The sequence below is a fragment of the Metabacillus sp. SLBN-84 genome, assembly GCF_053629595.1.
Map to the genome: position 1 here is coordinate 2,815,139 of NZ_JBRJIP010000001.1, position 227,990 is coordinate 3,043,128.

A 227,990-nucleotide genomic window follows, 5' to 3' on the forward strand; every position below is an offset into this window, starting at 1 on the left:
TTTTTTCACTTTTTTTCCGAGAAACTCGGCAATGCGTTCTTCAGCATCTGTTTCTTCAACGGAAACAACTTGACCCTTGTGCTGTTTCAACTGCTGCTGTGTAAGCTCCGGAAGGTCCGTCCATGAGCCGACCGTAAGGCTGGTGGCGATTCCTTCTGCTTTTTTTGGGATGCTGTACTGATCATAGATGAGATAAGTTGCTGTAACGCCGCTCATGATTGTACCTGCCTTTCGCATTTAAATAAAAAAGGTCCCCTCCGCTGACGGAAGAGACCTTATCTGAAATGGGTAAGATCCTTATCTGCCAGCAATTGCTGCAAGATTTAGCACCGTGCTTAAACACTGTTTAAGTCGGTTGCCGGGCTTCATCGGGCCAGTCCCTCCACCTGCTCTTGATAAGAATTGTATATGTTCTGAATAACCTGAAATTAATTTGGATTATGACAGCTTTTTCCTCAGCTGTCAACCGGCAATGAAAAGAGATTTAAAGATTTTATTCTATCTGCGGCTTCTCTTAATCTCTCTTCAGAGGTTAAGAGTCCGGCACGGACATATCCCTCACCAAACGTCCCGAATCCAATGCCCGGCGCCACGCATACATGAGCGTGTTCCAGCAGATAGTCAGCGAATGATTCCGATGTGAATCCCTCGGGTACAGGCAGCCATGCAAAGAATGATCCAGGCGGAGCCTCCACTCTCCAGCCGATGCCGTTCAGAGCCTTTATAAACGCCGCACGTCTGCTTTCATAGCGTGCGACAAGATCACTGACACAGTCCTGCGGGGCAAGAAGAGCAACAGCCGCAGCTTCCTGTATTCCGCTGAACACACTGACAAACATGTGATCCTGCAAAAGATTAATCGACTCTATGACGCTTTTATTGCCGACTGCAAAACCGATTCTCCACCCTGCCATGTTATACGTCTTAGACAGCGTATAAATTTCGATTCCTGTCTCTTTTGCTCCATCTGACTCAAGAAAGCTGACCGGCTTTTTGCCGTCAAAACCGATGGCTCCATATGCAAAATCATGGACGACGCATAGATCATTTTCTTCTGCAAACGCAACCGTTTCATCGAAAAAGCTCCGGCTGGCCACTGCCCCTGTAGGGTTGTTTGGATAGTTTAAAAACATGAGCTTTGCATCCGCCTTCGTTTTTTCAGAGAGCTTGGAGTAGTCAGGCAAAAACTCATTTTCCTTCAAAAGAGGCATATATTCCATACGGGCCCTCGCAAGCTCCACTCCTGACCAATAATCCGGATAGCCCGGATCGGGAACTAGAACCGTCTCACCGGGATTAAGCAGACACTGCGGGATTTCCACAAGACCTGCCTTTCCCCCAAAAAGAATGGCCACTTCTGTGTCAGGATCCAGTGTGACGCTATATTCCCTTTGATAAAATTCTGCTATCGCCGTTTTTAAAAAGCGCTGTCCTCTAAACGGTGAATATTTGTGATAGTCCGGTTTTCCTGCCGCTTCCTGCAGAGCTTTTACAATATGAGGCGGCGTCGGCTGATCGGGATTCCCCTGGCCAAGATTAATGACATCATGCCCGGCCTCAATACTCGCATTTACTTTTGAAACGAGACTTGCAAAAAATTGTTTCGGAAGATTATTCAATAGCGTTGATTGCTCAAACTTTTTCATCTTTGCACCTTCTTGTGAAAATTCTTGAAATTCTAGTCAAAAATCATATATTGTTATAGTCAGCTTGTAAAGGAAAATATTTTTTAGCGGAGATGACGCATATGAAACTTAAAATCGCCTGCCTGCAGACAGACATTGCATTCGGAAAACCGGAAGAAAACATTGCAGCAGTGGAAAAAAAGATAAAATCCATCATGCTCAGCGACAATCCTGATGTTATTGTCCTGCCGGAGTTATGGACGACCGGATATGACCTGACACGTCTTGATGTGCTGGCAGATGAAGAAGGAAAACGCACCCTTTCCCTGATGAGCGGCCTTTCAAAAAACTGCTCGGTTAATATCATAGCAGGGTCTGTAGCAAAAAGAACAGAAGCAGGAGTAACAAACACCATGTACGTGTTTAACAGACAGGGTGAACTCCTGCACGAATACAGCAAACTGCACCTTTTCAAACTGATGGATGAACACTTGTATCTAAATGGCGGCACAGAAAAGGGACTTTTTAAGCTTGAAGGAATTCAAAGTGCCGGAGTCATTTGCTATGACATCCGTTTTCCTGAATGGATCCGCGCTCATACGGTTAATGGGGCTGAACTCCTGTTCGTTGTTGCGGAGTGGCCGCTTCCGAGACTTCATCACTGGAAAACCATGCTGATCAGCCGCGCAATTGAAAATCACTGCTACGTTGTTGCTTGCAACCGGGCGGGCAGCGATCCTGCAAACGTCTTTGCCGGCCATTCTATGATCATTGATCCATGGGGAGAAATTCTTGCTGAAGCAGGAACAGAGGAAGCCGTTCTTACAGCAGAAATCGACCTGGAAAAGGTAAAAGAAATCCGAAAACAAATTCCCGTTTTTGAAGACAGACTTCCCCATTTTTATTTGTAACTTTCTAAAAAAAGCATTGACATATTTCTTTAAAACCTGTTAACATTCAGAACAAGTGATCAATTGCGAATTGTTTGAAAACAAAACCTAATAGAATCTCTTATCAAGAGCAGGCGGAGGGATTTGGCCCTATGATGCCCAGCAACCGACCGTAAAACCATTGCGAAATGGGGCGCAGCTTTTTGCGCCGGAAGACATCTTCCACAAGGCACGGTGCTAATTCCAGCAGAAAGACATCTTTCTGGCAGATAAGAGGTGCGAAGCCTGCGCCTTCAAGCCTCTTTCCCTGTGAAAGAGGCTTTTTTACATGTGCATGGCCTCTTTCTCAGACGACATGTTCCTGCTGCTGGCAGTAAAAGTCCATATGAAACCGGAGGAAGAAACCCATGTCAAACTATCAATCATATCAACCATTAACAGAAAGCGCTGCCGTCACTCTTGCCCTCAGGCTTGGATTATTTGAAGAAAAAAGTGTGCTTTCCTGCACGGAAATAGGAGACGGCAACTTAAATCTCGTTTTCCGCATAACCGACCAATCAAATAAAGGTCTGATCGTTAAACAGGCTCTTCCATATGCAAAGGTTATTGGCGAGAGCTGGCCGCTTACGCTTGACCGCGCAAGAATTGAAAGCAGCGCCATGCTCAAGCAGGCTGAAACGGCAGGAGAATACGTGCCGAAGATTTATTACTCAGATGAAACACTTGCCATAACAGCCATGGAGGACCTATCCCATCTTCAGATTGCACGCGCTGGGTTGATCGAAGGCAAAGAATTCCCTCTTCTCGGGCGCCACATTGGTGAATTTCTTGGAAAAACCCTTTTCTACAGCTCGGATTTCGCTTTAAATCCGCAGACAAAAAAGCAGCTGGTCAAGCAGTTTTCAAACCCTGAGCTCTGCAAAATAACGGAAGATTTCGTTTTTACAGATCCCTTTTTTGATGTGGAATCAAACAGTTTTGAAGATGAACTGAGACCTGCAGCAGAAGCCATTTGGAACGACACGGAACTAAAGCTTGAAGTTGCCAAGCTGAAGCACAAATTTTTAACAGAAGCCGAGACCCTTGTTCACGGAGATCTTCATACGGGAAGTATTTTTGCAGATGATGAAACAACAAAAGTCATTGATCCCGAATTTGCTTACTATGGACCAATTGGTTTTGACTACGGGCATTTCACGGCAAATTTATTGATGAATGCCATTTCACGTGAGGAAGCAAAACAGCAGGTCCTCCTGGATCATATTGATACGGCCTGGACTGTATTTGCCGGGGAGTTTTCTAAAGCATGGGAGAAAGACGGCCTTGAAGTTTACACAGAAGTCGACGGCTATCTTTCCTTCATCCTGGAAAAAACGTTTGAAGATGCGGTTGGCTTTGCCGGTGTGGAAATCATCAGAAGGACAATCGGGCTTGCGCACGTTGCAGACCTTGATTTGGTAGAGCCGCATGACAGAAAGATTGAAGCGAAAATCCGCGCGCTCGAACTTGGAAAAAAACTCGTTAAGAACCGCAGCAGCATCAAAACACCTGCACAAATTGCAGACTATTTCAAACAAGTACCTGTCAGATAAGGAGCATTCATCATGACATATCAGCAATCCATCATACCCCGTTCTGTCGAATGGAAAGAATCCTATATCCGCCTTCTTGATCAGCAGAAACTGCCTGCTGTGAGTGAATACCTGCACCTTGAAACGATTGAAGAGGTCTGGGATGCCATCAAAACCCTTAAAGTGCGCGGAGCCCCTGCAATCGGCATTGCAGCTGCTTTCGGGCTCGCGCTCGCGGCAAAAAAATATGAAACAGATGATATTTCGGAATTTCAAAAACTGCTTTCCCGCGACCATGATTATCTTGCCAGTTCAAGACCGACTGCCGTCAACCTTTTCTGGGCTCTCAACCGCTTAAAAAACAGTGTACAGCATGCCCTGTCCACAGAAGAAGCAAAAACAGTTATGCTGCATGAAGCGATTCAAATTCAAGTTGAAGATGAAGAAACGTGCAGGAAAATCGGCGAGCATGCCCTGCCTCTTTTTAGTGCAGGTGACGCTGTTATGACCATATGCAATGCAGGCTCTATTGCGACAGCAAGATACGGAACGGCCCTCTCGCCTTTTTATCTCGCGAAAGAAAGAGGCATCCCCTTAAGTGTATATGCCTGTGAAACACGTCCCGTACTGCAGGGATCAAGACTGACAACATGGGAGCTTATGCAGGCAGGCGTTGATGTAACGCTCATAACAGACAGTATGGCTGCCCATACGATCCGCACAAAACAGATTTCAGCCATCATTGTCGGAGCTGACCGGATTGCTGCAAATGGAGATACAGCCAATAAAATCGGCACATACGGCCTTGCCCTTCTTGCACATGCTTTCCAGATTCCGTTTTATGTAGCTGCGCCCCTTTCGACGTTTGATCCTGAGACAGGCAGCGGGGATGACATCCCAATAGAAGAACGTGATGCGGAAGAAATCACTCATATAGCGGGCTGCCGTGTTGCACCTGAAGGAGTGCAGGTCTTTAATCCGGCATTTGATGTAACGCCTCATGAATTAATCACAGGCATTATTACAGAGGAAGGTGTTTTATCCGGAGACTACCTGCTGGAAATAGAAAGCCTCTTTCAAAAAGTCAAAAAGTAGAGCCATCCGGCTCTACTTGATTTGTTTTCCGAAGTGGATGATGGGCTTTCCTTTGTAAACTCCCTCTTTAAAAGCAGAATACCCCATCTTCATCCAATACTTCCTGCCCCGCTCATTCTCTGTCAGGACTCCAAGCCTCATTTCGGTAAACCCTTCTTCCTGAAGCAGCTTTTCTGCTGTCTCATATGCTGCAGCGGCATAACCTTTTCCTTGGTAGGAACGGTGAAGAATAAACAAGCCGATCCATGGTTTTTTATCACTCGGATTAAGCGGGCAGTATTCAAAAATGCCTGCAGGAACATCGCCGTCCATGATTAAAAATCGTTTGGCACTGACTGCTTTTCCTTCTTCCCTGTCTTCTGCTATGTTCTGCTTGTTAAGTATTTCCCTGTCTTCAGAAATCAAGTTATAAGCAGGATTCGAGTTCATGATACAGAGTTCTTCATCAAGAAGATGTTCATCTTGCACCGGAACAAACGTCAGCATACAATGCCCCCCTATTCAATCTTCGCCCACAGCTCTTTGGGGTTCAGTTCATAGATGCTTTTCTCGCGGTACATCATATGATTCACTATCAATTCCCGCCTGATCGTCGCAAAATCTTCGTGATATTTTTTAATGATGTCATTAATCTCTTTTTCCGGATATTTTCTTCCCGGCTCAAACTCTTTAACTAAGTGATATAAAACAATAAGCCTTCTTTTTCGCTGCGGCGGAATGGTTTTTAATTTTCCTTCCTTTGTTAAATAATTCCCCAGAATTTTCGCATGTTCACCCGTTTTTCCCTGATTCATCTCAAGCTCCCCTTTTCCAGTGACAATTTCCATCATCCCAAGTGAAAGCTGCTGCAGCAGCTTTTCGTTCACCTGAAAATAGACGGTGTTTTTTACCCGTTTTTCAGTGACAAGGCCAATCTCTCTAAGTTTCGTTAAATGATGTGTGATGGTAGGCGGCGTCAGGCCCAGTATTCCGGCAAGCGCCTGCCCGTTTTTAGGGCTTTTCGCCAAAAGAGCCAGTATCCGGATGCGCGTAGCATCTCCCATTACTTTGTGAAATGTGACAAGTTTGCCGAGCTGTATGATCGTTCCCCTCCATCTAATTCGATTACTATCTAATTAGATGATAATCAAATTAGATATTTCTGTCAATCTGGTTTTTGAAAATCTTACGGTCTTGCTGGGGAGGAGGGTAAGTGCTCTTTAGGGATGTTACTGCACTAAATATGAGTGGTACCGGGGTGTAAGTGTTATTAAACGATGTTTACAACAAGAACTACGATTCACAGCAAGACGAAAGTGTTCTTAAACGATCTTTACAACAAGAACTACGATTCACAGCAAGACGAAAGTGCTCTTAAACGATGTTTGCAACAAGAACTCGCATTAACAGCAAGACGAAAGTGCTCTTAAACGATGTTTACAACATTTATTGTGATTGGCACATGCTCGTAAGTGTTCTTAACCAACTTTTACAACACGAATTACATTTAGCCCGAACCCATAAGTGCTCTTAAACGATGCCTTACAGCACAACCACAAATAAAAAAGACCCAAGCATTCAGCTTGGGCCCATGTCATCATAATTTTGTCCGGATATCCCACAGTTCGGGGAAAAAACGGTGATCGAGTACTTTTTTCAAGTAGGTGACCCCTGAAGAGCCGCCTGTTCCTTTTTTAAATCCAATGATTCGTTCGACTGTTTTCATGTGGCGGAAACGCCATTGCTGAAGCCAGTCCTCAATATCAATCAATTTCTCGGCAAGCTCATATAAGTCCCAGTAGGTGCCGGTATTCCGGTATACTTCCAGCCATGCTTCCTCTACGGATGCATCACCTTTATAGGTCAGTGAATGATCCCTGTTCAGGATTTCATCTTTAATTGGAAGCCCTGCTTTAGCAAGAGCCTGAATGGATACATCATATATGCTTGGGCTATTAAGGGCTTTTGACAGCTCGCTGTGCAGCTCTTGATCTTTTTTGTAAATTTCCAGAACATGCGTGGTTTTATAGCCGAGGGCAAATTCAATCAGTCTGTACTGATGGGACTGAAATCCTGAAGCCTGACCGAGCTTGTCCCGGAACTGCACATATTCAGACGGCGTTAATGTAGAAAGCACGTCCCATGCTGCAATAATCTGTGACTGGATTTTTGACACACGGGCAAGCATTTTGAATGCCATTGACAGATTTCCCTCTTCAATTGCCTGTATGCTCGCCTGAAGCTCATGCAGGATGAGCTTCATCCATAGTTCGCTGACTTGATGGATAATAATAAACAGCATTTCATCATGATGGCCTGAAAGGCGGTTCTGACTGCCAAGCAGCTGTCCTAGACTCAAGTATTCTCCGTACGTCATCCGGCTGCTGAAATCGGTATGTATCCCTTTTTCGTCTTTTGGATCTTTCACATGACTCTCCCCCGCTCCATTTCTCCTCATGCAAAAGGAGTTCAGCGCTTGAACTCCATTTCCCTTTATCTGTTCTTATCAGTTAATATCAGCTTTTTCTGTTCTTCTGTCAGCACATGCATGGCAGTCAGGAGACTCGTATAAAATGCAAGTTTATTCGGCCGTTTCCACATTTCAAGCCCGCCCTTCTAATTTGCCCTTGAGCAACTTTTTTACCCTTACCAAATGATATGTCGCTGGGGCTAAAAAGTGACAAGCAAACCTACATTTTATACGGTATTTTTTCCAGGTCCAGCAGCACTTGCTTTAAATGGACATTCGCTCCCGCATACCCCGTCATACGTCCGTTTGCTCCAATTACCCGGTGACATGGCACAATGATGGGAAGATTATTTTTTCTGTTGGCCTGGCCGACGGCGCGGACAGCTTTTGGGTTGCCGGTCTTTACAGCGATGGCCTGATACGTGCAGGATGTGCCATACGGAATTTCAGTGAGCGCCTGCCACACCTTTTCCTGAAATGCTGTTCCCTTTTGCTTCAGCGGCAGACTGAAATCTTTTCTTGTGCCTGCAAAATATTCGTTGAGCTGCTTCTCTGCTTCATTGAGCAGCGGGTCTTCACTGTTTTCCTGCACTTGATTTTTTTCCATAAACTCATGTAAGTGTTCTTCCTTTAAAAAAAGATTCGTTATATATGTTCCGTCTGATGCTATGCGGAGAATCCCCATTGGCGTGCTGACTGATTTATATGCGTTCATGATGTCTTCCTTTCAGCATGTCTGATGAAGCGGCAAGCTGATATGAAAAGCTGTCCCTTTTCCGACTTCGCTTTCAACCTCCACTTTTCCGCAGTGCTCTTCGATAATTTTGTAGCTCACCATAAGGCCTAGTCCTGTGCCCCTGTCTTTTGTTGTATAAAAAGGTTCCCCGAGCCGTTTAATTTTGTCTTCAGGAATGCCTGACCCTTCGTCAATAATCGAAATATGAAGTTCATCTTCGTTTTTCAGTGAAATATGGACCTGGATTGTACCGCCTGACGGCATAACCTCAATCGCATTTTTTAAAATATTGATAAAGACTTGCTTGAGCTGGTTCGGCTCACAGTATACATGAGGCACACAGCCGTTATGAAAAAGCTCAATCTGCACATTGACCAATATAGCCTGCGCGTTCAAAAGATCGATTGTTTCCTTCATTATGGTCACGACATCTTTTTCCTGATAAGAAATGGCCTGAGGCTTTGCGAGTATGAGAAATTCTGTAATGATGGATTCAATCCTGCTCAGTTCTGATGTAATCACGTTGAAATACATGGAAAAGTCTTCTTTTACATTCGCTTCGAGCAGCTGGATAAAACCTTTTAATGCCGTCATCGGATTTCGGATTTCGTGCGCAATGCCTGCTGCAAGCTCTCCGACAACGCTCAGCGTGTCAGATTTGCGGAGCCGTTCTTCAAGCTCCTTCTTCTCCGTAACGTCTCTGAAAATAGCCAGGTTCATGTTTTCGATAATATGCCGCTTTAATGAAAATTCGAGAATCTTTTCTTTGTTGTTTTGCAGTTTAAATGGAATTTCCTCTGTCATTTCGTCCATGAGATACATGGCGCTGCCTTCCATTTTATCATAGGAAATCAGCTCATGCAGATTGTACTTATGGATGTCCTCAAGAGGAATCTCAAGGATTTTTCCAGCTGCCTGATTGGCGTCAATAATCGTGTAATTGTCATCGATCAGCACAATGCCGTCCATGGCCCCGTTGAAAATTTTTCTGAATTTTTGTTCGCTTTCCCTTAATTCTTTTTCCATCTGCTTACGGTCGCTTACATTCCGGAGGATGGTCAGATGGTGCCCGTCTGTTACGTCCATTTTAGATGTGAATTCCAGCTGTTTGCACTGGCCGTTCGGCATATAAAACAAGAGCTCCTCGCGAATAGCTCCTGATTTTACATATTTCTTTTTGACTGTCCTGAATTTGGATTCACTGGCATCCATAAAATCAAAGATGCTGCTGCTGATCAGGTTTTCCATTGAAAGCTCAAACGTTCTGCAGGCTGACTGATTGGCGTTGATGATCCGCCCGTCATTGTTCCATATAATGATGGCATCTATTGCATTTTCAAATATTTCCCTGAAACGTTCCTCGCTTTTGAACAGTTTCATTTCCATATTCCGTTTTTCCGTAATGTCTCTCATAATGGCCATGTTGAATCCGCTGAGCACATTGGAGGTGGATGTAAATTCAAATACTTTTCTGCGCCCTGACAAAAGCGTCACGGGCATTTCCCCTTTTGCTCTGCCTCCTTCATTCAAAATAGACCAGAGTTTATCGAGTTTAAACTGGTTCTCGTGCTCAACAAAATCCTCAAGCTTAAATGAGCCAAGGCTGGTTTTATCTATTTCAAAATTCAGACAAAAAGAGCCGTTCGCATCTATAAACTGGCCGCTCCCGTCAAAAATGACGATGCCGTCAACCGCCCTGTGAAACAGATCTTTAAAGAGCTGTTCGTTGATTGTCCGTTCCCGCTCAAGCATTTTATTGGAGGAAATATCCCTCATAAGAGCAAGATGCCGGGTTCCGAGCGCATTTTTCTTAATGGACAGTTCAATAAATTTCACCTGGCCATTGTCAAGCTTGATAATCAGTTCATCTTCTATTTGATCCCTGTCACGAAGCTCGTCCACTTGATTCAGCAGCTGCTGGTGGGGAACAAGCGAAAGAAAATCACACATCTTTCTCTTGCCCATTTCAAGCTTATCCAGCTGAAAAAGGTGACAAGCAGATTTGTTGCAATCTATAAAATGAAACGATTCATCAAGAATAATGATCGCTTCCATCGCACTTTCAATAATCAATTCCTGCTGACGGCTCTTTTCTGCAAGCCGCTTATTTTCTTCTTTTAATATCGTGATCTGCTCCTGCAATGACGTCACTTCACATTCATTCATTACTTTGCTCATGCATCATTCCGCTCCTTGCCGACGGGCAAATTTTCATCTCCCCTGTAATTCTACAGAATACTGAATAGTCCTTCACCGTTTTACCGGATTTGACAATTTTATTGCTAAGGACCTATGCAAAAGGGAGCAATCGTGAATAAGTGCAAAAATTCGTTCTTTTTACACGCACCTAACAACTTCTTTACAATCCCTTTAAAAAAGGCTATATTGCTGTTTGGCTGTTTTAAACTCTTTTGAGAAAGGGTAGAAAGGGTAGTAATATCCCTTATGGGAAAACTAACTGCAGGAGCCTTTAATGACTTCTGTGAAAATGGGTGATACTGTGAAAAATCGTGAAAGCTATTTCGATAATGCGAAATTTATTCTGATCATTCTTGTTGTGTTTGGTCATGTTATTCGCTCATTTATTGATGATAACGAATTTATGCTGAATGTATATAAATTTGTGTACACCTTTCATATGCCTGCCTTCATTTTAATATCAGGCTTCTTTGCAAAAGGGTACAACAAAAAAGGCTATGTACAGAAAATCTTTAAAAAACTGATTATCCCGTATTTAATTTTCCAGGGAATTTACTCAGTTTATTACTTCCTTGTTGAATCCGAAAGCGCTCTTGCCGTCAATCCGCTCGACCCGCACTGGTCGCTTTGGTTCCTGATGAGCTTGTTTTTCTGGAATCTCTTCCTGTTTGCCTATACGAAGCTTGATAAAAGAACGGCTATTCTTGTTGCCATCGCACTTGGCGTTGGAATAGGCTATGTGGATTCGGCAAGCAATTACTTGAGTGTGTCAAGAACATTTGTCTTCTTCCCGCTGTTTTTAGTCGGGTTCTATCTGGATAAATCACACTTCAAGCGACTGACCGGAGTAAAAGTGCGTCTTGTGTCAACCGCTATGCTGATGGCCGTTTTCGCCGCCTATTTCTTTATGGATTTTGACTACGAGTGGCTGTTTGGTTCTAAACCCTACTCTCAGTTTGGCGGAGTCGGCATTGAAGACGGCCTGATCCGTCTCGGATTTTACACACTGACATTTGTCCTGACATTCAGTTTTCTTTCCCTGATTCCTAAAAGCCGCTTTTTCTTTACACATTGGGGGACACGGACATTTTACGTTTACCTGCTGCACGGATTCATTGTCAGATCCTTGAGAAACAGCGAGGCTCTCGAATGGCTTAAAGATTATCAGAGCGTCACCCTGATTGTTATTCTGTCCATTCTTCTGACATTCATCTTATCTACAAATGCTGTTAAAACTGTTACACAGCCGATTATTGAGCTGAAAGCAACAAATCTGCGGAAATTCTTCAAAAACAGAGAAGAAAAGGTGCAGTACCGCTAAGAATAGAACCCGCTGCTTGTGCAGCGGGTTTTTCCATGTTTTTAGGTCGCTTTATTATGGATAAAATGTGATAGAATAGATAGGATTAAAAATTATGTTAGAAGTGGTGTTAATAAATGAACGTTGTACTAAGTACGCTGAACGCAAAATATATCCACACAAGTCTTGCCCTGCGCTGCCTGAAAGCTCATGCCCAGCCTGACTTTGAAGTGGCCATTGCTGAATATACAATTAAAGATCCGGCGATGAATGTAGTGACCGATCTGTTCCGCATGAAACCTGATGTCGTTGGTTTCAGCTGCTATATTTGGAATATCGAAGAAACCATTAAGATCATGAAAATGATGAAAAAAATCAACCCTTCCCTCATCATCGTGCTCGGCGGTCCTGAGGTGACGTACGACACAAGAGAATGGATGGAATCCATACCTGAAGCGGATTATATTGTCATTGGCGAAGGTGAAGAGACATTCAAGCAATTTTTGGCTGCCCTTCAATCAGACAAAAACATGAAGAATGTTTCCGGAATTGCCTACAGAAATCATGGCGAGGTCATGATCAATCCTCAGCGGAATAAGATCAATCTGGCTGAACTTGCTTCTCCTTTTCGTTTTGAAGAGGATATCCCCCACCTTTCAAAGCGGGTTACCTATATTGAAACAAGCAGAGGGTGTCCGTTCAGCTGCCAGTTCTGTCTGTCATCCATTGAGGTCGGGGTCCGTTATTTTGACCGTGAAAAAGTTAAAGATGACATCCGCTACCTGATGCAAAACGGAGCCAAAACCATTAAGTTTGTTGACAGGACGTTTAACATCAGCAGAAGCTATGCGATGGAAATGTTTCAGTTTCTTATCGATGAGCATCTGCCCGGAACGGTTTTTCAATTTGAAATAACCGCTGACATTATGCGGCCTGAAGTCATCCAGTTTTTAAATGACAATGCCCCAAAAGGTCTTTTCCGTTTTGAAATCGGCGTGCAGTCCACAAATGATGCGACAAATGATCTTGTGATGAGACGCCAGAATTTCAGCAAGCTTACGAGGACTGTCACAATGGTTAAAGAAGGCGGAAAGATTGACCAGCATCTTGATTTGATAGCAGGGCTGCCTGAGGAGGACTATACGTCGTTTAAAAAGACATTTAACGATGTATTTGAAATGCGTCCGGAAGAACTGCAGCTCGGCTTCTTAAAAATGCTTCGCGGAACAGGCCTGCGTCTGCGCGCTGCAGACCATGATTATGTCTATATGGACCACTCGCCTTATGAAATTCTGAAAAATAATGTCCTTTCATTTGAAGATATCGTGAAGATTAAGCAAGTGGAAGATGTACTTGAGAAGTACTGGAATGATCACCGGATGGATGCAACGGTAGAATTTCTGATCAAGAGTGTGTTTGAAACTCCGTTTGATTTTTTCCAGCAATTCGGCACCTACTGGGACGAACAGGGCTGGGTCCGCATCGGCCATCAGCTTGAAGACTTATTTAAACGCCTTTATGAGTTCCTGTCTGTTCATCATAAAGAACAGGCTGACTTGGCAGAAGGATTCATGAAATACGACTATCTGTCATCTCAAAAACATAAACCGCGCAAGCCGTGGTGGAACGATATGCTGACAAAGTCAGAACGCAGCACCATTTATCAGGCGATTCTTTCTCAGCCGTCATTGCTTGGAAAAGAATTCGAAGCAAAAGCTTTTACTGAAAAAGATCTTTATAAGCATACAATCCTTGATAAGGTGCCGTTTGACATGGATGCATATTTAAGAACCGGAGAGGTGATGCCCGGCGAGAGCATCCTGCTTGTTCATTATGATCCAGTTACACGCACTGCAAGCTCCTATGCTGTACAAGAAAATAGACTGCACAATAAAGTCAGCTGACAAACAAAGAAGAACCGCCCCCTGAGCGGTTCTTCTTTTATTTGCATGTCTTCTTTTTGGATGATGCCGCCTCCAAAAACTTCGCTGAATTATAATCGCCCATTTCTGTGCCGAACTCTTCTTTCAGCAGATCAGGATCCATATGCTTTTTATGCTGTCCGCTCTCTTTGCTTTTGTGTGTTTTCTTTGTCATGAGAATGACCCTCCTGAACGTCCCTTGCTGCCGTTTTTACTGTTGCGGTTTGCACCCTTGGCAGGATTTTCGCTGCTGTAGACCGCTTCTGCAGCAAATTCAGTATCGGCCATGCTTTCTTTTGGTGTTGTATTATTTTTCACTGCCTGATTTCTAGCGGCTTTTCTTTTCATCTTCATACCCCCCTGAAAGTTCGTGAGAAGCACCTCACTGTTTATAGTGTTAGGCGAATCCGGATCATTCATTAGAGGGAAAACGAGTCAGTTTTGCTGTTTATTGTGTTTGTAGGCAATTAGTACAATCTCTTCTCCTGTTTGTTCTCTCAATTCACTTTCCATCTTTTTCACCTTTTCAAGAAACTGATCCTGAAGAGCTGCAACCGGAAATTCCTTGTTCATATCCTTTTCCTCCTTAAAGATGTCTCTTTCATAGCCTGCCAAAAAGCAGACAATACTACTACAGAGGTGATGAATATGAGTGAAAAAGATGAATTTACGATGGATGAAACGATGCCTCATCAGGCAAGTGCCCCGTCCTTTAAAGGAACAGGCATAACCATGAAAAAACCCTTTATCAATGAATACGGCGTTTTAATCGGAGACAGTTTTTATGATTCCAAACAGTCTCCCTTAAATCAGTGGAGCGATGATGTCGACCCTTCCATCATGACGGGCGATCAATGGGTCCATCCTACAAACGACATTGGCTGGAACACACCTGAAAACCGGGAGCTTTTAGAAAGCAAAAAAAAGCCTGATGGCTTTCCGTTTACTCATCCTGATAAAGATGCAGGCTATGGACAGGATTAGAAATTAGCCCTGTTTTCCCCAAAGGCGCAGCCATTGGGGATCTTTTTCCGCAGAAGTTATTGATGAAATTTTTTGACAAAATATACAGACAGCACATCTGAAAGTTCCGGTCCTTTTTGAATGATTTCCCCTGATTTAAATGCCTCAAAGCCATCTCCGCCTGATGCAAGGTAATTGCTTGCAGCCGCACGATACATTTTTTGATCTTCAATAACTTCTCCATCTTCTGTCTTTAATGCTTTTATCCGCTCTCCCTTTGGCGCACTCCGGTCGATCTCAAAGGTCAGTCCTTTCGTTTGAAGCAAATTCTCTGCTTTTAAACTCCACTGCTGTTCAAGAATCTCTCTTATTTGTTTTCCAGATAGTGAAATTTCAGCTGCGTAATGATTAAAAGGGAGTGCGGCAATGACGTGCTGTTTTGTCACAGGCCCTCTCTTCAGGCTTTCCCTGATGCCGCCATGATGAACGAAAGCAATATCAGTATTCATTTCTTTCATCATAGATTCTGCCAGGAGTGCGGCAAGAGGGGAATGGCCCTGATCATTCTTTTTTCTTGATAAATCGTGGGGAAGACTCCCTATTTCCTTGCTGTATTCGGCTCCGACCCGCTTCTTATATTTTTCAATAAGCTTCAGAGAACCTTCATCGGGTGGTGCCTGACTGTGGTCTGTCAGAATAATTTGTGCTTCCTTCTGGATAATTTCCTTCTGGTCGCGGTCAATGAGAAGCGTTACATCAGAAAAGGCTTTCCCGTAAGAATAGCTCTGAACAATCATCTTGTTTCCAACTCTGGTATTTGCACGCTTATGGCTGTGAGCCCCGAATATGACATCTACTTCATCGGTGATTTTCGGAGCCATCTCGATCAGTTCTTCTCCTGCATGTTCACCGTTTTCATCTGATGATGCAGCTGCATGCGCCAAAACAATGATTGACTCAACACCAAGCTGTTTCAATTGTGAAGCTGCCTGATTGATTGCCTCAGACTCATCCGTTATTTCAATCTGCTCCCGGTTTTCAGGCAGCAGAAATTGATTGGTTTCTTTTGTTACAACACCGATTATGCCTAACTGTACGCCGTCAATTTTTTTAATTGTGTATGCTGGAAAAATTGGCTTTCCTGTCTGTTTATCAATCACATTGGCTGAAACATAATCAAAATCGGCACCTTTAAAGTATCCTGTACTACTATGATACCCTCCATTTATCAGTCTTTTAAGCTCGCCGATTCCTCTGTCAAATTCGTGGTTTCCCGGTGTTCCAGCATCAAACTTAAGCTGATTCATAAACTCAATAGTCGGTTCATCCATAAACAAGGATGACAGCGGCGGACTTCCTCCTGTCATATCACCCGCATGCAAGAGCAGCGAGTGCTCATGCATCTCTCTCCGTTTGTTAAGATGAGAAGCAAGATATTCGGCTCCGCCAACCTTTTTGCCAGATTGAACAGAATGAGTGTCCAGCTGTCCATGAAAATCATTCACACCAAGCAGATGAATTTCTGTGAGTTTGTTATCATCTGTGCCTGCCCGCCCTTGACTTTCTCCAAAAACAGATGCAAAAAATAAAAATAAGACAATCATGAATAAAATGCCTGCTGTTTTTACAGAATGCTTCATTGGCCTTCCCTCCCTCTGATGCTTCTAACGTATCACGCCAGAATGAAGGCCATCTAAAGTGAAGGTAAAGGATTATTAAGAATTGTTAAGAAGCAGATAAAAGCTTTTACACACAAAAAATGGAAAAGGTATAAAAAAAGAAGCTGCGCTGGCAGCTTCTTTTTTGTTCATTGCTTAAGATAAGCGGAAAACGCCTGTTTTACTTTAGGCACCACATAGTGGCTTCCGCCTCTGTCTTTTACATCCTCAATCATCATGGCAATCAGCAGGCTTGGCTGATCCGTATTCACAGCCACAAACCAGCCGTTTTCCTGTCCTATTTCACCTTTGGCCTGTTTCAGTTCGGCTGTGCCGGTTTTTCCCGCCAGATTCAGACCCGGCACGACAGGCTTATGGCCGGTACCGCTCGGGTCATCCACGACGCTGATTAAGTGATTCAAAAGGAAAGAACTCTGCTCCGGCGTTATAATGCCTTCCTTCCAAATTTCAGGAGCAGGCTCATCTTTTTTCTCAAGATAAGGCATAATCATGCTGCCGTTATTGACAAATGCGGTATAGGCTGCTGCGATATGAACAGGGCTCATCAGGACCTCTCCCTGCCCGTATCCTGAGTCAGCCAGAAGAACTTCCTTTTCAGCTAGGTCAGACGCTGCGACTGATGAGTCAGCAGTCGGAAAGTCAAACTCAAATCGTTCACCAAGCCCAAACGCAGCTGCTCCTTCTTTAAAAGCATCGGCACCCATTTCGAGCGCTGCCTGTGCGAAATAAATGTTGTCAGATGAAACAAGAGCCCTTTTAAGGTCAACCGCAGAATAGGCGTCCGTTACTCTTGTGACAGAGTAGTTCCCCCACTCAGGCCCTTTCTTCCAGGTTAAACCCGCAATGGTTTTGACTTCAGCCGGATCCAGTGTACCTGCTTTTAAACCCGCTGCGGCTGTCAGAGGCTTAAACACAGACCCCGGAGAGAATGTCTTGTTGAATTTGGCGCTCAGCGGCTTACCGGGCTGCTCTGTAAGAGCCTGATAAGCCTCACCTGACATTCCTAATACAAAGCTGTTCGGATTGTAAGCAGGGCTGCTGACAAGCGCAAGTGTTTCCCCTGTCATCGGATGAACAGCTGCAGCTGTTCCTGAATCACCTTTCAGCTGATTGTAAAGCACTGTTTGAAGAGCAGAGTCGATCGTTAAAGTGATGTCCTTGCCATCTTCGGCAGGCTGCTCGGCAATGGTTTCGTTTGAAGGATCTGTATAGATGCGGAATCCGGATTTTCCCCGGAGCTCGTCCTCGTAAACTTCTTCAAGCCCTGCTTTTCCAAGCTGCGATGTACTTGTATATCCTTTCCCTTTCAGCTTTTGGAGTTCCTCACCGGAAATATTGCCTATGTATCCGGTTAAATGGGCAGCATTCTCACCCAGCGGGTAGTACCTGGATGAAACATCCGCCTTTTGAAAACCCGGAAGGGATGTCACTTTTTTTACCAGTTCGGTTTCTGATGGGTCCACCTTTGCGACCGGCACGGACATATCAGGCTTAACCCAGCTTGCTGACAGCTTTTTATCTATGTCCTCAGCTGTCAGATTCAAAAGCTTTGCTGCTGCTTCTTTTGCGGCTTCAGGATCGCTTCCGAGCTTTTCGGGAACTGCCTGGATTTCAGGAACGACGGCATTTATAGCCAGACCTTTTCCGTTCTTATCCAGGATGCTTCCTCTTTCCGGCTTATCTTCCGAAATTCTGACCGCATCTCCTTCCTTCAGCTGCGGGAAAATCATCGATGGATTCCATGAGACGAACCAGTTGTCTCCATCATCCGTCTCTTCCTGAACGAGTGACGCCTGATGATCAAATGCAACAGGTCCTGCCAGAGTATCCATTTTTAACGAAAACGGCAAGGAAGCTTTTTTCTCATCTTTTCTCTCTTCGGGCTCCTCCGGCTTCTCATAGCTGATGCTTAGATTTTCCGTCTCGATGGACTCATAAATCTGCTGATATCGTTCTGTGAATTCCTGTTCAGTGATGCTTTTTTTAGCATCTGAAGATAAATAAGCATACATTCCGCTGAAATTCTGGTCATTCCACAGGCTGACATATTTCTGGAATCGTTCTTCAGGCTGCGGTCCCTTTGAACATGCCGAAAGAATCACAAGCGTTAGCATACAAAAAAGTACTGCCGTCCATTTCTTCACTTTATCTGACCTCTCCCAATACGTATTAGCTAAAGTATAGCACAGGCAAGGGAAGATTTTCCTGAACTGTACGTTGTAAACAGCAAAAAGCAGACAGTCTCCCTGTCTGCTTCATCCTTCGTCACCCGATAATAACACGTTCTTTCGGATAGTGATAATTTGGTTTTGATGCTTTTGATCCGATAATGTAAATGAACGTAACAATCCCAATCCGTCCGATAAACATTAAGATCATAATGATGCATTTTCCTATTGTGCTCAGATCTGCTGTAATTCCCATCGATAACCCTGTCGTTCCGAATGCCGAACAAACTTCAAAAAGGATTTCAATGAGCGTGAATTTTTCTGTGATTGAAAGAATAAACACGGAACCAAAACAAAGGACAAAGGCCATCAGCGTGACGACGAGTGATTTTTTCACATCATCTTCATGAAGTTCCCGTTTAAAGATCTTAATGGTTTTGTTGCCTTTGGCAAAGTGATAAAGAGCAAGCAAATTTAAAGCAAATGTCGTTGTCCTGATCCCGCCCCCAACAGAGCTTGGGGAAGCCCCGATAAACATCAGCGCACACATGACGAGCAGCGTGGCTTCAGAAAACAGGCTGACATCCATCGTTGCAAGTCCCCCGCTTCGTGTGGCGGTTGACTGGAACAAGGAATAAAAAAAGCTTTCGTGCCAGCTTTTCCCGCTGAAAAAAAACTGGTACTCAAGCAGAGCGATCATAATCGTTCCGCCGATAACGAGCAAGGTATATGTAACAGTCGTCAGCTTTGTAAAAAGAGTAAATCTGTACTTGCCTTTTTTGCTGAAAAGAAAGGTTTTCACTTCTATCAGTACAGGAAATCCAATAGCTCCAAGTGTAATTAAAAGGATGATGACAAACTGAATGAAATAATCGTCTGCATATGGAATCATGGATGCTCCTGTAATATCAAAGCCTCCGTTTGTAGTTGCACTGACAGAATTAAAAAACCCGTGCAAATACGCCTCCTGCCAAGTCGAGTAGTATTTTAAAAAGTAGGTTCCAAGAATCATGCCGCCGCAAAACTCAATAATCAATATTAAAAACAGGACCTGCTTCATCAAGTTGACGATTCCCGAAAGAGAATACTGATTTTGATCAGCCATGATCAGTCTTCTTTCTCTCAGGCCAATGCGTTTTCCGACAATCAGCCAGACAAATGTTCCAAGTGTCATGACGCCAATCCCCCCGAACTGCAGCACAAACATCAGAATAAAAATGCCGGGTACAGTCAGGGTATCTGCTACCGTTATGACACTGAGGCCTGTCACGCTTACAGCACTTACAGCTGTAAACAGACCGTCCATAAACGTCCATTGCACTCCCTCCTGGTGGGCAACAGGCAGGCTCAGCAAACCAACTGAAACGGAGACGGCTATGGCATAATAAGCTACAATCAGCTGAAAAGGCGTTAATGATTGGAAAAAGGTTCTAGTTCGGGTCATGGATATCGTTCCTTAAATTTTTAGGGTGAACTGCATGTTCTCTATCATAATGAAAACCCGGCAGAATGAAAAGGGGTTGTCCAAAATTTATCTTGCCTGCTTTCATTTTCAACATGCGAAGACAAAAACATACTTTGGGGTTGAGTAAACAAAAAAAAGAGGAGACAGCATCTCCTCAGATTCATACCCTGGTTATTTTGCTTCTAAACGGCGGATTCTCTCATCAAGGTCAGGATGGGTTGAAAAGAGGGCAAGCCCGCGTTTCCCGCTTATCTTCAATGATGCAACAGAAGATTGATCGCTGCTGACCCGCTGCGTGTATCCTTTCAGCATACGCAGAGCGTGGACCATTTTGTCCTTGCCTGCCAAATCGGCCCCTCCCTTGTCCGCGTGGAATTCTCTGTGGCGGGAGAAAGCAAAAACGACGAGGCTTCCAAGAATGGAAAACAGGATTTGGAACACTAAAACCGCAATAAAATGAACGATTGGCGCCATGTCCTCTCTAACAAACCTGGAGGCAATCCAAGCCGCAATTCTTGCCAGGAACACTACGAATGTATTAACGATACCCTGAAGCAGCGTCATCGTTACCATATCGCCATTTGAGATATGGGCAACTTCATGGGCAAGAACGCCCTCAACTGCAGCGTCATCCATTTCTTCAAGCAGTCCGGTGGAAACGGCAACGAGAGAATTATTTTTAGACGGGCCCGTTGCAAACGCATTGACCTCGCGTGACTGATAGATGCCCACTTCAGGCATTTTTCTGATGCCTGCAGCTCTTGCAAGTCTGTGAACGCGTTCTACGAGGTTTCGCTCATATGCCGATAAATTTTGATCCGGTTTCAGAACCTTTACGCCCATCATCATTTTTGCCATCCACTTTGACATGAACAGAGAAATAAATGAGCCGGAGAAACCTACAACAGCACTGAATACGAGCAGGCTGATGAGATCGATTCCACCTCCAGCCGTTACATAGGAGCCAACTCCAAGCAAAGATAAGACAATTCCTATTGTTGTCAATACGAGGATATTGGTTAAAAGGAACAAAAAGATACGTTTAGCCATCTTGCACCCCCAAAGATTTTGAGTTCATTTGAACTTATATTATAATTTATAGTATAAAGAATGAAGAGGAATAATCGCAAATACTAAGCACTTGGTAATGTTATGCAGCACGATTGAAAAATGGCTGCTTAAAAAACAGACATATAAATGACAAAGAGGTGATGCCCATGAAAATACAGCTGAAACGCTCAGAAATGGCCAAACTGCTTTTCACCCTGCAGGGAGAAAGCGATGCGGCCCCGGCATCTGTACTGAAAGAAATCGGGATCGACCCGTCTGATTTTCCTGATTTCATCAGAAGCTCCAAGCCTCTTCCAAGAGGACTTTCATCAAATGAAATTGTTTCACTTGCAAAACTGTGCGAACTGACTTCTTTAAAGTCCACATCGATTCAGAATTGGATAAAGAGGGATATGAAAGAACTGATCGGCTCACCTGAACACGGCAAAAAATATTCAATCGAACAAGCAGCCATCCTCCTCATTGTGAGAGACCTGAAATCAGCATTTGATTTTGATACAATCAGGCATTTGCTGAAGCTTCTGTTTAATACATTATCGGACCGAAGCGATGATTTGATTTCGCCATTGCGTTATTACTCCGCTTACGGGACAATTCTTGAACGTATGGAATCGATCACGGTATTCTCGCTTTCTGAACATGAGCTCGAAAAGGATGTTCAGGATCAAATACAGGCGGCTCATGACCTTTTTCAGGATCTTCCGGAAGATGACTGGAATCAGGTAAAGGATATTTTGACGATTACCGTGCTTTCCGTCATCACATCCTATCTTCAGAAAAGAACCCGTCTGTTTCTGCAGGAGCATTTTTAAATAAATGTCATTTACTCAACCCCTTCACCTCATATCATAGGGCACAATTGCCAGTATAGATTGTCCTTTTGAAACAAGACTATAAACACAGCCCTATGGCTGCAAACTTTTATGAAGGAGTTGAGTATAATGGCACGCAGCAGCAATAAATTGCTTGTTCCTGGGATTGAACAGGCCCTGGATCAAATTAAATATGAAATTGCACAGGAATTCGGCGTTACGCTTGGTTCTGATACAGTTGCACGCTCTAACGGTTCTGTTGGAGGAGAAATCACGAAGCGCCTGGTCGCACAAGCACAGGCAGGTCTTGGAGGACAGGCTTCTAAAACTGAATAATATGGCAAAAACCGCAGGAATCCTCCTGCGGTTTTCTTCTTTCTATGTATGCAGCAGGTGCCTATCCGGTCAGATTCGCTTTCGCGGCACCCTATGTTTCAATCACGATCAGATCTTGACCCCTCATTATCGTCATCGTCATTGTCGTTGTCTTCATCTTCCTCGCGGTCATCATCCCGGTCGCGGCTGTCGCCGTCTCTCTCGTCATCATCGTCTTCACGGGATTTCTCTTCATTCCGCTTTTTTTCTTTCTCTCTTTCTTTACTTACTTTATCTGCTTCTTTTCTTGCTTTTTCAGCTTCTTTACTTGCTTTTTCAGCTTCGGCTTTTGCTTTAGCTGTCTGTTTATTTGTGTTCATCGATGTTTCTTTTTCTTTAGGCGGATCTGGCACAGCGGGCTTTTTGTTGATTTCCTTCTCTTTGTTCTCTTTCAAAGCAGGCGGTTCCTGATCCTTTTTTGGCGGAGGTGCTGGCTCTTTAACAGGAGGAACTGTTTCAGCAGATTCCGGTTTGGCTGGTTCTGTCTCTTTATCAGCCTTTTCCTCTTCATTGCGCTTTTCCGCATCTTCTTTTTCTGCAGGATCAGCTTCTTCTGTTTTTTGCAGTTTTACATATTTACCAGTAGAAATCCCTTGTTCCACTGCTTTATTGCGTGTTTCAACATCTGTCTCTACCGCCTGAACATTCAGGCTTTGTTCCATGTATGACTCTTTCAGGCGCACAACATCTGCAAGCATTTTCTTTTTTGTCTCTTCATGCTTGTCATCTGCTGTTACCGTCGTCACAAAGATCTCCTTATCGTCTGTTAAATAGCCGAGAGATCTGCTTTTGTCCACAATGGTTGAAAAGACATCTGATACACTGCGTTTATTCATGTCTTTCAGTTCGGCAAGCATAGCCTTCCCATCTTCATTCATGGGTTCAATCCTTATGACTTTAAGTTCTTCGTTTAATTGAAGCTCAAAGCTTGGATTGATATCAATCGTCATATAAGCATATACCCTGTCATCATTCAAAACGGGCAGCAAGGTAAAAAAGATAAGAATAAGAGCTGCCACTGCGAGTAACCCGTTTCGAATTCCGCGCAGATTAAAAATACTTACTGATTTTGATGCTCTTTCGCTTGTATCTGAAAGCTGAAAAAAAGTAATTTCCTCACCCAGCTCGTATGAACGTTTTTGTTTTGCTGCTTTCAAAAATTGTCCATCAGGGGTAAGCAATGTAACATAATCATCATTACGGTCAACGACGATCCCTTTTTTCATGATTGAAGCACCCCTCTTATATAGTCTTTCAGATAAACGTAATCCCCCGATAAAATTATTGTCATGGCAATAATATATTTTCTGTTTCTCTCTATTGTTTTGCGGCTGACAGATACAAGCGATTCAAGCTGTTTAACAGGAAGCTGTTTTTTCGCAAACAGAATCCGCCTCAGCTCATCGTGCTCAATCAGGACTTGAGCTACTTTTATTGCATTTTGCCTTGCATCCATATGTTTTGGAGAATTCTCCATCAGCTCTGAAAAAGAAAGACCGAATTCCTGGAGCACTTTATGGAAATACACAATCTCTTCCCTTCGCTGTTCCTGTTCAATGAGCTTTTGATGCTCTTCAACGGACAGCTCCGCTTCAATCTTGCTCTGCGAAGCCTCGCCTTCTTCGTGTTCCTGTAGATCAATATTTACTGTCTGGGCGTTTCTTGCTTCTTTTCGAATATAGTCAATGACTTTTCTCTTTATAATCAATTCGGCAAAAGCGAGCAGCGAACTTCCCTTTTCAGTTGAATATTTTTCAATGGCCTCATTAAAGGCAATTAATCCAATGCTGAATTCATCGTCTTTTTCATCAATATACCTTTTGCAGACCGAAGAAACGGTTTTTGCCACGAAAGGTTTATACTGGTCAATTAATGTGTTCTGCAATTGTGTGTCGCCGTCCTGGATCTGCAGGACAGTTTCTTCTAAAGTTGGTTTCTTTTTGCCAAGTTTAAACAACAGGCTAAGCACCGGTTCTCACCTCAGTTCTCCCATATTACTTCGTATAATCATAGCTAATTTGCCCTGAGAGCGCAAAGGAAGAAATTTGGAATCGTGAGAGCCTTGAGGTAAAGATGAACCTATTAGGCATTGATGAAGCAGCAGATGAAGAATCTATTATAATTGTTCTCCTTTCTTTTTTCTTACTAAACAGCTACGAAGCAAGTTTGGGTTTTGAGGGTGTAATATTAGTTTTTTTACAAAAAGGTTACAAATAAAGGCGGAAATCCAGGGTAAAAGTTGATTAATTGTAAAATTTTTAATATAAAACCACTATTTCACCCACGAACTGTCATTTAATTTCAAAAAAAAAAACACCCCTTTCAGGGTGCTCAATCAAGTCGGTCTTCAGCTTTTTCCACAAGCTTCTCTTCTTCTGTATCCGGGCGACTGCTTTCATCTTTGGATAAGAACCATCCGGCAACAGCAATCCCTGCTAGAACAATCCAGAAGATAAGCTTCCATGTTGCAGATTCAATGAAATGTTTATCAATGATGTTAATGTCCGGGTGAGCGAGCGTGTACAAAGCAAGCTTCACTCCTACCCAGCCAACAATGACAAATGCAGCGGTCTCAAGACTCGGACGTTTTTGCAGCAGGGCGACAAAATAGCTCGCTGCAAATCTCATGATAATCAGGCCAATGATGCCCCCGGCCAAAATGACGGCAAACTGGCCGCCATCCAGACCTCCGATTTCCGGCAGACCCGTTGCAGGCAGTGTTACTGCCAGTGCGACTGCCGCAAGGATGGAATCAACCGCAAACGCAATGTCTGCAAGTTCCACTTTAAGAACCGTCATCCAAAAGCCTGATTCCTTTCTGTCCTTATCACCATGCAAATCCTTCTTTAAAATGAATTTCTTCACCAAATGATTTATGGCAATAAACAGCAGATAAACAGCCCCTATTGCCTGTACCTGCCAGACATCGACCAAAAATGAAATTAAAAAAAGCGAGCCGAACCTCAGGACAAATGCTCCTGCAAGCCCGTAAAACAGAGCTTTTTTTCTTTGATCATCCGGAAGGTGCTTAACCATGACGGCCATAACAAGAGCATTGTCTGCCGCAAGAATTCCTTCCAGTGCAATTAAAACAAGTAATACCCACCCGTATTCAAGCAAAAGGGCAACATCCATTCAACATTCCTCCTATATCTGTATTTTCTCTATATACCCAATTTCCTTTCACTCTTATCAAAAAAAATCTTTTCCTTATGCTGGAAAAGACGTTTTAGGAAATCCATGTCAGGATGCAGCAAGTTTTTCAGCTGATTTTCTTATCCTGTGAAATTGCTGAGGGCTTGACCGTTTTTCTTGTGAAGAACTTGTACAAAATAAAAGCAGCTACGACTACTGCAGCGGCAGGAAGCAAATAGTCGTTTGCCATTCCGCCTACCTGTTCCCATTTATCCCCAAGTTTAAATCCGAGATAAACATACAGGAATGTGATCGGCAGCATGGCTGCAAAGGTATAGATGGAAAATACCCAGACGTTCATTTTTGCCATGCCGCACGGAATGGAGATCAGCGTTCGGACCCCTGGCAGAAACCTTGCCGTAAAAGCCACCATAGCCCCGTTTTTCTCAAAGAACAAATCGGCCTTAGCGAGATTTTCTTCATTGATAAACATGTATTTTCCATATTTAATCAGAAAAGGTCTTCCACCATAGCGGCCAAGTGCATAAAGGGTAAGCGGACCGATTGTTCCGCCAATCGTGCCGGCAAGCACAGTGCCCCACAGCAGCATATCTCCCTGATACACCCAGTATCCAGCGAGCGGAAGAACAATCTCGGCAGGCACAAATTCAAAACATAGAGCAAAAAGCACCCCAAAATAGGAGAGGTCTTTAAAGTACTCAATAAAAGCAAGTATGTAATGTTCCATATTCAGTTCCAGACTCCTTTATTACAGACATCGATTACGCGCAGTACTTTCCTTCTTATCAGAAGCAGCCGCACAAATCAGCCTTTCAGTTCTACAAGCTATCATACTATACATACCATTAAAAAGGGACAACTTTACAATACTTTTATTTTGGCATTTTTATGAACGCTTATTTTACAGGGGTGATGAAAATGGACTGGATTCAGGCGTTTATTTTGGGCGTTATTCAGGGACTGACGGAATTTCTTCCCATCAGTTCAACTGGTCATCTTTACTTGGGCAGAATGCTGTTTGGCATGAAGGACGGCGGGATCTTTCTCGATACGATGCTTCACATTGGCACATTTATTGCCCTGATCGTCTTTTACAAAGATATATTATGGAGGCTTTTGAAACAGCCATTCAGCAAATTAACTCTTTTGCTTGCTGCGGGAACATTGCCTGCGGTGGCTGCAGGTGTTTTCATCAGCGATTTTTTTGACGGCATCAGCAAATCAGGGGCAACGATCGGATGGGAGTTTCTTATTACCGGAGCATTTTTATGGTTTGCTGATTCCATAAAAAAAGGAGCAAAAAAACTCGATGACCTCACCATTTTTGATGCCTTTTTCATCGGTTCCTTCCAGGCCCTCGCCATCTTCCCTGCCATTTCAAGATCAGGAATGACGATCGTCGGAGCTCTTATGAGAGGAATAGACAAAGAAACAGCTGCTTATTTTTCGTTTCTGCTGTCGATACCTGCTATATTCGGAGCTATTCTTTTTCAGGCATCCGATTTGTTTTCAGGCGAGGCGGCGACTATTGGCTTCTTCCCTCTTTTCGTTGCTACGCTTAGTGCTGCCCTGACAGGATATGTGGCTGTTAAGTGGATGATCCAATTTGTGAAGAAACATTCTTTGAGGGGATTTGCGGTCTACGTATGGATATTGGGAGCGGTCATTCTGTTCATTCAGTTTAAGGGATAAGAACAAAAGCGCAAGCGCCAAGGCCCGCTCCGATAGGCAGATAAGAATCAGGCTGAAGAGTCCGGTTCCCGCCTTTTTTGACGGATTTGTTCTGAGAGAGGATTTAGGAGCTTACGCTTGCCGAGGATAAATTTGTTATGCTATCCACAGCCTTTTATTCTTTATAATTTCCTTACAAACAGAAAAAAACAGCGGAGGTTCTCCCGCTGTTTTTTAGCGTGCCTTTCGGTTTCTTTTCCTGCCGTAGAGCATCTTTAAAAGCGACTTTACTTTGTTATACTTGTTTTTATACGGATACCACTGCATCTCTGTCTTTTTTCTGCCCCTGTCCACCATGACAGATTTTTCATGGCAAAAGCGGCGGATTCCGTCCTTGCCGTGATACTTTCCGATTCCGCTTTGTTTCACTCCTCCAAACGGGAGATGCTGGTTGGCTATGGACATCATCACATCATTAATAACGGCGTTTCCAGTTTCAAGTCTTGAAGTAACACGCTTAGCTTTTTCAAGATCTTTGCTCCAGACGCTTGCATTCAGCCCATAGACTGAATCATTCGCGAGAGCAATGGCCTCATCTTCAGATTGAAACGGCATGACAGCTGCAACAGGCCCAAAGGTTTCTTCCTGCATGATCTTCATATGCTGCTTTACGTCTGCAAAAACCATCGGATTGATAAACAGGCCTTCAGACAGCTTCCAGTTTTCAGGAAGTGATCCGGCGATGAGTCGTGCCCCTCCCGCAACGGCTTCTTCCACGTGGTCTTTTATAACTGAAAGCTGCGACGGATGTGTCATCGCGCCGATATCATCATCCTCACCACGACCCTGCTTCAGCTTGACTGTTTCAGAAACGAGCAGGTCAAGAAATGTTTCATACACATCCTCCTGCACATAAATCCTCTCAGTACTCATGCAGACCTGCCCGCTGTTTGTGAAGGAACCCCATGCAGCTGCCTTCGCTGCTCTTTCAAGATTTGCATCTTCAAAAACAATGAAGGGGTCCTTTCCTCCGAGCTCCAATGTAACGGGAATGAGGGTCTTTGCGGCTTCTTCCTGAATCTTCTTGCCTGCAGCAGCAGATCCTGTAAAAAAGATAAAATCCGGTTTAGCTTTAACCAGCGCTTGCCCGGTTTCCTTTCCTCCATGAACCACCTGAATGACTCCATCCGGAAAACCTGCGAGCTGAACGGCTTTTTCAATAAACAATCCTGTTTCAGCGGTAATTTCCGAAGGCTTCAAAATAACGGTATTTCCTGCTGCAAGAGCATTTACGACTGGCACGAGTGCGAGCTGGAGGGGATAATTCCAGGGCGAGATAATCAGAGCGGCTCCTCTTGGCATATATTCAATGTAGCTTTTTTTCCCGATAAAGTGGATCGGCGTCTTAACACGCCTCGCCTTCAAACTTTTTTCAGCATTTTTTTCGAGAAAGGATAATGTGTCAAGAACAGGCATCAAATCTGCTGTTACCGCTTCTATTTTTACTTTTCCGGTGTCTGCTGCAAGAACTTCAATGCATTCGTCCATATGGTCTATCAGAACGTGTTTCAGCTTTTTCAGATAAGATAGCCGTTCTCCTGCACTCTTTTCTCTCCAAGAGGCAAACGCTCTTCTTGAAGAATTCATGATTTGGCTGATGCGGAAATCAGATGTCTGATCAATGGCTCCTGCCCCGGCAATTCCAGCCGGGTTTAGGTCTGCCGCAGTTTTGCTTTGCTCCATGGCTTCCCCTCCTGTTCTTTTCTAGAAATATTCCCATTTAAAAAGATCATAAACAATAAACAGCTGTATGGAACCTGCACATTATCACAGAAATTATGGCAAACCTAATGATATATCATCAAGGAAAGCAGGAGATCTGACATGCACACGATGTGGAAAGGATCCATCAGTTTTGGACTGGTCAATATACCGGTTAAATTATATGCCGCTACTGAAGATAAAGATGTGAAGCTGAGGAATTTGCACAGTAAATGCCATACGCCCATTCAATATGAAAAGAAATGCCCGAACTGTGATGAAGCAGTCGGAAATGATGAGATTGTAAAAGGCTACGAATACGTAAAAGGAAAATTTGTCATCCTTGAAGAAGACGAACTCAAACAGCTTAAGCAGGAGCTTGAGGATAAAGCGGTTGAAATTATCGATTTTGTCAACCTTGATGAAATTGATCCGATTTACTTTAATCGCTCCTATTTTATCGGCCCCGGGGAAAATGGAGCAAAAGCTTATTCTCTTCTGCGCGAGGCCCTGCTGAAATCGGGTAAAATCGGTGTTGCAGAAATGACCATCCGTTCAAAACAGCAGCTCGCGGTTCTGAGGGTATACCAGAATACGATTGTGATGGAGACCGTTCATTACCCGGACGAAGTCAGAAAAGCATCAGACGTGCCAAGTGTTCCGGAGAAGACAGATATTGGGGAAAAGGAACTTGACACAGCGATCATGCTCATTGACCAGCTGACAACCTCTTTCAACCCAGAATCTTATAAAGATGACTACCGGGAAGCGCTCCTGAATTTGATTCAGAAAAAAGCCGGCAAAAATGAGGGCAAAACACCTGCAGATGCTCCCCGTGAAAATGTCGTTGACTTGATGAGCGCCCTTCAGGCAAGCATCGACAAATCCAAAGAAAAACCGCCAGAAAAAGAAACAGCTGCAAAACCGAAGAAAAAAGCGGCAGCCGGCAAAAAAACAAAAACAGCCAGAAAAAAAGCGTAAGGACAGTCCCGCTGAGCGATTAGCGGGATTCCGGCTGTCCTCCAATCCATTTAGCGGCATCCAGCAGAGAAGGAAAAGTCATATCCGCACCATGATCAGATGAGCCAACCAAAATTGTTTTGGTTCCCGCTTTTTTTCCGGCCATTATATCCACATCCCTGTCACCGATCATGTAACTTTCTTCTATTGTAATGCCATGCCGTTCAGCAAGATCTGTAATCATGAGGGACCCGGGCTTTCTGCACTCACAGCCCGCATGCGGGGAATGTGCACAATAGGCGACTTCTTCGATTCTCCCCCCTGCTTTTTTAATCTCTTCAACCATTTTCCGGTGGATATCTTTTAGGACAGCCTCTTTCATATACCCAAATCCAACTCCGCCCTGATTGGTGACGACAAACACTTTATAGCCTTTATCGCATAAAATCCGCACTCCCTCTGCAGCACCGTCAAGCAGGTAAAGCTGTGAGGGATTGTTCACAAAGCGGACCCTCTCCGTAAGCACTTCGTTTATCACACCATCACGGTCCAAAAATACGGCTTTCATCATTAGAACATCCTTTCATAAACGAATCGTTAATAAGAAATAGTAAGAGTAATAAAAAGCAAAGGAAGTCTGCTATGTATGTAAAACCAATGCTTCCATCTCTTTCTTTAAAGAGGCCTGCAGGAAGCCAGTGGAGCTTTGAAATAAAATATGACGGATTCAGAGCCCTTCTTTCCATCTCACAATCAGCCATTTCCTTTACAAGCCGAAACGGAAAAGACCTTGCTCCTCTTTTTCCCGAAATCATAGAAGCTGTCCGTTCAAGCTTTTCCAAGTTTCAGCCGTTTATGCCTTGTACACTTGACGGGGAACTCACCGTTTTGCAAAGTGCGCACAAAGCATCATTTGAGAAGATTCAAAAGCGGGGAAGGCTGAAAAAGGAGGAGAACATCCAGCGTGCAGTACATGCTGATCCATGTACGTTTTTGGTGTTTGATCTTGTAGAGTGCGCCGGTGAGAAGTTCTCGGCTTCCCCTCTCAATATCAGAAAGGAGAAACTGGCCTCTCTGTTGGAAGCATGTGGTTTTCCGCTCACCCCCGCACCCGGGGAAGGACGTATACAATATGTCCCCTCTTTCTCAGACGGAGATGCCCTGTTTAAGGATGCCATACGCCATGACTCAGAAGGAATTCTGGCGAAAGATCTGAACAGCAGGTGGGAGCCAGGCATCCGAACAAAAAACTGGCTCAAAATAAAAAACTATAAATACGGCCTTGTTTTTATTATCGGATATGACAAGAAAAACGGCTACTTTAAAGCAGGCACTTACGATCACGGCACGATTATGGAAGCCGGTGTTTTTTCCCACGGGCTTGAGGAAACAGAAAGAGAATCGCTTGTGGAGTTTCTCAGACAAAATAAAGAGAAGGAAAATTCCCAATGGATCACTATTGCTCCAGCAATCTGTGTGGAACTTCAATTTCTCGGACTGTACAAAAATCAGCTGCGGGAGCCTTCATTTCATGCGTTCAGATTTGACCTTGCTCCTGAACTCTGCACATGGTCACAGCTTAAAGTACATGCGGTTTCCGTTCATGAAGACGTTCAGCTTACTCACCCGGACAAGCCTCTTTGGAACAATCCGGTAAGGTCAAAGGAAGATTATCTTGCATACTTGATTGATGTTTCTGAAAGCATGCTCCCTTTTCTTGAGAATAAACATTTGACTGTCATCCGCTATCCGCACGGCACTTCTGATGAAGCTTTTTATCAGAAAAACTGCCCTGACTACGCGCCGGATTTTATTCAAACATCCTTACATGAAGGAATCCAGTACATTCTCTGCAATGACCCCTCCACTTTATTGTGGCTCGGCAATCAGAGTGCCATCGAATTTCACGTTCCCTTTCAGACCCGGAAGTCCCATCAGCCAAATGAAATCGTATTTGACCTAGACCCTCCTTCAAGAAATGAATTTGGACTTGCTGTAAAAGCGGCTCTTGAAATGCATAAACTATTTGAATCATTCTCTCTTAAGTCTTTTCCAAAGCTTTCAGGAGGAAAAGGCATTCAGATTCACATCCCCATAACGGAGGGGACATTTTCCTACGAGCAGACGAGAAGCTTTACAGAATTTATTGCTTCTTATCTTGTACAGGTATTCCCTGAAGCGTTTACGGTTGAAAGACTGAAGAAAAACCGCGGAAACAGGCTGTATATCGATTATATTCAGCATGCTGAAGGCAAGACCATCATTTCACCCTATTCTCTCAGGGGAAATCCTGCAGGAGCCTTTGCAGCAGCACCGCTCTATTGGGAGGAAGTAAAGGACGGTCTGAAGCCTGACTCGTATACAATGAACACAGTTGCCGATCGCCTGCAGGATATGTCCTGTCCCTTTGCAGACTTCTTTTCCTCTCCGCAGGATAAAGTGCTAATGCAAATCCTGCATTTCATTGAGGAGCAAGTATCAAAAGGATAACAGCGTCATCATCCCGAATCTGTTAAGCCAAACATAATTCATCGGGAGAATGACAAAAATAAGTCATACTCTTATATAAATGAGGCCTGACCTATGCCGAATTTTTTTTGGTTCTTTCTCCTTTTCGCAGCAACCGCAGCGCTTGCTTATGCAAATGCACGAAAAGACCGTCCCATGCTCGTTCCTCTATGGCTGTTAAATGCGGGGCTTGCGATTATTTTTGAAGTTTTCATCTTTGTTTTCTTACATTCTTATACATATAAACCGGAAGTTTTCAGTGACCCTTTCTCAGACAGCTCATTTGGTTCTATTTTCAGCCAGCTCATGATTGTCCCGATGATTGGTGTCACAGCCGCATTTTACAGGCTTACCTTTCCGGCGATGCTGCTGATCAGTTTTGGCATGTCCGCTGTGGAAGTTTCCTTTTTGCATTTGGGAATTTATGAACATCACTGGTGGAAAGTTTACTATACAACTTTGCTGCTTCCTGCCGCCTTTCTCATTTCATCCCGGTGGTACAGGCTGCTGAAAAAAAATAACCGCCCCGCTGCCAAACTGGGCCTTTACTTTATGAATTTGAGCGTATCCTTAACACTCACATGGGCAGCAACTGTTCCGCTTACCATGTATTTGTTTCAGCCGGGCTGGTTTGATAATCCCGTTCGTGATCATCTTGCAGCAAACTCTGTCTTTTTCAGCATTGCGTGCGTTTTTTACACACTGATTGTGCTTATCCGCCGCAGAGTCATTAAGCTGCTGCTTTTTCTTATCCTTCTCTGCATCCACTATTTACTGCTGGAAAATGGATTATTTTCCTATCACACCGGCTTCGCCTCGTTCGCAGCGCTGCACCTGTTCTTTATCGCAGTGAGCTGCCTGATGTGGAAATGGACACAGGATGCTGTCAGATCGCACGCAGGATGATTAAGGCGTACAGCCAAAATAAAAAATCCCGATTTTCGGGATTTTTTATCTGAAAAGCAGATGCTGACTGTGTACGCCTGCTTTTTTCAGCAAAGCCATCAGCTGCTGCTGTTCGTCGATGGACAGGCCGGAGAAAGCCCGGGCCATTCGCAATGTATGTACCGGATAGATCTCATCCAGGTAGGTTCTTCCTTTTTCAGTAAGATTGGCATAAACAGAACGCTTGTCTTTTGGATCCTGCTCCCTGTATATAAATTCATTCTTTTCAAGCTTATCGATCACATAGGTAACATTCCCGCTGACAAGCAGAAGACGCGAGCCAATTTGCTGAAGCTTCTGGGGACCTTTCGTATAAAGAAGTTCAAGCACAGAAAACTCTGTCGGGTTAAACCCATGTTCCTTGCTGTCACGAATTGAATGTTCGGAAACACTCTTAAATGCCCTTGCGAACGTTTTAAAAAGATTCAGTGCAAGTTCAAGTTCTTCATTTGTATAAGACTTCATTCTCATCGCCCTCTTACCTTAACATTGTAAAGATATCTAAAAATTCAAAAAAACCACATGGATTATTTTACTATGACATACTGTTTTTTAAAGGTTTCTTTCCTGCTGGAACTTTGGCTCATTCAATAAGGCCAGATCCTCTTTTTTATTGATATTTGCAAATCGGTCAGGCCGGTCAAAATGCGATTGATCGAGCATGAGCGGCTCGGCGGCATGCAGCAGTGACATCATTTTAAGTTCTCTGTCCTCAAGCTGTTTCTGCAGCACGGGAAGCAGCGAGCGATGGTACATTGCACAAAGCGGATGAACCTTTCCGTGAATAACAGGTACAACAGCTGAATGTCCGGCGGTTTGTAACCCTGTAAAGACAGAGAGAGTCTGCCGGTCAATCAGCGGCATGTCACAAGCAAGGACAAGGTACCATTCAGATTTTACTATTTTCATAGCCGAGTAAATTCCGGCAAGCGGTCCAAGTCCCTTAAATGGAGGAATGTCTTCAAAACTTGTGATCTCAGGATGTTTCAATTTGCGTCCGGAGACTGCAGCAACATCTGATACCGCTTTCAATTCCGAATAAGCATACGTGAGAAATGTGCCGTTTTTGTATGGTTCACATGCCTTATCAGACTGAAATCGCCGCGACATTCCGCCGGCCAGTACAATACCTGCAACTGTCATAAATTCCTCCGCAGTCTTCTTTTAATCATCTTACCACAATTTCGTGTCTCGAGGCTATCTTCTCTTTTCCCTCTGTTCCTGCACCGCGCGTCTTCCAGACAGCAAAAAAAGCCGGAGAACATCTCGGCTTTTGGCGGGATTTAATGAGGAAGGCTGATTAGAAGAATGGCATCGTTTTTGCAATTTTTGCCCGCCATGAAGAGTATAAACCGGGATTCTACGGCTGCACAGGTTTTTTATGGGTGAGTTTCATAAAAGGCACACCGCTGTAAAAATACTGATATTCCTTTTTCAATTCAGACAGCGTCATGCTGCTCAGCACCTCTTCGTCGTGTATGCCGAGCGAGTTCAATTTCCTGCTGTAAAAAAACCCTTTGATCTTCAAGAGCTTTCCGGAACAATTTGCTCATTTTTCACTTCTCCTTTCAAACTGTCTAGTTATCACTCTACCCGCTGATTGTTAGTCCACGGTTAAGCCAGTGTAAAAGTTCAGCTGAATGTGTTAAAAAGCCGTAAACGGTCAAGACTAGTCTCAGGCTATTACATGGAGGAGGCTTGACAATGAATCATATCCGCCCGATTGCTTATCGGACACGCGGGGAACTGCATCAAATCTATTTTCTGAATACACTTGAACCGAAGAATGAGCAGCTGTATACTGCTGAATTCAAATCCGGGAAACTGCTGCTTTTATGTGCTTATGAACACAGATATGACCGCTTCAGCGATGTAACCTCAATGTTTACAGAAGACTATCTTTTTGAGCTCAGTCACTTTTTAACGGACTTTCTTCCTTCCCGAATGGCCAGAAGATCAGGATGATTTTTTCAGGCATGAGTTTTGCATGTACCGCAGAAATTCATGCGCATCTTTTCCGATTTCATTCTGCAGATCCTCAAGCATTTCATCCCTCCTTACATCCAGTTCTACAATCTTCCTGGCAATTTCAGCTGCCTTCTTCAAATCCATGCTGTCTCCTCCTTCAATCTGTTAATTCAAGTGTAATGAGAAAAGATTCATAAATCATCATTGTTGTTAAATAAACTCACAATGTTTTTTATAAATCTGACAATTCATGTTAGATTTTCTGACAAAAGTGCACTTCAACTCATTTCCATAAGGTATAATTGGAAAAAGAAATGAAAGTGCGGGGTGGAAAAATGGAACAGCAGGACCACTCATATAAAGATAAAAAAGTGATTTCAATCGGGATTGTAAGCGAGCTTACCGGCTTATCCCTGCGCCAAATCCGCTATTACGAAGAGAGGCATCTGATTTCTCCGCAGCGGACCTCAAGAGGCACAAGAAAGTATTCTTTTTCGGATGTAGAACGATTAATGGACATTGCCAACAAACGTGAAGACGGCGTGCAGACGAATGAAATCCTGAAAGAAATGCGCAAGAAGGAAATGCGTTCAAATCCTGATTACCGCAAAAAAATGCTTGAAGGCCAGCTAAACGCTCAGTTTCATTTTCGCAATAAAAAATGAGGCGCCTGCTGCGCCTCATTTTTTTATAGTTTAAACCGGTTTACAAGCTGTGTAAGTCTTGTTGAGACGGCAGCCAGTGAATCAGCATGTCCTGATATCTCTTCCATGGACTGGCTTGACTGTTCAGCAGAAGCAGCAGTCTGCTCAATCCCTGCCGCAGCCTCCTCTGAAACTGACGCAATACTTGAAATGGAATCATTCATGATTTCGCTGCTTTTCATAATGCGGTTTAAATCCTTTTGGATGGTCGTGATTCTTCCCGACATTTCTTCAATATACTCTTTAATCTCTGAAAAACTCTCTCCTGTCTTACTGATGGATGCAGACCCTTTTATAATTTGCTTATATCCATCCTTCAGGTTTTCAGCTACTTCTTCTATTTCTTTGCGGACATTGCTGACAATCTTGTTAATATCAACAACTGAGCTTGAAACCTGTTCAGCAAGTTTTCTAACCTCATCTGCCACAACCGCAAACCCTCTGCCGTGCTCCCCTGCTCTGGCAGCTTCAATCGCTGCGTTAAGAGCAAGAAGATTCGTCTGATCTGCGATGCTCTGAATGACATCCACCAAAGTGGAAATTTTCTCTGACTGTTCATCCAGATGCTCTACTTTTTCAACAGTTGTTTCCATAAGTCCATTAATGCGGTTCATCTGATTGACAGATTCATTCATAAGTTCATACCCCGCATACGAATGAGTGAGAACTTCACCAGATGCTTTTGCAACAGCTTCCCCGCTTTGATTCGCGACATAAATGGATTCCATCAGTTCACCCATCGTTTCAGAAAGATCAGAAGCGGAAGATGCCTGCGTCTCAGCTCCCGATGAAAGCTCCTGCATCGTTGACGCAATTTGTTCGCTTCCAGCTTTTAACTCTTTTGAAGAAGCCTGCAGCTGACCGCTTTGCGATGAAACAACAACCGATGCTTCCGAAATGTCCCTGACAATTCCGCTCAGCTGCACATTCATTTCATTCACAGATGCGACAAGACTGCCAATTTCATCTTTCGAATCAAGAGACATGGGCTCATGATTCAGCTGTCCTTTTGAAATATCCTCCATCCTTTTGGCGATGGAATGAATTGGTTTCGTCAAGGCATTTGAAATCCGGACAGAAAGAAAAATACCCGTTCCGATAATAAGTAAAGACAAAACAATTCCAAGAAGATTGATCAATCTTCCCTGACTGATGATCGCGTCACCATCTCTTACAATCGATTTTTCACGCTCTTCAGCCAGGGCGTCAAAGCCCTTTGTAAGCTCATCCGCAAGATTCTGAACATCGCCTCTCAACGTCTGATTGGCTGTCACTCTCATCCCGGAATCAAAGCTTTTAATCACATCTTCCTCAACCATTTTCTCCCACTCGGAACTCTTTTCCATAAGCTCCCTGCTTTTAGGGTTCACACTGCGTTCAAGCAGATTTTTCTGAAGAGATTTGCTTTCTTCCGTCAACTCATAATACTGATCTTTGTATTCATCTTTTCCATAAATGAAATATGCCCTGATTAAAGAAACCCGCTGTGTGATATTGTCCCTGAGCTTGCCTTCTGCAAGCAGCGACTGCATATCCTCCTGCACAATTTTCTTCGTCTGGCTGTTGACCATAGTGAACCCGGCAATCGTAAATCCTGCCATCAGCAGGCTGAGCACCATGATGATCGAAAAACTCCCCAGCAGCTTGCCCTTCAATGTAAGGTTTGACCTCTTGTTAAAATTCCATCCTTTTCTCTTTCTCATATCCAGACCCTCCTATTTAACCAAATCTGCCAAATATGTATGTGTGCAAAAAGACTTATACACCATACATCGGCCATTTTGGCAGAATATTTAGCAAATCGGAAGGTCAAAAGAATGAATAGAGCTGTTGATGGGGGATGAGGACTGGGTGGAGTGCTGTTAAGGGCGGGTTTAGAGCACTTACTGGGTTCATTCGTTGAGGGTTCGTGTTGTTAACGGGGGATTAGAACACTTACTTGGGTCAATCGGCGAGGGTTCGTGTTGTTAAGGGCGGATTAGAGCATTTACTTGGGTCAATCGGCGAGGGTTCGTGTTGTTAACGGCGGATTAGAGCATTTACTTGGGTCAATCGGCGAGGGTTCGTGTTGTTAGAGGCGGAATAGAACACTTTCTTGGGTCAATGGATGAGGGAAAGCGCTGTTAGAGGATAACGAGCCACTATCGAGGTTCCATCTCCGATAAAAGTCGCAGCACTTCAGCGAATGACGCCACAAACCAGGAGCCACTTCCGTTAAAAATGGCACCACTCCAACGATTGACGCCACAAACCAGGAGCCATCTCCGTTAAAAGTGGCAACATTCCAACGAATGACGCCACAAACCAGGATGCAATCCCGTTAAAAGTGGCACCACTCCAACGATTGACGCCACAAACAAGGATTCAATCCCGTTAAAAGTGGCAGCACTCCAGCAAATGACGCCATAAACGACGATCCTTTTCCAATAAAATCGGCGGCACTAGTAGAAACACACACAAATACGAATCCATTCATAGGCTTTAAACATAAAAAAAACCAAACTAGCTACCCTAGTTCGGTTTTTCATGACTAAAATGGTATCAAGCCAGACTCGCTGGCCAAAGTCTATGTTTATCAATTAAACAATTTTAGGATGATCCGGCTCCGAGACAATCTTCGGGTGATCAGGTTCAGAAACAATTTTCGGATGGTCAGGTTCTGAGAAAAGTCCAACTCCCGCTGCAAACGCCAGAGAGAATACGCCAGTGGTTAATCCAACTAATAGTTTCTTCATAAATCATTCTCCTCTTTTCCTAATTTGAATAAGCTCTTTTTAAAGCATTACATACGATTTGATAGTAGTGTGCCGCTGATTTATATTTGTGGCGCTCTTCGAAGTAAGAGGCCATGAGCTCCGAGTATTCAATAATATATTGCTGCTTTTCATGTTCAATAAAGTACGGAATGACCACTTCCAGCATAAAGAATTCAAATTCAGCTGAAAGATTGCCTTTGAGCAGAGAATCATAGACTTTAAAATGATAATCATATTCCTGATTAGGATTCTGCATTAAAATGGTTTGGCCTTCAAGAATCCACTTTTCTGCATCCTCTTTCTTGTCCAGCTGGTAATACGCGTAGAGAATGGAGAAAATTGTGCTTAATGCTTCATGTTTATTTTTGTACTTCAAGGCCTCGTTATAATGAACAATTGCCTGTTCATATTTTTTGGTGATAGAACTTAAATACCCCATGTTATGGCAGATCATTCCTAGTAAACTTTTATCATTCAGCTGTTCGGCTATTTTTCGGGCAAGCTGATAGCTTTCCTCTGACCTGCTGTACTCCTCACACCTCAAATAATTAATCCCAAGCAGGATCTGGCATTCGGCACATCTCATTAAATCATATCTTGACTGATAGATATTTAATGCGAAGTGAGTATATTGAATGACCAGGGCTGCCTTCCGCAGCTGGCTGAGGGTAAGGGCGATTGAATAATAGAGATCCGCTTCTTCCCATTTTTCAAAGGGGAGATGCTTCGTCAAAAACCGTTCAGCTCCTTTAAGATGCATAAGGGCTGAGGAATATTTGCTCTGAAGGTAGTGATGAAGGCCGATGAATTTCTCGTAATAGTACGTCATTTTTTCTTCAAAGATATCTTTATAGAGGCTGATTTTCTCAAGCTTTGCTTCTGCTTCTGCAAAATCTCTTTCTGTGAGCAAGTATCTGAACTCAAAAAGAACAAAGTACAGCATGGCTGTTGTGTCGCTTGTGGAATGGATTTTCTCCCGGAGCTCTTCATATCTTTTTTTGAGAGTATCCTGCCGGCGGTGAACGATATCATGGTACCAGTCAAACAGGGACTTCATGAGCGGAATTTCTTCTTCTTCGATGAGGTTGATCTTAAGTCTGCTGCAGAGGAAATCCAATACCTCGATGCTTGCTGTGGTCTGGTTATTTTCAATTTTCGATAAGTATGAAGTGGAAATGATGCCTCTAGACAGTTCCTCCTGGGTCATATTCTGCTGTATGCGATAGAACCTTATCCGACTTCCGATTTCCATGGGCAGCACCTCATCTACTAATCTGTATATGTCATTCTCTCTTTATTATGACGATTCCTTGTCGTTTCGTATTGGGAAAATAGACTTAATTTTCCGAAATTAAATGAAAAAATACAACCTTATTTCCCAATATTAAAAGTTGTAAGGAAACACCCCTCTGCTTTTCTGCATTAAACGGTGAAAAAAGGCTCATTTTTCCCAATACAAGACCTTCTATTAAAATGGTAGCATAATTAATAGAATAGTCAATCTATTCAATCATTTCTACCTAGGGGGTATTTGATGAAAAAGAAAAAGATTTTCAGTCTGCTTCTTGCTGCTATTCTAGCATTCACAATGGCATTTTCCATGCAGCCGGCAGAAGCGGAAACGGTAAAGAAAGATTACCTCATCGGAATGAAACCAACTGTTAAAGATTCTAAAATGAAAGCATCGATCATCTCCGGTTTAGGGGGCAAGGTCAAGCATCAATATAAATATATGAATGTTGTTCACGCCTCCCTGCCTGATCAGGCAGCGGCAGCGCTCGAGAAAAACCCGAACGTTCTGTTTGTTGAAGAAGATTTCGAAGCAAAAGCCATTGGACAATCCGTCCCTTATGGAATCACACAAATTAAAGCAGACGCCGTTCAGTCGTCAGGGGTAAAAGGAAGCGGTGTAAAGGTTGCCATTCTCGATTCCGGAATTGACGCTTCCCATGAAGATCTGAATGTTTCAGGCGGAGCAAGCTTTATCCCAAATGAGCCTGATCCGTTTATTGATGGCGATAGTCACGGGACTCATGTAGCCGGCACTGTAGCAGCATTAAATAATACAGTTGGGGTGCTCGGTACTGCACCGGACGTTTCTCTTTATGCAGTAAAGGTTCTTGATTCAACAGGAAGCGGCAGCTACAGCGGAATCGCACAGGGAATTGAATGGGCTGTTGCTAATGGTATGGATGTTATTAACATGAGCCTCGGCGGCAGTCAGGATTCAACAGCTCTTAAACAGGCCGCAGACCTCGCTTACAGCAGAGGAGTAGTGGTTGTTGCTGCTGCAGGAAACAGCGGATCAAAGGGCAAACGGAATACAATTGGCTACCCTGCCAAATACAGTTCTGTCATTGCTGTTGGAGCCGTTGATTCAGCAAATGCCAGAGCTTCATTTTCAAGTGTCGGCAGCGAACTTGAAGTGATGGCTCCAGGTGTAAATATTTTAAGTTCGGTTCCGGGAAATAAGTATGCATCTTTTAATGGAACTTCAATGGCTTCTCCTCATGTTGCTGGTGCTGCAGCACTTATTTTGTCAAAATACCCATCCATGTCCAATACAGAAGTCCGAAGCAGGCTGAAAAACACTGCTCTTCCTTTGGGCGACCCATTTTATTATGGTGCGGGATTAATTAATGTCCAGGCCGCCATCCAATAAAGCAAAAGAGCTCACGTCCTAAACGTGAGCTCTTTTCCATCTTTAAACAATTTTTAATTCAACTTCAATATTTCCTTTGACCGCTTTTGAATACGGGCATACGCCGTGAGCCTTTTGAACAAGCTCCATTGCGCGTTCTTCTGACACATCCGGGATATGAACTTCCAGCACAACCGACAGTCCGAAGCCGGAGTCATCTTTTCCGATCGAAACGTGGGAAGTGACTTTTGTCTGGCCAATTTTCTCACGCTCAGTACGGGCAACAAGGTTCAGCGCACTGTCAAAACATGCTGCATACCCTGCAGCAAACAACTGTTCCGGGTTCGTCCCTTCTCCGCCGCGTCCTCCCAGCGCTTTCGGCATTTCAATTGCAAGGTCCAGGAAATTGTCGGCGGTCTGCACCCGTCCTTCTCTGCCGCCAATGGCTGATGCTGTTGCAGTGTATAGCTTTTGCATGTGAATCTCTCCTTTAGTTTCGTATAATTTAATTGCGCACAATTTATTTTTGCAAAACTAATATAACAAGGGTATACTGGTCTTGTCAAATAAGAAATGTCAGGAGAATGTATGATGGCTATAGAGCAATCTCTCAGACTGGAGCAGCAGCTTTGTTTTTCTATTTACGCATGCTCGAGGGAAATGACTAAGCTGTACAGGCCCATCCTGCAGGAGCTTAAGCTGACTTATCCCCAGTACCTGGTCATGCTAGTGTTATGGGAGCAGGAAGAGATGAGTGTTAATGCACTTGGTAAAGAACTGTTTCTTGATTCGGGCACTCTGACACCTCTTTTAAAAAGGCTAGAAGAAGCGGGACTCGTTCAGAGGAACCGGTCAAAAGCAGACGAACGAAAAGTGAACATTTGTCTGACAGAACAAGGACGGAATCTGCAGGCGGATGCCTCACGCGTCCCCGAGTACATGGCTGCAGCAAGCGGACTTACAATAGAGGATTATGAGCGGCTGAACACGGAGTTCAGGCATTTATTAAAAAAACTCACCTCCTCCCAGAAAAAGGTTTAAAATAGGAAAAATCGGCCGATAGTTAAACTATAAACACATGCGGGAAAGCGGTGATGGTTTTGAGCCGAGTAGATCTATTAATTGAAAAGTACCGTCAGAAAATGCTTGAGAGTGCAAGACGAGAGGGACTCAGTTCCCCTTCTACCATCAGAGCGAGCCAGCAGCTTGACCGCCTCTTAAACATTGGCGTCAGAATGCAGGAAGCGTCTAATTGAATTCATGCAAAAACAAAGCCGAGTGAAACCAATCAGGTATCACCCGGCTTTGTTTTTGTTCCTTTTCCGGATTGGATAATAAGCTTAAAATTGGGATTTTTTATATAAAAAAGAGGAAAATCGTGTCATAATGGAAAATGGATTCGGCCTAGCTATTCATGTTAACCGGTTTCGGTTTTGGATAGTCAACACCCGCATCAGGATTTTACTGGATGGTAAGGAGGATATTACAAATGCAAAAGGCATCAATGCTATTTTTACTTCTCGGACTGCTGGCATTGCTTGGAGGATGCACCGAAGATACTGCCAAACCAGAGGATTCCACGAAAAAAAGTCCGCCTGCAGCATCAGCAGAGAACACTACCGATGACGAAGATGTAAGCACAGCTTCAAATGAAACGGAAGAATCCCTTCCGCAGGATACAGCTTCAACAGCTGAAAAAAGCGGCCAAACCCAATCCAAAGAAGGAAGCAGGTCCCAAACCCCCAAAAAGAGTGGGACTGATAATGACAGTTCCAAGGAGACAAATGATCCACTGGACAGCTATTCCAGAGAAGAAATTGAATATGCGAGGGTCTGGACACAGCTTGGTCCAAATCAGGAGCTTGATGAACTGAATATCAGGCACATTCCCCCGGGAGAGCCGGTCAATCCAAATATAGACAACAGCGCAGTCTTTCCAGGCGGTGTCATCCAATTATCCGGCTCCCGATTAATTGACGGTTCGGTTACTTACAGAGGGAATGGCGACGGGACGATTCACGTGTACGCAACCCCGATGCGCTGGGAAGCTCCTCCGCCTGATGCAGATGAAAAAGAGCTGCAAAAAGATACAGAAGATATCCTTAAAAACACAGAACTGGTGCATATCGAACCAAGGGATGGCCAGGAGATTATCAGCTTGATTGAACGGTTAAAGTTTCGCTGACATCCATACAAAAAACCAGGCCCGAAAATCTGAGCCTGGTTTTTAACATTCATCAACCGCTTCCTTCTATTCGCATCACTCTTGTCTCTTTTCGGCTATCTGATCAACAAAATCAACAATGATCCGGTCATCTTCCGTTTCCCTGACGCGCAGAACAATCGCTTTTCTCTCCGTTTGGTCATCCTCGTCATAATAGGCGCGGTAAACGTAAAAGCTTTCTTCCTGAAGATTAAAATCCTTCAGTTCCAGCTTGTCAATTCCCCATTTTTTCTTGAGGGAAATCAATTCTTCGGGTGTATGATAAGCCCCTTTGAGGTAAAGGTCTTTCATCTCCCTTTCATCTTCTTCCAAAATTGCCTCTAACATATCTTCTGCTGCAACAAGCCTCCGGTCTCTTCCTTCGTCTTCGTCCTTGCAGCCTGACAGAAGAAAAGCAAATAAGGCTGTCATGAGAAAGAGCGTAACTTTTTTCACTATAGTCCTCCTGCATGGTGCAAACGACACGTCTCCTGTGTCAGCTTGATAATGTGGACATGTGATCCGGCAGGCTGAACGTAATTTTCTGCATGGCTTCGTTCCAGTCTATTTTCAGCTTCTCGCCAACATCAATATCACAGAGATTTCTTATTTCGCTTGGTATGGTCACGGTTCCTTTGCTGCTTATAATGGTTTCGTTTTCAAAGGTGCTGCTGTCATTTTTCATCAGCTGTATCGTTCTGCCGTCTGTTTGTACAATGACACGCTCACCTGACTGTATGTTTAATTTTTTGCGGATATAGGAAGGAATCATCACTTGACCATTTGACCAAATTTTCACGAAAAATGGGCCTTTTTTCAACGATCTCACTCCATTCCTCTTTAAGATGCCTTCAATTATAACATAAAAAGAGCACCATTTCTCCTCCCGGCTATGCTGTTTAAAGCTGCCTCAGGGCTGTCGAGTTTCTCAGCACAAGTTCAGTCGGCAGCAGATAATCCCTGCCTTCTATCCCTTCATTCAGCGCCTGATAGATCAAATGGGCCGCGAGAGACCCAATTTCGTAGTTGGACTGCTTAACGGTTGATAGCGGCGGAGAGATATACTGCGAGATTTCAATGTCGTCAAATCCAATGATAGAGAGATCATGCGGTATTTTTAAACCCGCTTCCTTAAAGGCTTTAATCGCTCCTACCGCCATTTCGTCATTTGCGCAGAAAACAGCAGACGGGGCGTTCCCCTGCATCATAAGAATTTTGCCCGCGGAGTATCCGCCTTCACGAGTATACTGGCCTTGAAGAATCCAGCTTGGATGGAGATGAATTCCTGAGTCTTTCAGAGCCTGCTTATATCCTTCAAAACGGAGCTGATTGTCCCGGTTATGCGACGGTCCCCCAATGTAGGCAAGCTCTTTATGGCCAAGGTCGATGAGATGCTGCGTTGCCTGATACCCGCCTGAAAAATTATCGACGAGGACATGAATGATGCTGTCACTGTCAAGCTTCCGGTCGAGAACAATAATCGGAAAATCTTCCCTGACGGACTGCAGAATCAGCTCATCCGGAAGGCTTTCAGCAAGAATGATGACTCCGTCCACTCTTCGTTCTCTTAAAAATTTTGTCGCAGTGGTTACATTTCCGCCGATGGCGCTGCAGGCAATCAGCCCGTATTTGTGAGTGAGGAGGGTATCCTGCGCGCCTCTCATCAGTTCTGAATAAAAAGGGCCGGACAGGTCCTGGACAATGATGCCGATTGTTTCTGTTTTGCTTCGCTTTAAATCCCTGGCTATCCCGTTTTTCTGATAGTTCAGGGTTTTGGCAGCTTCCAGAACACGTTTTGCCGTTTCTGAATTCACTCTTGAATTATTGTTTAATGCATAGGATGCTGTGGAAACAGCAACACCGGCCAATTTTGCAACATCTTTGATTGTGGCCATTCTACTCCACCTTACTTTCATGGCTTCTTCTGAATTGCTCGAACAGAGTTTATGCGCGGGATGCTTGGGGTGAATAAAGAGAGGAAATGGTTCTTTGAAAATAATCCGTACAAGCAGGTGTCAAACCCGCCTGTACGGTGTATCCCATAAAGAAGTTCTTATGCCCACCACATATTTGCAGGCTGTTCTTTAATCAGTACGCTCTTTAAGTTTGATACTGCGCGCTGGAAGCCTTCTTCAATCGACATGATCGGATCTTCATGTTCAATGCTTACAACATAGTCATAGCCGTATGTTCTAAGCGCACTGATCATATCTGACCACTCCTGCATGCTGTGGCCGCAGCCGACTGAACGGAAATTCCATGCTCTGGACTGGATTTCTCCGTATGGCTGCATGTCTGTCAGACCATACATGTTGATGTTGTCCTGGTCAAGATACGTATCTTTAGCGTGGAAATGATGAATCGCTCCCGCTTTTCCAAGGATTTTAATCGCTCCTACAGGATCAATTCCCTGCCACCATAAGTGACTTGGATCAAGGTTGGCACCGATGGCTTCACATGTTTCCTCGCGCAATTTCAGCAGCGTGTAAGGAGTGTGAACCAGGAACCCTCCGTGAAGCTCTAATCCGATTTTCACGTTCAGGCTTTGAGCAAGCTCGCCGACTTCCTTCCAGTAAGGAATCAGCTTTTGCTCCCATTGCCACTTCAGAATGTCGCCATATTCGTTCGGCCAAGGGGCAACCGGCCAGTTTGGATATTTAGCATTTTCGTGGTCACCTGCAGTACCTGAAAAGCAGTTGACAACCGGAACGTTCATTTCGTTTGCAAGCTTGATCGTTTTGACAAGTGTTTCATGAGACTCAGCAGCAAAAGCCGAGTCAGGTGAAATCGGATTTCCGTGGCAGCTGAATGCGCTGATTGTCAGTCCGCGTGAAGTAACTTTCTCCAAATACTCATTTTGCTTTTCCTTGTTGCCAAGAAGCTCTTCTAAAGAACAATGTGCATTTCCAGGATAGCAGCCTGTTCCAATCTCAACAGCTTCCACACCTGATGCTTTCACATAATCCAGCATTTCATCGAGGTTTTTATCTGAAAATAAAACCGTGAATACTCCTAGTTTCATCTTGATCTTCCTTTCTATGCTTTTAATAGTTCGTCCATTTTTTTCGAATTAAGCGCAACGGCTTCCATTAACTCGCCTTCAAAATGCTCCTGCTCAGCAATGAACCATGGCAGTTCAAGGTCTTTTCCAAGAGTCAGCAGGCCTTTCATATCAAGGGTTCCTTCGCCAATGACTGTGCTGTGCTTAACACCGTTTGTTTCTTTCATATCTTTAATATGGAGGCTTGCAACACGGTCCCGCTGTTCTTTAATCAGGGAAAGCGGGTCATAGCCGGCATAAGTCACCCAGTAACAGTCAAGCTCAAATTTGACCAGATTGCGGTCTGTTTCCTGAAGCAGGACGTCAAATGGCGTCTGCTCTCCAAATGAATGAAATTCAAAATCGTGGTTATGGTACGCAAGCTGCAGGCCCTGCTGTTTAATCACTTCTCCTGCTTTGTTCAGTTCCTGCGCAACGTGTTTATATGCATCAAGGTCCGTGCGCTGCTCTTCTGTTAAATAAGGAACAATAATTAAATCATTGCCGATTTCTTTATTGTAGGAAATGACTTGGCTGAGCCCGTCCCCTGTCACTTGTTCATAAGGCACATGACTCCCCGCTGCCTTCAGTCCATACTCGTTTAATGCCTCTTTCAGACGGTCTGCCGGCGTGTCGTAATAGCCTGCAAACTGCACCCCTTCGTACCCGCACTCGGCAACTTGTTTTAATGTGCCGAAAAAATCCTTTTCGAGCAGCGTTCTGATTGTATAGAGCTGAAGTCCTTTTTTCGTCATGACATAATCCCCCTTATGATTATAGTTTTACAATCGTTTTCGTTTCGTTCGACTCTAATGCACCAAGTACGATTTTCAGAGATTTGTAGCCTTCTTCCCCTGATACTGCTGGCACTGTATTGCCGATGATGCTGTCGACAAATTTATCAATCACTTTAGATGAGGTTTGTCCGCCTTCATCATTTGACTGAATTTTGCCAAGCTCGTAGTTTACTACTTCACCAGTCGTATATTGTGCGATTAAAGAGAATTGAGGGTGATCTTCTAAACGAAGCACTCCTTTTTCACCATAGATAACCGTCGCATTATCTTCCCTGCTGTATGACCAGCTTGCAGCAAGCGTTCCCATGATGCCGCTTTCTGTTTTAACCACGCAGACAGCGTTATCATCAACGTCTGCTCCCTCTTTTGCTACCGTATCTACAAATGCTGCTACTTCTGTCACTTCTTCGCCAAGAATGTAGCGCATTAAATCAGCTTTATGAACACCAAGGTCTCCCATTGCGCCGATAAACGCATCTTCTTTCTTGAAGAACCAGCTGTCGCGTCCATCAGCACTCCAGCCTTCCGGACCGCCGTGGCCAAATGCTGTGCGGAAAGAAAATACTTTTCCGATATCTCCGTTTTTGATCAGTTCTCTTGCTTTCTCATGAGAAGGCACAAAACGCTGGTTGTGACCGATCATAAGCTTGCGGTTGTTTTTTTCAGCGGCTTGAATCATTGCTTCTGCTTCTTCTTTTGAAGTAGCCATCGGCTTTTCACAAAGAACATGCTTGCCTGCATTCAGCGCATCAATTGACATTGGCGCATGCAGGGCATTCGGAGTACAAACGCTTACAGCGTCGATCTCTTCAAGGGCAAGAAGCTCTCTGTAATCTGTAAATGCTTTTGCATTGTACTGCTGTGCAGTAAGGTTTGCACGGTCTTCGTTAATGTCGCAGACAGCAACGATCTCAGCAAATTTGTTTCCAGCCCATTCAGGCAGATGTCTGTGTTTTGAAATGCTTCCGCATCCGATAATTCCGATTTTTAACGTTTTCATGTTTCTTTTCCTCCTAGTAGTTAAAAAGATGAAATCGATTCCTGCTGCAGAAATCTCTTATTTTTTCTCAAAGTATACTGGTTCGCCGGTTTCGGACGATTTATAAATCGCTTCCAAAATTTCCGTTACAATCAGGGCCTGTTCAGGCTTTACAACTGGATCTTTGTCTTCGACAATTGCTTCAATCCAAAGCCGCGCTTCAATATCTGCTTCGCTTTCGAGTTTTCCGTCCACAACAGATGCTCCGGATTCATCCAGATCAACGTTTGTCGTATAAAGCTTTCCGCGGCGCTCTCCGTTAATGCGGAGACCGCTGTCCATATCCGCTCCGCCTTCTGTTCCCATCAGCGTGCACTTGCTTTCACCGATATTAACGGTATTCAATGCCCAGCTTGATTCGAGGAAAATGGTTGCGCCATTTTGCATCGTAATATAGGCAAACGCCGAATCTTCCACCTGAAACTTTTCAGGATCCCATGGTCCCCAGAGGTTTGCCGCATTTTCCTTAGGTCCAAGCTTATGAAAAGCTGTTCCGACAACCATTTTCGGCTCATAATTATCCATCATCCAAAGTGTCAGATCCAGGGCATGAGTGCCGATGTCAATCAGCGGTCCGCCTCCCTGTTTCTCCTTATCAAGGAACACTCCCCAAGTCGGCACTGCACGTCTTCTGACTGCATGGGCCTTCGCAAAATAAATATCGCCAAGCTCCCCTTCTTCGCAGAGATTTTTCAGGTGAAGGCTGTCTGAGCGGTAGCGGTTCTGATAAGCAACAGACAGCTTTTTGCCTGTGCGCTTCGCTGTTTCAAGCATTCTTTTCGCTTCTGCAGCTGATGTTGCCATCGGCTTTTCACACATAACATGCTTGCCTGCCTCAAGGGCTGCAATTGAAATATCTGAATGGGAATCATTCGGTGTGCAGACATGAACGACATCAATACCCGGATTTGCAAGCAATTCCTTATAATCTGTGTAATGTTCAGCCATCTCTGAACCAAACTGCATTTTTGCTTCGATGGCTCTTTCTTCCACAAGATCAAAGAATGCCACCATCTGAACATTCTTCAGGCGTGCGAGAGCAGGCATATGCTTGCCGGTTGCAATTCCTCCGCACCCGATAATTCCAACTCGAACAATCGTACTCATTGTCCACCTCCGGGTTCATTCCGGCCCATTGTCAGGACCCGTTCTGGAAGCGTGCTTAAGCCGCTGCCGTATTTATAAGTGATTTGAAACGTTTCACAAGATATGGGGCATTTATGTATAAATCCCTTATTCCTGTTCTTCTAAATCAATGTGAAACGTTTCGACAAACCCATTTTAACATGAAAGCGCTTTTAATCAAACAAAAAATTAAAAAATATTTATCTCTCACAATCGTTTTCTTGTAAGCTAAAAAAAGAATGAAAATTGAAAACTTTTTCAGACGTTTGAAGTCTAATGAATAAAGAGGAAAAAGCTTTCACACAAAACTAGGTTCATGACAAACTTGCTTTTTTTATAAACAGGATATATGACCCCATCAAGGAGGAATCCCCATTGACAGATCCCACTCTCGCCAAGGCAGCGATCAGGGGCGATGACCGGGCCTTTCTGCTCGTAATGAAACAGCATAAAGAACAGCTTTACCGGACCGCCTATTTGTATTTGAAAAATGAAAACGATGCGATTGAAGCTGTTCAGGAAGTAACGTACCGTGCGTATAAATCACTCAAAAAAGTGAAGGAGCCGTCTTATTTTACAACATACCTGATCCGAATCATGATGAACTACTGCCATGATCAGCTGAAGCGTCAAAGGAAAGTGAAGCTTGACGAAAAGCTTGCCTCATCGGGTACGGTTGCAGATTCCCTGCATTCCGTGGAAATTCAGGAGGCGCTAAGCAGCCTCAGTGAAAAATATCAGATTGTCATCGTCATGAAATATTTCCAGGATCTGAAAATAATAGAAATAGCCGAACAGTTAAACTGTCCGGAAAGCACTGTTAAAACAAGACTGAAAAAAGCGCTTGCCCTGCTTAGACAGCAGCTGGAAGAAAACGGAGGTGATGGTCATGTTTGAAAAGGAAGAATATAAGCTGAAGCAGATCAGGACGAAAACAGACATGATTGCCGTTCCTTTTGACGAACTCGATGATGCCATCATGGCCGGATATCAGAAAGCGAAAACGGAAAAAAGGCCGTATTCATTAAAATGGGCCGCTATAGCTGCTTCATTATTCATTTTTACGTTTATCACCTTAGTCAGAGTTTCTCCAGCATTTGCTTCCTATGTCAGTTCAATCCCGGGCATGGAACATGTAGTCGAAATCATCAGATACAATAAAGGGTTAATGTCTGCCGCCGAAAATGATTTTGTACAGGAAATCGGTGTATCTGATGAGAAAAACGGCATAGTAATCACCCTGAACTCGGCCATTGTCGACCAGAGAAAGCTCCGTATCTTCTATACAGTTCAAAACAAGTCAGAAAAAGCTGATGTCGGATTGGAGAATGTCAAACTAACATCCGGAACAAACAATCTTAACGAAAATGCGATGTTTAGTTACGGCCATACCGATGAAACGATCGCGCATAATGAAAGCGAACATTCGTCGATTGACTACGACTTTGCTGAACCAATGAACCATGAGGATTTCAAGCTGAACATTGTTGTGAAGACACAAAGACCTCTGTCAAGAGCTCAAGAAGATACGTTTCAATTCGAGTTTAAACTGGATCAGGATTTAGTGAAGGAAAAGATGAGAGAGATTGAGCTGGACAAAACCGTTTCAGTAGAAAACCAGAAGATCACTTTCAGAAAACTTGAAATTACCCCACTTTCTGCAGCCCTTTATGTGGAATATGATCAAGAGAATACGATGGAGCTATTCGCCTTCGATGATATCAGGCTTACAGATGAAAAAGGCGAGCCGTGGTCTCTTTTCCAAAATGGCTTAGTGGGAACGGAAGTCAGCGCCACAGAAGATGTGATTTATCTGGAGAGCAATTACTTTGAAACACCTAAAGAGCTGTATCTGGAATTCAGCAGGATACGGGGAGTGAGTAAAAATGATCTGGAAGTTATCATCGATCCTGTCAAAAAAACAGTAGTTAAACAGCCGCAAGACAATGTTTTCAGCCTTATAGAAGTTTCTGAAAATGAAGTTTCCTTCACCTATACCGAAGATAGAGAAATGTCCAGCATGCTGATTAATGACGTGACTGATGCTAATGGAAAAAGCGTCTATGTCCACTCTTACAATGAGGACTTTGGAGACAGCAAGAAACGGTTCTCTGTTCGATTTGACCGCCGAAAAGCAGGCAGCGGCCCCCTGACTATGAAGTTTATCGACTACCCAGGCTTTCTAAAAGAAAAAACAAAAATCAAAATACAATAAAGAATGCCCGCTCAGATGAGCGGGCATTCCTGTTTAGTTGCGGCGCAGTTTTGCAAGCAGGCGCAATATCTCCAGGTACAGCCAGACAAGCGTGACCAGAAGTGCAAAGCCTGCATACCATTCCATGTGCTTAGGAAGCCCTGCATTCGACCCATTTTCAATAAAATCAAAATCCAAAACAAGGTTTAGAGATGCGACAATCACGATTGCAACCGAAATGAGGATTCCAATCGGACTTGCATCATGCAAAAACGGAATGGCTACACCGAAAAACCCAAGAATAAACGACAGCAAATACATAATTAAAATGCCAAAGGTTGCGGCAAACACACCCAGCCTGAAGTTGCGCGTCACTTTAATCAGTCTGAAGCGATAAGCCAGCAGCAAAGCTAAAAACACACTTGCCGTCAAAAGGACCGCCTGCATCACGATACCTTCATAGAGGGATGCGTAATAGGCTGAGATGCCACCTACAAACATTCCTTCAAGGACCGCATACACGGGCGCGAGCACCGGCGCTGTTTTCGGAACAAAGCTTACAATCAGTGCAATGACAAACCCGCCGATTGCCCCTCCGATCATGATGGCAGATACGTCCTGCCCCTGTGCACTGTAATACCAGGCAGCTCCTGCGGCCGTTATTAAAATAAAGAGCAGCAGAAACGATTTATTAATGGCACCCATCAGCGTCATCGGCTGGCTGGAGTAAGAACCTTCCCGTTTTGCAAAAGCTTTCAAAGCAGGATTAGATGTTCTCATAAGATCAACTCCTTTTTCTCAACTTGTAGTACGTACAGATGCGGAAAAAGTTTCACAGTGAACGCAGCTTACTAGTTTCATTATATCGCAATGATCTCTTATTATGAAAATCTTCTGCCGCAAAGTTCTTCAAGGGGTCTTAGAGGTGTTCCATCACAAAAACAAGGAGACCGCATGCGGTCTCCTTAATGCTTCAGCTTCAGAATGTGCCCGATATTTGCCATTGTTTGCTCTACATACTGAGAACCCTTTCTCAGCGCTTCTTCGAGTGTGACTATGCCTGGCACAATAGAAAATACAGATCCAATCCCAGCTTCATAAACAGATTCATATCCTTCTCCAATTGAACCGGTAAGAGCTATTACAGGAATTCCGTGTTCCTTCGCAAGCCTTGATACGCCCGCAGGAGTCTTGCCATGGATGGTCTGGCCGTCAATTCTGCCTTCCCCTGTGATGACAAGGTCTGCATCTGATATGTGCTGTTTAAGATTCACTGCAGTTAATACAATATCCACTCCACTTTTAAGTTCAGCGTTTAAGAAGGCCATCAGTCCCGCTCCCAGCCCTCCGGCAGCGCCAGCTCCCTTTGTTTGCGCCACATCTGCCCCGGTTGTCTGTTTTAAAAGGGATGCGAAATGGGCAAGATTGCGGTCAAGTACAGCAACCGATTCGGCCGTTGCCCCCTTTTGCGGGCCGAATATGGCAGATGCACCATTTGGCCCTGTCAAAGGATTGTCCACATCGCACGCTACTTCTATTTTCACTTTTGAAAGTTCAGGCATTAAGCCGGAAACATCAATTTCCGCAAGCTCCGCCAATGACCCTCCGCCATGTCCGATTTCCTTTTTCTGATTATCCAGAAAGAGAACTCCGAGTGCTCTTGCCATCCCCATTCCGCCGTCATTTGTTGCACTGCCGCCGATGCCGATGATGATATGCTCAGCTCCCTTTTTGACCGCATCCCTGATCAGCTCTCCAGTACCTGCCGTTGTCGTTATAAGAGGGTTTCTCCGTTCCGCCGGCACTAAATGCAGGCCGGAGGCAGATGCCATTTCGATAACTGCCGTTTTTCCGTCACCAAGCCAGCCGTACTCCGCATCTGCAGGATGGCCAAGCGGCCCCGTGACAGACAGTTTCGTCATCGTGCCGTTCGTGGCATCAACAAGCGCCTGCACAGTCCCCTCTCCGCCGTCTGCAACAGGCACTTTTACAATTTCCGCCCCGGGAAACGTCTGTTTAAGACCTCTTTCAGCCGCTTCGCATACTTCAAGGGCCGTCATGCTTTCTTTAAAAGAATCAGGTGCGATGACAATCTTCATCTCGAACATCTCCTATCCAAACAGTTTAAATACACCAAAGATCAGGGTAGAAATCACCGCAAGTGTCAGCCCGACAAGTGATTCATAAGGAATAAGCTTCATTCTCTCCTTCATTCCCATAAACACACTGCCTCCTGTTGCATGGAAGAAGCTTCCGTGCGGAAGGTGATCAAGTACTGTTGCGCCCGCATGAACCATAGCCGCACCTGCAAGTGCAGGTATTCCAATCTCCAAAATCGCCGGAGCAAACACACTGCTTGCAACAGCTGTTCCTGCTGTTGTAGAGGCTGTTGCTGCTGACATTAAGATCCCGGAGGCAGGCGCCAAAATATAGGCAGGCAGACCGGAAGCATTGAGCCCTGCAACAATGACATCTTTCAGACCGGAATTTGCGATGATGCCTGCCAGTGTACCGGTTCCAATCAGCATGATCGCAACACCTGACATTTTCAGTAACCCGGATGCTGCAAACTCTGTTAAACGCGTCATATTTTTTGTAGCAATTGCACCGATCAGCCCCCCTGCAGGCAATGCAATAATCGGGTCTATGGCTATATCAAAGGCAGGCCGCAGGGAAAGAAGCAGAATTGCTGCAGCCGGCCCGCTGACAGCTGCCGCAAATGATGGAAGGCTGCCTCCATCATTTGAAATGATTTCTTCCGACTTGATCTGCTCGCCTTTTCTCACCATTCTCTTAGCAAGCACATATGTGACGGCAACACCGAAAATGGCAGGAATGGCACCTGCCGCCATGACCGATGTTAAAGGAACATTAAACGCATCAGAAGCTGCTATCGTATTCGGATTCGGCGACATAATATTTCCCGCTTTGCCTCCTCCGATCATGGCAAGGAGTATCGCAGGCTTTGACAGCTTCGCTTTAAATGCGATGGCCAGGGCAATCGGTGCCACTGTAATGACGGCCACATCCACGAACACACCAACCATAGTAAGCAGCATGGTTGATAAGACCAGAGCAAGAAGCGAACGCTTCTCTCCGATTTTTTTTATAATTGTATCAGCAATCACCGAGGCAGATCCTGATTCAATCAGTACTCCAGCCAGTACTCCTGCAGCCAGAATTCTAAGAACCGCGGGGGTAATATCTTTTGCTCCCGCAATCATCAGCTCAACGGTTTCTGTCAGATTCACTCCGCCCAGAAGCCCCCCAATAAGAGCTCCTGCCATCATTCCATACGCGGGAGGAACTTTTTTCAGAATGAGAAAAATGGCTGCAATGAGTGCGCATAACGCTCCGAAAGCGCTTACTTGAATATCCATCGTGATTTCCTCCTTCTCTCTTTTTGCTCCTTTCATTGTAACCGCTTACTTTTGTGAAATCATTGTCCATACAGACAAAAAAAGACGGCCTGCCAGTGCCTCTTTTTTGTGCATATGCACAATCAGACAACCAGCAAAGCCGTATACAGCGTCAGTAAATCTTTCATTTTCCTTGGATTCAGAGAGGTCGATTCTTCTATTTTATCAAGCCTGTATCTCAGTGTATTTCGATGAATAAACAGCTCTTCTGCTGTATGGTTCATATCTCCGTTCTGATTGAAAAATAATCGCAGAGTGTCAAGTAGCTCACCGTTTTTGTCCATTTCATCAAAAGCGTTCTTAATATCCTGTAAGTAAACATCCTTTTGTCTGTCATATCCCCTGCGAATTAATACAGGCAGCGCCATTTCTTTATACTGAATAAACGAACCTTCTCGCGCTCCTCCTGAAGCTAGGGCATCCTTTGCACTTTCATACGACAGGGCAGGACCGTTAAACCCCTTATAAACGTACCCCGCTGCCCCTCTATGCGCGTACTGCTGCGAAAGTTCCGCCATTTTCATTAAAAATGCAGGGCTTTGACTTGAGCGGCAGTCTTTAAGAAGGACAATTTCCGCAGCACCCGGAATGACAATCAAGCCATCTGCAGCGTCTTCAAGCTGTTTTAAGAAGAGATTCCGCTTCTTTAAATTCATATCCTCTTTTAGAACAAAGACAATTGCCTGCCTTTCAATGTCCAGATTAATCCTCAGCCTTTGGGCACGCTGTGCAAATTCTCTCCTGTCGATTATTTTCCCTTTTATCAGCTGGATCAGTGTTTCCTGCCTCAACGTTTCATTCCAACGTATTTGATCTGACAAATAAGCCTGCTCAATGGTCAGTTCTGCCGCCATTTTCACAAGTTCTCCAAGCGGTCCTACAACATCCGGATCTCCGGTAATGCCAATGACTCCAATTAATTCATGATGAAAATAGATTGGCAGGTTTACTCCTTTTTTCATCCGTTTCTTGCCGTCTTCTTCTGACACAACGGCTTTTTTACCGGTTTGAATGACACTTATTGCACCGGTATGTATGTCCCCAAGCCTTTTTCTATCTCCTGAACCAATGATTGTGCCGTCTTTGTCCATGACATTGATGTTATATGGAATGATGGACATTGTCCTTGATACGATTTCGTTTGCGAGTTTTTCATTCATTGTCTGTCACCTGCTGATTTTTGATTTATCTTACCACAGCTCCATTATTCGAAATTAATGAAACTTTCTGTCAAGTGGAGCGTATTACTGATTGAAGGCCTATTCCTTTTCTTCCGCAGTTTAAAACGGTCAGGGGGTGATCACCATTTCAGTTCATACTATTGAGGCCATTTACCTTGCAGGACTCATTATTGCCGGTGTTCTGACTCTTATCTTCGTCTTTTTCGGAGACATCTTTGAAGGAATCAGCGAAGCCGTCCCTTTTTTCAGTCCCACACTTGTTCTCGCTTTTATCACATTCTTTTGTGCGGGCGGATACATCTTTGAAGTAACCGGCATTTTCTCTTCCATATTATCTGCTGTTCTTTCCGTTATGGCATCCTGTGTCCTTGTTGCTCTTCTTCATTTTTTCGTCCTCGTGCCTTTGTCATCTGCAGAAGAGTCTCTTTCTTATCATGAATCGGATTTAAAAGGCCGAACAGGACAGGTCATTACATCTATTCCTGCAGACGGCTTTGGAGAAGTGCTGCTTACAAGCAGCGTGGGGTCCATTTCAAAAACGGCCTCAAGCTTTGATCATACACCAATTGCAGGAGGCACGAAAATACTGGTGATTGAAAGCAAAAACAGCATCGTCTATGTAGCACCCTATCAGCCATTCGAAGAAACTCTTTAGGAGGAATTTTTATGTTAACTACTATCATTGTCATTGCTGGAATTGCTCTATTTGTCCTAATCGCTCTGCTTGCAGTTTTTGTTGCCAAGTACCGTACTGCAGGACCTGATGAAGCATTGATCGTGACGGGAAGCTATCTGGGCAGCAAAAATGTCCACATGGATGAAAACAGCAATAAAATTAAAATTGTACGCGGAGGAGGAACGTTCGTACTGCCTGTCTTTCAGCAGGCTGAACCGCTGAGCCTCCTGTCAAGCAAGCTTGATGTATCAACTCCGGAAGTGTATACAGAACAAGGCGTTCCGGTCATGGCAGACGGCACAGCCATTATTAAAATCGGAGGTTCTATCAGCGAGATCGCAACCGCTGCCGAACAATTTCTCGGGAAATCAAAAACAGACAGAGAGCAGGAGGCTCGTGAAGTTCTTGAAGGGCATCTGCGCTCCATTCTTGGCTCTATGACGGTAGAGGAAATCTACAAAAACAGGGAGAAGTTTTCACAGGAAGTACAGCGGGTAGCTTCTCAAGACCTGGCAAAAATGGGTCTTGTCATTGTCTCCTTTACCATTAAAGATGTCCGGGACAAAAACGGGTATCTCGATTCGCTTGGAAAGCCCCGTATCGCACAGGTAAAGCGGGACGCAGATATTGCAACAGCGGAAGCCGAGAAAGAAACGCGCATTAAACGTGCTGAGGCAGCAAAAGAAGCAAAAAAATCAGAGCTTGAGAGAGCAACAGAAATTGCAGAAGCTGAAAAAATGAATCAGCTGAAAATGGCAGAGTACAGAAGAGACCAGGATACTGCTAAAGCAAACGCTGACCAAGCCTATGATCTTGAAGCCGCAAAAGCAAGACAGAAGGTCACTGAACAGGAAATGCAGGTCAAAATCATTGAACGCCAGAAGCAGATCGAGCTTGAAGAAAGAGAAATCCTGCGCCGCGAGCTTCAATACGATTCTGAAGTAAAGAAAAAAGCAGACGCTGACCGTTATTCAGTAGAACAAGCCGCTGCAGCAGAAAAAGCGAAACAGCTTGCAGATGCAGACGCAAATCAATACCGCATTGAGGCACTTGCAAGAGCAGAAGCTGAACGAATCCGCATGGACGGTCTCGCAAAGGCTGAAGCTGAACGTGCTCAAGGGGAAACAGAAGCTGAAATCATCCGCCTCAAAGGACTTGCAGAAGCTGAAGCTAAGGAAAAAATTGCAGAAGCCTTTGAACAATACGGCAAGGCAGCCGTACTCGATATGATCGTGAAAATGCTTCCTGAATATGCCAAGCAAGTAGCTGCTCCCCTATCCAATATTGATAAAATTACTGTCGTGGACACTGGAGGCGGCGGAGAAAACAGCGGAGCAAATAAAATCACAGGCTATGCTACAAATCTCATGAGCTCACTGCAGGAAACACTGAAGGCATCATCCGGCATTGATATGAAAGAACTGATAGAAAACTACTCCGGCAAAGGGAATATCAGACAAAGCATCGATCAGCTTTCATTAAGACAAAAAGAGGCAGATCAAGCTGAATAATTTCAGCGAAAAAAAGCGCATGCCGGTGTCGGCATGCGCAAGCAGGAAGAGGTGTCTTACAAACATGAGGCTTATGAGAAAAAATATCTTCTCATAGCATATCCTATTCAGCGTACAGGAGATTGCTATGTGGAATTTGTCCATTTTTAACAAATTCCGCCAAAAATCAGCAATTGCCTTTATATGCAATGGAAATCCCCCGCACCGAAGCTGCCGCCTGTCAGAAAACATAAAAAGAAGCTGCTGATCTACTCATCAGCAGCTCCTCTTTATCATGTTCAGTTTAGTTAAAGTATGAAGCTCCAACAATGATCAAAAGAATAAACAATACAACCACTAGCGCAAAGCCATTTCCATAACCGCGTCCTTCAGACATGTCTCTTCCTCCATTTCACCTCTTATTCACTTTCCTTATCAAAATATGTAGAATGATAGAGATTGATATAGGACAAGAGTGGAGATTTGAGAAAATCCCTCAAACGCCCTTAGGGCACTTAAGGGAACTTGTATTAGTCTTCATCTTCCCATTCCGTTTTTACCGTTTCTCCGCTTTCAGCGGAAATTTCTATTTCAGCTTCTTTGCCGTCTTCTGCCATGATCTCAAACTTGTAGACAGCCTGGCCGTCATCACTTTCAAGCTCCGCTTCAGTGACCTCGCCTTTCACTTCTTTTAAAGCGATTTTTTTCGCCTCTTCCATCGTCACTTTAACCCTATCCTGATTTACCTTGGCGTCATCGCTGCTGTCACTATCCTCATGCCTTTCTGTCACTTCACCGGTATCGGCGTTAATGGTAAAATCGTATTCTTTTCCTTTTGACTTCACTTCGGCTTCATAAACCCATCCTTCTGCCCCCTGCTCAAGCTCCATCTCTGAAATACTGCCTTTTTTCTCCTTCAGAACGATTTCTTTTGCTTTTTCATAGCTGATTTTCAAGTTTTGTTCTTCTGCTGTTTTTTCAGCCTGTGCTTTATCTCCAGGCGTGATAAACTGTGAACCTATGCCAATTCCTCCGACAAGTAATGCCCCAGTTAGAATAGCTGCTGTTTTTTTCATCTGAATTCCTCCTTGATTTGTATACATTTATCCTACATCTGAAAAATGAAAAACAAGAGAGAGAAAGATTAGAAATTGATGAGAAATTGATTAGGTTCTGGTGTAAATTCATATTAGCGATAAAAAAGAACCTTTTGCGCACAAAAGGTTCACTTTTAATCTTCAACAGATACGGAAAGGACAGCGCCTGTAAAAGCATCGACATGAACGGTTGTCTCATTCTCGCCATTTTCAATTTCAATCTCGTAATAAAGCCTGCCGTCCTCTTCTTCAAGGTCAAGATCACCAACCTCACCCTTTGCTTCTTTCCTTGCAATTTCAATCGCCTGTTCTTCTGTCAGCTTCACCTTCGGATTGTTTGAACCTATGGTTTTCCGGTCTTCAGATAGTATCTTCCCGCTGGACGCATCCATCTTCAGCGAAATTTCATCCTTGCCGGTTACAAGCCGGATGCTGTATGCCTGCTCCGATTCAACGTAGGACAATGATTCTATCTTTCCTTGATAGTGCTCCTCAGCGATTTTTTTCGCTTCTGTCTTTGTAACAGAAACGCTTCTTTTCTCATCAAGATCTTTCATTTTTTTCAGTTCCATAATTTTTCCGGCCTCAGCATCTACGGACAGCGAGTACAAGGCTCCCTTTTCCTCAAGTTCGGCAATGAAAAGATGCTCTCCGTCTGCTCGTGACTCTTCGAGTGAAGTGATTGTTCCAGAGTACTGGCTGTTAACAAGGGCTCTTGCCTCTGCTTCAGTGAGAGGCTCATCCTTGAAAAAAACAAAAACAGCCAGTGATGCTGCACCTGCTAAAAGAACCAAAATTATCAGCACCGTCCACTTGTTTGGCATGAGCTCCCCCCTTATGTGAATATACGTTCAGCATAACCCGCAAACATTAAAACTTCATGAGAAAGCAGGCAAATACACATGAACTTCTGTCCCCTGTCCTTCTGAACTGTCAACGCGGATCTCACCGTCATGTGCGGTGACAATTTTCCGGGCAATCGACAGGCCAAGGCCAGTTCCTCCAGTTCCCCTTGTACGTGCTTTATCCACTCTGAAAAACCGGTCAAAAACAAAAGGAAGATCTTCTTTTGGGATGCCGATCCCGCGGTCTCTGATGCACAAATGAATCATGTCCCCCGTTAGATCTATTGTGCATTCAATTTCTTCTTCACTGTATTTAAAGGCATTATCAAATAAGATAAACAGCAGCTGTTTTAGCTTTAACTCATCTGCAGACACCATCACTTCCTGCTTGAAAAAGTGATAGACCACTCTTCTTTGATACACCTGTTCCAGGCTTTTCCCTGTTTGTCGGCATAGAGCTGCTGCATCTGTCCTTTTCGTTTCAGCCTGCATGTGTGCATCATTTTCTGCAAGCAGGAGGAGCTGCGCTGTCATCTCTTTCATTCTTACCGCTTCGGAATAAATGGCTTCTACTGCTTCTTCAAGCACTTCGGGCTTTTTAGAGCCCCATCGTTTCAGCAGGTTAGCGTAGCTTTCAATGACAGTCAGGGGAGTCTTCAGTTCATGACTTGCATCAGACACAAACTGCTGCTGTTTTTCAAAATTCGTCTGAATCAGCCCGATCATTTTATTGAACGTTTCGGTCATTTGATGAAGTTCATCTTTTTTTGAACCGCTGTTTGTCTCAATTTTTTTAAACGTTTCTTTCTTTTGAATTTCTTCCATCGTTTGTATTAGCGTGTGGATGGGTTTCAGGATGATTCTGCTTAATGTGCTGCCAGCTGCAAAGATCGGCAGCAGCATAAAAAGCGAAGCCAGAGCAAGGACAACCTTCAGCCGGTCCATATCTTCATCAACATGCTTGAGGTTTTCTGTCACCTCAAGCTGGACAACTTCTCCGTCCGTCCAGATGAGAGGAATGGCCGCCCTGGAGAAGGTATCACCACCGGATTTGACAGTGCCGCTTATTTCAGAAGCTGAGTAATCCGGATCAAAATCTGAACGGTATTCTCCTTTTTTAGAAACAGTGGCAAGCTGCCTGGACGACTCGTCAATGATTCGGATCATTCCATCTGCCGGTAAATACGCTCTTAAAAGATTCGTTGTGTTCATCGTTCTGCCGTCTTCTTCCTTCAAGGCTGCTGCAACGGCATGAGCCTGATTCTCGGTTCGTTCAACCTCGCGATCAAGAGTGATTGTTAAAAAAAGAAAATAGATGGCCGCATGAATGCCAAGGACAATAATCAGCATCCATACCGTTGAAAAAAGCTGGATTTTATGGCTGATTTTCATTCTGCAGGCTCCTTGATGGAATACCCGACTCCTCTTGAAGTGTGGATGAGAGGCTGATGATAGCTGCTGTCGATTTTCTTCCTCAGATAACGTATGTACACATCAACAACATTTGTGTCGCCGTAGTAATCAAATCCCCACACTGCGTTTAGAATCTGCTCCCTGTTTAGAACCTGATTTTTATGTGAAAGCAAGTACACAAGAAGATCGAATTCACGCGGCGTTAATTCAATTGAGTCATCACCTCGTGTTACGTCCCTCGTTTTTATGTTCACCATAAGATTTCCCGCCTTTAGAATTCCTGCTTCCTTCAGAACATTTGCAGGCTTCGCTGCACGAAGGCACACTCTGATCCTTGCAAGGAGTTCTTCAATCTGAAAAGGCTTTGTTATATAATCATTTGCTCCCTGATCAAGTCCGCTCACTTTATCCGGCAGGGTATCACGGGCTGTCAAAAGAATTACCGGTGTTTGTCCATCCTGTGCCCTGAGCCGTCTCAGCACTTCTAAACCAGTAACCCCGGGCAGCATGACATCAAGAAGGATGCAGTCCCATGAAGAAGAACGGATTTCCTCGAGCGCTTCAAGGCCGTCATGTACAGAATGGACGCTGTACCCTTCAAATTCCAGCTCAAGCTTCAGAACACGCGCAATTTTCACTTCATCTTCCACGACCAGAATTTTTTCCATACTAACTCCCCTGTATTTTTTACTTGCAGTATATCACAGTTCCATGATAACTCTTACCGTCCAGCTGGCAAACATTCCTAAACTGGGGTACTATAAAAAGACAAGCTTGAACGGGAGGGACAGATTTATGGAAACAATTGTGATTGCTGCTGCAGTCATTTTACTGGCAGTTATTTATTTCATAAAAAAGACTTCACACCGCGGGCAAGCAAAATCAATGCTGACAATTGCCCACAGGGGAGCTTCGGGATATGCACCCGAGAACACCCTGGCATCCTTTGACAAGGCGATGGACATGAAAGCCGACTTTATCGAAATTGATCTCCAGCTGAGCAAAGACGGAAGACTGATGGTGATTCACGACGATTCTGTCGAGCGGACAACAAACGGCAAAGGCAATGTACGCGACTTGACCAGCCAGGAACTTCAGGCTCTGGATGCAGGGAGCTGGTTTGATCCCGTTTTTGCAGGAGAGCGCATCCCAACGTTTGATGAAGTTCTCGACCGGTATCCTCAAAAATGCGGATTGCTGATTGAACTCAAAAGCCCTGCCCTTTATCCAGGAATTGAGCAGAAAGTCTATGACGCCCTTGCAAGCAGGGGGCTCATTGAAAACCGGGAACCCAAAATCATCGTTCAGTCGTTTGATACAAATTCAATGAAACTGTTCCATGATATCGCGCCAACTGTTCCAATTGGCGTACTTGTAAAATTCACACCAAAGGGCATATCAAATGCTCAGCTGGGAGCGTTCAAAAAATATGCAAACTATGTAAATCCAAACAAACGTCTGGTGACAAAGAAGCTGATTTCCCGTATTCACGCACATGACATGAAAATCATTCCCTACACCATACGTGACAGAAGATCTGCAAATGCGTTTCTTCAGCTTGATCTGGACGGCATTACAACCGATTTTCCGGATTATATAAAACCAGCAAAAGCATGAAGCCGCGGCTTCATGCTTTTAAAGTTACACTTATTTGCGGTTCAGAGAAAAGCCGATATGACTTAAAACCCCCTCGACATCTCCTCCAATCAGGACATTATCCAAATCAAGATTCAGCTGAACAGCCTTCATCGCAAGATCCGGCCGAATCCCTGTCAGGGCAGGTGTCACCCCGATCAGCTCAAGCATTCTGACAAGGTTAAGCAAATGAAAGCTCACATCGTCATTTATTTGAAGAATCCCTGATAAGTCGATGATCAGGTAGCTTAATGACAAATCTGCACTTGAGGTAAGTGCCGTATGTATAATCTTTTCTGCACGGTATTCGCTGATATCACCAATGATCGGAAGAATAGCCACCCCTTTGGTGATCGGGACAATCGGAGCTGACAAGTGAATGATCTCTTTGTTCGCCCGGTCAAGCTCAAGTACATACGAAAGCAGGGTTGCCATCGTTTCAAAGAGCTCAACATGCTTATCTGTAAAAGGAAAAGACCTTGTATCGAGTCCGCATATTGTTCCGTAATTCTCTCCGTTTTCATAGTAAATCGGAATACCGATAAAACATCCTCCGCCTAAATCTTTCGTCACATCCAGATCTTTCGTCAAGCTGCTGCCTGCCAAATCGGGAATAATCAGAACCTCTCTCCCCTGATCGACGCTCAGCTTGCAGAATGTTTCCCTGAATGGAAGCTCAGAGCCCTCCTCGAGGAGTACTGAATCCTGATTCAAAACCTTCACAATTTCATTATGCTGCTGATCATTTTTTGCAATAAATAAGGTGTTAATTTCAATGAACTTGCTCATCATTTGAAGAATGCTTTCAGAAGCTTCAACAAAATTTGAAAATTTCTTAATCGGCTTGCTCAAACCTAAAAGCGTGTCTGTCACTTCTGTTCACCAGCCCTTCTGAAGGTCGTCGTTTGTTTGTGCCCGTCCCACATAACCTATAACCAATACCCATTGCATTAACCAATCAAACATGATTTTTGACTATTTATCAGGCCCGTGTGCGTGCAGTTAACCAATCAATTTTCATAACATTTCCATTTTTCAATAACAAATGGTTTTCGGATATCTTCATGTATAATGAATTTTATCATCTATAGAAGGAGTCGTACGGAAAGCATGCACATTGTTATTCGCTGGATCAGCATCATCACCGGCTGTTTTGCCGTGTCGCTCGGCGTTCACCTGCTTTCATCCTCAGAGCTTGTCATCGGCGGAACTGCAGGGATGGGAATCATAGCACAGCACCTTACAGCTTACTCATTTGGAACTCTGTTTTTTGTCATTAACTTGCCTTTTTATGCACTTGCCGTCACACAGCTGGGCATAGCCTTTACCCTAAGGACGTTTATCAGCGTCAGCATCTTGTCCATCACCTCAGAATTTCTGCAGCAATCATTCATTGTCCATTTTCCTCACCCTGCCATCGCAGCCATACTTGGAGGAATCTCCATCGGAATCGGTCTGATCTTCTTATTCAGAAACGGGTCGTCACTTGGCGGCATGAACATTCTCTGTATTTTTCTCGAGAAGAAATTTGGATTTAACCCAGGCAGAACGATGCTTATCACCGACCTGATGATCGTCGGATCAGCGCTGCTTGTTTTCGGTCCCCTGCAAATTGTCTACTCAGCCATTGCCATCTTCGTCATGACGGCAATTCTTGGAAGATACCATAAAAAAGCTCCGCTTGAGCGTGAAAGCGGTCATGCTGAAGCAGAAGAGAACAGCGTTTCGGCAACAGCGTGAAAAACAAAAAAGGAACCGGGTTTTATTCCGATTCCTTTTTTGTTCATCCAAACAGCCACTGATAAATAATAACTCCAGCAATGCTCCCAAAGACTATGAACCCCCCTATTGTCGGACTCCCGTAAAAGGTCCGGTTCCAGGCATCGTTCCTCACCTTTGTTTTTTCATCTTCACTATTCACCGAATTACTCCTACCTCCTATCAAAGGATATATTAGTATATGTCTAAGAAGGTTGGACTACATTCAATGCACAGCTTTCAATAAAATTTCCAGGAGCGGCTGTCATTTTACTCCAAGTTAAATTCGATAATTGAGTTTGCGGGAACTCCTGTATACGGCTCGCTGTATTCTTTAAATTTAAAGGTAGTTCCTGAAAGATCATCAGGCAATGGAGGGGAAACTGTAAACTGATAAGCGAGATGTCCGTCTGATCCGCCTCCGCCTTTTATACGGCAGTCATATGCTTCATCAATATACAACTCCCAGTATCTATGCATATGCATGCGTTCTTCCATCTCCATGCTCGTCAATTCCCAGTCAATTTGAAAAGAGACAACACTGGCATTTTCATATTGCCTGATAAATGGAATTGTATATAAAAACTCTCCTTTTTCGGCAGTTTTTAATACTTGGACGTTTTTAATAAAACCTTGAGGCACTACCGGAGGGCGGCATTCATCTTCATTTCTCAGCAAACCGAACAAAGCTTCCAACAAATCTTCATATATATCATATTGTTTTGCCCATGAAGAAATCATCTCCTGTGGAGGAAATACCGGATTCTTGTTGGCAGCTTTCCTTCTTTCAATAAGCAACTGGCATATTCGTTCATCTATCTGCTGGATATTTTCAAAATAGTAATGGTCGGAACTATTATTTTGAAGTCTTTTCAAATGTATCCCACCGCCTTATTAATAATTGTCCGCCTACTTATATAATATCCTCGGATTTTCCTTTTGGCTGCATGACTCCAAAGCATACAGCGACTGCTGTGCCCCAAAGCGCAGCAGTTTGCGTTCAAGCTTCATGCCGATCTTCTCAAGCATTTTGCAAGATGCCAGATTGGCTGTCTGCGTTTCAGCAAGGATCACCGGAAGATTCATCTCTTCGAAAGCATACGTTATCACGGCACGGACTATTTCAGAAGCATACCCCGCTCCCCACCATTTCGGCAGGAACTGATAGGAGATTTCGGTATGCACGCCTTCATGGTGAACATCAAGAGAGACAGTACCCATGAACTGCTGCGTCATTTTTTCCCTTACAACCCAATAAGGCAGCTGGCCTTCTGCGACCTTTACAGCTTCAATCATTGGTGCAAGCGACTCTTCATCGCGCACTCCTCCAAGATATTTGCGCACTTCCGCGTTTAAATAGAGCTGTTTTACTTCTTCTATATCTGCTATCCGGATTCGGGACGCCCGACACCTCTTCGTTTCAATCAACATGTCCACCGCTTTTCCAATTTATTCTTGCTACCATACGAGATACTGATGAAAAAATAAAAAGCAAAAAGCAAGAAGATGGAAAGAACCGCGGCTGCCCCTGAGCATTTCCTTATTTTATGCTGCCTTCTTTTTCTTTCTTTCGCGATATGGTTGCTGCACTGCCTTCCTATTTACCTGATTGCTTATAATAAGTCTCGCTTTCAGCACCGTTGAAGAGGAACATCATTTACTTATCTAAAACATTCTCTGTATTCCATATATATCCTGCATCCTGTTGTTATTTATTTGGATTGCAGCTGAATCGGAGTTTAAACAGAATGTGCTTTCACACGTAGGATTCACGCTGTTGCTTACCCCCCCAGATCGTTTTACGGTTTTGCAGGGTACGATTCCGGCTTTTGCTTACCCTCCCTAACCGGTTTTTCGCTCTTGCTGGGTACGATTCACACTTTTGCTTACCCTCCCTAACCGGTTTTTCGCTCTTGCTGGGTACGATTCACACTTTTGCTTACCCTCCCTAACCGGTTTTTCGCTCTTGCTGGGTACGATTCACACTTTTGCTTACCCTCCCTAACCGGTTTTTCGCTCTTGCTGGGTACGATTCACACTTTTGCTTACCCTCCCTAACCGGTTTTTCGCTCTTGCTGGGTACGATTCACTCTGTTGATTACCCTCCCAGATCGTTTTACGGTTTTGCAGGGTACGATTCACTCTGTTGATTACCCTCTCAAATCGTTTTACGGTTTTGCAGGGTATGATTCCAGCTTTTGCTTACCCTCCCTAACCGGTTTTTCGCTCTTGCTGGGTACGATTCCGGCTTTTGCTTACCCTCCCTAACCGGTTTTTCGCTCTTGCTGGGTACGATTCCGGCTTTTGCTTACCCTCCCTAACCGTTTTAAATGCTGGAGGGCAACAAAAAAGATGAAATCCGAAGATTCCATCCTTTTTGTGCTTACTTATAAATCAAATATTCTTTTCGTACTTTTTTGAATGCATCAAGGTCTTTTTTGTATTTGCCTGTGATATCAGAGACAGCTGCTCCTTCAAGTATCATCGGTCTTGTCCATGTGTTGCCGATCAGCTTGTCGAAGAAATTGTTTGACAAGAACTGAAAATCTTCCGGATACATGTCATGGACGGTTTTGATGATGTGCAGGCCGGTTGGCACAGCATCAAATTCTTCTCTGTCGGTCACATAGACTTCTATTCCGTGGCTGAGTTTGCCTGCATGTTTAGAGAACATCGGTGTAAATGATGCAGCCCGGAATTTCACGCCCGGCAGGCTGAGTGCGTTCAGCTCCGCAGCAAGGTCTGTGCTGTTAATGAATGGTGCTCCAATCAGCTCAAACGGTTTTGTAGTACCGCGTCCTTCAGACAGGTTTGTTCCTTCAATCAGACCTGTTGCAGGATAGACAAATGCTGTAGAGACAGTCGGCATGTTTGGCGAAGGCAGAACAAACGGAAGGCCCGTGTCATCATAATCCATGGAGCGTTTCCAGCCTTTCATTTTCACGACTGTGAGATCGGCTCCAATGTTGAATTCTTCATTAAAGAGAGAAGCAAGCTCTCCAACCGTCATGCCGTGCTTGGTCGGAATCGGGTAAAGTCCGATAAAGGACGAAGCTTCAGGTTCAAGGACAGGTCCGTCGACACTGTCCCCTCCCTGCGGATTCGGGCGGTCGAGCACGACTATCGGAATGTTGTTTTCTTTTGCTGCTTCCATGGCATAAGCCATTGTGTAAATGTATGTGTAGTAGCGCGTTCCGACATCCTGGATGTCAAAAAGAAGAATCTCTACGTTCTCGAGCATTTCAGGAGTCGGTTTTTTCGTCGCTCCATACAGGCTGTAAACAGGCAGCCCTGTTTTTTCATCAATGTAAAACTCGACGTACGATCCGGCCTGAGCATCTCCGCGGACGCCGTGCTCAGGGCCGAAAAGGGCCGTAAGTTCGATTTCAGGATCGTTATGCAGCTGGTCAACGATGCTGTTCAGTTTTGAATCAATTCCCGTCGGATTTGTAATCAGCCCGACTTTTTTACCTTTAAGAAGTTCTTTCTCATCCTTCAGCAATACTTCAACACCCGGTGTGACTTTAGGTTTTTCTTTTTCTCTTTATGGGCAGAAACATCTTTATCAGCCGGCCACGCACTGAGTGCAAGCATCAGTACCGTTATGAGCACAAGTATTCGTTTCATTTCAGCCTCTCCCTTACATCAGATTATTTAAGCTGTTTGCCTGAGCGGATGTCCAGTCCGTATCCGAACGGATAGAGCGTTTCTTCTGGATTTGTGACGGATGGAATGTCGACAGGAAGCTTACCTTTTGGATTTGACTCTCCGAAAATTGTTCTGATTCCGGCCGGGATGTTTGGCTGTCTGTATGCGCCGTTTGAATAGCCTTTGAAGCCGTAAACGGCCATGACAGCTTTTGCTTCTTCAAAATTTGCTGCGTCATACGGATTGCGCAGGCTCATAAGAACAAAATCTTTGCCTTTTGACTGTGCATCTTTCATGACTGCTCTCGGGAAAGCTGTTGCCCATTTGCTTGAATCCTGAACCGAGTCGTCAATGACGCCGTCGTTTACAGCAGGGTCGTTTTTCACCACATAGGAACCGGTGATGATATAGTCAGCCTGATCAATCATCGCAGCTGTTTCAGGACCGAATGTTTTTCCCGAGAAAGCATAGCCTGAGACTTCAACATCTTTTTTCTTGCCTTTTAATTCTTTGATGCTGCGTGTCATCGCTTCTACTTGATCTGCAAACGGTGCAAGCACCAATACTTTTTCGCCTTTTTTCGGCTTGAAAGGAAGTGTTTTGTCTTCATTTTTCAAAAGTGTGACAGCATCTTCTGCCATTTTCTTTTCTTTTTTCAGGTGATCTTTGTTTCCGACCACTTCAAGTGCATTTTCTACTTTTTCCTCAATTGGAGTTGAATCAGGTGTTAAGATGCCGCGTTTTTCCTTCAGTTTAAGAATGCGCTCAACAGATGCATTCACCTGCTCAATCGGAAGTTCCCCTTCTGAGATTGCTTCTTTCACAGCATTGAAGACAGATGCGAGATTTTGTTCCATATCAAGAGAATTTACCTGTGCAGGCATTAATGCGATATCCACACCGGATTTCAGTGCAAGAACAACAGCTTCTTCCTGACCGAAGTTGTCAGCGATGGCTTTCATGTTCAAGGCATCCGTAATAATGACGCCGTCAAAGCCCATTTCTTCGCGAAGCAGTCCTGTAAGAACTTTTTTGGAAAGGGTTGCCGGAACCAAAATTTCCTGACCGTCTTTTTTGCTGATGTACGTTGTATCGTCAAATGCCGGGAATTGAACATGAGCCGTCATGACCATGTCAACGCCTTCATCAATGGCTTTTTGGAATGGAGCGAGCTCCACGGCACGAAGCCTTTCTTTGTCATGCGTCACGATAGGAAGTCCGTAATGGCTGTCTGTCGCTGTATCGCCATGTCCCGGGAAATGCTTTGTTGTTGCAGCCATGTTCTGGCTTTGCAGTCCTTTAATTGTCTGAATGCCGAGCTTTGAAACAAGTTCTGGATTGGAACTGAACGAACGGACGCCGATTACCGGATTCCCCGGATTATTGTTCACATCAACCGACGGACCAAAGTTAACGTTCACTCCGAGAGAGGAAAGTTCTTTGCCGACAATTTCACCGGTTTGATAGGCATATTTTTCACTTCTTGCAGCACCAAGTGCCATATTGCCCGGAAGGTTTGTCCCTGTCTGAAGACGTGTGACAATCCCGCCTTCCTGATCGATTGTAATGAAGAGCGGAATATCAGGGCTTGCCTGATGAAGGCCGTCCGTTAACCGTGCTGTCTGTTCGGTCCCGACAACGTTTTCTGCGAAAAGAATCACTCCGCCAAGGTGATATTTCTGAATGATGCCGCCGACTTCATCGTTCATAACCGTGAAGCCTGTCGCTTTGCTTTCCCCTTCTTTTTTCCAGTTGCGGAAATCAGGCATCAGCATCTGTCCGATTTTTTCATCAACGGACATATTTTCTACAATGGCTTTCACATCTGTTTCTGCCGAAGCTTTTGCCGGCTTGATTCCGGCTAAAGCTGATACTGACAGGACCGCTGCAAGAGCGGCGGATATCCATTTCTTTTTCCCCATGTTACCCATCCCCTTATTTTTAATTGGTTTCCATAGCTTCATAAACAGCGGTTACTACACTTCCATAGCTGCCTGTTGTAAACAGATCGCCGAAGAATTGATTGGAATTGGCAGCCGGATTCACAAGCGGAGAGTGCTTTTTATTTGTTAAAAGAACGATGCCAAGGTCATACTCAGGATCAATGATTGTGACAGTGCCTGTCCAGCCTGTATGACCATATGCGCTGTCGCTTGCATATTCGCTGAACATCCAGTCCATGCTGTCGTTTCCATTTAATCTCCACCCGAGTCCGTACGTTCCATTCATGTCAGAAGGCTCTACGAATTCTTCAATAACCTCTCTGTCAAAAAGCTTCTCCTTTCCATAGCCTCCACCATTAAGCATCACTTGAAGAAGAACGGCAAGGTCCTGTGTGGTTGAAAACAAACCTGCGTGTCCTGATACACCTTCCATAGAATAGAAGGCTTTTTCATCATGAACTTCCCCCTGAAGCGTATATGTTCTGATGTTCGGGAAGCTGATGATGCCGTCACGGGTGTTGCCCATCAGTTCTGTTGCTGCGATTTCCTTCTGTTTAAACCCTTTTTGCAGCGGATTAAAGACTGTATCCTTCAATTTCAAAGGCTTGTACAATTCGTTTTCAACGTATTGATCAAGCTTTTGTCCGGTAATTTTTTCAACGATTGTGCCAAGAAGCATATAATCTACATCGCTGTAAATATTCTTTGTTCCCGGTTCATATGTAAGAGGCGTCTTGTTGATATTGGCGATTGTTTTTTCCCGCTCCTGCGAATACAGTTCCTTTGATACTGCAGGGTTATGATATTGCGGGTCAGGCTTAAATCCTGCTGTGTGATGGAGGACATCTATAATTCGCATCGTATCTTTGCCTTTTATCACATCAGACTCTGAATCCTTAAATTCCGGAATGTACGTTTGAACTTTGTCGTAAACATCCAGTTTTCCTTCGCTTGCCAGTTTTTGAAGAGCAAAGTTTGCAGCATACATTTTTGTATTGGAGGCGAGGTCAAATAATGTATCGTTCTCCATCTTCAAGAATTTCTTGAGCGGTGTATGTCCGTCAAATTTTTGTTTGTAGCCGTAGCTTTCATTTTTTACGATTTTGCCGTCTTTTATGACAATCAGAGCGGCTCCGGGAAACCCGGCTGCGACTTCTTTTTCAATCAGCTGGTCTACTTTTTCAAGTTTTTCAGAAGAGAAACCCGCTTCTTCAGGTTTTTTTGCTTTCGTCAGAACTGTGTACTCGGTTTTAGCTTTAGGCGAGGCTTTTTCAGCGATTTCTGCAAACGATGCTGATGGTGCGATAAGCGATAGAGCAAGAACTGAACTAAGTGCGCTGGCTGTCCATTTTTTCATACGTTTCCCCTTTGTTTTCCGTATTTTTTTAAACCGCGTCGATCTTCACTTTTTGACCGGGCAGGGCAAGATTCAAAAGCGGCAAATCCTCATCTATCACTCTCCCGATGACATTCACTCTTTCATCTGCCGCTAACACCCGCCTGCAAATCTGGACTTCTCCCCTGTAGCGGCCGTATCCGCTGTTATCCATCGTAATCATTCCTATTTGCCGTTCGATCGTATTGCATGGTTTTACCTCTTCAGCCAATCGCGTATCTTTTAGTCTGAAAACATCTCTTGATGCATCTGGCCGAAACTGATAAAAGCCGCCTGTAAACTGGTCTGAAAGTATCCTTAAAATGAGAATATTCTGTTTTTTATAAAGAGATAATTTTTCAATCAGGCTGTCTTCTGTACCCGGGTCGCCTATATAGACGTGATTGACCTTTAGAAGCAGTTCGACACCGGCTGCATAGGAGGATATGTTTCTATGTTTCTCTAAAGTTGGCAGTCCATCATACAGCGGTCCTCTTTTTGTCCCTGCACCTGGAATGAAAGCTGCTGTCTCAATGCCGTATTTTCTGAACAGCTCATTTTGAGAATGAAAGAATTCTTCGTCTAAACCGGTTTCTCTTCTCGGATAGAAATTGTGCCATGCGATGATTTTTTGAGGTTCCAAGCCGTTTTCCAGCAAAGCTGAAAGCTCAGACTCTGTGACTGTGCTCGCATTAATAGAGAGGGAAAAAACGGATGAAAGTGACTTAATCGCTGCTTCATCGAATCCGTCGTCTAGTCTGATTCCCCTGACTCCAAATGCAGAAAGCTCTTCGAATTTATGTATGTCAAGATGCTTTAGTGTGGAAGGTGATACATCGGCGTGGATCCCAATGTCATGTTTTTCTGCAAGTTCCAGCAGCTCTTTTGCCCTCTGCTTCAGGTTTCCCTTTTCTTCAGGAATGTGAAGCGAGGTAAACGCCCGCTTCACGCCTGATGCTGCCGCATGCAGAATCTGCTGTTCTGCATGCGGGTCCTGAAGATAAAATGATATGCCGATCACTTGAACTCAGCTGCCATTTCGTCTTTAAATCCGAATAGATACGTAAAGATGAAACCTGCAGCGTAAGAGATGGCGAGTCCGGCAAGGTAAAGAATAATCTGGTTTGTGTGGACCAGGAATGTCAGCGGCAGGCCGGATACACCGACTGCAATTGTCGCAATATCAAAGTGGGCCTGGAAGGCTCCCCCTACTCCTGCTCCAAGACATGCTGTCAGGAACGGACGGCCAAGAGGCAGTGTGACACCGAAGATCAGCGGTTCGCCGATTCCGAGCATTCCTGATGGAAGGCCGCCGCCAATTGCGCGCTTAAGGCTTTTCTTCTTTGTTTTAAAGTAGATGGCAAAGGCTGCCCCTACCTGACCTGCGCCTCCCATTGCAAGAATCGGAAGAAGCGGATCATCGCCGATTGAATTTATCAGCTCAAGATGTACAGGTGTCAGACCCTGATGAAGGCCTGTTACAACAAGCGGAAGGAACGTAGCTCCAAGTACAAAGCCGGCTACTACTCCTCCAAGATCAAGTACGCTGAGAAGTCCTTTTGTGATCGTATCCGATACAAAACCTCCAACAGGCATGAATACGATATAAGTTACGATCCCTGTAATTAAAAGTGCAATTGTAGGTGTAATTATAATATCAAGAGACTGAGGAACAAATTTGCGCACCTGCTTTTCAACGAAAGCGATAAAGATGGCAGCGAAAAGGACTCCGATTAAGCCGCCGCGTCCTGGAAGAAGATTCTCGCCGAACAGGGCAATATCGCCAACTGCAGGGTTAATGACCAGAATTCCTGCGAGTGCGCCAAGCGCCGGCGAACCGCCAAATTCTTTTGCCGCGTTTGTACCGACTAAAATTCCAAGGTAAGCGAACAGTCCTGAACCGATAACCGTTAAAATAATGGCCAGCTGCGAATCGGCTGCAAGCCACTCTGCCTGAACAACCGCTTTCGTAATACCGGTAATCAAACCGGAGGCGACAAGTGCCGGAATCAGCGGAATGAAGATGCTTGCAATTCTTCTGAGAAACAGTTTAAACGGCTTTGCATTTTTTTTATCAATTTCGGATTTGTTTTTCGATGCGGCATCCTTTAAGTCGAATCCATCCGCTGCTGCAAGCAGCTTTTCAAACTCGGCCGAAACTTTGTTGACAGCTCCGGGTCCAAGGATAATCTGAATCGTTTCTTCCTCTACAACCCCAAGAACACCGTCTGTTTTTTTAATGGCATCCATATTTACTTTTGATTTGTCATGCGGAGAAACTCTCAGCCTCGTCATGCAGTGTGTAGATGCACTGACGTTTTCTGCTCCTCCAAGATGCTCAAGCAGCTGCTCGGCAATGAGTAAGTTTCTGTTATTCCCCTTAGCCATCCTGTAATCCCCCTTTTGTAGTGCCTATTTCATTTTTTCTGTCATTGATTTGATCGCCGCTCTTGTATTGTCAATATATTGAACGGTCTTATCATACTGCTCGGTCGCCATTCCGAGGAACAAAATATCAATCATATACAGCTGCGCAAGCCGTGATGACGTCGCAGCACTCCTGAAAGGAGCTTCATTTGAGAAAGAAGTATGAAGCGAGACATCGCTGAGTGAGGAAACGGTTGTCTGCCCGAAATGGGTAAGTCCAATCGTTTTCACTCCTCTTTCTCTTGCAAGTTTCATCACATTGACGATTTCCTTCGTTTCACCCGAAAACGAAATGGCGAAAAGCACATCGTCCGGCTGTGCATTTGCTATCAATGTTGCAACAAGATGCATATCTGTAAAGGCAGTTGCTCCTTTGTTGATGCGGATCAGCTTTTGCTGGGCATCCTGCGCGACGATGTTTGATGCGCCTACCCCGCAGAAGTGAACGTTTTTCGCCTTCATGAGCATGCTGATTGCCATTTTCAGATTATCATGATCAATGATTTCCGCTGTATCTCTTATAATCTGAATCGTATTGCTTGTCGTTTTCTCAACAACTCTGTAAAGAGATTCACCAGGCTCAATATCACGGTAGCCTTGTTCAACAGACTTCATCAGGTCGCCGGCAATTCTCATTTTCAGATCCTGAAATCCTTTGAGTCCAAGTGATTTGCAGAGCCTGACAACAGCTGCGCCGCTTGACTTTGCAGATGTGCTGAGTTCGCTTACAGTGCTGTTTACCACTTCATGCGGGTGTTTGAGAATATATTCGGCAAGCTTTTGTTCAGATTGCGGCAGCTTGGAAAGCATCGTTTGGATAATGGAGAGAGCTCCGGTTGTCATAGCTTCCGCTCCTTATCCTTCATGAAGTGAGATGGCTTTTCGGACATCTCCGTCTGCACGAAGCAATAAATCAGATGCTTCGTCATACGCGACTTTCGCTTTAATCATCACAATGGACGGCTTTACTTTAAGCTCCGCTTTTTCAAGTGCCGCTTTTGCCGTCTCGTAATCTGCTCCAGTTAACGTCTGAATAATGCTGACGGCCCGTTCTTTCAGCTTGTAGTTGCTCACATTCACATCAACCATCAGATTTTCATACACTTTTCCGATTTTGATCATGGATGCTGTTGAGATCATGTTTAAAACCATCTTGTGGGCAGTAGCCGCTTTCATTCTTGTTGAACCCGTTACAACTTCAGGGCCTACAATCACTTCTATGCCGACTTCCGCTGCCTCCGAAATTTTCGCATCTTTGTTGCATGAAAGAGCGACTGTTTTAGCCCCGATGCTTTTAGCATATTGAAGGCCTCCGTAAACATATGGCGTTCTTCCGCTTGCGGCAATGCCTATTACCGTATCATTAGCTGTAAGCTGGATGGATTTTAAATCATTCACTCCAAAATCTTCTCTGTCTTCTGCTCCTTCTACCGCTTTAACGAAAGCACGTTCCCCCCCGGCAATCAGTCCAATGACTGTATCCGGAGATGTACTGAAGGTTGGCGGGCATTCGACAGCGTCGAGGACTCCGAGCCTGCCGCTTGTGCCTGCGCCAATATAAATGATTCTTCCTCCCTTTTTCAGAGATTCATAGGCAAACTCTACGGCCGCCTTCACTTCAGGAAGCACCTCTTGCACTGCCACCGCTACTTTCATATCCTCGTTATTCATGATTGAGAGGATTTCAAGCGTGCTTGCGCTGTCAATCTTCATTGTTTGTTCATTTCTCAATTCTGTCGTTAATGAACGCAGCTGTTTTTCCATAAAAGGATGTTGCCTCCTAACAAAATTCTTACTATTCAGTATATTTTAACCTAAACATAATTTCAATTTAAACTTAATTATTTTGAAATTACATTTCAGATTATACGTCCATGATAGCGCTTTTATGACTAGACAGCAAGAGGTGCCGGCCTGTTTTTTAAATTGTAAATTATGTAAAAGTCCGCTTTTTTCGGGTCATTTGATTCATTTATTGAGAACCTTGCATGAAAAAAGATTGGTTTCTTTGCCGCTTTTCTCATGCAAACAGGAAAAAGGAATGATTTTTCAAAAAAAGGCCACAGGATTAAGCCCTGTGGCCTCAAATTTACAATACTCGTTTGCCCTTTGCTTCTCTGATCCAGTCCGGAAACTCATTCAGCAAGCGGTCATACAGCTCTTCATCTGTCATTGCATCGATGTTCTGCACATGGAAGAAGTTTGCGTTGTCGATGAACCTGCCTTCCATTGTGTCAAGATTTTCAAGCACTTTAAAATTGGAATCTCCAATCCCGACAAACTGCCAGAAAAGCGGCTTATCAGAAGATGAGACAACCGGTTTTTTAATGGTGCTTTTGCAGCCTCCGTCGTTGATAAAAACGATAAACGCAGGATCTCTGCTTGGCTCTTCCTTTAAATATTTTGTCATGACATCAAACATGACCGGCGGTTCATCGTTGCGCCCGAATTTATGTATAGAATCGTTAAAGAGAATCTCCCTGTTTACATAGTTTTCGAAATCTCTTTCTGTGACTGAAGGAAGTCTTGTAAATTCATTGTCGTACACCCAGACGTCAAGCATCCCGTCATCATCAAACTGGCTTGCCACTGCAAGAATTCTCTCAACTACTTTTTGCACGGTTCCATCCTTGTAGAGGGTCCGCATTGAACCGGAAATATCAAGAACAAGACCTACCCGGGCGACGACTCCGGTGAGCTTTTTCTTCTCAAGTACGATTCCTGCTGTTTTTTTCATCAAATTGATCGAGCTCATTTTAAAGTCTCCTCTCAGACATCAAGTCCATAGTTTCGGCATAACGCACCAAGTCCTCCGGAGAAACCGCTGCCGATGGCATTGAACTTCCAGTCCTGGCCGTGCTTGTACAATTCGCAGACGACAACTGCTGTTTCTACCGAAAAGTCTTCTCCAAGATCATAGCGGAGAACTTCCTCAGAGGTGTCGGCATTCACAACACGTACAAATGCGTTTGAAACCTGTCCGAAATTCTGGCTTCGTGCATCTGCGTCATGGATGGTTACGGTAATACCTATTTTCTCAACATGGGACGGCATCAGGGAAAAATCGATGATCATCTGCTCATCATCTCCGTCTCCTTCACCTGTTCGGTTGTCGCCAGTATGTTCGACTGCCCCGTCCGGACTCTTCAGATTGTTGTAAAAAATAAATTCGTGATCGTTTTGAACCTTTCCGCCTGCATCTGCCATAAATGCCGAGGCATCCAAATCAAAATCTCTGCCGCCTGAATATTTATTCGTATCCCAGCCCAGTCCGATTATGACTTTTGTTAATCCCGGATTTGTCTTTGTAAGATCGATGCGCTGACCTTTTGATAAAGAAATTGACAAGTAAATCACCCCTAAAAGTATTTTCCAATAAAGGAATTCCGCTTCTATTGTACTACGAATCTAACACAATAAAGTTTCAATTTCCATTTTTTCGCTGCACATTCCCCGTGCTGATGATGTTTAAAGAAAAAGCGTGAGTGGAACAGTTTAGAAGAATGATAGAAGGAGGCCAATCATGAAGACACATAAATTATATATTAATGGTGAGTACATCGATTCCACATCAAAGGAAACAATTGAGGTCCTCAATCCGGCGACAGAGGAAGTCATTTCGTCCATTTTTGCAGGAACAGAGGAAGATGCGAATAAGGCAATTGAAGCAGCTTTTGAAGCACAGAAGAAATGGGAAAAGGTTCCTTCTGCAGAAAGAGGGAAAATTGTAAGAGCTCTTGGGGACAGAGTAAAAGACCGCCGCGATACCTTTATAGAGCTGCTGATGGAAGAACAGGGCAAGCCTTATGAACAGGCGAGCGGAGAAATCGACACGGCCATTGATTATTTTTACTATATGTCCGAATGGGCAAGGCGAATAGAGGGAGAAATTATCCCGAGCGACCGTGCGAACGAGAACATTCTGATGTTCAGAAAGCCGATAGGGGTTGTGGCAGGAATTGTTCCCTGGAACTTCCCGGTCTTTATTCTGGCAAGAAAGGTCGCAACCGCTCTGATTACAGGATGCTCAATCGTCCTTAAGCCAAGTCAGCAGACACCAAATACGGCGGCAGAATTCACAAAAATCATCGATGAAATGAAGGACATTCCGACGGGAGTATATAATTTCATCACCGGTAAAGGTTCAACAATCGGCAATGTGATGGCCTCCCACCCCAAAGTCGGCATTATTACCATGACAGGAAGTGTAAAAGCAGGAACAAAGGTGATGGAAGCCGCTGCTAAAAACATTACCAAGGTCAACCTTGAGCTTGGAGGAAAAGCACCTGCCATCGTTACGAAGCATGCCAATTTGGATACTGCCGTTAAGAGCATCAAAACATCAAGAATCACAAATTCCGGACAGGCCTGCACAAATGCTGAACGTGTGTATGTTCATGAAGACGTAGCTGAGGAATTCATTGAGAAGATGACGCAGGCAATGAAGGATACGAAGGTTGGAATGCCTTCAGACAGGGAGTCTGAAATGGGACCTCTCGTCAGTATGGATCGTCTGGAAACGGTAGAAAAAATGGTTCAGAACGCTGTTGCGGCAGGTGCTAAAATTCTTACAGGCGGCAAACGGGCAGAGATGACTTCAGGTTTCTTTTATGAACCTACAGTCATTACGAACGTGAGTCAGGACTCAGAAATCATTCAGGAAGAGATCTTCGGTCCGGTGCTCCCGATTATGACCTACAAAACCCTTGATGAAGCCATTGAGCTTGCAAATGATTCAGATTTTGGTCTTTCATCTTCCATCTATACAGATAATGTCCATGAAGCCATGCGGGCTGCCAATGAACTGAAGTTCGGCGAGACCTTCATAAACCGTGAAAATTTCGAAGCCATTCAAGGCTATCATGCCGGCCTACGCAAATCAGGGCTTGGCGGAGCTGACGGCAAACACGGGATTGAGGACTTTACCGTCACACACGCTGTTTACATGCAGTATGACGACAAAAAAGCATAATAAAAAAACGTTCAGGCAATTGCCTGGACGTTTTTTCATAATTCCTCCCCCATTCGAGCATGATGAATAACAGGAGGGATTTTTTGTGACTTATTCAAAACCGATCAGAATCATCATTCTTATTCTCTCATGGGGAAGCCTGTTTTTATTAAAGCCAGCTTCTATCCTTCGCTTTTCTCCTGCCTCATTTCTGGTCTCATTGCTTTTGGCAGTTGAGACAATGATTGCAGGACCTTATCAGCTGTGGACAATTAAAGGCGGCAGAAAGAACCGCTTATGGGGAGATCTGAGCTTTATATTCGGCCCGTTCATTTCAGGAACCCTCTGGATATTCCACCTTACATACGGAAGATTTTGGAGGTTTATGCTGCTCAATGCGGCCATGGATTTCCTATTGGCCTATCCTCTGACTTACCTTTTCGAAAAAACAGGTTTATATAAGCTTAAGAAATTAAATAAGCACAGCCTCTTTGCACTTTCCGTTTCCTATGCTGCTCTGATTTATGGCTATCAGAAGATACTGGAAGGAAGTTTTAAAAAAGAATCATCATAGGGACTTGAACAAAACATGTTATTTAGAATAGTCAGGAAGTTCAATTGAAGAAATTCGTAAAAACGATGCTGCTTTACGGCATGGCGCCACTAACGAGGATTCAACTATGATATAGGTGGCGCCACTAAGCCGAGTGATGCCGCTAATGAGGTTCTTTTTTAAAAAAAATGCGCCACTCTCCCTAATCACGCCACTATTTAGGTTTCTTTTCCGATAAAAGTGGCAGCACTAACCCGATTGATGAGCTTTTTCTAATCTTTTAATATGAAAAAACACCGAACCAGTATATACCCTGGTTCGGTGTTTTTCATGGCTGAAATTGTTAGGTCTCAGCATCACTTTCTTTATTTCCGAAGCTTCTGAATGAGTTTTACCAGAACAGCCGCTGCAATCACAATCACGGTTATGACAACGGTTCTTTTTATGGCGGCCGGATCCTGCATAACATAAATGGCAATATACGCCCAGATGAAGACAAGCGGATAATAGACATCATCATTTTTAAATGTAAACAAGACGGCCAGCACGGCGCCGACAATCAGCATAATAACTGCCCAGGCAAGCTCGTTCAAGCCAAGGAATGACTCGATGCCCGCCGTATAAAAGAAAATGAAAAAGTTTACGATTGTTGCAACTGAAATCCAACCTAGATAAATCGAAAATGGTGTTCTCATCAGCCATTTCCGTTCTGGAAGACGCTGAATGCGTGTATACACGACAATCAGGGAAATCAGCAGTGCCAGCATGACAAGCAGCGAGACCGGAAACAGTTCATAATGGAAAGCAAATAGCCATAGGCTGTTAAAGATGCAGCTAAGGAAAAACCAAATGCCAATCTTCGCATAGTTCATGCGTTCTTCTTCATTCACAAAAAATTGTCTTGCCGTCCAAATTCCAAGCAGCAGGTAAATCAGTCCCCAGATGGAAAATGCATAGCCTGCAGGCGTGAATAAAACCGGAATACTGTCAGACACTTCAGCTGATGTCTGTCCATTGAGCGGCAGGGCATTTGCGAGATAGTTAACGACAATGACGAGAACATATCCCGCCGCATTCAGAAGGGCAAAACCGGAAAATCTCTTCATGATGACCTCCTCCTTTTCACAATAGTGTATTTTGCTTGTCTTTTTTTCATACCCTTTATTAGTCAAATTAAAATAATCAAAACACATTTGGGAGTTTTGAACGAGTCATGAGTTTCTTCTGATCATTCATCATGCTTTTGCTCACGCTATCATATATCTAAAGCATTACGAGTAAAGGAGAGGGAGAGATGAGAGGACAAGTAAGGCTGCTCCCCCATAAATATGGTCCGATCGTTAAAAATGTGAAAACCAATTCAGAAGGTGTTCAAATGATCCAAGCCCCAAAGCTTTGGGAAAAGGGAATCCGCGGAAGGGGCATCACCATCGCAGTGCTCGATACCGGCTGTGACATCAATCACCCTGATCTGCGCGGCAATATAGCAGGCGCGCGGAATTTTACGACCGATGACAATGGGGACCAAAACCGGGTGACTGATTACCACGGCCACGGTACTCATGTCGCAGGAACAATAGCCGCATCAAAATATGTGGGTGTTGCCCCGCAGGCAAAAATTCTCGTTGTAAAAGTGCTCGCAGGAGACACGGGAAGCGGTGAGTACGACTGGATTGTAAAAGGCATTCTTTACGCCATTGAACAGAAAGTGGATGTTATTTCCATGTCACTTGGAGGACCTTCTGATCATTCTGAGCTTCGCAAAGCGGTAAAAAAAGCCGCTGCGAATCAGATTTCCATCGTCTGTGCTGCGGGAAATGAAGGAGACCAGGACGGCGGAACATCGGAATATTCTTATCCAGGCTCATATAATGAAGTGATTTCGGTTGGCTCAGTTGGATTTAACAGGGTGTCTTCCCCTTTTTCCAATTCAAACAATGAACTGGATTTAGTTGCACCGGGTGAGCGGATTGTTTCTACTATACCCGGAGGTGAATATGCTGCATTCAGCGGGACTTCTATGGCCACCCCGCACGTTTCAGGTGCACTTGCTTTAATAAAAGAGCTTGAAGAAAAAGAATTTGACAGGACGCTGACTGAAGCTGAAGTTTACGCTCAGCTGATTAAGCGCACGGTTCCGCATGGCAATCCAAAAACGCTGGAAGGCAATGGGCTGCTCTACTTGACAGCGCCTGACCTGCTCCGCGAAGCCGCCGAAGGAGCTTCAGAAGAATAAGAAAGAGCCATCATCCGCATAAGATGATGGCTCTTTTTGTATGATCTCAAGTACTCATCTGAAAAAATCCGCTCAAACAAATTGATTGTTCCTCCTGAATTTCTCTATAAGCGCTTTAGCGAAGTCATTAGCCTTTATCAAATCGCCCTTTTCCATGTAATAATCAAACAGCAATAAACCGTAATGCTGTGCCGGAAGAACATATCCAAGTTCTTTAAAATGCGGATAGGCATGATTTTCTATGTACTCATAGTAGGATTCGATTTCCCCGTTTATTTTGAATAGGTGCATCGTAAAGAAATGAATAAAAGTCCGATTGTCGTCTTTTTCGGCGAGTGACAGACCCTTTTCTGCAAGGGCTGCCAGTTCTTCCTTCTTTGTCAGCCCCTCTTTGGACAGAGCATTCACATATCCTTCAAAAGAACCAAGGTAATTGGGATCTCCGGGCTGCCGTTTATCGGCAGATTTTTTGTAGTATTCTGCAGCAGCTGTAAATTCCCCCTGCCTGAGCTGATGATATCCGAAATTATGGTGCAGCAGCGCCTGCTGATGATCCAGCCCGTAATCTCCTGACATCTCTATGAGACGCTGATATTCTTTGTTTTGAAAAACAGCATCATCTGATTGCTCCAGCTGAATCAGCATAAGCATTTCCGTTTCAATTATTCGTGACAGGCTTCTGTTTTCTGTAAAGAACTGCAGGGCTTTACCCGCATAAAAATACGCAAGGACATTCGAATGGATGGAATGGTAAGCCAGTGCCAGGTCGTAATAATATTCACGGTTAGAATATTCTGCAAGATTAATTTCTTTTAACACGGCAATTGCTTTAAAGTAGTCATTCTGGGCTCTCAAATGATAATTCCCCTGGATATGCAGCAGAAGATTTTGTTCATATGGGGACAGGCCGCTCCAAAGGCGCATCTCGTTTAAAAGGGCACCTGCTTCTTCATTTTTAGAAGATGAAAGATAGTATCTGGCTAAAATAAGCGTATATGTACGGTGAAAGTCCTGAATCTGAAGCAGGCGGCTGCTTTCCAGCTGCTGTTTAACCGCTTCGGTTTTTGAATGGCTTTTGTGGATGATGGCTTCATGCCATTCATTAAGAAGTTTTTTAATCTTATGGTAGTTCTCAATTTCTGATTCGATGCTGATCCCAAGCCGCTCGCAGAGCAGTTGAATGGTTTCTTTCGATACCTCTGTCAGCCCGCGTTCTATTTTGCTGATGTGCGTTGCTGAACAGATTGCATCCCCAAGGTCCTTTTGCTTAATGTTGTAGAGTTCACGGTAAAATTTTATGATTTTCCCTTCCAGCATGGTGTGTCATCCCCCTAAGCATCTCTATAAAATTATTATAACGGCATGCCCAATTGATTGGTTCGTGTTCAGGAAGAATATTTTTTTGACACCAAAAATACCCCCGGCAGCCCGGAGGTATTCATTTTCATTATTTTGAAAGAACGTGCAGAATCATTTCTGCATCTTTTTCATCCACATTCATTTCATCAGCCAGCTTCAAAGGATCTTCTGCAAGGCCGGGCTTTCTTTTCAAAGCATATAAAGCCTGATAGCAAAGGCTTATCGGTGTTTTTTCAATGCGGGTGGTGATAATTCTGCACACACCCTGCCTTTCTGTCTGAATGGCCCCAAACTGCTCAAGCTGCTGCATTCTGAGAATAGCGGTCCGCTTTGACAATCCAAGTTCATCCGACAGATCACTGATGTCATATGAGACATTTCCGTCGGCATCCCGATGAACCAGCAAATACCCCAATATCTTTGAATAGATGCCCGATAGATGTACTAATGCTCTCTCATTTATGTTCATTTCTATGCCACCTAATCCAATCTGTTACAATTCAGTATACATATTGTCTTAGGCCCAATGTTTCATATCATCATTTTGTAATATAGTTTTTACCCGTTTGTTATATATCTGTGAATTTTTAGGAGTTTATTTCTTTTCATCGTCAAAATCAATCATCTTATCTGAAAACCCAAACAGCCACGTCAGGACAAATGCCGCTGCGACTGCAAGAAAATTCACAGCCAGGTACATGATAATCTGGCCATTTAGATACAGCAGGACTCCCGGGATTGCCGTTATCGCCATTCCTGTCGCTTTAAGGCCTGCAAGAGATGCAGCAAACCCTCCGATGCCGCCTCCGATCAACGCCATGATAAACGGTTTAATATAGCGGAGGTTCACACCAAAGATGGCAGGTTCTGTAATTCCAAGCAAAGCAGAAAAAGAAGACGGCAGTGCAATGGCCTTTAGTTTTTTCGACTTGGTTTTCAGGCCGACAGCAAGCGCCGCTCCCCCCTGCGCAACGACAGAACACGTGATAATCGCATTGTACTGATTGTATCCGAAGCGCTCGAGCAGCTGTATCTCAAGCAGGTTAAACACGTGATGGACACCTGTTACAACGATCAGCTGATTTAATGAACCTATGATGAGACCGCTTATGCCAAACGGCCAGTTTAAAATGGCTACTGTGCTGTTCAGGATAACCTCTTCAACTGTATGAAAAACAGGTCCTATTATAAAAAGAGAAAGAATGATCATGAATAAAAGCGTTAAAAACGGAGTCAAAATCAAATCAAGCGATTCTCTTGTATGTTTTCTGATCGATCGCTCAAGTTTTGCTCCTATAAGTCCTGCGATAAATGCAGGGAGGACAGAACCCTGATAGCCAAGAACCGGAATAAATCCGAAAAATGTCAGAGCCTCGGCTTTGTCTGCCGCCACATCGTAGGCATTTGGAAGGGCAGGACTTACAAGCATTAAACCAAGCACCATTCCAATGACCGGATTCCCCCCGAAAACCCTGAATGCAGACCATGCAACGAGTGCTGGAAGAAAAGCAAAGGCTGTATCCGTCAGCACCTCTGAAAACGTAATGACATTTTGCGGAATCTGTTCAGGTTTCATGCCGAAAAAGGCAAGCACCTGCTCCTGGAGGATAAGACCTCTAATCCCCATAAAAAGCCCTGTAGCAACGAGAATTGGAATGATTGGAACAAATACATCCCCAAACGTGCGGACGGCTCTTTGAAACAAGTTGCCGCTTCTTGCTGCTGCCTCTTTCTGTTCAGCCTTTTCAGAACCGGTTACACCAAGAGCAGCAATCTCTTCATAGATGCGGTTCACCGTTCCTGTTCCGAAAATCAGCTGATATTGCCCTGAATTAAAAAAAGCTCCCTTTACTTTATCAATGGACTCCGCTTTTTTTTGATCGATGCCTTCTTTCCTTTTTACCATTACGCGAAGCCTTGTGGCACAATGCGACACAGATATGATATTTTCACGGCCTCCTAGTGCCTCGATGACTTCTTCGGCAATTTTCCGGGTGTCTGACATGGAATCCTCCTGGATGTATTTGACATACCTGTAATTTCCCTCATTTTATCTTCTTTTAAACAGAAAAAATAGCTGAAATTTCACTCAAATCAGAAAATAATGATTGTCGAAACAAAATCTTGCGGTATAATTTAATGAATAAAAGCATAAAAGCGTAAAAGCGAATAAAACGGGGGAATGTCTAATGAACTGGAAAAACATCGGAATGGGAATTGCACTGTCAAGCATGCTGATAGCTGCAGGCTGCGGAAGTAAAGAAACGGCCGGAAACAGCGGCGAAAAGACTTATCAGGTGGGTGTCACTCAAATTGTCGAGCATCCTTCTCTTGATGCTGCTTTAAAAGGGTTTCAAAAAGCTCTGAAAGATGAAGGTCTCAAGGTTGACTATGACGTCCAGATTGCAGGCGGCGATCAGAATAATAATCAGACCATTGCAAGCAACTTTGTCGGCGACGGCGTTGATCTGATTTTTGCCAACTCCACACCAAGTGCTCTAAGCGCACTCAATGCAACAAAAGACATACCGATTGTTTTCACTTCAGTCACGGATCCAATTGGGGCGGGCCTTGTCGAAAGCTTTGAAAAACCGGGTGCAAACATTACCGGAACGACAGATACTCACCCTGATGCCATTCCAAATACGGTCAAATTTATAGATGAAAATGTGGACGGCAATAAGATTGGAATGATTTATAACTCCGGTGAGCAAAATTCGGCTGCTCAAATTGATCTTGTTAAAAAAGCAGCAAAGGGAACAGACCTTGAAATTGTTGAAGCTTCTGTTTCAACTTCAGCTGAAGTGAAGCAGGCCGCTGAAAGCTTAGTCGGAAAAGTAGATTCTTTCTATATTATTACTGATAATACAGTTGTATCCGCGCTGGAGTCTGTTATTTCTGTTGCAGGGGATGAAGACCTGCCCCTGTTTGTCGGGGAGCTTGATTCTGTAGCAAGAGGCGGTTTTGCAGCTTACGGATTTGACTACGGGGATATTGGATATGAAGCAGGCTTAAAAGCAGCTGACATCCTTAAGGGAGAAAAAGAAGCGGGAGAAATCCCTGTCGATTACCCGCAGAAGTTAAAACTGCAGGTCAGCAAAAAAGCGGCTGAAGCGATGAATGTTGAAATGAAAGACTTTAAAGACGCTGAATTTATTGATTAAGGAGGACACACCATGTTTACTGCCCTATTTTCTTCTGTTGAATCCGGACTGATCTACGCCATCATGGCTCTTGGTGTGTACCTTTCCTTCAGGATTCTCGATTTTCCGGATCTCACCGTAGACGGCAGCTTTGTCACAGGTGCCGCAGTATGTGCTGCATTGATTGTAAATGGAGTTAACCCTTTTTTCGCAACTCTGGCGGCCCTTGCCGCCGGATTTATTGCAGGGTGTCTTACTGGAATTTTTCACACGAAAGGGAAAATCAATCCCCTGCTTGCAGGAATCCTGATGATGATTGCCTTATATTCGATTAATCTGCGGATTATGGGCCAGTCAAACGTCCCTCTGCTTCAGGAAAGCACCGTCTTTTCTGTTTTGCTTGATGGCTGGAACCAGCTTGGAATTGACGCATTTATGCAGTCTGTTTTTGTATCAGCAGGTCTTGAAGCATTTATCCCGAAAACATGGTCGGTTCTCGCAGCCATGTGCGCCCTTATTGTCCTTATAAAGCTTTCGCTTGATTATTTCCTTAAAACAGAGATCGGCATTGCCATCCGCGCTGTCGGTGATAATGAAAAAATGATTTCAAGCTTTTCAGCCAATACGGATCTTCTGAAAATTATCGGTCTCGGTATCTCCAATGCACTTGTTGCCTTTTCAGGTGCTTTCATCGCCCAATTTTCGGGATTCAGCGATATTGGCATGGGGATCGGGATGATCATTATTGGCCTTGCATCTGTCATTATCGGGGAAGCCCTCGTCGGAACAAAAACGATTATCCGGGCAACTCTAGCTGTTATCATTGGAGCCATCCTCTACCGCATTATTATTGCGCTTGCGCTCAGAGCAGACTTCCTTGAGACAGGCGATATGAAGATGATTACGGCAGCCATCGTCATCGCGGCGCTCGTCGTGCCGCAGCTGCTTGCAAAACAGAAAGAAAAAAGGAAAAAACTTCTCAGGAGAAAGGGAGATGTTCACATTGCTTGAGCTGAAGCAGATTGAAAAAGTGTTTAATGAAGGTTCTCCCGATGAGAAAAAAGCTTTGAGCGGGCTTTCCCTTTCTCTTAAAAAAGGAGATTTTGTAACCGTAATCGGCAGCAATGGAGCAGGTAAATCCACATTGCTGAACGTTATATCAGGCCGACTTTTTCCTGATTACGGGGACGTGCTGATTGAAGGAAGAGCAATCACAAACCTGCGCGAGCACAAGCGCGCAAAATACCTCGGCCGCGTTTTTCAGGATCCGATGGCCGGAACTGCACCAGCTCTCACGATAGAAGAAAATCTCGCCATAGCCTATGCACGTGTCCATAAACGCACACTGAGACCCGGCGTTACAGCCAGGAGAAAAGCATTTTTTAAGGAAAAGCTAACGACGCTCGGCCTTGGACTCGAAGACAGACTCTCTGCAAAAGTCGGGCTGCTTTCAGGAGGGGAACGGCAGGCGCTTTCCCTTTTAATGGCCACGTTCACAAATCCCGGAATACTCCTGCTTGATGAGCATACAGCTGCACTTGATCCTTCACGGGCTGACCTTATTACAAACCTCACGGAAAAGCTTGTCTCAGAAGGGCAGTTAACGACTCTGATGATCACACACAATATGCAGCAGGCAGTCGACCTTGGCAATCGCCTTGTCATGATGGACGGCGGACGAATAATCTTTCAGGCTGAGGGAGATCAAAAGAAAAAACTGACTGTTTCCTCCCTCCTGAACGAATTTTCAAAAATAAAAGGCGGAAGCTCACTGTCAGACAAAGTCATGCTGAGTTAATAGAGGGTTACATTTCTCCGATTAGTGGTAAAGAAAGACAAATCACTAAAAGGAGATGGATAGGATGAATCAGGAAAAACAAACGTACTATATTGACGTCGCAAGCGGAGAAATTCTTCAGAATCCTGCAGAATCAAGTCCAAGCTTCAAACTGTATGCCACTCCGGCTGAAATTGATCAGCTGAAGTCCTATTACAGCGAGAACAGCTCGGCTGACTTTCAGACCTTCCAGCGTGCACAAGTTCCATTCCGCGAATATCACCATGATGCTGAAAATAAAGCCTATGACGATTCGATGAGAAAAATATACGGCATGATTTATTTGCTTGGCGATGAAGAAGCCAAACGGCATATCGAAGAAAATGGCATTTTGAAAGACAATCATTCGGATAATCCGGAAAGCGTAGAAAATTTCAAGTAACTCCATGAACTTACTCAACACCAAAAAGATCCGCTGCACAGGCAGCGGATTTTTTTGTTCTAAAGTCTTTTATACAGACGTTCAATTTCGCTTACTATTTCTTCTTTTCGGCGGTTAAGAAGGATCAACTCATTTAGTTCACTTTGTTTATTCATATTCTGTTCAATCTCATACACATCATTTTCAAGCTGTTCAATTTTATTCAGCACGTCCTCTTCATTTTCCTGCACTGGTGTTTTCGGTTGTTTCGTTCTAATAACTGAAGGCTGGTTTTCTTTTATGCCTTTTGGAGACTGATTCATCACAGGCTGCATTTTTTCACGCGCCCACGCATAATTGCCTTCAAAGGAGAAGAGCTTTTGCTGATGGATCCAGCAGGTCTTTGTAAAAAGCTTGTTGAGGAAAAAACGGTCATGGGAAACTGCCACGATTGTTCCCTCAAACTGTTCAATTGCATCCTCAAGCACTTCCCTGGAATCAATATCCAGATGATTTGTCGGCTCATCTAAAATAAGCACGTTCAAATCCTGCTGCATAAGCTTTGCAAGCTGAATTCTCATCCGTTCACCGCCGCTTGTATGTTTCAGTTTTTTAAAAACTGCCGGACCATAAAACATAAATCCTGCAAGAATGTGACGGGCTTCTTCCTCAGATGCATGCACATCTTCTCTGAAAAAATCAATAATAGATGTGTCTGTATCACCAAGCATAAGCTGCTGGGAAAGATAGCCGATCTTAACGCTGCTGCCTATTTTCACAGCCCCGCTGTCAGGTTCTACCTGGCCCATGACCATCTTCAGCAAAGTCGATTTACCTGACCCGTTTTCGCCGACAATGGCGGTTCTGTCCTTGTACTGAATATCCAGTGAAATCTCTTCTAGAATGGTCCGACCTCCAAATGCTTTTGAAGCACCATCAAGACTTACGACTCTTTTTCCGCTTCTGTCAGTCCCTTCAAAGGACAGGTCCATTTTTTTATGCTGCAGGACAGGCCGTTTCAGTTTCTCCATTCTCATGAGCGCACGCTCCATATTTCTTGCCCGCTTGTGAAGGCCCTCGTTTGGCGGATTAGCCTGATTCGCCCACTCTTTCAACCTTTTAATCGCTTCTTTCATTTTTTTGATTTTTTTCTGCTGATCCTGGTATGCCTGAAATTCCGCCAGCAGCTTTTTTTGTTTTTGGGTGATGAAACCTGAATAATTATGGTGGTAGACAGTCACTTCCCCGCCTTCGAGATCAAGGATTTTACCTGCTACCTCATCCAGAAATGCGCGGTCATGTGATATTACGACAACGGTCCCTTTATATTCTTTCAGATAGGTTTCAAGCCATTCTACAGCTGCAATATCCAAATGGTTGGTCGGTTCATCAAGAAGCAGAATATCCGGCTGCTTTAAAAGAATCATGCCAAGTGAAACTTTCGTCTTTTCTCCGCCGCTTATCGCCTGGAATTTTTCATTCAGAAGTTCCTGAAGCTTCAGGCCGCAGGCAACCGCCTGCACCTTCGCATCCATTTCGTAGCCTCCTAGCAATTCAAATTGCTGCCTGCAGCTGCCGTAACGCTCCATCACCCTTTCAAGCAGATGAGGATTTTTTGCCTCAGCCATTTTCATCTCAAGTTCAGATAGCTCAGCTGCCAGTTCTGTCAGTTCCGAGATCCCCTCTCTCAGCACATCTTCCACAGTCGCACCGTCATGAAAAACAGGTATTTGAGCCAAATAGCCGATCTTTTTTCCTTTTTTAATCGCGATTGTGCCTTCATCAGGCTGTTCAATTCCTGACAGACACTTAAAGATCGTCGTTTTCCCTGTCCCATTTCTGCCTGTAAACCCAATCTTTTCGCCTTCATTTATTTCAAAGCTCAGCTTTTCAAAAATCAGCTGGCTTCCGTATGATTTTGTTAATCCCTGAACCGAACAAATCGTCATAATTAGGAACCCCTTTCAAATATAAAAAAACCAGAATAAGCAGTTTCCTGCTTATCCCGGTTCATCAGCGAGTTTATCTGAATTCGCCAAAACAAAAAAACGGAGAGCTAATAAGCCCTCCGCATCACTTGTGGATAAGAGAATCTTCTTAACGTTTGAATGTGTCTATGCAGTTGCTGAAAAAGGGCATACGTATCCCGTTAAGAGCAATTGCATGAAAAATTGCACGACATAAATAAAGGTATGATAATTCTTTCCCGTGCATCACATTCAAACTGTTCATCTCTCATCCACCTCCGTTCCTTAAAGTATACCTATTATAACCCGCCGCTTTCAGAATTATCAATCCATTTTTCCAAATACATGTATTTTTGCCATGAGGATACGCTAATGATGACTCAGGAGGAGGATTACATATGAAAAATACGAACTCGAAACTGCCCCGGTTTCCTGAACCTTACTGGAGAGACACCTCAAGTCTTCCCGATTTCCCTAAACTTTCAAAGCACATAACGGTTGATGCAGCTGTAGTCGGCGGGGGGATTACCGGCATAACTTCAGCCTACCTTCTTGCGAAAGAAGGACTTAAGGTCGCACTAATTGACTCTGATTGTCTGCTCAATGGCACGACCGGCCACACGACTGCTAAAGTTACCATTCAGCATGATCTTATTTATCACGAACTGACCCAGCATGTCGGAACAGATGGCGCCAAACACTATTATGAAGCGAACCTGGCAGGACTTGATTTTATTAGAAACACCGTTGAAGAAAAAAACATTCCATGTGATTTCAGCATTCAGGATGCTATTCTCTATGCCGTTTCTGATGAATCTCTGGACAAACTTCTGAAGGAAAAAGATGCTTACGATGCCATTGGGATTCCTTATGAATACGTTGATCAGATCCCGCTTGATATCGAGATTAAAGGAGCACTGCGTGTTAAAAATCAGGCTCAGTTTCATCCGCTGAATTATTTGCAGGCCCTTCTTGAAGAAATGATGAAGGCCGGTGTACAGATTTATGAAAACTCAGCGATAATTGACGTGAAAGGCACAAAAGAAGAGCCTGTTCTGCTTTCAAATGAAGGATTTGAGATCACTTGTGAACATGTCATTGCAGCGACTCATTTTCCTTTTTACGACGGAAACGGCTTCTATTTTGCCAGAATGTATGCCGATCGTTCCTATGTCATTAGTGCTAAAACTTCAAAACCGTATCCCGGCGGCATGTATTTAAGTGTCGATGAGCCTAAACGTTCGCTCAGATCCGCATCCTCCAGCGGTCAGGATGTCGTCTTAATCGGAGGCGAAGGCCATAAAGCAGGCCAGGAAAAAGATACCCACAAGCTGTATGAAAAGCTCGAAGGTTTTGGAGAAGAGATTTTTGGCCTGGAGGAAATTACACACAGGTGGTCTGCACAGGACTTGTTTACATTGGATAAAATCCCGTACATCGGCCCCCTCACATCAAGCAATCCCACTATCTACGCAGCTACAGGCTTTCATAAATGGGGCATGACAAACGGCACGTTTGCTGCACACATGCTAAGGGATTTAATTGTGAAGAAAGAATCACGCTATCTTGATCTTTTCACACCGAGCCGCTTTCACTCTGACCCTGGTGTAAAAGAATTTTTGAAAGCAAATGCCGATGTGGCAAAGCATTTAATAGCAGGTAAAATCAAGCGTCCATCAAAGACACCTGAGGATCTTCATGCTGATGAAGGCTGTGCGGTGATGGTAAACGGGAAAAAAGCCGGAGGCTATAAAGATGAACAAGGTGTGCTTCACCTTGTGGACATGACCTGCACCCACCTTGGCTGCGAAGTGGAATGGAACAGCGGAGACCGCTCTTGGGACTGCCCGTGTCATGGATCGAGATTTTCTTATAAGGGTGATGTAATAGAAGGGCCGGCTGATAAGCCGCTGAAGGTGATAAAAGAAGAGTAGGTTTTGGAGGGGTGGCACCAGGGTGCTTGCTTACCCTCCCACATCGTTTTACGGTTTCGGAAGGTACGAATAAGCCGCTTGCTTACCCTCACACATCGTTTTTCGGTTTCGGAGGGTACGATTCCGACGCTTGCTTACCCTCCCAGATCGTTTTACGGTTTTGGAGGGTACGATTCCGACGCTTGCTTACCCTACCAGATCGTTTTACGGTTTCGGAGGGTACGATTCCGACGCTTGCTTACCCTCTCAGATCGATTTTCGGTTTTGGAGGGTAGGATTCACGCACTTGCTTACCCTCACACATCGTTTTTCGGTTTCGGAGGGTAGGATTCACGCACTTGCTTACCCTCCCAGATCGTTTTACGGTTTCGGAGGGTACGATTCAGGCACCTTCTTACCCTCCCAGATCGTTTTACGGTTTCGGAGGGTACGATTAAGCCGCTTACATACCCTCCCAGATCGATTTTCGGTTTTGGAGGGTAGGATTCCAACGCTTGCCGTGATTTAATTGTGCTTCACTCCCCCAAAACACACAAAAAAAAAGACTCCTTTACAGGAGTCTTTTTTCAGTCATTACTTTTGAACGTTAGCAGCTTGTGGTCCACGAGCGCCTTCAACGATTTCGAAAGTAACTTCTTGGCCTTCTTCTAAAGATTTAAAGCCTTCGCCTTGAATAGCAGAGAAATGTACGAATACGTCTTCTTGACCTTCTGCTTCGATGAAACCGAAACCTTTTTCTGCGTTAAACCATTTAACTTTACCTTGTAACATGTGTGTATCCTCCTCGTGCGCCAAGCGCACAATTGTATTACTATCCCTGCTCTAAATAATATTCTTCAAGACGAGTGCCTTTTTAATCATATTACGAACAAAAATAAGTACTTTCATTATAACAAAAGCCGAAAGAACCCGCAACCGTTTCTAGTATCTTTTTAAAGTATGAATCTATCTGACTGTGTGCGTATTCTCAGCAGCGCACATGTCAGTTCTTCTGTGCCTTGAGCCCGCCTCTCAATTGTGACACTTTTCTTACAATTGGCCTATTTTTATACTTTTTGCTCTTCAATCATATTAAGATATAAGTTCCTATGAACCTATAATCTTAACAGATGGCAGGTGTTACACATTTTATATTACAGAACCCTGAAACTTCACGAGAAAAAGCCGTGGGTTACCTTTATTCATGGTGCAGGCGGAAGCTCGTCAATTTGGTACAAGCAAATAAGGGAATTTAAAAAGCATTTCAACATCCTGCTCATTGATCTTCGCGGACATGGTAGATCCGCAAAAGGGCTGTGGAAAGACGGCGATGATTTTTCAGAAATTGCTGAAGAAGTCATCCATGTTCATGATCGGCTGAAAATAGCTTCTTCTCATTTTGTCGGGATTTCACTTGGCACGATTGTTATTCAAACCATTGCGAAGATCAGGCCGAGGCTTCTTTCTTCCATGGTTCTGGGCGGGGCCATCACAAAATTGAACGTATTTACGAGAATGCTGCTTGTTATTGGCAACCTCGGCAAAAGGATTCTGCCCTATATGTGGCTTTATTCTTTGTTTGCCTGGATCATAATGCCTTATGCAACTCATAAAGAATCCCGCACGATGTTCATCAGCCAGGCAAAGAAGATGTGCCAAAAAGAGTTTATTCAATGGTTTTCACTTACTCGTTTTGTGAATCCGTACTTGATAGAGCTTCAAAAAGACTTTTACAAGATTCCCGTCTTGTTTTTAATGGGAGAACAAGACCATTTATTTTTAAAGCCGGTAAAAGAGATTGCCGCGGAAAACAAGGACGTACAGGCAGTGTATATAGCTGATTCCGGTCACGTCTGCAATATTGATCAGCCTGACAGGTTTAATCAACATGCTGTCTCATTTATAAAAAAAATCGAAACAGACCGCTTTTCTGTCCGCACAAAGAATGCCTGAATCAGGAGATGATTCAGGCATTCTTCTTTATTTCAGTTTTTTCAGCTCATTGGATACAAACTCAACGTCTGTTCCGACGATCACCTGTACATCTGTTTTCGTCAGCTTGATAACGCCTCTTGCACCAGCTTGTTTAAGTGCTTTTTCATCGATTGCTCCTGCGTCCTTCACTTTAAGACGAAGGCGCGTGACACAGTTATCAATCTCTGTCAGATTGTCGCTGCCGCCAAGACCTGCCATATATTTAGCAGCCATCGCAGCATATTTGTCTCCGCCTGCAGCCGGCTCGTCAATTGCTTCCTCATCTGTCTCATCCTCGCGGCCAGGCGTTTTCAGATCAAGCTTTTTGATCAGGAAGTAGAACAGGAAGAAATAGATTGCTGCATACACAGCTCCCATGACAAGAAGCAGCCATGCATTTTTCGCAGCAGGAGCATTAAAGTTCAGCACATAGTCGATCGCTCCTGCAGAGAATGTGAATCCAAGGTGAATATCAAGCATTTGCGCTATTGCCATAGACGCACCTGTTAAAACAGCATGAATCACATACAGCAATGGAGATAAGAACATGAACATAAATTCAATTGGTTCTGTAATACCAGTTAAAAATGATGTAAAAGCAACACCGATCAGCAAACCTGATACAGCTTTCCGGCGCTCCTTCTTAGCAGCCATAATCATAGCAGCTGCAGCTGCAGGAAGGCCGAACATCATGATCGGGAACATACCTGACATGAAAAATCCTGCACTTGGATCACCTGCGAAGAACCGGTTAAGATCACCAGTCGCTCCGTTATATTCACCGAATACAAACCATACCAAACTATTTATAAACTGATGAAGTCCTACTGGAATTAAGATTCGGTTTAAGAATCCATAGATGGCTACACCTGCGGCACCTGCCTCAGTTAGCCAGACACCAACGTTGTTGATCCCTTCCTGCACAGGACCCCAAAGATAGCCGAATGCAAGAGAAAGAATGAGCATCACGGCAGCCGTAATAATAGGAACAAACCTGCGCCCTCCAAAAAATGCGAGCCATTCAGGCAATTTTATCTCTGAAAAACGATTATATAAGAGACCCGCTATGATACCTGCTATAATCCCCCCAAGAACGGACAGCTTAATATCCGGATTGATGACTTCAATCCCCTTCGTTAACACCAGGTAGCCAATTGTACCTGCAAGTGCGGCCGAACCATGCCCATCCTTCGATAAGCCGATTGCAACCCCAATGGCAAAGATAAGAGCCAGATTTGCAAAAATGAAATCGCCTGTCTGCGCCAATAACGGAATGCCGAGCAGGTCATCCTGTCCAAGGCGCAGCATAAGCCCGGCGGCCGGAAGTACGGCGATCGGAAGCTGCAGTGATTTCCCTATTTTCTGTAAAAACCCCAACATGATAGTTCCCCCTTACTTGTTTTTATTATCGAAAAAGCGATGAATCGCTTGTTTCAATCTCCCTTGCGCCTCCTGAATATAGAGGCCTGCTTCTTCTTCGGAAGCATTTGTAACCGTCATGAAAATGGCTTCTTTAAGATTGTACTGTGTTTTTTCCATAGTTAGTCCTGCTGTTTCCTCATCAATGCCTGTCGTTTCCGCCAAAATCATTTCTGCCCGCTTTTTCAGTTTGCGGTTGATCAGTTTCATGTCGACCATTTCGTTTCCATATACTTTCCCAAGCTGTATCATGACACTTGTTGAGATCATGTTTAGAGCCATTTTTTGAGAAGTTCCCGCTTTTAATCTTGTGGACCCCCGTATGACTTCAGGGCCAGTTCTAAGTTCGATGGCAACATCAGCCAGTTCGGAAATGACTGAGTGTTCATTGTTGCTGATCGAAATTGTACAGGCACCCTTCTGATTCGCATATTCAAGGCCGCTTACAGCAAACGGAGTTGAACCGCTGGCTGTTATGCCGATGACACAATCCTGCTCAGCGAGTGAGTGGGATTTCAATTCCTCCCTGATGGCGTTTTCATCGTCTTCAGTCTCCTCAAGCGGCATCCACATCGCTTCATTTCCGCCGGATACAAGTGCCGTCCATCTGTCTTCCTCTACAGAAAAAGTCGGTCCGAGCTCCACTGCATCAAGCATGCCCACTCTTCCGCTGGTGCCTGCTCCAATCACAAACACTCTTCCGCCCGTTTTCCATCGTGCGACTATTTCATCAGCCGCTTCAGCAATTTGCGGAAGTGCTTTCTCCACAGCAGCAGATATTGCCGCGTCCTCCTGGTGCATAAGTTTTGCCATCTCATAGGAAGTCATTTCATCAATGGCAGACGTCCGGATGTTTTTTTGTTCTGTTGCCCGCTTTTTCATGACAATCGCTCCATATCAATCGTGAATTTATAACGGTCCGCCCGGTAAACAGACTTTACAACTTCTAGCGGTTTATTTGATTCAAGCGTGCTTCTCCGCTCGATCATCAGGACCGGGGCACCTTCTTCAACCTGGAGCATTTCCGCTTCTGTTCTTCTGGCAATAGAGGCCTCAAGAACCTGTCGTCCATGGTGAATCTTCAGGCCCAGTTTATTTTCCACGTATTCATATATAGAAGATTGAGCGATTTTTTCGGTCAAATCAGGTGCCGTTTCTTTTGAAATGTACAGCATTTCATAGGCCATCGGCAGCTGGTCTGCAAGCCTAATCCGTTTTAATTCAAAAAGGGACGTTCCCGCTTCCACCTCGAGCTTAGAAGCAAGGTCATGACTTGCAGGCACTTCCTTAAAGCTGATGACGCGCGTACTTGGTTCAAGGCCGCGTGACCTCATATCCTCAGAAAAACTGGTCAGGCCTTGAAGCGGCTGTTCAATTTTCTGATGCGCGACAAACGTTCCCTTCCCTCTCTGTCTGTAAAGGAAGCCGTCATTTACAAGGTTTGAAAGAGCTTGCCTGACAGTCATTCTGCTGATTCCGTACTTTTCCGCATATTCTCTTTCAGATGGAATCATCTGGCCTGGTGTCAGCTCTTGATTTTGTATTGCTTCTTTGATGGCTTCTTCGAGCTGATAGTAGATTGGCAGGGGTGAGTTCTTTTGAATCATCTGGCAAACATCTTCCTTTCTTCCGGCTGAAGCTTCGAAAGTGCATCCCTGTCTGCAATAATTACGGCATTCGGGTGATTTCTGAGGACAGTCGCCGGAATTTCTTCAGATACATCTGCATGAAAAAGATCATTTAATATGGCTGCTTTTTGAACACCTGATGCAAGAAGAAGAATTTTTTTGCTTCTCATGATTGAAGCGATTCCCATCGTCACCGCATGTTTCGGCACATCCTCAATCGTGTTGAAATACCTTGCATTTGCCTGACGGGTTGATTCTTCCAGTTTTACAAGGTGGGTGTTTGATTCAAATGAACTGCCTGGTTCATTAAACCCGATGTGCCCGTTTTGACCGATCCCCAAAAGCTGCAGGTCAATGCCCCCGCTTTCGCTGATCAGCCTGTCGTAATCTCTGCACTCATTCTCTAAATCGGATGCTTCTCCGTCAGGAAGGTGTGTATTTGCATCAGAGACATTGACGCTGTCAAAAAAGTGCTTTTTCATGTACGTATGATAGCTGTTTTCATCATCTTTATGGAGACCGGCATATTCATCCAGATTAAAGGTTTTTACTTCAGAGTAGTCCGTTCCGTTCTCCTGATGGTCAAGGATCAGCTGCTGATAGGTGCCTAAAACCGTTCCGCCCGTTGCAAGTCCTAGCACTGAGTCTTTTTTGGACCGGACCTGCTCTGAGATCATTCTTGAAGCAATCATGCTCATTTCTTTGTAATCCTTCGCTTCAATCAGCTTCATTTGTCAGCACTCCCTGTAAAAGATATCGTTCCTCTGCAGATCGTCATCATCACATTCAATTGGTCATCGAGCACGGCAATGTCTGCATCTTTTCCCTTCTCAAGGCTGCCTTTTCTGTCGTAGACCCCAATTTGTTTAGCAGGATTAACAGATGACATCGTGACAGCATCCTGAAGGGAGCACCCCGTGAATGACATCATGTTGACTACCGCATCTCTGAATGTAAGAATACTTCCTGCAAGTGTCCCATCAGCGAGTGTCGCCCGCTCCCCGTCAACTGTTACTTCCTGTCCGCCAAGATCGTAAGTGCCTGGACCGAGCCCTTTGGCACGCATAGCATCAGTTATAAGAATGGCCCTTTCACTGCCTTTCATCCTATAAGCAAACTTGACCATTTCAGGTGCAATATGAATGCCGTCGACAATCATTTCCGTTATCACTTCATCCTTCATCAGAACAGCTCCTGCAGTGCCTGCGTCGCGGTGGTGAATCCCTCTCATTCCGTTAAAAAGATGTGTCGCATGATGGACACCGCTTGCAATCGCCGTCTCCACTTCCTGATAAACAGCATCACTGTGGCCGATAGACGGGACGATGGACAAACTCTTTAAATGGCCGGCAAGCGCATACCCGCCTTCGCGCTCCGGTGCCAGTGTCACAAGTTTAATGCTTCCGCCTGACTCTTCATGCCACCTGTCAAAAAGGTCAATTGAGGGTTCAATAATATTTCCTGGTGCCTGGGCCCCTGCCCGTTTCGGATTTAAAAATGGACCTTCAAGATGGATGCCAAGGATCTCTGCACCGGTTTGATTTTTTTCTTTTAAGTATGCGGCCGCATTGACAAGAGCTTCAGAAATTTGTTCTTTACTTGAAGTCATTGTAGTTGCCAGAAAACTTGTTGTTCCTTCAAATGGAAGCTTTGAAGTCATTATTTGCAGCGCTTCTAAAGAAGCGTCCATCACATCCGCACCGTGTGCTCCGTGGATATGGAGATCAATAAAGCCCGGAACGACTCTTGCAGCGTGGTTTAAATCAATTACGCGCTCAAATCCGCTCTGCTCCTGATAATCCTCCATCATCCCGACTTGTTTTATTTTTTCATCTTCTATTAAAACGTACCCACTCTCAATAATGGATTCGCCAGTATAAATTTCAGCGTTCAATAAGCATATTTCTGCCATCATTACAGCTCCTTGCATCCGTTTTCACACATACTATAACATCTATTCAACTAGTTGTCTATACCAGTTTGAATCAGTGTTTTTTAAATCATTCCAGTATACCTGCTTCCCTGTAACAGTAACGTGCTGCCAATAAGAACAAACGAAATTTACCCGTCATCAAAAGGTAAAATATGCTAAAATTAATGTAAGGAGGTCTGTCATGACGTTTAAAGTAAAACGGAACCCAATCCTTGTATGTATCGTCGTTTTTTTAATTGTTTTCCCGTTTTTTCTTCTGTATCAGGGTGAACCCGCACCACCTCTTGTTTTCCCTTTTTTAATTGCAGCCTTTCTTGCACATGCTCTTCTTAACTCGTATTTTGTCATCGCCGATCAGAAACTGAAAATTGTATTCGGACTCATCAGAAAAGAAATTTTTATCAGAGACATTAAAGAAGTGCACTATTCAATGAATCCACTATCTTCACCGGCCTGGACATTCAAGCGCCTGAAAATCGTGTACACAGGTTCTTTTTCATCCAGCCGCCCTGCCTATTCAAAATTTGCGCTTGTTTCGCTGCCAAAAGATGAAAAGCTTTTCTTCAGGGAACTGTCCGCAGTTAATCCGTCTGTTTCCACCCCATAAATGCCTCCCTCATAGCGGGAGGCATTTGCGTGTCAGCCAACACTCCACTTTCATGTTTCAAGATAAGAAAATGAAGGAATACATACATTAATACGTATAAAGGAGATGTTACCATGGACAAGCAGACACTGAATCAAGAGGTCCTTCAGGTACTTGAAAAACACAAAGTAGGGACACTGTCTACCGTAGTGGACAATAAACCCCACTCCCGCTATATGACCTTTTCCAATGATGAACTTATGCTCTATACTCCGACTAATGTTCACACGCACAAAGCAGAGGAAATTGATAAAAATCCGAACGTACATATCCTGCTGGGCTATGAAGGCGAAGGATACGGGGACTCCTATGTAGAGTTCGAGGGAACAGCGGAAATCAGCAGCGACCAGGAACTGAAAGACCGGATCTGGAATGAGCATATGAAAAATTGGTTCAAGGGTCCTGATGACCCGGACTATATTGTTCTTGCCATTAAACCGAACAAAATCCGCCTGATGAACAGCGGACAGAAAACACCTCAGACACTGGATGTCTGATCCGCTTATGCCAATTCCTTGTTTTCACCCGGCTGTCGTGAGAAAATAGGGGACGAAAGAACGCATAAAGGGTGATTTCATGTACTATGTGGTAGTTGATATAGGCTGTTCCGACTGTGGAGAGGCTTCAAACGTAGTTGGTGTCTTTACAGAGGAAGATAAAGCGCGCACAGCATTAGAGCATTATAAAAAAGCAAACAAGCTTGACTTGTATGGCGACGACCACCAGTTTTTAATTTACGGGGTTAAGGAACTGAACCATATCCACAATGACAGCTTTGACCATTGTATTTATGACAGTCAAGAAGAATAGCATCCGGCGCCTGTACTGGCGCCGTTTTTTTTAGTAAGCAACTCCTTCCAATTCGAGCAAAACGGTTGATGCTTTTGCCGCAGTCCAGTAAAATAGATAATTGTGTTTTACGTACGGACTACTATATAGGAAGGAGATCAGTATGTATCAATCTGTACTTACTGGCGAAAATCAGGCACCTGTGGATGCGGAAGAACTGCAGTTTCAGCTCTTTAGAATGCAGGATAATCTCAAGGAAATAGCCAAGAGGTGGAAAGTTGTCGGAATTGATCAGACGAAAGAAGACAAATGGGTCGTTGTTTATGCACAAAATGACGGTGATTCATGCAAAGTGATGCTGAACGATTGCGAAACAGCCTATAGGGGGAAATGGGATTTTTCCATTCATGCCACCTATTCAGACGATCATGCCATTCATATTGGCGATATTAAAGGACCTGCCAACAAAGGCTACGGATCAATTTGCATGAATTATTTAAAAGAAATCGCAAAAGACCAGAACATCCCGACTATTACCGGAGATATCGCCAAGAGAGACTGGGATCATGTCGACCGTCTTGTGCACTTTTATGAAAAGCACGACTTTAAAGTAAACATTGATTATGAAGAGCAGGCAGGAGAAATTGAATGGAATGCAATGCAGTAGAAGCAGCTATACAGCTGCTTCTTTTTTTATGCAAGTTTACATTTTCCTTTTCTAAAAAATTCTAAAAAATACGATTACAGTAAGTAAGATAAGGGTATGTACAACTAGCGCATTTTTTCCTGTTTACCATAATCACTCATACCATTCAGAAAGGAGACTTGGAGCATCTTATGAAAAAACAAGTTTATCTTATGATCCTTGTTCTATTAACAGGTGTTTTTTTATCAGCCTGTGCCGAGAAAGAAAAGTTGTCAGACGGAACAGAATTGATTGACAAGGATGAATTCGTCTTTGCTGCATCAGGTGAATTCAAACCCTTCAGCTATGTGAAGGATGATATGACAATGACCGGGTTTGATGTCGCCGTCGGAGAAGCGATTGCCAAGGAGCTTGGACTGAAGCCAGTTCAAAAACGGATTAAATTCAAAGGGATTGTTGAAGGTGTTAAAACCGGCCGGGCCGACGCCGCTGTGGCAAGCCACACCATCAATGACCAGCGGGCAAAGCACGTGTCCTTTTCCACACCCTACTACTATTCAGGACCTCAAATTTTCACGCGCACAGACAGCAGCATCAAAACAGTTGAAGATCTCAAAGGAAAAGAAGTCGCTGTAGCCAAAGGCTCTACATATGCTGCAACCGCAGAGAAATATACAAACAACATAAAGATGTACGACAGCGATATCACTGCCCTCAAAGCACTGAGTACAGGCCGCCACGACGCGGTGATCACGGATTTTGTAACAGGAAAAAGTGCAGCCAAAGGCGGATTTGAAATTACCGGACAGCAGCTGATTGAACGAAGTGAACAGGCTGTTGTCATTCCGCAGGACAACCCCGAACTCTTAAAACGTGTTAATGAAGCGCTCGAAAATCTGCGCAAAGACGGAACACTAAAAAAAATCAGCATTGAGTATTTTGGAGAAGACATTACAGTAAAACCGGAATAATCACTGCCTGTACAGAAAGGATGCTGTTTATATTGCCCAGCTTTTCACATTTTTTTGATTCACTCATAGCCAGCAGAGGTGTATTTTTTGATGCAATGCTCGTCACTCTTCAACTGACGGTTGTGTCTATCTTAATTGGAATTATCATCGGCCTCTTTTTCGCATTGCTGAAAATATCCAAACTGAAGGTTCTCGGCTGGATTTCAGATGCTTATATCTACCTTGTCCGAGGTACACCATTGATCGTTCAGATTTTCATCCTGTACTTCGGTTTCAGCGGATTGTTTCTCATCCCTGACTTCTGGGCTGCATCACTTGCTCTCGCCTTCCACAATGGTGCTTATATTGCCGAAATTTTCAGAGGCACCATCCAGTCCATAGACAAAGGTCAAATGGAAGCAGGCCGTTCTCTCGGAATGACCAGAGCTCTGACAATGAGGCGGATCATCATGCCGCAGGCGTTCAGACGCGCCCTGCCTCCGCTTGGAAACCAGATGATTATCGGCTTGAAGGATTCTTCTCTGGCAGCCTTTATTTCCATCAATGAATTATTTAACGTGGCGACCACACTCGGTTCAAACAACTTTGATGAGATGACATTCCTGCTCATTGTTGCCGTTTACTACTTAATACTAGTTGCAATACTGACACTCGTTGTAAATGGACTTGAAAAGAAAATGTCCATCAGTGACCGCTAAAGGAGGGAATCTTTTTGGAATCAAAAGAAATGATCAAAGTGGAAAAGCTGAATAAATCATTCGGCGACCTGCATGTCTTAAAAGATATTGATATGAAAGTTGGTGAAAGCGATGTTGTATGTTTGATCGGATCAAGCGGATCCGGAAAAAGCACCCTTCTCAGGTGCCTCAACTTTCTTGAGAAAAAAGATAACGGAAAAATCATCATAAACGGTGAAGAAGTCACACAGGCAACTCATGATATCAACGAAGTCCGGCAAAAAGTCGGCATGGTGTTTCAGCATTTCCAGCTGTTCCCTCATAAAACAGTGATTGAAAACATTATGGAAGCACCGCTGATGGTAAAGAAAATGAAAAAGAACCAGGCTGAAGCGGAAGCACGTGCTCTCCTTGAAAAAGTAGGGCTTTCCGACAAAGCAGATGTCTACCCGAACAAATTGTCAGGGGGGCAAAAGCAGCGGGTTGCCATTGCCCGGGCACTTGCGATGAAGCCTGAAATCATGCTGTTTGACGAACCTACATCCGCTCTTGATCCGGAACTTGTCGGAGAGGTTCTCGCCACCATGAAAGAACTTGCTGAAGAAGGAATGACAATGGTTGTCGTCACGCATGAGATGCAGTTTGCAAGAGAGGTTGCTGACTGGATCGTGTATATGAACGAAGGAAGAGTTGTTGAGATCGGACACCCGGAAGAGTTCTTTTCTAATCCAAAAGAAGAACGGACAAAAGAGTTTCTAAAGACCACTCAGCTCAGCTGAGTAAAAGCCGCAGAACATGGATTCTGCGGTTTTTTTCATGGATCCTTCTTCCACTATAATTTTTCTTGCCAAAACGGCCAATATTAGATATGATGTAAACGAATTCAAGAGGTCTGACGACTAACAACTAATAACTCCACGTGAGAGGGGACACAATATGAAAGAAAGAATACTGTTTTTCATGACAGGCTTACTGGCTCTTACGCTCGGTGTAGCCCTGATTATCAAATCAGGTCTTGGCGCATCCTCATGGGACGCACTTGCAGTAGGAGAATCCAATCTTTTTGGACTCACTGTCGGTACCTGTATCTTTATAAATGGAATCGTTTTAATTTTTATTAACTCATTCCTGATGAAGAAGAAACCCGAGTTGCTCGCAGCAGGAAGCATTCTCTTAATTGGAGCTTTGATTGATTTCTGGCTTCTAGTCGTTTTAAAACACTATTCCCCTGCCGGATTATTCTTCCAGGCATCTGCTCTGATTGCCGGAATACTCACCATGGGTATTGGAGTAGCCGTTTATCTGCAGGCAAAGTTTCCTGCCAGTCCGATGGATACACTGATGGTTGCCATTCATACCCGTTTCGGTTTTAATTTAAGAAATTCAAGGATCATCAGCGAAACCTTTGCGCTCCTTCTCGCTTTTGCTTTTCAGGGAGCAATCGGCATCGGCACATTTGTCGTGACATTGACACTTGGTTTTGTTGTTCAATATTTCCATCCTAAATTTGAAGGGTTATTGCTGCGAATGAGCAGCAGCCGATTATCCTTTAAATAGCAAAAATTTATTGTTGCTTTGTTCCTATAAATCTATTATAGTTGAATACGTCAGAGGTCAGACATCTGATCATACTGACTCTCTTTTTTGAAGAGGATGAAAGCGTATACAGTGTCTTTCAAAAATTGTTTTATAATTCCATCACAGAGGTGAACGAAATGAAATACCTGATTGCCCTTCTTGGACTTGCCATCGTACTTGGTCTCGCCTGGGTTGCCAGCAGCGACCGCAAGAAAATCAAGTTTAAACCTGTTGCACTGATGATTGTTATACAAATTGCTTTAACGTTCCTATTACTCAACACAAAATTTGGTCTCGTGTTAATTACTGCAATTGCCGACGGATTCGGCAAGCTGCTTGAATATGCAAACGAAGGAATCATGTTTGTTTTTGGCGGACTCGCGAATGATGGACAATCTCCATTTTTCCTGAACGTTCTTCTCCCAATCGTCTTTATCTCTGCTTTGATCGGGATCTTCCAGTACTTTAAAATTCTGCCTTTTGTTATGAAGGGCATCGGTTATGTACTGAGCAAGGTTAACGGCATGGGTAAGCTTGAGTCTTACAATGCAGTTGCATCAGCGATTGTAGGTCAGTCCGAAGTCTTCATCACCGTTAAAAAACAGCTTGGACAGCTGTCTTCACAGCGTCTGTACACACTTTGCGCATCTGCAATGTCGACTGTATCCATGTCGATTGTTGGAGCATACATGACGATGATCGAGCCGAAGTATGTTGTAACGGCAATCGTCATCAACCTGTTCGGCGGATTTATCATTGCTTCAATCATTAATCCTTACACTGTTTCAGATGAAGAAGATATTCTTGTCATTCAGGAAGAAGAAAAGCAGTCATTCTTTGAAATGCTTGGCGAATACATCATGGACGGTTTCAAAGTAGCCGTCATTGTCGGCGCTATGCTGATTGGTTTCGTTGCCCTGATTGCAGCGGTCAACAACATTTTTGATATGATCTTCGGCATTACATTCCAGGGTATTCTTGGATACATCTTTGCCCCATTCGCCTTTATCATGGGTGTTCCTATGAACGAAGCAGTAGCTGCGGGCGGAATTATGGCAACTAAGCTTGTGACAAACGAATTTGTAGCGATGATGGACCTGGCTAATGTTGCAGATACGTTCAGTGAGCGTACGCTTGGCATCATCTCCGTCTTCCTTGTCTCGTTTGCCAATTTCTCATCAATCGGAATTATTGCCGGTGCGGTGAAGGGTCTGCATGAAAAACAAGGAAACGTAGTTGCACGTTTCGGTTTGAAACTGCTTTACGGTGCTACACTTGTGAGTATCCTGTCAGCGATTATTGTAAGTATCGTACTATAAGAACAAAAGCGCAAGCGCCTTGGTCAGATCCGATAGGCAGATAAGAATCCGACGGAAAAGTCCGGGTTTGACTTTTTTGACGGATTTGTTCTGACAGAGGATTTAGGCGCTGGAGCTGGACGAGGATAACTTTGTTATGTTATCCACAGCCTTTAATTCTTTATAATTTCCTGCTTAACAATGAAAAAACAGATCCCGTGATTTAGCGGGATCTGTTTTTTATTGCTTACTTCAGCTTTTTCCCATCAAACATAAACCGGTAAACCGGCAATTCTTCACCAATTTCTGACGGAATATAGCCGAATGTTACATAGCTGTCAATCGACTCGGGCTCAAGGGAGAGAGACAGCAGATTATTTTGCGGCTGAGCAGACAAGAAGATAAATGAGCCTTTCGGGAAAACGACCTCTTTTTTTGTGAGCTCTGTCTCCACTTCAACCAGCTGCTTTCCTTCGTACAGTTCTGTCTCTTCTTTGCCTGTTATCTGATAGGCTTCAACAGGGAGTTTCATTTGTTTCGGAAGCTTAAATCCTTTTACTCCCTGATTCATCAGCCTGGCCGCAGCATCACCCTGATCAGGCTGCAGTACATATGCGGTCGGACGCTCGCGTGTTAATGTCGGAACAGCTTCTGTTGCACTGAAATAATTAACAGGTACATCCTGAACAGTTCCGCTCTCAATATCAATCATTTCAAGAGTCTGTCCTTCTATCTCCAATGCTTCACTGTTCACATAAACAGGATCATTGTCATTTGGAAGCAGGCCTTTTTTAACTAGCTTTGCCCGTTCAGCTGCAACCGTTACTTTTACTTTACGGGCATTTTCTGCTGTCTGTCTTAAAATGCTTTCATGTGTGGCGATTTGAGCTGCGACCCGGCGTCCAAAGTCCTCCCTGCCAATTTCAATGCCCCTGCTTTCCACAAGGAACGAAAAGGCAGGCTGCAGTCCGAAGGAGTTTCTTCCGATGCGCGGCTCTGTCCCGCCTTCTAAAATATCAATTTCACCGTTTGTCACAGCGGTTGTATAATAGCGGTCAGCCGAATATCCCTGATCTTCAAGTGCAGTAAACGCAGGTTCAACATAAAGGCTGTCTGACATCGTTCTGATTTTTTCAGGAATGTTTAAATTTCTGCCTGAGAGCAGAAGGATATCATGATACTTCAGGAGACCGTCTTCCCCAAACCGGTCAAACGAACGGGTGTACGGCGAATATTCATGGGCATCAATGACAACTTCAGGCGTGTACTTATTGTATTCGCGGTGAATAGCCTGCACTTCCGGTGACTCCAGCTTGACATGATCACGGTTGCCGTCAAGGCCATTTTGAAGCTGCCGCTTAAAGTTGTAGGATCCATCCGGATTTACACGTGGAACAATAATAATATTGATATCATCCAGCAGCTCTTTCCCAAGCTCGCCTGTCAGACGATTTGCGATGGCTAGAATGGATTCACCGCTTGCAGGCTCATTTCCGTGAATCTGGCTCTGAATCCAGACCGTCGGCTTACGAGATGCGTAGCTCGGTTTTATGCTCCCGTCCTTTGTAAAGTAAAGTGCAGGAATTACCATGCCGTTTTGCGATTTCCCGATCTCTTTTACTGATACGTAAGGAGATTTTGTTTTGAGTTCTTCTATGTAAGCAAGCATTTCCTCCTGGGTGGTGAAGGCTTCTTCACCTTTTGTAAAAGCCGGTGTTTCGTCTGTTGAAGCAACATCGGGAAAAAGCGGCCTTACTTGTTCGGGCTGCGTATACGTTTTTCCATAGTATGGTGTTTCGGCGCTTACTGCAGGGGCAAGAAGGAAGCTCGCTGTCAGCAAAACAGGAATCGCCTTTTTCTTCAAATTTTCCCAACTCCTCTTGTCATTTGCTTACAATCATAGAGGAAAAAGATAATATTATCAAAAAATTCACACTAGTTTCAAATTCCTATGTCTTCCTATAGTGTGTTCAATCTGAATCAAAACAGGAACATGGACAGGTTCTGATTCTCCTTATAATAGTGAATAAATACTCGCAGTATATGGCAGTCTGCCTGATAAGACCGTCTTTTGGCTCAATTTTTCAAAAACCTTTCATATGAACAAAAGCGCAAGCGCCAAGGCCCGCTCCGATAGGCAGATAAGAATCCGGCGGAAAAGTCCGGTTTTGACTTTTTTGACGGATTTGTTCTGACAGAGGATTTAGGCGCTGGAGCTGGACGAAGATAACTTTGTTATGTTATCCACAGCCTTTTGCTCTTTATAATTTCCTTAAATAAAGAAAAAGAGCCTAAACAAAGCCCTATGCTTCATTTAAGCTCTTTCTTCATTTAGCGGATGCTGCCTCTTTCTTCTCGATGTTCAGTCTTGTTTTCCCCATAAAAAAGACGGTGATCAGGGCAGCTCCAAGCGGAATAAGCGCGAACAGGAACATGGCTGTAATAGAATCTGACATCGCATTTATTACCGGTTCAAGCACCCGGGCAGGAATCTGCTCCCGTACTTCCGGCTGAAAAATCCCCTGAGGATTGCTCATATCAAACCCGCTGCCGGCAGATCCGGCGTTTTCAAGCTCTCTTGTGAAGATTTTTGTCTGAATAGCTCCGAATATTGTCACACCGATTGTCATGCCAAGCGATCTGAAAAAGGCATTTGTTGCGTTCGCTGAACCCCTGAAACGAGGATCCAGGTTATGAATGGACGCATTTGGAAGGAGCGAAAAGGAAAATCCGACGCCAAATCCCGATAGAATCATAAACAGCGTCAGCAACAGCCTTCCCGTATCCGGCGTCATCGTGCTGAGGAGTCCCATTCCGGCTATAAAGGAAGTGATGGAAACGAACATGATGCTGCGGTAGCTTGTTTTTGTCATAAACGCACCTGCAAGTCCGCTGCCGACAACCGACCCAAGCATAAGCGGCATGAGAATGTAACCTGCACTTGTAGCTGATCCCCCATATACAGCCTGAACAAAAATCGGAATAAAAATCGTAAGTATGATAAACGAAGCCCCGTACAAAAAGGCAAGAATCTGAGAACTTGCAAACAGTCTGCTTTTAAACATCCAAAAAGAAATGATTGGATCTTTTGCTTTTGTTTCGGCAACTAAAAATAAAATCAGAAATAAGACAAAAGAGCCGAACAATGAAAAGAACTGCCAAGAAGTCCAGGAGAACTCTTTTCCTCCAAGCTCCAGTGCAAACATAAGGCTGACAACGCCGGCTACAAGCGTGAGTGCTCCGGCCCAGTCAATTTTCTGGCTTTCAAGCTTTGCTTTTTCATGATAAAACTTTCCGACCAGAATCACGGATAAAAGACCGATTGGAATATTCACATAAAAAACCCAGTGCCAGCTGATATATTCTGTCAAATACGCTCCGATGAGCGGGCCGAAAACAGATGCAGATCCGAAAACAGCACCTAAAAGCCCTGTCATTTTCCCGCGTTTTTCCGGCGGGAAAATATCAAAAACAATGGTAAATGCAATGGGCAGAAGCGCACCGCCGCCAACTCCCTGAACAGCCCTGAAGATGCTGAGCTGAGTTATGTTCTGTGCAACCCCGCACAGGGCAGATCCTGCAAGAAAAATAATAAGTCCAATGATGAAAAACCGTTTCCGCCCGTACATATCAGAAAGCTTTCCAAAAATCGGCATACCCGCAAGCACCGTCACCATATAGGCAGACGTTACCCACACGAACTGATCAAGCCCTCCGAGATCACTGACAATCGATCCAAGGGCAGTTGCAACAATCGTGTTATCAATCGCAGCCATAAAAATACCGAGGAGGAGACCTGCGACAACCAGCCGGGTATGTTGTTGAGATGCGTCCATTTCCTTCACTTCCTTAATAGTTAAGTTGATGAAGCTTCATTTACTATTATAGTCAAATTTGAATAAGATACCAGCATAAACTGCAAATAAGCGGGCCAGTTACAGACCCGCAGCGGCTTTGGATTTTTTTCGTATTTCTTTATATTTCTCAAAATCAAAGCTTTTCAGAAACTGCCGTGCCGAAGAATACCCTGACTGATACAAGTACTCGATTTCCTCTCTATTCAAGTCAAAGTCGGTTGCTGTTATTCCTCCTGTGGGAATTTGCACCGTGCGTCCTTTTGTTTCTTCAGTCAAATGCCTCAGATCGTGAGCCTGCAGCATCGTTTTAAAGATATTTTTAAAAAGATGGACCGGTGTCGGTATAACAGCCCCCGCCTTGATTTCTTCTTTAATAAAACGGAATCCGAAGGTTGGAAAGCGCGGTTCTTCTTTCGAATCAAACAGCCAGATCGGAAAATTGCTCAGCAGTCCGCCATCTAATATATAGGAAGTGAACTGGGAAGATGATTTCCATTTTACCGGCCTGAAGAAAAAGGGAATGGATGCGCTCATCATAACCGCTTTAGAGATTTTCAAGTCTGAGCGTTTCATCTTGTATTTGGGCAGATCATCAGGCAGGATAAGAATTTCTCCATTGGATACGTCTGATGCAATAATTTTCAGCTTATCTTCAGGCAGGTCTGCAAATGTATTGATCCCTTTTGCCGAAAGGAGACCGTCTATCCATTCTTCCAGATAGCTGTTTTTGTAAAAACCGAGATGAATCATGAGCTGAAGCAGTCCGCCGATGATTGGGATATAATTCAAAAAGGTTCTCCCTCTGAATTTCGTAAAATCAAGCTCTGTGAGATGCTCCCTGATTTCATTGCTTTTATAGCCTGCTGCCAAAAGGGCGGCAATGACAGCACCCGCAGATGTACCTGCAAGGCGTTCCCACTCAATTTTTTCTTCCTCCATTGCCTGAATAGCACCAGTAAACGCAATACCCCGGACTCCCCCGCCCTCAAATACTCCGTCAGCCTTCATCTGTGCTTCACCTCCGGAATGATCTTCTATCTTTATTCTTGTTTTTTGTCATAAATCCTTTTTGTCAAACACATCAATCCAAGAACAAAAGCGCAAGCGCCTTGATCAGATCCGATAGACAGATAAGAATCCGGCAGAAAAGTCCGGTTTTGACTTTTTTGACGGATTTGTTCTGGCAGAGGATCTAGGCGCTTCCGCTTGCCGATGATTACTTTGTTATGTTATACACAGCCTTTTATTCTTTAATAATTCCTTAACACCAGAAAAAGAGGGAGAATCATGACATTCTCCCTCTTTTTCCTTACTTCCCTAATAAGCCTTCTTTACTTAAATACTGCTCAGCAACTTCTGCAGCCGGTTTTCCTTCAACGTTTACCTGATAATTCATTTCTCTCATTTCGTCATCCGTTATTTTTCCTGACAATTGATTCAGTGCTTCCTCAAGCTCAGGATGCTCATCAAGCGTTTCCGTTCTCAGCAGCGGTGCTCCCTGATAGGGAGGAAACAGGTTTTTGTCGTCTTCAAGGACTAAAAGATTATATTGTTTCAGCTCACTGTCTGTCGAATAAGCGTCAATTAAATTGATTTCGCCTGTCTGAATGGCTTCATATCTGAGCTTAGGCTCCATTGTTTTCAAGTTCGCAAAGGTGGTGCCGTAAACTTTCTGGATGCCTTTGTAGCCATCCTCCCGGTCCGAAAACTCAAGAGTGAATCCTGCTTTTATATTCCCTGCAGCCGGTTTAAGGTCTGACATTTTTTCAAGTCCGTATTGCTCTGCAGCTTCTTTGGGAACAGCAAGTGTATACGTGTTGTTGAATGACATCGGCTCAAGATACGCCATATCAAATTTCTCAAGCATTCCCGCTTTTGCCTGCTCGTACACTTCATTCCGGTCTGTGCTGACGGCCTCTTCTTTTAAAAAGGTCGTAATCGCTGTTCCTGTAAATTCAGGGTAAATATCAATATCCCCTGACTTAAGAGCGTTAAAGACAAATGACGTTTTTCCAAGACCGGGCTTTAATTCAACCTCAAGATCCGTCTCCTGCTCTATCAGCAGCTTGTACATATTGATCAGTATTTCGGGTTCAGAACCAAGCTTTCCGGCAATGACAATGTCTTTCTTGCCGGTGCCGAACGCAAGCGGCACCGCCACCGCCAGCAGTACGATTAATCCTGCAATGCCGATCACTTTCATTGATCGTCTCGCTGCTGCTTTTTCAACGCCCCGCAGAACGGCATCAAACAAAATAGCAAGCAGGGCAGCAGGAATCGCTCCAAGCAGAATCAGCATGTTGTCGTTTCTGTCGATGCCAAGCAAAATAAGCTTCCCGAGTCCTCCAGCACCAATAAGGGCCGCAAGTGTAGTGGTTCCAACAATCAGCACCATCGCCGTGCGGATACCAGCCATGATGACCGGCATGGCAAGCGGGAGCTCCACTTTAAACAGCCGTTTCATGCTGTTCATCCCCATGGCGCGGGCTGCTTCAATTAAAGAGGAATCCACTTCTTTAATGCCGGTGTACGTATTTCGCAATATCGGAAGCAGGGCATAGATGACCAGTGCAATAATGGCAGGCACTACTCCAATGCCCACGAGAGGAATAAGCAGTCCGAGAAGGGCAAGTGACGGAATCGTCTGCAGGACGGCAGAAACACCAATCACACCTTCTGCGGCTCCTGATTTTCTGGTCAAATAAATGCCGAGCGGAATGGAAATGGCGACCGCGAGCAGCAAAGCAATAAATGAGATCTGGATATGCTCAAGCAAAGCAGCTAAAAGCTCGCTTTGCCGTTCTTTAAATACGTCAATAAATGCCGTCATACTCTCCCTCTTTCTTCCGCACGGCCGGCTAAGAACTGAACCGCGGACTCTCTCGTTATCGTCCCGATAATCTGCCCGTTCCGCTCAACAGGAATCAAGTCTTCTGTCCCCAGTCTCTGGAGGGCTTCCTTTCGGTCAGCCGTAAAAGATATCGGCTTTTTGAGTGGATCTGTTTCCTGCAGAGGCCTGATCCACGGCTCAATGGAACCTTCGAGAATGGCTGCCTGTCCTCTGTTCCCGATAAATTCTTTGACAAAATCATTGGCAGGACGTCTGATGATTGCTTCCGGGCTGTCAATTTGCACGGCTTCCCCGTCTTTCATCACACAAATCCGGTCCCCGAGAGCAAGGGCCTCCTGCATATCATGAGTGACAAACACAATTGTTTTATGAATTCGCTTTTGCAGGTCAATGATATCCTGCTGCAGTTTCTCCCTGCTGATCGGATCAAGTGCACTGAATGGCTCATCCATAAGAATAATGTCCGGGTCTGCAGCCAGCGCTCTGATGACCCCGATTCTCTGCTGCTGACCGCCGGACAGCTCATTTGGTTTTCTCGTTCTGTATGTATCCGGATCAAGCCCCACCATATTCAGAAGTTCATCTGTGCGTTTCCGTATTTTCTCTGCTTTCCATCCCCTCAGTTCAGGAACAACCGCAATGTTTTCTTCAATCGTCATATGAGGAAAAAGCGCAATCTGCTGGAGAACATACCCTATATTCCACCGCAGTTCGTGAATGTCATAATCATGTACATTTTTGCCGTCTATGCTGACAGTGCCGTCTGTTGCATCAATCAGCCTGTTGATCATTTTCATCGTGGTTGTCTTGCCGCAGCCGGATGGCCCGATAAAAACAAAAAATTCACCTTTTTCAATGGTTAAGTCAAGGGCATTTACTGCCTTCGTACCGTCTTTGTATACCTTTGTCACATTCTCAAACCGGATCATCTGCTCACCTGTTTTCTATAGTGTTATCATAGCGCCACCAAATGTATTACCCTTTCCCGGCGAAAGATAAGCTTCTTTTTTACTGAAGAAAGGAATCTCCACCCAATTAGTGGAATTAGTAGTATCATACTAAAAAAGAGAGGATAAAATCCAATGGTCCAAATCCAGAAAGATTCCATCACAGGCTACAAAGACGGCACTGTTTCCTATTCCCTGTTCAAAAAAGCCTCTCAAGCAAAAACACTTGCTATTATGTTTCCAGGCTACGGGTATACAGCGCAGGGCCCGCTGTTTCACTATTCAACAGGAATTTTCCTGAACCGCGGTGAGGATGTGCTGCATCTTAACTACTCCTACCAGTCACCTTTTTATGAATCGTTTTCAGATAAAGAGCTTGAAGATGCGTTAAAAAGAGATGTCCGGCATGTCATTGATACCGTATTAAGCGCGCACTCCTATGAACATTTTTACTTGATAGGAAAATCACTCGGCACAATTGCACTTGCTGCTGAACTTGGGAGAACGGCATTTCTCGATGCGAAAATTGTCTGGCTCACGCCTTTGCTGAAAAGGGATGATGTGTTTGAGGGCATGTACACAAGCAAAAAGAGAGGGTTATGCATCATCGGCGATTCAGACCCTTGCTATGATCAGGAGCGCTTTGAGAAGCTTTCTGGTAATGCATTTCTTGAGCGTGTCCTCATTAACGGGGCTGACCACAGCCTGGAAGATTCCGAGGATGCGGTTGGTTCAGTCGATGTGCTGAAGGATGTTATGTTGAAAATTAAGAGGTTTTAAATCACTTCTAAATGGAAAGACCGGTGCAGCTAATGCTCACCGGCCTTTCTCATGCTATGGCTTTATTCAAAAAGCTGATCGATTGCTTTTTGAGGGAGAGCTGTCTCACCGCCGAGGATGTAATTGATAATTGTTTGTTCCTTGTAAGTCTGAACTGTCTGATAAGTAGATGAGTTGAACTTTGCTGGATTTACAAGAACAACAGGGCTATGGTAATTAGCAGCAAGAGCAGAACCTGCAAGGGCATCCGGATAGTTTGCACCTGTTGCAAAATACATCATTGATACATCAATGTCATCAATAAATGCTTCAATAATTTTGCTGTTCGTTGCATAACGGTCTGAGCCGCTGATGCGTTTTTTGCCTGGCAATGCTTTTACAGATGCATCTGAAATAACACTTGATCCTCCAATAATATATGTCTCGTCTACTTCCCAATTTTTCATAAATGTATGAACAGCACCCGGCACTGAATCTTTTCTTGTCAGAAGGATTGGCATTTCCATCTGTGCCGCAAATGGTGCAATTGAGAGAGCGTCCGCGAAGTTTAAGCCTGTTGCTAGAGTGACCGGACCGTACGTGCCGATTTCATCAGCAATTTTAGCAGAAGTTGCATAGCGGTCAGCACCGCTGATTCTTGAGACTCTCAGTCCCATGTTTTTTAATTCTTTTTCAACATTGGCAGAAACTGCCCCTGTTCCCCCGACAATGATGACTTTTGTGACATCCAGACGCGTTAACTCATTCTTAACAACACCTGGCAGTGCCCCCGGTCTTGTCAACAATAAAGGAGCATAATGTCTGTAGGCTAGCGGAGTAGCACTTAAAGCATCCGGAAAGCTTGTACCGGTTGCAAGAACGGCCGTATCTGTGTCTCCTTCAAACCAGTATTCCTTTGAAATATTGACAGCTGTTTCGTAGCGGTCTTCCCCAGAAATTCTCTGGAATTTCTCCATCACGCTATGAACTAGAAAATATTCTTCACTTGCGGAATTTGAATTAGTCACTTCCAAGTAGTAAGTTCCAGGAGGTATTTGCATCTCAATGCCCTGTGAACCTACCTCTCCTTCTTCACCATAAAACTTGCTTTTGGCTTTTTCTTTTCCATCAGCCGAGAGTAAGCGGATCGTTAATGTGCTGGCATTGCCATTCTCGGTAAATCCCAAAAGACTGTAATGTGCTTCACTTTTGACTGTGAACTTATAATGATCAATATCCTTACCGCCTGCTTTACCCTCAATCCAATGATCAGCTTCAACCGGATTTGCTTCTGTTAAAAGATTGTTAGGCTCTTCCTCATAATAAATTCCTTCTTCTTCATCAAATCCAAATGGCTTCATTTTGTCTGCCTGAACCTGCGCTGCAGACCATTTCTCTGTCGTTTTTTCTGCTGCAAATCCCTGTATGCCAGGCAAGGCAAGCACTAGCCCGCAGGCCAGCAATAATTCCTTTTTCATAGTATCCCCCTATTTCTATGTATCAAATCTACTAGATTATACATTCTATCAGTGCTGAATGTAATAGGTATTATCTATTATTCCAGCTGATTTTTTTCGACTTTTTTTGACATAAATAAAGCCCCGGCAAGTGCCAGGGCCTGATTCTTAACCTCTTATTCAAATAATGAAAGAATAGAATCTTCCGGTAAAGCTGTTTCTCCGCCGATGATGTAATACATTGAAGCTGTATCAGCATAATCAGCCAGTGTATCTTTCGTCGTTTGCTTAGCTCCGGACGGGCTTGTAAGAATCACAGGACTTCCGTTCTTGGCTGCAAGGGCAGATCCTGCAAGGGCATCCGGGTAGTTCATGCCTGTAGCAATATACGGTGCAGTCATATTCAGCGTGTCACTGAAGTAAGAGATAATCCTGCTGTTCGTCACGTATCTGTCAGAACCGCCGATTCTGTCAGGCTCAGGGAATGATTTTGCCGTTTTGTCAGAAATCACGCCTGTTCCGCCGATAATGTAAGAAAGTTCAATTCCGCTCTCATCGACAAAGTTTCTGACAACTGACGGCACACTGTTCTTCTTAGTAAGAAGGATCGGCATTTCCAAAGATGCGGCTACAGGTGCAATAGAAAGGGCATCTGCAAAGCTTTCTCCTGTTGCAACTGCTGCGAAGAAAGGCTCCTCTAGCTCTTCTGCAATCTTGACAGAAGTTGCATATCTGTCAGCGCCGCTGATGCGTTTGATGTTCTTTACTCCAAGCTCTTTCAGCTGTTTTTCTACATTTGCAGAAATAGCTGTTTTTCCTCCAACAAGAATAACCGTTTCAGTTTCCAGTCTTATTAATTCATCCTGCACGATGACTGGAAGCTGATTTGTATCAGTCAAAAGAAGCGGTGCGTCGTTTTTATACGCCAGAGGCGTAGCACTTAACGCATCCGGGAAGTTGCGGCCAGTTGCGATAACGGCAGTCTCTGCCGTTTCAAAGCCTTCTTCAGAAAGCTTTACCGCTGTTTCAAAGCGGTTTTCACCCGAAATGCGCGTCCATTCAGTAAAGTTCTTTCCGATTCCGTTGATTGCTGCAGGAGCATCAAGACGGCCCCAGCCGGATACTCTGTCATAGCCTGGAATCACTTCTTCTTCCTCATATGGAATCTCTTCTTCATCTGGGTATTCTTCATAGTTTTCCCACGGATTATCCTGCTCATCAAAAGCGATATCCTGAGCGGTCTTCGTCAGAATTTTTTCAATCTCAGCAGGCGTCAGATCCTGCTTATGTGAAAGAAGCAGACCTGCAACCGCTGCAACATGCGGTGTTGCCATAGACGTACCAGTCATGTTTGTAACGTTTCCGTCAGGCATTAAACTCGGAATGTCTGTACCCGGTGCGACAAGGTCAAGACCTTTTCCATAGTTAGAGTAGTCTGAAACTAGATCAATTCTGTTTGTTCCGCCGACAGAAATAACATATTTTGATGAAGCTGGATAGGATAACTCTTCCATCGCTTCATTTCCGCTGGCTGCAACTACTGTTACTCCTTTGTCATGTGCATATTTTAACGCACTTTCAATAACGCGGCTGTAGCTTCCGCCAAGACTCAGGTTAATCACCTGTGCTCCCTGGTCAACTGCATACCTGATGCCAAAAGCGATTCCTTCGGTGTCACCGCTGCCAGCTGAATCAAGGACTTTTACTGGAAGAATTTTTGTGTGCTGATTGATGCCGGCCATTGAGTAATGGTTATCGTTTTCAGCTGCGATAATTCCGGATACATGTGTTCCATGTCCGTTGTCATCCATGGCATCCGTGTTTTTAGATATGAAATTGTAGCCTTTTTCTGTCAGTACTTTTCCGCTTAGGTCTGCAAGAGTATGATCCACTCCCGAGTCCGCAACAGCGATGACTGTTTCTTTAAGGTCTTTGCCTTTCAGAAGCTCCTGAAGCTGTTCGAACTTGATGTCTGCTCCTTCAGTGCCTCCGTCGCGTCCTTCATTTTTAAGGGACCATTGGTAAGGATATTGAGCATCGGCAGTGAATGCCTGATACTGCTGAACCGGTTCTGCGTATTCTACTTCAGGAAGATTCGAAAGGTTGCTTACTGCGGATTTAACGCTTTTTGCAGAAGCTTTATAGCCTGTGCTTCCTTCAACTTCCATCACATACGTATCTGGGAAAACTGACTTTTGTGCTTTCAGCGGTGCAGCTGACTGAATGCCGTAAGCCTTTGTTTTTGACTGAATGCTGCTGAGCTTTTTTCCTTCTTTCAGTTTCACGATGACACGGTTTTCTGTACCGCCTGCTGAAGGGACACTGTAGCCGCCTTTTTGCAGGATGGAAGATACTGTTTTGTCTTTAACATTGCTGATGCCGATGGCATTTCCTGTTTTCTTCATGGATTCCTGAAGGAATGAAGGAACAGAATCAAGGGCTGTCGTGTAAAGACGGTTAATGGCATCCTGATCCTCTTTTGTTACTTTATACGTGCTGCTGCTTCCGTTTTCAGCTACATCCGCAAATAAAGCTTTGAGCTGAACAAGATCCTGGTAGACTTGATCGCGGATCGTTTTGCTGAATACCATTTTTGTGCTTAGGAACGGTGCAACTTTATAATACATGGAAGAAAGTTCTTTTCCGTTTTCGCTTTTGGCAAGAACTCCCTCACGGATTGTTCTCAAATCCTTTAAAATGGATTTGCCGTTTTCTCTTTCCTTTGTGCTCAGCTCTGCCGGGCACTCATCAGAACTAATGTACTCTGAAGGAGGAAGTGTTACTCCGTCATAAGAAAGGGTAAAAGATGCCTGAGGTGCTTCCGTCTCTTCTTCTCCTTCTATGTATTCCTCTTCAGATACAAAGTGCTCCACTTTCACATAGAAAGGGCCAGACCATGCGACCGGAAAATCAATTTGAACCGGTTCTTCTGCAAAGGAGTATCCCATATATCTGTCAAATGCCAGGTTGTCCACTGCATTCTCCAGGCTTGAATATACGGTGATATTCATTTCAAGTTCTGATTGCATTTTCACTCTGAGATGTGTAAAATCCTTTACTTCTGCCGCTGATGGATCAATCATGTACCATTTTGCGGTTTCATCTGCTTCAAAAAGTCCTTCGACAGGTGTTCCAATTTGAAGAAGAGCTTCTTCCTCAGGAACAACCGCTGCGGCTGATGCTGCAGGAGCCTGGCTGAAGAACAGGGAAAAAATCATTGCCATAGCCATGAGGCTGCTGATGGTTCTTTTCATTCAATTACCTCCGTTACTAGATTCATTGCGAATACACATCTATTAAATCACAGAAACTTCTAATATGGAAAACTTTTCTACTTTTTTAAGGTAGATTTAATATTGTGAAAAGGATTGACAAAAGACCCGGATGAGATCCGGGTCTTTGCAGGATTATAGAACCATTTCCGATAGGATGTAATGATAAAGCAGATTTGCCGTGTTCTCAAGTGACTCCATATGAGTCCGTTCATAAGCATGTGATGAATCAATGCCCGGGCCAATCAATCCGTGGATGATATCATGACCAGCACGGATGGCTGCCGATGCATCTGAACTGTAGTAAGGATAAATGTCGAGCTTATAGTTTATCCCGTTGTCCTGAGCAAGCTTTGTTAAATGCTTTCGCAGTCCGTAATGATAAGGTCCGCTTCCGTCTTTGACACAAATCGAAACGGTATATTCATCGGTTGATTGCCCATCTCCCATCGCCCCCATATCAACCGCCAGATATTCAGCCGTTTCAGGCGTGATGTTCGAGTTGCCTCCATATCCGATCTCTTCATTGTTGGAAATAAGAAAATGCGTGGTAAAGGGAAGCTCGATTGCCTCTTCTTTAATTTTCTTCATAAGCTCCAGCAGAAGCGCAACACTTGCTTTATCATCTAAATGACGTGATTTTATGTAGCCGCTGTCCGTGATTTCCACACGCGGTTCAAACGAAACAAAATCTCCGGCTTCAATTCCAAGCTTTCTGACATCCTCTGCATTTTTCACCTTTTCGTCGAGGCGGATTTCCATGTTCGCCTGATTGCGCTCCGCTTTTCCTGCATCGTGATACACGTGCACGGACGTTTGATGCATGAGGATTGTTCCAGTGATTGTTTTTCCTGAAGACGTTTCTATTTTACAGTATTCGCCTTCTATGGAGTTGTAGGTAAACCCTCCAATCCGGTCGAGTGCCAGCCGTCCGCTGCTTTTTATTTCTTTTACCATGGCGCCAAGTGTATCCACATGGGCGGTCAGCATCCGGTGGCGGCTCTGATCTTTGCCTGGAATTGTTGCAATCAGGCCGCCTTTTCGGTTGCGTCTTGTTTCTATGCCGCAGGAGGATAAATAGTTTTCAACAAATGTAATGACTTCATTTGTATTTCCCGATGGACTCGGTATGGAGACTAGTTCTTTTATAAGCTGCATTGTATCTTTCACGGCAGACACCTCTTTTGTCTTTTTTTCAAGTATAGCAGGTTCTTTTATCCTTTATATAGAAAAAACCGATATTCCGCACGGAACACCGGTTTTTCTATGCCATCTAAATTTGTGTTCAGTATGAAATCATTGCGATTCCGTGCGGCTTTAGCTCAATGGATAAACCATTCACTTTTTCACCTGTCAGCACACATTGTCCGCCAGCTGCTTTTTCAGGCAGACGTGCTGCTTCATCACGGTCTGTTCCATTTAGAACAAACAATATGGTTTGATCTTCGTATGTTTTTGTATACATAACAACCTCATCCTCTGCTGAAGCTTCCATAAACTGAATCCGCCCTCTGTTCCCGAATGCAGGATTCGTTTTCCGCAGCGAAATCAGCTGTGTAATAAAGCTGAGCAGATCTGTATCCTGCTCTTTTTCATCCCAGACCATGCATTTTCTGCAGCCCGGATCCATTACACCCGTCAGGCCGATTTCATCTCCGTAGTAGATGCACGGTGCTCCCGGGGAGGATAGAAGAAACGTAAAGAGCTGCTTCACTTTTGCCGTGTTCTCTCCGCAGACGGTCGCGATGCGTGGCGTATCATGGCTGCCGAGGAGATTAAAGGCAACTGCTGATACTTGCTCAGGATACATAAGCAAAGCTTCGGATGTACGGTTGATGAACTCACTTGCCGTTACTTTCCCTTCAGCAAAATATTCAATCGCAACACTTGTATAAGGATAGTTCATGACCGCATCAAACTGATCTCCCTGAAGCCACGGCATTGCGTCGTGCCAAACTTCACCAAGGATATAGACCTCTGGATCAATGGCCTTGATCTCTTTTCGGAATTCCCTCCAGAAATCATGGGACACTTCATTTGCAACATCAAGTCTCCAGCCGTCGATGCCAAATTCCTTCACCCAGTACCGTCCAACTTCAAGGAGATATTCTCTTACTTCTGGATTGCCTGTTTTCAGTTTTGGCATATTTTCAGAGAATCCGAACGTTTCATACTCCACCTTACCATCTTTTTTCAGCGGAAAGCTGTTAATGTGGAACCAGTCTTTATACTCCGAATGCTCTCCATTTACAACAACATCCTGAAAAGGCGGGAATTCATAGCCGCAGTGGTTGAAAACTGCATCAAGCATGACTTTAATTCCATTTTCATGACAGATGTCAACCAATCGCTTAAAGGTTTCCTTATCTCCGAACTGCGGATCAATCTCCATATAATCGATCGTGTCATATTTGTGATTTGAAAAGGCTTTAAAAATAGGTGTAAAATAAATGCCCGTTACACCGAGTTTAACGAGATAATCAATATTTTGAATGACGCCTTCAAAATCCCCGCCAAACGTGTTGTTTGCAGTCGGCTCCGTGCTTCCCCAAGGCAAAGCTCCTGCAGGATTCAGCGTTTCATCCCCATTTGCAAATCGTTCAGGAAAAATTTGATACCAGACTGTATCTTTCACCCATGAAGGAGCAGTGAAAATGTCTTCTTCATTAAGATAAGGGAAGGTAAAATATCCGCCGTTATGTTCAGGTTTCTTTTCAATAAAACCCTGCTCTGTGTAAATGAGCTTTTCTCCCCCGGCAATGATTTCAAATCCGTATTTCAGCCGTTTGTGCGGAGGCTTTAAAGCAATTGTCCAAATATCAAACAGTTCTGTCTTTCCAAGCAGCGTCATTTCAGCATGCTCTTCTGATTTCCATTTCCACACGCCGTCTTTGTCCTGGTCCCATGTAAATGGATCTCCCCATATCAGGCGCACAATTTCTGCCTCATTTTTTTTAACCTGCAAGCGGATATGCAAAGTGTCTTTATCGTAAGCATAAGCAAAATTGTTTTTTGGACGGTGATAGACTGCTTCTTTAGTTAACATTGTAGATTCCCCCTGATAATAACTTAAACGTTTAAGTTTGGTGAAAAAGAGCAGATTTTACTCTGCTTGAATAGACGTATATTTTTCCAGATGGAGACCGCGGTTGTCTTTCATCAGATCAGACAGAACGTTGAACGCGGCGGCTGCCTTCGTTTCTTTAAATTCGACGCAGTTCACTCCTGCCGGCAGAATGGATGGACAGCCGGATGTGCATATGACCGTGTCCTTTTCAATGTTTCTGTGCCTGCTTATTGAAGAAGCAAGGAATTCATTGAGAATGACCGCAGGTTGGTCCTTTTTTTTGTCCAGGAAAGTTAGAAGGTCTTGTTCATTGGAAGTAATGTGTATATCATCCTTGTGAAAACCCGAATCCTTCATCATTTTTTCCGTGATTCCTGCATTGTGATAAGCCTCCATAATTAAAACAGCAGGCTCGGGCGAATTCTTTCTAGCAGCCTGGAATGCAGCCTGATAATCAAAGATGACTTTATAAAAGAGATCATCATCAATGATGCTGTCGACTATGACCAGCGGGACCCCTGATGGAACGGTGGTTGAGATGCTGTAGAAGAAGTCCTCCTTCACATCAACAAGAATAACCCCGTCAAGTTTCCGTTCCGCAATAATTTCAAGATTCGGCTTTTCAACATCTATACTTGAAAGCAGAACATGATACCCTTGTTTAGTCAGAAGTTTTTCCAGTTCAAAGAGAAATTCTGCCTGATGGGACCGTTTCCATACCCTTTCATCAGCTCCCCTGTTCAAAAGGATGCCAACAAGACCTGTTTTTTGTTTCACGAGCGATCTCGCCGCAAGATTCGGGACATAGTTCAGTTTTTTGGCAATTTCAAGCACCCGTTCCTTCGTTTCTGACGGAATGGTCTGATTTTGCGCGCCGTTCAGTACATAACTGACCGTCGCAACCGACACACCTGCTTCTGCCGCAATATCTTTCATTGTTGCTTTTTTCATTGTTTCACCATTTTCACTTAATCGTTTAAGTTGATTATAAAGCATCATTTAGTCAATGTCCAGCTGATCTTCCTTTGACAAAAACCGGCTGGAGTACAGCCGGCTTTTGACCATCATGCCTGAAGTCTTTTTTCAGAAGCTGCCTGGAAATCCGGTTCCGCTTTAACCACATATGTATCTGCCATCATATCGTGCAGGGCTCGTTTTCTGTCCGTAAAAGCAGCCATGATGTAGCCAACATAAAAAATACTGCTTACTATGTATCCGAGGTATCTGATCCACGATTGACCCATGGAAATTTTCCCTCCGGAATCGTTAACGACTTTCAGCCCCAGCATCTTTTTTCCAAGCGTTCCCTGAAAGGAGGTTGCCGGCATCATTCCAAAGTACAGGATTGTTCCTATTAATAGTACAAGAGTTAAAAACCCTACTAATGCTGGAAGGACCCCTTCTGTTTCTCCAGATACCATTAAAAAAATGATGGGAACGAAAAAAATGACGTTCGTTATCAGCCCATCGATCGTTGCGGCGGCAAACCGAATCCAGAATCCTGCAGGTCTTTGTTCATTCATCAACATCAATCCTCTTTCACGTTTATTTTTCTTGAATCTGGAAATCTTTTACCCTTATTTCCCATTTAATAAACAGACTATTTACCTATTCATTTAGAACATAAAAAAACAGCTGCCAGAAGCAGCTGTTTCAATCATACCGTTCTTAAGATGGGCATCGTACAGCATCTGAACGAGCCGCCCGATTTTATAATTTCGGAGATGTCCACTTCGATGACATTAAATCCCTTTTCCCTCAGCCTGCTGTTTACTTCCTTGTTGACTGGAAGACTGATAACCGTTCTGTTTCCGATGGAAAGGACATTTGTTCCCATTGTAAATTGTTCAGATTCATTTATTTCAATCAGCGTATATCTTTCCTTAAGCATGTTGAGTTCATTTTCTTCAAAAGCTGGTTTGTAAACGAGTGCCTCATTTTCAGAAAGGACATTAAACACGCAGTCGAGATGGAGATATTTTTCTTTAAAAGGCACTGGTATCACTTGAAACGCCGGCGCTTCCGCCTGGAGTTTTTCGATGGCACTCATGCACGTTCTGCCGCTTACGCCTGCGAAAATGGTTGTGCAGTCAATGATCACATCACCGCCTTCAATCCGGTGGTCATTAAGGCAAACCATTGGATAGCCCTGAACATCCAGCCATTCTCTGAGCACAGTCTCCTCACCTTTTCTAATATCCTGGCCCATTTCGGAAACAAAGACCGTCTTTCCGATCGTAAAGCCTATATCTCTTGTAAAAACCTGCTCTGGATACCGCTCATCAGGCTGAAGCTTTATCACTTCTGCTCCGTTTTCAGTTAAAGCACGTACAAATTGGCGGTGCTGCTCTGCTGCAAGCTTCTTATTGATATTTTCATTGGCATAGTGCCTTTGCGTTTCGTTAATGACTTCAGTAATGCGCATATAATGAGGTTCACAAACAAGCACCCTCTTTAAAGAATCATATTCACTGAAGCAAGCTAATGTTTCTTCCGGTTTTCTGATGGCTGTCAAATGAATTCCCCCATAAAAAGTATGCTTTTATGAGATTATTCCCTATTCCTGCAAAATATTAAACTACCTTGTTATAAAATCTTACGCCTATTTTCGCAAACTCTACTGTTAGGAATTGTCAACCAACCCAATATGTTATATAGTCTTATAGGTTAAACTAATTTTTTCCTAATGAGGAAGGTACATGAAACCAGAAAACGAAATGGAAGCTCTGAAAAAAGAAAATCAGATGTTACGGGAACTTCTTGCCGAATGGCCCGCTGCCTTTACATATGTGAATACGGAGCATGAGCTTTCAGTCAGCAAGACCAAAAAGCACAGCCCTCCCGAAATCCGGACGCTTACATATGAAGATAAGCAGGCTTACACAGAACAGCGCATCTTCTTATCTGCATCTGAAACCGGTTCTTTTTTACAGACAGAAAAATTCTTATCCGATATTTTTGACCTTGTTGCCCATCATATCGTCTTCATCGACGAATCGGGCATCATTACATTATGCAATCTTCAGGCAGCCAGAGATCATGGCGTTGACAGAGATACAATCGTAGGAAAACATTTGCGCGAGCTCGTCCAGATCCCTGATGAGCAGCTGTTGACCCTGGAAACCGCCCGAACAGGCATTGAGTTTGTTGACCGGGAAGTGCTTGATAAAAATTACGGCATCCTGAACACGCGCATTCTTAGGGACGCAGATGGATCGATCATGCGCGTCATAGGTACCTTTTACTTTTTAAATGCCATTAAAGAAGCAGAAAAGCAGGCAATCGCAGGAAGGATTGCAGCCGGCATAGCCCATGAAATCCGCAACCCCCTTACAACAGTGCGGGGATTTTTGCAGGTGCTGAAGGAATCTGCTGACCCGGATACTAAAGCGCTGTTTCAGTCTGTGCTTATTCCTGAAATCGACCGCGCCAATAAGATCATTACCGATTTTCTAAGTATCGCAAAGCCTGTGGAGATCAGGTCTGAAACCTTTAAAATAGCCGACTTTCTGGAAATTCACCTCGGAAGAATCTTGAAAAGTGAAGCTCTATTATATGGGGTTGAAGTTGAAATTGTCATTGATTCACAGGCAAGAGAAGCGGCAGTTCTCGGAAATAAAGATGAACTGCTTCAAGTTTTTCTCAACCTGTTTCAAAACTCATTTCAGGCAAAAAAGAAAGAGCCGCTCATCATACAGCTAACTGCAGCTGTGACCGGCGACCGTCTTCAGGTTGCTTTCAAGGATAACGGCAGCGGCATCATCCCGTCTGCGATCCGCCATATTTTTGATCCTTTTTTCTCTACAAAAGACAGCGGCACAGGCCTTGGACTGTCCGTTTCAAAAAAAATCATTGAGAATCACAAGGGGACAATGTCAGCAGAAAGTGATGAAAACGGAACGGTTTTCTATATGGAATTTCCTGTGGTGACGGAGTAAATACTCTTTATAACGAAACAACCGGCAGCTTGGTAACAGCTGCCGGTTGTTTATGTGCCATCAAATCAGTTTTTCCTTCTATTGATGGTTGTGAACTCTGTGATAAGTGCCATCAAATCAGAATTCCTACCGCTTGATGGTTCTGAACTCAGACATAAGTGACATCAAATCAGAGTTCCTACCGCTTGATGGTTCTGAACTCCGCGATAAGGGACATCAAAACAGATTTCCGTGCGCTTGATGGTTCCTATCTCACCGATAAGGGACATCAAAACTGATTTCCCTCCGCTTGATGGTTCCGATCTCCGCGATAAGTGCCTTCAAATCAGAATTCCCTCCGCTTGATGGTTCTGAACTCAGACATAAGTGACATCAAGTAAGAATTCCTACCGCTTCATGGTTCCGAACTCAGACATAAGTGACATCAAGTAAGAATTCCTACCGCTTCATGGTTCCAATCTCACCGATAAGTTCCATCAAATCAGATTCCCAACCGCTTGATGGTTCCAATCCTCACTCTTCAGCTTTTCCCATCCAGCAGCCTCTTATAAATCAGCTTCCCTATTTCACTGATTGCTTTTCTTCCCCATTCTTTCTGTTCAAGCTGATCGATCATTACAGCAGCATACACGCATGAATCTCTGTACTTTATGATCGCGCAGTCGTGCTCAATTCCGTGAAGTTCTCCTGTTTTGTTCCCTGCGTACAGCAGTTCTTTATCCATGCTGTAAGGAAGTTTATCAGTAAACTGCTGTTTTTGCAGGATATCAAGCATCTTCTGTCTGCTGTCATCAGAGACAAAGTCACCATCGTTAATGGCCTGAAGGCATCTCACCATATCTGCCGGTGATGTGAAATTATCGATTCCCGACCCGATGGCATCAAGGTCCATCATTTTCCGATTAAGCTTCGTGTTGACAAGACCAAGCCCCTCAATGGTCTCATTGATTTTAGGCATCCCGATTTTTTCAATCACCCAATTGGTTGCGGCGTTGTCAGAAACCGTGATCATCAGCGCCAAAAGATCCTGTACAGATAAGACGGCATTCTCAGATAAAACCTGAAGGACACCCGCTCCGCCAGTTCTTTCAATATCACCCAATATCACCTTTTCATTTAAATCCAGACTTCCCTTTTCAGCCTGCCTGAATGCTGTAAGCAGAATCGGCAGCTTGATTAAGCTTGCAGATGAGAAAACATCCCCGCTGCCGGCTTCGAGCCATTCACCGTTCCACGAGAAACATGCACCGGCCCTTCCAGGACAATTCGATAATATGTCAACTGCATTCTTTAGAAAATCGTTCATTTTTTTGCAGCTGCAATCTGCTCTGAGCCGCGGCTGCCGACTATGCCGGCATCATATAAATGGCAGGCAACGTAGTGATTTTCTTCCACTTCCTGAAACTCCGGTTTTTTGACAGCACATGCCTCCATTGCATAGGCGCAACGTGTTCTGAAGACACATCCGCTTGGAGGATTCATTGGACTCGGCAGTTCTCCCTGAAGAATAATCCGCTCCCGCTTATCTTCAACATCAGGATCCGGAATCGGGATGGCTGTCAGGAGTGCCTGAGTGTATGGGTGAAGCGGCTTTTTATAAAGGCTGCTGCTTTCCGTAAGCTCGACCATCTGCCCAAGATACATGACGCCGATACGGTCGCTGATTTGTTTCACCATGGACAAATCATGCGCAATGAATACATAAGTCAGACCTTTTTCCTTTTGCAGACGTTTCATCAAATTGACAACTTGGGCCTGGACGGAAACATCAAGTGCTGAAATCGGCTCGTCCGCAATAATCAGCTGGGGATCAAGGGCGAGGGCTCTCGCAATTCCGATCCGCTGTCTTTGTCCTCCGCTGAATTCGTGCGGATAGCGGTTGGCATGATCCCGGTTCAGGCCGACATCCTCGAGGAGCTGATGCACTTTTTCTGTCCGCCCTTTTTTGCTGCCGTACATCCCGTGAACTTCCATCGGTTCAGAAATAATCTCAAGAACGGTAGACCTTGGATTCAGTGATGCATACGGATCCTGAAAAATCATTTGCATTTGGCGGTAAAAGGAAAACTTCTCTTTTCCTTTGAGCTGATGAATATTCTTTCCGTTAAAAATCACTTCTCCATCTGTCTGATCGTAAAGTCCGAGAATGGTTCTTCCGGCTGTTGATTTGCCGCATCCTGATTCTCCTACGATCCCGAATGTTTCTCCTTTTTTCACTGAAAAGGTAATCCCGTCTACCGCTTTCAGCGTTGCCCCTTTGCCAAGATGAAAATGTTTTTTCAGATTGCGCACTTCAAGCAAATTCTCCACTGTTATCCCTCCGTCTTCTGAAAGTAGCGTCTGGCTGCACATAGTTCTTTCTCGTAAATCGTTCCTGCCATTTCAAGTATCTCAATTGTTTTTCCTGTGTTAGGAGAGTGCAGAAGTTTTCCATCTCCATAATAGATTCCGACATGATGCAGGCTGCCTTTTCCTTCTTCATAGGCAAAAAACAGCAAATCCCCGGGCTCAAGCTGATTGAGTTCAACCTTCTCTCCTGATGCTGCCTGATCATGGGCATCGCGGGGAATGATATACCCGTTTGCTTTGCACATCGTATAGCTGAAACCTGAACAGTCAAAGCCAAAACTGCTCATTCCCCCCCAGAGATATGGAAGGCCGATAAATCGCTCGCCATCTTTTACAATGTCTGTACCGTCTCCTTTGGGGATCTCCTCAAAGGAACCGGAAATGGATACATCTTCTGCTTTTAAAAGACAGCTGCCAAGAGGCGTATTCACTCTGATCCATTCAGTGTCTTCCTTTTCAACCGGCAAAATCGTCTGAAAGCTCAGCTCGAATAAAGGGGATTTTTCTTTAGAGAACAGCATCGTCTTATTGCTTTGCACAACGGCGATTGGTCCAGTGCTCTCCTCTTTCCCTACGGCAATTTGGGCGATCGGCATCCAGCCCGGATATCCACGGTCATCTTTTGAGGAAGCCTGGCTCGGCACGATGACGTGCGCGTAGCCATCTTCTTCTGCAAGAATCAGAACCTCTTCTCCAAAAAGGGCCTGCGTCTGAATCCGGTTTTCATCACATAGCGCAAGTCTTGTTTCATGCGTTAGCCCCTTCAGCCAGCCATCAAGATCGGCCGGATTTGATACGGCTTTTTCATCCAGTTCCCTCGGTGAGTGCTTATCCGTCCAGATAGTTGCTGCTGCAACTGTTACTCTTCCTTTTTTTACTGTCATATTGAGAGCGCCTCCCCGTCATTTATCCATACATCCGTAATGCCAAGGCCATTTCCTTTTGAAAAAGTGATATGCCTGCCGTCATATTTGATGCCGCCTTCTACGATTTCTTTAGCAAGCATCAGCGGCGCATCAAAATCAAATCGGGTAATGTTTTTCTTTGCTGCGGCAAAATGAGCAGCAGCGGTTATGCCGACTTTCGTTTCGATCATGCTTCCGGTCATGCATTCTACCCCGCATATTTCTGCAAGCCGGCTGATCATTGACGCCTGATAGATTCCGCCTGCTTTCATAAGCTTGATGTTGATCATGTCGGCACTTCTCGTTTTCAGCACGTCAAATGCCTGTTTTGGAGTAAACACGCTTTCATCCGCCATAATCGGTGTTTCCACGGCATCTGTTACTTGCTTAAGACCTTCGATATCATGTGCCTTAACCGGCTGCTCCACAAGTTCGATATCAAGACCCAAATCCTCCATTTTCTGAATAACCTTCACAGCTTCTTTCGGCTTCCATCCCTGGTTGGCATCAAGGCGGACTTTAATATCCTGGCCGACCCTGCTGCGTATTTCCTGCACTCTTGCAATGTCGAGACTGCTGTCTCCAAGACCCACTTTAATTTTCAGGACGTTAAAGCCCTTTTGGACGTACGAAACGGCATCCTCTCCCATTTCCTTCACATCATTCACACTTACTGTAAAATCGGTTTCAAGCTCCTGCCTGTATCCGCCGAGATATTGATAAAGAGGGAGCCTGCTGTATTTTGCAAGACAGTCATAAAGAGCGATATCAACTGCTGCTTTTGCACTGGAATTCCCTGCAAGAACCGTTTGAATTCCCTGGAAAACATCTTCATAGTTTACTAGATCTTTTCCGATTAAAAATGGTTTGAGAACGTGATGGATGGCGCCTTCAATACTGCTTGTACTGTCACCTGTGATGACATGTGTAGGGGGTGCTTCCCCCCACCCGGTTATGCCTTCTGAACAAGTCACTTTCACAAGGACGGTTTCAGCAGTGACAACCGTTCTGAGGGCCGTTTTAAAAGGTTTGATGAGAGGCACCGCGGCTTTGAATGTTTCGATTCTTTCAATTTTCATCATCATCAGACTCCCGAGATTCCGCTTTGAATGGTTAAGGTTTTCGTTTTTGTATTCATGACAGCTTTCGTTCCGAGCGGCACAGCAATATTGGGACTGCAGTGCCCGATTTTGAACCCTTTCATGGCAGGTTTGCCTGATAGACCAACATAATGTTCCAGCACTTCGTCAAGCGGAATAGAGCGTTTTCGTTTTTGAGGAACACAATTGTGAAAGTCTGCCACGACAATGCCTGCTGCCTCGGTCAGCTTGCCTGCTGAATAAAGCTGGTTCATCATCCGGTCAATCGCGTAAGGTTCTTCATCAATATCTTCGATTAGAAGCAGTTTTCCGGCAGTATCAATTTCAAAAGGCGTTCCAAGTGAGCTTGCAAGCAGTGAAAGATTGCCTCCCGTAAGCTCCCCGTCAGCCTCCCCTTCTGTCATGACCTCAAGAGGTGAAATGGATTCGTCATATGTGATGCTGCTGCCGTCAAACAGCTGCTGAAAATAGGATTCTGTCAGCGGCAAAACGCCTTTTTCTTCTCCAAAATCAGAACTCAGCATCGGTCCGTGGAAGGTGACAAGGCCGGTATTTTGTCTGATGGCTGTATGTAAAAATGTAATATCACTGTATCCCCAGAAAATTTTAGGATACTTCTTAATAAGGTCATAGTCTAAGAGAGATGCCATTCTCGCCGTGCCAAATCCGCCGCATGCGCAAATAATCGCTTGGATGCTTTCGTCTGCAAACATGCTGTTCACGTCTGCCGCCCTGTCTTCATCTTTTCCTGCAAGGTAGCCGTACTCGTCCTGAGCGTGCTTTCCAAAGCGGTAAGACAGACCGTTCTTTTCCAGAAATGAGAGAGAGCGTTTAAGGTTTTCTTTATTCGGGGGACTTGCCGGGGAAATAATTCCGACCGTGTCTCCCTTTTTTAAGGCTTGAGCTTTGATCATCGTTCATTCTCCTTTATAGACAAAAGGGGTGTTCATGTGAACACCCCTTTTGCACAGCTTACTTCTTATCTGCCCATTTCAGTTCAAGGTATCCGACAGGGTGACGGACGATGCCTGATACATCTTCATTTTGAAGGTACACTTGGTTGTAGAAATGAATTGGAATGATCGGTGCTTCATCAAACAAGATCTTTTCAGCTTTGTAAAGCATTTCAAAGCGTTTTGTTTCATCTGACTCATTTTTTGAGTCCTTAATAAGCTGATCGTACTCAGCGTTTGTCCAGCCTGTGCGGTTCATGCTGTGGCCAGTCTGGAAGTTCTCAAGGAAGTTCACAGGGTCTGCATAGTCTGCCAGGAACGAACTGCGTGACAATTGGAATTTCAGTGCTTTTTGGTCTGTTGCAAATACGTTTGCTTCAAGATTTGCAAGCTTCACGTCCACGCCAAGGTTCTCTTTGAACATTTGCTGCAGAGCTTCAGCAATCTTTTTGTGTGTGTCATCTGTGCTGTACGTAAGTGTTACTTCAGGAAGTGTTTCATAGCCTTCTTCCTTCATGCCTTTTTCTAAAAGGGCCTTCGCCTCAGCTGCGTCAGTTTTAACGAGATCGCCGCTGACTTCACGGAAATCTTTTCCTGAAGGATCTTTAAAGCCCGGCGATACAAAGCCGTAAGCTGCTGTTTCCTGGTTCTTCGTTACAAAATCAACGATTTGCTTTTGGTCAACAGCCATTGCGAACGCTTTGCGGATGTTGACATTCTGGAATGGTTCAAGTGTGACATTCATACGGTAGAAATAATCTCCCGCCTGCTCCTCAACATTTGCTTTTCCTTCTTCAAAAAGTGTATCGGCAAGGTCAGCAGGTACGTCAGACGAATCTAGCTCACCTGTCTGGTAAAGCTGGTATTCTGTGTTTGTATCTTCTACAATTGCCCAGTGGACGCCGTCAAGCTTCACGTTTTTTGCATCCCAGTACTGATCATTTTTCTTCATGACAAATTCTTTATCATGCTCCCACGACTCAAGCGTGAAAGGTCCGTTGCTTACAAATGAATCGGCTTCTGCAAACCACTCAGGATTTTCTGTAGCCACTTTCTCGTTGACCGGGAAAAAGGCAGGATTTGCAATAACACTAAGGAAATAAGCCTGCGGGCTGATTAATGTCACTTCAAATTTTTTCTCGTCAACTGCTTTTACTTTCACATCGTCTGCTGATCCAGTTCCGCTATTATAGGCTTCTCCGCCTTCAATGAAGTAACCGAGGAAAGCTGCCCCTGATCCAGTTTCAGGATTTAAAAGACGCTTCCAGGCAAAAACGAAATCGTTTGCTGTCAAATCGTCGCCATTTGACCATTTGGCGTCTTCGCGAATGTGGAATGTGTATGTTTTGCCATCTTCCGACACATCCCATTTCTCAGCGATTGCCGCTTCAGGCTCGTGATCTTTGCCAAGACGGGTAAGACCCTCCATAAGGTTGTTCAGCGCATTCCAGGAAACTGCATCAAATCCGATGACCGGATCAAAGGATGTTGGTTCAGCCCCGTTATTTAAATACAGAATCTTCTCTTCGTCTTTTTCTTTTTTGTCTGTCTCATTTCCTGCACTCTCATTGGCCGTACATGCTGCAAGCACAAATACAAGCATGGCCGTCAGGAACATTGCCAACCACTTTTTCATCATCTTCCCCCTCTTATTGTTTGATTTATATGTTATTTCATTGATGCTGCGGCTAAAGCCCGGCTGTCCTGCAGCCAGCAGTCTACGTGGTGCTCTTTGCTCAGGGCTGACGTATATGGATAGATCCTGTCGCAAACCTCCATCGCATGCTCGCATCTTGCGGAAAACGGGCATCCCTGCGGAGGCGAAAAGAGATCAGGAGGCGAACCCGCAATCGGGATAAGCTCTTCCCCTTCGATATCAAGTCTCGGTATCGAGCGGAGAAGTCCTTTTGTGTACGGGTGCTGCGGCTGATAGAAGATTTCTCTTCTTGAGCCTGCCTCCACCACTTTCCCTGCATACATGACAGCCACTCTGTCCGCGACTTGGGCCACAACTCCCAGGTCATGCGTGATCAGGATAATCGAGACACCTGTTTTTTTCTGAATGTCTCTGAAAAGATCAAGGATCTGGGCCTGTATGGTGACATCAAGGGCTGTTGTCGGCTCGTCTGCAATCAGTACCTCAGGTTCGCAGACAAGAGCCATCGCAATGACGATCCGCTGTCTCATCCCTCCGCTGAACTGATGAGGGTATTGCTTCATACGGCTTTCAGGACTTGGTATGCCGACGAGGTTCATCATCTCAAGCGCTTTTTTCTTTGCTTCGCTCTTTGACATGCTCTCATGCTGCATGATGCCTTCCATAATTTGATCGCCGATTGTCAGGGTAGGATTCAGTGCTGTCATCGGATCCTGAAAAATCATCGAGATATCAGCGCCCCTTATTTTCCGGAGGTCTTTTTCCTTCAGCTTTGTCAGATCCTTCCCCTTAAAGAGAATAGAACCTGAGTCAATGCTGCCTGGCGGTTCGGGAATCAGACGCATAATGCTTTGGGATGTAACGCTTTTTCCGCAGCCTGATTCTCCGACGATGGCAAGAGTCTCTCCTTTGCGGAGGTCAAATGTTACTCCGCGGACAGCTTTTACAGTGCCTCCATACGTCTGAAACGAAACATGGAGATCATTTACTTCAAGTACTTTCGTCATGCTGCTACCTCCTTAGCTTTGGATCAAGCGCATCCTGCAGTCCGTCTCCAAGCACGTTAAACGCAAACATCGTCAGGGAGATGCACAGGGCAGGAAAAAAGAGGCGCCACCAATGTCCAGTTAGAATTGTCGAGAGGGCATCACTTGCCATAACGCCCCAGCTCGCAAACGGAGCCTGAATACCGAGACCGAGAAAGCTTAGAAATGCTTCTGCGAAAATGGCAGACGGGACAGTAAGCGTGATTTGCACGATGATTGGACCCATCGTATTCGGAAGCAGGTTTTTCCTGATGATTCTGCTTGTTTTCGTGCCGAATGATTTGGAAGCATGCACAAATTCATAGTTTTTGATCTGCAGGACCTGTCCACGCACGATTCGTGCCATGCCGATCCATCCGGTCACTGTTAGTGCAACAATGATGGTGAAAAGACCGGGTCCCATCACAACCATCAAAAGAATGACGACAAGAAGGTACGGAAGCCCGTATAAAACTTCGACCACGCGCATCATATAATGATCTGTCTTTCCGCCTTTGTAGCCGGCAATCCCGCCGTACAGAACTCCGATTGCAAAATCAATCAGAGCAGCAATGGCCGCTACAAACAGGGAGATTCTTGCCCCGTACCACGTTCTTGTAAACACATCGCGGCCAAGCTCGTCTGTACCGAACCAGTATTTCGCAGACGGCGGCAGGTTTTGATCTGTCAGCACCTGGGTTCTGACGGAGTGAGGTGAAATCAATGGGCCGAAAATGGCCATTAACGTTATAAAAATCAAAAAGATGAGGCCTGTCATAGCCAGTTTATTTTTCCGGAGCCTTCTCCAGGCATCGTGCCAGTAGGAGAGACTAGGTCTTACAACCGCTTCTGCTGCTTTGCTGTCTTTGCCTTTAGGGGCAAACCATGCATCAGGAATATCCCGGGACAGGTGCGGATCGTGCTGTTTGTTCAGTTCCATTATCGTCCCCCCCGTTTTGCCACTTGAATTCTCGGATCAAGAATTCCGTACGCTATGTCTACTAAAAACAGCATCACGATTAAGATGGTGCTGTAAAAGACTGTCGTTCCCATAATGACGGGATAGTCTCTCGTGCCGATGCTTTCAATGAAATATTTTCCCATACCCGGTATTGCAAAGATTTTTTCGATGACGAATGTTCCTGTCAAAATACTTGCTGCGAGCGTTCCAAGGACAGTCACAACCGGCAAAAGAGCATTTCTCAAGGCATGCTTGAAAACGATTTTGACTGGAGAAAGTCCTTTGGCCCGCGCTGTTCTTATGTAGTCCTGAGTAAGCACTTCAAGCATGCTTGAGCGCGTCAGACGGGCAATAATCGCCATTGGCCCAGTTGCAAGCGCAAGGGTCGGCAAAATCATATGCAGCGGGCTTGACCACGTAGCAGCAGGTAGGATGTTCCAGTTAACCGCAAAGTTTTGAATAAGCAGTGTGGCCATAATGAAGTTTGGAACAGAAATTCCAAGCACCGCTATGGTCATGGCAAGATAATCAATAAATCCGTTATGCCGCAATGCAGCAATCACGCCAAGAGCAATTCCTGAAAATACGGCAACTGTCAAGGTGACAATTCCAAGCTCAAACGACACCGGAAATCCTCGGCCGAGAAGCTCGTTAACCGTCTGTGACGACTTTTTGATTGAAGGGCCAAAATCAAATGTGACAAGCGACTTCATGTACATCGCATATTGAACCGGCAGCGGCTCATCCAGGTGATAAAAAGCTTCAAGATTACGCTGGACAGCTTCGCTCGTGCCTCTCTCTTCGTTAAAAGGAGAACCCGGGATTGTATGCATCAGAACAAATGTAAGAGTAATAATCAGCCAGATTGTCAAAACCATAGAAATCAGGCGTTTTACAAAGTATGTATTCATGCTATCCCACTTCCTAACAGAATGTCGTTCTCATAGCCAGTTCCGTCATCACAAGCATTGCGCGGTAGGCTTCCAGGATGTCCCTGGCCTGGAACGTGACAATCGTGGTGTTTTCTTTATGCTCTGTTCCCGGCATGAGCGCTGCCCATTCAGCCTGTCCATAATTGGCAAATTCAATGGCCATGAGGGGACGGTCTGGAGGAGTGAGCGGTTTTACATGTTCTCTATTCTTAATGGCAAGTGCCGTCTTCTCTTTTAACAGCTCCTGTGCTCTTTGAGGAGTAAGAGATTTAACAACTGATCGTGAAATCGTCTCCTTTACAATTGCGGTTGTGACGTTCGGAATAAGAGCCTCCGCTTCCATAGCTGCCTGGTCATCTCCTGCAACCATGATGACCGGAACTCCGTGATAGCCTGCAACATAGGCGTTAAATCCCAGTTCACCGACGGCCACATCATTGATCCAGATTTCTCTCACACCGAAAATCATCGTATGGGACATAACCCCTTTTTTTGAAGCACGTGCATGATAACCCGTGAAAACAGCTCCCCTGAAACTGCCGTCGAGCCCCTGAACCATACTATACGGCTTTACATCACCCGTGATCAGCTGTGTATCGGGGTGCAGGTCTTCAATCAGGAGGTTGTTCATTTTCGAGTGGCTGTCATTGACCACGACTTCATTTGCCCCCGATTCAAAAGCTGCTTCTATGACAGCATTCGCTTCCCCTGTCATGATTTTACGGCCTCTTTCATAATTGAGCTTAGATGAATTCACATGTGTCTCATCAGCGAGTCCAGTGATTCCTTCCATGTCAACTGAGACATATACCTTCACCTGTATTCCCCCTGTTTTTATTTCTAATTTTCTTAAAATTATAAATTATAAATCATTACTTTACAATAACATTTACATAAAAATGCATAGATACGAATGAACTTCCTTGTTCTTCCATAGTTAATAAGTCCCAATTCATTACTTTTCTACTAAATTCAAACATGAAAACCATCCTATTTCCTCTCCCCTTTGATAGAGTAAAAGAATGAGTTTAAGAGCTGTTCCAAAAAACAATAATGTTCAAAAAAAGAGAAAGAATCCTTGATAACAAAGGAACTCTTTCTCTATCTCACAGGATTGGCATTTATTTCAAAGAAGACTGTTCTCCTTTTTCCCATCAGCATACTTTGAATTTCCTGCCCGTTATTTCGGCAGCCGAAAAACAGTCAATTAGTCTCCCTACCTATTTTCAGTGCATAAATTTCGTCTGCCTAATCATTTTCCCCTTCTCTTATCAGCTTGAACGTTCCGGAGCCTTTTGCAAGCAGCTTCCCCTCTGAATCTCTTATTTCACCTTCCATAAAAGCCGTCTTATATCCCAGCTGAAGAATCTTTCCTTCCGCATAGATTTCTCCTCCCGTGCTCGGTGCAAGGTACTGGATGCTGGAATTCATGGTTGCACACCTTGTTTTCGACACAGACCTGAGGAGCATGCCCTGGACATAGTCAAGCATGGTGGCATGTACGCCTCCGTGCAGTGTGCCGTTTGCATTCAGGACATACTCTTTCATCTCAAGCTTGATTTTCACTTCATTTTCCTCAAAGTGCACGATGTCGATTCCCATGTGCTGAAAAAAAGGACTTTCCTCAAAGCTCCGCCTTATTTCTTTCACGTCCATTGCCGTTGCCATAAAATGTCCCCCCTTCTACATTGACGTAAACTGCGGCTTCCGTTTTTCTAAAAAAGCTGCCGTTCCCTCATTTTTATCCTCTGTGGAAAACAGAACGGCCTGGGCGAGCTTCTCAATCAGGAGACCCGTTCTCTGATCAGCGTCAAAGCCCGCATGCACGGCAAGTTTGGCAAGCTTCACAGCAAGCGGCCCTTTCGATAGAATCTCCTTTGCCGCTTCTTCTGTTTGCGCCTGCAGCTGTCCGTTTCCTGCAACCTCAGACACTAAGCCTATGCGATAGGCTTCAGTTGCATCAATGATCTTCCCTCTCAGAATCATGTTCATCGCTGGGCCTTTTCCTATCAGTCTTGCAAGCCGCTGGGTTCCTCCCGCACTTGGGATAATGGACAGATTCAGTTCCGGCAGGCCGAACTTCGCATGTTCAGAAGCAATGCGGATGTCACAGGCCATAGCAAGCTCGCAGCCTCCTCCTAATGCAAACCCATTGACCATGGCAATCGTCGGCTTTTCATATGACTCTATGTAGTCGTATACCTGCTGCATGCCTCCAGGATTAAAGACATCCAGGGCAGTCCGCGTTTTCAGCTGGCCAATATCAGCTCCTGCAGCAAATGATTTTTCGCCGCTTCCTGTAAAGATGACGCAGCCTGTTTCATCGTCTTTTGCCAGTTCCTGAAGAGCTTCGGTCATTTCATCAAGCGTTTCTTTGTTTAATGCATTCCTGCGCTCAGGACGGTTAATAATCAAATAGGCAAGGTTCCCCGATTTTTTCACTTCAATATTTGCAAAAGCATTCATCGTTTCAGCCCCTTTTTTTCAGTAATTTAAAATCTCCGTGGCCAATTGCTGCCAATGTCTGATCTGATCTGTATACCCAGCCTTCTGCAGACGACATCCCGTCCCTGGAGCAAATAACCTTAGCTGTACAGGTAAAAAAAGGAGAAGGTGACGGGTCTAGAATCGATGTACTCAGAACGATTGTTGCAGTCGGAGCTGCTCCTGCGAGTGATGCTGCCGTCCCCATGGCAATATCAAGCAGTGTGTAAAACACACCGGTCCCCAACCGTTTCATCATCAAGCAAATGCTCCCTGCTCGTTTCAACTGAAACAACAACAGCATCCCCTTGATCCTCTTCTCTTTTCATCGATAGATGGCTGAAAAACGAGGAATGCACCATGTCCGGAGCTTTCATTTATACGAGCTCCAGCATCAGGGCCATACCCTGTCCGCCGCCGATGCAGAGTGTTGAAATGCCGGTCTTTTTGCCGGACCGCTTCATTTCATGAAGCAGAGAAACCGTTATTCTTGCACCTGTAGCCCCAAGGGGATGACCGAGTGCAATCGCTCCGCCGTTTACGTTTACTTTCGAAGAATCGAGTCCAAGTTCTCTTATGACGGCCAGAGCCTGGGAAGCAAAGGCTTCGTTCACTTCGAATAAATCGATGTCTTCTATGGATTTTCCCGTTCTCTCGAGCAGTTTTCTTACGGCCGGAACGGGTCCGATCCCCATAATTTCCGGGGAAACGCCAGCTGCTGCCCAATCCGTGATTCTTGCCATCGCCATAATACCAAGCTCTTTTGCTTTACTCTCTTTCATCAGAACAACGGCTGCAGCCCCATCATTTCTTCCGCACGCATTTCCTGCTGTCACAGTTCCTGATTTGCGGAAAGCGGGCTTTAGCTGTGACAGTTTTTCATAGGTTGATTCCGGACGGGGGTGCTCATCTGTATTGAATAAAACCGAGCCTTTTTTATTCGGCACTTCAACAGGTACGATTTCCTCTTCAAAAACCTTTTGATTAACGGCTTCCGCTGTTCTCCGCTGGCTTTCAATTGCGAAAGCATCCTGATCTTCCCTTGAAACGCCATACTTTTCTGCTACATTTTCAGCTGTTATTCCCATTCCGAGGTGCTCACCGTATATTTCTCTAGGCTGCTGCCCATTCTCTTTGTTTGAATCTACAAGAACAGCAGTATCTCCTCCAAAGCGTGATCCTCTCAAATAAATGGGAGCCTGGCTCATGTTTTCCGTGCCTCCGGCCACAACAATCTCAGCCTGTCCTGACATGATCTGCTGAACCCCTGATGCGATGGCCTGCATGCCGGATGCGCAGAGGCGGTTGATGGAAAAGGCGGGTGAAGATTCAGGAATTCCCGCACGGAGCGCTGCCACCCTGGCAACATTTGATGCCATAGTCGTTTGTCTCACTTCTCCTAAAATGACTTCATCAACCTGTTCCGGCGTTATACCCGCGCGGACAATTGATTCCTGAATGACCCTGGTCGCGAGCACGCTTGCCTCTACGTCCTTCAAAGTCCCTCCATACCGTCCAATCGCTGTCCGGACAGCACTTGCAATAATAATCGGATCCATACCCCTCACCCTTTCAATTGTTACTGATACTGCTTTTTCAGCTGGCCTGCAATGATGTTCTTCTGGATCTCGGACGTGCCTTCATAAATCCTTGTGATTCTTGCATCACGAAAAAAACGTTCAATCGGATAATCCGCAATGTACCCGATTCCGCCGTGCACCTGAACCGCCTTGTCAGCAATTCTGTTGTACACCTCTGATCCAAACAGCTTCAGCATGGCTGCTTCTTTAATGACCTTCATGCCTTCATCAACCATCCAGGCGACCCTGTAAGTAAAAGAACGCAAAGCTTCAATTTCCATGGCCATCTCCGCAATCATGTGAGAAACGGCCTGATGCTCAAAGATCGGGACATCAAATTGCACCCTGTCCTTTGCATAAAGCATGGAAAGGTCGAGCAATTTTTGACATGAACCAAGGTTTCTCGCAGCAAGGCCCGCTCTTCCATTGGCAAGAATTTTCAGGGCATTCACATACCCCTGTCCTTCCTCGCCCAGCACATTTTCAGCAGGAACCTCACAATCCTCCATGATGATTTCAGCCGAATGTGACCCGCGAAGACCCATTTTCTTTTCAACAGCCCCTACTTGAAAGCCGGGGAAATCTTTTTCCACAATAAAGGAGGTGATTCCCTTCGGCCCTTTTGCAGGATCCGTAACAGCCATTACAGTGAAAACACCAGCTTCCGTGGCATTTGTAATGTAATGCTTCGTCCCGTTCAGGATGTATTTATCGCCTCTTTTTACAGCTGTTGTTTTCAGGTTTGTCGCATTGGATCCGGCGCTCGGCTCGGTCAGTGCAAACGCCCCGATCTGCTCTCCGGCTGCCATTTTGGGGAGATATCTTTGTTTTTGCTCTTCATTTCCCATCTCCACAATTCCAACAGTGCCGATTCCTGTATGAGCGCCAATCAGAGTGGTGTAACCGTTATGTGTAGCGCCGATCTCTTCGTACAGGGCACACTTTCCAACCATACCAATGCCGAGGCCGCCGTATTCTTCCGGAATACTTAATCCAAATAAGCCGAGTTCTTTTGACATGGCAATGATCCGTTCAGGGATCGCATTTGATTCTTCAATTTCCATCGCAGCAGCTTCAACCTCTGTTTGAACAAAGTCCCGGACACCCCGCTTTAACAGCTGAATATCCTCATCCAATTGAAAATTCATATGCATGGCCTCCTAGCTGTAAGTATAAAAACCGCGGCCGCTTTTCTTTCCAAGCCAGCCGGCCTTCACGTATTTCACAAGAATCGGGCAGGGGCGGAATTTTTCACCGAGTGTTTGATGCAAATATTCCATGTTGCGAAGCCTTGTATCAAGTCCTACCAGATCCGCTAATTCGAGAGGGCCCATAGGGTGATTTAATCCAAGCTTCATTGCTTTATCGATGTCTTCAGCAGATCCGACACCCTCCATAAGCATGGTCATTGCCTCATTGCCGATCAGGCAGTTCATCCTGCTGACCGCAAAACCCGGATATTCATTAATTCTCACGCATTCTTTTCCAAGTTTTTCGCCAAAATGAAAGCAGCTTTCAACCGTTTCATCAGATGTTTCAAGTCCGCATATGACTTCAATCAGCTTCATCTTAGGGACAGGGTTGAAAAAGTGCAGGGCAATGCACTGCTTCGGTCTGCCTGTCTGCGCTGCAATTTCAGTCGGACTCATGGTTGATGTATTCGTCGCAAGAATGGCTGAAGGCTTTGCATACCGGTCAAGCTCTTTAAACACACTGATTTTAAGATCCATTAATTCAAGAACGGCTTCTATAATTAAGTCTGCCTCCTCTGCGGCTGATTTCATGTCAGTTGTAAATGCAAGGTTTGCTTTCTCTATGCTTAAACCGGCTTTTTCAGCTTGTCTGCTGATATAAAATCGCGCCATTTCCAAAGATTGTTCTGAAATGTCCTGAACGGTCACTTCATAGCCTGCAGCAGCACACGCATAGGCAATGCCGCGCCCCATCGTTCCTGCACCGATCACACTGATTTTTTTCACACTATCCCTCCACAGGGGCCTTTTCGTACGTATAGAAGCCTTTTCCGGTCTTCCGGCCGAGTTCTCCGTACTGCACTTTTTCTCGGACTATTTTTGCTGGCATGTCCCGTTCATCCCCGCTCTCTTCATAGCGCTGCATGCGGACAAAGTAATTGACGTCAATACCTGTCAGGTCCATCAGGGCAAAAGGACCGATCGGATGGTTCAAAGCTTTCGTGCACACAAGATCAATTTCTTCGTGAGAGGCATAGCCGTTCTCAAGCAGAAAGACAGCTTCATCCATGAGCTTGCCTAATATGCGGTTGGCTATAAAACCGGAAATCTCTTTTTTTAATAAAACAGGAGTCTTTTTAATGGTTTTAACAAATTCCATCGCCGTATTTGCTGTTTCTTCTGATGTATGCGGCCCTTTTACCACTTCTACAAGCTCCATGACAAGGGCGGGGTTAAAGAAGTGAATGTTGCAGACTTTTTCAGGGCGGTTTGTTGCATCAGCTAGTTTCGAGCTTACGATTGTCGAGCTGTTTGTAGCCAAAATGGCATGCGGCTGCGTGAGGTCATCCAGCTGCCTGAACAGTTCTCTTTTCACATCCAGCTTTTCAACAATTGCCTCAATGACAAGGTCGGCATCCCTAACATCTGCCAAGCTTGAGGTAAATAAAATTCTGCTGAATGCAGCATCCGTTTCTTCAGCTGTATATCTCCCCTTTTTCACCCGCTTATCCATCTGCTGCTGAAGAAAATCCTTTGCTTTTGCCAGACTCTCCTCACTTACATCCTGAAGCGTTACAGGATAGCCGGAAAGCGCACACACCATAGCTATCTGCGATCCCATTGTTCCTGAACCAATCACAGCAATCTCATGAACCTTCATTTTCATTCTCCCCTCTTTCGCTTTCTTCTTTAATCAGCAGCCGCTTCAGCAGTTTTCCCACCGTGTTTCTCGGGAGGCTCTCCCTTACTTCAAACTGCTTCGGCACTTTATAAGGTGTCAGCTTTGTATAGCAGTATCCTTTTATTTCCTCTGCATCTATTATTCTTCCGTCTTTAGGAACAACATAAGCTTTGACTCTCTCTCCGTGCTCTTCATCCGGCAAACCTACTACAGCAGCTTCTTTTACATCCGGATGCTCATAAAGGACACCTTCAACCTCCTGTGGATAAATATTAAATCCGCCAAGAATGATCATTTCCTTTTTCCGGCCGACGATGTAAAAATAGCCTTCTTCATCCATCGTCGCGAGGTCTCCCGTGTACAGCCAGCCGTTTTGGAGGGCTGCATGTGTTTCGCTTTCATTTTTCCAGTAGCCCTTCATAATCTGGGGCCCCTTGATCAGCAGCTCCCCTACGCTTTTTGGACCAAGCTCCCTGTTGTCTTCATCTACAATCATGCAGTCTGTCAGGGGAACAGGAATGCCGATGCTGCCGATTTTCCTCTTTCCAAAAGGCGGATTGCGGTGGGTGGAAGGTGAAGCTTCGGAAAGACCGAATCCTTCTCCGATTCTTGTGCCTGTCAGCTTTTCAAAGCGCTGAATGATTTCAACGGGAAGCGGAGCGGATCCTGATGAGCACAGCTTTAGGCAATGGAGCTTAGCTTCCTCAATTTTAGGATGATTGACAAAGGCAATATACATCTTTGGAACACCCGGAAAGAAAGTCGGTCTGTGTTCCTTGATTTTTTCAAGAACATCATCAATCTCAAACTTTCTGAAAAGCAGAAGCCTTCCGCCTATGAAGATGCCGAGATTCATCCCGCTTGTCATTGCGTAAACGTGGTAGAGAGGCGTAGCGATAAGGACGGTTTCCTCTCCTTGAATCATGGAGTCGCCATACATCAAATAGCTTTGATACACATTTGCGGTCAGGTTGTAGTGAGTGAGCATGGCGCCTTTCATTTTCCCGGTTGTCCCGCCTGTGTACTGAATGACCGCCACATCTTCCGCTGCATCAATTCCTTCCGGCTGATGGAGAGGCTTCCCGGATTCAATCAGCTGATCAAGATCGTAAAATGAATCATCCTGCTGCTCCAGCTGAGAACCAAATGTATAGGTGAATGTGAAGATATCACTGATTTTCCTGATGGTTTCTCTTCCGGCTGCATCAGCAACTATAGATGTTACTTCTGCATCCATTACAATCTGGATCAGTTCGCGTGCCGTATACATCGGATTAATCTGAACCACAACAAGACCAAGTGCATGTGCAGCATAGTACGAAACAACATAATCAGGGTGATTGGCAAGCATGAGGCCTATACGGTCCCCTTTTGCGAGTCCCAGTTCCTTCCAGGATCCTGCCAGCCTGTCAACCCTGTCCTTAAGCTCCAAATAAGACATCTCTTCCCCTTCAAACAAAATGGCCGTCTGATTTCCGTATCTCTCTGCTGTATTCTGCAGCAGCATGTAGAGAGATTCCTCAGGCAGATGGACATCCCTGTGCTGATAAAAAGAGTGCCAGGGCCGTTCTTTTTCTTTTTTCAAATTGCATCCCTCCTACTTGCCAATTGCGGCCTGCTGATCGGGCGCAAGATCGATTTTCTGCTGCGGTCTGACAAATGCAGTAAATAAGACTCCGAACAAAACGATCAGGCCGGCCATAAACAAGATGGACCAGTCGAACCCCGCTGCACTGTTTTCTCCGCCGGCAGCAACGATATACCCTGTAATAAGCGGACCTACAATTCCGGCAAGATTCCCTGAAGACGTCAGAATACTCGTCATAAGATTTCCTCTGTCAGGCAGCAGCTGAATCATAATTGTCGGTCCTATCGTCAGAATCCCATATGTAAGACCTTTCGCAAGGCACATAGCGATGATGACCCAGACTGCGTTTGTGATAAGAGCAGTAGAAGCAAGAAGCACGGCCCCGATAATCATGGCGTAACCGACAACGTATACGCGCGAGGTCTTCCAGTCTTTGTTTTTCTTAAACATTCTGTCTGATAAAACAGATACTCCGATATAAACGCCAACTGAAACGAGACCGATTCCTGATACGGCGTAACCCATTTCCATGCTGCTCATATTGACAACCTTCACAAGGTAAACAGGCAGCCAGACGGCAAACCAGACGACAAGAAGATAGGTTGAAAAATAAGCAAGAGTCGTAAAAAGAGCGGAAGGCTTTGACAGCATCAGCATAAAGGCTTTCAAATCAAGCTTTTCAAGTTTCTTCACTTTCGGCTTTTCGTTTTCTTCAAGCTCATCTGCACGAGGAACATCTCTGGTAAACTGAATCGCCACAAACCACACAATGCTTGCCAGACCAAGGACTGCAAACGCAACCCTCCAGCCGAACATGTGAATCAGTGCGACTAAAATCGGAGCGGCGACCATTGCTCCAAGAGTTGCTCCTGATACGACTACGGAATTCGCCAGGCCGCGAAGCTTCGGCGGAAACCACGTATTGGCGTGATTATAGGCAATCGGACTGAACGGACCTTCAAACGCTCCGAGCAAAAACCTGTAAAGCAAAAGCAGCGGAAGACCGGCAATGGCCAGCACTCCAATCTGCAGCACCGCCCACGTAAGCATCAGGAAACCAAGCACTTTCTTTGCTCCGACCCTGTCTGCCCAGGCAGCCCCGAAAATACCCGTCACCGGATACAGCCAGTAATAGCTGCTTCCCACAAGACCCCAGTCGGCATAGGAAAGGTTAAATTCCTTCATGATCGGCACAGCCGCAAGTCCAGTGATGGATTTATCAGCAAAGTTAATGAACATTCCGAAAAACAGCAGTACAAGCACAGTCCAGCGCATGTTGATTCCCCCCAGTCGCCTAATTTTCTTCAAGCACGCGTCTTGCAATGATCAGACGCTGAATTTCGTTCGTTCCTTCATAAATCTTTGTAATTCGCGCATCACGGTAAAAGCGCTCAACCGGATAGTCGGAAACATAGCCCATGCCGCCATGGATCTGTACCGCTTTATCCGCAACACGGTTAAAAACGTCTGATGCAAAAAGCTTAGCCATCGATGCTTCTTTGATTACTTTTTTCCCTTCATCAATCATCGCTGCAGCCATGTACGTCAAAGTCCGTGCCGCCTCTGTTTCAGTCGCCATATCCGCAAGCATCCACTGAATCGCCTGATTGTCGGCAATCGGTTTTCCGAATTGAACCCTTTCTTTCGCGTAAGATGCTGAAAGCGCTATCAGTTTGTCGCATGACCCGACAGCCCTTGCTGCAAGCCCAACCCTGCCTTCACTGAGAATCTTCAGTGCCGACATGTATCCCATCCCGACTTCGCCGATTACATTCTCCTCAGGAACAATACAGTCTTCAAAAATCAGCTGCGCCGTATGAGACCCGCGAAGGCCCATTTTTTTATCTTTTTTTCCAAGAGAAAAACCCGGGAGATCCTTTTCGATTAAAAACGCGGTGATGCCGCCTTTAGCTCCCTTTTCCTTGTCTGTCAGAGCAAAAACCGTGAACACATCCGCAACAGGCGCATTCGTAATAAAATGCTTCGTCCCGTTCAGAATCCACTGATTGCCTCTTTTTTCTGCACGAGTCGAAAGATTTGTCGCATCAGACCCTGCACCCGGCTCAGATAAAGCAAACGCAGCAATCTTTTTCCCCGCTGCCATTTCCGGCAAATATTTTTGTTTTAAGTGTTCTGATGCGAGCTTCACCAGTCCTGTGCTTCCAATTCCTGTGTGAGCACTGATCAGACTCACAAACCCGTTGTGGGTATGGCCAAGCTGTTCAAGCACGACCGCCTTTCCGACCGCATTCAGTCCAATGCCGCCGTACTCTTCAGGAATGCTGATCCCAAACAGTCCCAGATCCTTCGCCTGCTCCACAAGATGATCCGGAATTCTGTCCTCATCCTCAATCTGCTGAGCGTAAGGTTCGACCTCCTGATCAACAAAACTCCTAACCATTTTCCTCATTTGTTCAATTTCCGGTGTAACGGTTGCCTGCATCCTTAAATCCCCCTTTTGTGTTGTTGCTTATATTGATGCAAGAAGTGTGCCAATGCGGAAAATGCTGATGAATCAGGTTTCAGAAAAAATGGTGATTCATAATTGAATTGAATTTGTCGATATTGCAGGGTATTTGCGATTCGATTTTGAATCAGAGAATTCATTAATGAATGATGGAGAGGACTTTTTGAGGGTACTATGCCAAACCTTCGGGAGCATCAAGGGCTGATTGGTGCTAGCTTGGGGTAATCATGAATTAGTTGCACAAACTCAGCGCGGCGCCCCGCAGAAAGTGTTCTAAACAAGAGTTAGCTGCACAAACTCAGTGCGATGCCCCGCCGAAAGTGTTCTAAACATGAGTTAGCAACACAAACTCAGTGCGATGCTCCGCCGAAAGTGTTCTAAACATGAGTTAGCTGCACAAACTCAGTGCGATGCCCCGCCGAAAGTGTTCTAAACATGAGTTAGCTGCACAAACTCATTGCGGGGCCAGCCCGAAAGTGCTCAATAAATGATTTAGCAACACAAACTCAGTACGATGCCCCGCCGAAAGTGTTCTAAACATGAGTTTGCTGCACAAACTCAGTGCGGGGCCAGCCCGAAAGTGTTCTATAAATGATTTAGCAACACAAACTCAGTACGGGGCTGGCCTGAGGATGTTCATGACCAACAAGTACAGACTCCTGCCGGCTTGGGGATTCTTTTCCGGGCGATCAGGACCATCAAACACAGGCAGAACCAGATTTGATGGCACTATTCCAAATCTATAGACCATCAACAGCCCCCACTAAAAATGCCCCCAACTATAGGTTGGGGGCATCATTTTATATCAGATACAAACCGGTCTATTGCAGTTCAACCTTTATCGGCTCCATTTTTTCAGACGGCCTGTTCATGCTGAGGACACCAAATGGCACAGACAATGTTAAATCATTCAGATCGGTTTCAGAAGGAATTTCATAAACCGACTGAAAGCGGAGCTCCTTCTGATCGGCAGCTTTGCTTATCTTGCCGTTAATAAGTGTCTCTGTGTTCCCAATGGAAACTCCTTCTGCAAAGTTGTAAAATACGTCCTTTTTGAATTTCTCACCAGATGCATTTGCCAAATGATAGTCAACAATGAGCTGATCTCCGTCTTTTTTCATCTGTTCCACACGCAGCTGATAGCCAAACCGGCTGCTTTCGACGACAAGCGAAGGCGACAGTTTTGCGCTGGCCGGAGGCTCATCCCGTTCAATCACAGGAAGAACCGTTAACACATCTGTATTTTTCAAAAGATCATCCGTATATAACACGCGCCAGTCTGTGACTGTCATTCCATCTTTTTTCTCTGAACGGATCACCTCGCTGCTGACTGGGAACAGTTCCTTGCCCCCTGCATCCTCTATCTTAAAAGAGAGATGGTCATATTCGTTTGAAAGAACCGTTTTGTATTCAATCACCGTCGTCGCTTTCCCTTTTGCGACAGACTGTATGGTCACCGATTCGCTTCCTGATTTCGACACTCTGTTTACCGCAAGTACCTCAGGTTCAATCCGCTTTAAAGGTATATCAAACCGCCAGTCGCCTTTTTTGCCGGCAATTGACGTGAATGTCACCGGAAGAGTAAAGTCCGAGGGAAGCTTCTTTTCACCCAGATAATACTCAGCCGCTCCGGTGTATCCTTCTTCTGTTTCAACGAGTGAATGACTGCCCGCCCACTGACTGGACTCTTTGCCATCAAATAAGGACAGACTGTAGCCAGAAGCAGGTTCATTCGGACCTTCCTTCCAATCTTTAGGAAGGTTTTCCCCTTCTGCTTTAAACGTAATGCCGACAACATTTCCTTCATAATAAGCACTTGTTAAAGTCACACTTATCCCGCCGCTTTCAGCCTTTTCGTTCAGCTCATTCACGAGTCCTGCTGAAGCAAGTTCTTTTCCTATCGTAAAGGAAGAAAACGGCTCATATAGTGATCCAATCAGCGGAACACTGGCGAGCACCCCATTGACCGGGGCAAAGAAAAACCCTGTTCCAAGGATGATGGCAGCTGCAGATCCCGACAGAACTCCGGCAGAAGCGAACATTTTTTTCTTTTTCTGTTGTTTGCCCGCATGTATTCCGCGGGACACGGCTGCCATAATGTCGTCTTCGGGTACGGCAATTTGATCGATCTGACTGTCAAACCAGTTTTTGTTCATGGCCATTTCCTCCTTCAAGGGCTGCTTTCAGCTCACCTTTAGCTCTGCGCAAATAGGTTTTCACTGTGTTCTCCGGTTTTTCCATCATGTCTGAAATTGTTCGGATCGGTAAATCGTGATAATAAAACAATAGAATAACGGTCTGGTAGTTTTCACTAAGTCCGCTTATCGCATGGACAAGATCCAGGTCATTTTCCTTTTGCACATAAGAAACGTTCTCAAGAAACGCACTTTCAATCGCCACCGTTTTCTTCTTTTTTCTCAGCAGCTCAAAGGCTGTTCTGATTAAAATCTTCATCAGCCACGTACGGAAATATTCGGGCTGCTTTAACGTTCCGATCGAGATAAACGCTTTGCAGACCGTGTCCTGAAGAACATCCAGTGCGTCTTCTTTGTTTCTCACATATATAAACGCGGTTTTATATAGCTTTGTACTTTCCTGTTTGATCAGTTTTTCAAAGGCTTTTTCATTGCCTTTCATCGCTTTTTTTACTGTATGTATGTCCACTTCTTCCTCTCCTTTCAGCTGTTAGAGGAAACACATGCTGGAAAAGTTTCAAAAAAATTCTATTAGAGTCATTATACTTGGCAAGCATCATTACAAACCATAAAAAAAAAGCCCAGCAAAAGCTGAGCTCCTTAATAGTACGGCGAAATCATCAAGTACACAACAACACCTGTAAAGCTTACATAAAGCCAGATCGGCATGCTCCAGCGGACAATTTTGCGGTGCTTGTCAAGCTGGCCTGTCCAACCCCACACGAGTGAGAAAAGCGCAAGCGGCACGATGATGGCTGCAAGGAAACTGTGTGTAATCAGGATAAAGAAATAAACGCTGCGGATGATTCCTTCTCCGCCGAACCGCGTTGTTTCAACTGAAAGGTAGTGATACGTCAAATACGACACGCAGAAAAGCAGGGTTGTCGTAAAGGCCGCCAGAATGAAGCCTTTGTGGAGCTTGACGTTTTTCTTAATAATCGATACGAGCGCAATAACTAAAAAGACAAATGTAAAACTGTTCAGTACGGCATTGATGCGCGGGAAAATATGAATATCGAATGTAACCTCGCCGCCGTATCCGATCGGCAAAAAGAATAAACCGAGGATAACCGCATTGACGACAAGGGAAAGGGTTACGATAATCGCCGTGTAATTCTTGCCTGAGCGATGTGTCTGTTCCATAAAATTCTCTCCTTGTGTTTCAATATGCTTTATTGTACCACGGAGAGAGCGCAGAATATTCGACAATTGTATGAAGGATGTGCTGCTGATGGGCCGTTCCGCAGGCAAATTAGTGGACAGGCTGCCTGACTGCAAGTCCGTACTTTTTCAGTTTCCTGACAATCGTAGGCTGGCTGCTGTCCAGAGCTTCTGCAATTTCATACGTTGTCCTGTATTTTTGAACAGCAAGAGTCAGGATTTTTTCTTCCGCAAGTTCGGCTGCTTCTTTTAATGTGACAATTTCAGAAAGCTTGATCGGCCCTTCCTCTCTGTACTCATTCGGCAGATTCTTATGTGTCAGCACATCCTCTTCACTGATCAGCACAAGCCTCTCCACTAAATTGGCGAGCTCGCGGACATTACCGGGCCAGCTGTACGTGTAAAAAAAATCTTTCAGCGCTGCTTCCATCCGTTTGCTCTTGCCGTACTTCAAATTGGCTTTTTCCAAAAAGAAAGAAACGATCGGCAGTATGTCGTTTTTCCGGTTCCGGAGAGGAGGAATGAAAATTGGAATAACATTGAGACGGTAAAACAAATCTTCGCGGAACTCTCCGTTATGAACCATTTCTTTTAAGTCCTTATTTGTCGCAGCAAGAATCCGGACATCCGCTTTTTTAGAAACCGTTGCACCGACCCGCTGAATTTCTTTCTCCTGAATGACCCGAAGCAGCTTGACCTGCAGATTCAGCGGAAGCTCGCCCACCTCATCCAGAAAAAGGACGCCTCCATCTGCAAGCTCAAACATCCCGGGCTTTCCATGTTTATTAGCGCCTGTAAAGGCTCCGCCTTCATAGCCAAACAGTTCAGACTCCAGAAGATCCGGGGGGATTGCTCCGCAGTTCACTTTAATAAAACGCCCTTTATCTGACCGCCCGCTCCTGTTGTAAATATAGCGGGCAAGCACATCCTTCCCGACACCTGTCTCTCCCAGAATGAGAACGGTCGCTTCTACATTAACGATTCGGTCAGCCGTTTCATAAATGGCGGCAAGCTCTTCGCTCTCGATAATAACGTCACCGCTGCTGTTTTTTCTTTTCAGCCGTTCAATTTCTTTTTTATAGCTGTCATTGAGTTTTGTCGCTTTTCTGAGAGCGTTCTGCAAATCGTTGAGTTCTGACAGGTCTCTGATATTCGTGACGATGCTCTCAATTTCACCTTTGTCATTAAAAACAGGATTCCCTGTCAGCAGCGTTTCCTTTCCTGTCCGGTTGAGCTGCACAACTGACACGCTTCTTCGTTTTTCCATCACTTTATGGGTCACTGAATTTTCAAGAATCCCGCGTTCAATAAGAGCGTTCACATTTTTCCCTGTGTAATATTCCTTTGGTATGCCTGTAATCCGCTCGATCGCCCGGTTCGTTCTGAGCGTGACCCCATCTTTATCTGTTATATAAATGCCGTCATAGGAATTATCAATAATCGCATCCAGTTCACGGTTTATCCGTTGTGATTCCTTCAGTTCATCGATCAATGATACAAGCTCAGTCGAAATCGTGCCGATATACAGGCAGTCCGCTGAATCCTGTATGGACGTTTTTATAAAAATACAGCTGGTGTTCCCGCACGCAGCGTGAATCAGCTTCCCGCCGCCCAGCTTTTCCCACACATCAAACACTTGATTAATATGACGGCTCTCAGTTTCCATGCCGCCACTCAGCTTCTTTAAAGAGGCATTGGCCTGTACAATCACCTGCTCTTCTGTAGTCATCATGCACGGAAAAGGGATATTCATCAGGGTCTCTGCTTTCATGTCCTCACCGTTCGATCTTCAGCTGCTGATACTGAAAATGCAGATCTGACAGCGCAGCGGTGATGGCATGGATGGCTTTTCCGCAATAATGTTCCCTGACATGCTCAGTGACTTCGTCCACCCCGTTCTGAAGGCTGTAGCCCCGGAGAAGGCGACCGACAAAATCCCTTCCGTGCTCCGTTGCAAGCGTGCAGGAAGCTTCCAGTATCACCGCGTATCTTTTATCAATTTCAACCGTGATCGTCAGCATATCGTATACGTTCTTAGCCGCCATTCCTGCCGGCAGGCGCGCATGTCCCGCAATAAACATCGTCTGTGAGTGCATGGTGAGGTCCCTCTCTTTCGGCTAATTTGTATATGTATCTCTTTTCATACTTCTTGATGTTTCACATAATTCCTGCTATTTCAATTGAGATATGCCCTTTTTGGTCTGCCAGGCTGTTTGGAACAAGATAATAATGCGGCAAACAGAAGTGATTTTAAAACAAAAAACAAGCAGACGGATTCATAAAAAGAATCAGTCTGCTTTTATCTCTTTTTCTGAGATTAGATAAATATCAGCTCTCTACTTTCTCCTTCATTTCCTCAAACGGCCAGCTCGGCAGCATATGGCTCAGCGTTTTATCTTCTCTGTAACCTAACACATACTCCGCCTGCATCACGGTATGAATTTCTCTTGTTCCCTCGTAAATAACAGGTGCTTTAGAGTTTCTAAGGAATCGTTCAACCGGATATTCATTGGAGTAACCGTACGCACCGTGGATCTGTACTGCATCGTTCGCCGCTTCGTTTGCGAAATCACAGGATTGCCACTTGGCGAGGGAGGTTTCCCTTGTGTTTCGTTTTCCTTCGTTTTTAAGACACCCTGCTCTGAAGACAAGCAGGCGGGACATGTGATAGCCTGCTTCCATTTTGGCGATCATCTGCTGAACAAGCTGGTGTTTGCCAATCTCTTTTCCGAATGTTTTCCGCTCATGGCAGTAGTTGACGCTCTGTTCAATACATGCCTGAATGAGTCCGCAGGCACCGGCCGCAACGGTAAACCGTCCATTATCAAGAGCGGACATGGCAATTTTAAAGCCGTCCCCTTCCTGTCCAAGAAGGTTTTCTTTCGGCACCCGGATGTTGTCAAAGAAGATTTCACCTGTGTTCCCTGCTCGAATGCCAAGCTTCCCTTTAATAGCTTTGGAGGAAAAGCCAGGCATCGTGCGCTCTACAATAAACGCCGAAATGCCGTGGTGCTTTTTGCTTTTATCCGTGTAAGCGAATACAAGAAAGTGGTCAGCATAGTCGCAAAGAGAAATCCATGTCTTCTGACCATTCAGTATGTAATGATCGCCTTCCAAAACGGCTGAAGTCTGCAAAGCCGCAACGTCCGATCCTGCATTCGGTTCTGTTAAGCCGAACGCTCCGACTTTTTCCCCTTTTGCCTGCGGAGTAAGATATTTCTGCTTCTGCTCTTCATTTCCCCACTGAAGCAGCGTCAAACTGTTTAAGCCGGTGTGGACGGAAACGGCTGTGCGGTAGGCTGTATCGCCGCGCTCAAGCTCCTCGCACACAATTGCAAGTGTATTATAATCCATGGCACTGCCGCCATATTGTTCCGGCACGCAGATTCCCATCAGGCCAAGATCTGCAAGTTTTTTCAAAATGGACGGTTCAAAATGACCTTCTGCATCCCACTCCGCAATGTACGGGTTAATCTCTTTATCTACGAAATCACGGACCATTTTTCTTACAGCGTTCTGTTCTTCAGACAAGTTAAAATTCATCATTTGCTTCATCCCCTTTTAGTAGATAAAAAAAGCCGGCTGCGCAAAAAGGCAGCCGGCTTTTGTCAACGTTAAGAAATCTCTTCCATAGACAAAACAGCAATCAGGTTTAAACATATGTTCACTGGTGCTAACCGTCATCACGGATCACAGGAAGGCTAATTCCATAGGCGTGAAATGCGATTAGTTACTAGAAGTATATCCAGTAATCCGAAAACAGGCAATCTTTTTTTGAAAATTCTATATATTTTTAGTCTATCAGACTGCCGCTCCTCCATTCGGATTGACTCCCACAGGCCAATCTTTTACACTTGAAGAACTGAAAAAGAAGCAGGTGAATCCAGTGGAATTTAAGATTAACTATCTCTCTTTCTATTTGATCCAGGTGGACGGAAAAGACGAGAATGCCAATAAGCAGTACAAACACTTTCAAACATTAACGGCGGAGGAGTACGAGCAGAACGCGCTGAAGGATTTTTTGGACGGCGAGCTGAAAAAAATTGTGAAACGGAAAGTGGAGAAGCATCCTAAGAGCGAGCAGGTTCCCACAAAACTTGGCCACTTTGTTGTGGAACCGGGATATGAACTGGATTCTAATCCAAATTACAACCTCTTTCACAGAGCACTTACAGCAGAAACAAAGGAAGCTTTTAAAGAAGCAGGCGAACGGTTCGTCTCTGCCTATCTCGATGCAAGTGCCGTCCGGGGCGGTGCATTCCTTGTTTTGTCGGCAACTCCTGAGAAGTATTTCGAGGATACATTTGTATTTATTTTAAAATGTGATTTTGAACCTAAAGTGGCTTCCATTTCGGATGAATCAACCCTGATCCGCAATGTGCAGATGGCAATCACGACGAAAAATATGAAATCCATCCAATACCCCCACATGCCTGAAGAAGGAATGACAGAGCCCGGTGAGCTTAAAATTCATCAGGCGTCACATGCCCGCTACTTTGAAGACTTTCTGAAGTTTGTCGAATACGGCGAATCCATGCCTGAGATTATGAAAACTCAAGTCATGAGCATGGTCCAGGAGCATGTCCTTGAGACGTATGAAGAGAACAGCCAAGAACGCCAGCAGTTCGAACAGGACATGGAAATCTGGGAAGCAAGCGAGAAGCGGGAAATCCAGGAGCGTCTGGATACCCATCAGGTCATTGAAGCGGCTGCCCAAATTGTGGAGCATACACCCGAAGCCGAGCTTAAGATGAAGCTCGGGGAAACTTCTGTAAAAGGACTCCTGGCAGACTACGGGGAAAACATTCATTTAGGAAAGATCAACGGAAGATATGTTCTTCTCGTAGAAGCGGACAGCATCCAATTTGAAAAAGGGGTATCTCCGATTGAATTTCACCGTCCTGACGAGCTGGGAGCGATAATTGAAAGGATATCAAAGAAAGGGGAGTCATAACTCCCATTAGATCGCACGATTAAATTTTCTCTCCCCTCATCTGTCTATTTCCCTTTCAATCCTATATACTTAACCTATTCAATCGGTTAAAAGGGGAACTTTCATGAAAGATGAGCTGTATTATATAGGCAATAAGATTCAGGAAAACGCACGTCAAATTACTTTGAATATCCCGAACGCCCAAGATGCCAAGCATACTCAGCAGCTGGAACATTCGGGATTCCCATTAGAAGAGCGAATTGCCTACCGGGAAGAACTGATCGGTTATTTGGGACAGGCTCTGTGTGATGTGAAGGTTGAGGAAAAAGTAGACCAGTGGAGCATAAAAATAGCAAAAAGAGCCATCCATTTTGACGTCCCGCTGGCCCAGTGTCTCCGTGCAATCGGGGCATACAGGACGGCTCTGTGGGACACTCTGACCGAAGAGCTTCACAAAAACAACTTCTACGCCGTTACGATGCTGGATGTTTCCAAAATGATTGATCCGCTGATTGACAGAGCCTGCAGTGTGACAGGCAGCGTCTATGAAAACCACAGCAATGAATTAATGGAAGTGGCTTATTCAGCATTGGAAGAGCTTTCTGTTCCGGTTGTGCCGGTGGCAGAAGGAATTGCCGTTATTCCTCTTGTTGGAGCGGTTGACACAAGAAGGGCCGCACTGATCATGGAAGTTTCCCTTAGAGAGGGCGCCCGCCTGAATCTCGAAGAAGTCATCCTGGATGTATCCGGAGTTCCCATTATTGATACTATGGTGGCAGACCAGATTTTCAAAATCGTCAGCGCACTTAAGATCAGCGGCATCCACACCGTCCTCACCGGCCTCCGTCCTGAAATCGCCCAGACCATCATGAGTCTCGGCCTTGATTTTAATCATATCGAAACCAAATTCAACATGAGAAAAGCTTTGTATGACCTTGGGTTCAGACGACAATAAATGAAGATGATATGTATCGTAAAATCCGAACTATGAATCAACTAGTTCGGATTTTTTCTGTTTCTACCTGTGGAGTATTAGCCGAAGTGCTGCCGCTTTTCTAGGTGATGGAACATGTTTTGTGGCGCCACTCACCGGAATGCTGCCACTTTTACAAGTCATGATTCCTCACTTGTGGCGCCATTCAGCAGAGTGCTGCCACTTTTTCCGATCACGAATCCTCTTTTGTGGTGCCACTCACCGGAGTGCTGCCACTTTTTCAGGTCACAAATCCTCTTTTGTGGCGCCACTCACCAGAGTGCTGCCACTTTTTCAGGTCATGATTCCTCACTTGTGGCGCCATTCAGCAGAGTGCTGCCACTTTTTCCGGTCACGAATCCTCTTTTGTGGCGCCACTCACCAGAGTGCTGCCACTTTTTCCGATCACGAATCCTCTTTTGTGGCGCCACTCACCGGAGTGCTGCCACTTTTTCAGGTCACGAATCCTCTTTTGTGGCGCCACTCACCAGAGTGCTGCCACTTTTTCAGGTCATGATTCCTCACTTATGGCGTCATTCACCAGAGTGCTCCCACTATTTCAGGTCACGAATCCTCTTTTGTGGCGCCACTCATCGGAGAGCTGCCGCTTTCCCAATTTTTAATTGAACACCGGCTTTCCTGTTAATAACATACTGTGCCGTATCCTTAGTCAATAAAAGCGGAATGAAAAACAACTCCCCCATAACCCAAATACTCTATTACTGGAGCGGTTCTTTTCAGGATAGATTCTAAATCAAAAAGCATAAATTGCCTCCCTTCATTATTGAGTTTGACCGAACGGCCGGCTGCGTGCATCCGGTTTAAAGCAGATTAAAGAGTGTATCATGCGTTTTATGAATCTCTGATTTTATAAACTAGCTAATCGAACTCAGATTTGAATAGAATATTCGTCTGAATGCATGTCACGAAAGAAGTCTATTCCCCGTTATGCGATTTCCTGTTCTTAAAAGTGCAAGTATTGTTCTCCTTTTTTAAACTAGAGCGGTTATGCCGCCATCTACGACAAATACCTGGCCGACGATATAGTCGGAGGCTTTTCCTGACAGAAGGAGAACAACACCGTCTAGGTCTCCGTCCGTTCCGAATCGGCCGGCAGGCACCCCTTTTAAAATGTCCGCATTTTCTCTTTCTAAAATCATTTTTGTCAGTTTCGTCGGGAAATATCCCGGTGCGATTGCATTCACCTGAATATTGTCCGGGGCAAGTTTTACTGCAAGATCCTTCGTGAAACTGATGACAGCGCCTTTGCTTGTGCTGTAGGCAATCGTATCCATAAGCTCTGCCGGAGTTCCTCCCATTCCCGTAACTGAGGCGATATTGATGATCTTGCCCGAGCCCTGGCTTTTCATTACTTTTGCAGCAGCCTGGCTGAAAAGGAAGACTCCCCTGACATTGACATTCATGACTTTGTCCCATTTATCGGCCGGCAGTTCAAGCGCAGGCGCCATCCATGAGGTACCGCTGTTGTTGATTAAAATATCAATTGTTCCAAAGTGAGCCAACGTCTGGTCGATGACATTCTGGATATCTTTCTGGCTCGTTACATCACAGGCAATCGCAAGGGACTTAACACCGAGAGCAACAAGTTCTCCCCTGACCTTCTCGCATGCTTCAAGATCCCTTGAACACACAACAACATTAGCGCCTGCAAGTGCAAGCACTCTTGCCATTTGTGCGCCAAGCCCCTTTCCTCCGCCGGTAACAATAGCTGTTTTATTTTTCAAGCTGAATAGATTCAAGTTCCTTGCTCCTTTCTAAAAGCAGTGTGATCCTTTAATATCTTAGTAAGAGTTTGTCTAAGAGGTTACACTATTTGATGCGTTAGCCCCCGCCCTTTTCGACAAAAATAGACGTTTTCGGTAGACAAGGATATGGGTATACGGATAATAACTTGATTTGGCGGGATTTATGCTAAAATAAGGTCATACCAATTAGAGGAGGATAAAAGATGAAATACAGCGGGTATATCGGTACATATACAAAGGGAGACAGCAAAGGCATTTACTCCTTTACACTTGATACAGATGCAAAAAAACTGAGTGAACCAAGCGTTGCTGCTGAAATCGGCAGTCCTACATACTTGAATTTAAGCAAAGATAACCGTTTCGTATATGCGATTGGAAAAGACGGGGACGCAGGAGGGTTGGTTGCCTACTCAAGAAATGCGAATACAGGGGAATTGACGGAGCTTAACAGACAGCTTCGCGAAGGAGCATCACCCTGCCACGTAAGTGTTGATTCAACCAACCGGTTTGTTGTATCTGCAAATTACCATAACGGGACGATTGAATCCCATGAGATGGATGTGATCAGCGGAACTCTCTCATCCGCCCTTTCCATCCGCAAGCATGAAGGTTCAGGGCCTAATGAAGAAAGACAGGACGCTCCGCACGCCCACTATGCAGGCTTCACGCCTGAGGAAAAGTATGTCGCTGCTATTGATCTTGGCACTGACAAACTGTACACATATGAGCTCAATGACGGTGAACTTTATGAAGTTCACAGCCTTCACCTGAAGAGAGGAAGCGGACCAAGACATCTGACGTTCCACCCGAACGGGAAGATTGCATATCTGCTCACAGAGCTCAGCAACGAAGTAGTTGTTCTTGATTATAAGGAAGACGGCAGCTTCACAGAGCTTCAGTATATCTCCACTCTTCCGGAGGATTTTACAGAAAACAGCCAGGGTTCTGCGATTCACATCTCATCTGATGGACAATTCGTGTATGCCGGCAACCGCGGGCACGACAGCATCGCCGTTTTCAAAACTGACAGCGACACAGGTAAACTGACATTCGTAGAACGCACGTCCACTGAAGGAAACTGGCCGCGTGACTTTGCACTCGATCCAACTGAAAACTTCCTGATTGCATCCAACCAGGAAAGCAGCAGCCTGATCCTGTTTGAAAGAAACCGCGAAACAGGAAAACTGTCTCTTCTGCAGTCAGATGTTCATGTGCCTTATCCGGTTTGCGTAAAATTCTTAAATCAATAAAAAATCTCAGAGCCTGACCGGCTCTGAGATTTTTTTATATTCTTCCCTCGTAATTCCAAACAGGAGCAGGTCATGATAGCTGCCTTGCGTATAAATCATGTTCCTCATTCTGCCTTCTTCTTGAAAGCCCAGATTTCTGTGCAGGCTGATCGAAGCCTTATTAAAACTGTACACATGAGCATTTGCTTTTTGATAGCGCAGTTCTTCAAAGAAATAGCGAAGCACAATTCTGATGGCATCTCCTGCATATCCCTTTCACCAGTGCTCTCTGAATATACTGATGCCATAGCTGAATGTGCCGTTTCGGGTATCACACTTATCTGTGCTGATGCTGCCAGCAAATTCTCCCACTGCATTCTCTATAGAAAGTCTGACAGCATCCTCGTTCCAGCCTTTTTCCGCCTCGGCCTCAGTCCATCTTCTTGTGCCCTCTTCAGATCTTGGACCATAAATGGCATTCTTTGAGTCTAGCTATCTCTGAATCCATGCCGTCTTTGTGAAACATCACGGCTGAACAGGCCTGAGTCTGACAAGCTCCCCCTGCCAGATGCTGTTGCTTTCAGCCATTTAGAGCCTCTCCTTTTCATTCCACTTCCTTCAGCATTTTTTCAATTGAAGTCAGTCTTTGATTTAATTCTTCGTTTACTTTTACTTGTTTCTGCTGAAAAGCCGCGTGATCTCTCTCCAGTTTCAGTCTCTCTTCGGCTCTCGCTTCCATCCGTTTAAAATAGCGGATGATAAAGATTAAGGGAAGAATGATGAGGATGATCCAAAATAATAATGGCCCTAGCGTAGTAATAATATCCCCCATAAAAATCTCCTTTTCGTTCTGCACATTTATTCTTTCTTTTTTTCAGATATGCTTTCTGATGCTTCCGCAATGATTCCGGCATCGAGCGGAACACTGAATGGAACAAGCTCAAAATATTTCATTGCTTTCCCATCGTCTGAAATTTCATGCTCCCCCTTTATGAGTCCGGCTTCTTCAAGCTTTTTCAGATGCAAATACACAAGCGGACGGCTGATGCCAAGCTCCCTTGCAAGCTGGCTGACATACTGACGCTCCCTGTGCAGAATAGCAATAATCTTCATCCGATACGGATTGGAGAGCGCATCAAGAAGCTTAATCAAATCGTCACCATTCATTTGTTTTTTCATATGTAATAATTATATTACAGGTGTAAGTAACAAGCAAGAAAATATTGGAATATATGCTTAATAATTGAAGTTCGTTATCTATCATGCAGGATTCTCATACATTAAAAAAGAACTATAAACCTATAATGACCAGGAGGTGCTGTGCTTGGAAACTATTTATCTGATTTGCGTCGTTGCTGCCGTCGGGTTTTTCATTTTCAATCTGCTTAGACAAAACCGCAGGCTGCCTAACAATGAGTACACACCCATGAATGATATTGACAACGGCCTCGTCCGAAACTATCAGAATGAAATTCCCCTAAGTGAAAGCAAACATGAAGCAAGATATGAAGAATACGAGGAGAGAAAATAAGGAATGCCTAAAACTATGAAAAGGAGCAATCGTGATTTGAACCGAAATGTACTGCTTGCAATCCCTTCTTATTCACCCGATGATTCAGGCTTTCAGTCTCCCATTGGAGAAACCTATGACTATTGGGAGAAAATCATTTCTTATTTCCTGACTAAGGCAGATACGGTTGAGATTCATTGCTGGAAAGATGAGAAAGCAGCAATGAATGAACTCAGTCATTTTGAAGAGAAAGCCGCTGCTGCCGATGACGGGGATCTCATTATATTTACCGTAAAGAAAACACCCGCTCTGTCTGAGTTCCTGGTTAAGAACCATTTAAAAAACGGCCGGATGAAATGGTTTACGGTGAACTTGATCCTCAGGGGTGAGACTGTTCTTCATTCCGGACACTGGGGCACTGAACTTGCCGTTTACGGTCTTTCAGAAGAAGACCTTTCATTTATCACGAACACAGTTCCATCTGAAACTGATTTCACCTGGTGGTAAAATCAGTTTTTTTATGCATTTTTATCCTGTCCTACAAGCTCCAAAAGCCTCAATTAAATGTTTTTCACTTTAAAGAAACAGGGCGTGTGAATAGGATCCATTAAAATTCGGGCATAATGTCGCATATTTAAGCTGAATTTAAGGTTTCATTCAGCATGGTTTAATGACCATGAAATAAAATTTTCAGTGGAGCCGTATACACAGAAAGAAAGCGCTTTAAAACTGTACAAATACATAACTAGGATGGAAAACAATGAGAACACAGACCGTGCTAAGAAAAATGGATTCAGAAGGCAGAGTCACATTGCCTCAAAAATGGAGAAAGTACTTAGGCATTAAACGCTATGATCATGTTGAAATATTCGCAGACCATCATTCCATCACGATCAGAAAATTTGAGCCCCAGAAAAAATGCTTCATTACAGGAAAAATTGATCCGGACAATTTTGTTTGCTGCGATGGAAAAGTTGTCCTCAGTCCTGAGGGAGTTGACATCTTAAAAAACAGACTGGCAGGCAGCACGAGCTTTATGATCCGGCCATAAAACCCCCTGCCGCCATGGCAGGGGGTAAGCTTTTTATTCTGCTTTTTCCGGCTCGCTGTATTCCTCGCCAAATGTTTCAACAGTAACAGATTTCATTTTCTGGTCTTCCAGCGGCTTATCGTTCTCCGTTTGGACAGAAACGATTTCATCGACCACTTCCATACCCTCCGTTACTTTTCCAAAGGATGCGTACTCGCCGTCAAGGCTTGGATAGTCAGCAACCATAATAAAAAACTGCGAACCTCCGCTGTCAGGCTCCTGTGAGCGGGCCATTGAGATCACGCCGCGTTCGTGTTTCAGGCTGTTTTCAAAACCATTTGAACTGAACTCTCCTTTAACCGAATAGCCTGGACCGCCTGTTCCATTTCCGTCAGGGTCTCCCCCCTGAATCATAAACTCAGGAATCACACGGTGAAAAATCAGTCCGTCATAAAACTTATCGTTAATCAGCGAAATAAAGTTAGCAACCGTATTTGGCGCGACTTCAGGATACAGCTCTACTTTGATTTGCTTGTCATTTTCCATTGTAATGGTGACAATTGGATTTTTATCTACTTTTTTTACAGGCTCCTCAGCGCTTTGCTCCTGATCTTTGTTTCCGCATGCTGTCAGGATGAGCAAAAGCATGGCCATGATCAGTACTGCCGTCTTTTTCATGTCATCATCTCTCCCATTTCATTTGCAATCAGTTCATACGACCTCAGCCTGTCCTCATAGCTGTGTGTAATTGTAACAATCATGATTTCGTTCACGCCGTATTTTCCCGCTATGCCGATCAGCTTCCTTTTTACTTCTGCGGGATTGCCTGCGATTAATTTACCTTCTGAGCTCTGCAGCATCTCACGTTCTTCCCGGCTGTATGTATAGGATTTTGCTTCTTCAACCGACGGAATGCCTCCGGTGATCCCCTTTAGCTGCTGAATTCGCCAAAGTCTGAGACTTCCGGCTAACTCTTTTGCTTTTTCAGTGGAATCGGCGCAAATAGCACTCACGGTAAGAAGGGATTTCGGCTGTTTCAGCTCATATTTCGGCTGAAAGCGGGTTTTGTACTCTTTCAGCATGTCCACCCCGTCTTTGTCGCTCATAAACTCTCCAAATGCAAAGGCCGTTCCCGTCTGCGCAGCAAGCCTTCCGCTCTTTATGCTTGTCCCAAGAAGCCACACTTCAGGCGGGACTCCAGGCACCGGCGCTGCTTTAAGAGTGGAATAGAAATTTTCTTCAGGAAAATCACCATGAATAAAATGAAGCAGCTCTTTAAATTTGTGCGGCATTGTACGGACATTTTCCAGGAAATTGTCAGATAACGCCATCGTTGCTTCTGCCGATCCCCCTGGTGCCCTGCCGATGCCAAGATCTACCCTTCCCGGAAAAAGCACAGAGAGCATATGGAAGGTTTCTGCGACTTTATAGGGCTTATAATGCGGGAGCAAAACAGCACCGGCACCGATGCGGATTTTTTCTGTTTCTGCCCCGATATAACTCAGCATAATTTCAGGCGCAGGACAGGCAAGACCGGGCATGTCATGATGCTCCGCTATCCAGTAGCGGTGATACCCCATTTTTTCAGCCGCCCTGGCAAGACGTGCTGATTCCCTCAGAGCTGTTCCCGCTGAGGATCCGGATGAAATCGGGGACTGATCGAGTATACTGAGTTTCAATCCTTCCACTTCTTTCTAATGTGAGATGGGTTCATTATACTGGCTGACAGACTAAAATGATGAACTGCATGATCTTCATTATTTTACCACGAATAACAGCGGAATACAGGGCACATCCTGTTAAAAGAACGTATAGACAGAGGTGACAGGTTTGACCCAGATTACCCTTATCTTTCTGATTTTAATATGGATGCCGCTATTTATTGTCCTGTTCCGTTTTCACATGAACCCGGATCCTCATTTAAACAAAGAGGCGATCTCCTTTGAAAACAGGGTGCAGCAGCGCCTCTACACAACTCTCCGGAACAATGGCTATTATGTCAGGGTCAAAGAAAAGTGCGGACCTTACACGCTTGATTTGGTCCTTCCCTATTACAGAGTTGCACTCCGCTGTATGATGGATGCAGAAAAAATAGAAGACCTCGGCAAAAGGAAATATATCCGGAAACAGGGCTGGAAAGTAGTCGGTGTAACGGAAAAGGATATAGACGGGAAAATGACGACGGTTTTGCATAAAATTGAATCTGCAGTTCTTGAGAAAATAAAATGAGAGCGGACGACATGTCCGCTCTCATTTTATTTATTTTCTTCTTCAAGCGCTTTTGACAAGGTTGATTTAATCGAAACATTTTCAAACGTCAGCCCAAGCTGCATGGACGTAAGCGCGATTTCAGGGCGGATACCTGAGAGAGTCGATTTAATGCCGATTAAATTCAGAGCATCAATCAGCTGGAAGATCTGATGTGCAACCATTGTATCGATCATCACTACGCCTGAGAGATCAATAAACAAATGAGCAACACCTTTTTCCGTGCACTGCTTCAGTGTATTTTCGAGTATCATTTTTGCACGTGCTGTATCTATATCTCCTACTAGAGGAAGCAGGGCCGATTCACCTTTCAATTTAATCACGGGTGAACTCAGTTCATAAATCATTTCCTGCTGGGCTTTCAGCTGCAGCTCTGACGTTCTTTGCGTTTCAACGACAAAATGATAGATCACTCTGTCATGAGCTCGTACAATCAGATCTTTTATTGCCTCTATTTTCTCGCTGGTGTACTCATTCGGATGCATTTGAATAAATGCTTCGACCTCTTTTAAATACTGGCTTCGTGTACGCATAAACTCTTTTATCACAAATTGAATCGGTGTGCTTAAATGCTCGCCGTCCTTTGCAATGCGTACAATCCACTCCTCGAACAATTCCATAAAGTCCACATCTTCTTCAGAGAAGACTTGAATAAACCGCTGGTGAAATTCCTGATTTTGCGCTTTAAGCGCTTTTATGACCCCCGGATCATTTGATACGTAAACGCCTCCAGTATCTGACCGGTCAATTGATTCGTACCATTCCTCTGTTAACTGCGGAGCACGCTGCTGCAAATAGGTGTAGAATTTCTGGTTTCTGTGCACGATGTTTCTCCTCCTGCTTCTAGCTCATTTCCTTCTCTTATTTTACTTCAATCTTTAAAAAAGCGCCAAATGAATGATTTTGTAAGACATGCCAAAGAACCCCAAAAAATTGGGTAGTTGTTTAATTTCCCTGTTTTATATCAACTTAAACCTAATAAATGAATTTTTTATAGAAAAAATGACCAATAAAGGCGTTTTCCTCTGCTATAATGACAGATGTTTGATAAATTTCTTACATTCTTTACATATTACCGAAACAATTTGAAATGAAATACGTCAAGTCAGTAAGGCAAAAGGGTGGGAAGAAGAACGTGAATGTTGAAAAACTGATTGAAACGCACCGGCCCAGAATGGAGAGAACGATCAGAAAAATCATAAAAAATCCCTCTCTGGCCGATGATATTTTCCAGGATGCTTCCATCAAGATATTCCGGTATTTCTCGGATTCAACAAAAGCACTACCTGAAAACATGGAAGCATGGATCACCATCCTCTCGAAAAATACAGCCTACGATCACTTGCGGAAACTTAAACGCACCCAGGATGCTGTTTCGCACGCAAGCGAAGAATTGAAACGCCATGGCTCCATGGACAGCGAAACTCCTGAACGTGCTTTTCTCTCAAAAGAAATGATGCTAGAAGTAAAAGAAGTTTTTCAATCACTTGATCAAGAAACGAAAAACATTCTGATTCTGCGAAACCAGGGCCATTCGTATGATGAAATCGCCTCTGTGCTCAATATTACCCTTGCAAAGGTCAAAACTAGAGTATTCAGGGGACGCAAGAAACTATTGGAAGCACTTAAAAGTAAGGGGGTGCTCTAAATGAACTGCGAAACGTGCCGGGACCGGATTCTCATTTTTGACCAACTTTCTGAAGCAGAACAGGATGCCTTGCTTGAACATATTGGGGAGTGTGACGGATGCTCTCAGACTTTTGAGGAATATTTGCAGCTTGAAGAAGCGCTAGACCTCATTTTGGAAGAGGAAGCTGTCTTGATTCCTGCCAGAAAGAAACACAATCCATATAAATATCTCAAACGTGCAGCTCTCATATGCGCATCCCTTTTCATCCTTTGCCTTGCAGCCTGGAATACCCCTCCGGTAAAAGCAGCCATCGAAAAAGCGCTGAACGAGCTGATTGGGGACAAATTCCTTGAGATGGACAAACCTCTTGAGCATAAAGAGGATGATAAAGAAAAAGAAAAAGAAAAAGAAACTGTGCCTGTCATCTATACAGTCAAAGTATCACCCCAAGGAAAAAAGACAATTTCCTATATGTCAGGTCGAAAAAACAGGCAGGAGTATGAAAACGGGAATTACGAAGTCTCAGATGGAACCACACGCCTTACTTATTATAAAGATGACCATGTCTACACATCTGAAAAACTTGATAACACCATCTCCCAGATGACACAGGATATTTTTAATGGACTCGATTCCGACCAAATAAAAAAACTGGGAGAAACCACGTATGTCGGAAGAAAGGCAGACATGTACGAAATTACGTTTGATGACGGGTCGAAGGTTGAATACTGGTTTGACCAGGAAACGAATTGGGTGATCAATGAGTTCAGTTTTGAAGACGGAGTGAAGATATCGAACGACGACCTGCCACAGCTTGTTGAATTCAAGGTGATTGAAGCAGAGAAAAACCATTCGCTTTTCGATGCCGGTCCACCTGAAGGAGCAAAGGAAATTGAGTTTGATCCGATGAGGATTTTGGAGCTGGAAGATTAACTGCACATTATTAAACCCCTGATCACTGCCGATCAGGGGTTTAAGTTATTTCACAGCTCGTTTGCACTCTTCTTCAAGTTCTGACAAAGTTAATTGAAATAAATGCAGATCATTTTTCTTGTAAATTCCGGAGCTTAACAGCTTTTTAATCAGATGATTTTTCCGCTTTTCAATTGCCCGGCGGATCATGTGCCCCATTTTTGGCACCCCTTTCACCGTTTATAATAGACTGGGCATTTATTTGCTGATGACTGAAAATGGTTAATGCCGTTTACTGCTGATAATATGACAATAAGAATTCTTTCATCAAAAAAGCCCATACATAATATGCATGAGCTTTCGGCTGACCGATCAGCGGAAATAAACACCCTACTTTAGCATTGCTATGTGTCAAGTCGGATTTAATACCTGATTTTTCTACTCATTACCTGCTTTTTTCATTTCAGTTGAAATCGAAGTCCAGGACCGCTTGGAAAATAGGACAGGAATCGCTTGATTCTGTGCTTTCTTTTTTATGACAGAAGACAAATTATGGTTAATATAATCTGTGAGAATTAAAACGATGTCTACATTGCTTGGAATTTCCTTTAACTTAATTTTGGGTTTTCTGCCGTCCAGATGAGAAATAACTTTCACTCCCTGCTGCCCAAGCTTTGAAATGATGGGTTCTATTCTGTCTCCTCCTGCAATCAATACGTTCTTCATCACGGTTTCCTCCTATATCAATATTGTTGTGGAGAGAACTTACAATCCTTATTTCAAAGCCTCCTCCACATACTGATTATCAATGACCTCGGATGTATCCAGTTTTTTATTGATTCCGCCTGCCTTGTATAAAAAGTCTGCCTGATCCTGATGGGCTTTTTTAAATTCAGCTGTGGCGGGTGATAAGATTTGAGTTGTATTTTTCAATACTTGAGAGATAATCTCAACATCCACCTTTTCAGCATCAGCTATTTCTTTTGCTGTTTGATCAAGATTTTCGGTGAATTGCTTTCTGACTTCTTCATATGTTTTCAGAAAAAGAACGGTCAGTTCAGGGTGTTCTTCTGTAAAATCCGAGCGTGCTATCAGAAATCCCGGGGCATTAATGTTTAAATCTTCTCCGCTGGCTAATATCTCAGCTCCAGTTTGGAAGACTGCAGTTGTTACATACGGCTCCCATGTGGACCACGCGTCAATGGATCCATTGTCGAGTGCCGGTCTTGCTTCATCAGGCTGCAGCTGAACGACTTTTATATCGGTGTCTTTTAATCCTGCCCGGTCAAGCGCAAGATATAAAAAATTGTAGGCGCTGCTTCCTTTTGCAACAGCAATTTTCTTCCCTTTTAAATCCTTAAGTTCTTTAATTGTGCTTCCCTTTGGCACGACAATCGAGTTTCCTTTTTTTCCGTCTGTTGTGACAGCAATAGCCTTAAAATCAATTCCGCCGGACTGTCCGGCAATAAGAGGAGTGCCTCCCGTTGCCCCAAAGTCAAGCTTTCCGGATGCGAGTGCTTCAAAATGCGGAGGTCCGCTTGCAAATTCATGCCATTCAACTTTTGCCCCTGCCTTTTCAAAGGCCTCTTCAAACGATTTTTTCTCCCGGGCGTAAGGAAGAATTCCCGTGCTACCCTGCACCCCTATATGGACGACTGTATTATCGCCTGATGCAGCTGCTTTCTTTTCAGAACTGCCGCCGTTGCCGCATCCCGTCAGATATAGCTGAATCATGACTAGTAAACTGACAAACATGCCCCATTTAAACCATTTTCCTCTTTTCATACACAAACTCCCTCCTGTTACGAGTTTACTTGATTCCCTGTCTTTTCATTTTTTTCACTGCTGCAAGTCCTAAATGTCCGCGCAAAGTGCTGCCTTCATATTCGTGTCTGAAAAGACCTCTGCGCTGCAATTCCGGAATGACTTTATGGGCAAAGGCATCAAATCCTTCGCTCATTATCTGCGGCATAATGTTAAATCCGTCCGCTGCTTCAGAAACAAACCAGTTTTCAAGCTCATCAGCAATCTGAACGGCAGTTCCCGCCAGTGTAAAATGTCCTCTTCCTCCGGCAAGCCTCTGCAAAAGCTGTCTGATGGTCAGCTGTTCTTTTTCAGCCAAATTACTGATGAGCTGTGTTCTGCTTTTATGCCCCTGAATGACAGCCGGAAGCTCGGGAAGCGGACCGTCAAGCGGATAACCGGTCAAATCTGCTCCCACACGCTTTGAAAGCTGAATCAGACTGTACTCCGGATCAGCAAGTTCATGAAGCTGCGCTTGCTTTTCTTTCGCTTCTTCCTCTGTTCTCCCAATCACAGGGCAAATACCCGGAAGAATTATGGTTTCTTCTTTTGTGCGCCCAAACTCAAGAGCTTTCGCTTTTAACGCCTTGTAAAACGTTTGTGCATCTTCAATAGACGATTGCGCCGTAAAAATGGCCTCTGCATATTTTGCAGCAAAGCTGATTCCTGTTTTGGAGGAGCCTGCCTGCACAATGACCGGGCGTCCCTGAGGAGACCTGGAGCTGTTAAGAGGACCTTTAACAGAAAAATATGTTCCTTTGTGATGAATTTCATGTACTTTCGATGAGTCTGCGTACCTGCCGTTTTTTTTATCTCCGATAAACGCATCTTCCTCCCAGCTGTCCCACAGCTTGAGAGCAACATCCACAAACTCTTCAGCTTTTAAATACCTTTCACTGTGAGGAGGAATCTGCTGCAGGCTGAAATTTTGTGCTTCTTCATCTGTACCTGAAGTAATCACATTCCACCCAGCTCTACCTTTACTGATATGATCGAGTGATGAAAATCTGCGCGCTACATTATAAGGTTCGTTAAAAGACGTAGATACAGTGGCAATTAAGCCTATTTTTGATGTAACTGCTGAAAGGGCGGATAAGAGAGTTAGAGGTTCGAGGCCTCCCCCTCCAAACTCGCCGAATGCTGCTCCCTTTTTTGAAACAGAGTATCTGTCTGCGAGAAAAATAGAATCAAGCTTTGCTGATTCAGCCTTTTGAACAATCTCTTTGTAATAGGAGATATCATGAATTCGTTCAATTTCTGCTGATGGATGTCTCCATGCTGCCTCATGATGTCCCATGCCCGAGAGAAACAAATTCAGATGCATCTGCTTTTTTTTCTCCATACGTCTCCTCCTCATCCTTTGTAGCTGTCACGCCATTTCAGCAGTCTTCTTTCAAAAAGACGCACGAAAGAATCAGATGCTTTTCCAAATACAGCAAAGATAATGATCCCGACAAATACAATCGTGGTCTGCGAGAACTGCCTTGCATCTGTAATTAAATACCCGATGCCCTCGCTTGATCCCATTAATTCTGCAGCCACAAGTGCAAGCCACGCTGCGCCAAGCGAGAGCCTAATTCCAAGGAGAATATTTGGCAGGGCCGAAGGCAGAATCAGGTGTTTGATCTGCTTCCATTTACTGAATTCAAGGACTTTAGCAACTTCAAACAGCTTTACATCTACACTTCGTATTCCTAAAAATGTGTTCACGTAAAGCGGGAAAAACGCTCCTTTTGCGATTAACAAAAGCTTTGATGCCTCACCAAAACCAAACCAGAGAATGAATAGCGGAATGACAGCAAGAGTAGGAATGGTTCTCAGCATCTGCATGGTGGGATCAATCGTTTCTTCTGCCTTACTGGAAAAACCAACTACCAGTCCAAACAGAAGTCCAAGAGATCCTCCAATCACAAACCCTCCAATAGCACGGAGCAGACTCACTTGAAAATGATAAAGAAGATTCCCTCCTGTCAGAAGATCAAGAAAAGAAAGGAAAATATCGGTTGGCCTCGGCAGTAGAGTCGGGGAAATCAGTCCGAGATACCCCGCGAGCTCCCATAATGCCAATACAGCTGCGGGAAGCAGCATCCCTCTTGCAATCGCTGATGATTTCCCGTTTTTTCTCACTTCATCTATAGCGGTTTCCCCTTGCTGTGATTTATGACCGGGTGCAAAAATCCATAATGCTTTTTGGCTCAAATTGACCTCCTCCTTATATTCCCGCACTGTCTACAAGCTCAAGTTCATCGGTTTTTTCAAATTCGTTCAGGATCAGCTGCCGGTATTCCTGGAAGGACCGGCTCGTTTTTTTTCTTGGATGAGGAAGGTCAATGCTCACGATGTTACGGATGGAACCGGGTCTGGCATTCATAATGACAATGCGGCCCCCGAGATAAATAGCCTCATCTATATCGTGAGTGACAAACAGCATTGTTGTTCTGTTTTTTTGCCAGATATCAAGAAGAACTTCCTGCATATGTGAACGTGTAAAAGCATCAAGGGCTCCAAAAGGTTCATCAAGGAGCAATACTTTAGGGTTTCTGAGGAGGGCTCTTGCTATAGCTGCCCTCTGAGCCATTCCCCCTGACAGTTCTTTTGGAAAAGCTTTTTCAAAACCGGAAAGCTTGACAAGTTCAATCAGCTCTTTCACTTTTTTCCACGTTTCCCTTTCAAAAAGGGAGTGATTCGCCGCTATATTTTTTTCTACGTTCAGCCACGGAAACAGCCTTGGCTCCTGGAAGATGAACCCTTTGTCAATACTTGGACCCTGTACCTCTTCCCCCGCAATTTGCACACTTCCTGTTAAGTCCGTGTCGAGCCCCGCAATAATCTTAAGCAGGGTGCTTTTTCCGCACCCGCTCGGACCGATAATCGTGATAAATTCTCCGTTATGAACGGAAAGCTGAATATCTTTCAAAGCATGAGTTACACCCTTTTCAGATCGAAACCGTTTGTTTAACTGACTGATCTCAAGCAGTGTCATACATGCCCACCTTCCCGGGCGGTAACCTTTTGTTTTTCTTTTATAAGCGGAAGCAGCAGCTTCCCTGTTATTTCTGCTTCCTCAAGATTTGGATACCCAGATAAAATAAAGGAAGAGATGCCTAGATCAGCGTACTCCAATATTCGGTCTGAAACTTGATCCGGCGTGCCTACAAGCAGCAGGGAACCGCCTCCCCTGACTGATGACAGGCCGGTCCAAAGATTGGGACCAGCAAAATAATCTTGATCTGCCGACTGAGCCCGAAGCTTATTCTGTCTTTTTTGGTTAACGGCATCGCTGCGGTTGAACCGCACAGATGACTGTTCAACTGCACGATGATCAACTTTACTGATAATGTTCCATGCAGCACGGTATGCCTCTTCTTCTGTCTCCCTTACAAGCACCTGTGCCCGCAAACCGAATTTCAGACTGCGCCCGATTCCAGTTTCTTCTCTTTCCTTTTTAAGCAAGTCTCTCATCTCTTCCATCTGCTCTTTAATCCAATCAAGCGGCTCAGCCCACATAAGATATACGTCTGCCGTTTTAGCGGCGGTCTTTTTACCTGCAGCAGAACTTCCTCCAAAGTAAATGGGCGGATGTGGTTTTTGAACCGGTGCAGGCTGGCTTGCCCCCTGCTCAATCGCATAATAGTTGCCTTGATAAAAAAGCCCCGTTCCGCTGCCTGAGGCATGAGCCGCTAAAAACTCGTTTCCTTCTGCAGGAGCCTGCTGCTCCCACAGTCCCTTTACGATCTGCAGAAATTCAAGCGTTCTGTCATACCTCTTGTCATGATGGTCAGCAAGAGGATCTCCGGTTGCACGCAAATCATCAGGGGAACCGCCTGTCACTATATTCACCAGGGCCCGGCCTTTGGACAAGACATCAAGAGTTGCTGCCATTCTAGCTGCAAGAACAGGCTCGATCAAACCCGGCCTCATCGCTACGAGAGGCTTTAGGATGCTTGTGTGCGAGGCAATCATAGAACCCGTTATCCATGCGTCAAGGCATGAGCCGCCTGTAGGAATTAAAGCGAATGTAAATCCGGCTTCCTCTGCTTTTTTTGCCACATTGATCATATATTCTGCTGTTGACTCCCTTTCCGGTTTTACTCCTATGTAAGCTCCGTCCCCCGTCGTTGGAATAAACCAGCCAAACTCAATCTGATGTCCTGTTATACTCATATCTCCTCATCCTCTCTCATTTTTCCCATTAAAAAAAGACACGTTCTACAAGTAGAATTCGTGTCTTCTCCGGATGACCGGTCGAATGACTTCAGCTTAGCTTTTAACAGGCTTCGGCTTCGTAAATCTATTCTTTTCAGTGCTGTCGAGCTGGGTGATTTCTCCTCCGTGAATGGTAATCAGCACAGATCCGTAATCGATTTTCTTAACGGCGGTTAGAATTTGCTGAAGATGTGATTCATTTACATTGGCCATCCGTGTTCCCCCTTACTTCAATTCTTTTTGAATGCTCAGATTTTGGGCAATTTCTGCAAATTGTTCAAATTGAACGTCAACCTTCTCCTGTACCTCTTCATCCTTAATAGGCTCATTGGCATCTGATTTATCTACATACTTATCAAGTACATAGACTCCTTTAAGAATGGTCTGTGCACTTAAAGCAGCGAGCAGCGGTTTAAGTGCGTAATCAATGGCCAGTAAGTGAGCTGCACTTCCGCCGACCATTAAAGGAAATACGGGTTTATTCTTGAAGATATCCTGGGGAAGCAAATCCAAAAGTGTTTTTAAAGCGCCCGTATAAGCCGCTTTGTATACAGGCGAGACAATGACAACTCCGCTGGCTTCACGAAGAACCGAAATTGCTTCTGTGATGGATGGATCATCATATTTTCCCCGGATTAGTACATCCGGATTAAAATCAAGAACTGAAATCTCTCTTACAGTTAACCCTCTTTCCTCTGCTTTCCTTTTAATATAAGCAGATACAATTGATGACCTTGACGCTTCAGATGGGCTTCCGGAAATTGATACAAGATAACTCACAACCATCATCCTTTCCAATAAGTACAAAGGCCCCAATATCTGTTTAAACAAGCAGAAAGTGGAGCCTTCGGTTTTCCGATTAGCATATCACATTTTTTGTAATTGTCTGTATTTTATAACTTATTAATCCGATAAGTCAACTATGTTTTTAAAAAAATTTAAAAAACCAGCTCTGCATGTAAACAGCAAAGCCGGAAAAAATTTAATACCTCGCAACAGAAAGACAATAATACGTATCCTTTCCAACAATGCCGTCAGATGACAGCCCTTTATCAGCTTGAAATGCCTTTACGGCACGTTCCGTCATACTTCCGAAAATCCCGTCAGCAGAACCCGGCGAATAGCCGAGGCAGGAGAGTGTCCGCTGAATGGCGGCAACATAGGCGGACTTGTTTCCCGAATAACCATCCTTAGCAAGATACGCATGGCTGAAATCAATCACGATATTGCTGAGGACAACTCCGCAGATGATTCCGCCGGACCGGACAAAGCCTTTATCCGACTTGCTGATAATCCACTGATAACCTTCATTTTCTGTACGGGCATTTTCTTCCCATGCACTTCTCCCGTTGCACGAATACGCTTTTGCATCTAATGACATATGTACTTCCCCCTAAAAAAATCATTCCGTTCATGTACTCTGACTGCCGTTCCATTCTTTATGTATTCCCAGAAAGTACTTGAACCTCCATATAGGTACGAATGATGGGGCTGATTGGTTTCAAATTTCCATATGAGTTAATTCTCAGATGCCCGCTGTGTAAACAAACTCGCAAGGACATAAGCACAGAGTGAAATCAGAATAGGGAGAACGACTGTGTGCATGCCGAGCGCATTTGGATAAAGCCTGTCAAACAAAATGTAGGATCCCATTCCGAAAATCATTGATGCAAGCGCTCCGTATTTGTTTCCAAGGGTCCAGTACAAACCAAAAATAACAGGCCAGATAAAGACAGACTGGAGGCCTCCGAATGAAAAAAGATTCAGCCAGATCAACAAATCCGGCGGACTCAGAGCAAACAGCACAACAGACACTCCAATGATGCTTGTCACCAGGAAACTTGCTGTTTTCACTTGTTTTTCACTCGCATCAGGCTTGATATAATTCAGGTAAATATCTTTTACAACAGCCGAGCTGACAAGAATCAGCAGAGAGTCAACCGTTGACATGATTGCTGCCATCGGTGCTGCCAGGACAAGTCCTGCAAGCAGCGGCGGAAGCACTTCAAGCGTCAGCATCGGCATCACCTGATCTCCGACTTCGATTCCCGGAAGAACAGAACGTGCAAAAACACCAATAAGATGCATGCCGAGCATAATAAATCCGATGACGCCCGTCCCAATAATGATGGCCTTGTGCATCGACCTTGAATCCTTGTAAGACATCGCACGGACAGTAATTTGCGGAAGGCCCACTACTCCAACCCCGACAAGAATCCAGAAGGAGGAAACATAAAGCGGCGTCAAGTCCCGCTCAGCACCAAACGGAGACACAAAATCAGGATTTTCAGCTGCGAGATCTGCCATAATCGCAGGTATACCTCCACCGGCTATTATTACGGCAACCAAAAGCACAAGCGTTCCAATAAACATGATGACACCCTGGACAGCATCTGTGAGCGCAACTGCCCTGAAACCGCCGATAATGACGTAAACAAGGACAGATACTGCGAAAATAAACAATGCGGTTGTATATGACACTCCGGTGAGAGACTCAATTAACCTTGCCCCTCCAACCCATTGTGCCGCCATGGCTGAAAATAAAAAGACAATGATGCTTACCGCAGAAAGAATAACAACGGCATGACTCTGATACCGTTCTTTCAGAAAGTCTATAAGCGTAATCGCTTTATACTGCCTTGCCATAATGGCAAATTTTTTGCCGAGCACCATCAGGACAAAATACCCTGTCGCAAGCTGGGCCATTGACAAAAGCACCCATCCGAGGCCTTTAGTGTATGCAACACCCGGACCGCCAATGAAGGAGCTTGCACTTCCGTATGTAGCAATCATTGTCATCGCAAGAACAAAGCCCCCCAGCTGTCTTCCTCCAAGAAAATACTCCTGGAGGAACGAATCAGCGGACTTCACGTGACGGTTCGCCAAGAATCCAACTAAAAAAATCAGAACTAAAAACAGCAAAAGAGGAAAAATAACTTGCCAGTTCAATTTGAATCCCCCTCTTCTGCATCATCAAAGGGCACTTCTTTAAAAAAGAATCCAACAATCAGCGCAACAAGGACAAGCATCACAATAAACCCGAGCACGCAGCTGTAGAAAAACCATTCCGGCAAACCGAGCACGTATTTGTAGGATTCAGGATCGCCCGAACCGAGGCCGTACGCGAAGCCAAACCACCAGATAAAATTAAAAATAACAAGAACAAGTCCGATTTTCGCTTCCCTGTGGGCAATCTTAAATCGCCAGTCACTGCTTTTTTTCATACCCGCTCTCCTTTCAAAAGAAATTCTAGTATTTATTATAGCTATCTTCACTGGAAGAATCATCAGGGTTTTTCGAGCGTTCTTTCGAAAAAAACAGGTTTAGAGCCCTCCGGCATAGGGAATTGTACTCAGAGGTCTGCTTCAAAAACACAAAAACATGCAAAATCTTTTTCTCACTTTCTATCACGATTCAAGTCACGATGAGACAAGTCCGGAAAGATGCGTTATACTGTTCAAGTGCCTTTTTTGCCCCTTCCTGCAGCGGACATCATGTTTACTGGCGCGCACGGCGCAATCATCCATCCGGTATTTTTGCCTGCGAGAGCAGGCAGCTTAGTGTTCATGAGCAAATAATAGCTAAGTGAGAATGATTTGGTTAATGCATTTTTTTAACGCAATCTTTAAGGGTTAGTTACTATTGCTTCATAGAAATGAAAAAAGAGAATTGTTGGTTTTGCATGTTTTTGTGTTTTCCAATTGAAGTAAACCCTCTGCGAATCTATCAAAGATGGGAGTTTTTAATTGAATATGAAAAAAGTTTCAGCAGTATTTTACGTATCGGCTGCCATTCTCTCTCTTCTTGTGCTTGCGGGTGTCGCTGCACCTAAAACACTTGAGAGAGTGACTGGAAGTCTGCAAGGAATGATTACAGATAAATTTGGATGGTATTATTTGATTGTCGTGACCGCGTTTGTGTTTGTATGTTTATATTTGCTCGTAAGTCCGATTGGCCGGATTAAACTTGGGAAACAGGAGGATAAGCCTGAGTTTTCACGTCCAACCTGGCTTGCCATGCTGTTCAGTGCAGGAATGGGAATAGGCCTGGTCTTTTGGGGAGCAGCTGAGCCGATCAGCCATTATGCGATCAGCTCGCCTACCGGAGAGACAGGCACAGATCAGGCAATCCGCAACTCTATGCGTTTTACGTTTTTCCATTGGGGCATTCACGCCTGGGCTATTTATGGAATCGTTGCACTCGTACTCGCTTATTTCACTTTCCGTAAAGGGGAGCCAGGACTCATAAGCGCAACATTGAGGCCTATCATTGGCCGCCATGCAGATGGGCCTGTCGGAAAAGCGATTGATGTGATTGCTGTTATTGCCACTGTTATCGGCGTAGCAACGACCCTTGGCTTTGGAGCTGTTCAAATTAACGGAGGATTGACGTTCTTGTACGGGATTCCTTCAAATCTATGGGTACAGTTTGTCATTGTGGCTGTATTTACCATCCTTTTTATAGCTTCTGCATTAAGCGGACTTGGAAAAGGAATCAAAATCCTGAGCAACGCCAATATGGTTCTGGCATTTGCTCTCTTTATACTGATGTTTGTATTTGGCCCAACGCTCTTTACACTAAATTTATTTACAGATACAATCGGAACTTATCTTCAGAATCTGCTGAATATGAGCTTCCGAATCTCGCCTCTTGACGAAGAAAACCGCAGCTGGATCAACGGCTGGACCATTTTCTATTGGGCCTGGTGGATTGCATGGTCTCCTTTTGTCGGCATCTTTATTGCCCGCGTCTCAAAAGGAAGAACGATTCGGGAATTTGTCGTATTCGTCTTGCTCATTCCATCACTAATCGGATTCATCTGGTTTTCAACGTTTGGCGGTTCAGCCATTTTGCTTGAACACGAAGGAATTGCAAAAATTTCAGCACTGGCCACAGAAGAATCTCTCTTCGGTGTCTTTGAAAACTATCCGATGGGAACCGTTCTTTCCATCATTGCCATGCTGCTTGTTGGTACGTTCTTTATCACATCTGCTGACTCCGGAACATTCGTGCTCGGCATGATGACAACAAACGGCTCGCAAAACCCAAGCAACAGCGTCAAAGTGATCTGGGGAATTTTCCTGGCTGCCATTGCTCTTGTCCTTCTTTATTCCGGTGGACTGCAGGCCCTGCAGAACACGATGATTATTGCTGCTCTGCCGTTCTCAGTCATTATGGCGCTAATGACCATAAGCTTAATGAAGTCGTTATCAAAAGAAGCAAAAGAACTCGGAATGACACAAGTTCCTGTGAAAAAGCAGAAGAAGAAAGTAGAGACTCCTGCATAACATTAAACTAACAAAAGGCTCAGAGCATTCGCTCCTGAGCCTTTTGTCTTTACCAAGTATCTTTTTATTTATTACCTATTTGATTAACCGAAACAGTTCCGCTGACTTCATTCCCAATCAAGATCAGCGGTTTGCCGGTTGGGCTGATCTTTGCCGGAATGAACTCAAGTCCTTCCGGAGAAACATCCCCTGCGATGGCTGCTGAAAAATCCCGTGTGTTAAAGTAATTGGCAAACTCCGGAGAGGCGGGATTTGACACGTTATATGTCATAACGCCACCGATGCGCTCAAGACCGATAAACGCATAGACGTCTCTGCCGATTTTTCCGATTTTTACATCCTCAGGTTCAGGCCCTTTTTTCGCACTGCGCTTTTCAAAAGCTGTATCGTCATTTGACCAGTTGAAGACTTCCGGAAAGCGCTTTGAGGTCACGTTCTCAAAGTCGCTGCCGCTGTCATAGACAAGCTCCATCGTATTTTCATTCCAGATGGAAAAAGATCTTCCACCAAGAGTATACACGGCATCCGTACCGCGGTCTGTCAAAACCTCAAGCTTATCAAATTTGCCTGATTGCTTCATCTGAGCGAGCGCTTCCTTGGATTCTGCTTCTGACATCCCTTTAAAAAGCGATGAGTCGAGTGAAATGCTGTTTTTCACATCCTTGAAATCAGCAATGTTTTCAAATTCTTCCCATTCGGTAGCATCTCCTTCGTTTGCCGTAACAAGATACTCCTTACCCTTAATCTTCATATAAGCGACGCTGTCAGGCATGTATGCTCCAAGAACCGGAAGCCGTTCAAGCTCAATTTGGTCATTCCGCGCTGCATCAAGCTCGTTTCCAGGCAGGGAATGGTCTTTATAGCCAAGTGATTTAACAGATTTGACCTTCCCCGTCTTTAGATCAACTGCGGCAATGGCGTTGTTTTCCTGAAGAGTCACATAAGCAGTACTTCCACCTTTATCGAGGGCGATGTATTCAGGTTCAAAATCCCTTGCTGCATCTGCTTTTGTTCCGTTGTTGCGGATATGAACATCGCTGTTAATAACTTCAGAATCATTAAACCCTGCACGCTTTACGCTTCCGGTCCTCAGATCTGCAATCGTTACAGAACCCTCAGGATCAATGCCTTTTTCAAGTCCTTCGCGCGGTTCGCCTTCATCAGCCGATACGATATATCGCCCGTTTTCAGAGATTCTGACCATATCAGGCTGAACGCCGGCATCAAAGGTTTTAAGCAGGTTGCCTTCATAATCCATAACCGCAATTTTTCCGGATTTTGCATAGTCTGCTTCCTGAATGGCAACGGCAATGATGTTCTTTTTCGTGTGAATGTCAATGCTTGTTACATCTCCGTACTGAAAGGAAGCTGAGTTTACAGCATCCGCGATATTTAAAGATTTCTCTTTTTTAAGCTCCTGCTTTTTCCCTGAAGCAAGTTTTGAAAGACTGACGATATCAATCGTCTGCTGCTTACCGTTGATGACATAAAATTTCTTGTTGTCTGAGTTGTATTTGACAATCTCCGCGACTCCGCCATCTTCATCTGTCATTCCAGTGCTGAAGTTTCCGATTTTCTTAAGCTGAAGGCTGTCCGTAAAACGCGGGTGAGCTGAAGTATCTCCTTTTAATTTGGCATCTGCAGGATAATTCCCCAAAAATCCCGCTGACAGCATCACACCTGCTAAAGAAAAGGCACCTAATTTACTGTACAGACTTGAACGTTTCAACTTCATTCCTCCTGTCCTTTTAAAAAACTACCTTAAGAGTAGCGGAAAAAACGGGTCGATTACGGTTAAGTTTCTGTAAAGAAATATGGAGGCTTTGTAAAAGTAAATAAGAGCATACAAAAAAAGGCTTATCCGATAGGAAGCCTTGTTTGTCATGACGCAAGAGCAGCCTTCATCTGCTTTCTCGCTCTATGTATTTTCGTTTTAACAGTCGGAAGCTTTAAGGAAAGCTGTTCGGCTATTTCCTGATCCTTCATGCCAAGAAACAGCTTCATCATCATAATCTCGCGTTCTTCCGCTTTCAGCTCATTAAGCACTCCTTTTGCTTTTTCTTTCAAAAACGCATAATCAGCGGTTTCCTCCACGCACTCTCTTCCATCCGCAAGTACAAGGTCTTCGAGGGACATCTCATTTCTCTTTTTCCTGATAAACAGATCAATCGCCGTTCTTCTTGCAATCGAGGAAAGCCAGTTTTTCAGTTTGTCTTTTTCAAAAATGGTATCAAGCTTCAAGAATGCCTTAATAAAGGTTTCCTGGACAATATCCTCCGCCATGTGGGGATCTCTTGTCATTCTCAAAGCAATTCGATAAATAACGGTATAGTAAGTTTGATAGATTTCATTAAATGACGGCTTTTCATACGCCAGTGCTGCTGGGGGCATCTGACACTCACCCATCCTTCTCATATTCTGTTTTCTCTCTTCCTGTATGATTATAAGCCAGCAGCACGTGGCGTTAAAGGAAACTTTTTCTTAAGATTTTTTAAAGAAGATTTAAGAAATTATAGATTGAACGTATGTTTAATTCGGAGAGCTGTTTCCTCGGCCGGGAGATTCGTATTATTAATCCGTGTATAATTTGTTCTTTTTATTTCTCCCTCGTCCGAGTTCAGTCTGTAGATCTCCATGCTAGACAGCAAATCATTTTCAGACCAATCAAGATTGCGCTTAGTTGGTTTATGTGCAAGGCGGTGTTCACTTTTGTTGCGGAGGAGTCTTACATCTGTATCCGCTTCTAGCTCTGCAAAGTATACGTCCGCTCCTTTTGACTCAAAAACAGCGCAGATCTCTTCTACATAGTCCCAATCCGTCTGTTGATCAAACGCCCATACATATGTAAAAATCAAACCGGGCAAATCACTCCCCGCCACTTCCTCGAAGATTCTCTTCCTGAACTCACCAACCAGCTTTTTCCCTTGCACAGTCCCATAATTAAAAAAAGGAGCTACAAGGTCAATGGTCATGTGATTATGAAAAAGCTTCAAATCCGTCATCTTTTCAAGCTGCTGTCCAACCGTCATTTTCCCGACAGCCTGCGGGCCGAAAATCAATACAAATTTCATCTTAACTCTCCTTATTTATCAGGGACTTTTTCATGCACAGACTGGCGGATTTGCCGATATAGGGACCATAGTTTGGAATGGAGCTGTATCCGACCCTTTTATATAGATTAATAGCTTCGTGCTGCTTTGTACCTGTTTCCAGAACCGCATCAGTATACCCTTTTTCTGCTCCCGTCTGTTCGAGCTGACGCACAATCTCCTTTGACAGCCCCTGTCCGCGGAACGTTTTTTCAACGAAAATCCGTTTCAATTCAATCGTGCTGCTGTCGAATTCTTTGAAGGCTCCGCAGGCTGCTGCCACGCCATCTTTATAAATCAAAACCACATCGTGAATATCATCCAGCTGATTATGGGGAGTGTATTCTTTTTGCAGATCCCCGTACCGTTCATGCAAATCCTGATCAAGCAGCTTAACGAGGCTCAGAAAATCATCATTGCGGCCATTTGTTTTAACTAGTTTCATTGTCATGTTCCACCCCGGAAATTAGAATACTTTCTATTTTCAGGCAACAGAAGGACAATTACAAGGAATAAAAGACTTAGACAGTAAAAAAATCCGAACTGAGGTGTAGTTAGTTCGGAATCTTTGCTGTTTTAGGTCATTTCTAATGTACATTATTTTCTGGCGCCACCCACCCCAGTGCTGCCACTTTCATCAAGGGTGTAGCCACTTTTCTGGCACCACTCACTCGAGTCCTGCCACTTTCATCAAGGGTGTAGCCACTTTTCTGGCACCACTCACCCGAGTCCTGCCACTTTCATCAAGGGTGTAGCCACTTTTCTGGCACCACTCACCCGAGTCCTGCCACTTTCGTCAAGGGTGAAACCACTTTTCTGGCACCACTCACCCGAGTCCTGCCACTTTCATCAACGTTGGAACCACTTTTCTGGCGCCACTCACCCGAGTCCTGCCACTTTCATCAAGGGTGTAGCCACTTTTCTGGCACCACTCACCCGAGTCCTGCCACTTTCGTCAAGGGTGAAACCACTTTTCTAGCACCACTCACCCGAGTCCTGCCACTTTCATCAACGTTGGAACCACTTTTCTGGCGCCACTCACCGAAGTGATGCCACTTTCATCAAGTTTGAAGCTCCTTTCTTGGCGCCATTCCCACGAGTGATGCCACTTTCAACATAGATGGAGCTCCTTTTCTGCCCCACTCCCCAAAGTGTCATCAACCTTCCTTCTGCACTGTACTGACACGCTTTTTGCTAGCCTTTACCGATCTACTTCCCCCCAATAATCTCATCAATAATGCCGTATTCCTTTGCTTCCGCTGCACTCAAATAGTAATCACGGTCAGAATCTCGGGCGACTTTTTCGATTGGCTGTCCTGTCCGTTCAGCAATGATTTTATTGATGTGCTCGCGGAGCTTTAGAATGCGGCGCGCTGAAATTTCAATCTCTGCCGCCTGGCCTCTTGCCCCGCCGAGCGGCTGGTGGATCATGACTTCACTGTTTGGAAGTGCAAAACGTTTTCCTTTTGTTCCGGCCAAAAGCAGCAAGGCCCCGAAAGATGCGGCCATACCTGTACAGATCGTTCTGGCGTCAGGTTTGATATATTGCATCGTATCAAAAATGGAGAAGCCTGCAGTGATTGAGCCGCCTGGACTGTTAATGTAAATAGATATATCCTTATCAGGATCTTCTGCAGCCAGGAATAACAGCTGAGCCACTGTCACGTTTGCCGTGTGATCATTAATTTCATCGCCAATCATAATAATCCTGTCTTTCAGCAGGCGGGAATAAATATCATAGGAACGCTCACCGCGGCCTGAACTTTCAATGACGTAAGGGATCGTACTCATCCTTTTTCCTCCTTCATAAGGCTATGCAGCCATTTTCAGAGAAGCAGACGAAGACCGTCTGAACGGAATGTACACAAGTGCAGGGCTGTCAGTGTTTTTAAATGTGAGGATATCAGGCAATGCCTTCAGCAGCGGCGCAGGATCCTGAAACTGCAGTGACGTATACATCAAATCCGACAGCCATTCCCTCTCCACCTCATCCCAATACGAATCTGCTTCGCCCTTTTCTTTGGATAACCGCTTTTTCGCTCTGAATACAGCTGATTTGACGGACGTTTCTGATGTTTCAAGGATCTCCGCCAGTTCATTCGCCTGATAGTGAAAGACTTCCTTAAGCAAAAAGAGAACCGCCTGCTTTGGCGTGCATTTTGCCAGAAGATGCTCAAGCAAGCTCCGCCGTTCAATCATCTGATTCGCATGATCCGCACCGCTCATTTCAGGAAGCTCGCACGGAGTCTCTTTCTTGCGCTTTCTGACCACATCTATCCAGTGATGATAAGCCATTTTATTTAACAATGCAGAGCTCAAGGCACTCTGATCATAGGTCAAGTACGCCTTCAGCATCACTTCCTGGGCTGCATCCTCACCGTCATATTTATCCTGGGTCAAGAACCGGCAGTAATGCTGCAGCTTCCTGTACAGCTCTTTCATATTGGGATGTTCCTGCTTCTTTTCCTGATTAGTTGACAGCCTGTTGCCTTGCATGCTCTCACTCCTTTTTGCCTCTCTGCTTTATAAACGGATGAAAACGGATAAAAAGATACGGGGTATAATACTTTTTATTTTATACAATTGCGCCTGGATATGACCAGAGACAGAAAAATTGGTAATTTCAAGAATGTATGATATGGCATGAAATAGGCAGTGAATTATGGTAAGCTTGCCGTATCTTTTAGGAGAGGGAGTTTTTGCATGCTGCTGCAGGCGCTGTTAATCTTTATTCTGCAACTGATTTTCGTACCGGTTTTGACGATGCGGACCATCCTTTTGGTGAAAAATCAAACAAAATCAGCCGCTGGTGTAGGATTGCTTGAAGCAATCATTTACATCATCAGTTTAGGAATTGTTTTTCAGGATCTATCAAACTTCTATAACATCAGTGCCTATGTACTCGGGTTCAGCATTGGGCTGCTGCTCGGCGGCATGCTTGAGAAGAAGCTTGCGATCGGCTACATCACGTACCAAGTAAACATACCGGAAAAAAACACTGAGCTAGTTACTGACTTAAGAAATGCCGGTTTTGGCGTGACGGTTTTCGAAGGACAGGGAATGAATTCTGTCCGCTACCGTCTTGACATTGTATCCAAGAGATCACGTGAAGAAGAGCTTCAGGAAATCATCCACTTGAGGGAGCCTTCAGCCTTTATGATGTCTTATGAAATCCGTTCATTTAAGGGCGGTTACTTAACAAAGTCGATGAAAAAAAGACAGAATATGAAAAAAAATAAACAGGTAAAACAGGAAGGCCACTCTATATAAGGAGCGGCCTTTTTTCTATTCATGCATATTTAACGGAACATGCAATAGCTTGTAATAAGGACATCAAACAGGAGGGATCTTTCATGTGGGTGATCACCCTTTTTCTGAAAGAATCGGTCAAAATGTATGAATTCAGTACAGAAGAAGAAGCGAGGGATGCATTTAAGCGTTTGAAAGGGTGCAAGTTTTTATCCGAGATTGTTTATTTTAATGATCCTTGCTTCTCATAGAAAAAGGAAGATCTCAGGGGGGCCGCTTGCGGCCTTTTTTCGTTGTCCTAAAAATATGTCGTACAGGCCCTTTTTCAGGAATAGGATGACATATAGAGAGTGTATAGGAGGCTGTTAAATGACCGTTTTTCTGACGTACATCCTTCTTGGAATTTCGCTAGCGGCACCTGTTGGCCCTGTGAATGCTGCTCAGCTGAACCGTGGAATTAAAAAAGGATTTTTTCATGCGTGGGTGTTTGGAATAGGAGCTTTGTCAGCTGATATTTTGTACATGCTCCTTGTTTTTTTAGGTGTGTCTCAGCTGATTGAAAATTCTTTCGTGCAGGTGTTTCTTTGGTTATTTGGTTTTTTTGTCCTTATGTATACAGGGGTGGAGGGTTTAAAAGGTGCCGGGGAATTACATATTGATAACCGGAAAGATGCAGGAGACTCCCTTTTCAGCTCTTTTTCTTCCGGTTTTATCATGTCCATTTCAAATCCGCTTACGGTGATGTTCTGGCTGGGCATTTTCGGGTCTGTTCTTGCGAAAACGGCTTCGGCATCGAGCGTGCAAGATTTAATCGGCTATAGTGCGGCCATCATCCTCGGCATTTTGCTTTGGGATTTTGCCATGGCCCTTGCTTCAAGCTTTGCGAGGCGCTTTCTGCATTCTAAGCTGCTTATTCTGATTTCCATCCTGTCTTCTGTGTCAATGATCGGCTTTGGCATCTATTTTGGCTGGCATGCGATGATTGTGCTGTTTTTCTGAGTTTTTGTATGAGGCATCTTTTGCCTGTACAGACTAGAAAGAGCAAATCAGCAGGAGGAATGGTCATGGAACAATCTGAAATGAATCAGATGCAGGAATTGGTCAAGCAGGCACGTGAAGCAGTTATTGGGGCACAAATGAATTTTAATCCTGAAGAATATCAAAAAGCGTTTAAAGCACTGACTCTGGCAAAAGAGCATGTGAACGCCGCCAGGGCACACGAGGAAGACTCACCGGACCTGCTGCATGCAAGTGAGCATTTGATGCATTTAAACGAAACGCTGACTGCCCTTCAAAGTACGAATTCTTTCTAAGGAGCGCTGAACTATGAATCCGTCTAAAATAAGCTGCCATACTGAATACGATGTAATGGAAAGTGTCGTGTTGTGCAAACCTGAATTTATGAGAATCCATCATGTCATCAATGAAACACAGCGGCGCTACCATAAGGAAAATATTAATGTAGAAACGGCGATTGCCCAGCATACAGCGTTTATGAATGTACTGAAGGAAAATGGCATTGAAGTGCACCATCTGCCCCCAAAAAAAGAATTTCCGGAACAGGTTTTCACAAGAGACATCGGTTTTACAATCGGGGATACCATTTTCATCTCAGCCATGAGCATGCCGGTCAGGCAGGGAGAAGAACAGATTTTAAAGGACTGGCTGAAAAATTATGATCTTCCCTTCATTGATCTTACAGAAGACCAGACTGAAGGCGGAGATGTTATCATCCATCAGAAGACCGTTTACATAGGCATCAGCGAACGGACAACTGAGCATGCGATTGAACATATTCAGGCCGGGATTCCTGATTATACGATCATCCCGATCCCAATTAAGCAGGAAATTCTGCATTTGGACTGTATTTTCAATATCCTGTCCCCTACCGAAGCCCTTATCCACAAAGAAGGAATGGAAGATGCTGAATACGAGCTGCTCAAATCACATTTTGACCTGATTGAAGTATCAGAGGAAGAACAATTTGCCATGGGCGCAAATGTTCTATCGATCGGCCATAAAAAAGTCATCAGTCTTCCTCAGAATAAAGGCGTCAATGGCGAACTGAAAAAACGGGGATATGACGTGATTGAAGTTGATTTCAGTGAGATTATTAAATCAGGCGGGTCGTTCAGGTGCTGCACCATGCCTTTAAGCCGGAGAACTGAAGCATGAGGAAAAGCCAGGGAATATCCCTGGCTTTTTCATGTGAAAATGCTGATGATTGCAAGCATCATCCCAAGTCCGCCTATAAACGCATAGGTCGAATACCGTTCATTTCCGTCCCCGTGGCTTTCAGGAATCAGTTCTTTATAGACAATAAAGAGCATGGCACCTGCCGCAAACGATAAACCGTAGGGAATCAAATCATCAATATAGTTCGTCAGTGAGTAGCCAAGGAGAGCTGCTGCAATTTCGATGCTGCCTGTTAAAGCAGCAAATAAAAAGGCTTTTAGTTTAGACATGTTCTGGTTCACAAGATAAAGAGCAACAAGCAGACCTTCCGGGGCATTCTGCAGGCCAATCGCAAGGGCAATGATTCCTCCAAGCCCTCCGGAATCACCGGCATAGCTGACTCCAACAGAAAGTCCTTCAGGAATATTGTGAAGCGTAAGGGCGGAAACAATTAAAAACGTCTTTTTATCAAGATTAGGCATATAACTGAGATTTTCACGTTCGGGATGGCTGTGCGGGATGTATTTTTCCATGCGGTCAAGCACAAATGTACCAATCAAAAGGCCTGTTAAGACAACCCATACATTTGATTTGACAAGCGCTTCCGGTATCAGACTGAAGCTGCATGCGGTCACCATAATGCCTGCTGTAAAGGCAAGCAGCATATCCCTGAACTTATGTGACAGACGGTTAAAAAGCAATATGGGCAGAGCACCGAGAGCAGTGGCAAACGCAGAGATGGAACTGCCGATTATCATATCCAGCAAGAGATCACCTTCCTGCTTAAATGTATTCACGACACTATGGTATGTATGATTGTTTAAAATTGCCCCCTCCTGTTTTTTCACCTCATACATAATTGCCCCCCCATATTCGAACAATACCACTGTATAGGAGGGATTGTATGAGCAGCTGTACACCAGCAGGCAAAAACAAAAGCCCGGCTAAAGGTGATCTTGCATGGTGGCAATTATCCCTGATCGGCATCGGCTGCACGATCGGCACAGGGTATTTCCTTGGATCCGGCATCGGAGTTAAAATCACCGGGCCATCGATTGTCCTTTCGTTTCTTTTGGCAGCACTCGGTACATATATCGTCTTTAACGTACTTGCAAAAATGACAGCAGCCGATCCACAGACAGGCAGTTTCTGCTACTATGCAGGAAAAGCGTTCGGCAAGTGGGCGGCCTTCAGCTGCGGCTGGAATTACTGGGCTTCAAACATTCTGATTATGGGCAGTCAGCTCACGGCCCTCTCGATTCTTTCGCAGTTCTGGTTTCCGCATGTCCCGCTGTGGCTCTTTGCCACCGGTTATGCCATATTGTCCATCCTTGTCGTGCTGACCGGAACAAAAGGGTTTGATAAGACGGAAAATCTGTTTGCCGTGATTAAGTTTGCGGCCATCCTCATGTTCATTGTGCTTGCCGTTGCGGCGCTCGCTGGAATGCTGTCAAGTTCAAAGGAACCAGTGGTCCGAAGTGGACTTCCCCCGCTTTTCACTGGAGGACTTTCAGGTTTTTGGGCCTCCCTCACCTACGCATTTTATGCATATGGAGGAATTGAAGTCATTGGACTTATGGCCATGCAGCTGAAAAAGAAAGAAGATGCACCAAAATCCGGAACAGTGATGCTGATCTGTCTTGCGGCTGTTTATGTTGCATCTCTTGCGCTTGCCGTTCTCATCGTTTCTGCAGATGTGTTTCACGAAAATGAAAGTCCTTTTGTCACTGCCCTTTCAGCTTACAATCTGCCCTTTTTCCCTCATGTTTTTAACGGGGCCATTATTATTGCAGGCTTTTCTGCGATGACGGCATCTTTGTTCGGCGTAACCAACCTTCTTGTCATTTTGGCAGACGATGGCGACGCACCGGCCTTTTTTTCCAAAAAGAGCAGGAAATTAAAAGACCTGCCGCTGCCTTCTCTTGGACTTGCCGTCATCGGTCTGATTGCTTCTATTATTACGGCACTGCTATTGCCCGGGAAAATTTATGAGTATATTACAACGGCAGCAGGCATTCTGCTTTTATACAACTGGTTCTTCATTGTGATCTCGTCGCTTAAGCTGCTGAAACAATCCGTTCTCATGAAGATTGCCTCCTGGACCGGCCTTGTGCTGATTGTGTTTGCTGTCAGCGGAACCCTGCTTGATCATGAAGTAAGACCGGGATTTTATGTAAGCCTGCTTTTTGTGATGATCATAGCAATCGTCTGTCTGTTTATGAAGAAAAAATGGAAAGTGAAAAAGACAACGCCTAAATATTTTTAAGGAAGGTGCGAAACATGGCAAATGCCAAAAAAGAGCAGGCAACAACCGAGGATGCAGTCCTGCTGATGTTCCTCTCGCTTGCAGAGAATGACGGGATTGAAATGAATGTCACACTGAATGTACAGGGCACACTGGTTTCGGGGGTATTAATCGGTTCCAGGGCTTATTACGACGGAATTACAGAATCCGCTCATGATCTCCGCGATGACACAATGTCACGCATTATCGGAAAGCGGTTTGAAGATTTAAAAGATGAATATGTGAAACAAAAACAAGAGCAGGGTGATAAAAAAGCAGACGAACAAGAACCTCCTGCTTATATCCACCTGAGAAATGCAAAATATCAGCATACGCAGCCGGCCAATCCGGCATGGTGGCGGGGGAAAGTTTCATCAGTTGATGCTTTTTCTTTTGATTCGTTAATATGAGGCTGGGACATCACTGTTTCAGCCATAAAAAAAACCGGACTAGGGTATAGCAGCTAGTTCGGTTTTGTTATGTTAAAGGACTAAAATAGATTCCCATTTGCAGGAATCATTCGCCTTAGTGGCACCACTTTTATCAGAGATGGATGCTCGTCGTGGCGGCATTCGATGTAGTGGCGCCATATCTGAACCCGTTATAATATGTTTTGGCCTGCCTTTTTTTTTCACGAAAAAAAGCATCCTTTTCAGAATGCTTTTTAGAAAAATTTCGGTTTCAGCGGTTTGGGTTTTGCTTTAAAGTTTTTAAAAACAAAGATCAAAAGCAGAATGCCTGCACAGCCTGCTGCGATAAAGGAAATCGTTAAGTAATTTTTCATAACAGCCGTCATGATCGGCGGGCCGGCTGCTACTCCTATAAACCTTGCTGAGCTGTAAAAAGAAGAAATCGTTCCCCTCTCTTCTTTTTCGATGTTTTCTGTAACCATCGCATCCAGGGTTGGCAGCATGGCGCCAATCGCGAGGCCGGCGATGCTGGTCACGAGAAACAGCAAAAACCATTCATCCTTCACAAAGCCAACAAATGCCGTACTAATCGATAAAATGACGAGGCAGAGCATCGTGATCGTTCTCATCACTTTCACATTTCCTTTAATCGTTTTCCCTGTAACATACGCTGAGATGCAAAGGACAAGCAGCGGGATAGCCAGCATAAATCCTTTTTTAATGCCAGTCACACCGTACTCCTTTTCCAGATAATCGGACAAAAAGTACAAGATGGAAAACAGAATAAGCATGATAAAAGCACCGAGCATAAAAACCAGATACAGCCATTTCCCTTCTTTTTTAAACGTTTTTCTCGTTTTTGACAGGAACTCGCTGAAAGCAGGCGGTGTTTCTGTCTTTTTCGGCACCTTCACGAAAAAAAAGACCAAAACAATGGAAATCAGGCTGAAAAAAGAGATTGAAAAAAATGGAACAAACCACAGAATTGATGCAAAAAATGAACCGATGATTGGACTCAGCACTTTGCCGAATGTATTTGATGTTTCAATAATTCCAAGACATGAGCTTGTCTTTTCGTCATCATTTTTATACAAGTCACCGACAAGCGGCAAGATGATTGGCGACGCACCCGCTGCCCCTATGCCCTGCAGAACCCTGCCGACAATGATCAGCAGATAGGGATCCGGCAGTTTCCAGGAGGCAAACCCGGCAATAAGCCCTCCAATCATGGCAATGATCAAGCTTGGTATGATTACTGCTTTTCTTCCTGCCCGGTCTGAAAGATACCCTGCAATCGGAATGAGGATGATGGAAGCGATGGAATAGCTTGTGATAACCATACTGGACTGAAAAGAGGTAATGCCCACCTCTTTTTCAAAAACCGGCAAAACGGGGATCAGCATGGAATTTCCAAGGGTCATGACCAAAGGGATGGAAGCCATGCTGATTAAGCACCAAATACTTACCTTCTTACATTGTTCAGCCATAGCCGCACCTCATATCAGAATATACGCTGCAAAATGCTTTTTAAAATGACTGTATTAGTGTTTCCTTTTGGTGATGAATTATGTGCTGTGAATGGTTTGCCCCATCCTGGAGCAATCTAATATCGAACGAACGATGCGGAGGTGTCAAATATGAAAAAGCAGCCATCAGAAGAGCTTGCAGGAAGACAGTTTGAGGTTTCTGACTATGAAGGAAAATCCCAGCTTGAAAAAGGCCTTGCAGAGACGCACGAACAGGTCAGTGATGATTACTACGAAGGTACAATTGATCAGGAAAACAGCAAAAAATAAAACCAGACGGAACTTCCGTCTGGTCTTTTATCACGCTATGGTTGCTTTTCTGCGAATAAGGAAATAGGATCCTGCTCCCGCAGCAACCGCTGCAGCTCCGATCAGTATCAGCAGATAATGATTGGTCGCAGTCGCCGGCAGTGAGCTTCCGCCTGATTGATTATCTGACTTGGCTGGAACTGCTGCTTCCTGCTCATCTTCCGATTTCTCTGAAGCGGAAGGCTTTTTTGGTTCGTTCTTTTTTGGTTCAGCCGGTTTCACTTCAGGCTTTTCCGGCTTGTTTGGCTTTGGAGCAGGCGGTGCCGGATCTTTAGGGCCATTTGTCTTTTCATCGCTTACTTTAATAACAACCGCAGTCAGAGGTTCGATTGTGATTGAATCTTTTTTCAGCTTAAAGCCTGATTCTGTCTTAACCTTTTCTGCTCCTGCCTCGTCGTTATCCGCGACAACGGTTCCTTTCCGAAGATCTTCAGAAAGCGTCAGGGTTCTTTCTTTTGAGTCTGCATTGACAAACACAGAGTACTCTTCTTTTTTGTCCGAAGAGACAGCTTTGTATCCGATCATCAAATCAGATGCCTGTATCTCGGGAGCTTCAATCATCGTTACGTTAGAATCAACGAGGTCTTTGCTGCCGAGTCTGAAGGCGTCAGTTGATTTTCTAAGTTCAATAAGACCTGCTGTGTATTCGCGAGTTGTACTGTTAATCGGATACGCACCCGCATCTGTTGCTTTAGTCCAGTCAAATTTGTTAATGGCATCAGACGAGTCATAGGAATCATGAATGAAGTAGCCGAAAGATTTTCCTGTCTCATCCTTGAGTTCATGGAACTTCTGTTCAGGCATTCCCTCGCCAAGCCACTGTTTTGTCCGTCCATATTCCTGTCCTGCATGAAGGAAGGCTGTTCCCTGTGAAGTGAGGATCATCGCGTTTCCAAGACGGATTCTGTCATGGATTTCCTGGTTGTTCTCAGGAACCGCAGGATCTTTTTTGATGGATTGAGCGATAACATCATACAATGGAAGATTGTCATGCGCTTCAATATATTGCACCATGTCGCCGGGATCGTCAGCCGGTGTATTCGTTGGCTGGCCTTTGATGTTTTTCAATATGAGGTCAATGCTTCTCGCGCCGCCTGTAAGGAATCGCGGTTCACCTTCAGAACCGAATCCGGACTTCAGCTCGTTTCGGATCTCATCAGAGAAAACGCCGACATCATTTGTTTTGTTCATCCAGTCCTGATCTGCTCCCTTGCCTGCAAGCGCAGGATCTGAAAGCTGTCCTCCGAATGTTCTCCAGCCTTCTCCGATGAAAAGGGCATCCTTATTGATATCGGCAGCTGCATTGTACGCATTTTGGATGGAATCATAAGTGGCATCCCCCATCATGTCAAAACGCATGCCGTCAATCTTATACTCTTCAAACCAGTATTTAACAGAATCAATCATCAATTTTTCAGCCATGTAATGGTTTGTCGCAAGGTTATTGCCAAACCCGCCGATGAAATTGCCGTTTGCATCCTGAAACGCGTAGTAATTCGGAACAATGTCATTCAGCATGCTTGCTTTGGCCATGTGCGTGTAAACAACATCGAGGACAACACCCATGCCTGCATCATGAACAGCATCAATTAAGCCTTTCAGCTCTTTAATTCTAAGCTCCGGATCTGCCGCATTTTTTGAATAAGCTCCGTCCGGTGAAAAATAGCTGTGAGGGTCATAGCCCCAGTTGTACTCGTTATTTGCTGCAGAATATTCCATTTCTCTCTGTCTCATGTTCGTTTCATCGCCGTAGTACCAGGCCATCACAGGGAGAAGCTGAACGTGCGTTACACCAAGTGATTTAATGTACTCAAGCTTGTCTTTAAACGCATCGTACGTTCCCCACTCTGACGTCAAATCGCCTTCAATGGAAGGATCAGATGTGAAATCTCTGACATGAATTTCCCAGATGACGGCATCTTCTTTCTTTTCATAGCCGTCAATCTTTGCAAAATCAAGTCCCTCAGGATCTGTGCCTGCAAGGTCTACGATGGCCGCTTTACCAACAAGATCCCCGTCAGGTCCTGCTTCACCTTTCGTGTTGACCGTAAAAGGCGCCATTGATTTTGCGTACGGATCAAGAACTTTCTTTGTTTCCCCTCCGTTAGTCACCTCGTACTGATAGTAATATCCTTTTAGGTCACTGATTCCAAGGTCGCCCGGTTTTGCTTCAACAGACCAGACTCCTTTGTCCCCCATCGTTAAATCGAGTTTGCCGATTTCTTTAGATGCATCGTTTTTATCGTAAAATACAGCTGTCACTTTGCTAGCTTTAGGTGCCCAGAGCTTCAAAACAGCATTCCCGCCGCTGTAAGCTGCTCCAAGGTCATCGCCTTCATAGGAATAAAGCTCATCAATCATTCTCCAGCCTCTTGTGGCCGTCACGGTCTTTGTTCCGTATGTAACCGTATAGGCATCGCCGCTCAGCTCACTGCCAACGGTTACTTCAACCGTTGAAGGAGACGTGATTTTAGCGCTTTGAACCGTCACTTCACCCCCGGTTTCATCTTTTACTTTTATGGAAGAGAGCAGCTCTTCCTCCATTAATCCTTCCGTTCTTGTTAAACCAAGAAGCAGTTTTTGGCTTGACGTGATTTCAGCGCTTATAATCGCCACTGGATTTTCCCACTGGGATGATGTGTACACTGTATCATCTGCATTTTTAATCCAAAGATGATTATAATCTTCAAGCATCGTAAACACTTTATCGCTGCCGGTTTTCTCGCCCGTGACCCGGTTTACAACGAGAAATCCGAGCTTCTTTGCGCCTTCCTTCACTTTCACATCTATGTAACGGCCGTGTTCATCAGACTGTTCATCCGTAAACGGCAGAGCATCTTTCGGCCATTCCTTCGGTGCTTCCTCCACGTCTTCCCAAAGCCACAAGCCGAGATCCTTGTAGTTCTTATCATCTTTTACGTAGTGAATCCGCACTGTGTTCTCAGGCAGATCCGGATCCGTTTCGGCAGCAGCTGATTCAGGCAGCTGCAGCGCCGGGAATATCATGCCAAGCAATAAAACAAAAATCAGTGCGTTTTTTCCCCATCTTTCCATTTCCCAACCCCCGTTTTAACTTTTATTCAAACATTTGAGACCATTGCGCAAACGTTTTCATAAAGCGTTTACATCTTTAATTAAAAGGAAAATGTCTCTGTGTGTCAACTTTTTTTTGAATTTTTCAGATTTTTCAGCTGTTAGGTTCTATGACAGGAATAGAAACGTTTATGAACTCTGTGATTATGGTATTAAATTGAAGTGGACATCTCCAGGAATACAAGGAGAAAAACAATAAAAAATGAAAGGAATTCCCCTTTTATGAAGAAAATTATTTTCGCAAGCTTTTGCCTGCTCTTTTTTACAGCCGGCTGCACTGCCGCACCGCAGGAGAAAAAAACACAGGAAGAGATTCTAAGCGTCATTAATGAAGATGTAGCAAACATCTCTGCTAATGAAGTGAAAGCAAATCAGATCCTTGGATCGGTATCCGGAGAGAATTACCGAAACGATCAGGAGCTGTATGACGTACTTGTTCAGCAAGTCATACCAATTTTTAATCAGGCAGTAGATGATGCAGAAGCTCTGGATCCCAAATCAGATGAGCTTGATCAGCAGCTGAGGATCATGACCGATGCCTTAAAGATTTATCAGAAAGCCCTGATGCTTGAAAAAGAAGCACTGGAAAAACAGGACGAACAGTTATTGGAACAGTCCAACCGTCTTGGCCTTGACTATCAGTCTGCCATAAAAAAGTATCATGAAGGGATGGAAAAGCTTACTGAAAAATATGGCATAGACTACGAACCAACTCGAATGAATGAGAACTAGCACATTCTTCTCCAGGCAGACAATCTATTCTTGCCTTCCTTTTCCGTTCCTTCCGGCCATAAGGAATTTCATTAAGCTCATGTTACATGCTAAACTGGATACAAACAGATCCGGAGGATTCAATATGATCAAACCCGCACTCGCAGAAAGCATCATTTCAGAAATGAATCATCTTATTCATGAGGAATTAATCGTTGCCGATACGACCGGTACAATCATTGCCAGCACGGATAAAAGCAGAGTCGGTACTTTTCATGAGGGTGCGCTCATCTGTATACAGGAAAAAATCATGCGGGTGATAACGGAAGAAGATCAAAAAACACTCAAAGGTGTGAAAGCAGGCATCAATCTTCCTGTCTTTTTCCAGCATCAGATTGCCGGTGTCATCGGCATTACAGGTGATCCCGAACGAGTATCATCATACGGGGAAATCCTGAGAAGAATGACGGAGCTTTTGATGAATGAACGCTACTATTCCGAGCAGGTTGAGTGGCGTGCGCGTGCACTTGAAGCTTTCGTCTTTGACTGGGTTCAAAAGTCAGACTGGACAGAGGAATTTATCAGCCAGGCGGAATTGCTCGGGGTCGATCTGACGCTGGAAAGACAGGTTCTTATCGGTCACTGCTCAAGCGAAATAGAAGGACTGATCAGCCAACAAACTTTGAATGATCTTATGCAGACTTTCACACGTGAAACAGCTGATGTCTTTGTCCGATGGGGAAACGACCGGTTCGTCATTCTCCTTTCGGGAATTAAGAAAAAAGAGCGGATACACCATTTCGCCGGACAAATCCGTGATTACCTCAAAAACCGGTACGGGCTCGATTTGTCAATCGGAATAGGACAGCCTGCATCCCCTCAGCATGTTCACCTCTCGTTTCAGCAGGCAGACCGTGCTTTAAACACAGCGAAAAAAACAAAAGAGATTGTGTTTGATGATGACCTGCGCCTGGAAATGCTTCTCAAAGATATTAAAAAGGAAACAAAAAAAGACTTTGTCAGAAGAACAATCCATTCAATGGAACGTGAGAGAGAACTTATCGATACACTTCAAACATTCATACGGCAAAATCAATCCTTCAAGGCTGCAGCCGACGTTCTTCATATTCACATCAATACCCTTCACTACAGGATGAAACGGATCGAGGAACTTACAGGATTGAATCCCCGCCATACACATGACATGACAATCTTATATCTCGCTCTTCTCTTTTTAGATGAACAGCCAAAAAAAGAATAAAAAAGCCGCAAATATTTGGAGGATTAAACATAGTTAATCCTCTTTCTCTTTTTTATGATAAAGGTACTTATTCGTTCATTTATAGAGGAGGACTGTTTTATGATACCCGAACAGATAAAAACTAGGCTTCAGGCTATTGCCGGAGCAGAAAACTACGATGATTCCAAAGCAGGCCGACTCGTCTATTCCTACGATGCCACCCCCCAGTTTCAATCCCTTCCAGACGCTGTGATTGCTCCAAGAAATACTCAGGAAACGGCGGAAATCGTTAAACTTTGCAATGAACACAGCATTCCCATTGTCCCGAGGGGCTCAGGAACCAACCTTTGTGCGGGAACGTGCCCGACCGAAGGCGGAATTGTCCTGCTTTTTAAACATATGAACCGGATTCTTGAGATCGACGAAGAAAACCTTACGGCTACTGTAGAGCCCGGTGTCATTACCCTGGATCTTATCCATGCCGTCGAGGAAAAGGGCCTGTTCTATCCCCCAGACCCAAGCTCGATGAAAATCTCGACTATCGGCGGAAATATCAATGAAAACTCCGGAGGCCTGCGCGGTCTCAAGTATGGCGTAACACGTGATTATGTCATGGGACTCGAAATCGTCCTCGCAAACGGCGACATCATCAAAACTGGCGGAAAGCTTGCGAAGGATGTCGCGGGCTATGACTTGACACGTCTTTTCGTCGGATCGGAAGGAACGCTTGGCATTGTCACAAAAGCCATTCTCAAGCTCATTCCGATGCCTGAGGATAAAATGACGATGCTCGCCCTCTATCAGGATTTGGAAGCGGCCGCAAAATCCGTTTCCAAAATCATCGCAAATAAAATCATTCCGACAACGCTTGAATTCCTTGATCAGCCCACTTTAAAAGTTGTGGAAGACTTTGCGAAAATCGGACTGCCTACTGACGTAAAAGCCGTCCTTTTAATTGAGCAGGACGGTCCCATTGATATTGTGAAGAGGGATATGCTGAAAATGGCTGCCATTTGCGAAGAAGAACATGCGGTATCCGTAAGAGTCGCGGAATCAGACGAAGAAGCAGACGGACTCCGGACAGCCCGCCGATCTGCCCTATCCGCTCTTGCACGGCTGAAGCCGACAACGATTCTTGAGGATGCAACCGTCCCCCGCTCGGAAATCGCCAAAATGGTCGTGGCCACAAGTGAAATTGCTAAAAAATACAATCTGAACATCTGCACATTCGGTCATGCAGGTGACGGTAACCTCCATCCTACCTGCTTAACCGATGTAAGGAATCATGAAGAAATTGAACGTGTGGAAAAAGCGTTTGAAGAAATTTTCATCAAAGCCATTGAACTCGGCGGGACAATCACAGGAGAACACGGAGTCGGGGTCATGAAAGCTCCTTACCTTGAACTGAAGGCCGGAAAAGAAGGAATTGCCGCGATGAAAGCCATTAAACACTCCTTTGATCCAAATAACATTATGAACCCGGGAAAAATGTTTGCAAAAGACTCAAGAAAACGGGTGGTGGTTTCAAAATGACAACGGTAAAAGAGCGCGAAACGATCCAGCAGCAGTTTCAGGAGCGGATGGATGAGGATGAGCTTCTGAACTGCATGCGCTGCGGATTCTGTCTGCCGAGCTGTCCGACCTATATCGAGTCCGGCTTTCAGGAATCCCATTCCCCAAGAGGACGGATTGCCCTGATGAAAGCAGTAGTGGATGGCCTGATCGAGCCTGATGAAGACGTTGAAAAATCATTGAACATGTGTCTCGGGTGCAGAGCATGCGAGCCGGTCTGTCCTTCAGGTGTCAATTACGGGCACTTGCTTGAAGAGGCGCGAGACATCATTAACCAGAATAAAAAACACTCGCTGCCTGTGCGGACAGTCCGCAAAGCCGTATTTGACGGCCTTTTCCCTCATCAGGATCGCATGCGTACGTTAACTGGATTAATCGGATTTTATCAGCGTTCAGGTTTGCAGAAAGCCGTTCGCTCTACCGGAATGATGAAAATCCTGCCCGACAGTCTGTCTTCAATGGAAAAAGTGCTCCCGGAAATTCCAACACGAAAAGAAATGAAAAACCGGCCAACGTACCTTCCTGCCAAACCGGAAAAACGAAAGCGCGTCGCCTTTTTCTCAGGCTGTCTCATGGACACAATGTTTATGAAAACAAATGACGCCACCATGAAGCTTCTCCAGCTCTCGGGCTGTGAAATTGTCATCCCGGAAAATCAGGCCTGCTGCGGGGCCCTGCATGGCCACAGCGGAGAAAAAGACTCGGCCAAAGACCTTGCAAAGCGGAATATCAAAGCCTTTGAAGACCTTCAAGTTGACTACATCATCACAAATGCAGGAGGCTGCGGAGCCTTTTTAATCGACTATGACCACCTGCTGAAAGACGACGCAGAATGGTCAGAACGCGCAAAAGACTTTTCCGGCAAACTGAAGGACTTTACAAGCATTCTGGCAGAACTTGAATTTCACAAAATGAAACTGAAGCTCCCGCATCAGGTGGTCACCTATCAGGATTCATGCCACTTGCGGAATGTCATGAAAACATCAAGCGAACCGCGCAGGCTGCTTAAGGCCATCGCCAACATTGACTACCGCGAAATGAAAAACGCGGACAGCTGCTGCGGATCTGCGGGCATCTACAACATCGTAGAATCGGAGATGTCCATGCAGATTCTGGACACTAAAATGAAGAACGCCAAAGCAACCGGTGCAGTAACCATCGTTACCGCCAACCCCGGTTGCCTGCTCCAAATGAAACTCGGCATCGAGCGTGAAGGGCTGTCTGATAAAGTGAGAGCCGTTCACATTGCCGACTTGCTGCTTGAAGCAGCAGAAGGTCATTCATCCATTTAATATGATTGCACAAAAAATGCCTGTACCGCTAATGGTACAGGCATTTTAATTATGTTGCAGGCAGTCCACCCTTGTGTTCATCGCGAATCTCCCCGACAATTTCCTCAAGGATATCTTCCATGGTGACAAGGCCGGCAGTTTTCCCCTGCTTATTTGTTACAATCGCCATGTGCACATGTGTTTCCTGCATTTTTAGCAGAACTTCTTTTAACAGAGCATGCTCTGAAAAGCGTGGCATTTCGTGAATGTAATCCTCGAGCTTTACTTCTCTTCCGGCAGCTGCACTTGTTAGGATTTCTTTCGTGTTGACAAATCCTGTAATCCGGTCCATGTTTCCATTTTCCGCCACCGGATAACGGGTATAATCATGTTTGTCATGCAATTGAACAAGTCCCGGCAACTGCTCATTCGGATTAACCACAGCAATTTTCGCTGCCGGAATCATCACGTCTTTTAAAAACCGCTCATCAAAAGCAAAAATGTTCTTTAAATAAGCAAGTTCGGTCTGATTGATTTCTCCGCTTTCATAGCTTTGTGTCACAATCATTTTCAGCTCTTCTTCCGAATGCACAGTATCATGCCCGGACGGCTTAACACCCAGTATGCGGAGAAGAAACTGCGCTGCACCGTTGAGAATGCTTATAAAAGGGTTCATTACTTTACCGAACCAGTATAGGCCAGGGGCAAGCAGCAAGGTCATTTTTTCCGCGAACTGAATCGCAAGCGTCTTTGGAGCGAGCTCCCCCAGAACAACGTGCAAAAAAGTAACAAGAGATAATGCAATGGCATATGAAAGCACTGTTGAAACGGCTTCAGGCACATCAAACCTTTCAAAAACCGGGTGCAGCATTCTTTCTACAGTCGGTTCTCCCAAAGCTCCAAGTACAAGTGCTGTAATCGTAATTCCAAGCTGGCAGGCTGACAGGTAATAGTCTAAGTCCTGCGCAACCTTTTTTGCCAAAATCGCTTTTTTATTTCCTTCTGCAATCAGCTGGTCAATTCTTGACATTCTCACTTTGAGAATAGCAAACTCAGCACCGACGAAAAACGCCGTTAATCCGATAAATACGGCAACTAAAAATAGGTTTAATACAATTATTCCGTCCAATTTGTTCCCCCGCGTGAGGGGTTCACCTCCAACATATCGCTTCTGTCCTGCTGATCGCGAAGCGCATATTGCTGCAACTCAACCTGCTTAATCTGGAAGTTCTCCATTTTAAGAACGGTCCACAGATGATCGTCCTGTTTAATCTGATCGCCTTCCTGAACGGTTTCAAGTTTCTGATGCTGGATCCATCCGCCAATCGTGTCAATATCCTCAACATCATTGAAAACTAGCCCGAAACGGTCTTCCAGTTCCACGAGAAGAACTCTTCCGTTAATGACATACGTACTTTCATTTGTCTGGATCATATCCGCCATTTCATCTTCGTCAAACTCATCACGGATTTCACCGACAATTTCCTCAAGCACATCCTCCATAGTCAGGATCCCTGAGGTTCCGCCGTACTCATCAATGACAAGTGCCATGTGTACCCGTTCCTGCTGCATTTTCAAAAGCACATCCTGAATCTTCGTTCCTTCCATTACAATCGGAATATCGCGGACGCACTGCTGAAGCTGATGATCTCTGCCGGCTGCAAGATGGTTCAGCATTTTCTTCACATTGACCATCCCGACAACTCTATCCTTGTCGTTATTCTCTACTACAGGATATCTTGAGTAGTTGTGCTCATCTAGAATTTCAATAATTTCAGCTCGCTGCATGTCTTTATCAAGAACGACAATATCAGTTCTTGGAACCATAATGTCCTTTGCAACTCGCTCATCAAAAGAAAAGACATTCTCCATATATTCAAGCTCTGTCTCATCTAGCTCCCCGCGCCCTGGAAGCTTTGAGCCATGATGATTTTCAGCTCTTCTTCCGAATAGGCCTGCTCATGACCGGCCGGCTTCACTCCAAATGCACTTAAAAGGACACGGGAAGTGCCGTTTAATGCCCAAATAAAGGGATACATTACTTTTCCAAACCAATACAGTGGTGCAGACAGGAGCATGGTCGCTTTTTCTGAGAATTGAATGGCAAGTGTCTTAGGAGCCATTTCACCGACAACAACGTGCAGGAATGTTACCAAAAGAAAAGCAATTGCATAAGAAGCAATGGAAGCAGTCGATTCTGAAACATTCAGCAAATCAAAGACAGGATATAAAAGTCCTTCAACTGCGGGCTTACCAAGTGCACCTAGACCAAGAGCCGTCACTGTAATTCCAAGCTGACAGGCTGACAAATAATAGTCAAGATCATGTGCCACCTTTTTGGCAACAACCGCTTTTTTACTGCCTTCTGCAATTAATTGATCGATTCTTGACATGCGGATCTTAACAACCGCAAATTCTGCTGCAACGAAAAAGGCGGTAGCTGCAATCAGCAAAACCAGCAAAAACAAATTCATAATCGTAATAATATCCAATATCTTCCCTCAAATGTGAGGGATTCACCTCCAATTAATACAGCTAACGGTTTTTCAGTCTCGCCATTATGCCTGAAATTCTGTCTTCAAGCTCTTTATATACAAGGTTTCTTTCTTCCTCTGAAGCACTTTCCAGGACCTGGTTCAGTCTGGAGATTTTCCGCTGAAGACGAATTCTGCAATTGGTATCATCACTCTTACGATTCCCAATTTCGGTTTTTTTCTCTAAAAAAAGTTCTTTTCGAATTTCAGCTATTGTCAGCCGCTGCTGTTTTAAGATGCTTATTTTTTTCAGGGTTTCAAGAACATCATCTGAATATAGCCGGTAATTGGATGAACTTCTCTCCACTTGAAGCAGCCTGCAGCGGGTATAATAATCAATGGTTCTGACGGATAATCCACTCAGCTTAGCAACCTGGCCGATGCGCAATCCCATTTTCCCAATACGGTTTCCCCCATTCATGTTAGTTAAACTTTTGAAAAGCATAACGTTACGCACTCTAAATATTCAATTACAAACGCAATTCTTTCAATCGTCTAAGGTAAAACCGTCACGTTATGGTTATGATTAGTATCATATATTCAAAATGGAAAATCTTCAAGAAATAAATTTCATCAATTTTGTGACTAAGATCAAAAGTTCAAAACAAAAAAGCTTACCTTCGGCCGGTAAGCTTTCATCAAAGCGAACATTCACTTTTTGCCTTTTCTCTTTTCAATCTGTTTTTTCACCATTGGAACGACTTGTTCTTTAACTGCTTTCTGCACCTTCGGATCTTTCAAAAGTTTCTTTAACTTATCTTTTAACACATAAATCCCTCCTGTGTTCAATATTCTGAACTACCCTTTAATAAGACTCATAAAACCACTTGAAAGTCAAATCTCTAAACCGCTCACTTTTACTTCATTCGCTTCCTTTCAGCTTGAAACCCAACCATTAATTGTAAAAATTTAAAACAGCAGCTCCTTCAATGTACTCATTTTTATACCTTTTTGTAAATAATAAGCGTGAAGGGTTTTGATGCCTTTTTCTTACCTTTAATGAAAATCCCCCATGACAAATAGCCTCAGTCTTTAAAACACCGTTTGCTTTTCTCATTCTTTCGGACTTAAAACCAGCGAGAATTCATGCATAAATGTTAAGAAGTTTACATTTGATTAACTTGTAGAAATCTCTCTTTTCATACTATCATTTCAAGTAGAGAAACAAATTCCCATCTCTTTCGCCCTCTTTTTTCATTATGCTGTCTATTAATCTCACTGACTATAAGTTATGAGATTCATATAAAAATTACATACAGGAGGCATCTACATGCTGAAAAAAGCTTCATTATCTGTTTTTGCACTGCTACTCTCATTCACTTTATTTCTGCCGGAAACCCATGCTGCGCCGCCAGGCACTCCGTCAAAGTCCACGGCACAGACCCAGCTTAATGCTTTGACAGTCAAGACAGAAGGTTCCATGACCGGCTACTCTCGTGATTTATTTCCCCATTGGATCAGCCAAGGGAGCGGCTGTGACACCCGTCAGGTTGTGCTTAAGCGTGACGCTGACTACTACAGCGGCACTTGTCCTGTGACTTCAGGAAAGTGGTACAGTTACTATGATGGTGTGACGTTCTATGACCCATCGGACCTTGACATCGATCATGTCGTCCCTCTTGCTGAAGCGTGGCGTTCAGGCGCAAGCAGCTGGACAACAGACAAACGCGAAGACTTTGCAAACGATTTAAGCGGTCCTCAGCTGATTGCAGTCAGCGCCAGCACAAACCGCTCCAAAGGTGACCAGGACCCATCTACGTGGCAGCCTCCCCGCGCTGGTGCAGCATGCGGATACTCGAAATGGTGGATCAGTACGAAATACAAATGGGGACTAAGCCTTCAGTCATCAGAGAAGACCGCGCTTCAAAGCATGCTCAATAGCTGTTCTTACTAATGTATAACTAAAAAAACGAGCAGCCAAACACGGCTGCTCGTTTATGCTATAATCTAAGCAAATGACGGAGGTGGCAGCATGGATAAGAAATCAACTGTTTTTACCGCAACCCACGGTGTCATGACCACAGAAGTCGGCGTCATCAGCGGCGAGCTTGAACTTGTCACTGCCTGCGATGAAGACGGCGTACTGAATCTCGCTATTACATACGCCGGGGCCGCGGAGTGGTACACTCTTCCTGGTGAGGAATACAGGCTGTATGATGTGCGTGATCATGAGGTTGTGCACGAGATGCTTGTAAGGGTTCTTGAGCGTCCATGATTCAATAAGCTGATAATAAAGTGAAAGCCACCTGCAAAGTCCATTTTCGGACTTATTAGGTGGTTTTTTTAATGTGCTTAAAAAGTTAAATTTCATTTTTAAAAGATTACTCTTCAGGAACATCCAAATCAAATCCAACAAACCCTTTAAATTCCTCATCTAAGAAACAAAGCGTAATTCCCGATACCCGATACTTGCTCTTGACTGCTTTTTCGCTGATCCGCAGTGAAAAGCCATGCCCGGTTTCTGAATAAGGATGGTCTGTTTTCGTATAAGTTTCTCCCTTATAAAGCATCTCCCTTAACGCCGCTGCTTCATCTCCTGCTAATTCAATTCCTTCTATTGTTTTTTTCTTGTCTATATCCAATGATATTAAAGCATTCACTTCAAGCTCTTCTGTTACAACAATACTGGTTTCCTTGTTTGCCTGCAGATAAATATAGCCCATGTCTGCATCGTTGTCATAGCTTACTTTCGCTTTCAAATTTTATTCTCCTTTTCATAGTTGCTTGATTTAAATAGTCAGAGCTCCCTTCAATCAACTAAACACATTCAAACTTTAAATTAAATGACCTAAGACCGATGATATATCTAGAGGATAGTAAAAAGGACTGGTGTTTATGATTAAAGGATCTAAACTGAGGAAGCTGAGAGAGGAATTAGGAATCCCAATAGGCTATCTCGCCCACGCTCTCGGTATTTCAATCAGCGCCCTTATTGCAATTGAAAGAGGGAAAAAACAGCTCACAAGAGATCAAATTTCTATTATATCCGCGATTTTCAACATGACAATCGCTGAATTGATCGCCAGAAAGTAAAAAGAACCCGGGCAATGAGTGTTTTATACGCTCATTGCCCGGAGTTTACATCACTGCCTGCCGCATATACCAGACACTTTTCTGCAAACAGGAGTACACCTTCTGAGACAGGATAAAGGCCGGATTCTTCTGAGGGCTTTTTCCGCACCTCCCAAAACTTCTCCATCAGTTCCTCATCTTCTCCAAACGTTTCCCTCCCTGCTTCGAGCAGCTGAAGACCAATCTCCATACCCGCATCGCTTTCAGGAGAAATATCCCTGCTGATGCACCATTCGATTCTCCGCAAAAGGGAAAGGTAGTGCTGCGTTTGTTTGCCGCTGTCACCAAGATCCGGGAGATTTTTTTTCAGAAACTCCTTTTCATCTTCAGCAAAATAGTCAACCCACTGTTTCTTCACTGTTATAGAGGATTTTACAAGCTTCGATACGCGCTCCCAGGAAAGGCTGCCTTCAAAGTCATACATATTAATCAGAGAAGTCGTATTTTTGATGCTTGTCTCAAGCGTGGCCAATTGTTCCTGCAGATGCTGATGGTGCGCAATCAGAATATCCCGGAATGACAGCTTATCCATCATCATTCTAATGTCATCAAGCGACAGCGACAGCGATTTTAGGAGCAGAATCTTCTCAAGCGTCATAAGATCCTGCTCTGAATAATGCCTTCTTCCATTATCCTGCTTACAGCTCGGCTTTAATAGGCCGATTTGATCGTAATAGCGGAGAGTTCTTACAGATACAGCATGTTCTTTTGAAACCTCACCGGTGGTCCATCGTTTCATAATTCCCTCCGAAACCTCTTGATTGTGACGCTGCGTCACCTTTTATACTGGAAGTATATCACAGTTATGAAGGAGACAGATGAATATGGTAAATGGAAAAATCACAGATTGGAAGAGAAAGGATCCTTGGAATGGAAAGACATTTCTGCTTCTGATGCTGCTTGAATTTGGTTTGGTCATGTTTCTAGTAAAAGGCACTATGCAGACCTTATATGATCAATGGCTGGGCAATTCCTTATACGCCGGTACACTGACTGGTGCCACCATTGCTCTCATTCTATTAACAGGAGTCTATTTTTTAGCGCTTAAGCCACATAATGAAACTTGGCTTGCTGTCGGAGTGCGTCCCTTTCTTAAAAAAGACTGGGGAATCATCATCTTGTGCGTGCTGTTTTTACTTGCCGCAGGTGCAGCCGTAATGGCTGCCGTCAGTTTTTTCGGCGTCAGCTATGAGAACAGCAAGACGGATACGCTTACTGGAGATATCGCTCCTTCTGCCATCCTTCTCGCGCTTGTCAGCGCTGCAGTTATATCGCCTCTGTACGAAGAAATCTTCTATCGGGGATTCTTATACAGGTGGCTGCGGACAAGGCTTGGTGTCGGGGCGGGAATCCTGCTTTCTTCACTGATTTTTACCGCTGCTCATTACCCTGTGACAAATGCCATGCCGATCAATTTTCTTGATGGAATTGTCTTTGCATGGGCTTATGAGAAGACACATTCTATCTGGCCTGCGGTTATTATTCATGGGGTGGTGAATGCGATAACCGTCTTATTGGTTGTATCTATGTAAAAAAAGGACAAAACACCATATCTATAAGGTGTTTTGTCCTTTTACTTTCATTAGCAGCTTTACCTGCTTCTTCCCTTAGAATCCTTTCCCGCATTTTTTCGTTCTCAGAAATTTTACGGCTGCTCAAAACCGAACATTGCGATAAACACCAAAAAAGCAGAAAGAGAGAAACCGGCAGCGTTCAAACTAACTAGAACGCCTTTTAATCTTCCTCCTGTTCCAACAAGTGCAAAAAGCAGTCCAGCTGAGGCAAAAAGCAGCGGAAGAAAGACACTTATCTGAAGAACCCCTGTATATAGAGAGTTTCCCCATTTTGTTAAGCCTGCTAGCAGCGGGAAAACGGCAATGACAAAACAAAAACCGGAAAGAAGTGAAAGGGATTTCTTTGACATATGAAACAGCTCCTATTTCAATATTAACCTGTGCAGATCATAATGACATGATGATCCGGATCACTGATTGTGAAGAATGAGAAGTCCTCAAAACTGACTATTTCTGTTTCAATGCTGCACCCTAATTTTTTTACATATGATAAAGATTTTTCTATATCATCAGTATGGAAATTAAAAAGAGGATGCTCTGTGGAACAATCTTTTTTTGTGATGTCTGCAGGTCCGGCATCAAGAGTCAGTCCGGTATACTCAGAAAGTTGTATCGTGAAAACCGGCTCCTCAACTTTTTCTGAATCATACTCTGACCAAGCAATTTGGTATACCATTCAACGGATTTCTGCAAATCACTGACATGAACAAAAACGGTATTTATTTTGTTATGGATTGGGCTGTTCATTTCATTACTCCCCTTCATTCGCAAGATAAAATCTTTACCCTTATTCTGAGACTATCCCTTCCCGCTGCATCCTCCAAACCAGTTCTTCAGGATCTTCCTTTTCCAAAAATGTCAGCCGCCAGACTTTCTGGTGTGTATCGTTTGCGAATTCAACTTTATGGTTCAGCCTCCATAACAGTGACCATTCTGCCTGCAGGAGATACTGTTCATCCGTGTACTCTGACGAAAAAAGCTTCTCTCTTTTGATCACTCTTCCATTCCTTTTTGCAAGCTCCATATATACGTCGATCCCGTGCACTCCATGATGACCCATGATTCTGCAGACATATTTCCGGTTTGGACTGCTTTTTTTCATCAGGGGAAAGATATTCTGGTAGTCCAAGTCTTCGATTTTGTGGAAAATCCCATCAAAAACCGTTCCATCCCAATCTAATTCCTCTGCCGCAATCTTCACTCCTTCATGAACGATAGCTGCTGCTTCTTGTTTTTTGTCTGCATCGCTCAATTCAAAAAATCGCCCAACGTCTGTCACGACAAATACCGGAAAATAGTCAAACATGAGATGATCATATATGTCCAGCTTCTGTTTCTCCTCCATACTTTCCAGGCAAAAAATCTGAATTCCTTTATAATCTTCCGTTTTCAGCTTTGGCAGAAGACGACTGTACAGAAACGCCATGCACCGCGTCTGGGTGACAAAGGCCCAGTTCCAATCCCGGTTTGGTACATATAGCTGAATGTTTCTTATAACAGGCATAACATTCTCTCCTTATGTTTCAGCAACAATCGGAACCCATAACTCATGCCTCGGCTTATGCCCCGGACCGTAAAAACATTCAATGCATGGAAGGCTGGCAAGTTCGTAGCCTGATGTTGGTACCCATTCTGTGTATAAGCGTTTCCAGGCATCAGGAATATTCGGAAAGACCGCCCACGAGCTCGGCGGAATCGTCAGAATCTCCATTCCTTCCGGTGCTTCACCGTCATATCTGACGCCCATGAAATAGTCAAATTCATCGTCCATAATGGCTGCCTCTTTTCCGCAGACGCCAAGCAGACTTTCCAGCGTGCATTTTGGCTCCTCCCAGGCCATGTCCTTCAGCTGCTGCATAAATCCGTCCTTTTTTGCAGCACTCCATAAACCCGGTATGATTTTAAACGCACGACTCGTTTTTACCGCCTTGCTTTTCCCAGCGAGTCTTAATTCAAAGTCAAGATGTTCGATTCTGTAGTCCATTTCCGTATCCCCTTTTATTGAAAGTTGAAAAGACAGTCTTGGAAAAGCCTTTAGCTGAACCCCGTCCTCCCTTGCCTGAGAAGGACTGAAACCATGTAATTTCTTAAAAGCTTTTGTAAAGGCATCTGGAGAGCCATAACCGTATTTAACGGCAAGATCAATCACTTTGGCTTCCCCTCTCTGGAGCTCAAAAGCTTCGAGAGTCATCCTTCTGCGCCTGATATATTCCGAGAGAGAACGTCCGGCTATTGAGGAGAACATTCTCGAAAAATGATACTCGGAGCAGCATGCTTCCCTGGCCAGCAGTTTGTAATCAATCTCCTTATCAAGGTTTCCCTCGATATAATCAAGCGCTGCATTCATTCGATTCAGCCATTCCATCCAAGTTCTTCCTTTCATTTCCATCCTATAAAAAAAGGGCGTGTCGCACCCGGCAATTTCTGCCTCAAATTGTCGGAATTACGGCCAAATTCTTCCCATCACAACCGTATGATAATACTTGCCGTCTGAAAGGAATTTATCATTTCTCAAAACACCTTCTACTTCAAATCCGCATGACTCATACAGCTTAATGGCTTTTTCATTCGTTTGAAGTACCTTTAAAGTCAGTTTCTTCAATCCCGCTTCTTCAGCCCAAGCAATCGATTCTTTCAGAAGGTTTTTTCCAATACCGAGTCTCCAGTACTCCTTTAAGACACCAACACCAAACTCAGCCTGATGAGCCAGCCGCTGCAGAGAGCTTCCCTCGCATCTTGAAAAGCCGGCTATTTTGCCATTCGCTTCAGCTACCAAAAAGAGGTTGCACGTTTTTTCCGCATCGTCCATTATCAGCTGCCGGAAGCGGTGCTCATTCAGATGGGCTTCCCCCTGAACCCGGTCAAGGTTCTCAGTTTCGCCGTCAATTTTCCACCTCACTTCTGATAGTTCTTTTGCGTCTTCAGGTTCTGCAGTCCGGATTATGTATTGCACGATACGCTTCCTATGTACATTTGAATAAATCATCCTGTTCTCCTTAAAATATCTTATTTCTTTATCTGTTCCCGCTCCTGATTCCAACCGAAAACGATACTTTCTGAGAATTGTCCATCGTAGCCGTGCCTTTAATAACCTGCTCTTTTATACCATCCGGCAGTGTAAACCCATTTTGATATGTCTTGATTTGCTCCACGCCATCATCCGTAAGGTAATAGACTTCTAAAGTAAAAGACCGGTCTGTATTTAAAAAGTTCAGCTCAGCAAAGGCCAATCCATTCACCTGAAATTCTACCACTCCCACATCATCTGTAGGGAGAAGATACGGTTCCCGGTCAATGGGACACCCGCTGCTGTCATCACTGTCCCAGCATGTGCTCAGCCTGATAGGGCTTGTCTCCTCATTAACTGTCAGCTCAGCCTTTGGCTCAGGTTCGTTTTGGATCGCCTGAAATTCTGCCTTTTGAATGAGCTGAGGAATGCACATCAGAACGTAAATCAAGGCTGGAACAAGGACAACACCTGCAATCTTGGCAGGGTGGCTCACTCTCCGGTAGATTACAGCGTCCGCAGCGAAAAAGACAGAAGCCGATAGGACTGGAATTCCAATTAAGAATCCTGCTTCTCCAAACAGAGCAAACCCAATAATGGCAGCCGGAAGAATATGAATTAAAAAACTGACAGTGAGTTTAAATCTCTTACTCTTTTCCACAATAAACCCTGCCAGCAGGTGAACCGGCACACCTGCTATCAGCAGGAATGGCCCTCCGTACACGGTGCAAAATACAAAGTTTCTAGCAAACTGCATCAGCAGATTTCCTCTGGTTTCAAATCCAAGTGCGATAGGAAAAACAAGCAGTGAAATGATAATGGATAAAACAATCGCTTTTGTTCTTTTCATGTTGTTCATTGATGCCCCCCAATAATCTATAAAGCGTTTACTTATTAAATTATACGATTCTATCAAATTTTGGTAAACACAAAAACCGCCATTTGATTAAAATGACGATGTTCAACCTGTTAAGATATCCGTGTAAAAATATGAAGCCTCTACTAACACTGTAAGGCAGAGAGAGTGGATGTGCGGATTTTGTTTATTTGTGTGGTTCCTGTTTAATTAAAACACGCTGTTCCATAAAAAAAGGATCAGTCCGCAAATGAATGTTACTGCCGTGAAAGAGACTATATATGCCACTGGAGAGACCGTTCTGTCAAATTCCACTTCGGATGGAAGCTCATTCACCTGTTCCCATACTCTTTCTATATCCGGAACATATCGTTTCGTCCTGATTATGCCAATAGTCATAGTAATAATTAAAAAAAGCAAATGAACGATAATCGAACCAATCATTGCTCCGATAATGATACTCATCTGCACTCTCCCCATCATTAGAAATTCAGCCGTCAGCTGCGTGCTTCATTCTCTTTCAGGTCTGTTTCCAAAAATATAAACAGCTGCTTAGTATAACACTTATTGGCCTCTTCAATTTCTTTCTTCTTTTCTATTTTCATCATAAAAGTCATTAAAATGAGCCATTTATGCCAGAATTTTAACTATTTTTAATTTGATTGAGCATCTTTAACCATTTTGTTCCAATCCTTTCTGCTTATATATTCTCTCTATTGGCTGCTAAACCCTTTTTCAGGCGGATTTGTATGCAAATGTTTGAACAAAACCTTCACATATATTAGGCCAATCGTGTGATTGAGATTGATTTTTGCCGGGTATACACTTTAGAGGAATGAATATTCATTCCCCTATTTCATCCATGAAAGGCTGAATCAATTATGGCAACTGCAGGTACTAAACGGGACAGCATTTTGTCCGGCGCATTGGCTCTTTTTGCCGAACGCGGATTTGATGCTACTACGGTTCCGATGATAGCAGCGTCGGCAGGTGTTGGCGCCGGCACCATCTACCGCTATTTTGAAAATAAAGAGGTGCTCGGGAACAGCCTTTTTCAGGAGTATGTTGGAATCTTTACGGAGACGCTGCAGCATGAATTTCCTTATGATGAAACGGTCAGAAATCAATTTCATCATATTTTTCAATCGATGATCCGATTTACAACAAAGGAAGTACATGCGCTTTATTTCATTAAAACACACAGCAATGCTCACTTTCTTGACGATGCAAGTCATGATTGTTTTCATGGGCTGCTGGATATTCTGAAAACCTTTTTTGATTTAGGAAAAGAGAAAAAAGAAATCAAGGAGATCCCTTCCTCTGCTCTGATTGCCATCGTTTACGGAGCTTTTCTTGAACTTCAGCGGCTGGTGCGAATTGGGGAACTTGAACCGGAAACAAAGCTAATAAATGATATTGAAGAAAGTATTTGGGACGCTGTAAGGCTACATGCATGAGAAATGATTCGTTTCTCATACACCAAACGGAATGAACGTTCATTCCGTAATTCACTATTAAATAAGAGGTGCTAGTAAATGACAAACTCAGCTCAACTTCCGCAGCCAAAGACTTATGGACCTCTCGGCAGTCTGCCGGTTATAAATAAAGAAAAACCGCTTCAGTCCTATATGAAGCTTGCGAAGGAGCTTGGCCCGATCTTTCAATTTCAATTTCCGGGACGCATAAGCACATTTGTTTCAAGTGCAGCTCTGGCAGAAGAGATTTGCGACGAGACACGTTTTGACAAAAAAGTGGGCCCCGCCCTTCAAAAAGTCAGAGCATTTGGAGGAGATGGCCTGTTTACAAGCGAAACGGCCGAACCGAATTGGAAAAAAGCGCACAATATCCTGCTTCCGAGCTTCAGCCAGCAGGCGATGAAAGGCTATCATGCCAAAATGATTGACATCGCCACTCAGCTTATTCAAAAATGGGCACGTTTAAATCCGGCGGAGGAAATAGATGTTCCTGAAGATATGACTCGCTTAACCCTTGATACGATTGGTCTTTGCGGATTTAATTACCGCTTTAACAGCTTTTACCGGGAAAACGCCCACCCATTTGTTGACAGCATGGTGCGGGCACTGGACGAAGCCATGAATCAGACGCAGCGTCTCGGAATCCAGGATAAACTGATGGTTAAATCTAAAAAGCAATTCAATGAAGACATTCAGTACATGTTTTGTCTGGTTGATGACTTAATTGCGGAACGCAGACGAAACGGCGATCAGGGCGAGGATGATCTGCTATCCCATATGCTGAAAGGGACTGACCCTGAAACCGGAGAAACACTGGATGACGAAAATATCCGGTATCAGATCATTACGTTTTTAATTGCGGGTCATGAAACGACAAGCGGTCTTCTCTCATTCACCGTTTACTTTCTTATGAACCACCCGGATGTATTAAAGAAAGCGCAGCAGGAAGTAGATGAAGTGCTGGGGAGCGATATTCCGGACTACAAACAGGTGAAAAAATTAAAATATGTCCGCATGGTTCTCAATGAATCGCTGCGCCTGTGGCCCACTGCACCTGCTTTTTCCGTTTATGCAAAGCAGGATACAACCCTGAGCGGGAAATACCCTGTTAAAAAAGATGACGTCTTTACTCTTTTAGTTCCGGAACTCCACAGGGATTCTTCTGTTTGGGGGGATGATGCCGAACATTTCAGACCTGAGCGGTTCGAGGATGCGTCTTCTATTCCGTATCACGCTTTTAAACCTTTCGGAAATGGACAGCGTGCATGCATCGGGCAGCAGTTTGCGCTGCACGAGGCGACACTGGTACTCGGAATGATTCTGCAGCACTTTGATTTTATCGACCACAAGAGTTATCAGCTGGACGTCAAAGAAACTCTTACCCTTAAACCGGACGGGCTCACCATTCGAGTTGCTCCCCGTAAACCGGGGATGACTTTTACGGCGTCAGCCGTGGAAGAAGCAAAACCTGATACACAAGAAATCGAGCAGGCTGCTGTTCTCACTCATGGTACTCCCCTGCTTGTACTGTATGGATCAAACATGGGAACAGCTGAAGGAATTGCCCGCGACCTTGCTGAAACAGGACGCAAGCATGGTTTTGATGCCAAAACGGCACCGTTAAATGAATATAGCGGCGGTCTTCCTGCAGAAGGAGCCGTTCTCATTGTCTCCGCGTCTTATAACGGCAATCCTCCTGACAATGCAGATGAGTTTGTTTCCTGGCTGCACGAAACAGGGAAAGATACGCTGAACGGCGTCAGCTATGCTGTTTTCGGATGCGGGGACCACAACTGGGCGACTACGTACCAGCGCATTCCTGACTTTATAGACGAGCAGCTCCAGCAAAAAGGTGCCAGCCGTCTGTTGGAAACTGGTCATGGCGATGCAAGCGAAGATTTTGAAGGAGATTACGAAAAATGGACCGGGGCTCTCTGGCCAAACCTGGCAAAAGGGCTGGCCATTGAACTGAATCAAAATGAACAGGACAGCACTTCACTTACCCTGCAGGTCGTCAGTAATGTCAGCGATACCCCGCTCGCCCGCACCCATCATGCTTTTACAGCGGAAGTGAGCAAAAACCGCGAACTCCAGCATCTGGAAAGCGGAAGAAACACTAGACACATCGAGCTGCGCCTGCCAGAGGGGATCACCTATAAAGAGGGAGACCATCTAGGTGTCCTCCCTGTCAATCCGGATGCTCTTGTTGAACGTGTGCTCAGCCGATTCAGCCTGAACGGTGAAGATTATGTGAAACTGACAGGCAACCTTGGAAAAGCCGTTCACCTGCCTGCCGGAATACCTGTAAAACTGAGGGAGCTGATTTCTCATTATGCAGAGTTCCAGGAGCCGGCCACACGTTCGCAAATCCGTGCTCTCGCTGCCCATACAGTATGTCCTCCCCATGTTATTGAGCTTGAAAAACTGCTTGAGGACGAGATGTACAAGACGGAAATTCTCGCCAAACGCATCACCATGCTTGAACTGGCGGAAAAGTACCTTGCATGTGAAATTCCGTTTGAAAAATTCCTTCTGCTCCTCCCGGCACTGAAGGCAAGATACTACTCCATTTCAAGCTCTCCCCTTCACAAAAAGGGAGAAGCAAGCATCACGGTCAGTGTCGTCAGAGGCGATGCACGGAGCGGAAATGGAGAATTCAAGGGAATCGCATCAAACTATTTAGCAGCACGCTCAGAAGGAGATAAAATTGCCTGCTTTATCTCAACACCTAAATCAAATTTCCAGCTTCCTGAACAAACGGGCACCCCGATCGTTATGATAGGACCCGGCACGGGAATCGCACCGTTCAGAGGCTTTATCCAGGCCCGCCGCAGTCTCAAAGAAAGCGGCGAAACACTTGGATCGGCTCACCTTTTCTTCGGATGCCGCACCCCTGAACATGATTTCTTATATCAAGAAGAACTGGAAAAAGCAGAACAAGACGGTCTTGTCACCCTGCACACTGCCTTTTCAAGAAATTCCGGCAGTGAGAAAGTATACGTGCAGCACAGACTGGCGGAAAACGCAGACGTCATCCTTCCTCTGCTGAAAGATGGTGGACGTTTATACATTTGCGGAGATGGAAGCAAAATGGCACCGGATGTGGAACAAACATTAATCGAGTGCTACATGTATTTTTATCAAACGACGGAAGAAGAAGCTTCCTCATGGCTTGAATCAATGGAAAAAGACGGCCGCTATGCAAAGGATGTATGGGCGGGAGCTTAATGAAAAATGAAAGCAGCGAACCTTTAACGGTTTGCTGCTTTTTTTTATTACATGAATAGATAAAGATTATTTACTCCTTTTCATAACTGTACAGTATCCCTCAAAAGAAGCCTATTAAGCCCCTCTACAGATGAAACCAAAACGCTTGGGCACGCTTCCTCAAGCTCCTCCCTGGATCCATATCCGTACGTCACACCAATCGAGCCAATGCCGGTGTTAACAGCACCGATGATGTCATGTTTTCTGTCCCCGATCATCACCATTTCTTCCTTCTGCACTCCGGGAAAGTGATTCATGACAGAATGGATGATTTCAGTTTTTGAGGCTCCTGTACCGTCAAGGCTGCTGCCGGCAACAAGATCAAAGAATTGGTCAATCTGAAAAAACCTCAGAATTTCTTCAGCAAATACACTCGGCTTAGAGGTGGCAACAGCTAACTTGTACCCAACTTGTTCCAGCCCGCTCAAAAGTTCATGAATGCCGTCATATACCTTATTTTCAAACATGCCTTTTTCTATGAAGCGCTCCCTGTAGTAAAAAACCGCTCTTTCAACTTCCTGTTCTGAAAAAGAATAATGCTCAGCAAATGAAACCTGCAGAGGCGGGCCCACAAATCCCTCCAGCTTTTTTAAATTCGTCTCATCGATTCCCATCTTTAATAGGGAGTATTGAACTGATTTAGTTATACCTTCCCCAGGATCAGAAAGAGTGCCGTCAAGGTCGAATAAAAGTAGCGTTGGTTTCATGTCGCATGTCTCTCCTTTTTATCGGATAAGATTTTTACATACACTCCGCTTAATGCTTTCTTTAACGCTTCAGAGGTCATCGTCTTCACTTTTCCAGATAATACGGAAGCTCTTTTGATATCTGCGCCATCATATGTCAAGGGATCAATGATCCGGACTTTGTTTTTCTGGTGCAGATCGTATTCCAGTTCATTTTCCATAACTCTTACATGAGCGTGCAGTTTTGAAATGAGCTCTTTTACTTCTCTGTCATTTACAGCCCTTAGTTGTGACATCAGTTCTTCATCATCTTCCAGAAAATCATCACGAGTTATGACTCCATTTGACATTGCCGCTTTCAATGCTTTTGACAAAATGTCATTGGCGTATATATTCAAAGGATCCATAAAAAAATCGATGACCTCCTGATAGTAGGTTTTCACAAACCATTCAGCTGACTGAATATCCTTCACAGCTATTTTCCCGTCTGCAATCGTCACTTTTTTTAAAAACCAGTTGATTTCATCAGAAGAAATCACACCATACTCAAACATATCTCTTAACGTATAATCCATTCGATCTGCACAGAGATCCGGTGCCGGCTGCTCGAGCAGCTGCCACTGGGAGTCATCCAGCAGGATGTCTCTGTAATCGAACCGATACTTTTCAAGAATAGAAGGTATCTCCGAGCTTTCTACTACTGAGCGGAAAATGATCTCATGGTAGTCCTCATCCCTGTTTTCAAACACATAGTCCGCTACATGCGAAAACGCAGTGTGGGAAACATCATGCAGCAATCCTGCTATTTGTTCCTCAAGAGTGCCTCCGAGCATGCGGATTAAAAGCATAACGCCGACAGAATGATCATAGCGGGTAACATTCCATTTTTCATTAACAAGGTATCCGGCCCCGCCCTGATGAATTCCCTTCAGCCGCTGAAGAGGTCCGCTCATAATCAGTTCTTCTAAAACACCATCTATTATTACTTCACCGTAAATACTGTCTTTAATCAGCAACACAAAACCTCCTTGCTTCTTCCTTATAAAGGATCCCAAAGCGCCTTTGTATAAGCAATTTTCATCCCGGCACGTTCCATATTCCGCTGGCTGCCGCTTCCAAATGAAGACTGTCCGGCTATGATGGAGCAGCCATGCTGTTTCGCTTCATCTATTCTTGCAGCAAGCAGCGCACGGTGCACTCCGCGTTTGCGGTACTCCGGCAGGACAGCTGAAGCAGCCATAGTACCAATGCCGTTTTTCATAAAAAGCACACCGATTCCGGCAGCTTTGCCTTCGATACCTGCCAGATAAAACCGCCAGTCCTCATGACCATGAAGAACCAGATTGTTCTGTGCAACTGGCTGCTTTAAAAAATCAGGCATGCCGAAGCCTCTTGTGTAAATCTCCCCAAACAGATCAAACTCGCTGGCTTCAAGAGGGCACACATTGATATCCGAAATCGGTCTGCTTGGAAGAGTCTTCGCTTCCCCATACAGCACTGTATGAAAACCGCTTTGAAAAAAGCCTCTGGCTGAAAGGCTTCTGAATAGCTCCGGGGAAGATTGAGCAGGAGTCACTTCAAACCTTGCAGGAATTTCCCGCTCTTCATAAAAACGCAGAATGTCATCCAGCGTTTCGACCGAAGCACCTCTCACCGTGTTATAGGCTGGTCCGGGAATATTTTTCACAGAAAAAGCTGCAGTGCCTTCAACCTTTTCTATAACAACATCCATTGGATTGCCTTCCATATTCCGTATAGCTGTAAGTCTCGATTCCAGTGCCTCAATTTCCGACTCTTCAAGAAGTACGGCCAATTCTTTCGTTACTACAGATGACATATGTACACCTCTTCCGGTTACTCAGTGACAAATTCAACAATAAACCTGCATATTTTCTTGACCTTAAGAAACAGTAAATACAGATCGATTTTTTAAAAAAAGGAGCCTCTTATGAAAAAAGAAAACAAAAATAACCAACCGCAATCACAAGAAGAAATGGAAACGGTAAAAGACATTACCCGCGTTGAAAATGGACAGCCCGTCCCGCAGCCGAAGGATTATGACGAAATCGAGTATTAATGCCAAAAGCGGAAGCGCCTTGGTCAGATCCGATAGGCAGATAAGAATCCGTCAAGAAAGTCCGTTATTGACTTTTTTGACGGATTTGTTCTGACAGAGGATCTAGGGGCTGGAGCTGGATGAGGACAACTTTACTATGGTATCCGCAGCCTATTATTCTTCATAATTTCGTTAGCCATGAAAAAGGACTGCTGAATCAGTCCTTTTTGCGTTGAAAGAAAATTTCAATCCAATAATTAAAGTCCAATTTTCTGCTCAATTTCTTTTTTCTGCCTCAGATGATGGCGAAGATGCATGTCAACAAGAGCATACCATTCCTCAGCATTCAGGCAGCCAAATCCGCCATGCCGCTGTTTGCAGGCAGGGTTCGTTTCCGTTACTTTCTTTTCCTGCTGCTCCATTCTTTTCTCCACTTCAAGAAGTCCCTGTAAAAGCTCCTGTTTTGTGCGGTTATTGCTCGGTGTGTTTCCCGGCAGATCAGGCAGCTTTATTTTAATGGGAGGAAATTCTCCCCGCTCAAACAGCCTCTTGCCTTCATCAGTCTTTTTCAAAGCAGGATCTGCACTAACTGACTCACACCCCTCTGCATTCTCTAAATACTCAAGCGAAACCTCAATAAGATGCTGATGCATCTGTCCAAGTGACCAGCTTCCGTCAGACGGAATTTCACTTATTTTTTGGTCAGGATACTGTTGAAGATCCGCAATAAATCCTTTTAACAATGTAACATCACGCATCCGCTGCACCTCCCTCTTCTATTGGAGACTAACGTTTTATACTTTCTTTTAAAAACAAAAAATTCCTTTATTTGTTTTCCCCGTATCTTTTTAAAAGGGGTAACCGTTAATAACAGAGAATGGTATGAACATGACGGGAGGGATGAAAATGAACATTTTGATTTTAGGCGGGACACGTTTTCTCGGAAGAGCTTTTACAGAAGAGGCTTTAAACAGGGGTTATAGTGTTACCTTGTTTAACCGCGGCACAAACAAAGACCTTTTTCCAGCGCTTGAGCAGCTGAGCGGAGACAGAAACAGTGATATGACAGCACTTGGGAACCGAAAATGGGATGCTGTCATTGACACGTCCGGCTTTGCTCCGCATCATATCAGAAAAACGGCAGAGTTCCTTGGAGAAATCGGTCATTACACCTTCATTTCAAGCATTTCTGTTTACAGGGACTGGATTCCCACCGGTATTCAGGAAGACTATCCGCTGCAGACGATTTCGGATGAAAGACTTGCGGAAAGTGAGAATGGAACGCTTTCCCCATATGAACATTATGGTGCGCTGAAGGCACTGAGTGAAGAAGAGGCTGAAAAGCACTGGCCGGGACGGGTGCTGAATGTTAGAGCAGGCCAGCTTGTCGGCCCGTTCGATTACACAGACAGGCTTCCCTATTGGGTTCAGAGGGTATCACAAGAAGGGCAGGTCATTGTGCCAGGTCGTCCAGACCGTCCCGTACAGATGATTGATGTGAGAGATCTTGTTGTGTGGGTCTTCAAAATGATTCTTCAAGGAAGGGGAGGCACCTACAACGCAACTGGCCAAAAAGAGACAATGGAAGACATCCTCCAAACCTGCAAATCTGTCTCATCCAGCACAACGGACTTCGTATGGGCAGACGAAGCCTTCCTGCTTGAAAACAACATAAAACCATGGACAGACATGCCTTTATGGATCCCAGAACACTTTCCCCTTGAAGGAGAAAAGGAACCTTGGAAAGGAACGTTTGAAATCAGTATAGAAAAAGCCGTTGGAGCCGGTCTCACGTTCAGATCACTCACTGAGACCATCCGCGATGTTTATGACTGGGAAAAGAACCGGGAATCATCCGATCGAAAAGCAGGAATTTCCCAGGAGAAAGAAAAGGAACTGCTGCAAAAATGGTCAAAGAAACTAAAGCTCTGAAAACAGAAACGGCCATCCCAAAAGGGATGGCCGTTTCTCCTTATTTAACAAGCAAACTGTCAAGCTCCCGCATCTTATCATATGATTCGATCAAACGCTCAGGCACCAGGCTTCTGCCGTACTCCCAGGCATTTCTCTCAATTTGGGACAAGAGCTCCTGCTTTTCCTCATCCCCGCCGTAAACGAGCGTCCGGATATCATGCTTGTTTTTCTGATAATCAAGGTAGTACCCGACAGTATGGTAAAGAATCAGTCTGACAAAGTCTTCGTCTGTTTCTCTGACCCTTATCTTTCCTCTGTACCCGTTTATCTGCAGATAATTAAATTTAAGCGTCCTGGTTGAAATGTTGTAGCTCATAGGGGCAGGCAGCTGATTGTCAAATTCATAATCGATATAAATCTTTAATTCTTTTAACTCTGATTCAATAATTTTTTCAATCGTCCATATGTAGAGCATAGGAGCACTCCCTTCCATCCATATCGCCTATTATAACAAAGGGGGCTTTTTATGTACTTCCTTTTGATATTTGCTGTGCCCTTTTGTTACTCCGATCAGCTCAAACCCATTCTCTTTGTAAAAAGCATTTAGTTTTTCATTATCGGCTACACAATCAAGCCTGATCAAGTCAGCTCTGACAGCCTCCGGAATCCATGACAGGATGACATTTCCGATTCCCTGTTTCATATAGGCGGGATCAACTGCAAGCTTGTGAAGGTATACCGCGTTTTCCTCCTGGTGTCCCCATATCTCCTGATCCCATTCATTTTGAGAGGGATACAGAGTAAAAGTTGCGGCAAGTTTGTCATTTTGCTGAACAACATAGGTTTCTTTGTTTTTTATACATCTGACAATCTCTTCATCTTCTCCGCCGTCCAATAGATAGCTCCATTGGTTAATTTCCTGTTCTTTTATCCATAGAGCTGTTTTTCTTAGCAATTTTATAATGTGACTGCTCTCATCTGGTTCAGCCAATCGAATGTGCAAATCTGTTCTCACGCTGTATGTACTCCTTTTTCATGTCATGATCGCAGAATCATAGTCCTCCAGTGACTGCTCCTCAATCAATTCGATGTTTCTCTTGTTTTCCAAATAGGATCTGATATGCCCGCAAAGGTTTGGATACAGCACCACCTTATCAAGATCAGCAAGCTTTACCCACCTGACACCCGTCTGATTTGGATCAGGGTTTGCTGGCATCGACGGAACAGAACCTTTCTGCAGCCTGCATTCAAACATGAGTGCTATGGAATGAGTTTCCCCGTACTTACTAGCATTCAGATGCGGGGCATACTCATAAACAAAAGCGAGCGGCCCGACCTCTGCATCAGCAGACGTCTCCTCTTTTACTTCCCGTCGCGCGGCATCCTTTACCGTCTCACCGGGATCCACCCCGCCGGCAGGCAAATTGTAATGCAGCCCGTTTTCATCGTGAAACTCAACAAGCAGAACGGCATCATCTTCAATGATTAAACCGCCTGCCCTTACTCTCATGTGGTAGGTCATGGTTTTTCGCCTTTCTTGTTTTTGTCGGGAGTTCATTACCCAATAATTTCGTTTTATAGGGTACGATTAGTGGGTTTGCTTACCCTATAATTTCGTTTCTCGGTTTTATAGGGTACGATTCCGCCTTTTGCTTACCCTATAATTTCGTTTTTCCGTTTTATAGGGTACGATTCCGCCTTTTGCTTACCCTATAATTTCGTTTCTCGATTTTATAGGGTACAATTCCGGCCTTTGCTTACCCTATAATTTCGTTTTTCCGTTTTATAGGGTACGATTCCGGCCTTTGCTTACCCTATAAACTCGTTTCTCCGTATTATAGGGTACGATTCCGCCTTTTGCTTACCCTATAAATTCGTTACTCGGTTTTATAGGGTACGATTCAAGCCTTTGCTTACCCTATAAACTCGTTTCTCCGTATTATAGGGTACGATTCCGCCTTTTGCTTACCCTATAAATTCGTTACTCGGTTTTATAGGGTAAGATTCCATCCGCTGTAATTCTTCAACTACCTTCTTCTTCAAATCATCATACTGCAGCTGATTCGTATCCGCTAACGCTTCTTCTCTGCTTGAAGGAATGTCATCGTACTGCACGTCACCCTCAAATTGAGAGGCTGTGAAATCCACCCTGACAGAGTCAATCTCGTTATAGAAATGCCATCCCTCTACTGCATTGGTTTTCTCGATCTCCCCGCCTAAAAGATCATGAACCACGAGAGCTGTTACTCCGCATTGCCCTTTTGCCGGATTTTCTGGAGTCCATTTGGAGCTTGAATTTAAAGACCAAGAGTTTAATAGCGCACGGTGTAAAAACTGTAAAGACATCATTGGATACTCCTTTCTATCTAAATGATCCCGTATTTCTTCAGTGCAAAAACGACGCCATCGTCCCCGGATTTCTTTGTAACAAAATCCGCCGCTTTCTTTACTCCTGAGCTGCCGTTTGCCATTGCAATCCCAAGGCCAGCAAGTTCAATCATATCGATGTCATTGTCACCGTCACCGAAGGCAGCGGCATCAGCCGGCTCGCACCGGAAGTATTCCAGCGTCTTTAAAATAGCAAGAGATTTTGAGACATCCTTATCCAGGACATTCAGCACATAAGGATGCCATCTTCTAAAAGTCAGATGTGGAAAAGCTTCTCTATAAAGATCCGCTTCTGTTTCCCCCGCAAATAAACACAGCAAAAACACCTCTTCAAGGGAAGGGGCAGAGTGAACGCCGGGATATTCAGTAAGCGAAAGCGTTTCCTTCAATGCGCGCAAAATGGACGCGTTTTGTATGCCATTCATCCTGAAGTCTTCTGTATAAAAGGATAAAGCATGCTTCTTTTTTTCTGCAAATGCCGCTACTTCCTTCACAATCGTTTTGTCCAGAGGGACCTTATGGATGATCTCATCTTTATGCTTTACGTACCCGCCATTTGCGGTGATAAAAGTTTCAATCCCCATTTCCGTAAGTTCACCGCACATCGACAGGGGTCTGCCAGTGGCTGCGACTACTGTAATTCCCTTCTCAAGCAGCATTCTTACAGCTGCTTTGGTCGGTTCAGAAATAGTCCCGTTCTCGTGATGCGTAATCGTTCCATCGATGTCAAAAAACACGATCTTGTAAGTCATGCCAGTCTCCTTTTATTCATTTATTCTTGCATGGATCAGCTTCAGAAGCGCCTCTTTTTCCTTTTCGCCGATACTCTCAAAAAGTCTTGCAGCTGCAACAGGAAGAATCCACTTTTGAAGCTCTGACATGTTAAATGGACCTGTTCTTCTGTAGCACCTTACATAATGTCCCGCCAATAGACGGCGAAACATTCTTTGAACCGGACTCGAAGTCAGCCCGCCATACTTAATAAGAAGAACGGACCGTGCGATATCCGTCAGCCGATTTCCAGCCGCTGCATCCGCCCAGTCAATAATGACGTGTCCTTTTTTAGTCATCAGAACATTGTCAGGATGAAAATCACCGTGGCATAAGACTCTTTCATGATCAGGGAGCCCGTCCAAATGAGAGAGTATTTTCTCTTTTTCACTCTCGGTCAAGTCACTGCAACGACTGATTCGCGAAGCTAGCCTGTCTGTGAGAACAGGCAGCAACAGATCTCGGCATTGATGAATGTCTGCATGCCATTCTGCCATCCGCCTCATATGAATCGGCATGAAAAGCGGATTGCTTTTCATCTTAGCCATCAGTGAATTTCCATTAATGCGTTCAAAAATCAGGGCATGCTTCTCTTTTTCAAAAGAATAAAGTCTTGGCACTTGTAATGGAGTCTTTGCTATTTCTTTATAAATCGCATATTCGTATTCAATAAAATCACTAGCAATGTGTCTGTGAAACACTTTTGCCACTGTCCCGCCATCACGCGCAATGACCTTGGCTGTATTGCCTGTACCCAATACGGTTTCAGCTATGTTGTCCGCCTCCTGTGGTTTAAGTCTGCTTACCGCCGCCTAAAACAAAATCCCAATCCCCGCAAAAGCGAGCTCCTCACATAGTACCTTTTGTTTATAGCTGTTTTTTTCAAAAGTATGGGTGTAACGGCTGAGCTTGATCATGCCCACATCGTTTTTGGTGTAGAAGACGACAGTCGGGTGATCATTTTCATAATAAAAAATCGGTCTCAGCGTTGGCGGAATCGTTTTAAATTCATTCCAGTCGCCAAGAGTGTACAAATAATCCACAACACTGTCTGCCTGTTCATACAATTTTTCATCAAGCGGCAGAATATCGTCTGCACTCCAGTAGCAGGTTTGACGGCTGATGCCGAACTCCCCTAGCTCATGATAGGCGACTGCAGCCTGGAGATAAGAAAGCGGAGAACGGTCACCATCTAACGCGCACATAAAATGATCCGACGGACAATGGGGTTTCGGAGTTTCATCCTTCGCAATCACTTCTGCAGGCATGGTTAATTCCTTGTCGTGCGGAATCGCATAAACAACAGAAGATGATTCGCCTTCAGCCTTGTATGAATAGGCCCTGAGTTTATACCCCTTCCGAATGGCAAGTCCCGAATAGCTTCTTACAATCCGTTCTGGATTTTGACTTGAAATACTCCATCCGTTTCCGGATTCATGTAAATCCATCTCAGACCCGCAATAAAGGTTTGGCTTTACGGCTGAAGACGTAAATTCCGTCACTTCAGTCAATGCGGAAGATTTCACTTTTTGAACATACATATCCCTCAGCTCTTCAGCGAGCAAATTTCTCCTTGATACAAGCTGCGGACAAAGATGATAATAGTCGCCAAAAGGATTTATTTTTCCAAAAGAAGGAATATCAGCCGATTTAATCCGCTCAAGCCATTTGCCTTTCAGCTGCTTTAAAAATGTATGTGAATCCGAAGCCCCTACGCCCCAGCCAATGCAGATCCATGGGTGGCGCTTCAGCTCTTCAATTGATGCGACCATATCCTCAATCCTCACAATTCCTCTTCCGCCCAGATATTCGATATGGGAAATCGCTTCTTTATCTTTTGTGCTCTGAAGAGTAAACAGATTGAAGAGATGCACCCTTCCGTTTAGGGGTTCAAGCGGTTTAAAGGACTCCATCAGCCTGACAATCTGATGCATCGTCGGATCAAGGGCCATTTCTGTAAAAATACGCTCGCCATGAAGCAGGTTTCTGACATCTTCACAGCTTGCACCTCCCGGGTTGAGCATAAGAAAGCTTCCAATCGAGGTTTCACTGCTTCCAAACTGCAAATATGCCGACTCCCGGAACGTTAAATTCCGGTTTTTATAAAACGTCCCGTATGCTTTTGGCTGGTTCATCTTACTCCTCCGTTCAGCTGTTTTCTCCCACACCCTATATTCTGCATGAACCTGCCATTTCCTTGTTAAGATTCTTTAAAGATGGCGGGTGACACGACCACCCGTTCGCTATTTTCCTCCAAGTGTGTTACGCTTGAGTGGAACAGGGGTGAGAACATGAAGACATTTTATAAACCCGTTACCTTGACTGATTTGAACGAAGGACACGTGTATTACCACTTTAAGGATGAAGAAATATACTTAGAGAAGGTAGCTTCATATATTCAGGACGGCCTTAAGAAAAACGATCAGATTCTGCTGATTGAAAGCATGAAACTTTCAGGCAAAGTAAGTCATTATATAGAGAATCATTTTACAGAAGAAGAACAGAATTCAATCAGGTTAGTGAACAACTTTGATTATTATTCAGGAAACTCCAAATTCAATATTGCATCCATTCTCGCTTATTTTGACAGAGATTTAGGCAGTCTCTCAGATAAAAATGTCCATCTGCGCACGTGGGCTCACGTGGAGTGGATGTCAAACATGTCTGATGCAGCCTTGCTGGAAAGCTTTGAAACTACATCTGACGAGTTTGTGCTGAATGAAAAAATCCTGTCTGTCTGTGCCTACCGAGATGCATCTTTGACAGATGATGCTAACGCTGCGCTTGAACAAAGCCATAAATATATCATGACAGATGATCAATTTCGATTTTCAGAAAGTTATGTAAAACCAGAAAAAACTGCTCAGTGCGATAGATGCTGAGCAGTTTTTGTTTTCTATGAAAAAACGGTATCTTATAAATCTGCTGGAGCAAATTATAAGGTATCAAAAAGCAAATATGGTTCCCTATAAATCAGCTGGGGCAATTTATAAGGTTTCAAAAAGCAAATATGATTCCCTATAAACCAGCTGGAGCAATTTATGGGGTATCAAAAAGCAAATATGATTCCCTATAAGTCAGCTGGAGCAATTTATAAGGTACCAAAAAGCGAATTTGGTTCCCTATAAATCAGCTGGAGCAATTTATAGGTTATCAAAAAGCGAAAAAGCAGGTCCTTTTACACAATTATAGGGACATCCCCTCCAATTATTATAGGCTGTTCCAACTCAGATGAAGAGGATAAAATGGCTCAATAACGAAAATGTTAAGTGAGTTTTATCCAATCAACTTTACAAATATCAGTTATTTAAGGAGGACGATTTTTTTGCTGTTCATGCTGATTGTCAAAGCCTCAAAAAATTCAGAAGCCGGAAATCTTCCAAGCTCAGAACTAATGGAAGCCATGACGGCATATAACGAGGAATTAGTAGAAGCAGGCGTAAGGGTGGCTGCTAAAGGACTGCATCCAAGCTCAAATGGCATCCGCATTTCGTTTCCTGTACCGGGAGAAAATCCAGTCATTTCAGAAGGGCCGTTTACAGAATCAACTGATTTAGTGGCCGGCTTTATTTTAATCGATGTGGAGTCAAGGGAAGAAGCCGTCAAATGGGCCTTGAGAATGCCGGACAAGCAAGGACACGGAGAAGGTCAGATTGAATTGCGCCAAGTATTTGAGTGAGCACGAAACAAGTATAAACATGTTAAAAGCACTGCAATTTGCAGTGCTTTCATTTTTCATGTATTCAGCTCTGCCTCGATGTCTGCGGAGGCTCCTCCATCCACCCATGTTTGACCATGAGCTTGCCTCCCTTTTTGGCATAGGTGAAAATGTCTTTTGCAATAATCGACATTTTAGCAGGCAAATCAGACCGGAGGCTGAAGGAAGTTCCGAGGGCATTGCTCGTCAGACCAAAGCTGCTCAGCAAGTTGGTCAGGTACATCATCATTTTTTCTGAGTAAGGGGATGTCTCTGAAAATGTAGGATTTCCCCACGAAACAGCTGGAGGCTGAATATCGCTTTTCAGTAATGTCTCACTGAACGATTCAATGATTTGCTTGGCGAGATCTTTTCCTTCTTTAAAATATTGCTTCAGCTCTTTGTCATCTGAAGCCTGCTCAAAACCTTTTAATAGCTGAAATCCCAGAATATTGGTCTCAATGCCCTGATAGAGCAGCGAGAGTTCAATAGCATTGAGCGGCCGTTTCTCACTGAACGCATCAAAGCGTGCCATGTACTTTTTCTCCTTCACAAACTCAACTTTTTCAGGCATTGGTATCATAGGCGGTCTCGTCAAAATGCCTTCATTAAGCAAAATTGAGTCGTATCTGTGTAAGTCTGCTGTGAGGCAGCTGGCATCCTCATAAACAAATCAGACATGTCGCTCCTGTAAGTCATGCTAAGATGGAGTGCATTCAGCCCTATAGTTACTTTCATCATAATTCTAAGAAAAAGAATATCAAAATACTCATCATACAGCCGAGGCGTATCAGGCTTCACGTCGCTGTCATTGAATCCCACTGGCGTAACAATCTTCTCAGCCTGAAAGATCCCGCTGATTTCCTGGATATAAGCAGTCTCCTGATCATAAAAGCTTTGCAGCTGCTGCTTAATTTTTTCATTTTCCTGCGTATGTAAAAAATGCTCAAGCATCCGTGCAAACATCGTTTTCTGCTGATAGGTCATCCAAAGGTTTCCGATTTCAGATGAGGCAAGCTGCTTCTTCACAGTGAGGTTCCTCCCGATTTTAAAATTTCACGTCTAGTATAACCTCATAAAATATTCTTTATTTATGATAACTGCGCTAAAATACAGAATGAAGGAGATGACTTACATATGCTTAGGAACAGCCGAATTCACATAAGACCTTTTACAAAACAGGATGCAGAAGACAGACTGAAACTGCAGCTTAAAAACCGTGCCTTTTTTGAACAATACTCCATGATTCGCACAGAGGACTTT

232 protein-coding genes, 5 pseudogenes and 2 riboswitches (2 of these 239 running past the window's edge) are annotated in these 227,990 nt (G+C 44.4%); of the genes and pseudogenes, 78 read left to right on the forward strand and 159 right to left on the reverse strand.

The window, feature by feature from the left end; translation table 11 throughout:
• Nucleotides 1–216, reverse strand: the beginning of a protein-coding gene (mtnW, locus tag RKD52_RS14385; RefSeq protein ID WP_454100218.1) for a 2,3-diketo-5-methylthiopentyl-1-phosphate enolase. The gene continues 1,023 nt to the left of window position 1, outside the view; the window shows 216 of its 1,239 coding nt (coding positions 1–216); it begins with the start codon at nt 214–216; its stop codon lies beyond the left edge, outside the window.
• Between the two features lie 78 nt (nt 217–294).
• A riboswitch (SAM riboswitch) is annotated at nt 295–402 on the reverse strand.
• A gap of 53 nt (nt 403–455) precedes the next feature.
• Nucleotides 456–1,646: an aminotransferase class I/II-fold pyridoxal phosphate-dependent enzyme gene (locus RKD52_RS14390; protein WP_454100219.1), complete on the reverse strand. Its 1,191-nt coding sequence runs from the start codon at nt 1,644–1,646 to the stop codon at nt 456–458.
• A 101-nt stretch (nt 1,647–1,747) separates the two neighbouring features.
• Between RKD52_RS14390 and RKD52_RS14395 the strand changes: the two genes are divergently transcribed.
• The 3 genes from RKD52_RS14395 to mtnA all read left to right on the forward strand — a co-directional run bounded on the left by RKD52_RS14395 (nt 1,748) and on the right by mtnA (nt 5,181).
• Complete coding sequence (locus RKD52_RS14395; RefSeq protein WP_454100220.1) at nt 1,748–2,536, forward strand: carbon-nitrogen family hydrolase; 789 nt, start codon at nt 1,748–1,750, stop codon at nt 2,534–2,536.
• Between the two features lie 97 nt (nt 2,537–2,633).
• Nucleotides 2,634–2,791: riboswitch (SAM riboswitch) on the forward strand.
• Between the two features lie 131 nt (nt 2,792–2,922).
• Complete coding sequence (gene mtnK / locus RKD52_RS14400; protein WP_454100221.1) at nt 2,923–4,107, forward strand: S-methyl-5-thioribose kinase; 1,185 nt, start codon at nt 2,923–2,925, stop codon at nt 4,105–4,107.
• 12 nt (nt 4,108–4,119) lie between these two features.
• Entirely contained in the window at nt 4,120–5,181 is a 1,062-nt protein-coding gene (gene mtnA / locus RKD52_RS14405) for an S-methyl-5-thioribose-1-phosphate isomerase (RefSeq protein WP_454100222.1), read from the forward strand.
• Between the two features lie 12 nt (nt 5,182–5,193).
• Here mtnA and RKD52_RS14410 read toward each other — a convergent pair whose 3' ends face one another.
• The 5 genes from RKD52_RS14410 to RKD52_RS14430 all read right to left on the reverse strand — a co-directional run bounded on the left by RKD52_RS14410 (nt 5,194) and on the right by RKD52_RS14430 (nt 10,544).
• Nucleotides 5,194–5,667 (reverse strand): GNAT family N-acetyltransferase, encoded by a 474-nt coding sequence (locus RKD52_RS14410; RefSeq protein WP_454100223.1) that lies wholly within the window; start codon nt 5,665–5,667, stop codon nt 5,194–5,196.
• A gap of 11 nt (nt 5,668–5,678) precedes the next feature.
• Nucleotides 5,679–6,260 carry a DUF2087 domain-containing protein gene (locus RKD52_RS14415; RefSeq protein WP_454101234.1) on the reverse strand — a complete coding sequence of 194 codons (582 nt, stop codon included), beginning with the start codon at nt 6,258–6,260 and terminating at the stop codon, nt 5,679–5,681.
• 497 nt (nt 6,261–6,757) lie between these two features.
• Nucleotides 6,758–7,588, reverse strand: coding sequence for a tryptophan 2,3-dioxygenase (gene kynA / locus RKD52_RS14420; protein WP_454100224.1), 831 nt, complete (start codon nt 7,586–7,588; stop codon nt 6,758–6,760).
• 262 nt (nt 7,589–7,850) lie between these two features.
• Nucleotides 7,851–8,345: a methylated-DNA--[protein]-cysteine S-methyltransferase gene (locus RKD52_RS14425; protein WP_454100225.1), complete on the reverse strand. Its 495-nt coding sequence runs from the start codon at nt 8,343–8,345 to the stop codon at nt 7,851–7,853.
• Between the two features lie 12 nt (nt 8,346–8,357).
• Nucleotides 8,358–10,544: a PAS domain S-box protein gene (locus RKD52_RS14430; protein WP_454100226.1), complete on the reverse strand. Its 2,187-nt coding sequence runs from the start codon at nt 10,542–10,544 to the stop codon at nt 8,358–8,360.
• A 295-nt stretch (nt 10,545–10,839) separates the two neighbouring features.
• On the opposite strand from RKD52_RS14430, the gene RKD52_RS14435 reads away from it, so the two are divergent.
• Complete coding sequence (locus RKD52_RS14435; RefSeq protein ID WP_454100227.1) at nt 10,840–11,886, forward strand: acyltransferase family protein; 1,047 nt, start codon at nt 10,840–10,842, stop codon at nt 11,884–11,886.
• 116 nt (nt 11,887–12,002) lie between these two features.
• Entirely contained in the window at nt 12,003–13,769 is a 1,767-nt protein-coding gene (locus tag RKD52_RS14440) for a B12-binding domain-containing radical SAM protein (RefSeq protein ID WP_454100228.1), read from the forward strand.
• Between the two features lie 37 nt (nt 13,770–13,806).
• Here the strand turns inward: RKD52_RS14440 and RKD52_RS14445 are convergent, their stop codons facing one another.
• From RKD52_RS14445 to RKD52_RS14455, 3 genes are all read right to left on the reverse strand, one after another.
• Complete coding sequence (locus tag RKD52_RS14445) at nt 13,807–13,962, reverse strand: hypothetical protein (RefSeq protein WP_454100229.1); 156 nt, start codon at nt 13,960–13,962, stop codon at nt 13,807–13,809.
• Complete coding sequence (locus RKD52_RS14450) at nt 13,959–14,135, reverse strand: hypothetical protein (protein ID WP_029281795.1); 177 nt, start codon at nt 14,133–14,135, stop codon at nt 13,959–13,961. Before RKD52_RS14450 ends, RKD52_RS14445 begins: the two co-directional genes overlap by 4 nt.
• Before the next feature lie 87 nt (nt 14,136–14,222).
• The gene (locus RKD52_RS14455) at nt 14,223–14,360 is read right to left on the reverse strand and encodes a hypothetical protein (protein WP_454100230.1); all 138 of its coding nucleotides are present in this window, start codon (nt 14,358–14,360) and stop codon (nt 14,223–14,225) included.
• Nucleotides 14,361–14,435: 75 nt separating this feature from the next.
• Between RKD52_RS14455 and RKD52_RS14460 the strand changes: the two genes are divergently transcribed.
• Complete coding sequence (locus RKD52_RS14460) at nt 14,436–14,771, forward strand: DUF3905 domain-containing protein (RefSeq protein ID WP_454100231.1); 336 nt, start codon at nt 14,436–14,438, stop codon at nt 14,769–14,771.
• Between the two features lie 56 nt (nt 14,772–14,827).
• On the opposite strand, the gene RKD52_RS14465 is transcribed toward RKD52_RS14460, so the two are convergent.
• From RKD52_RS14465 to htpX, 4 genes are all read right to left on the reverse strand, one after another.
• On the reverse strand, nt 14,828–16,390 hold the full coding sequence (locus RKD52_RS14465; RefSeq protein ID WP_454100232.1) for a bifunctional metallophosphatase/5'-nucleotidase: 1,563 nt from the start codon (nt 16,388–16,390) through the stop codon (nt 14,828–14,830).
• A 167-nt stretch (nt 16,391–16,557) separates the two neighbouring features.
• Nucleotides 16,558–18,573 (reverse strand): penicillin-binding transpeptidase domain-containing protein, encoded by a 2,016-nt coding sequence (locus RKD52_RS14470; RefSeq protein WP_454100233.1) that lies wholly within the window; start codon nt 18,571–18,573, stop codon nt 16,558–16,560.
• A 121-nt stretch (nt 18,574–18,694) separates the two neighbouring features.
• Nucleotides 18,695–20,041 carry a TrkH family potassium uptake protein gene (locus RKD52_RS14475; protein ID WP_454100234.1) on the reverse strand — a complete coding sequence of 449 codons (1,347 nt, stop codon included), beginning with the start codon at nt 20,039–20,041 and terminating at the stop codon, nt 18,695–18,697.
• A 192-nt stretch (nt 20,042–20,233) separates the two neighbouring features.
• Nucleotides 20,234–21,112: a protease HtpX gene (htpX, locus tag RKD52_RS14480; protein ID WP_454100235.1), complete on the reverse strand. Its 879-nt coding sequence runs from the start codon at nt 21,110–21,112 to the stop codon at nt 20,234–20,236.
• Between the two features lie 161 nt (nt 21,113–21,273).
• On the opposite strand from htpX, the gene RKD52_RS14485 reads away from it, so the two are divergent.
• Together RKD52_RS14485 and RKD52_RS14490 are read left to right on the forward strand one after the other, a co-directional pair.
• Nucleotides 21,274–21,945, forward strand: a complete 672-nt coding sequence (locus RKD52_RS14485; protein ID WP_369732712.1) for a DUF1836 domain-containing protein — start codon at nt 21,274–21,276, stop codon at nt 21,943–21,945.
• A gap of 129 nt (nt 21,946–22,074) precedes the next feature.
• Nucleotides 22,075–22,281, forward strand: coding sequence for an alpha/beta-type small acid-soluble spore protein (locus RKD52_RS14490; protein WP_029281808.1), 207 nt, complete (start codon nt 22,075–22,077; stop codon nt 22,279–22,281).
• Nucleotides 22,282–22,379: 98 nt separating this feature from the next.
• Here the strand turns inward: RKD52_RS14490 and RKD52_RS14495 are convergent, their stop codons facing one another.
• Nucleotides 22,380–23,546 (reverse strand): anti-sigma factor domain-containing protein, encoded by a 1,167-nt coding sequence (locus RKD52_RS14495; RefSeq protein WP_454100236.1) that lies wholly within the window; start codon nt 23,544–23,546, stop codon nt 22,380–22,382.
• The gene (sigI, locus tag RKD52_RS14500) at nt 23,543–24,289 is read right to left on the reverse strand and encodes an RNA polymerase sigma factor SigI (RefSeq protein ID WP_369732709.1); all 747 of its coding nucleotides are present in this window, start codon (nt 24,287–24,289) and stop codon (nt 23,543–23,545) included. Before sigI ends, RKD52_RS14495 begins: the two co-directional genes overlap by 4 nt.
• A gap of 104 nt (nt 24,290–24,393) precedes the next feature.
• Between sigI and RKD52_RS14505 the strand changes: the two genes are divergently transcribed.
• Nucleotides 24,394–24,537, forward strand: coding sequence for a hypothetical protein (locus RKD52_RS14505; protein WP_454100237.1), 144 nt, complete (start codon nt 24,394–24,396; stop codon nt 24,535–24,537).
• Nucleotides 24,538–24,651: 114 nt separating this feature from the next.
• On the opposite strand, the gene RKD52_RS14510 is transcribed toward RKD52_RS14505, so the two are convergent.
• Nucleotides 24,652–25,455 carry a TerC family protein gene (locus RKD52_RS14510; protein ID WP_454100238.1) on the reverse strand — a complete coding sequence of 268 codons (804 nt, stop codon included), beginning with the start codon at nt 25,453–25,455 and terminating at the stop codon, nt 24,652–24,654.
• A gap of 127 nt (nt 25,456–25,582) precedes the next feature.
• The gene (locus tag RKD52_RS14515; RefSeq protein WP_454100239.1) at nt 25,583–26,203 is read right to left on the reverse strand and encodes a DedA family protein; all 621 of its coding nucleotides are present in this window, start codon (nt 26,201–26,203) and stop codon (nt 25,583–25,585) included.
• A 191-nt stretch (nt 26,204–26,394) separates the two neighbouring features.
• Between RKD52_RS14515 and RKD52_RS14520 the strand changes: the two genes are divergently transcribed.
• Nucleotides 26,395–27,168 (forward strand): undecaprenyl-diphosphate phosphatase, encoded by a 774-nt coding sequence (locus RKD52_RS14520; protein ID WP_454100240.1) that lies wholly within the window; start codon nt 26,395–26,397, stop codon nt 27,166–27,168.
• A gap of 213 nt (nt 27,169–27,381) precedes the next feature.
• Here the strand turns inward: RKD52_RS14520 and RKD52_RS14525 are convergent, their stop codons facing one another.
• Nucleotides 27,382–28,890 carry an aldehyde dehydrogenase family protein gene (locus tag RKD52_RS14525; RefSeq protein ID WP_454100241.1) on the reverse strand — a complete coding sequence of 503 codons (1,509 nt, stop codon included), beginning with the start codon at nt 28,888–28,890 and terminating at the stop codon, nt 27,382–27,384.
• 141 nt (nt 28,891–29,031) lie between these two features.
• Here RKD52_RS14525 and ku point away from each other — a divergent pair, with 141 nt between their 5' ends.
• Nucleotides 29,032–29,889, forward strand: a complete 858-nt coding sequence (gene ku / locus RKD52_RS14530; protein WP_454100242.1) for a non-homologous end joining protein Ku — start codon at nt 29,032–29,034, stop codon at nt 29,887–29,889.
• Nucleotides 29,890–29,908: 19 nt separating this feature from the next.
• Here ku and RKD52_RS14535 read toward each other — a convergent pair whose 3' ends face one another.
• Nucleotides 29,909–30,439, reverse strand: coding sequence for a D-glycero-alpha-D-manno-heptose-1,7-bisphosphate 7-phosphatase (locus tag RKD52_RS14535; RefSeq protein ID WP_454100243.1), 531 nt, complete (start codon nt 30,437–30,439; stop codon nt 29,909–29,911).
• 71 nt (nt 30,440–30,510) lie between these two features.
• Here RKD52_RS14535 and RKD52_RS14540 point away from each other — a divergent pair, with 71 nt between their 5' ends.
• Complete coding sequence (locus tag RKD52_RS14540) at nt 30,511–32,358, forward strand: DNA ligase D (RefSeq protein ID WP_454100244.1); 1,848 nt, start codon at nt 30,511–30,513, stop codon at nt 32,356–32,358.
• Between the two features lie 93 nt (nt 32,359–32,451).
• Nucleotides 32,452–33,282, forward strand: coding sequence for a hypothetical protein (locus RKD52_RS14545; protein ID WP_454100245.1), 831 nt, complete (start codon nt 32,452–32,454; stop codon nt 33,280–33,282).
• A gap of 45 nt (nt 33,283–33,327) precedes the next feature.
• On the opposite strand, the gene RKD52_RS14550 is transcribed toward RKD52_RS14545, so the two are convergent.
• Together RKD52_RS14550 and RKD52_RS14555 are read right to left on the reverse strand one after the other, a co-directional pair.
• A complete protein-coding gene (locus RKD52_RS14550) occupies nt 33,328–33,786 on the reverse strand; it encodes a MarR family winged helix-turn-helix transcriptional regulator (RefSeq protein ID WP_369732696.1) in 459 nt (152 codons plus the stop codon).
• 87 nt (nt 33,787–33,873) lie between these two features.
• Nucleotides 33,874–34,464, reverse strand: coding sequence for a molybdenum cofactor guanylyltransferase (locus RKD52_RS14555; protein WP_454100246.1), 591 nt, complete (start codon nt 34,462–34,464; stop codon nt 33,874–33,876).
• Between the two features lie 561 nt (nt 34,465–35,025).
• Between RKD52_RS14555 and RKD52_RS14560 the strand changes: the two genes are divergently transcribed.
• Nucleotides 35,026–35,286 carry a hypothetical protein gene (locus RKD52_RS14560; RefSeq protein WP_454100247.1) on the forward strand — a complete coding sequence of 87 codons (261 nt, stop codon included), beginning with the start codon at nt 35,026–35,028 and terminating at the stop codon, nt 35,284–35,286.
• Here RKD52_RS14560 and RKD52_RS14565 read toward each other — a convergent pair.
• Nucleotides 35,278–35,433: a hypothetical protein gene (locus RKD52_RS14565; RefSeq protein WP_369732691.1), complete on the reverse strand. Its 156-nt coding sequence runs from the start codon at nt 35,431–35,433 to the stop codon at nt 35,278–35,280. The two genes, RKD52_RS14560 and RKD52_RS14565, sit on opposite strands and share 9 nt — an antisense overlap.
• Before the next feature lie 191 nt (nt 35,434–35,624).
• Between RKD52_RS14565 and RKD52_RS14570 the strand changes: the two genes are divergently transcribed.
• On the forward strand, nt 35,625–35,954 hold the full coding sequence (locus RKD52_RS14570; RefSeq protein WP_029281840.1) for a MerR family transcriptional regulator: 330 nt from the start codon (nt 35,625–35,627) through the stop codon (nt 35,952–35,954).
• Between the two features lie 23 nt (nt 35,955–35,977).
• Here the strand turns inward: RKD52_RS14570 and RKD52_RS14575 are convergent, their stop codons facing one another.
• From RKD52_RS14575 to RKD52_RS14585, 3 genes are all read right to left on the reverse strand, one after another.
• Nucleotides 35,978–37,696, reverse strand: a complete 1,719-nt coding sequence (locus RKD52_RS14575; protein ID WP_454100248.1) for a methyl-accepting chemotaxis protein — start codon at nt 37,694–37,696, stop codon at nt 35,978–35,980.
• Nucleotides 37,697–38,572: 876 nt separating this feature from the next.
• Nucleotides 38,573–38,728: a hypothetical protein gene (locus RKD52_RS14580; RefSeq protein ID WP_158001601.1), complete on the reverse strand. Its 156-nt coding sequence runs from the start codon at nt 38,726–38,728 to the stop codon at nt 38,573–38,575.
• 19 nt (nt 38,729–38,747) lie between these two features.
• Nucleotides 38,748–40,001: a helix-turn-helix domain-containing protein gene (locus RKD52_RS14585; RefSeq protein ID WP_454100249.1), complete on the reverse strand. Its 1,254-nt coding sequence runs from the start codon at nt 39,999–40,001 to the stop codon at nt 38,748–38,750.
• Between the two features lie 282 nt (nt 40,002–40,283).
• On the opposite strand from RKD52_RS14585, the gene RKD52_RS14590 reads away from it, so the two are divergent.
• Nucleotides 40,284–41,411 (forward strand): S8 family peptidase, encoded by a 1,128-nt coding sequence (locus RKD52_RS14590; protein ID WP_454100250.1) that lies wholly within the window; start codon nt 40,284–40,286, stop codon nt 41,409–41,411.
• 42 nt (nt 41,412–41,453) lie between these two features.
• Here the strand turns inward: RKD52_RS14590 and RKD52_RS14595 are convergent, their stop codons facing one another.
• On the reverse strand, nt 41,454–41,867 hold the full coding sequence (locus RKD52_RS14595; RefSeq protein WP_426864345.1) for an organic hydroperoxide resistance protein: 414 nt from the start codon (nt 41,865–41,867) through the stop codon (nt 41,454–41,456).
• A 111-nt stretch (nt 41,868–41,978) separates the two neighbouring features.
• Here RKD52_RS14595 and RKD52_RS14600 point away from each other — a divergent pair, with 111 nt between their 5' ends.
• From RKD52_RS14600 to RKD52_RS14610, 3 genes are all read left to right on the forward strand, one after another.
• Nucleotides 41,979–42,431: a MarR family winged helix-turn-helix transcriptional regulator gene (locus RKD52_RS14600; protein ID WP_454100251.1), complete on the forward strand. Its 453-nt coding sequence runs from the start codon at nt 41,979–41,981 to the stop codon at nt 42,429–42,431.
• 59 nt (nt 42,432–42,490) lie between these two features.
• Nucleotides 42,491–42,646 (forward strand): aspartyl-phosphate phosphatase Spo0E family protein, encoded by a 156-nt coding sequence (locus RKD52_RS14605; RefSeq protein WP_369732680.1) that lies wholly within the window; start codon nt 42,491–42,493, stop codon nt 42,644–42,646.
• Between the two features lie 233 nt (nt 42,647–42,879).
• Nucleotides 42,880–43,575 (forward strand): hypothetical protein, encoded by a 696-nt coding sequence (locus RKD52_RS14610; protein ID WP_454100252.1) that lies wholly within the window; start codon nt 42,880–42,882, stop codon nt 43,573–43,575.
• Between the two features lie 75 nt (nt 43,576–43,650).
• Here RKD52_RS14610 and RKD52_RS14615 read toward each other — a convergent pair whose 3' ends face one another.
• The 7 genes from RKD52_RS14615 to RKD52_RS14645 all read right to left on the reverse strand — a co-directional run bounded on the left by RKD52_RS14615 (nt 43,651) and on the right by RKD52_RS14645 (nt 49,576).
• Nucleotides 43,651–44,049, reverse strand: a complete 399-nt coding sequence (locus tag RKD52_RS14615; RefSeq protein ID WP_454100253.1) for a hypothetical protein — start codon at nt 44,047–44,049, stop codon at nt 43,651–43,653.
• Between the two features lie 40 nt (nt 44,050–44,089).
• On the reverse strand, nt 44,090–44,413 hold the full coding sequence (locus tag RKD52_RS14620) for an AbrB/MazE/SpoVT family DNA-binding domain-containing protein (RefSeq protein ID WP_454100254.1): 324 nt from the start codon (nt 44,411–44,413) through the stop codon (nt 44,090–44,092).
• 79 nt (nt 44,414–44,492) lie between these two features.
• On the reverse strand, nt 44,493–45,488 hold the full coding sequence (locus RKD52_RS14625) for a LacI family DNA-binding transcriptional regulator (protein WP_454100255.1): 996 nt from the start codon (nt 45,486–45,488) through the stop codon (nt 44,493–44,495).
• Between the two features lie 158 nt (nt 45,489–45,646).
• Nucleotides 45,647–46,615, reverse strand: coding sequence for a sugar phosphate isomerase/epimerase family protein (locus RKD52_RS14630; RefSeq protein WP_282033321.1), 969 nt, complete (start codon nt 46,613–46,615; stop codon nt 45,647–45,649).
• 14 nt (nt 46,616–46,629) lie between these two features.
• A complete protein-coding gene (locus RKD52_RS14635) occupies nt 46,630–47,388 on the reverse strand; it encodes a sugar phosphate isomerase/epimerase family protein (protein ID WP_454100256.1) in 759 nt (252 codons plus the stop codon).
• A gap of 19 nt (nt 47,389–47,407) precedes the next feature.
• Nucleotides 47,408–48,430, reverse strand: coding sequence for a Gfo/Idh/MocA family protein (locus RKD52_RS14640; protein ID WP_029565411.1), 1,023 nt, complete (start codon nt 48,428–48,430; stop codon nt 47,408–47,410).
• Nucleotides 48,431–48,487: 57 nt separating this feature from the next.
• Nucleotides 48,488–49,576 carry a Gfo/Idh/MocA family protein gene (locus tag RKD52_RS14645; protein WP_454100257.1) on the reverse strand — a complete coding sequence of 363 codons (1,089 nt, stop codon included), beginning with the start codon at nt 49,574–49,576 and terminating at the stop codon, nt 48,488–48,490.
• Between the two features lie 393 nt (nt 49,577–49,969).
• Between RKD52_RS14645 and RKD52_RS14650 the strand changes: the two genes are divergently transcribed.
• Both RKD52_RS14650 and RKD52_RS14655 read left to right on the forward strand, forming a co-directional pair.
• Nucleotides 49,970–50,491: an RNA polymerase sigma factor gene (locus tag RKD52_RS14650; protein ID WP_454100258.1), complete on the forward strand. Its 522-nt coding sequence runs from the start codon at nt 49,970–49,972 to the stop codon at nt 50,489–50,491.
• The gene (locus RKD52_RS14655; RefSeq protein ID WP_454100259.1) at nt 50,484–51,809 is read left to right on the forward strand and encodes a DUF4179 domain-containing protein; all 1,326 of its coding nucleotides are present in this window, start codon (nt 50,484–50,486) and stop codon (nt 51,807–51,809) included. The genes RKD52_RS14650 and RKD52_RS14655 overlap by 8 nt, the downstream gene beginning before the upstream one ends.
• Nucleotides 51,810–51,842: 33 nt before the next feature.
• On the opposite strand, the gene RKD52_RS14660 is transcribed toward RKD52_RS14655, so the two are convergent.
• The 4 genes from RKD52_RS14660 to RKD52_RS14675 all read right to left on the reverse strand — a co-directional run bounded on the left by RKD52_RS14660 (nt 51,843) and on the right by RKD52_RS14675 (nt 56,367).
• Nucleotides 51,843–52,568, reverse strand: a complete 726-nt coding sequence (locus RKD52_RS14660) for a Bax inhibitor-1/YccA family protein (RefSeq protein WP_454100260.1) — start codon at nt 52,566–52,568, stop codon at nt 51,843–51,845.
• 185 nt (nt 52,569–52,753) lie between these two features.
• Nucleotides 52,754–53,887, reverse strand: coding sequence for a glycerate kinase (locus RKD52_RS14665; protein WP_454100261.1), 1,134 nt, complete (start codon nt 53,885–53,887; stop codon nt 52,754–52,756).
• 12 nt (nt 53,888–53,899) lie between these two features.
• Nucleotides 53,900–55,168 carry a GntP family permease gene (locus tag RKD52_RS14670; protein WP_454100262.1) on the reverse strand — a complete coding sequence of 423 codons (1,269 nt, stop codon included), beginning with the start codon at nt 55,166–55,168 and terminating at the stop codon, nt 53,900–53,902.
• A gap of 122 nt (nt 55,169–55,290) precedes the next feature.
• Nucleotides 55,291–56,367, reverse strand: coding sequence for a CdaR family transcriptional regulator (locus RKD52_RS14675; RefSeq protein WP_454100263.1), 1,077 nt, complete (start codon nt 56,365–56,367; stop codon nt 55,291–55,293).
• Between the two features lie 139 nt (nt 56,368–56,506).
• Between RKD52_RS14675 and RKD52_RS14680 the strand changes: the two genes are divergently transcribed.
• Together RKD52_RS14680 and RKD52_RS14685 are read left to right on the forward strand one after the other, a co-directional pair.
• Entirely contained in the window at nt 56,507–57,043 is a 537-nt protein-coding gene (locus RKD52_RS14680; RefSeq protein WP_454101235.1) for a hypothetical protein, read from the forward strand.
• A gap of 11 nt (nt 57,044–57,054) precedes the next feature.
• Complete coding sequence (locus tag RKD52_RS14685; RefSeq protein ID WP_454100264.1) at nt 57,055–58,575, forward strand: flotillin family protein; 1,521 nt, start codon at nt 57,055–57,057, stop codon at nt 58,573–58,575.
• A gap of 283 nt (nt 58,576–58,858) precedes the next feature.
• Here the strand turns inward: RKD52_RS14685 and RKD52_RS14690 are convergent, their stop codons facing one another.
• The 5 genes from RKD52_RS14690 to RKD52_RS14710 all read right to left on the reverse strand — a co-directional run bounded on the left by RKD52_RS14690 (nt 58,859) and on the right by RKD52_RS14710 (nt 62,577).
• Nucleotides 58,859–58,951, reverse strand: coding sequence for a YjcZ family sporulation protein (locus tag RKD52_RS14690; RefSeq protein ID WP_369732663.1), 93 nt, complete (start codon nt 58,949–58,951; stop codon nt 58,859–58,861).
• Between the two features lie 133 nt (nt 58,952–59,084).
• The gene (locus tag RKD52_RS14695; protein WP_454100265.1) at nt 59,085–59,630 is read right to left on the reverse strand and encodes a PepSY domain-containing protein; all 546 of its coding nucleotides are present in this window, start codon (nt 59,628–59,630) and stop codon (nt 59,085–59,087) included.
• 155 nt (nt 59,631–59,785) lie between these two features.
• Nucleotides 59,786–60,475 (reverse strand): PepSY domain-containing protein, encoded by a 690-nt coding sequence (locus tag RKD52_RS14700; protein ID WP_454100266.1) that lies wholly within the window; start codon nt 60,473–60,475, stop codon nt 59,786–59,788.
• Between the two features lie 54 nt (nt 60,476–60,529).
• On the reverse strand, nt 60,530–61,888 hold the full coding sequence (locus tag RKD52_RS14705) for an ATP-binding protein (protein WP_454100267.1): 1,359 nt from the start codon (nt 61,886–61,888) through the stop codon (nt 60,530–60,532).
• Nucleotides 61,885–62,577 carry a response regulator transcription factor gene (locus RKD52_RS14710; RefSeq protein ID WP_454100268.1) on the reverse strand — a complete coding sequence of 231 codons (693 nt, stop codon included), beginning with the start codon at nt 62,575–62,577 and terminating at the stop codon, nt 61,885–61,887. Before RKD52_RS14710 ends, RKD52_RS14705 begins: the two co-directional genes overlap by 4 nt.
• Nucleotides 62,578–62,704: 127 nt before the next feature.
• On the opposite strand from RKD52_RS14710, the gene RKD52_RS14715 reads away from it, so the two are divergent.
• Nucleotides 62,705–63,526 carry a glycerophosphodiester phosphodiesterase gene (locus tag RKD52_RS14715; protein WP_454100269.1) on the forward strand — a complete coding sequence of 274 codons (822 nt, stop codon included), beginning with the start codon at nt 62,705–62,707 and terminating at the stop codon, nt 63,524–63,526.
• 30 nt (nt 63,527–63,556) lie between these two features.
• Here RKD52_RS14715 and RKD52_RS14720 read toward each other — a convergent pair whose 3' ends face one another.
• On the reverse strand, nt 63,557–64,417 hold the full coding sequence (locus tag RKD52_RS14720) for an STAS domain-containing protein (protein ID WP_454100270.1): 861 nt from the start codon (nt 64,415–64,417) through the stop codon (nt 63,557–63,559).
• 237 nt (nt 64,418–64,654) lie between these two features.
• On the opposite strand from RKD52_RS14720, the gene RKD52_RS14725 reads away from it, so the two are divergent.
• A complete protein-coding gene (locus tag RKD52_RS14725; RefSeq protein ID WP_454100271.1) occupies nt 64,655–65,284 on the forward strand; it encodes a YitT family protein in 630 nt (209 codons plus the stop codon).
• A gap of 288 nt (nt 65,285–65,572) precedes the next feature.
• Here the strand turns inward: RKD52_RS14725 and RKD52_RS14730 are convergent, their stop codons facing one another.
• From RKD52_RS14730 to RKD52_RS14780, 11 genes and pseudogenes are all read right to left on the reverse strand, one after another.
• On the reverse strand, nt 65,573–66,178 hold the full coding sequence (locus tag RKD52_RS14730) for a chorismate mutase (RefSeq protein WP_454100272.1): 606 nt from the start codon (nt 66,176–66,178) through the stop codon (nt 65,573–65,575).
• Nucleotides 66,179–66,211: 33 nt separating this feature from the next.
• Nucleotides 66,212–66,733 (reverse strand): GNAT family N-acetyltransferase, encoded by a 522-nt coding sequence (locus RKD52_RS14735; RefSeq protein WP_454100273.1) that lies wholly within the window; start codon nt 66,731–66,733, stop codon nt 66,212–66,214.
• Between the two features lie 952 nt (nt 66,734–67,685).
• A pseudogene (locus tag RKD52_RS14740) lies at nt 67,686–68,896 on the reverse strand (exo-beta-N-acetylmuramidase NamZ family protein).
• Nucleotides 68,897–68,952: 56 nt separating this feature from the next.
• Entirely contained in the window at nt 68,953–70,872 is a 1,920-nt protein-coding gene (locus RKD52_RS14745) for a glycoside hydrolase family 3 protein (RefSeq protein ID WP_454100274.1), read from the reverse strand.
• 19 nt (nt 70,873–70,891) lie between these two features.
• Nucleotides 70,892–72,250 carry a penicillin binding protein PBP4B gene (gene pbp4b, locus RKD52_RS14750; protein WP_454100275.1) on the reverse strand — a complete coding sequence of 453 codons (1,359 nt, stop codon included), beginning with the start codon at nt 72,248–72,250 and terminating at the stop codon, nt 70,892–70,894.
• A gap of 28 nt (nt 72,251–72,278) precedes the next feature.
• Nucleotides 72,279–73,289 (reverse strand): MupG family TIM beta-alpha barrel fold protein, encoded by a 1,011-nt coding sequence (locus RKD52_RS14755; RefSeq protein ID WP_454100276.1) that lies wholly within the window; start codon nt 73,287–73,289, stop codon nt 72,279–72,281.
• Entirely contained in the window at nt 73,286–74,656 is a 1,371-nt protein-coding gene (locus RKD52_RS14760; RefSeq protein ID WP_369732639.1) for a PTS transporter subunit EIIC, read from the reverse strand. Before RKD52_RS14760 ends, RKD52_RS14755 begins: the two co-directional genes overlap by 4 nt.
• 24 nt (nt 74,657–74,680) lie before the next feature.
• On the reverse strand, nt 74,681–75,538 hold the full coding sequence (locus RKD52_RS14765) for a MurR/RpiR family transcriptional regulator (RefSeq protein ID WP_454100277.1): 858 nt from the start codon (nt 75,536–75,538) through the stop codon (nt 74,681–74,683).
• Between the two features lie 12 nt (nt 75,539–75,550).
• Nucleotides 75,551–76,459, reverse strand: coding sequence for an N-acetylmuramic acid 6-phosphate etherase (gene murQ / locus RKD52_RS14770; protein ID WP_454100278.1), 909 nt, complete (start codon nt 76,457–76,459; stop codon nt 75,551–75,553).
• Nucleotides 76,460–76,784: 325 nt separating this feature from the next.
• Complete coding sequence (locus tag RKD52_RS14775) at nt 76,785–77,450, reverse strand: vWA domain-containing protein (RefSeq protein ID WP_454100279.1); 666 nt, start codon at nt 77,448–77,450, stop codon at nt 76,785–76,787.
• 14 nt (nt 77,451–77,464) lie between these two features.
• Entirely contained in the window at nt 77,465–78,043 is a 579-nt protein-coding gene (locus tag RKD52_RS14780; protein ID WP_454100280.1) for a TerD family protein, read from the reverse strand.
• A gap of 175 nt (nt 78,044–78,218) precedes the next feature.
• Here RKD52_RS14780 and aldA point away from each other — a divergent pair, with 175 nt between their 5' ends.
• Together aldA and RKD52_RS14790 are read left to right on the forward strand one after the other, a co-directional pair.
• A complete protein-coding gene (gene aldA / locus RKD52_RS14785) occupies nt 78,219–79,667 on the forward strand; it encodes an aldehyde dehydrogenase (RefSeq protein ID WP_454100281.1) in 1,449 nt (482 codons plus the stop codon).
• Between the two features lie 85 nt (nt 79,668–79,752).
• The gene (locus RKD52_RS14790) at nt 79,753–80,220 is read left to right on the forward strand and encodes a hypothetical protein (RefSeq protein WP_454100282.1); all 468 of its coding nucleotides are present in this window, start codon (nt 79,753–79,755) and stop codon (nt 80,218–80,220) included.
• A gap of 344 nt (nt 80,221–80,564) precedes the next feature.
• Here the strand turns inward: RKD52_RS14790 and RKD52_RS14795 are convergent, their stop codons facing one another.
• Entirely contained in the window at nt 80,565–81,305 is a 741-nt protein-coding gene (locus tag RKD52_RS14795) for a TspO/MBR family protein (protein ID WP_454100283.1), read from the reverse strand.
• Between the two features lie 188 nt (nt 81,306–81,493).
• Between RKD52_RS14795 and RKD52_RS14800 the strand changes: the two genes are divergently transcribed.
• Entirely contained in the window at nt 81,494–82,435 is a 942-nt protein-coding gene (locus RKD52_RS14800; protein WP_454100284.1) for a S8 family peptidase, read from the forward strand.
• 72 nt (nt 82,436–82,507) lie between these two features.
• On the opposite strand, the gene RKD52_RS14805 is transcribed toward RKD52_RS14800, so the two are convergent.
• The 3 genes from RKD52_RS14805 to RKD52_RS14815 all read right to left on the reverse strand — a co-directional run bounded on the left by RKD52_RS14805 (nt 82,508) and on the right by RKD52_RS14815 (nt 85,799).
• Nucleotides 82,508–83,752, reverse strand: a complete 1,245-nt coding sequence (locus tag RKD52_RS14805) for a helix-turn-helix domain-containing protein (RefSeq protein WP_454100285.1) — start codon at nt 83,750–83,752, stop codon at nt 82,508–82,510.
• Between the two features lie 130 nt (nt 83,753–83,882).
• Nucleotides 83,883–84,263 (reverse strand): hypothetical protein, encoded by a 381-nt coding sequence (locus tag RKD52_RS14810; protein WP_369732625.1) that lies wholly within the window; start codon nt 84,261–84,263, stop codon nt 83,883–83,885.
• A 126-nt stretch (nt 84,264–84,389) separates the two neighbouring features.
• Nucleotides 84,390–85,799, reverse strand: coding sequence for a sucrose-specific PTS transporter subunit IIBC (locus tag RKD52_RS14815; protein ID WP_454100286.1), 1,410 nt, complete (start codon nt 85,797–85,799; stop codon nt 84,390–84,392).
• 184 nt (nt 85,800–85,983) lie between these two features.
• Here RKD52_RS14815 and RKD52_RS14820 point away from each other — a divergent pair, with 184 nt between their 5' ends.
• From RKD52_RS14820 to RKD52_RS14835, 4 genes are all read left to right on the forward strand, one after another.
• Nucleotides 85,984–86,958, forward strand: coding sequence for an ABC transporter substrate-binding protein (locus RKD52_RS14820; protein ID WP_454100287.1), 975 nt, complete (start codon nt 85,984–85,986; stop codon nt 86,956–86,958).
• 12 nt (nt 86,959–86,970) lie between these two features.
• Entirely contained in the window at nt 86,971–87,948 is a 978-nt protein-coding gene (locus RKD52_RS14825; protein ID WP_454100288.1) for an ABC transporter permease, read from the forward strand.
• The gene (locus RKD52_RS14830) at nt 87,941–88,735 is read left to right on the forward strand and encodes an ABC transporter ATP-binding protein (protein WP_454101236.1); all 795 of its coding nucleotides are present in this window, start codon (nt 87,941–87,943) and stop codon (nt 88,733–88,735) included. The genes RKD52_RS14825 and RKD52_RS14830 overlap by 8 nt, the downstream gene beginning before the upstream one ends.
• Before the next feature lie 64 nt (nt 88,736–88,799).
• Entirely contained in the window at nt 88,800–89,156 is a 357-nt protein-coding gene (locus RKD52_RS14835) for a hypothetical protein (RefSeq protein WP_051865114.1), read from the forward strand.
• A gap of 59 nt (nt 89,157–89,215) precedes the next feature.
• Here RKD52_RS14835 and abc-f read toward each other — a convergent pair whose 3' ends face one another.
• Nucleotides 89,216–91,084: a ribosomal protection-like ABC-F family protein gene (gene abc-f, locus RKD52_RS14840; RefSeq protein WP_454100289.1), complete on the reverse strand. Its 1,869-nt coding sequence runs from the start codon at nt 91,082–91,084 to the stop codon at nt 89,216–89,218.
• A gap of 148 nt (nt 91,085–91,232) precedes the next feature.
• The gene (locus tag RKD52_RS14845; RefSeq protein WP_454100290.1) at nt 91,233–91,367 is read right to left on the reverse strand and encodes an RAxF-45 family protein; all 135 of its coding nucleotides are present in this window, start codon (nt 91,365–91,367) and stop codon (nt 91,233–91,235) included.
• A 133-nt stretch (nt 91,368–91,500) separates the two neighbouring features.
• Between RKD52_RS14845 and RKD52_RS14850 the strand changes: the two genes are divergently transcribed.
• Nucleotides 91,501–93,036, forward strand: a complete 1,536-nt coding sequence (locus RKD52_RS14850) for an FAD-dependent oxidoreductase (protein WP_454100291.1) — start codon at nt 91,501–91,503, stop codon at nt 93,034–93,036.
• 573 nt (nt 93,037–93,609) lie between these two features.
• Here RKD52_RS14850 and RKD52_RS14855 read toward each other — a convergent pair.
• The gene (locus RKD52_RS14855; RefSeq protein WP_029281940.1) at nt 93,610–93,807 is read right to left on the reverse strand and encodes a cold-shock protein; all 198 of its coding nucleotides are present in this window, start codon (nt 93,805–93,807) and stop codon (nt 93,610–93,612) included.
• Nucleotides 93,808–94,152: 345 nt separating this feature from the next.
• Between RKD52_RS14855 and RKD52_RS14860 the strand changes: the two genes are divergently transcribed.
• Nucleotides 94,153–94,968, forward strand: coding sequence for an alpha/beta fold hydrolase (locus RKD52_RS14860; RefSeq protein WP_454100292.1), 816 nt, complete (start codon nt 94,153–94,155; stop codon nt 94,966–94,968).
• Nucleotides 94,969–94,995: 27 nt separating this feature from the next.
• On the opposite strand, the gene nagE is transcribed toward RKD52_RS14860, so the two are convergent.
• From nagE to nagA, 5 genes are read right to left on the reverse strand one after another with little or no spacing between them, the layout of a single operon-like run.
• Entirely contained in the window at nt 94,996–96,369 is a 1,374-nt protein-coding gene (nagE, locus tag RKD52_RS14865) for an N-acetylglucosamine-specific PTS transporter subunit IIBC (protein ID WP_454100293.1), read from the reverse strand.
• Between the two features lie 12 nt (nt 96,370–96,381).
• On the reverse strand, nt 96,382–97,290 hold the full coding sequence (murQ, locus tag RKD52_RS14870) for an N-acetylmuramic acid 6-phosphate etherase (RefSeq protein ID WP_454100294.1): 909 nt from the start codon (nt 97,288–97,290) through the stop codon (nt 96,382–96,384).
• Nucleotides 97,287–98,015 (reverse strand): GntR family transcriptional regulator, encoded by a 729-nt coding sequence (locus RKD52_RS14875; RefSeq protein WP_454100295.1) that lies wholly within the window; start codon nt 98,013–98,015, stop codon nt 97,287–97,289. The genes murQ (RKD52_RS14870) and RKD52_RS14875 overlap by 4 nt, the downstream gene beginning before the upstream one ends.
• Entirely contained in the window at nt 98,012–98,767 is a 756-nt protein-coding gene (gene nagB, locus RKD52_RS14880; protein ID WP_454100296.1) for a glucosamine-6-phosphate deaminase, read from the reverse strand. The genes RKD52_RS14875 and nagB overlap by 4 nt, the downstream gene beginning before the upstream one ends.
• Complete coding sequence (nagA, locus tag RKD52_RS14885; protein ID WP_454101237.1) at nt 98,764–99,948, reverse strand: N-acetylglucosamine-6-phosphate deacetylase; 1,185 nt, start codon at nt 99,946–99,948, stop codon at nt 98,764–98,766. The genes nagB and nagA overlap by 4 nt, the downstream gene beginning before the upstream one ends.
• A 202-nt stretch (nt 99,949–100,150) precedes the next feature.
• On the opposite strand from nagA, the gene RKD52_RS14890 reads away from it, so the two are divergent.
• The 9 genes from RKD52_RS14890 to RKD52_RS14930 all read left to right on the forward strand — a co-directional run bounded on the left by RKD52_RS14890 (nt 100,151) and on the right by RKD52_RS14930 (nt 106,595).
• Nucleotides 100,151–100,576 (forward strand): PH domain-containing protein, encoded by a 426-nt coding sequence (locus RKD52_RS14890; protein WP_454100297.1) that lies wholly within the window; start codon nt 100,151–100,153, stop codon nt 100,574–100,576.
• Between the two features lie 113 nt (nt 100,577–100,689).
• On the forward strand, nt 100,690–101,112 hold the full coding sequence (locus RKD52_RS14895) for a pyridoxamine 5'-phosphate oxidase family protein (RefSeq protein ID WP_369732607.1): 423 nt from the start codon (nt 100,690–100,692) through the stop codon (nt 101,110–101,112).
• Between the two features lie 79 nt (nt 101,113–101,191).
• On the forward strand, nt 101,192–101,425 hold the full coding sequence (locus RKD52_RS14900; RefSeq protein WP_454100298.1) for a hypothetical protein: 234 nt from the start codon (nt 101,192–101,194) through the stop codon (nt 101,423–101,425).
• 142 nt (nt 101,426–101,567) lie between these two features.
• Complete coding sequence (locus tag RKD52_RS14905; RefSeq protein ID WP_454100299.1) at nt 101,568–102,071, forward strand: hypothetical protein; 504 nt, start codon at nt 101,568–101,570, stop codon at nt 102,069–102,071.
• 170 nt (nt 102,072–102,241) lie between these two features.
• Nucleotides 102,242–103,021 (forward strand): transporter substrate-binding domain-containing protein, encoded by a 780-nt coding sequence (locus tag RKD52_RS14910; protein ID WP_369732601.1) that lies wholly within the window; start codon nt 102,242–102,244, stop codon nt 103,019–103,021.
• Nucleotides 103,022–103,053: 32 nt separating this feature from the next.
• Nucleotides 103,054–103,719, forward strand: a complete 666-nt coding sequence (locus tag RKD52_RS14915; RefSeq protein WP_454100300.1) for an amino acid ABC transporter permease — start codon at nt 103,054–103,056, stop codon at nt 103,717–103,719.
• Nucleotides 103,720–103,748: 29 nt separating this feature from the next.
• Nucleotides 103,749–104,477, forward strand: coding sequence for an amino acid ABC transporter ATP-binding protein (locus RKD52_RS14920; protein WP_454101238.1), 729 nt, complete (start codon nt 103,749–103,751; stop codon nt 104,475–104,477).
• Nucleotides 104,478–104,634: 157 nt separating this feature from the next.
• Nucleotides 104,635–105,255: a YczE/YyaS/YitT family protein gene (locus RKD52_RS14925; protein ID WP_454100301.1), complete on the forward strand. Its 621-nt coding sequence runs from the start codon at nt 104,635–104,637 to the stop codon at nt 105,253–105,255.
• Nucleotides 105,256–105,413: 158 nt separating this feature from the next.
• Nucleotides 105,414–106,595 carry a NupC/NupG family nucleoside CNT transporter gene (locus RKD52_RS14930; RefSeq protein WP_369732596.1) on the forward strand — a complete coding sequence of 394 codons (1,182 nt, stop codon included), beginning with the start codon at nt 105,414–105,416 and terminating at the stop codon, nt 106,593–106,595.
• A 226-nt stretch (nt 106,596–106,821) separates the two neighbouring features.
• On the opposite strand, the gene RKD52_RS14935 is transcribed toward RKD52_RS14930, so the two are convergent.
• The 5 genes from RKD52_RS14935 to RKD52_RS14955 all read right to left on the reverse strand — a co-directional run bounded on the left by RKD52_RS14935 (nt 106,822) and on the right by RKD52_RS14955 (nt 114,211).
• Nucleotides 106,822–108,438, reverse strand: a complete 1,617-nt coding sequence (locus RKD52_RS14935; protein ID WP_454100302.1) for a M14 family metallopeptidase — start codon at nt 108,436–108,438, stop codon at nt 106,822–106,824.
• A gap of 463 nt (nt 108,439–108,901) precedes the next feature.
• Entirely contained in the window at nt 108,902–110,410 is a 1,509-nt protein-coding gene (locus RKD52_RS14940) for an MDR family MFS transporter (protein WP_454100303.1), read from the reverse strand.
• Nucleotides 110,411–110,509: 99 nt separating this feature from the next.
• On the reverse strand, nt 110,510–111,439 hold the full coding sequence (locus RKD52_RS14945) for a patatin-like phospholipase family protein (protein WP_454100304.1): 930 nt from the start codon (nt 111,437–111,439) through the stop codon (nt 110,510–110,512).
• 301 nt (nt 111,440–111,740) lie between these two features.
• Nucleotides 111,741–113,261, reverse strand: coding sequence for an osmoprotectant update ABC transporter permease/substrate-binding subunit OpuFB (gene opuFB, locus RKD52_RS14950; RefSeq protein ID WP_454100305.1), 1,521 nt, complete (start codon nt 113,259–113,261; stop codon nt 111,741–111,743).
• Nucleotides 113,258–114,211 carry an ABC transporter ATP-binding protein gene (locus RKD52_RS14955; protein ID WP_454100306.1) on the reverse strand — a complete coding sequence of 318 codons (954 nt, stop codon included), beginning with the start codon at nt 114,209–114,211 and terminating at the stop codon, nt 113,258–113,260. The genes opuFB and RKD52_RS14955 overlap by 4 nt, the downstream gene beginning before the upstream one ends.
• 153 nt (nt 114,212–114,364) lie before the next feature.
• Here RKD52_RS14955 and RKD52_RS14960 point away from each other — a divergent pair, with 153 nt between their 5' ends.
• Nucleotides 114,365–115,009: an alpha/beta hydrolase gene (locus RKD52_RS14960; protein WP_454100307.1), complete on the forward strand. Its 645-nt coding sequence runs from the start codon at nt 114,365–114,367 to the stop codon at nt 115,007–115,009.
• A 62-nt stretch (nt 115,010–115,071) separates the two neighbouring features.
• On the opposite strand, the gene RKD52_RS14965 is transcribed toward RKD52_RS14960, so the two are convergent.
• The 7 genes from RKD52_RS14965 to RKD52_RS14995 all read right to left on the reverse strand — a co-directional run bounded on the left by RKD52_RS14965 (nt 115,072) and on the right by RKD52_RS14995 (nt 125,305).
• Nucleotides 115,072–116,466 carry a cell wall-binding repeat-containing protein gene (locus RKD52_RS14965; protein ID WP_454100308.1) on the reverse strand — a complete coding sequence of 465 codons (1,395 nt, stop codon included), beginning with the start codon at nt 116,464–116,466 and terminating at the stop codon, nt 115,072–115,074.
• A gap of 155 nt (nt 116,467–116,621) precedes the next feature.
• Complete coding sequence (locus RKD52_RS14970) at nt 116,622–119,699, reverse strand: cell wall-binding repeat-containing protein (protein WP_454100309.1); 3,078 nt, start codon at nt 119,697–119,699, stop codon at nt 116,622–116,624.
• Nucleotides 119,700–119,852: 153 nt separating this feature from the next.
• On the reverse strand, nt 119,853–120,875 hold the full coding sequence (locus RKD52_RS14975) for a M42 family metallopeptidase (RefSeq protein WP_454101239.1): 1,023 nt from the start codon (nt 120,873–120,875) through the stop codon (nt 119,853–119,855).
• 127 nt (nt 120,876–121,002) lie between these two features.
• Nucleotides 121,003–122,763, reverse strand: a complete 1,761-nt coding sequence (locus RKD52_RS14980) for a glycoside hydrolase family 13 protein (RefSeq protein WP_454100310.1) — start codon at nt 122,761–122,763, stop codon at nt 121,003–121,005.
• 57 nt (nt 122,764–122,820) lie between these two features.
• The gene (locus RKD52_RS14985) at nt 122,821–123,735 is read right to left on the reverse strand and encodes a LacI family DNA-binding transcriptional regulator (protein ID WP_454100311.1); all 915 of its coding nucleotides are present in this window, start codon (nt 123,733–123,735) and stop codon (nt 122,821–122,823) included.
• Nucleotides 123,736–123,848: 113 nt separating this feature from the next.
• The gene (locus RKD52_RS14990; RefSeq protein ID WP_454100312.1) at nt 123,849–124,307 is read right to left on the reverse strand and encodes an RDD family protein; all 459 of its coding nucleotides are present in this window, start codon (nt 124,305–124,307) and stop codon (nt 123,849–123,851) included.
• A gap of 134 nt (nt 124,308–124,441) precedes the next feature.
• The gene (locus tag RKD52_RS14995) at nt 124,442–125,305 is read right to left on the reverse strand and encodes a dimethylarginine dimethylaminohydrolase family protein (RefSeq protein WP_454101240.1); all 864 of its coding nucleotides are present in this window, start codon (nt 125,303–125,305) and stop codon (nt 124,442–124,444) included.
• Nucleotides 125,306–125,483: 178 nt separating this feature from the next.
• On the opposite strand from RKD52_RS14995, the gene RKD52_RS15000 reads away from it, so the two are divergent.
• Nucleotides 125,484–126,722, forward strand: a complete 1,239-nt coding sequence (locus RKD52_RS15000; protein WP_454100313.1) for an ATP-binding protein — start codon at nt 125,484–125,486, stop codon at nt 126,720–126,722.
• Nucleotides 126,723–127,242: 520 nt separating this feature from the next.
• Here the strand turns inward: RKD52_RS15000 and RKD52_RS15005 are convergent.
• From RKD52_RS15005 to RKD52_RS15130, 26 genes are all read right to left on the reverse strand, one after another.
• Entirely contained in the window at nt 127,243–128,028 is a 786-nt protein-coding gene (locus tag RKD52_RS15005) for a serine hydrolase (protein ID WP_454100314.1), read from the reverse strand.
• On the reverse strand, nt 128,025–129,038 hold the full coding sequence (locus RKD52_RS15010; RefSeq protein ID WP_454101241.1) for an ABC transporter ATP-binding protein: 1,014 nt from the start codon (nt 129,036–129,038) through the stop codon (nt 128,025–128,027). Before RKD52_RS15010 ends, RKD52_RS15005 begins: the two co-directional genes overlap by 4 nt.
• Complete coding sequence (locus RKD52_RS15015; RefSeq protein ID WP_454100315.1) at nt 129,035–129,955, reverse strand: C40 family peptidase; 921 nt, start codon at nt 129,953–129,955, stop codon at nt 129,035–129,037. The genes RKD52_RS15010 and RKD52_RS15015 overlap by 4 nt, the downstream gene beginning before the upstream one ends.
• Nucleotides 129,952–131,055 (reverse strand): dipeptide epimerase, encoded by a 1,104-nt coding sequence (locus tag RKD52_RS15020; protein WP_454101242.1) that lies wholly within the window; start codon nt 131,053–131,055, stop codon nt 129,952–129,954. The genes RKD52_RS15015 and RKD52_RS15020 overlap by 4 nt, the downstream gene beginning before the upstream one ends.
• A 5-nt stretch (nt 131,056–131,060) precedes the next feature.
• A complete protein-coding gene (locus RKD52_RS15025) occupies nt 131,061–131,990 on the reverse strand; it encodes a S66 peptidase family protein (protein ID WP_454100316.1) in 930 nt (309 codons plus the stop codon).
• Nucleotides 131,991–132,048: 58 nt separating this feature from the next.
• On the reverse strand, nt 132,049–133,665 hold the full coding sequence (locus tag RKD52_RS15030; protein WP_454101243.1) for an ABC transporter substrate-binding protein: 1,617 nt from the start codon (nt 133,663–133,665) through the stop codon (nt 132,049–132,051).
• A 32-nt stretch (nt 133,666–133,697) separates the two neighbouring features.
• Nucleotides 133,698–134,693 carry an ABC transporter ATP-binding protein gene (locus tag RKD52_RS15035; RefSeq protein WP_454100317.1) on the reverse strand — a complete coding sequence of 332 codons (996 nt, stop codon included), beginning with the start codon at nt 134,691–134,693 and terminating at the stop codon, nt 133,698–133,700.
• A 4-nt stretch (nt 134,694–134,697) separates the two neighbouring features.
• Entirely contained in the window at nt 134,698–135,651 is a 954-nt protein-coding gene (locus tag RKD52_RS15040; RefSeq protein WP_029282015.1) for an ABC transporter permease, read from the reverse strand.
• Nucleotides 135,651–136,583, reverse strand: coding sequence for an ABC transporter permease (locus tag RKD52_RS15045; RefSeq protein ID WP_454100318.1), 933 nt, complete (start codon nt 136,581–136,583; stop codon nt 135,651–135,653). Before RKD52_RS15045 ends, RKD52_RS15040 begins: the two co-directional genes overlap by 1 nt.
• Before the next feature lie 13 nt (nt 136,584–136,596).
• Entirely contained in the window at nt 136,597–137,421 is an 825-nt protein-coding gene (locus tag RKD52_RS15050; RefSeq protein WP_454100319.1) for a M55 family metallopeptidase, read from the reverse strand.
• A 431-nt stretch (nt 137,422–137,852) separates the two neighbouring features.
• Nucleotides 137,853–138,272 (reverse strand): PaaI family thioesterase, encoded by a 420-nt coding sequence (locus RKD52_RS15055; protein WP_454100320.1) that lies wholly within the window; start codon nt 138,270–138,272, stop codon nt 137,853–137,855.
• A gap of 15 nt (nt 138,273–138,287) precedes the next feature.
• Nucleotides 138,288–139,070 carry an enoyl-CoA hydratase/isomerase family protein gene (locus RKD52_RS15060; protein WP_454100321.1) on the reverse strand — a complete coding sequence of 261 codons (783 nt, stop codon included), beginning with the start codon at nt 139,068–139,070 and terminating at the stop codon, nt 138,288–138,290.
• 4 nt (nt 139,071–139,074) lie between these two features.
• Nucleotides 139,075–139,347: a PaaI family thioesterase gene (locus RKD52_RS15065; RefSeq protein WP_454100322.1), complete on the reverse strand. Its 273-nt coding sequence runs from the start codon at nt 139,345–139,347 to the stop codon at nt 139,075–139,077.
• A gap of 118 nt (nt 139,348–139,465) precedes the next feature.
• Entirely contained in the window at nt 139,466–140,647 is a 1,182-nt protein-coding gene (locus RKD52_RS15070) for a thiolase family protein (RefSeq protein WP_454100323.1), read from the reverse strand.
• Nucleotides 140,648–140,667: 20 nt separating this feature from the next.
• Complete coding sequence (locus RKD52_RS15075; RefSeq protein ID WP_454100324.1) at nt 140,668–141,816, reverse strand: acyl-CoA dehydrogenase family protein; 1,149 nt, start codon at nt 141,814–141,816, stop codon at nt 140,668–140,670.
• 12 nt (nt 141,817–141,828) lie between these two features.
• Nucleotides 141,829–142,647: a 3-hydroxyacyl-CoA dehydrogenase family protein gene (locus RKD52_RS15080; protein WP_454100325.1), complete on the reverse strand. Its 819-nt coding sequence runs from the start codon at nt 142,645–142,647 to the stop codon at nt 141,829–141,831.
• A 1-nt stretch (nt 142,648) separates the two neighbouring features.
• Nucleotides 142,649–143,521 carry a 3-hydroxyacyl-CoA dehydrogenase family protein gene (locus RKD52_RS15085; protein ID WP_454100326.1) on the reverse strand — a complete coding sequence of 291 codons (873 nt, stop codon included), beginning with the start codon at nt 143,519–143,521 and terminating at the stop codon, nt 142,649–142,651.
• Nucleotides 143,508–145,127, reverse strand: coding sequence for a long-chain-fatty-acid--CoA ligase (locus RKD52_RS15090; protein ID WP_454100327.1), 1,620 nt, complete (start codon nt 145,125–145,127; stop codon nt 143,508–143,510). The genes RKD52_RS15085 and RKD52_RS15090 overlap by 14 nt, the downstream gene beginning before the upstream one ends.
• A gap of 12 nt (nt 145,128–145,139) precedes the next feature.
• Nucleotides 145,140–146,405 carry an MFS transporter gene (locus RKD52_RS15095; RefSeq protein WP_454100328.1) on the reverse strand — a complete coding sequence of 422 codons (1,266 nt, stop codon included), beginning with the start codon at nt 146,403–146,405 and terminating at the stop codon, nt 145,140–145,142.
• 19 nt (nt 146,406–146,424) lie between these two features.
• On the reverse strand, nt 146,425–147,573 hold the full coding sequence (locus RKD52_RS15100) for an acyl-CoA dehydrogenase family protein (RefSeq protein WP_454100329.1): 1,149 nt from the start codon (nt 147,571–147,573) through the stop codon (nt 146,425–146,427).
• A gap of 845 nt (nt 147,574–148,418) precedes the next feature.
• Nucleotides 148,419–149,753 (reverse strand): DUF4179 domain-containing protein, encoded by a 1,335-nt coding sequence (locus RKD52_RS15105; RefSeq protein WP_454100330.1) that lies wholly within the window; start codon nt 149,751–149,753, stop codon nt 148,419–148,421.
• The gene (locus RKD52_RS15110; protein WP_454100331.1) at nt 149,734–150,261 is read right to left on the reverse strand and encodes a sigma-70 family RNA polymerase sigma factor; all 528 of its coding nucleotides are present in this window, start codon (nt 150,259–150,261) and stop codon (nt 149,734–149,736) included. Before RKD52_RS15110 ends, RKD52_RS15105 begins: the two co-directional genes overlap by 20 nt.
• Nucleotides 150,262–150,392: 131 nt before the next feature.
• A complete protein-coding gene (locus RKD52_RS15115) occupies nt 150,393–150,935 on the reverse strand; it encodes a DUF420 domain-containing protein (protein WP_454100332.1) in 543 nt (180 codons plus the stop codon).
• 109 nt (nt 150,936–151,044) lie between these two features.
• The gene (locus tag RKD52_RS15120; RefSeq protein WP_454100333.1) at nt 151,045–152,706 is read right to left on the reverse strand and encodes a sigma-54 interaction domain-containing protein; all 1,662 of its coding nucleotides are present in this window, start codon (nt 152,704–152,706) and stop codon (nt 151,045–151,047) included.
• A 22-nt stretch (nt 152,707–152,728) separates the two neighbouring features.
• Nucleotides 152,729–153,049, reverse strand: a complete 321-nt coding sequence (locus tag RKD52_RS15125) for a DUF3870 domain-containing protein (RefSeq protein ID WP_426864227.1) — start codon at nt 153,047–153,049, stop codon at nt 152,729–152,731.
• Nucleotides 153,050–153,281: 232 nt separating this feature from the next.
• Nucleotides 153,282–154,496, reverse strand: coding sequence for an acyl-CoA dehydrogenase family protein (locus RKD52_RS15130; RefSeq protein WP_454101244.1), 1,215 nt, complete (start codon nt 154,494–154,496; stop codon nt 153,282–153,284).
• A gap of 343 nt (nt 154,497–154,839) precedes the next feature.
• Here RKD52_RS15130 and RKD52_RS15135 point away from each other — a divergent pair, with 343 nt between their 5' ends.
• Nucleotides 154,840–155,907, forward strand: coding sequence for a DUF3900 domain-containing protein (locus tag RKD52_RS15135; RefSeq protein ID WP_454100334.1), 1,068 nt, complete (start codon nt 154,840–154,842; stop codon nt 155,905–155,907).
• Between the two features lie 103 nt (nt 155,908–156,010).
• Complete coding sequence (locus RKD52_RS15140) at nt 156,011–156,841, forward strand: STAS domain-containing protein (RefSeq protein WP_454100335.1); 831 nt, start codon at nt 156,011–156,013, stop codon at nt 156,839–156,841.
• A gap of 1,010 nt (nt 156,842–157,851) precedes the next feature.
• On the opposite strand, the gene RKD52_RS15145 is transcribed toward RKD52_RS15140, so the two are convergent.
• On the reverse strand, nt 157,852–158,619 hold the full coding sequence (locus RKD52_RS15145) for an SDR family oxidoreductase (protein WP_454100336.1): 768 nt from the start codon (nt 158,617–158,619) through the stop codon (nt 157,852–157,854).
• Between the two features lie 209 nt (nt 158,620–158,828).
• Here RKD52_RS15145 and RKD52_RS15150 point away from each other — a divergent pair, with 209 nt between their 5' ends.
• Nucleotides 158,829–159,875 carry a lactonase family protein gene (locus tag RKD52_RS15150; RefSeq protein WP_454100337.1) on the forward strand — a complete coding sequence of 349 codons (1,047 nt, stop codon included), beginning with the start codon at nt 158,829–158,831 and terminating at the stop codon, nt 159,873–159,875.
• A gap of 6 nt (nt 159,876–159,881) precedes the next feature.
• Here RKD52_RS15150 and RKD52_RS15155 read toward each other — a convergent pair.
• From RKD52_RS15155 to RKD52_RS15165, 3 genes and pseudogenes are all read right to left on the reverse strand, one after another.
• Nucleotides 159,882–160,118 (reverse strand): annotated as a pseudogene (locus RKD52_RS15155) (GNAT family N-acetyltransferase); the annotation flags it as partial.
• A gap of 340 nt (nt 160,119–160,458) precedes the next feature.
• Nucleotides 160,459–160,686 carry a hypothetical protein gene (locus tag RKD52_RS15160; protein WP_454100338.1) on the reverse strand — a complete coding sequence of 76 codons (228 nt, stop codon included), beginning with the start codon at nt 160,684–160,686 and terminating at the stop codon, nt 160,459–160,461.
• 26 nt (nt 160,687–160,712) lie between these two features.
• The gene (locus RKD52_RS15165) at nt 160,713–161,033 is read right to left on the reverse strand and encodes an ArsR/SmtB family transcription factor (RefSeq protein ID WP_454100339.1); all 321 of its coding nucleotides are present in this window, start codon (nt 161,031–161,033) and stop codon (nt 160,713–160,715) included.
• A gap of 145 nt (nt 161,034–161,178) precedes the next feature.
• Between RKD52_RS15165 and RKD52_RS15170 the strand changes: the two genes are divergently transcribed.
• From RKD52_RS15170 to RKD52_RS15180, 3 genes are all read left to right on the forward strand, one after another.
• Nucleotides 161,179–161,385: a hypothetical protein gene (locus tag RKD52_RS15170; RefSeq protein WP_454100340.1), complete on the forward strand. Its 207-nt coding sequence runs from the start codon at nt 161,179–161,181 to the stop codon at nt 161,383–161,385.
• Nucleotides 161,386–161,421: 36 nt separating this feature from the next.
• Complete coding sequence (locus tag RKD52_RS15175; RefSeq protein WP_454100341.1) at nt 161,422–161,871, forward strand: hypothetical protein; 450 nt, start codon at nt 161,422–161,424, stop codon at nt 161,869–161,871.
• Between the two features lie 253 nt (nt 161,872–162,124).
• Complete coding sequence (locus RKD52_RS15180) at nt 162,125–162,415, forward strand: AbrB/MazE/SpoVT family DNA-binding domain-containing protein (protein WP_369732537.1); 291 nt, start codon at nt 162,125–162,127, stop codon at nt 162,413–162,415.
• Nucleotides 162,416–162,448: 33 nt separating this feature from the next.
• Here the strand turns inward: RKD52_RS15180 and RKD52_RS15185 are convergent, their stop codons facing one another.
• Both RKD52_RS15185 and RKD52_RS15190 read right to left on the reverse strand, forming a co-directional pair.
• Nucleotides 162,449–163,072 carry a peptidylprolyl isomerase gene (locus tag RKD52_RS15185; protein WP_454100342.1) on the reverse strand — a complete coding sequence of 208 codons (624 nt, stop codon included), beginning with the start codon at nt 163,070–163,072 and terminating at the stop codon, nt 162,449–162,451.
• Nucleotides 163,069–164,073 (reverse strand): LLM class flavin-dependent oxidoreductase, encoded by a 1,005-nt coding sequence (locus tag RKD52_RS15190; protein WP_454100343.1) that lies wholly within the window; start codon nt 164,071–164,073, stop codon nt 163,069–163,071. Before RKD52_RS15190 ends, RKD52_RS15185 begins: the two co-directional genes overlap by 4 nt.
• A 151-nt stretch (nt 164,074–164,224) precedes the next feature.
• Here RKD52_RS15190 and RKD52_RS15195 point away from each other — a divergent pair, with 151 nt between their 5' ends.
• Nucleotides 164,225–164,623, forward strand: a complete 399-nt coding sequence (locus RKD52_RS15195; RefSeq protein WP_454100344.1) for a hypothetical protein — start codon at nt 164,225–164,227, stop codon at nt 164,621–164,623.
• Between the two features lie 26 nt (nt 164,624–164,649).
• On the opposite strand, the gene RKD52_RS15200 is transcribed toward RKD52_RS15195, so the two are convergent.
• Complete coding sequence (locus tag RKD52_RS15200) at nt 164,650–165,486, reverse strand: STAS domain-containing protein (RefSeq protein WP_454100345.1); 837 nt, start codon at nt 165,484–165,486, stop codon at nt 164,650–164,652.
• 311 nt (nt 165,487–165,797) lie between these two features.
• On the opposite strand from RKD52_RS15200, the gene RKD52_RS15205 reads away from it, so the two are divergent.
• Nucleotides 165,798–166,310, forward strand: coding sequence for an RNA polymerase sigma factor (locus RKD52_RS15205; RefSeq protein ID WP_454100346.1), 513 nt, complete (start codon nt 165,798–165,800; stop codon nt 166,308–166,310).
• Nucleotides 166,311–167,225 carry an anti-sigma factor family protein gene (locus RKD52_RS15210; protein WP_454100347.1) on the forward strand — a complete coding sequence of 305 codons (915 nt, stop codon included), beginning with the start codon at nt 166,311–166,313 and terminating at the stop codon, nt 167,223–167,225.
• A 45-nt stretch (nt 167,226–167,270) separates the two neighbouring features.
• Here the strand turns inward: RKD52_RS15210 and RKD52_RS15215 are convergent, their stop codons facing one another.
• The 12 genes from RKD52_RS15215 to RKD52_RS15270 all read right to left on the reverse strand — a co-directional run bounded on the left by RKD52_RS15215 (nt 167,271) and on the right by RKD52_RS15270 (nt 176,437).
• Nucleotides 167,271–167,423 carry a Fur-regulated basic protein FbpA gene (locus tag RKD52_RS15215; RefSeq protein ID WP_454100348.1) on the reverse strand — a complete coding sequence of 51 codons (153 nt, stop codon included), beginning with the start codon at nt 167,421–167,423 and terminating at the stop codon, nt 167,271–167,273.
• Between the two features lie 219 nt (nt 167,424–167,642).
• Nucleotides 167,643–167,930, reverse strand: coding sequence for a DUF2325 domain-containing protein (locus RKD52_RS15220; RefSeq protein WP_454100349.1), 288 nt, complete (start codon nt 167,928–167,930; stop codon nt 167,643–167,645).
• Between the two features lie 48 nt (nt 167,931–167,978).
• Nucleotides 167,979–168,989 (reverse strand): aliphatic sulfonate ABC transporter substrate-binding protein, encoded by a 1,011-nt coding sequence (locus RKD52_RS15225; protein ID WP_454100350.1) that lies wholly within the window; start codon nt 168,987–168,989, stop codon nt 167,979–167,981.
• 25 nt (nt 168,990–169,014) lie between these two features.
• Nucleotides 169,015–170,349 carry an LLM class flavin-dependent oxidoreductase gene (locus tag RKD52_RS15230; protein ID WP_454100351.1) on the reverse strand — a complete coding sequence of 445 codons (1,335 nt, stop codon included), beginning with the start codon at nt 170,347–170,349 and terminating at the stop codon, nt 169,015–169,017.
• A gap of 11 nt (nt 170,350–170,360) precedes the next feature.
• Nucleotides 170,361–171,206, reverse strand: a complete 846-nt coding sequence (locus RKD52_RS15235; RefSeq protein WP_454100352.1) for an ABC transporter permease — start codon at nt 171,204–171,206, stop codon at nt 170,361–170,363.
• A gap of 13 nt (nt 171,207–171,219) precedes the next feature.
• The gene (locus RKD52_RS15240; protein ID WP_454100353.1) at nt 171,220–171,990 is read right to left on the reverse strand and encodes an ABC transporter ATP-binding protein; all 771 of its coding nucleotides are present in this window, start codon (nt 171,988–171,990) and stop codon (nt 171,220–171,222) included.
• Nucleotides 171,987–173,171: an LLM class flavin-dependent oxidoreductase gene (locus tag RKD52_RS15245; protein WP_454100354.1), complete on the reverse strand. Its 1,185-nt coding sequence runs from the start codon at nt 173,169–173,171 to the stop codon at nt 171,987–171,989. Before RKD52_RS15245 ends, RKD52_RS15240 begins: the two co-directional genes overlap by 4 nt.
• A 96-nt stretch (nt 173,172–173,267) precedes the next feature.
• Nucleotides 173,268–173,426, reverse strand: coding sequence for a YezD family protein (locus RKD52_RS15250; RefSeq protein ID WP_454100355.1), 159 nt, complete (start codon nt 173,424–173,426; stop codon nt 173,268–173,270).
• Nucleotides 173,427–173,438: 12 nt separating this feature from the next.
• Entirely contained in the window at nt 173,439–173,993 is a 555-nt protein-coding gene (ssuE, locus tag RKD52_RS15255; protein WP_454100356.1) for an NADPH-dependent FMN reductase, read from the reverse strand.
• A 202-nt stretch (nt 173,994–174,195) separates the two neighbouring features.
• On the reverse strand, nt 174,196–174,594 hold the full coding sequence (locus RKD52_RS15260; RefSeq protein ID WP_454100357.1) for a peptidoglycan-binding domain-containing protein: 399 nt from the start codon (nt 174,592–174,594) through the stop codon (nt 174,196–174,198).
• A 137-nt stretch (nt 174,595–174,731) separates the two neighbouring features.
• Nucleotides 174,732–176,162, reverse strand: coding sequence for a sodium/pantothenate symporter (panF, locus tag RKD52_RS15265; protein ID WP_454100358.1), 1,431 nt, complete (start codon nt 176,160–176,162; stop codon nt 174,732–174,734).
• On the reverse strand, nt 176,159–176,437 hold the full coding sequence (locus RKD52_RS15270) for a YhdT family protein (protein ID WP_454100359.1): 279 nt from the start codon (nt 176,435–176,437) through the stop codon (nt 176,159–176,161). The genes panF and RKD52_RS15270 overlap by 4 nt, the downstream gene beginning before the upstream one ends.
• 528 nt (nt 176,438–176,965) lie before the next feature.
• Between RKD52_RS15270 and RKD52_RS15275 the strand changes: the two genes are divergently transcribed.
• Nucleotides 176,966–178,501: a glycine betaine uptake BCCT transporter gene (locus RKD52_RS15275; RefSeq protein ID WP_454101245.1), complete on the forward strand. Its 1,536-nt coding sequence runs from the start codon at nt 176,966–176,968 to the stop codon at nt 178,499–178,501.
• A gap of 64 nt (nt 178,502–178,565) precedes the next feature.
• On the opposite strand, the gene RKD52_RS15280 is transcribed toward RKD52_RS15275, so the two are convergent.
• From RKD52_RS15280 to RKD52_RS15305, 6 genes are all read right to left on the reverse strand, one after another.
• A complete protein-coding gene (locus tag RKD52_RS15280; RefSeq protein ID WP_454100360.1) occupies nt 178,566–180,230 on the reverse strand; it encodes a choice-of-anchor I family protein in 1,665 nt (554 codons plus the stop codon).
• A 152-nt stretch (nt 180,231–180,382) separates the two neighbouring features.
• Complete coding sequence (locus tag RKD52_RS15285) at nt 180,383–180,892, reverse strand: RNA polymerase sigma factor (protein ID WP_454100361.1); 510 nt, start codon at nt 180,890–180,892, stop codon at nt 180,383–180,385.
• A 119-nt stretch (nt 180,893–181,011) separates the two neighbouring features.
• A complete protein-coding gene (locus RKD52_RS15290) occupies nt 181,012–181,572 on the reverse strand; it encodes a shikimate kinase (RefSeq protein WP_454100362.1) in 561 nt (186 codons plus the stop codon).
• Between the two features lies 1 nt (nt 181,573).
• Nucleotides 181,574–182,035 carry a GNAT family N-acetyltransferase gene (locus RKD52_RS15295; RefSeq protein ID WP_454100363.1) on the reverse strand — a complete coding sequence of 154 codons (462 nt, stop codon included), beginning with the start codon at nt 182,033–182,035 and terminating at the stop codon, nt 181,574–181,576.
• Nucleotides 182,036–182,799: 764 nt separating this feature from the next.
• The gene (clpP, locus tag RKD52_RS15300) at nt 182,800–183,381 is read right to left on the reverse strand and encodes an ATP-dependent Clp endopeptidase proteolytic subunit ClpP (protein ID WP_454100364.1); all 582 of its coding nucleotides are present in this window, start codon (nt 183,379–183,381) and stop codon (nt 182,800–182,802) included.
• Between the two features lie 21 nt (nt 183,382–183,402).
• The gene (locus RKD52_RS15305; protein ID WP_454100365.1) at nt 183,403–184,086 is read right to left on the reverse strand and encodes a sigma-70 family RNA polymerase sigma factor; all 684 of its coding nucleotides are present in this window, start codon (nt 184,084–184,086) and stop codon (nt 183,403–183,405) included.
• Nucleotides 184,087–184,296: 210 nt separating this feature from the next.
• Between RKD52_RS15305 and RKD52_RS15310 the strand changes: the two genes are divergently transcribed.
• The 5 genes from RKD52_RS15310 to RKD52_RS15330 all read left to right on the forward strand — a co-directional run bounded on the left by RKD52_RS15310 (nt 184,297) and on the right by RKD52_RS15330 (nt 187,014).
• Entirely contained in the window at nt 184,297–184,860 is a 564-nt protein-coding gene (locus tag RKD52_RS15310) for a DUF2179 domain-containing protein (RefSeq protein ID WP_454101246.1), read from the forward strand.
• 83 nt (nt 184,861–184,943) lie between these two features.
• Nucleotides 184,944–185,090 carry a hypothetical protein gene (locus tag RKD52_RS15315; RefSeq protein WP_369732508.1) on the forward strand — a complete coding sequence of 49 codons (147 nt, stop codon included), beginning with the start codon at nt 184,944–184,946 and terminating at the stop codon, nt 185,088–185,090.
• Nucleotides 185,091–185,208: 118 nt separating this feature from the next.
• Nucleotides 185,209–185,838, forward strand: a complete 630-nt coding sequence (locus RKD52_RS15320; RefSeq protein WP_454100366.1) for a LysE family transporter — start codon at nt 185,209–185,211, stop codon at nt 185,836–185,838.
• Nucleotides 185,839–185,903: 65 nt separating this feature from the next.
• A complete protein-coding gene (locus RKD52_RS15325; RefSeq protein ID WP_454100367.1) occupies nt 185,904–186,152 on the forward strand; it encodes a hypothetical protein in 249 nt (82 codons plus the stop codon).
• A 13-nt stretch (nt 186,153–186,165) separates the two neighbouring features.
• A complete protein-coding gene (locus tag RKD52_RS15330) occupies nt 186,166–187,014 on the forward strand; it encodes a dimethylarginine dimethylaminohydrolase family protein (protein ID WP_454100368.1) in 849 nt (282 codons plus the stop codon).
• Nucleotides 187,015–187,043: 29 nt separating this feature from the next.
• On the opposite strand, the gene RKD52_RS15335 is transcribed toward RKD52_RS15330, so the two are convergent.
• Nucleotides 187,044–187,772 (reverse strand): ZIP family metal transporter, encoded by a 729-nt coding sequence (locus RKD52_RS15335; RefSeq protein ID WP_369733061.1) that lies wholly within the window; start codon nt 187,770–187,772, stop codon nt 187,044–187,046.
• A 146-nt stretch (nt 187,773–187,918) separates the two neighbouring features.
• Between RKD52_RS15335 and RKD52_RS15340 the strand changes: the two genes are divergently transcribed.
• Both RKD52_RS15340 and RKD52_RS15345 read left to right on the forward strand, forming a co-directional pair.
• Nucleotides 187,919–189,280, forward strand: a complete 1,362-nt coding sequence (locus tag RKD52_RS15340) for an amino acid permease (protein ID WP_454100369.1) — start codon at nt 187,919–187,921, stop codon at nt 189,278–189,280.
• Between the two features lie 14 nt (nt 189,281–189,294).
• Nucleotides 189,295–189,708, forward strand: a complete 414-nt coding sequence (locus tag RKD52_RS15345; protein ID WP_454100370.1) for a hypothetical protein — start codon at nt 189,295–189,297, stop codon at nt 189,706–189,708.
• A gap of 254 nt (nt 189,709–189,962) precedes the next feature.
• On the opposite strand, the gene RKD52_RS15350 is transcribed toward RKD52_RS15345, so the two are convergent.
• Entirely contained in the window at nt 189,963–191,195 is a 1,233-nt protein-coding gene (locus tag RKD52_RS15350) for an MFS transporter (protein WP_454100371.1), read from the reverse strand.
• A 138-nt stretch (nt 191,196–191,333) separates the two neighbouring features.
• On the opposite strand from RKD52_RS15350, the pseudogene RKD52_RS15355 reads away from it, so the two are divergent.
• A pseudogene (locus tag RKD52_RS15355) lies at nt 191,334–191,504 on the forward strand (DUF4025 domain-containing protein); the annotation flags it as partial.
• A 30-nt stretch (nt 191,505–191,534) separates the two neighbouring features.
• Here the strand turns inward: RKD52_RS15355 and RKD52_RS15360 are convergent.
• Entirely contained in the window at nt 191,535–194,597 is a 3,063-nt protein-coding gene (locus RKD52_RS15360; protein ID WP_454100372.1) for a pullulanase, read from the reverse strand.
• Between the two features lie 261 nt (nt 194,598–194,858).
• Between RKD52_RS15360 and RKD52_RS15365 the strand changes: the two genes are divergently transcribed.
• From RKD52_RS15365 to RKD52_RS15380, 4 genes are all read left to right on the forward strand, one after another.
• Entirely contained in the window at nt 194,859–195,368 is a 510-nt protein-coding gene (locus RKD52_RS15365) for a hypothetical protein (RefSeq protein WP_454100373.1), read from the forward strand.
• Nucleotides 195,369–195,492: 124 nt separating this feature from the next.
• Nucleotides 195,493–196,608, forward strand: a complete 1,116-nt coding sequence (locus tag RKD52_RS15370) for a CdaR family transcriptional regulator (protein WP_454100374.1) — start codon at nt 195,493–195,495, stop codon at nt 196,606–196,608.
• Nucleotides 196,609–196,707: 99 nt separating this feature from the next.
• A complete protein-coding gene (glcD, locus tag RKD52_RS15375; RefSeq protein ID WP_454100375.1) occupies nt 196,708–198,120 on the forward strand; it encodes a glycolate oxidase subunit GlcD in 1,413 nt (470 codons plus the stop codon).
• Nucleotides 198,117–199,451 carry a (Fe-S)-binding protein gene (locus tag RKD52_RS15380; protein WP_454100376.1) on the forward strand — a complete coding sequence of 445 codons (1,335 nt, stop codon included), beginning with the start codon at nt 198,117–198,119 and terminating at the stop codon, nt 199,449–199,451. Before glcD ends, RKD52_RS15380 begins: the two co-directional genes overlap by 4 nt.
• Before the next feature lie 49 nt (nt 199,452–199,500).
• Here the strand turns inward: RKD52_RS15380 and RKD52_RS15385 are convergent, their stop codons facing one another.
• The 3 genes and pseudogenes from RKD52_RS15385 to RKD52_RS15395 form a co-directional block, all read right to left on the reverse strand.
• A complete protein-coding gene (locus tag RKD52_RS15385) occupies nt 199,501–200,559 on the reverse strand; it encodes a hemolysin family protein (protein ID WP_454100377.1) in 1,059 nt (352 codons plus the stop codon).
• Nucleotides 200,547–201,922: pseudogene (locus RKD52_RS15390) on the reverse strand (hemolysin family protein). The gene RKD52_RS15385 and the pseudogene RKD52_RS15390 overlap by 13 nt, the downstream one beginning before the upstream one ends.
• Before the next feature lie 43 nt (nt 201,923–201,965).
• Nucleotides 201,966–202,385: a MerR family transcriptional regulator gene (locus RKD52_RS15395; protein WP_454100378.1), complete on the reverse strand. Its 420-nt coding sequence runs from the start codon at nt 202,383–202,385 to the stop codon at nt 201,966–201,968.
• A gap of 849 nt (nt 202,386–203,234) precedes the next feature.
• Here RKD52_RS15395 and RKD52_RS15400 point away from each other — a divergent pair.
• Both RKD52_RS15400 and RKD52_RS15405 read left to right on the forward strand, forming a co-directional pair.
• Nucleotides 203,235–203,858 (forward strand): HNH endonuclease family protein, encoded by a 624-nt coding sequence (locus RKD52_RS15400; protein WP_029565313.1) that lies wholly within the window; start codon nt 203,235–203,237, stop codon nt 203,856–203,858.
• A gap of 78 nt (nt 203,859–203,936) precedes the next feature.
• Nucleotides 203,937–204,179 (forward strand): hypothetical protein, encoded by a 243-nt coding sequence (locus RKD52_RS15405; protein WP_454100379.1) that lies wholly within the window; start codon nt 203,937–203,939, stop codon nt 204,177–204,179.
• 106 nt (nt 204,180–204,285) lie between these two features.
• Here RKD52_RS15405 and RKD52_RS15410 read toward each other — a convergent pair whose 3' ends face one another.
• Entirely contained in the window at nt 204,286–204,663 is a 378-nt protein-coding gene (locus tag RKD52_RS15410) for a DUF2283 domain-containing protein (protein WP_454100380.1), read from the reverse strand.
• A gap of 136 nt (nt 204,664–204,799) precedes the next feature.
• Between RKD52_RS15410 and RKD52_RS15415 the strand changes: the two genes are divergently transcribed.
• Nucleotides 204,800–204,997, forward strand: a complete 198-nt coding sequence (locus tag RKD52_RS15415) for a helix-turn-helix domain-containing protein (protein ID WP_454100381.1) — start codon at nt 204,800–204,802, stop codon at nt 204,995–204,997.
• Between the two features lie 31 nt (nt 204,998–205,028).
• Here RKD52_RS15415 and RKD52_RS15420 read toward each other — a convergent pair whose 3' ends face one another.
• Entirely contained in the window at nt 205,029–205,775 is a 747-nt protein-coding gene (locus tag RKD52_RS15420) for a MerR family transcriptional regulator (RefSeq protein WP_454100382.1), read from the reverse strand.
• A gap of 85 nt (nt 205,776–205,860) precedes the next feature.
• Here RKD52_RS15420 and RKD52_RS15425 point away from each other — a divergent pair, with 85 nt between their 5' ends.
• Nucleotides 205,861–206,568, forward strand: a complete 708-nt coding sequence (locus RKD52_RS15425; RefSeq protein ID WP_454100383.1) for a CPBP family intramembrane glutamic endopeptidase — start codon at nt 205,861–205,863, stop codon at nt 206,566–206,568.
• 113 nt (nt 206,569–206,681) lie between these two features.
• Here RKD52_RS15425 and RKD52_RS15430 read toward each other — a convergent pair whose 3' ends face one another.
• From RKD52_RS15430 to RKD52_RS15465, 8 genes and pseudogenes are all read right to left on the reverse strand, one after another.
• On the reverse strand, nt 206,682–206,960 hold the full coding sequence (locus RKD52_RS15430; protein WP_454100384.1) for a hypothetical protein: 279 nt from the start codon (nt 206,958–206,960) through the stop codon (nt 206,682–206,684).
• 23 nt (nt 206,961–206,983) lie between these two features.
• Nucleotides 206,984–207,286 (reverse strand): VOC family protein, encoded by a 303-nt coding sequence (locus RKD52_RS15435; protein WP_454101281.1) that lies wholly within the window; start codon nt 207,284–207,286, stop codon nt 206,984–206,986.
• A pseudogene (locus RKD52_RS15440) lies at nt 207,286–207,375 on the reverse strand (hypothetical protein); the annotation flags it as partial. The gene RKD52_RS15435 and the pseudogene RKD52_RS15440, both read right to left, overlap by 1 nt.
• A 22-nt stretch (nt 207,376–207,397) precedes the next feature.
• Entirely contained in the window at nt 207,398–208,114 is a 717-nt protein-coding gene (locus RKD52_RS15445; RefSeq protein WP_454100385.1) for a hypothetical protein, read from the reverse strand.
• A 12-nt stretch (nt 208,115–208,126) separates the two neighbouring features.
• Nucleotides 208,127–208,975, reverse strand: a complete 849-nt coding sequence (locus RKD52_RS15450) for an AraC family transcriptional regulator (protein ID WP_454100386.1) — start codon at nt 208,973–208,975, stop codon at nt 208,127–208,129.
• 78 nt (nt 208,976–209,053) lie between these two features.
• A complete protein-coding gene (locus RKD52_RS15455; RefSeq protein ID WP_454100387.1) occupies nt 209,054–209,596 on the reverse strand; it encodes an N-acetyltransferase family protein in 543 nt (180 codons plus the stop codon).
• 28 nt (nt 209,597–209,624) lie between these two features.
• A complete protein-coding gene (locus RKD52_RS15460) occupies nt 209,625–210,476 on the reverse strand; it encodes a hypothetical protein (RefSeq protein WP_454100388.1) in 852 nt (283 codons plus the stop codon).
• A 207-nt stretch (nt 210,477–210,683) separates the two neighbouring features.
• Nucleotides 210,684–210,938, reverse strand: coding sequence for a hypothetical protein (locus RKD52_RS15465; RefSeq protein ID WP_454100389.1), 255 nt, complete (start codon nt 210,936–210,938; stop codon nt 210,684–210,686).
• Nucleotides 210,939–211,354: 416 nt separating this feature from the next.
• Between RKD52_RS15465 and RKD52_RS15470 the strand changes: the two genes are divergently transcribed.
• Both RKD52_RS15470 and RKD52_RS15475 read left to right on the forward strand, forming a co-directional pair.
• Complete coding sequence (locus tag RKD52_RS15470) at nt 211,355–211,930, forward strand: TetR/AcrR family transcriptional regulator (RefSeq protein ID WP_369732475.1); 576 nt, start codon at nt 211,355–211,357, stop codon at nt 211,928–211,930.
• Between the two features lie 78 nt (nt 211,931–212,008).
• A complete protein-coding gene (locus tag RKD52_RS15475; RefSeq protein ID WP_454100390.1) occupies nt 212,009–215,176 on the forward strand; it encodes a bifunctional cytochrome P450/NADPH--P450 reductase in 3,168 nt (1,055 codons plus the stop codon).
• 80 nt (nt 215,177–215,256) lie between these two features.
• Here the strand turns inward: RKD52_RS15475 and RKD52_RS15480 are convergent, their stop codons facing one another.
• Genes RKD52_RS15480 through RKD52_RS15490 form a run of 3 tightly spaced genes read right to left on the reverse strand, consistent with a single transcriptional unit; the run spans nt 215,257 to nt 217,738 of the window.
• Nucleotides 215,257–215,922 (reverse strand): HAD family hydrolase, encoded by a 666-nt coding sequence (locus tag RKD52_RS15480; protein WP_454100391.1) that lies wholly within the window; start codon nt 215,920–215,922, stop codon nt 215,257–215,259.
• Nucleotides 215,919–216,917 (reverse strand): HD domain-containing protein, encoded by a 999-nt coding sequence (locus RKD52_RS15485; RefSeq protein ID WP_454100392.1) that lies wholly within the window; start codon nt 216,915–216,917, stop codon nt 215,919–215,921. The genes RKD52_RS15480 and RKD52_RS15485 overlap by 4 nt, the downstream gene beginning before the upstream one ends.
• Nucleotides 216,918–216,940: 23 nt before the next feature.
• Nucleotides 216,941–217,738: a GNAT family N-acetyltransferase gene (locus RKD52_RS15490; RefSeq protein ID WP_454100393.1), complete on the reverse strand. Its 798-nt coding sequence runs from the start codon at nt 217,736–217,738 to the stop codon at nt 216,941–216,943.
• A 111-nt stretch (nt 217,739–217,849) separates the two neighbouring features.
• Here RKD52_RS15490 and RKD52_RS15495 point away from each other — a divergent pair, with 111 nt between their 5' ends.
• Nucleotides 217,850–217,978, forward strand: a complete 129-nt coding sequence (locus RKD52_RS15495) for a hypothetical protein (protein WP_087946292.1) — start codon at nt 217,850–217,852, stop codon at nt 217,976–217,978.
• A 236-nt stretch (nt 217,979–218,214) separates the two neighbouring features.
• Here the strand turns inward: RKD52_RS15495 and RKD52_RS15500 are convergent, their stop codons facing one another.
• Nucleotides 218,215–218,715, reverse strand: a complete 501-nt coding sequence (locus RKD52_RS15500; RefSeq protein ID WP_454100394.1) for a DinB family protein — start codon at nt 218,713–218,715, stop codon at nt 218,215–218,217.
• A 148-nt stretch (nt 218,716–218,863) separates the two neighbouring features.
• On the opposite strand from RKD52_RS15500, the gene RKD52_RS15505 reads away from it, so the two are divergent.
• Complete coding sequence (locus RKD52_RS15505) at nt 218,864–219,889, forward strand: NAD-dependent epimerase/dehydratase family protein (RefSeq protein WP_454100395.1); 1,026 nt, start codon at nt 218,864–218,866, stop codon at nt 219,887–219,889.
• 40 nt (nt 219,890–219,929) lie between these two features.
• On the opposite strand, the gene RKD52_RS15510 is transcribed toward RKD52_RS15505, so the two are convergent.
• The 7 genes from RKD52_RS15510 to RKD52_RS15540 all read right to left on the reverse strand — a co-directional run bounded on the left by RKD52_RS15510 (nt 219,930) and on the right by RKD52_RS15540 (nt 225,165).
• Nucleotides 219,930–220,346, reverse strand: coding sequence for a hypothetical protein (locus RKD52_RS15510; RefSeq protein ID WP_029565291.1), 417 nt, complete (start codon nt 220,344–220,346; stop codon nt 219,930–219,932).
• Between the two features lie 30 nt (nt 220,347–220,376).
• The gene (locus tag RKD52_RS15515) at nt 220,377–220,886 is read right to left on the reverse strand and encodes a GNAT family N-acetyltransferase (RefSeq protein WP_454100396.1); all 510 of its coding nucleotides are present in this window, start codon (nt 220,884–220,886) and stop codon (nt 220,377–220,379) included.
• Nucleotides 220,887–220,904: 18 nt separating this feature from the next.
• Nucleotides 220,905–221,393, reverse strand: coding sequence for an NUDIX domain-containing protein (locus RKD52_RS15520; protein ID WP_454100397.1), 489 nt, complete (start codon nt 221,391–221,393; stop codon nt 220,905–220,907).
• A gap of 443 nt (nt 221,394–221,836) precedes the next feature.
• Nucleotides 221,837–222,220: a YunG family protein gene (locus tag RKD52_RS15525; RefSeq protein ID WP_454100398.1), complete on the reverse strand. Its 384-nt coding sequence runs from the start codon at nt 222,218–222,220 to the stop codon at nt 221,837–221,839.
• A gap of 17 nt (nt 222,221–222,237) precedes the next feature.
• Nucleotides 222,238–223,011 (reverse strand): Cof-type HAD-IIB family hydrolase, encoded by a 774-nt coding sequence (locus RKD52_RS15530; protein ID WP_454100399.1) that lies wholly within the window; start codon nt 223,009–223,011, stop codon nt 222,238–222,240.
• A gap of 12 nt (nt 223,012–223,023) precedes the next feature.
• Entirely contained in the window at nt 223,024–223,788 is a 765-nt protein-coding gene (locus tag RKD52_RS15535) for an aminoglycoside phosphotransferase family protein (protein ID WP_454100400.1), read from the reverse strand.
• Nucleotides 223,789–223,842: 54 nt separating this feature from the next.
• Nucleotides 223,843–225,165 (reverse strand): hypothetical protein, encoded by a 1,323-nt coding sequence (locus tag RKD52_RS15540; RefSeq protein WP_454100401.1) that lies wholly within the window; start codon nt 225,163–225,165, stop codon nt 223,843–223,845.
• 156 nt (nt 225,166–225,321) lie between these two features.
• On the opposite strand from RKD52_RS15540, the gene RKD52_RS15545 reads away from it, so the two are divergent.
• Together RKD52_RS15545 and RKD52_RS15550 are read left to right on the forward strand one after the other, a co-directional pair.
• Entirely contained in the window at nt 225,322–225,912 is a 591-nt protein-coding gene (locus RKD52_RS15545; protein ID WP_454100402.1) for an MEDS domain-containing protein, read from the forward strand.
• A 443-nt stretch (nt 225,913–226,355) separates the two neighbouring features.
• Nucleotides 226,356–226,709, forward strand: a complete 354-nt coding sequence (locus RKD52_RS15550; RefSeq protein ID WP_454100403.1) for a YciI family protein — start codon at nt 226,356–226,358, stop codon at nt 226,707–226,709.
• A 64-nt stretch (nt 226,710–226,773) separates the two neighbouring features.
• Here the strand turns inward: RKD52_RS15550 and RKD52_RS15555 are convergent, their stop codons facing one another.
• Together RKD52_RS15555 and RKD52_RS15560 are read right to left on the reverse strand one after the other, a co-directional pair.
• The gene (locus RKD52_RS15555; RefSeq protein WP_454100404.1) at nt 226,774–227,262 is read right to left on the reverse strand and encodes a DUF3231 family protein; all 489 of its coding nucleotides are present in this window, start codon (nt 227,260–227,262) and stop codon (nt 226,774–226,776) included.
• A 59-nt stretch (nt 227,263–227,321) separates the two neighbouring features.
• The gene (locus RKD52_RS15560) at nt 227,322–227,756 is read right to left on the reverse strand and encodes a DUF3231 family protein (protein WP_454100405.1); all 435 of its coding nucleotides are present in this window, start codon (nt 227,754–227,756) and stop codon (nt 227,322–227,324) included.
• Nucleotides 227,757–227,864: 108 nt separating this feature from the next.
• On the opposite strand from RKD52_RS15560, the gene RKD52_RS15565 reads away from it, so the two are divergent.
• Nucleotides 227,865–227,990, forward strand: partial view of a GNAT family N-acetyltransferase gene (locus tag RKD52_RS15565; RefSeq protein ID WP_454100406.1) — the start only. The gene runs 414 nt beyond the window's last position; the window shows 126 of its 540 coding nt (coding positions 1–126); its start codon is at nt 227,865–227,867; the stop codon falls past the right edge of the window.

Excerpts from the sequence above, each read along its gene's own strand:
- RKD52_RS14390 (WP_454100219.1), bottom strand. The coding sequence starts at position 1,646 with ATGAAAAAGTTTGAGCAATCAACGCTATTGAATAATCTTCCGAAACAA.
- RKD52_RS14395 (WP_454100220.1), top strand. The coding sequence starts at position 1,748 with ATGAAACTTAAAATCGCCTGCCTGCAGACAGACATTGCATTCGGAAAA.
- mtnK (WP_454100221.1), top strand. The coding sequence starts at position 2,923 with ATGTCAAACTATCAATCATATCAACCATTAACAGAAAGCGCTGCCGTC.
- mtnA (WP_454100222.1), top strand. The coding sequence starts at position 4,120 with ATGACATATCAGCAATCCATCATACCCCGTTCTGTCGAATGGAAAGAA.
- RKD52_RS14410 (WP_454100223.1), bottom strand. The coding sequence starts at position 5,667 with ATGCTGACGTTTGTTCCGGTGCAAGATGAACATCTTCTTGATGAAGAA.
- RKD52_RS14425 (WP_454100225.1), bottom strand. The coding sequence starts at position 8,345 with ATGAACGCATATAAATCAGTCAGCACGCCAATGGGGATTCTCCGCATA.
- RKD52_RS14430 (WP_454100226.1), bottom strand. The coding sequence starts at position 10,544 with ATGAGCAAAGTAATGAATGAATGTGAAGTGACGTCATTGCAGGAGCAG.
- RKD52_RS14435 (WP_454100227.1), top strand. The coding sequence starts at position 10,840 with ATGACTTCTGTGAAAATGGGTGATACTGTGAAAAATCGTGAAAGCTAT.
- RKD52_RS14440 (WP_454100228.1), top strand. The coding sequence starts at position 12,003 with ATGAACGTTGTACTAAGTACGCTGAACGCAAAATATATCCACACAAGT.
- RKD52_RS14445 (WP_454100229.1), bottom strand. The coding sequence starts at position 13,962 with ATGACAAAGAAAACACACAAAAGCAAAGAGAGCGGACAGCATAAAAAG.
- RKD52_RS14450 (WP_029281795.1), bottom strand. The coding sequence starts at position 14,135 with ATGAAAAGAAAAGCCGCTAGAAATCAGGCAGTGAAAAATAATACAACA.
- RKD52_RS14455 (WP_454100230.1), bottom strand. The coding sequence starts at position 14,360 with ATGAACAAGGAATTTCCGGTTGCAGCTCTTCAGGATCAGTTTCTTGAA.
- RKD52_RS14460 (WP_454100231.1), top strand. The coding sequence starts at position 14,436 with ATGAGTGAAAAAGATGAATTTACGATGGATGAAACGATGCCTCATCAG.
- RKD52_RS14465 (WP_454100232.1), bottom strand. The coding sequence starts at position 16,390 with ATGAAGCATTCTGTAAAAACAGCAGGCATTTTATTCATGATTGTCTTA.
- RKD52_RS14475 (WP_454100234.1), bottom strand. The coding sequence starts at position 20,041 with ATGACCCGAACTAGAACCTTTTTCCAATCATTAACGCCTTTTCAGCTG.
- htpX (WP_454100235.1), bottom strand. The coding sequence starts at position 21,112 with ATGGCTAAACGTATCTTTTTGTTCCTTTTAACCAATATCCTCGTATTG.
- RKD52_RS14485 (WP_369732712.1), top strand. The coding sequence starts at position 21,274 with ATGCCCATGAAAATACAGCTGAAACGCTCAGAAATGGCCAAACTGCTT.
- RKD52_RS14490 (WP_029281808.1), top strand. The coding sequence starts at position 22,075 with ATGGCACGCAGCAGCAATAAATTGCTTGTTCCTGGGATTGAACAGGCC.
- RKD52_RS14495 (WP_454100236.1), bottom strand. The coding sequence starts at position 23,546 with ATGAAAAAAGGGATCGTCGTTGACCGTAATGATGATTATGTTACATTG.
- RKD52_RS14505 (WP_454100237.1), top strand. The coding sequence starts at position 24,394 with ATGAACCTATTAGGCATTGATGAAGCAGCAGATGAAGAATCTATTATA.
- RKD52_RS14510 (WP_454100238.1), bottom strand. The coding sequence starts at position 25,455 with ATGGATGTTGCCCTTTTGCTTGAATACGGGTGGGTATTACTTGTTTTA.
- RKD52_RS14515 (WP_454100239.1), bottom strand. The coding sequence starts at position 26,203 with ATGGAACATTACATACTTGCTTTTATTGAGTACTTTAAAGACCTCTCC.
- RKD52_RS14520 (WP_454100240.1), top strand. The coding sequence starts at position 26,395 with ATGGACTGGATTCAGGCGTTTATTTTGGGCGTTATTCAGGGACTGACG.
- RKD52_RS14525 (WP_454100241.1), bottom strand. The coding sequence starts at position 28,890 with ATGGAGCAAAGCAAAACTGCGGCAGACCTAAACCCGGCTGGAATTGCC.
- ku (WP_454100242.1), top strand. The coding sequence starts at position 29,032 with ATGCACACGATGTGGAAAGGATCCATCAGTTTTGGACTGGTCAATATA.
- RKD52_RS14535 (WP_454100243.1), bottom strand. The coding sequence starts at position 30,439 with ATGATGAAAGCCGTATTTTTGGACCGTGATGGTGTGATAAACGAAGTG.
- RKD52_RS14540 (WP_454100244.1), top strand. The coding sequence starts at position 30,511 with ATGTATGTAAAACCAATGCTTCCATCTCTTTCTTTAAAGAGGCCTGCA.
- RKD52_RS14545 (WP_454100245.1), top strand. The coding sequence starts at position 32,452 with ATGCCGAATTTTTTTTGGTTCTTTCTCCTTTTCGCAGCAACCGCAGCG.
- RKD52_RS14550 (WP_369732696.1), bottom strand. The coding sequence starts at position 33,786 with ATGAAGTCTTATACAAATGAAGAACTTGAACTTGCACTGAATCTTTTT.
- RKD52_RS14555 (WP_454100246.1), bottom strand. The coding sequence starts at position 34,464 with ATGACAGTTGCAGGTATTGTACTGGCCGGCGGAATGTCGCGGCGATTT.
- RKD52_RS14560 (WP_454100247.1), top strand. The coding sequence starts at position 35,026 with ATGAATCATATCCGCCCGATTGCTTATCGGACACGCGGGGAACTGCAT.
- RKD52_RS14565 (WP_369732691.1), bottom strand. The coding sequence starts at position 35,433 with ATGGATTTGAAGAAGGCAGCTGAAATTGCCAGGAAGATTGTAGAACTG.
- RKD52_RS14570 (WP_029281840.1), top strand. The coding sequence starts at position 35,625 with ATGGAACAGCAGGACCACTCATATAAAGATAAAAAAGTGATTTCAATC.
- RKD52_RS14575 (WP_454100248.1), bottom strand. The coding sequence starts at position 37,696 with ATGAGAAAGAGAAAAGGATGGAATTTTAACAAGAGGTCAAACCTTACA.
- RKD52_RS14580 (WP_158001601.1), bottom strand. The coding sequence starts at position 38,728 with ATGAAGAAACTATTAGTTGGATTAACCACTGGCGTATTCTCTCTGGCG.
- RKD52_RS14585 (WP_454100249.1), bottom strand. The coding sequence starts at position 40,001 with ATGGAAATCGGAAGTCGGATAAGGTTCTATCGCATACAGCAGAATATG.
- RKD52_RS14590 (WP_454100250.1), top strand. The coding sequence starts at position 40,284 with ATGAAAAAGAAAAAGATTTTCAGTCTGCTTCTTGCTGCTATTCTAGCA.
- RKD52_RS14595 (WP_426864345.1), bottom strand. The coding sequence starts at position 41,867 with ATGCAAAAGCTATACACTGCAACAGCATCAGCCATTGGCGGCAGAGAA.
- RKD52_RS14600 (WP_454100251.1), top strand. The coding sequence starts at position 41,979 with ATGATGGCTATAGAGCAATCTCTCAGACTGGAGCAGCAGCTTTGTTTT.
- RKD52_RS14610 (WP_454100252.1), top strand. The coding sequence starts at position 42,880 with ATGCAAAAGGCATCAATGCTATTTTTACTTCTCGGACTGCTGGCATTG.
- RKD52_RS14625 (WP_454100255.1), bottom strand. The coding sequence starts at position 45,488 with ATGGCCACAATCAAAGATGTTGCAAAATTGGCCGGTGTTGCTGTTTCC.
- RKD52_RS14630 (WP_282033321.1), bottom strand. The coding sequence starts at position 46,615 with ATGAAACTAGGAGTATTCACGGTTTTATTTTCAGATAAAAACCTCGAT.
- RKD52_RS14635 (WP_454100256.1), bottom strand. The coding sequence starts at position 47,388 with ATGACGAAAAAAGGACTTCAGCTCTATACAATCAGAACGCTGCTCGAA.
- RKD52_RS14640 (WP_029565411.1), bottom strand. The coding sequence starts at position 48,430 with ATGAAAACGTTAAAAATCGGAATTATCGGATGCGGAAGCATTTCAAAA.
- RKD52_RS14645 (WP_454100257.1), bottom strand. The coding sequence starts at position 49,576 with ATGAGTACGATTGTTCGAGTTGGAATTATCGGGTGCGGAGGAATTGCA.
- RKD52_RS14655 (WP_454100259.1), top strand. The coding sequence starts at position 50,484 with ATGTTTGAAAAGGAAGAATATAAGCTGAAGCAGATCAGGACGAAAACA.
- RKD52_RS14660 (WP_454100260.1), bottom strand. The coding sequence starts at position 52,568 with ATGAGAACATCTAATCCTGCTTTGAAAGCTTTTGCAAAACGGGAAGGT.
- RKD52_RS14665 (WP_454100261.1), bottom strand. The coding sequence starts at position 53,887 with ATGAAGATTGTCATCGCACCTGATTCTTTTAAAGAAAGCATGACGGCC.
- RKD52_RS14670 (WP_454100262.1), bottom strand. The coding sequence starts at position 55,168 with ATGGATATTCAAGTAAGCGCTTTCGGAGCGTTATGCGCACTCATTGCA.
- RKD52_RS14675 (WP_454100263.1), bottom strand. The coding sequence starts at position 56,367 with ATGAATGAAAAACTCGCAAACGAAATCGTATCAAGGACAATGTCCATC.
- RKD52_RS14685 (WP_454100264.1), top strand. The coding sequence starts at position 57,055 with ATGTTAACTACTATCATTGTCATTGCTGGAATTGCTCTATTTGTCCTA.
- RKD52_RS14690 (WP_369732663.1), bottom strand. The coding sequence starts at position 58,951 with ATGTCTGAAGGACGCGGTTATGGAAATGGCTTTGCGCTAGTGGTTGTA.
- RKD52_RS14695 (WP_454100265.1), bottom strand. The coding sequence starts at position 59,630 with ATGAAAAAAACAGCAGCTATTCTAACTGGGGCATTACTTGTCGGAGGA.
- RKD52_RS14700 (WP_454100266.1), bottom strand. The coding sequence starts at position 60,475 with ATGCCAAACAAGTGGACGGTGCTGATAATTTTGGTTCTTTTAGCAGGT.
- RKD52_RS14705 (WP_454100267.1), bottom strand. The coding sequence starts at position 61,888 with ATGAAAATCAGCCATAAAATCCAGCTTTTTTCAACGGTATGGATGCTG.
- RKD52_RS14710 (WP_454100268.1), bottom strand. The coding sequence starts at position 62,577 with ATGGAAAAAATTCTGGTCGTGGAAGATGAAGTGAAAATTGCGCGTGTT.
- RKD52_RS14715 (WP_454100269.1), top strand. The coding sequence starts at position 62,705 with ATGGAAACAATTGTGATTGCTGCTGCAGTCATTTTACTGGCAGTTATT.
- RKD52_RS14725 (WP_454100271.1), top strand. The coding sequence starts at position 64,655 with ATGCACATTGTTATTCGCTGGATCAGCATCATCACCGGCTGTTTTGCC.
- RKD52_RS14735 (WP_454100273.1), bottom strand. The coding sequence starts at position 66,733 with ATGTTGATTGAAACGAAGAGGTGTCGGGCGTCCCGAATCCGGATAGCA.
- RKD52_RS14745 (WP_454100274.1), bottom strand. The coding sequence starts at position 70,872 with ATGGGGAAAAAGAAATGGATATCCGCCGCTCTTGCAGCGGTCCTGTCA.
- pbp4b (WP_454100275.1), bottom strand. The coding sequence starts at position 72,250 with ATGAAAAAATGGACAGCCAGCGCACTTAGTTCAGTTCTTGCTCTATCG.
- RKD52_RS14760 (WP_369732639.1), bottom strand. The coding sequence starts at position 74,656 with ATGGCTAAGGGGAATAACAGAAACTTACTCATTGCCGAGCAGCTGCTT.
- RKD52_RS14765 (WP_454100277.1), bottom strand. The coding sequence starts at position 75,538 with ATGACAACCGGAGCTCTCTCCATTATCCAAACGATGCTTTCCAAGCTG.
- murQ (WP_454100278.1), bottom strand. The coding sequence starts at position 76,459 with ATGGAAAAACAGCTGCGTTCATTAACGACAGAATTGAGAAATGAACAA.
- RKD52_RS14775 (WP_454100279.1), bottom strand. The coding sequence starts at position 77,450 with ATGAGCTCGATCAATTTGATGAAAAAAACAGCAGGAATCGTACTTGAG.
- aldA (WP_454100281.1), top strand. The coding sequence starts at position 78,219 with ATGAAGACACATAAATTATATATTAATGGTGAGTACATCGATTCCACA.
- RKD52_RS14795 (WP_454100283.1), bottom strand. The coding sequence starts at position 81,305 with ATGAAGAGATTTTCCGGTTTTGCCCTTCTGAATGCGGCGGGATATGTT.
- RKD52_RS14800 (WP_454100284.1), top strand. The coding sequence starts at position 81,494 with ATGAGAGGACAAGTAAGGCTGCTCCCCCATAAATATGGTCCGATCGTT.
- RKD52_RS14805 (WP_454100285.1), bottom strand. The coding sequence starts at position 83,752 with ATGCTGGAAGGGAAAATCATAAAATTTTACCGTGAACTCTACAACATT.
- RKD52_RS14810 (WP_369732625.1), bottom strand. The coding sequence starts at position 84,263 with ATGAACATAAATGAGAGAGCATTAGTACATCTATCGGGCATCTATTCA.
- RKD52_RS14815 (WP_454100286.1), bottom strand. The coding sequence starts at position 85,799 with ATGTCAGACACCCGGAAAATTGCCGAAGAAGTCATCGAGGCACTAGGA.
- RKD52_RS14820 (WP_454100287.1), top strand. The coding sequence starts at position 85,984 with ATGAACTGGAAAAACATCGGAATGGGAATTGCACTGTCAAGCATGCTG.
- RKD52_RS14825 (WP_454100288.1), top strand. The coding sequence starts at position 86,971 with ATGTTTACTGCCCTATTTTCTTCTGTTGAATCCGGACTGATCTACGCC.
- RKD52_RS14835 (WP_051865114.1), top strand. The coding sequence starts at position 88,800 with ATGAATCAGGAAAAACAAACGTACTATATTGACGTCGCAAGCGGAGAA.
- abc-f (WP_454100289.1), bottom strand. The coding sequence starts at position 91,084 with ATGACGATTTGTTCGGTTCAGGGATTAACAAAATCATACGGAAGCCAG.
- RKD52_RS14845 (WP_454100290.1), bottom strand. The coding sequence starts at position 91,367 with ATGAACAGTTTGAATGTGATGCACGGGAAAGAATTATCATACCTTTAT.
- RKD52_RS14850 (WP_454100291.1), top strand. The coding sequence starts at position 91,501 with ATGAAAAATACGAACTCGAAACTGCCCCGGTTTCCTGAACCTTACTGG.
- RKD52_RS14855 (WP_029281940.1), bottom strand. The coding sequence starts at position 93,807 with ATGTTACAAGGTAAAGTTAAATGGTTTAACGCAGAAAAAGGTTTCGGT.
- nagE (WP_454100293.1), bottom strand. The coding sequence starts at position 96,369 with ATGTTGGGGTTTTTACAGAAAATAGGGAAATCACTGCAGCTTCCGATC.
- murQ (WP_454100294.1), bottom strand. The coding sequence starts at position 97,290 with ATGAAAAAGCGGGCAACAGAACAAAAAAACATCCGGACGTCTGCCATT.
- RKD52_RS14875 (WP_454100295.1), bottom strand. The coding sequence starts at position 98,015 with ATGATTCAAAAGAACTCACCCCTGCCAATCTACTATCAGCTCGAAGAA.
- nagB (WP_454100296.1), bottom strand. The coding sequence starts at position 98,767 with ATGAAGCTGATTGAAGCGAAGGATTACAAAGAAATGAGCATGATTGCT.
- nagA (WP_454101237.1), bottom strand. The coding sequence starts at position 99,948 with ATGGCAGAAATATGCTTATTGAACGCTGAAATTTATACTGGCGAATCC.
- RKD52_RS14890 (WP_454100297.1), top strand. The coding sequence starts at position 100,151 with ATGACGTTTAAAGTAAAACGGAACCCAATCCTTGTATGTATCGTCGTT.
- RKD52_RS14895 (WP_369732607.1), top strand. The coding sequence starts at position 100,690 with ATGGACAAGCAGACACTGAATCAAGAGGTCCTTCAGGTACTTGAAAAA.
- RKD52_RS14900 (WP_454100298.1), top strand. The coding sequence starts at position 101,192 with ATGTACTATGTGGTAGTTGATATAGGCTGTTCCGACTGTGGAGAGGCT.
- RKD52_RS14905 (WP_454100299.1), top strand. The coding sequence starts at position 101,568 with ATGTATCAATCTGTACTTACTGGCGAAAATCAGGCACCTGTGGATGCG.
- RKD52_RS14910 (WP_369732601.1), top strand. The coding sequence starts at position 102,242 with ATGAAAAAACAAGTTTATCTTATGATCCTTGTTCTATTAACAGGTGTT.
- RKD52_RS14920 (WP_454101238.1), top strand. The coding sequence starts at position 103,749 with ATGATCAAAGTGGAAAAGCTGAATAAATCATTCGGCGACCTGCATGTC.
- RKD52_RS14925 (WP_454100301.1), top strand. The coding sequence starts at position 104,635 with ATGAAAGAAAGAATACTGTTTTTCATGACAGGCTTACTGGCTCTTACG.
- RKD52_RS14930 (WP_369732596.1), top strand. The coding sequence starts at position 105,414 with ATGAAATACCTGATTGCCCTTCTTGGACTTGCCATCGTACTTGGTCTC.
- RKD52_RS14940 (WP_454100303.1), bottom strand. The coding sequence starts at position 110,410 with ATGGACGCATCTCAACAACATACCCGGCTGGTTGTCGCAGGTCTCCTC.
- RKD52_RS14945 (WP_454100304.1), bottom strand. The coding sequence starts at position 111,439 with ATGAAGGCTGACGGAGTATTTGAGGGCGGGGGAGTCCGGGGTATTGCG.
- opuFB (WP_454100305.1), bottom strand. The coding sequence starts at position 113,261 with ATGACGGCATTTATTGACGTATTTAAAGAACGGCAAAGCGAGCTTTTA.
- RKD52_RS14955 (WP_454100306.1), bottom strand. The coding sequence starts at position 114,211 with ATGATCCGGTTTGAGAATGTGACAAAGGTATACAAAGACGGTACGAAG.
- RKD52_RS14960 (WP_454100307.1), top strand. The coding sequence starts at position 114,365 with ATGGTCCAAATCCAGAAAGATTCCATCACAGGCTACAAAGACGGCACT.
- RKD52_RS14965 (WP_454100308.1), bottom strand. The coding sequence starts at position 116,466 with ATGAAAAAGGAATTATTGCTGGCCTGCGGGCTAGTGCTTGCCTTGCCT.
- RKD52_RS14970 (WP_454100309.1), bottom strand. The coding sequence starts at position 119,699 with ATGAAAAGAACCATCAGCAGCCTCATGGCTATGGCAATGATTTTTTCC.
- RKD52_RS14975 (WP_454101239.1), bottom strand. The coding sequence starts at position 120,875 with ATGCAGCTTATAAAAGAACTAGTCTCCATACCGAGTCCATCGGGAAAT.
- RKD52_RS14980 (WP_454100310.1), bottom strand. The coding sequence starts at position 122,763 with ATGTTAACTAAAGAAGCAGTCTATCACCGTCCAAAAAACAATTTTGCT.
- RKD52_RS14985 (WP_454100311.1), bottom strand. The coding sequence starts at position 123,735 with ATGAAAAAAGCAACAATGAAAGATATTGCGGCAGAAGCAGGTGTGTCG.
- RKD52_RS14990 (WP_454100312.1), bottom strand. The coding sequence starts at position 124,307 with ATGAATGAACAAAGACCTGCAGGATTCTGGATTCGGTTTGCCGCCGCA.
- RKD52_RS15000 (WP_454100313.1), top strand. The coding sequence starts at position 125,484 with ATGAAACCAGAAAACGAAATGGAAGCTCTGAAAAAAGAAAATCAGATG.
- RKD52_RS15005 (WP_454100314.1), bottom strand. The coding sequence starts at position 128,028 with ATGAACGATTTTCTAAAGAATGCAGTTGACATATTATCGAATTGTCCT.
- RKD52_RS15015 (WP_454100315.1), bottom strand. The coding sequence starts at position 129,955 with ATGACAGTAAAAAAAGGAAGAGTAACAGTTGCAGCAGCAACTATCTGG.
- RKD52_RS15020 (WP_454101242.1), bottom strand. The coding sequence starts at position 131,055 with ATGAAAATTGAAAGAATCGAAACATTCAAAGCCGCGGTGCCTCTCATC.
- RKD52_RS15025 (WP_454100316.1), bottom strand. The coding sequence starts at position 131,990 with ATGATCAAAGCTCAAGCCTTAAAAAAGGGAGACACGGTCGGAATTATT.
- RKD52_RS15030 (WP_454101243.1), bottom strand. The coding sequence starts at position 133,665 with ATGAAAAAGTGGTTGGCAATGTTCCTGACGGCCATGCTTGTATTTGTG.
- RKD52_RS15035 (WP_454100317.1), bottom strand. The coding sequence starts at position 134,693 with ATGACGAAAGTACTTGAAGTAAATGATCTCCATGTTTCGTTTCAGACG.
- RKD52_RS15040 (WP_029282015.1), bottom strand. The coding sequence starts at position 135,651 with ATGGAACTGAACAAACAGCACGATCCGCACCTGTCCCGGGATATTCCT.
- RKD52_RS15045 (WP_454100318.1), bottom strand. The coding sequence starts at position 136,583 with ATGAATACATACTTTGTAAAACGCCTGATTTCTATGGTTTTGACAATC.
- RKD52_RS15055 (WP_454100320.1), bottom strand. The coding sequence starts at position 138,272 with ATGGCAACGGCAATGGACGTGAAAGAAATAAGGCGGAGCTTTGAGGAA.
- RKD52_RS15060 (WP_454100321.1), bottom strand. The coding sequence starts at position 139,070 with ATGAATGCTTTTGCAAATATTGAAGTGAAAAAATCGGGGAACCTTGCC.
- RKD52_RS15065 (WP_454100322.1), bottom strand. The coding sequence starts at position 139,347 with ATGATGAAACGGTTGGGGACCGGTGTGTTTTACACACTGCTTGATATT.
- RKD52_RS15070 (WP_454100323.1), bottom strand. The coding sequence starts at position 140,647 with ATGGATCCGATTATTATTGCAAGTGCTGTCCGGACAGCGATTGGACGG.
- RKD52_RS15075 (WP_454100324.1), bottom strand. The coding sequence starts at position 141,816 with ATGAATTTTCAATTGGATGAGGATATTCAGCTGTTAAAGCGGGGTGTC.
- RKD52_RS15085 (WP_454100326.1), bottom strand. The coding sequence starts at position 143,521 with ATGAAGGTTCATGAGATTGCTGTGATTGGTTCAGGAACAATGGGATCG.
- RKD52_RS15095 (WP_454100328.1), bottom strand. The coding sequence starts at position 146,405 with ATGCGCTGGACTGTGCTTGTACTGCTGTTTTTCGGAATGTTCATTAAC.
- RKD52_RS15100 (WP_454100329.1), bottom strand. The coding sequence starts at position 147,573 with ATGCAGGCAACCGTTACACCGGAAATTGAACAAATGAGGAAAATGGTT.
- RKD52_RS15105 (WP_454100330.1), bottom strand. The coding sequence starts at position 149,753 with ATGAACAAAAACTGGTTTGACAGTCAGATCGATCAAATTGCCGTACCC.
- RKD52_RS15115 (WP_454100332.1), bottom strand. The coding sequence starts at position 150,935 with ATGGAACAGACACATCGCTCAGGCAAGAATTACACGGCGATTATCGTA.
- RKD52_RS15120 (WP_454100333.1), bottom strand. The coding sequence starts at position 152,706 with ATGAATATCCCTTTTCCGTGCATGATGACTACAGAAGAGCAGGTGATT.
- RKD52_RS15125 (WP_426864227.1), bottom strand. The coding sequence starts at position 153,049 with ATGCACTCACAGACGATGTTTATTGCGGGACATGCGCGCCTGCCGGCA.
- RKD52_RS15130 (WP_454101244.1), bottom strand. The coding sequence starts at position 154,496 with ATGAATTTTAACTTGTCTGAAGAACAGAACGCTGTAAGAAAAATGGTC.
- RKD52_RS15140 (WP_454100335.1), top strand. The coding sequence starts at position 156,011 with ATGAAAGATGAGCTGTATTATATAGGCAATAAGATTCAGGAAAACGCA.
- RKD52_RS15150 (WP_454100337.1), top strand. The coding sequence starts at position 158,829 with ATGAAATACAGCGGGTATATCGGTACATATACAAAGGGAGACAGCAAA.
- RKD52_RS15160 (WP_454100338.1), bottom strand. The coding sequence starts at position 160,686 with ATGGGGGATATTATTACTACGCTAGGGCCATTATTATTTTGGATCATC.
- RKD52_RS15165 (WP_454100339.1), bottom strand. The coding sequence starts at position 161,033 with ATGAAAAAACAAATGAATGGTGACGATTTGATTAAGCTTCTTGATGCG.
- RKD52_RS15180 (WP_369732537.1), top strand. The coding sequence starts at position 162,125 with ATGAGAACACAGACCGTGCTAAGAAAAATGGATTCAGAAGGCAGAGTC.
- RKD52_RS15185 (WP_454100342.1), bottom strand. The coding sequence starts at position 163,072 with ATGAAAAAGACGGCAGTACTGATCATGGCCATGCTTTTGCTCATCCTG.
- RKD52_RS15210 (WP_454100347.1), top strand. The coding sequence starts at position 166,311 with ATGAACTGCGAAACGTGCCGGGACCGGATTCTCATTTTTGACCAACTT.
- RKD52_RS15215 (WP_454100348.1), bottom strand. The coding sequence starts at position 167,423 with ATGGGGCACATGATCCGCCGGGCAATTGAAAAGCGGAAAAATCATCTG.
- RKD52_RS15220 (WP_454100349.1), bottom strand. The coding sequence starts at position 167,930 with ATGAAGAACGTATTGATTGCAGGAGGAGACAGAATAGAACCCATCATT.
- RKD52_RS15225 (WP_454100350.1), bottom strand. The coding sequence starts at position 168,989 with ATGAAAAGAGGAAAATGGTTTAAATGGGGCATGTTTGTCAGTTTACTA.
- RKD52_RS15230 (WP_454100351.1), bottom strand. The coding sequence starts at position 170,349 with ATGGAGAAAAAAAAGCAGATGCATCTGAATTTGTTTCTCTCGGGCATG.
- RKD52_RS15240 (WP_454100353.1), bottom strand. The coding sequence starts at position 171,990 with ATGACACTGCTTGAGATCAGTCAGTTAAACAAACGGTTTCGATCTGAA.
- RKD52_RS15245 (WP_454100354.1), bottom strand. The coding sequence starts at position 173,171 with ATGAGTATAACAGGACATCAGATTGAGTTTGGCTGGTTTATTCCAACG.
- RKD52_RS15250 (WP_454100355.1), bottom strand. The coding sequence starts at position 173,426 with ATGGCCAATGTAAATGAATCACATCTTCAGCAAATTCTAACCGCCGTT.
- RKD52_RS15260 (WP_454100357.1), bottom strand. The coding sequence starts at position 174,594 with ATGTCATTAGATGCAAAAGCGTATTCGTGCAACGGGAGAAGTGCATGG.
- RKD52_RS15270 (WP_454100359.1), bottom strand. The coding sequence starts at position 176,437 with ATGAAAAAAAGCAGTGACTGGCGATTTAAGATTGCCCACAGGGAAGCG.
- RKD52_RS15275 (WP_454101245.1), top strand. The coding sequence starts at position 176,966 with ATGAAAAAAGTTTCAGCAGTATTTTACGTATCGGCTGCCATTCTCTCT.
- RKD52_RS15285 (WP_454100361.1), bottom strand. The coding sequence starts at position 180,892 with ATGCCCCCAGCAGCACTGGCGTATGAAAAGCCGTCATTTAATGAAATC.
- RKD52_RS15290 (WP_454100362.1), bottom strand. The coding sequence starts at position 181,572 with ATGAAATTTGTATTGATTTTCGGCCCGCAGGCTGTCGGGAAAATGACG.
- RKD52_RS15295 (WP_454100363.1), bottom strand. The coding sequence starts at position 182,035 with ATGAAACTAGTTAAAACAAATGGCCGCAATGATGATTTTCTGAGCCTC.
- clpP (WP_454100364.1), bottom strand. The coding sequence starts at position 183,381 with ATGAGTACGATCCCTTACGTCATTGAAAGTTCAGGCCGCGGTGAGCGT.
- RKD52_RS15305 (WP_454100365.1), bottom strand. The coding sequence starts at position 184,086 with ATGCAAGGCAACAGGCTGTCAACTAATCAGGAAAAGAAGCAGGAACAT.
- RKD52_RS15315 (WP_369732508.1), top strand. The coding sequence starts at position 184,944 with ATGTGGGTGATCACCCTTTTTCTGAAAGAATCGGTCAAAATGTATGAA.
- RKD52_RS15320 (WP_454100366.1), top strand. The coding sequence starts at position 185,209 with ATGACCGTTTTTCTGACGTACATCCTTCTTGGAATTTCGCTAGCGGCA.
- RKD52_RS15325 (WP_454100367.1), top strand. The coding sequence starts at position 185,904 with ATGGAACAATCTGAAATGAATCAGATGCAGGAATTGGTCAAGCAGGCA.
- RKD52_RS15330 (WP_454100368.1), top strand. The coding sequence starts at position 186,166 with ATGAATCCGTCTAAAATAAGCTGCCATACTGAATACGATGTAATGGAA.
- RKD52_RS15335 (WP_369733061.1), bottom strand. The coding sequence starts at position 187,772 with ATGATAATCGGCAGTTCCATCTCTGCGTTTGCCACTGCTCTCGGTGCT.
- RKD52_RS15340 (WP_454100369.1), top strand. The coding sequence starts at position 187,919 with ATGAGCAGCTGTACACCAGCAGGCAAAAACAAAAGCCCGGCTAAAGGT.
- RKD52_RS15345 (WP_454100370.1), top strand. The coding sequence starts at position 189,295 with ATGGCAAATGCCAAAAAAGAGCAGGCAACAACCGAGGATGCAGTCCTG.
- RKD52_RS15350 (WP_454100371.1), bottom strand. The coding sequence starts at position 191,195 with ATGGCTGAACAATGTAAGAAGGTAAGTATTTGGTGCTTAATCAGCATG.
- RKD52_RS15360 (WP_454100372.1), bottom strand. The coding sequence starts at position 194,597 with ATGGAAAGATGGGGAAAAAACGCACTGATTTTTGTTTTATTGCTTGGC.
- RKD52_RS15365 (WP_454100373.1), top strand. The coding sequence starts at position 194,859 with ATGAAGAAAATTATTTTCGCAAGCTTTTGCCTGCTCTTTTTTACAGCC.
- RKD52_RS15370 (WP_454100374.1), top strand. The coding sequence starts at position 195,493 with ATGATCAAACCCGCACTCGCAGAAAGCATCATTTCAGAAATGAATCAT.
- glcD (WP_454100375.1), top strand. The coding sequence starts at position 196,708 with ATGATACCCGAACAGATAAAAACTAGGCTTCAGGCTATTGCCGGAGCA.
- RKD52_RS15380 (WP_454100376.1), top strand. The coding sequence starts at position 198,117 with ATGACAACGGTAAAAGAGCGCGAAACGATCCAGCAGCAGTTTCAGGAG.
- RKD52_RS15395 (WP_454100378.1), bottom strand. The coding sequence starts at position 202,385 with ATGAATGGGGGAAACCGTATTGGGAAAATGGGATTGCGCATCGGCCAG.
- RKD52_RS15400 (WP_029565313.1), top strand. The coding sequence starts at position 203,235 with ATGCTGAAAAAAGCTTCATTATCTGTTTTTGCACTGCTACTCTCATTC.
- RKD52_RS15405 (WP_454100379.1), top strand. The coding sequence starts at position 203,937 with ATGGATAAGAAATCAACTGTTTTTACCGCAACCCACGGTGTCATGACC.
- RKD52_RS15415 (WP_454100381.1), top strand. The coding sequence starts at position 204,800 with ATGATTAAAGGATCTAAACTGAGGAAGCTGAGAGAGGAATTAGGAATC.
- RKD52_RS15420 (WP_454100382.1), bottom strand. The coding sequence starts at position 205,775 with ATGAAACGATGGACCACCGGTGAGGTTTCAAAAGAACATGCTGTATCT.
- RKD52_RS15425 (WP_454100383.1), top strand. The coding sequence starts at position 205,861 with ATGGTAAATGGAAAAATCACAGATTGGAAGAGAAAGGATCCTTGGAAT.
- RKD52_RS15430 (WP_454100384.1), bottom strand. The coding sequence starts at position 206,960 with ATGTCAAAGAAATCCCTTTCACTTCTTTCCGGTTTTTGTTTTGTCATT.
- RKD52_RS15435 (WP_454101281.1), bottom strand. The coding sequence starts at position 207,286 with ATGGTATACCAAATTGCTTGGTCAGAGTATGATTCAGAAAAAGTTGAG.
- RKD52_RS15445 (WP_454100385.1), bottom strand. The coding sequence starts at position 208,114 with ATGCCTGTTATAAGAAACATTCAGCTATATGTACCAAACCGGGATTGG.
- RKD52_RS15450 (WP_454100386.1), bottom strand. The coding sequence starts at position 208,975 with ATGGAATGGCTGAATCGAATGAATGCAGCGCTTGATTATATCGAGGGA.
- RKD52_RS15455 (WP_454100387.1), bottom strand. The coding sequence starts at position 209,596 with ATGATTTATTCAAATGTACATAGGAAGCGTATCGTGCAATACATAATC.
- RKD52_RS15460 (WP_454100388.1), bottom strand. The coding sequence starts at position 210,476 with ATGAACAACATGAAAAGAACAAAAGCGATTGTTTTATCCATTATCATT.
- RKD52_RS15465 (WP_454100389.1), bottom strand. The coding sequence starts at position 210,938 with ATGAGTATCATTATCGGAGCAATGATTGGTTCGATTATCGTTCATTTG.
- RKD52_RS15470 (WP_369732475.1), top strand. The coding sequence starts at position 211,355 with ATGGCAACTGCAGGTACTAAACGGGACAGCATTTTGTCCGGCGCATTG.
- RKD52_RS15475 (WP_454100390.1), top strand. The coding sequence starts at position 212,009 with ATGACAAACTCAGCTCAACTTCCGCAGCCAAAGACTTATGGACCTCTC.
- RKD52_RS15480 (WP_454100391.1), bottom strand. The coding sequence starts at position 215,922 with ATGAAACCAACGCTACTTTTATTCGACCTTGACGGCACTCTTTCTGAT.
- RKD52_RS15490 (WP_454100393.1), bottom strand. The coding sequence starts at position 217,738 with ATGTCATCTGTAGTAACGAAAGAATTGGCCGTACTTCTTGAAGAGTCG.
- RKD52_RS15495 (WP_087946292.1), top strand. The coding sequence starts at position 217,850 with ATGAAAAAAGAAAACAAAAATAACCAACCGCAATCACAAGAAGAAATG.
- RKD52_RS15500 (WP_454100394.1), bottom strand. The coding sequence starts at position 218,715 with ATGCGTGATGTTACATTGTTAAAAGGATTTATTGCGGATCTTCAACAG.
- RKD52_RS15505 (WP_454100395.1), top strand. The coding sequence starts at position 218,864 with ATGAACATTTTGATTTTAGGCGGGACACGTTTTCTCGGAAGAGCTTTT.
- RKD52_RS15510 (WP_029565291.1), bottom strand. The coding sequence starts at position 220,346 with ATGCTCTACATATGGACGATTGAAAAAATTATTGAATCAGAGTTAAAA.
- RKD52_RS15520 (WP_454100397.1), bottom strand. The coding sequence starts at position 221,393 with ATGACCTACCACATGAGAGTAAGGGCAGGCGGTTTAATCATTGAAGAT.
- RKD52_RS15525 (WP_454100398.1), bottom strand. The coding sequence starts at position 222,220 with ATGATGTCTTTACAGTTTTTACACCGTGCGCTATTAAACTCTTGGTCT.
- RKD52_RS15530 (WP_454100399.1), bottom strand. The coding sequence starts at position 223,011 with ATGACTTACAAGATCGTGTTTTTTGACATCGATGGAACGATTACGCAT.
- RKD52_RS15540 (WP_454100401.1), bottom strand. The coding sequence starts at position 225,165 with ATGAACCAGCCAAAAGCATACGGGACGTTTTATAAAAACCGGAATTTA.
- RKD52_RS15545 (WP_454100402.1), top strand. The coding sequence starts at position 225,322 with ATGAAGACATTTTATAAACCCGTTACCTTGACTGATTTGAACGAAGGA.
- RKD52_RS15555 (WP_454100404.1), bottom strand. The coding sequence starts at position 227,262 with ATGGCACGCTTTGATGCGTTCAGTGAGAAACGGCCGCTCAATGCTATT.